The sequence below is a fragment of the Sphingobium cyanobacteriorum genome, from assembly GCF_030580935.1.
Lineage (GTDB): Bacteria > Pseudomonadota > Alphaproteobacteria > Sphingomonadales > Sphingomonadaceae > Sphingobium > Sphingobium cyanobacteriorum.
Window position 1 is genome coordinate 1 of sequence record NZ_JAUQOM010000006.1, and the last position, 226,768, is coordinate 226,768.

Consider the following 226,768-nt stretch of genomic DNA (forward strand, 5'->3'; position numbering starts at 1 on the left):
CGCCCGCAAGGCGGGTTTTTTGCGCTCCACCGCAAACAAAAACATCACGGCAAAAAAAGCCCCGACGCAAACGCAACAGGGATTTGCTCCAGGCCCCGCCAAACAACACCCCCTCGATACAGGAACGTCCCGCTTTCTTCATGCCGCCGTCAAAAAGAGGGCAGGAAAATCCCCTGCCCAAAAAGGCATTACAGCAGCAGATCCGTCACCATGACCGGCGCGGCGCTGATCATGTCCACCGCAACCTCCACTGTGGACATGATGCTGTCCAGATTGACCTGTACCTGATAGCTCGACCCTGTCTGGACAATGCGCGCCTGGCCAATGCCGGTAAAAGCCCCGCTCACAAACGATAAAAGCTGATCACCCGCCTCGTCAGATGGGTCGATGCGGCGCAGGTCGAGCCTGTCGCCTTCGCTCGATGAAAAATCCAAAATCCGGTCGATCTGCGATCCGCCACTGTCCCCGGTCCGTACCAAAAAGCGATCCGCCCCCGCGCCGCCGCGTATTATATCCAGGCCGGCGCCCCCAATCAGGACATCTCTTCCCGCGCCGCCACTCAGGCTGTCATTGCCGCTGTCGCCATAGACATGGTCATTGCCCTTGCCACCGAACACAGTGTCGGCATTGCCGGTGCCTTCGGCCAGGACGGGATCGGACGCACTGTTGAACAGGAAGTCCGCAACGGTAAGATCGGCGACCAGCTTGTCCTGGACGATGATCGTTTCGGATCGTCCCGCCCAGGTGAAGGCGATATGCACATCATTGCCCGACTGGCGCATGAAAGGCGCGAGTTGAGCCATATCCGCGATATTGAGCGTCCGCAGGTCGATCCGGTCGCCAGCAGTGAAATCAACGATCAAGTCCGTACCGAAACCCCGGTCGGTATAGAGGAAACGGTCATTACCCTCGCCGCCGCGCATTATGTCGCTGCCTTCACCGCCAACCAGCAAGTCGTCCCCGGCGCCGGCGGACAGGCTGTCGTCGCCCGCATAGCCATAGAGCATATCCGGTCCGAGACTGCCGAACAGGCTATCGTCATTGCTGGTCCCGTCCACTCCACCGCCAATGATGTCGTTGTTGAAGAGGAAGTTGCCGGCGGTCAGGTTCGCCAACTGGACGCCCGCAATGGTGATCCGTTCGGCGCGTCCCGCCCATTCCAGGTTGATCTCCACATTGGACCCGGCCTGGCGCATGAATGGCGCAAGCTGGCTCAGTTCGCCGATGTTCAGACCGCGCAGGTCGATCCGGTCGCCGCTGGTGTAATCGGCGATCGTGTCGAGGCCGAAGCCGCGCGCCGCATAGACGAAGCGATCGTTCCCGGCGCCGCCGCGCAACATGTCATTCCCTTCGCCGCCAACCAGCACATCGCTGCCCGCGCCGCCGTTCAGCGCATCGCTGCCGCTCCCCCCGGTCAATTCATCATCGCCACTGCCGCCGAACAGCGTGTCATCGTTGCTCGTGCCGATGGCGCGCACCCTTTCCAGCGAGGTGTTGAACAGAAAGCCTGATGTGGTGATATCTGCCATCTGGCTGTCCGCGATGATGATGCGCTCGGTGCGACCACCCCAGATGAGGGTGATCTCTACATTGGCGCCTGCCTGCGCCATGAAGGGGGCGAGCTGCGAGATGTCCGCAACGTTCAGGCCGCGCAGGTCGATCCGGTCGCCGCTGGTGTAATCGGCGATGGTATCGATGCCGAATCCCCGCGTCGAAAAGATAAAGCGATCGCTGCCGGTCCCGCCTCGCAGCATGTCATTGCCTTCGCCGCCGATCAGCGCGTCGATCCCCGCTCCGCCGACCAGGCTGTCATCGCCGCCGGACCCGGACAGAATGTCATTGCCATTGCCGCCGAACAAGGTGTCGGCATTACTGGTCCCCAGGACCGACAAGGGATCGGTGTCGCTGTTGAGCAACAGGGTGGACGCCGTGATGTCGGCAATCTGTGTGTTTGACAGGATGATGCGCTCGGTCCGGCCTCCCCACAGGAAGTCGATCTGCACGTCGTTGCCTACCTGGCGCATGAATGGTGACAGTTGCGTGATGCTGCCGATATGGAATGCCCGCAAATCCAGCCGGTCGCCGGTGGCGAAATCGGCGATGGTATCAATGCCGAAGCCGCGATCATCGAACAGGAAGCGGTCGTTTCCGGCTCCGCCATGCAATATATCGTCGCCTGCGCCCCCCGTCAGGGCATCATTGCCGTCCAGACCAAAAATGATATCATTCCCGGCAAGGCCCAAAATGGTGTCGACGCCTGCCGTTCCATTTATGGTTTCGGAACTACTGGTGCCCTTGATGACTGCCATATCACCTGTCCTTTCTGTCGATAGCATTGACGCAGGATAACCGAATCACTTTATTATCGAAAATTCATCTTGCTTCACAAGAATAGATATTGTTGCACTTATAATGCTATGCATCTGGTGCGGACTATTCCGGTGGCGGCGCGGTTAACCTTTGGGCAAGCGGCGGAAATATGAGCGACAAATCCGACATGTGCCGTTCACCGGCACGATGTTGGTGATTGCGCTGGTCGCCGGCGTCCCCATATTCACCCCATGTCGATTCAGATCCGTACCACGCTCGATGAACCGGAAACCGGCGCAGGTTTCGTGCCGCATCGCCCGGCGCGCCCCGAAAAGAGCGAGGGTGGGCGTCCTTTCACGCTGGTCAGCGATTATGAACCATCGGGGGACCAGCGCACCGCGATCCCCGAACTGGTGGAGCAGGCGCTGGCCGGGGAGCGCGACCAGGTGCTGCTGGGCGTCACCGGATCGGGCAAGACCTTCACCATGGCCAAGGTGATCGAGGCGTTGCAGCGCCCTGCGCTGATCCTGGCCCCCAACAAGATTCTGGCGGCGCAGCTCTATGGCGAGTTCAAGAGCTTCTTCCCCGACAATGCGGTCGAATATTTCGTCAGCTATTACGACTATTACCAGCCCGAAGCCTATGTCGCGCGGTCGGACACCTATATCGAAAAGGAAAGCAGCGTAAACGAAAGCATCGATCGGATGCGCCATTCGGCCACCCGCGCGCTGCTGGAGCGGGACGATGTCATCATCGTGGCGTCCGTCTCATGCCTCTATGGCATCGGGTCGGTCGAAACCTATTCGGCCATGACCTTTGCGATGAAGAAGGGCGGGATAGAGGACCAGCGCGAGATCATCCGCAAGCTGGTCGCGCTCCAGTATAAGCGCAACGACGCGGGCTTTGCGCGCGGCAATTTCCGGGTGAAGGGCGACAATCTGGAAATTTTCCCGTCGCACTATGAAGATACCGCCTGGCGCGTGTCCTTCTTCGGCAACGAGATCGAGGAGATTGTCGAATTCGATCCGCTGTCGGGGCGCAAGGTCGCCAGCCTCGACTATGTGAAGGTCTTTCCCAACAGCCACCATGTCACCCCCGGCCCGACGCTGAAGCAGGCGATGGAGGCGATCCGTTTCGAGCTGGCCGAGCGGTTGAAGGAACTGGAGGCGGAGGGCAAGCTGCTGGAGGCGCAGCGGCTGGAGCAGCGCACCAATTTCGACCTGGAGATGATCGCGGCCACGGGATCATGCGCGGGGATCGAAAATTACAGCCGCTTCCTGACCGGCCGCCTGCCGGGCGAGCCGCCACCGACCCTGTTCGAATATCTGCCCGAAAATGCGCTGCTGTTCGTCGATGAAAGTCACCAGACCGTGCCGCAGATCGGCGCGATGGCGCGCGGCGACCACCGGCGCAAGATCACGCTGGCCGAGTATGGCTTTCGCCTGCCAAGCTGCATCGACAACCGGCCGCTGCGCTTCAACGAATGGGACGCGATGCGCCCGCAGACGGTCAGCGTGTCCGCGACGCCCGGCAAATGGGAAATGGAGCAGACTGGCGGCGTATTCTCCGAACAGGTGATCCGCCCCACCGGCCTCATTGACCCGCCGGTCGAGATCAAGCCGGTCGAGGACCAGGTCGATGACCTCATCAACGAATGTCGCAAGGTCGCGGCGCAGGGATACCGCACCCTTGTCACCACGCTGACCAAGCGGATGGCTGAGGATCTGACCGAATTCATGCATGAAGCGGGGATCAAGGTCCGCTACATGCACTCGGACGTGGAGACGCTCGAGCGGATCGAGCTGATCCGCGATTTGCGGCTGGGCGTCTATGACGTGCTGATCGGCATCAACCTGCTGCGGGAGGGGCTGGATATTCCCGAATGCGGCCTCGTCGCCATCCTCGACGCGGACAAGGAGGGTTTCCTGCGGTCCGAAACCTCGCTCATTCAGACCATCGGCCGCGCGGCGCGCAACGTCGATGGCCGGGTGATCCTCTATGCCGATCGGATCACCGGCTCGATGGAGCGGGCGCTCAACGAAACCGGGCGGCGGCGCAAGAAGCAGGAAGCCTATAATCTCGAACATGGCATCACGCCGACCACGATCAAGCGCAACATCGGCGACATCATCGCCCATGTCGCCAGCAAGGATCAGGTGACGGTGGACACCGGGCTGGATGATCGCCCGCACCTCGTCGGCCATAATCTGCGTGCCTATATCGAGGATCTGGAAAAGAAGATGCGCGCCGCCGCCGCCGACCTGGAGTTCGAGGAAGCCGGACGGATCAGGGACGAAATCCGCAAGCTGGAAGCGGAAGAACTGGGCCTGCCGGTCGATCAGCAGGTCGCCGCGCCGCGCGGGCGCGCGACGGAGGGCAAGCCGGGGACGCGGAAGCTGCGATATGGCAAGGTGCAGAAGAAATTCGGCGGCAAGCGGTAGAGGATGGCGCCACCGGCCTGTCCGGCGATCGTCATGATCGATGACCGCCCTTCATGCGATCATCCCCGTTTCCCGCCCATCGCGTGCCTGTCGCGTCAGTCCGACAGCCGCCCGATCGCCCAGGCGGCCGCTTCCGCCACCACAGGGTCCTCATCCGTCACCAGCGGCCTGAGCGGCCCCAGCAACCCCCTGTCGCCGCTGTTTCCCGCCGCGATCGCGGCGTTGCGGACCAGGCGGTTGCGGCCGATCCGCTTGATCGGGGAGCCGGAGAAAATCTCGCGGAACGCCGCGTCGTCCAGCGCCAGCAGGTCGCCGATTTCCGGCGCGGCCAGTTCGGCCCGGCCAAGGAACGCCCGGTTCGCCGCGGCCGCATCGGCGAACTTGTTCCACGGGCAGACCGCCAGGCAATCGTCGCAGCCATAGACGCGGTTGCCGATTCCGGCGCGCAGAGCCTCCGGGATCGGCCCCTTATGTTCGATGGTGAGGTAGGAAATGCAACGGCGGGCATCCACGACATAGGGGGCGGGGAAGGCGTCGGTGGGGCAGGCGGCCATGCAGGCGCTGCAACTGCCGCAATGGTCGCGCTCCGGCGCATCGGGTTCCAGCGCCAGTTCGGTGTAGATCGCCCCCAGGAACAGCCAACTGCCATGGTCGCGGCTGACGAGGTTGCTGTGCTTGCCCTGCCAGCCCAGCCCCGCGCCCTGCGCCAGCGGCTTTTCCATCACGGGCGCTGTATCCACGAATACTTTCAGCGCGCCGGGCTGTTGCTCCACCAGCCAGCGCGCGATCGCTTTCAGCGCCTTCTTGACGACATCATGATAATCCTTGCCCTGGGCATAAACCGAAAAGCGCGCCCGGTCCGGCACCTGCGCCAGCGCCAGCGGGTCGCGCCCCGGCGCATAGCTCATCCCCAGCATGATGACGCTGCGCACGTCGGGCCACAGGCCGCGCGGTGATCCGCGCTGCTCCGCGCGATCCGCCATCCACAGCATGTCGCCATGATGGCCCGCGTCCAGCCATTGGCGCAGCCGCGCGCCGGCCTGCGGCGCGGCGTCGGCGGGCGCGATGCGGCAGGCGGCAAAGCCCAGCCGCGCGGCCTCCGCCTTCAGCCGCTGTTCCAAGGTTTCGGTTTCCACAGGCACGGGTCCAGACTATCAGGGCGGAATGATCGGCGACACCCCGGCCCCAGCTTCCACCCCAGAGCCTCCCTATGCCGTCGAAGGCCATGGCCTTGTCAAGACATTCGGCAGCTTCCGCGCGGTCGACGGGATCGACATCGCGGTGCCCGCCGGCACAATCTACGGCATCCTTGGCCCCAATGGCGCGGGCAAGACGACCCTGCTGCGCACCCTGCTGGGCATTGTCGACCCGGACGAGGGGCACCGGCTGCTGCTGGGCGCGGCCCGGCCTTTGCGCATGGCGCGGGAGGTCGGCTATCTGCCAGAGGAGCGGGGGCTATATCCCTCGATGAAGGCGTTCGAAGCGATCGCCTTCATGGGCGCGCTGCGCGGCCTGCCGCTGCATGTCGGGCGCGAACGGGCAAAGGCGATGCTGGACGGGCATGGCATGGGCGCGGCGATCGACAAGCCGATCCGGCAATTGTCCAAGGGCATGGCCCAGACCGTTCAGCTATTTGGCACCATCGTCCACGAACCGCGCCTGATCGTGCTGGACGAGCCTTTTTCCGGCCTCGACGCGATCAACCAGGAAAAATTGGAGGCGTTGATCCGCGATCAGGCGCGGCGGGGCGTCACCATCCTCTTTTCCACCCATGTCATCGCGCATGCCGAGCGCCTGTGTGAACGGATCGCCATCGTCGCACAGGGGCGGATTCGGTTTGAGGGCACGCCGGGGGCCGCGCGCGACCGGCTGCGCGCGCGGGTCCGGCTGCGCACCCGCGCCGGGGACGGGGCGTGGCGCCAGGTGCTGCCCGCCGACACGGTGCAGGACGATGGCATATGGCATTTCGCTCTGCCTGACGCAGGGATCGAGCCGTTGCTGCGCGCCCTGATCGACGGGCAGGCGGGGATCGAGAGCCTGTCGATCGAACGGCCCGGCCTGCACGACGCCTTTGTCGCCATCGCCGGTGCGGCCGCGGCGAAAGCGATGCAGGAACAGGGCGAGGAGGCGGAAGAGGCATGATGCAATTGTGGCGCGCCGCCTTCGTCATCGCCCGGCGGGATTTTACCGCCGTGGTGCTGTCGCGCACCTTCATCCTCTTCCTGCTGGGGCCGCTGCTGCCGATCCTGATCGGCTTTGCCTTTGGCGGGCTGGGCGACAGGATTTCCAGCACGGATCTGCGCCCGGTCGTGGGCATCGCGATGGCGCCGCAGGACCGGGCTGCGATCGATCGCGCGCATGGCCGGCTGACCCGGCGCATGGGCGACCAGAGCCTGCCGCGCATCCGGGCCGTGCCCATGACGCCCGCCCCGCGCGTGCAGCTTGCGCGCCCTGAGTCCGAAGTGGTGGCGATCCTGAGCGGATCGCCCGCCCGTCCGGTGCTGACCGGCAAGCCGCAGGACCTGGACAAGTTGCAGGGCGACCTCAGCCTGCTGTCCACCGCCGCGCTGGCCGAACGCAGCTTGCAGTTCGTGCCTGTCGAGCGGCAGGAAGTGACCACCAGCCTGGGCGCGCAGGCGCAGGGACGGCTGATCATCGGCCGCATCGCGCAGGTGGTGATGTTTTTCCTGACGATCCTGCTGGCGGGCATGATCCTGTCCAATCTGGTCGAAGAAAAAACCAACAAGATCATAGAGATACTGGCCGCCGCCGTGTCGATCGATGCGATTTTCCTGGGCAAGCTGATGGCGATGCTGGCGATGAGCTTCGTCGGCATCGCCTTCTGGGGCGGCACCGCCTTCGCCATCTTCGCGGCGCTGGGCGGCGATGCGACCGGCCTGCCGGTGCCGGCGGTGGGCTGGCCGATCTTCCTGGCGCTGGCGGTGCTCTATTTCGCGATGGCCTATACGCTGCTCGGCTCGCTGTTCCTGGGGATCGGCGCGCAGGCGGCGACGGTGCGCGAAGTGCAGACGCTCAACATGCCGATCACCATGGGGCAGATGCTGATCTTCTTCTTCGCCAGCTATGCGGTCGACCATATGGGCTCCCCGGCGGAGGTCGCGGCCTGCATCTTCCCGTTCAGTTCGCCCTTCGCGATGATCGCGCGGGCGGCGCAGGACGCGACGCTGTGGCCGCATCTGGTGGCGCTGGTCTGGCAGGGGGCGTTCGTGGCGCTCATCATCCGGGTCGGCGTGCTGCTGTTCCGCCGCCATGTGATGCAGTCGGGCGGGCGCTGGTGGAAAAATCTGTTCAGGCCGGCGACAGGCTGACACCGTTAGGGGAGACAGGCATGAACCGACGGCATTTCCTGGGTGGCGTCGCGACCGGCATCGGCGCGCTCGCCTTGTGGCAATTGCTTCCCGCAGAGGCGGAGGCGGCCTATCCCTACACGCTGAGCGATGCCGAATGGCGCAAGCGGCTGTCGCCCTGGGCCTATAAGGTGCTGCGCCGGCAGGCGACCGAATATCCCGGCAGCAGCCCGCTCAACAAGGAACATCGCGCCGGCATCTTTGCCTGTGCCGGCTGCGGCCAGAAACTGTTCAGTTCGAAAAGCAAGTTCGACAGCGGCACCGGCTGGCCCAGCTTCTGGGTGCCGCTGCCCCGCGCGGTGGGCGAAAGCCGCGATACCGGCTTGGGCTATGTCCGCACCGAAATCCATTGCGCGCGCTGCGGCGGGCATCTGGGCCATGTGTTCGATGACGGGCCAAAGCCTACGGGCAAGCGCTATTGCATGAACGGCGTGGCGCTCAGCTTCACTCCGGCCTGATGCGGTAGAGGGGCCTGATGCGGTAGAGGCGCAGCGGCCCGGCAACGGGCAGCGGCTCCAGCCAGGCGGGCGTCCTGCCCCTGGCCAGCAATGCCGCCAGCCCGTGGCGGTTGGCCTCGCCATAAAGGCGCAGTTCGTTAAGGCCGTCGCAACTGACCAGATAGCGCGCGCGGGTCCGCCCGATCGCCCTGCGGGCCTGATCGGGCGCGGCGACGAAGCCTTCGATCACGGCGGTGATGCCCGCCGCATTGCGATGATGCGCGGTGCCGATCACGCTATGGCGCGTCTGTACCAATATGTCCGGCCCCAGGTCGAGCGGCGCGAACAGGGTGGTCGGCGGCAACCCCTGCAACGGCGCCAGCACGGCGGCGGCGCGGCAATTGGCGCTGGCCGTCCTGCGCGGTTCCGGCTTGGCGGCGACCGCCACCCAGAGCGCGCACAGGCCCGCCGGGGTCAGCAGCACCAGCGCGACCGATCCCGCCACCCGGACCAGCGCCTGTGCCCGCGCCTGTGCCCGGCGGAACAGCGCGGACAGCAGCCAGGCGATGCCCGGCAGCGCAAGGACATGGGCGACGGACAAGGCCCGCATCACCAGCATCGCCACCCCGGTCGCCCCGCCCAGCAGCAACGCCAGCGCCAGCCAGCGCATCCGCGCCTCGCCCCGGCTCCGGCGTGCCGCCATCAGGCTGGCGCCAAGGCCCAGCAGCGACGGCAGCACGATCACGCCCTGAATCGACAGGCTCTGTTCCCAGATCGGCCGGCCTTCCATCACCTGCAAATACCAGAGCCGATAGGCAAGCGGGCCGAGCGCGGCGAAGGGGTCGCCCGACAGGCACGGCCCGCCGGTGACAAGGAAGGTCATGATCGCCGCGCCGCCACCGATCGCGGCTATCGCCAGACGCCGCCCCGCCGTCTGCACGCCGATCAGCCGTGCCGCCCCTGCCGTGGCGATCGCCAGCGCCACCAGCGGCCAGACATAGACATGGGACAGGGCATCGCAATAGCGCGCCGCAACCGCGCCCGGCCCGCGCAGCAGCGCCAGCAGGGGTAGGGCCGCGCCACCCAATGTGGCGGCAAAGGCGATGAAGCGCGGGGCCTGGTCCGCCGCGATCCAGTGGCGCAGCGCGAACAGCGCGCCAAACAGCGCCACATAGGGCAGGGACTCGCTCGAAATCTGCAACCACAGCGCCAGCGCCAGTCCCGCAACCATCCCGCCGCGCAGCGGCCGCCCGTCCATCGCCCCAGCCAATGCAAGGGTGGCCAGCATGATCTGCCAGCCATGATGGTCGATCCGCAGCGGCGTGAACTGCGCCAATATGCTGGGGCTGGTCAGCAGCAGCGCGACGCTCAGCAGCGCGATGCCCGGCCCCGCCACGCGCCGCGCCGCCACCAGCAGGGCAGCGGCCAGTCCGCCCAGCAGCAAGAGGGGGGCAAGGATACAGGCGGCCAGCTCCGCGCCGCCTGCGCCCAGCAACGGCCGCAACAGCAAGATCAGCGCGGCGATCGGCATGTCGACGATGCGGGACCAGTGCATCGGCCCGCCAATCGGCGGGTTCACCCGATGCTGACTGATATCGTGGAAAGGCTGGCCACCGATCCAGTCGCGCAATTGCGCCAGCCGCATCGCATCATCGGGATCGCGAAAGCCCAGGGCCGCATAATCGGCACGGAACAGCCAGACCATGACCGCACAGCAGGCCAGCCAGATCGCCAGCGCCCACAGCCTGGACAGGTCGCGGTCAGGCGGACGCAAAGACGCCATATTTTCGGATCGCATAGACGGACAGGAAACTGACGGGCACCGACAGCAGCTTGGCGATCGCCGGGGCCAGCCCCAACGCGCTCAATGCGCTCACCATCACCATGGTGACACCCATGCCCAGCAGCGCGCTGACGACGAAGCCGACACGCTGCACCGGACTGGGACCACCGGCCATGGAAAAGACGAAGCGGACGCTGATGATCCAGTGGATGGCCAGCCCCACGGCATAGCCGCCGACCGCCGCGACGGCCGGGGTCGCGCCGCCATGGTCCAGCGCCAGAAAAGCGATGAAATCGCATGATAGCGCCGCGATGCTCGCCAGCAGGTAGCGGGCGAACATCAGCCGCGCGAACAGCGCGACGATCCGCTCTGTCATGGCGCTCAGGCGGCCTTCAGCCGCGACGGCACGGCCCGCACGCTGCCCAGCGCCGCCTGCGCATCGGCCTGCGGTCCATCCCTCTGGCCTTCGTCGCCCGCCTCATGATATTCGGCGTCCTCATTGACCTGCCACACGTCATGGATGCGCGCGCCCGCAACGATATTGCGCACGGTCAGCATCGCCGTCATCATCGCATGGTCCTGGTTGTTGTAGCGGTGCATCCCGTTGCGGCCGACCATGTGCAGCGTGGGATAGCGCGCCTCCAGTTCGGTGCGCATCGCCAGCACATTGGCGGCATAGGCGTCGTCATAGACCGGATAGGCCTTTTCCTGCCGCACCACCGCGCCGCCCACGACATCGTCGGCGCGGCACAGGCCCAGCGTCGCCATTTCCTGCGTCGCCAGCGCGATCAGATCGGCATCGCCCGATGCCCACAGGCCATCGCCCTCGAAACAGAAATATTCCAGGCCGACACAGGCCAGCGACGGGTCCGGCACCATTTCGGGCGACCAGCTACGGAAATTCTGGATGCGGCCGACCTGCACCTTGCTGTCGTGGATGTAGATCCAGTTGTCGGGGAAAATATCCTGTCCCTTCACCATCAGGGCAACGGTCAGAAAATCGCGATATTTCAGGTCCATCGCGGCCGGCAGCGTCGCGGGCAGCGGATGGATGCGGCCGGCCAGTTCACGCATCGGCGCGGACGAAATCACATGGGCGGCGTTGATCACGACATCGCCCTGCGGTCCATCGGCCACCAGCCGCCAGCGGCCTGACGCCTGATCTTCCTCCAGCCGCTTGAAACTGTGCGCCATCAGCACCTGGTTGCCGCCCTCGACCACCTTGTCGCGCGCGGCCTCCCACATCATGCCGGGGCCAAGCCGGGGATAGCGGAACGTCTCCAGCAATGTCTTGGTCGCCATGCCGTCATTGGGTTTCTTGTTCAGGCCCAGCGAGCGTTTCAGCCCGTCGGTGACAGCGCCCCAGAGCGACAGGCCCTTGATCCGCTGCGCCGCCCAGTCCGCCGACATTTCATCGCACGGCATCCCCCACACTTTTTCGGTGTAGGTCTTGAAGAAGATGGAGAAGAGCTTGTGGCCAAAGGCGTTGACGGTCCAGTCCTGGAAGGAGCGGACATTGCGGTTGGGCAGCAGCTTCGCCTTGGCAAAGCTCGCCATGCACAGGGTCGATCGCCAGATGCCAAGGTTCCACAGCGCCTCGAACGCGCGCAGCGGATAGCTGTAGAATTTGCCCTCATAATAGATGCGGCTCATCCGGGGACGCTGGATGAAGTCGTCGGGCAGGATTTCATTCCACAGGTCGACCACCTGTTGCGACTTGGAAAAGAAGCGGTGACCGCCAATGTCGAATCGGAAGCCGTCCAGTTCCACGGTCCGGCTGATGCCCCCGACATAGACCGGGTCCTTTTCGATCACCGTGACGCTAAAGCCCTGTTTCGTCAGCAGATAGGCTGCGGTCAGTCCCGCTGGCCCCGCGCCGATGATGGCGACGTCCACATGCTGGTCGGTACGCGGCATGACAGGCAATTCCCCCGAAAGATCGTTCGTCGTTTCGGGAGTGAAGGAAATCCTCTAAGGACTGGTTAATGGTCGGTAAGCATGGCCCCGGCTCGCTTCTGGAAGCTGCCTCGTGGATGGCTATGGCGTGCCTTGCAAACCCCGGCCGGTGTGGCGGGCAAAGGACATGGTCCCCTTATGGAAAGGGCCGCTCCACCTGGGTGAAGCGGCCCCCTGCAGTTCCCCTTCGTGCGGGGAAGGCGCGATGGTTCAGCGCATGATCGCCGGTGTCAGCTCTGGCGCTGGGCCATCATGGTCAGGTCGCTGCGCGCGCTATCGATCGCGGCGCCATAGCAGGTGCGATAATCCTCGCTCACCGGCATGATCGACCCGCTGACATAGCCGCACACCTGCTTGGACGCGCGGATCAGGCGGGAATCGGCACGGCGCATTCCGCTGTTGCTGGCGAGGTTGAGGTCGGCCACCGATACCGCGACCGAACGGGTCTGCGCGCCCGTGGTGCCATCGACGATCACATCCATGTCGTTGCTGCCGGCGCTCGCCACGCCGGGCAGCGCAAGGGCCATCGTGGCGGCCAGCGCCACCAGCCTTTTCTTGGTCATCCTGTATCTCCTGTCGAACATCTTCTTATCGTTCGCCCCACGTCTGACGTGGAAGTAGGGTCGCTGTCTAAATAGGCTCACCAGACAGGGTTGAAAAGAGGCCAGTTGATAAAAAGTGGCGGTTTTCCGCGATTTTGCGGGTGCGAAGAGATCGCCTTCGCACCCGCACCACCATCAATGCCGGAAATGGCGCATCCCTGTAAAGACCATCGCCAGGCCCGCCTCGTCGGCCGCCGCGATGACTTCATCGTCGCGGATCGAACCGCCCGGCTGGATCACCGCGCTCGCGCCCGCCTCCACTGCCGCCAGCAGGCCGTCGGCAAAGGGGAAGAAGGCGTCGGAGGCGACCGCGGACCCGACCGTGCGGGGCGTCGCCCAGCCCGCCTTTTCGGCGGCGTCCTTCGCCTTCCACGCGGCGATGCGCGCGGATTCCAGGCGGTTCATCTGCCCTGCGCCCACGCCCGCGGTGCTGCCGTCCCTGGCATAGACGATGGCGTTCGACTTCACATGCTTGGCCACGGTCCAGGCGAACAGGCAATCCTTCAGTTCCTGCTGCGTCGGCGCGCGCTTGGTGACGACCTTGAGCGCGTCCTGGCTCACCTGGCCATTGTCGCGACCCTGGACCAGCAGGCCGCCCGCGATGCTCTTGATCTGGAGGCCGGGACGCGCCGGATCGGGCAGGTCGCCGGTCAGCAGCAGGCGGAGATTCTTCTTCTTCGCGAAGATCGCCTTCGCCGCCTCGTCCGCGTCGGGCGCGGCGACGACTTCGGTGAAGATGGTGCTGATCGCTTCGGCGGTGGGGCCGTCGAGCGGGCGGTTGACCGCGATGATGCCGCCAAAGGCCGATACGCTGTCGCAGGCGAGCGCGGCTTCATAGGCTTCGATCAGCGTCGCGCCGGTCGCCACGCCGCAAGGGTTGGCGTGCTTGACGATGACAACCGTGGGCGGCCCGTCGCGAAATTCGCTGACCAGCTCCAGCGCGGCGTCGGCGTCGTTATAATTATTGTAGGACAGTTCTTTGCCCTGGATCTGGCGGGCCTGCGCGATGCCGTTGGCGGACGGGCCGGTGGGCAGGTAGAGCGCGGCCGACTGGTGCGGATTTTCGCCGTAGCGCAGCGTGGTGCCAAGCGTGCTGGCGACCGCCAGCGTGTCGGGGAACATCACGCCCTGATCGGCGAAGGCGAACCAGCTTGCGATCATCGAATCATAGGCGGCGGTGGCGGCATAGGCTTTGGCGGCCAGCATCCGCCGGAAATCATAGCTGGTCGCGCCGCCCTTCTCCGCCATTTCGGCGATCAGCCGGGCATAGTCGGCCGGGTCGGTGACGATCGCCACGCTCTCATGATTCTTCGCGGCGGAACGGACCATGGACGGGCCGCCAATGTCGATATTCTCGATGATCTCGTCCCGGTCCGCGCCCTTGGCCACCGTCGCGGCAAAGGGGTAGAGGTTGACGACCACCAGGTCGATCGCGCCGATGGCATGTTCGTCCATCGACGCGACATGCTCCGGGTTGCCCCGCACCGCCAGCAGGCCGCCATGGACCTTGGGATGCAGCGTCTTGACCCGCCCGTCCATCATTTCAGGGAAGCCGGTGAGGTCGGAAATATCCATGACGGCAAGGCCCGCCTCGCGCAGCGCCTTCGCCGTGCCGCCGGTCGACACCAGTTCCACGCCATGCTGGCCCAGCGCCTTGCCCAGTTCGATGAGGCCCGCCTTGTCGGACACGGACAAGAGGGCGCGCTTGATGGTCACGTCGGTCATGGGAAGGGCTTTCTAAAGGTGGGACGGCGTTGCGCGGTCCCTTAGTCCTGGACGACACAAAAATACAGCCCCGACCATCATCGGCCAGAGCATCGCCGCGCCCAGCGCGATTCCGCTCGTCAGGGCCAGCGACGCCGCGGCCAGCGGCGTCAGCGTCGCCAGCGCGATCCAGCCGCGCAGGCGCGGGCCGGCTATCGGCCACAGCCACACCGCCGGCAGCCCCGCAATCACCAGGTCATAATCGCTGACATAGAGCGATCCCGCCAGTACCCCCGTCGCCAGCACCGCCTTGGCCCGGTCGCCTGACCCCTCGCGCCGCCAGAGAGAGGCGACCATCAGCGCGACCGCGCCGCTCGCCACCGCCTGCGCCGCATAGGCAAGGGCGAGGGGCGCGCCCAGATGCCGCACCGCCACGAACACCGACAGCATCCGGTGCCAGGTGCCCGATCCATCCTCCAGGATCACCTGCTTGAGCATCGCGGCCTGCCGGGCATAGGCCATCCATGGCTCGATGCCATAGAGCGGCAGGGTGGCGGCCACCAGCAGCACGGCCGTCAATGCAAAGGCGGCGGTGGCGCGATAATGCCGCCCCGCGAGCAGCGCGAGCGGGATCAGCCAGCCGAGCTGCGGCTTCACCACGAACAGGGACAGGATCGCGCCCGCAACCACCGGCCGCCGGTCGATCAGGATCAGCCCCCAGCCCAGGATCGCCGCCGTCCAGCAGCCATTTTGTCCCCCCATGGCGTTGATGAACACCGCCGGCAGGCTGAGCGCGATCAGCAGCCCCCGGCCGGGCGCGATCCGTCGCATGGCGGTGGCGAAGGCGACCCAGCCCGCCCCCTGCCACACCGCCCAGGCGATAGGGTAGGGCAGCAGCGCGATCGGCGCGCTGACCAGCCACATGACCGGCGGATAGCTGTAATGATACAGGTCGATCGGCGCGCCCACGACGCCGGTTTCGAACGCATGAAAGCGCGCCAGATCATAGATGGCGTCGGCATGTCCGGTCAGCGCCAGCCGCGCCCCTGACCAGAAATTGAGGAAATCCTCGCCAAAGGGATGGCCCAGGCCGTCGGTCATCCCCACGCGCCATTGCCGGGCGAGGTAGAGGATCAGTAGCACGCCGGCGACCATGCACCACAGGCGCGCCAGCCGTGTCAATCGATCGGGGCGCATCATCCGCATCGCTCCCCGCGCCATCAATGGCCCGGCATCGTCCCGGCCCGCAGGCTGGGCAGCAGATGCGCGACATAGTCGCCCTTGCCAAGCGGCACGCCTGTGCTGCGCAACAGGGCGTAGGCGGTCATTATGTGAAAGTAGAATTGCGGCAGCGTCCAGTCGCGGGCATAGCCTTGCGCGGTCAGGTCGAAGATCATGCCGTTGGGCAGGTCATGGGCGATCGGCGCATCTGTGTCCATGTCGAGCGCATCGGCGGCCAGCCCGTCCAGCATCGCCAGCGTGTCCGCGATACGGCCTTGCGCGGCGGCCATCGTGCCGGGCCGCTCGCCTGCCGCGCGCCCTTCGTCCAGCATCGCCTGCACGATCGGGGGAAAGTCCCGGCCCCGCAGCCGGTATGCGCCCTCCCATGCCTGGACGCAGGCGAAGCGGATCTGCGTCGCGAGCGGGAACATGTCGGGCGCCAGCCGGGCGGACAAAAGGGCGTCTGCGTCAGGCGCCTGTCGCTGGGCCTGCGCCTTGTCGAGCCAGGCGGACAGGCTGCCCAGCATCTGGCGATAGGTGGGGACGAGGAGCGATGTGAGGGCCATGGCGACTTCTCCTGGTGGGCATGGGGCGTGCGGGGGCTGGGCGGCCATGTCGCGCTCATCCCATCCGCTTGAAGATCCAGCCGATGCTTGCCCCGCCGGGCAACGCCTCGCTCGTCACCACCAATTGCCTGGTGGGATGGGGATGGCCGTCGCCATCGACCCACAGGCTGTCCTCGACGCTCAGCACGCCGGTGCCGGTACGGAACTGCCACAGCGCGCCCAGGTCGATGCGCAGCAGGGCGCCCTGATTGTCGGCGGTCAGAGTCGGCTCGACGCCCGGTGCCAGATGGAAGCGCAACTGGACCGGCTGCTTGCCGGGCTTGCGCCGTCGCTGCGCCGGCGTCAGCATGTCCTCGCCGCGAATTTCCTTGCCGTCGCCGTTCACCAGCAGCAGGCGGCGATGCACATAGCCCATGCGCCGGACATAGCCGTCATGGGACAGGTCCAGCCGGCTGCCATTGTCGCTTTCCTGCCGGTTCAGCTCCACCTCGGTCACGCCCTTGCCCAGCGTGCCGTCGGGCAGCAGGGCGGTCGAATTGCTGTCGTTCAGCGTCAGCGTGCTGTGCGCCGCCGTGGTGCGCAGCCCCTGCGCCAGGTCGTGGGGAATCCACGCCCCGGCCAGCGCCGCGCCGCCGCAATTGACGATCAGGCGCAGCGGCCCGTCGCTGATCTCGATCGCGCCGGTGGAGGCGCAGCCCGCTTCGGCCAGCCGCGCGACCGGCGGCGGGGCGGCGTCGATCTGGACGATGCTGTTGCCCGCCACGATCCGCTGATAGCCCCAGTCGCGCGCCTGGCGCAGCGGCCGGGCGCGCACGCGGCTGGCGGCGACCACGGCCTGGACATTCTGTGGCGCGATCGCCCCCGCGCCCTGCCAGTTGCCAAGCCCGCCATCGCCATGGGTCAGGCCCAGCAGCGCGGGCACCGCGCGATTGAGCCCGTCGGTCAGGCAGGGGGGCACGCCCTCGCGCCGCACATCATAGACGGCGCGCAGCATCGACAGCAGCATGACCGCTTCGACCTGCGCCAGCGGTGATCGCGACACGATGCCGCCATCGGCATGGAAACTGCCGTCGATCGCGCGCGTCAGGCCCGCTTCGCCGAACAGCCGGCGCGCGTCCCCGCCGGGGATCAGCAGGGCGGCGACCAATATGCCGCACCAGGCGACAAGGCGGGGCAGGCCCATCGGCGCCTTGTCGGCGATGCGGTCGAGATGGCGCGCGGTCCGCGCGATGCAGTTCAGGACCAGCGAACGATAGACCAGGTCGCTGGACGACAGGATCAGCGGCGCATGGGCGGTCCAGAACAACAGCCGCCAGCCGGCATTGTCCGCGCGCCAGGCCGGTTCGCTCGGCGTTTCATGATGCGCCGCCAGCCATTTGCGCATCACCTCCTCGGCGATCGGCGCGCCCTGCTCGCGGGATGCGGCGCTGGCCAGGTCGCGCAGCCAGCGGAAGCTGTGCAGATAGTCGGCAAAGGCCGGGTCGGCGTCCAGCCGGGCGAAATCCAGCGTGTCGATCGCCAGCTTCCTGCCACGGAACAGGAAATAGCCCGCCCGGATCGCCGCCCCCGCGCGGCTGTCGCCCGGCATCTCGTCATCGGGCACCGCCAGCAGCTTCAGCGGATATTTGCCCTTCAGCCGGCGGCCGTGGATCGGCGTTTTCCAACTGAGCAGATAGAAATGATTGGCGATTTTCTGCGCCAGCGACAGGCCCTTGTCATCCGCGACGCGGATGAGCCGCTTGCCCTGCTCGATGCCGTCGTCGCCCGCTTCGGGCGGAACGTCCGGGCCTTTGCGGGCGGACATGCGCCGCGCTTCGCTCACCCGCCGCGCAGCTTCCGGATATTGTCGGCATAGGCCGGCGCGCCGCCGCGGAAGGTGGCGGTGCCGGCGACCAGCACGTCGGCGCCCGCCGCGATCGCTTTTGGCGCGGTGGTGAAATCGATGCCGCCATCGACCTGCAAATGGATGGCGCGGCCCGACTTGTCGATCATCCGCCGACACGCTTCGATCTTGCGCAACTGGTTCTCGATGAAGCTCTGCCCGCCGAAACCGGGGTTGACGCTCATCACCAGGATCAGGTCGACATCATCGATCAGGTAATCGAGCATCTTTGCCGGCGTGCCGGGGTTCAGCACCACGCCCGCCTTCACGCCCAGCGACTTGATGTGCTGGACGGTACGGTGGATGTGCGGGCCGGCTTCGGGATGGACGGTGATGATGTCCGATCCGGCGGCGACGAACGCCTCCAGATACTGGTCCACCGGGGATATCATCAGATGCACGTCGAACGTCTTTTGCGTGTGCGGGCGCAACGCCTTCACCACATTCGGGCCGATCGTGATGTTCGGCACGAAATGGCCGTCCATGACATCGATATGCACCCAGTCGCAGCCGGCCTGGTCGATGGCGCGCACCTCCTCGCCCAGGCGGGCGAAGTCGGCGGAGAGGATGGAGGGCGAGATGAGGATCGGACGGGTCATTGACCGTTCGCCTTAATCGTCGCTTGGGCCAAGGGCAACGGACATTTGGGGGACGAGTCGCGATTGTTCGCGCAGTCTTTGCGTTACAATCCGGCTGACGCGGCCTTCGCGGCATCGGGCCGGTGCGGCAACCTGGTCAAAGCATCACGAAAATGGTCGGGTCCAGCCGCTGGGATGCGGGCGTGCCCTGGGGCAGCAACTGCTTGACGCCATGCAGCCCGATCACGTCCCCGTCCGGGCCGACGATCGGCGCGGCGATCAGCCGCATCGCGCAATGCCCGGCGCCATCGGCCTGGTTGATATCGACATCCAGGGTAAAGCCGCGCTTGTGGCGGATGGCATAGGCGCGCAGCCGCTCCATCGGCTCACGCGAATCCGGCATGTAGAGCGACACGGCGAGCGGGCGGTTCACCTCCAGGTCGCGCTCCAGCCCGAATATGTCATACACGCCGGCGGTCCAGTTCAGGCGGTCATCCCGCAAGTCGCAATGCCACAGGCCCAGCCCCCGTTCGGCCAGCGCAATGTCGCTGCGGGCGATGTCGGAATCCAGCAGCACCGGCGCGAGATGGGTGCGCAGGTCGTAAAGGGGCCAACTATGGTTCAGCGGCAATGGCTCGGTCGGACGCATGGCGTACCTCTCAGACGGACAATACCGCCTAAGCCATTATGGTTAAGGCTTAGTTTGTCGCCTTGGCAAGACGTGCAATAAAAAATCCGTCCGCCCCGCCCCGGTCTGTCAATGTGTCGGGCAAGGTGCGCAGCCACCCCTGCGGCGCGGGGGCCATGCCTTCGGGCAATTCCGCCGCCTGCGCCGGCATGATCGCGAAGGCGGGATGGTCGGCCAGGAAGCGTGCGACCTGTTCCTCGCCCTCGGCCCGTTCCAGCGAACAGGTGGCGTAGATGATGCGCCCGCCCGGCTTCAGCCAGCCTGCGGCGCGGGCCAGCAATGCGCCTTGCAGTTCGGCCATCTCGCTGATCTGGCGCGGGCCGATGCGGTGCAGCACGTCGGGATGGCGGCGATAGATGCCGGTCGCGGTGCACGGCGCGTCGAGCAGGATCGCGTCGACCGGCGCATCGGGCTGCCACTGGCGCAGGTCGGCCGCGACAACATCGGCGGACAGGGCGGTGCGGGCCAGATTCTCGGTCAGCCGCTCCAGCCGTTTCTTCGACTGGTCGATCGCCGTGACGCGCCATCCTGCCGCGGCCAGTTGCATCGTCTTGCCGCCCGGCGCGGCGCACAGGTCCAGCACATGGCCGCCTTCGCCCGGCCCCAGCAGGCGTGCAGCGCAGGACGCGGCGATATCCTGCACCCACCACGCGCCGTCGGCAAAGCCGGGCAGGTCGGGAATGACGGCAGTGTCCGGCAAGCGGACATGGCCGGGCGCGAAGGATGCGCCATGCAATGCAGTTGTCCACTTCGCTGTATCACCGGCATCGCGCAGGCTGATGTCGATGGGCGGGCGCACGGCATAGGCGGCGGCCGCCGCCTGCGGCATGGCCTCGCCCCATTGGGCCGCCCAGCGGTCCACGATCGGCGCGGGCAGGGTCGGCGGGACGGGCAGGGCCGGCGCGCCGCGCGTCACCGTGCCGAACACGCCATGGACCAGCTTGCGCGGGCCGCCGTCGACCAGCGGCAGGGCGGTGGCGATCGCCGCATGGGGCGGGGTGTCGAGCACCAGCGCCTGGACGAGCGCGATGCGCAGCACCATCCGCGCCTTGGCGTCGTCGGGCAGCTTCTGCTGGGTCGCGCCGTCGATCAGCGCATCGAGGTCGGGCAGGTGGCGCAGCACCTCGGCGGCGATGGCATGGACCAGCGCGCGGTCGGCCGGCGCCAGCCCCTGCGCCGCGCCATGCAGCGCCAGCTCCAGCGGATCGCCCCGGCGCAACACCGCATCGAGCAGCCGCAACGCGGCGCGGCGGGCGGGAAAGCCGGGGACATCATCGGGGCGGATTGCGGGACGGCGGGACATGAGCGGCCCCTACGCGCTTTCGCCTTCAAAGAAAATGGGAGACGCCAAGGCCCAGCGCCAGGAACAGGGCGATCCAGCCGACGACGCCGACCCACAGCGCCAGCCAGTCGGACCGGCAGGGGCGGGCGGATACGCCCCTGGGCACGGTGCGCAGCGAGGAAGGGATGCGTTTGCCGCCCAGCGTCGCGACCGCGACCAGGCGGCGGCCCACGCCATGGAAGAAGCGGGCGGTGTGGCGGGAAAAGACATGATCGACGGTCAGGTCCACGACCAGCCCGCCGGCATGGCGCAGCACCAGGCCGGCGGCATCGACCACGACTTCGCCAATATCGTCGACCATCAGCGCCCGTGCGGATCGAGCGCGCTGCGGCGGCGCGGCGGCGCGGGGATCGGCGACAGGGCGGACGCACGCGGCGGCGCGGGGATCGCGCCCATTTTCGCCGCGATTTCCTGCAAGGCGGCGATGCGCTTTTCGGTGGCGGGGTGGGTGGAAAAGAGTTCGCTCACATGGGTCGGCACGATATAGAGCTGCGCGGCGGCCGGATTGCGCTCGGCCACCGGGTTCGGGATCGCCTCGGCCCGGCCGGCGATCTTGGCAAGGGCGGAGGCGAGCGCGTGGGGATTGCCGCTGATTTCCGCGCCGGCACGGTCGGCGCCATATTCGCGGGTGCGGCTGATCGCCATCTGCACGATCATCGCGGCGAAGGGCGCGACGATCACCGCCATCAGGCTGGCGATCATGGAGCCATGCCCGTCCCGCTCGCCACCGCGAAAGAACAGGCCGAAATTGGCCAGCATCGAAATCGCGCCCGCAATCGTCGCCACCATCGTCATGATCAGCGTGTCGCGATTTTTCACATGGCCCAGTTCATGCGCCATCACGCCCGCCACCTCGTCGCGGCTCAGCACCGCCAGCAGGCCGGTCGTGGCGGCGACGGCCGCATTGTCCGGGTTGCGGCCGGTGGCAAAGGCGTTGGGCGCGTCCTGGTCGATGATATAGACGCGCGGCATCGGCAGCCCGGCGCGCTGGGCCAGGTCGCGGACCAGATTGTAGAAGTCCGGCGCACTTTGGGCGTCGACTTCCCGCGCGTCGTGCATCCGCAGCACGATCTTGTCGGCGTTCCAGAAGGTGAACAGGTTCATGCCCGCCGCCACCAGCAGCGCGATGATCGCGCCGCCGCTGCCGCCCAGCGTATAGCCCAGCGCCATGAACAGCGCGGTCAGCGCCGCCAGCAACATGGTCGTTTTCATACCGCTCACTTGCACTTGCCTCCTTTGCGGCCCAGATAGCGGACGCATCATGAATATGGGGTTGCGTCCCGCGCTCCGCAATCGAAAGGCCGCTGTCCATGGGAACCTTCAACGGCAAGCGCCCCGCGCATGTGAAGCCGCCCGCCCATCTGTCCAAAAGCCCGCCGGTGCCGGTTCCCGATCCGGTCGACGCGCCCGCGCGCCATCAGGAAGCGCTCAGCCCGGTCCGCTATGGCGACTGGGAACGCAAGGGAATCGCGATCGATTTCTGAGGATCAGGGCGTCGGGGTTCATCCGGGGCGGCACGATTCGCCGTCCATAATGCACGGCTGCCGCTGGCCCGTGCCGACCCTGCGGGGAGCGCACGCCTGCACCTCTGGCCTTTTGCCCCGTTCGCCCTGAAGGCTGGGCGGATGAAGGAGATACGGGGCGTGGGTGTGCATCTGGTTGCTGACGTGAATGGAAAGACGGTATCGGATTATGCGCCGGAGGACGCGGCGTTGCTATGTGCGGTGGGGCGGCTGGTGTGCGCCTGGACCATGCTGGAACAGAGTCTGGAAACCAAGATTGCGCAATTGCGGGAGGCGATGGGCGACATCCGCACCGTCGGCGCCCGCACCCGGCCGGGCATGACCAAGCTGATGACCGAATTGCGGACCATGGTGGCGATGCGCGACCGCCGCAATGCCAGCGCGCTGACCGAAATAGCCGCTATCGAGCGGGACATGCAGCGGATCGACCGCTTCCGCGCGCTCATCATCCAGGGCTTTCACCAGCCCGCACCGGGCGGCTTCACCTGTCGCGATGGCCGCAACAATATCCAGCATATTGCGTTGGAACAGTTGGACAGCGAAATCGATGCGCTGGAAGTCGTCGCCAACCGCCTTCTCGCGGTCTGACCCGCGCCCTAAATCCATGCCGGGCGCTTGACCTTTGCCACAGGCGCGGCAATCCAGAGGCCGATCGCGCCAGTGTGAAGGGAATCCCATTTGACCAAGCCGATTCGTAAAGCCGTTTTTCCTGTCGCGGGGCTGGGGACGCGCTTTCTTCCTGCCACCAAGGCGGTGCCCAAGGAATTGTTGCCGGTCGTCGACCGGCCGCTGATCCAATATGCGGTGGACGAAGCGCGCGAGGCGGGGATCGAGCAGATGATCTTCGTCACCGGGCGCGGCAAGGGCGCGATCGAGGATTATTTCGACATCGCCTATGAAGCCGAAGCGACCCAGCGTGAACGGGGCAAGGATCTTTCGGCGCTGGACGGGACGCGGCTGGAACCGGGCAATGCGGTATTCATCCGCCAGCAGGAGCCGCTGGGCCTGGGCCATGCGATCTGGTGCGCGCGCACCATCGTCGGCGACGAACCCTTCGCCATCCTGCTGCCCGACGAATTCATGAAGGGCGCGCGCGGCAATGGCTGCATGAAGCAGATGGTCGACGCTTATGAAAGGGTCGGCGGCAATCTGGTCTGTGCGCTCGAAATCCCGATGGAAGACACGCCCAATTATGGCGTGATCGCGCCGGGTGCGCGCGACGGGGCGCTGACGCAAGTGACCGGACTGGTGGAAAAGCCCGCGCTCGGCACCGCGCCGTCGAACCTGATCGTGCCGGGCCGCTACATCCTCCAGCCCGATGTGATGCACATTCTGGAGACGCAGGAAAAGGGCGCGGGGGGCGAGATTCAGTTGACCGACGCCATGGCCGCGCTGATCGGCAGACAGCCCTTCCATGGCGTGACCTTCGATGGCCGCCGTTTCGACTGCGGTTCCAAGGCCGGCTATATCGAGGCCAATCTGGCGCTGGCGCTGGAGCGCCCCGACCTCAAGGACCATATTCGCGCCTTCGCCCAGGAAGAACTGGCGCGGTAGCCGAACCGGGCTGGCGCGCCGCGTTTGCAAAGGGCATCGCAGCCCATGAAAAAAGGCGGCATCCCGACCGGGAGCCGCCTTTTATGATGCCGGAGCGATGGCCGTCAGAACGGCACTTCGTCGTCCAGGTCGTTGTCGAAATTGGGGCTGCCTGCCCGGCCGGCGCCACTGCCCGCGCCGCCCGACGACCGGCCGCCGCCAAAGCCGCCGCCGCCCTGGCTGCCACCACCGAAATCGTCATAGTCGCCGCCGCCGAAGCCGCTCGATCCGCCCTGCCAGTCGCTCACGCCCTGCTGCGACCGGCCACCGCCACCATAGCCGCCGCCCTGGCCGCCACCACCGCCCGGCGCGCCGTCCAGCATGGTCAGCACCGATCCCAGGCCCTGCAACACGACTTCGGTGGTGTAACGATCATTGCCCTGCTGGTCCTGCCATTTGCGGGTGCGCAACTGGCCCTCGATATAGACTTTCGACCCCTTGCGCAGGAAGCGTTCGGCCACGCCGACCAGCCCTTCGGAAAAGATCGCGACGCTGTGCCACTCGGTGCGCTCCTTGCGCTCGCCGCTGTTGCGGTCTTTCCAGCTTTCGGACGTGGCGATGCGCAGATTGCACACCTTGCCGCCATTCTGGAAGCTCTTGACCTCCGGGTCGGCGCCCAGATTGCCGACCAGAATGACCTTGTTGACCGAGCCTGCCATGATTCCTCCGAAAGCGCCAAAGCGGCCGTTATAGTGCGGTCGGCGCTCCGGTCCAGAGTCAACCTAGGCCCAGCGCCACCGCCGTCCAGTAAGTGATGCCCGCCGCGACATAGGCCAGCGTGAACAGATAGCCGATCATGAATCCGGTCCATTTCCAGCCCGCCGTCTCCCGCCGCGTGACCGCGATGGTGGAAATGCATTGCGGCGCGAACACGAACCAGGCGAGGAAGGCGAGCGCCGTCGCCAGCGACCAGCGCCCTTGCAACCGCTCGCCCAGCCCCTTGTCCAGCGCTTCGACATCATCCTCGGCATCGATCGCATAGACGGTGGCGATGGCGGACACGGCGACTTCGCGCGCGGCCATCGACGGCAGCAGCGCCAGCGATATGTCGCGGTTGAAGCCGATCGGCGCGACCAGCAGGTGGATGCCGCCCGCGATCCGGCCGGCAATCGAATATTCGCTCTGCCGCACGCCGTCGGGCGCCTTGGGAAAGCTCATCAGCGCCCACAGGACGATGTTGGTGAACAGGATGATGGTGCCCGCGCGCTTCAGGAAGATGACGGCGCGCTGCCACAGGCCGATCAGCAGGTCCTGCGGCCGGGGCCACTGATATTTGGGCATTTCCATCAGGAAGCCGCTGCTCTGCCCCTTCGTCACGGTCAGCCGCAGCGCCCAGGCGGCGATCAGCGCGCCGACGATGCCAAAGACATAGAGCAGGAACATCACCAGCCCTTGCAGGCCGATCCCCGGTCCCACGTCCCGCGCCGGGATGAAGGCGCTGATGATCAGGCCATAGACCGGCAGCCGGGCCGAACAGGTCATCAGCGGCGCGATCAATATGGTGGTCAGCCGGTCCTTGGGGTCGGAAATGGTGCGCGTCGCCATGATCCCCGGCACCGCGCAGGCGAAGGAGGACAAGAGCGGGATGAAGGCCCGTCCCGACAGGCCGACCCGCGCCATCAGCCCGTCCATGATGAAGGCCGCGCGCGCCATATAGCCGGTCGCTTCCAGCATCAGGATGAAGAAGAAGAGGATCAGGATCTGCGGCAGGAACACGATCACCGCGCCCACGCCGCCGACCACGCCCTGCAACAGGAAATCGTGCAGAATGCCCGGCGGCAGCGTCGCCGTCACTGCTTCGCCCAGCGCCGTGACCCAGCCTTCCAGCAGGTCGGCGGGCGCGGAGGCCCAACTGAACACCGCCTGGAACATGACGAACAGCAGGGCGAGCAGGATCAGGAAGCCGGCAACGGGGTGCAGCAGCACCCGGTCCACCGCCGCCGTCAGCCGGCGCGACGGGGTTTCGCGCACGATCGCGGCGCGGGCGATCCGCCGCGCGTCGGTGCGGACCGCATCGAAATCCCGCACCGGCCCGGTGATATAGGGGGCGGGCGCGCCGTTCATCTGCCCTTCCAGCGCCTGGCGCAGATGGTCGAGGCCGCGCTTGCGCACCGCGACGGTCGACACCACCGGCACGCCCAGTTCGCGCGCCAGCACATTGGCGTCCAGTTCCAGCCCGTCGCGGGTGGCCAGATCGACCATGTTGAGCGCGACCACGGTGGGCAGGCCGAGCGCGATCAGCTCCAGCGCGAAGCGCAGATGATTGTCGAGGTTCGACGCATCCACCACCACGATCAGCGCGTCGGGGCGGCGTTCGCCCTCCTGCCGGCCCAGCACCACGTCGCGCGTCACCTGCTCGTCGGGGCTGGTCGGGTCCAGGCTGTATGTGCCGGGCAGGTCGACCAGCTCGACCGGGCGGCCGTCGGGCAATGACAGGCGGCCCGCCTTGCGCTCCACCGTGACGCCGGGATAATTGCCCAGCTTCTGCCGCGCGCCGGTCAGCGCGTTGAACAGGGCGCTCTTGCCCGCATTGGGATTGCCGACCAGCGCGACCAGGGGCAGGGCGCTCATGCGGCCTTTTCCGTTTCAGCCATTTCGGGGCCGGTCCGCACGGTGATGGCGGTGGCATGGGCGCGGCGCATCGCGATGGTCATGCGTCCGACCTTGCAGGCGATCGGTCCCTTGCCCAGGAATCCGCCATGGTGCAGCGCCTCGACACTGGCCCCTTCGCACAGGCCGAATTCGCGCAGCCGCTGGCCTTCCGACGGGGTCAGGGCGGCCCAGTCGATCCAGTCGACATAGGCGGGTTGGCGCAGGGGCAGGTCGGTCAAACGCAAGGGAAGGATACTCGCACTCTATTTCTGCGAGTGACTATCAATACCGATTGCGAAAGACCAGCGGGAATCGCGCGTCGATCAGATCGCCGGGTAACGCAGGCGCCCGATGAAGCGCGCAAGACTCAGCCGTTCGCCACCGCCTGCCCCTTTCACCGACGCCTTGAACTTTTCGAAGCGCATCACATTCTCGATCCGGCGCGCCAGGAAGGCGCGGCTGTCGGCATGTCCCTCGCTCTGGTCATCCACGAACACCATCAATGTCGCGGCATAGACGGCGGTGAGCGTCATGCGCTTGCTGTAATGGGCAAGGTCGGTTGCGGTGTCGCCGGCCGCGCGCCACATCGCATCCGCCGCGCGCCAGCCCAGCCGGGCGGAACGGACCGCGTTCGTCGGCAGCGCCAGGATCGCGATCGCGCGGCGCAAGGCTTCCCGGTCGGGTGCCAGCAAGGCCAGCCGCGCCTCGACCAGGGCCGTGATTTTCCTGCGGATCGACAGGGTCGCCAATCCATCGGCGGGCAGCGCGTCGATCATGCGGGCATCGATGCTGGCGAACCAGGCGTCGATCATGTCGATCGCGCCATCGGCAAAGGCCAGCCGGGCAATGTCGGCGTCAATGCCCTTTTCGGCCGCGGCCATCGCCACCGCCTGGGGCCGCCAGCCGTCAAAGGCGGCATGCCGTGCCAGCACCGGGGCCAGCATTGCCCGGATTTCGTCGAGGGTGAGGTCGGATATGTCGCTCATGGCCTGTATCTAGGCATGCTATCGCGGGCGCACAAGCGTTGGACTGGCAGGGTGGGGGTTGAACTCGGCCGATGGGCTTCCTAGCTGGCTGGGCACATCAATTCGCGTTGCAAAATGCAACCATGATTGAGGGAGATGACATGACGACCCTGTTCGACCCTATCCAGATCGGCGCGATTGCCGCGCCCAATCGTATCCTGATGGCGCCTTTGACCCGTGGCCGTGGCACAAGGGACCATGTGCCCACCCCGATCATGGTGGATTATTACCGCCAGCGCGCGTCGGCCGGCCTGATCATCAGCGAAGCGACCGGCATTTCGCGTCAGGGGCTGGGCTGGCCCTATGCGCCGGGCATCTGGTCGGATGAACAGGTCGCGGCGTGGCGGCCGGTGACGCAGGCGGTGCATGATGCGGGCGGGCGGATCATCGTCCAGCTCTGGCATATGGGGCGTCAGGTGCATAGCGCCGTGACCGGCGAGCAGCCGGTATCGTCCAGCGCCACCGCGACGGCGGGCGACGCCCATACATATGAAGGCAGGCAGCCGTTCGAAACCGCCCGTCCGCTGGGCGTCGATGAAATCCCCGGACTGATCGAAACCTATGTCGTGGCCGCGCGCAACGCGATCCGCGCCGGGTTCGACGGGGTGCAGATTCACGCCGCCAACGGCTATCTGATCGACCAGTTCCTGCGCGACAACGCCAATTTCCGCACCGACCAATATGGCGGCAGCATCGAAAACCGCGTGCGCCTGCTGCGCGAAGTGACGCAAGCGGTGGCCGATGCGATCGGCGCGGACAAGGTTTCGGTGCGCCTGTCGCCCAATGGCGATTCGCAGGGGGTGAACGACAGCGACCCCGCCAGCCTCTTCGCCCATGCCGCCGCTGTGCTGGACGCGATCGGCATCGCCTTTCTCGAACTGCGCGAACCCGGCCCGGACGGCACGTTCGGGCGAACCGACGTGCCGCGCCAGTCACCGCTGATTCGCCAGCATTTCAAGGGGCCGCTGGTGCTCAACAGCGACTATGATGTCGACCGGGCGCAGGCGGACCTGGACAGCGGCCTGGCCGACGCGATCAGCTTCGGCCGCCCGCTGATGGCCAATCCCGACCTGGTCGAACGCTTCCGCCAGGGCGCGCCGCTCAATCCGCCGCAGGACATGACGACCTGGTATGGGCCGGGCGAGAAGGGTTATACCGACTATCCGACGCTGGAGCAGGAAAAGGTGGACGCCTGACCCGCTGCCTGTCGGACAAGATGGATGGCCGGACAAGGAAGGGGGCGGTCAAACGCCCCCTTCTTCCTGCCTACATGCCAAAACGTTCGCGCAGCGCCAGCATGGCGATCGCCGCCTTGGCCGCTTCGCCGCCCTTGTCCTTCTGGTCGGGCCGCGCGCGCACCAGCGCCTGTTCCTCATTCTCGACCGTCAGGATGCCGTTGCCGATCGCGATCGCATCCATGCTGAGCGCCATCAGGCCGCGCGCGCTTTCGTTCGACACCACTTCGAAATGATAGGTTTCGCCGCGGATCACCACGCCGATGGCGACGAACCCGTCATAGCGGCCGCTTTCCGCCGCCAGCGCGATCGCGCCGGGGATTTCCAGCGCGCCCGGCACCGTCACCACGTCATATTTATGCCCCGCATCATCCAGCGCGGCTTTCGCCCCCTCGATCAGCAGGTCGTTCAGATGGTCGTAGAAGCGCGCTTCGACGATGAGGAATTTGGCCATGATGCGTGTCCTTACAGGTCGATGGGGCGATGTCCGACGACGGACAGGTCATACCCGTCCAGCGCCACGAGGCTGTGATGGCTGTTGGTCAGCAGGATCATGTCATGCACGCCCAGCTCCGCCAGCAATTGCGCGCCCACGCCATAGTCGCGCAGTTCATCCATCTCACCGGGCGCCACGCCGGTTTCGCGCTGAAGCGTCAGGCTCAATATGTCCTTTTCACTGCCGCGCAGCATCACGATCACGCCCGCGCCCTCCGCGCCGATAATCTCCATCGACCGCTGCAACAGGCTTTCGCGCGGCCCCTGCATCCCGCAAGTGTCGCTGAGCGGGGCGAACTGATGCATCCGCACCAATGTCGGCGAATCGGGATCGACATGGCCCTTTTGCAGCACCAGTTGCTCGCCCCGCGTCGCGCGGTTGTAATAGCTGATCGCCTTCCATTCGCCGCCCCACCGGCTGGTGAAGTTGGTCGCCACCCGCCGTTCGACCATATGGTCGTGCCGGCGCCGATAGGCGATCAGGTCGCGGATCGTGCCGATCTTCATCTTGTGCTTTTGCGCGAAGGGGATGAGGTCGTCGAGGCGCGCCATCGTGCCATCGTCCTTCATCACTTCGCAGATCACGCCGGACGGGTTCAGCCCGGCCAGCCGCGCCACGTCCACCGCCGCTTCGGTATGGCCCGTGCGCACCAGCACGCCGCCATCCTTGGCCACCAGCGGAAAGACATGGCCCGGCGTCACGATGTCGCCCTGGCCCTTCGACCCGTCGATCGCGACCGATATCGTGCGGGCGCGGTCGGCGGCGCTGATGCCGGTGGTCACACCCTCGCGCGCCTCGATCGACACGGTGAAGGCGGTTTCGTGCCGCGTCCCGTTGTTGCGGCTCATCAGGTCCAGGCCCAGTTCCTCGACCCGGCTTTTCGTCAGCGCAAGGCAGATGAGGCCACGGCCATGCGTCGCCATGAAATTGATCGCGTCCGGGGTCGCCATCTGCGCCGGGATGACCAGATCGCCTTCATTCTCGCGATCTTCGTCATCGACCAGGATGAACATGCGGCCATTGCGGGCCTCGTTGATGATTTCTTCGGGCGATGCGAGCGCGGTGCCGCCCTCGCGCTTGAGCAGATAGGCTTCCAGCTTGCCCAGCGTCTCGGCGGTCGGGTTCCAGTCCGCCTCGCCCAGCTTGCGCAGCGAATTGGCGTGGAGGCCGGCGGCGCGCGCCAGGCCGGAACGGGACATGCCGCCATCGGTGACGAGGCTGCGGACGGTATCAAGAAGCGCGGACGACATGGGAAACGACTCCTTCCCTCAATGGAATGGCGTCTATATCACATCGCAGTGTGAACATTGCAAGATGCAATCACATTGAACCTGTCGTCATCAGCCTTGCCGGGGCGGCCATCGCCGTCCCGCCCTCTCATAGCCTGCGCAGGCTCTGCATCCGGTCGAGATAGCGCGCCAGCACATCGATCTCCAGATTGAACGCGCGCCCGTCCGGCAACTGGTCCAGCGTCGTGGCGGCGGCGGTGTGGGGGATGATGTTCAGGCCGAAATGGACGCTGCCATCGGCCTGGTCCGACACGCTGTTGACGGTCAGCGAAATGCCGTCGAGCGTGATCGATCCCTTGGTCGCCAGCGCCGCGGCCAGGGCGGCGGGCGCGCGGATCGTCAGCCGGGTCGAATCGCCATCGGCCTGCGCCGACACCAGATGGCCGATGCCGTCGACATGGCCGGTGACGATATGGCCGCCCAGTTCGTCGCCGACCTTGAGCGCCCGCTCCAGGTTCAGCCGGCCGCCTTCCTGCCACAGGCCGGGCGCGGTGCGGGCGAGCGTTTCGGCCGACAGGTCGACCGCGAACCAGTCGGTGCCCTTGTCCACCACCGTCAGGCAGGCGCCCGAACAGGCGATCGACGCGCCGATCGCCACGCCGTCCATGGCATAGCTGCATCCGATCACCAGCCGCAGGTCGCCGCGCTGTTCATATGTGCGGATGGTCCCGATGTCGGTGATGATGCCGGTGAACATGCGTGCGTCCTGTGATGTGAAACGGAGCGTTGGAAAGGGGACTTAGGCGCTGCGAACCCGCTCGTAAACCTCCAGCCGATCCACGCCCAGCGCCCGCATGTCGATCAGCCGCCAGCGGCCATGGGCCTGCGTCAGGTCGGTCAGGCCAATGTCGCCAATCCCCGCCAGCCCCGCGCCGATGATGATCGGCGCGCGATAGAGCATCAGGCGATCGACCCGGTCGGCGCGCAGGAAAGCGGCGGCGGTGGCCGCGCCACCCTCGACCAGCAGATGGTCGACCCGGTCCAGCGTTGCAATGTCATCGGGCGTGGCGATCGGCGTCCAGCCTGCCGGCGCCGCGCCGCGCGTCAGCACCAACCGGCGCGGGGACCGATTCTCCAGCCCCGCCAGCCGCACGTCCAGCCGTGGCGCATCGGTGCGCAACGTGCCGCCGCCGACCAGTATCGCGTCATGCCTGGCCCGCTCCATATGGGCATGGGCACGCGCCTCCGGCCCGGTGATCCAGCGACTCGCCCCGTCGTCACGGGCGATGCGCCCGTCGAGCGACAGGCCCAGTTTCAAGGTGACATGCGGCCGTCCCAGCGTCTGGCGCAGTACGAAACCGGCCATCGCCCGTGCCGCCTCGTCGGCCATCAATCCCATGTCGACGCGCACGCCCCGGTCGCGCAGCCAGGCGGCGCCCTGTCCGTCGGTGCGCGGATCGGGATCACGCAGCGCGATCACGACGCGGGCAACCCCGGCACGGGCCATCAGGTCGGCGCAGCGCGGCCCGCGTGGCGACAGGTGGAAACAGGGTTCCAGCGTCACATAGGCCGTGGCCCCGCGCGCCCGATCCATCGCCTGCTCCAGCGCCTGCGCCTCGGCATGGGGGCGGCCGCCCTTCTGGGTCCAGCCGCGCCCGACGACATGGCCATCCCGCACGATCAGGCAGCCGACATTGGGATTGGGGGTGGAAAGCCCGCGCCCGCGCCCCGACAGGGCGATGGCGGCGGCCATGTAGCGCCGGTCCTGGGCGGGCGAGGGTGACGTGCTCAGGGCTGGGCGGCTCCCGCCGGCGGCGCGCCGCCGGCTTTGGGCGCGCCCTTCTCGGTCGCTTCCGCCCTGGCCAGCCGCTCGTCCAGCAGGGCGTCGATCTGCTTGACCGCCTCCTTGCGCCGGGCGCTGTTGCGGGCTTCCTCCTCGCGCCATTCGATGCCAAAGGCATCGGCGAAGCCCTGCATCTTCTTCTGCTGCTTGATCAACGCCGCCTCGCGCTTGGCGAAGTCGATCTTCTGTTGCAGGATGATCGCCGCGTCCGATCGGTTCGCGTCCCAGCTCTGGACATAGATGATCTTGTTGCGGGTCGGCATCGTGTTGGTGTTCGCGTCGACGATGAACGCCCAGATGATCACATAGGTCAGGGCCGCGGAAAGGCCGAGCAGCGGCCATTTATGCTGACGCTGCTGCCTGAAATAGCCCCAGAAGTCGCCAAGCGCATTTTTGGGGGAAACGGGACGGGGAAAGATCGCCATGCCGCCCTTATAGGGCAGCGCGCCCGCAGATGCAAAATGGTCCATGATTCTTCCATGGGACCGGGATCGCCCTCCCGGTCCTCCGTTCAAAGAGAGGGGGGGAGGGCGCCCTGGCTGTCATCGCTCCGTCAGCGTGAAGCGCACCGTCAATGTCTTGGATGACGCCACCGGCACCCCGTCGCGCGTCGCTGGCCGGAACCGCCATGTGCGCAGCGCGTGGCGCTGGGTCGCCAGCCAGAAGCGCTCGTCTGTGGCGGCGATCTTCTCGATGCCGCTGACGCGCCCGTCCGCATCGATCAGGACGCGCACCGTCACTTTGCCCTCCAGTCCCTGGCGAATCATTGCGCCGGGATAATCGGGCTGGAATGCGGGCAGCGCGCGCGGGTCGATCTGCGGTTCGGTCAGCACCGGCTCGGCGATCGGCGGCGGCGGTGGAACATAGGGCGGGGTCGGGCCGGTGCCCGCACCGCTGCCCTCCGTTCTGGTCAGCGGCGGGTCGCCCTTGGGCAGGTCGGTCAGCGGGTCGGTGACGGTCGGCCGGTCACGCGGCGGCTGCCGGGTCTGGACCCTGGCATCGGTCTTGTCGTCGATGACCGGATCGGGCGGCTTGGGGAGGGGAATGTTCACGGTTTCGATCGGCGGCGAAGGGGTGAATATATCGATCGCCTCCTTGGGGATCAGCAGGAACGCCCCGATCACCACTGCATGGACCGCCACTGTGCCGCCCAGTCCCAGCGGCGACTTGCGCCCCGCGCCATAGCGCGATCCGCTGTCCTGCTGCCTGAACTGCGCCCGTCCAGCCTCTGCCCGTCCTGTCTCTGTCTGCCCTGATCCCACCATAATGAGTCGCATCGTCCGGCTCCTCTGTCCGCATCCTCTCCCGCACCGCCCGATGGATCGGGACTCCATGGCAGGATGAAATGATACAACATCAAATAATGATATGTTGCAACATTAATTTACAATGCCGGCAATATGGGGCAGGCGCCCTTTTCCAGGGACCGTCACGCCGATGCAGAATGTGTTTTAGCTGTACCACTCGCTGTAACGCTTAACGCCCTGCGGGGCCGCCCGGCAGCTTATAGCAGCCTGTCGATCGCATGCAGGACCAGGCCGACCAGCCCCCCGACCAGCGTACCGTTGACGCGGATATATTGCAGGTCGCGCCCGACCGCATGTTCCAGCCGACTGGTGACGGTGCCCGCGTCCCAGCCGCGCACCGTATCGCTGACCAGCCGCACGATCGCGTCGCCATAGCTGGCGGTCGCGCCCACCGCCGCCCGCCGCACGAACCGGTTGATGACCAGCCGCAGCCGCGCTTCCTGCTGCACCGTGCCGCCCAGCGTCCTCAGCGCCTCGCCCAGCCGTCCCGCCATCGCCCTGCCCGGATCGCGCACCGCGCGCAGCAGCCCGGCGCGTGCCTGTTCCCACATGCCTTCGATCCAGCGTTGCATGGCCGGATTGTCCACGATCTCGTCACGCAACTTCGCCACCTTGGCCTGCATCTCCAGGTCGAATTGCAGGTCGAAGGCGAGCTTGGCCATGCCCTCCTCCGCCTTCAGCCGCAGCGGATGGCCCGGATCGGCGGCCATGTCGGCCAGCAGCTTGCGCAGCCCGGACAGGATCGCGTCGGCCAGATTTTCGTCCAGCCCCGTCCAGCGCAGCACCTTGCCCGCACGCTCATGCACCATCTGGCGGATCACAGGCTCGTTCGCCTCCAGCGTGCGGTCCGCCCAATGGATGATGCTGTCCATCACCGGGGCATGGCGGCCATCGCGCATCGCCGCCTCGATCGCCTGTCCTGCCAGCGGGCCGATGTTGATGGCGCGCAGGCGCTGGCCGATCGCGCCTTTCACCATGCCGCCCAGCCGTTCCTGGTCCAGCGCCTCCAGCACATCGGCGATCAGCCGGGACGCGCCTTCGCGCAACCGTCCGTCGCCGCCCGACGGACTGGCCAGGAAACGTCCGGCGGCGGCGGCCACATCCACATGGCGCATCCGCCGCGCGACCACGGCCGGGGTCAGGAAATTGTCGCGCAGGAACAGGGCCAGCGTGTCGCCGATCCGGTCCTTGTTGCGCGGGATGATCGCGGTGTGGGGGATGGGCAGGCCCAACGGATGCCGGAACAGCGCCGTCACCGCGAACCAGTCGGCCAGGCCGCCCACCATTGCCGCTTCGGCAAAGGCCTGGACGAAGCCGATGGCGGGGTGGAGATGGGCGGTGGCGCGGGCCGTGACGAACAGCGCCGCCATCGCCACCAGCATCCCTGTGGCCATCACCCGCATCCGTCGTGCGGGATGGGGGGGCAGCACCTCTCTGGGCCGGGGGATGCGAAGCAGCGTCATGACCGTCAAACGGTTACGCCGCCGTTTCGTTCAGGCAAGCCCTTCTTTTGCCGGGCCGGCACACTCTGCCGGCCCGCGGCTTCATTCGGCGGGCTGGACCGGACGGTCCCTGTCGTCGCCCGGCTTGTAGGTCAGCAGCCCCCGGCCCAGTCGCGGCCCGACCCAGCTTTCGATCGCGACCGCCAGGCTGAACGTCGCCGGCACGATCACCAGCGTCAGCACCGTCGACAGCAGCAGGCCGCCGATCACGGTGATCCCCATCGGCGCGCGCCACGCCCCGTCGCCCGACAGCGACAGGGCCGTGGGCACCATGCCCGCGACCATCGCCACCGTGGTCATCACGATCGGCTGGGCGCGCTTGTGCCCGGCGTCGACGATCGCCTCGAACTTGGGCACGCCCTTTTCCATCTCCTCCAGCGCGAAGTCGATGACGAGGATCGAATTTTTCGCCACGATGCCCAGCAGCATCAGCAACCCGATCAGCACCGGCATGGAAATGGGCTGGCCCGCGATATGCAGCGCCAGCGCACCGCCCAGCGGCGCCAGCAGCAACGACCCCAGATTGACGAAGGGCGGCATGATCCGCTTGTATAGCAGCACCAGCACCGCCAGCACCAGCAGGATGCCGGCAAAGACGGCGATGACGAAATTCTGGAGCATTTCGCCCTGCCATTTGGCGTCGCCCGCGTTGATCTTCTGCACGCCCTGGATCTTGCCGTCGTTGATCGCCTTCATCAGGGGCAGGGCGTTGATCTTCTGCATCGCCTGGCTGGTGACGACGCCCGGCGCCAGGTCCGCGCCCACGACGATGCGGCGGATCTGGTTGTAGCGACGGATCTGTGTCGGCCCCGCGCCGAAGCTGATGTCGGCTATCACCTTGAGCGGGACCGATCCGCCATTGACGGTGGGCACCGGCATGTTCTCGATCGTGCCGATATCCTTGCGGCTGTCCTCGGCGATCGACACGCGAATCGGAATCTGGCGATCGGACAGGGAAAATTTGGCGACATTCTGGTCGATGTCGCCGATCGTCGCGATGCGGATCGACTGGCTGAGCGCGGCCGTCGTCACGCCCAGGCTGGCGGCCAGGTCCAGCCGCGGCTTGATGATGATCTCCGGCCGCTGCATGTCACCCTGCACGCGGGGCGCGCGCAGTTCGGGAATGCGCGCCATTTCCGCGACCAACTGGTTGGCGGTGCGATCCAGCTTGTCGGGATCGTCGGACCCGAACATCATGATGATGTCACGGCCGAAACCGCCGCCCGACTGCGACTGGAAATTGACCCGCGCGTCGGCGATGGTCTGGAACTGGGGCGCAATCTTGCGTTCCCAGTCGACCGAACTGATCGGCCGGTCCTTCCGCAATGTCAGGTAGATGTCGGCCGTGGTCGGTTCGATCTCGGCAAAGGCGGTGTCGACCACGGCGCTGTCGGCGACCAGCATGTCGGCGACCTTGCGGGTGATGGCGGTCGTCTGCGCCAATGTGCTGCCGGGCACGGTCTCGATCTTGACCTGGCTGAAATCGGTGTTGGTGGTCGGCTGGAAGGTCATGGGCAGCGTGGCAAAGGCGATGATCGTCGCGACAAAGGCCAGAAAGCCGATGCCCACGGTCCAGACACGATGGTCCAGGAACAGGCTGGTGAAACGCCGCCAGCCGCCCCGCGCGCGATGGGCGATCGCCCTGCGTTCGTCCAGCGACCAGCGCAGGATGCTCATATAACGGTCCATCAGCCAGCCTTCGCCGTGACTTTCCTCGCCATGGGCCTTGAGGAAATAGGCGGCGATCATCGGCGTGATGAGGCGCGCGACGGCCAGGCTCATCAGGACCGAAACCACCACGGTCATGCCGAACTGGATGAAGAACTGACCCGAAATGCCGGGCATCAGCGCGACCGGCAGGAACACCGCGACGATCGCCATGGTGGTCGCCAGCACGGCAAGGCCGATCTCGTCCGCCGCATCGATCGACGCCTGATAGGCGGATTTGCCCATCCGCATATGGCGCACGATATTCTCGATCTCCACGATCGCGTCATCGACCAGCACGCCCGCCACCAGGCTCAATGCCAGCAGCGAAATGCCGTTCAGCGTGAAGCCCATCATGTCCATGAACCAGAAGGCGGGGATCGCGGACAAGGGGATGGCCAGCGCGGATATGGCGGTCGCGCGCCAGTCGCGCAGGAACAGGAATACGATCACGACCGCCAGCACCGCGCCCTCGATCATCGCGGCCATGGCCGAATGATATTGTTCCTTGGTGTAGCCGACGCTGGTGTAGAGTTCCTTGAACTGGACCTTGGGATTTTCCTTCCTGAGCTGGTCCAGTATCTTCATCGCATCATCATAGACGGTGACGTCGGATGCGCCCTTGGCCTTTTCCACGCTGAAACTGGTGACTTGCCGCCCGTTCATCAGCGCCAGGCTGCGCTGTTCGGCATACATGTCGCGCACCTGCGCGATGTCGGACAGCTTGACCGTGCGCGCGCCGCTGATCGCGATCTGGGTCGCGCCCAGGTCGCGCGCGTTGCGGGCGTTGCCCAGCACGCGGATCGATTGTTCGGCGCCGGCGATCTCGGTGCGGCCGCCGGCCGCGTTCAGGTTGACCTGGCTGAGCTGCTGGTTGACCTGGGCGGCGGTGATGCCGAATGCCTGGAGCTTGGCCGGGTCCAGGATGACGCGAATTTCGCGGCTGACGCCGCCACTGCGATTGATCGCCGCCATGCCGCTGACCGACAACAGCCGTTTGGCCACCGTATTGTCGACATACCAGGACAGTTCTTCCAGCGTCATGTCGCTGGTTTCGGCGCTGAAAAAGGCGATCGGCCCGCCATCAATGTCGATGCGCGTGACCTGCGGCTCCAATATGCCTTCGGGCAGGTCGCTGCGAATCTGGTCCACGGCGTTCTTCACGTCGCTGACGGCGCGATCGACGGGCGTGCCGATCTGGAACTGCACGTTCGTGAGCGACCGGCCCTCTGACGCGAAGGACGTGATCTCATCGACGCCGCTGATGCCGCGGACCGCCGCCTCGATCCGCTGTGTGACCTGCGTTTCCAGTTCGGTCGGCGCGGCGCCCGGCTGGCTGACGACGACGCTGACGGCCGGGAAGCTGATGTCGGGATTATTGTTGACGTCCATCCGGCTGAAACTGACCAGCCCCGCCAGCAGCAGGGCGGCGAACATCACCAGCGGCGTCACCGGGTTGCGGATCGCCCATGCGGAAATATTGCGAAAATTCATGACGGGCTTCCTTCACCGGACGCGCTGGCGCGTCCGTCCAACCTGTGCCGGAGGCAGCAGCGCGCCCCTCCATCTGTTCCCGCGCGTCGCCGCGCGCATCGCCGTTACGGGCAGGCGCCACCGGCGCGCCGCCCCTATCGGATCTTCAACAATTCCGGCTTCACCTTCTGCCCCGGCGTCAGGAAGGCGGCGGCAGAGGTGACGACGCTTTCGGCGCCGGAAATGCCACTGGTCACGGCAACCCCGGCGTCGGACACCTGGCCGACGGTCACATCGCGCCGCTCCACCTGATTCCTGCCGTTGATGATATAGACATAGCTGCCCTTGGGGTCGCTCTGCACCGCGGATTCGGGCAGCAGCGGGGCGCTGCCGGACCCGCTGGTGATCGTCGCGGCGGCGAAGCCGCCAGGGCGGATCGCGGCATTATAGGGGACCGCGATGCGCGCTATGCCCTGACGGGTCTGCGGGTCCACGACCGGCGACACCTGCCAGATGCGACCGGCGAATTGCGTCTTGCTGCCGACCGGCGTTACGGTCGCGCCATTGCCGGGGCGCAGCGTCGCCAGATCGCCCTCGGCCACCTGCGCCTGCATTTCCATTTCGCCATCCCTGGCCATGCGGAACAGCGCACCGCCGCCGGCCTGGACGATCTGGCCCGGCTCGACCGATCGGGTCAGCACCAGCCCGGCGGCGGGCGCGCGGATGTCCAGCCGCCCGGTGCGGGCGCGCTGTTCGGCAAGCTGGGCGGCGGCGACATTGACGCGCGCCTGGGCGGCGTCGCGCGTCGCGGTGCGCTGGTCGATGTCGGCGGCGCTGATGAAGCCGCGTCCGACCAGCGCCTTGGCGCGATCGAGCTGCGCCTGCGCCAGCTTCGCGTCGGCGCGGGCCACCTCCACCTGCGCGGCCAGCGACCGGACCTGCTCGGTCTGAACCGATCGTTCGACAGTGGCCAGCACCTGCCCGGCGCGAACCCAGTCGCCCGGCTGCACCAGCACCTGGCTCACCATGCCGCCTTCACCGACCACGCCGACGGGCATGTCGACTCGTGCGGCCAGCGATCCGGTCGCCGTCACGGTGCGGGCGACGGTCGACTGGCCGGGCCGCAGCACGGTGACGACGGGCACCTGCGCGCCGGGCGGCGGGGCCGCCGCCTTGTCGCCCCGCATCGATATCCAGGCCGCCACAGCCACCAGCAGCACGGCCGCGCCCCCGCCGATCAGCATCAGCCGATTGCGGCGTCGGGGCGACACATGCTCGTCGATGACGACCGCTGAGTCGCCCAGCAGTTGGGTTTCGTAATTCATGCCGCTTCTCGTCTTTCCGGCGCTTCGCCCCTGTGGACGACTGTGTTATATGAATATATCACTGCTCTCAACCCCCAATATCATGGTTCAAAGGGGGACGGCAAAGCGAAATCCGCGCTGGATCGACGTGGAAAAGCGACACAATGTTCGTTCATAACGCTGTCGCATCGTCTTGCAAAATATCGTCGGCTGTGGCGCTATGCGTGATCGGTGCAGGGGGATGGAGAGGAACGCAGCATGGACTTGCTGGGGTGGATCATCGTCGGCCTGCTGGCTGGCGCGATTGCGAAATGGATCATGCCGGGGCGCGACCCTGGCGGCTGCGTCGTCACGATCCTGCTGGGCATTGCCGGCGCGTTGCTGGCCGGCTTTGTTGGAAGGCTCGCCGGGCTTTACGCGCCGGGGGAGCGGGCGGGCTTCATCGCCGCGGTCATCGGCGCGATCGCGGTGCTCGCGCTCTATCGCTGGTTTTCCAGCCGCCGATAAAGGCATCGCCCATGCAAAAAGGGCCGCGCCATTGGCTGGCGCGGCCCTTTGGCGTGCCTTGGCTGGTGCGTTATCGCACCGAACCGCGGCGGACCAGATTGACGATCGCCAGCAGGATGATGGCGCCGACCAGCGACACGAGGAAGCTGTAGAGCGTCAGGCCGGCATTGTTGATCGAACCGCCGCTGAAGATCAGGCCACCGATGAAGGCGCCGACGATGCCGACCACGATATTGAGCAGGATGCCCTGCTGTGCGTCGGTCCGCATCACCATGCTGGCGAGCCAGCCGATGACACCGCCTACGATAAGCCACAAGATAATGCCCATGTTACTCTCCTTGACCACGCCCCCAGCGGGTTGGGTGCTGCATTCAACGGTGGAGAGGGCGTCGCGTTCCATGAACGGGAAATGATTCCGGGCGGGAAACCATCGTGGCTTTGCGCCGTTTAGGCGCGCCCGCGCCGCGCATGGAAAAAGGGCCGCCGGATCATCCCGACGGCCCTTTGCATTCCAGCGCAAGGCATCTGGATCAATATTTCTGCTGCCGCTCGTAGAGGGACTTGTAATATTGGATGCGGGTGACGCGCAGGCCATGCATGCCCGAACGATCGACCGCGCGCTGCCAGCCGGCAAATTCCTCCAGCGTCAGATTATAGCGCGCGCAGGCTTCGTCCACGGTCAGCAGGCCGCCATTGACCGCCGCGACGACCTCTGCCTTGCGCCGTACCACCCAACGGGTCGTGTCCGCCGGCGGCAGGCTGTCCAGGGTCAGGGGTTCCCCAAGCGGCCCGACGACCTGGGCGGGCCTGATTTTCTGGTTCTCGATCATTCTTACCCTCAATCTGCGGCACTGGCGTTGCCGAATTCAGCAGTGGAAACCCTTATCGGCATCAGCCCTGAAGATCGGCTAAAGCCCCACGGTAAACACTGCCTTCATCTTTCCTTGCCCCCGGCTAAACGGCTCGCGATCAACGGGTTGAAGCTTCCCGCGAGACGTACGGCTTCGATCCTGCCGCCGGAGCGTGGCGCGAAAATTCCCGCCAGCTCCTGAATCCAGTCATGACTTCCATCCTGCCCCCGCAGGACGCCCGCCACCGCCAGCGCGGTGGGACTGGCCGCCTGCGCGGCTGCCGTAGCGGCCCGCAGGAACGGCCAGGCCGGAACGCGCGGCCGGCTCAGGGGTCTGGTGGTGGCGGGCTTCAACCCGCCACCCCGAAGAAAACTCAGATCCATGACCCTGTGTGTAGGGAAGAATGAATAAGGGTCGGTAAACTCGCTTACGCTTTCGTGACTCGTCCGGTCGCCCTTTCCCGTCGATCCATCCTGATATGGCGCAAAGCGGCGCTACCTTTTGTTAACTTTTGCGCGAAGGGCGCCACTATATTATAGGCGCGCCCATGCAGCCCCAGTTCCAGCTTATCGAGCCGCTCAGTGCGCGGCGCATCGTCGTCGCCATGTCGGGCGGCGTGGACTCCAGCGTCGTCGCCGCCCTTGCCGCTAGGACGGGGGCCGAAGTCATCGGTGTCACGCTCCAGCTTTACGATCATGGCGCGGCTGTGGGCCGCACCGGCAGTTGCTGCGCGGGCCAGGACATACGGGACGCGCGCGCGGTCGCCGACCGCATCGGCATCGCCCATTATGTCTTTGATTATGAAACGGCCTTCCGCGATTCGGTGATCGCCGACTTTGCCGATGAATATATGGCCGGGCGCACGCCCATCCCCTGCGTGAAGTGCAATATGGGGGTGAAGTTCACCGACCTTTTCCAGATCGCGCGCGACCTGGGCGCCGACTGCCTGGCCACCGGCCATTATGTCCAGCGGGTCGAGGGCGATCAAGGCGCGGAACTGCACCGCGCCGCTGACCCGGCGCGCGACCAGAGCTATTTCCTCTTCGCCACGACTCAGGCCCAGCTCGACTATCTGCGTTTCCCGCTGGGCGGCCTGCCCAAGCCCATGGTGCGCGAGATCGCCGCCGAACTCGGCCTCTCGGTCGCCTTGAAGCCCGACAGCCAGGACATCTGCTTCGTGCCTGATGGCGACTATGCCAGGATCGTGCGCAAACTGCGCCCCGACGCGGACGAGGGCGGCGACATCGTGCATATCGATGGCCGGGTGCTCGGCCGGCACAAGGGGATGATCCATTTCACCGTCGGTCAGCGCAAGGGGCTGGAGATTGGCGGCCAGCCCGACCCGCTCTATGTCGTGCGGCTGGATGCGGCGGCCAAGCGCGTGATCGTGGGGCCGCGCGCGGCGCTGGCGGTGTCGGGCGCGGTGCTGAGCGACATCAACTGGCTGGGCGGGGATTTCACCGGGCCGCTGACCGCCAAGGTGCGCTCCATGGCCAAGCCGGTCCCGGCGCGGCTGGACGGCGATCGCCTGCTGTTCGACGCGCCGGAATATGGCGTCGCGCCGGGGCAGGCGGCAGTGCTGTATGCGGGCGACCGCGTCCTGGGCGGCGGCTGGATCGCCAGCACGCAGAGCGCGATGGCGGAGGCGGCGTAGCGTCTGCTACGGAGTGATTATAGGGCAAGACGGCTCGGATGGCGCCAAGATGTGCTGGACGGTTAGACCCGTCCAATAGCGACAAGCCAGCCACGTATCTTGCGTCGTTCTGGCGGCTTCATCGGCATTGGCTGGCGGTGTGTCTGAAACCAGGTCCCCTTCGAATATAAAAATCTGCTTGCGCTCGGATGAGAGTCTTACCTTCTTTCCTGTCAGTTCAAGAAATGCGGCTTGTGATGAAAAAAGAATGAGTGCGGTCAAGACCGAACGGAAAATGGGTTTTCGTGGCATCATGGTGGGCTAGCAGGCTGCGTTACCTAGTTACAATGATGCGTTTTCGAAAAGCCCCTCCCCTTCAGGGGAGGGGTTGGAGTGGGGCGTGCAGCGAAATCCAGCATTCGCTTTTGCGGCCCACTCCCACCCCTTGGTGCCCTCCCCTGAAGGGGAGGGGATAAGAAGCCCCCCACAACCTTGCCCTTTTACGCCCCCGCGCGTAAGGCCCGCGCGTCATGACTCGCCCGCTCACCTTCGCCATCCCCAAGGGCCGCATCCTCGATGAAGCGCTGCCCCTGCTCTCGCGTGCCGGTATCGAACCGGAGGCGGAGTTTCATGACAAGAAGAGCCGCGCGCTGCGCTTCGCCACCAACCGGCCCGACGTATCGATCATCCGCGTGCGCGCGTTCGACGTCGCGACCTTCGTCGCCCATGGCGCGGCGCAGATCGGCATCGTCGGCTCCGACGTGGTGGAGGAGTTCAGCTATTCCGAACTCTACGCGCCAGTGGACCTTAACATCGGCCATTGCCGCCTGTCGGTCGCCGAACCCACCGGCCTGGCCGACGAGGATCAGGCCGCGATGAGCCATGTCCGCGTCGCGACCAAATATCCCCACCTCACCCGCCGCTATTATGAAGCGCGCGGGCTTCAGGCCGAATGCGTGAAATTGAACGGCGCGATGGAATTGGCCCCCTCGCTCGGCCTGTCGCGCCGGATCGTCGATCTCGTCTCGTCGGGCGCGACGCTGAAAGCCAACGGCCTCGTTGAAACCGACGTCATCATGCAGATTTCCGCCCGCCTGATCGTCAACCGCGCCGCCTACAAGATGCGCTCGGCGGAACTGTCGCCGCTGGTGGAGGCGTTTCGCGCCGCCGTGGGGGTGAAGGATGCGGCGTGACCTCCATCATCCGTCATGCCAGCTTAGGCTGGCATCTCACTTCTTTTTTTCCGACCTCAAGAAAAGAGAGATCCCAGCCTTCGCTGGGATGACGAAATAAGTGCAATGACCTTCCGCCTCTCCACTACCGACGCCGATTTCGCGGCCGCCTTCACCACGCTGGTCAACGATCGCCGTGAAGCGGACGAGGATGTCTCGCGCGATGTCACCGCGATCCTGAAAGCCGTGCGCGCCGGCGGCGACGCGGCGCTGGCCGACTATACCCGGCGCTTCGACCGCCACGACCTCAATGTCAGCGGCTGGTCGGTAACGGCGGCCGAAACCCGCGCCGCGCTGGATGGCATCTCCACCGAACTGCGGGACGCGCTGGAACTCGCCGCCGCGCGCATCACCGCCTATCATGAAAAGCAGCGTCCGCAGGACAGCGACGGCGTGGACAGCGCGGGCGTGCGCCTGGGCGCGCGCTGGAGCGCCGTGGACGCCGCCGGCCTCTATGTGCCCGGTGGCCGCGCCGCCTATCCCAGCTCACTGCTGATGAACGTCATCCCCGCCAAGGTTGCGGGCGTCCGCCGCATCGCCATGGTGACGCCGACGCCGGGCGGCGAGATCAACCCGCTGGTCCTCGCCGCCGCGCAGATCGCGGGGATCGAGGAAATCTGGCGGGTCGGCGGGGCGCAGGCCGTCGCCGCGCTCGCCTATGGCACTGACCGGATCGCGCCGGTGGACGTGATCACCGGCCCCGGCAATGCCTGGGTGGCCGAAGCCAAGCGGCAGCTTTATGGCGTGGTTGGCATCGACATGGTCGCCGGCCCTTCGGAAATCGTCGTCGTCGCCGATGGCCGGAACGATCCCGAATGGACCGCTGCCGACCTGCTCAGCCAGTCGGAACATGACCCGACCAGCCAGTCGATCCTGTTCACCGACGACGCGGCCTTCGCCGATGCCGTCGCGCAAGCGGTCGATCGCCAGATTCCGGCGCTGTCCACCAGTGCCGTCGCGCGCACCAGTTGGGACGTCAATGGCGCGATCATCCTGGTCCGCGACCTGGACGAAGCCATGCCGCTGGTCGACCGCCTGGCGCCCGAACATCTGGAACTCGCGGTGGACGATCCCGAACCCTTGTTCGCGCAGGTCCGCCATGCCGGTTCCGTGTTCCTCGGCCGGATGACGCCCGAAGCGGTGGGCGATTATGTCGCCGGGCCGAACCATGTGCTGCCCACCGGCCGCCGCGCCCGTTTCTCGTCGGGGCTGTCGGTGCTCGATTTCATGAAGCGCACCAGCTTCCTCAGCCTGGATGTTGCCGCGATCGGTGCGATCGGCCCCGCCGCCGTCGCGCTGGCGCAGGCGGAAGGGCTGCCCGCGCACGCCGCTTCGGTGGCGTTGCGCCTCAAAAAACAATAGGGATAGCCCATGAACGACCGCTCCAAATCCCGCTCTGCCGCGCGCCTCGCTGCGGTCCAGGCGCTCTACCAGCTCGAAATGGAGGGCACGCCCGTTCCTGTCCTGCTGCATGAATTTCACCAGCATCGCCTGGGCGCGACGATCGAGGACGTGACCTACGCTCCGGCGGAGGAACCCTTCTTCGACGATGTCGTGACCGGCGTGGACCGTCGCCGCGACGAGATCGACGCCCTGATCGCCGCCCGTTTGTCGAGCGGCTGGAGCCTCGACCGGCTCGACAAGCCGATGCGCCAGATATTGCGCGCCGGCACCTATGAACTGCTCGCCCGCGCCGATGTCGGCACCGGCACCGTCATCAGCGAATATGTCGATGTCGCCCATGCCTTTTACGACAAGCGCGAATCGGGCTTCGTCAACGGCCTGCTCGACGGCGTGGCGAAGGATGTGCGGAAGTAGGAGAGCGGCGTGCTCCTGCCTTCGCAGGAGCATGTGGATGGGCTAGGCATTGCCCATGTCCGCCGAATCCCGTTTCCTTACCCTGCTGCGCCTGCTGGCGAACGATCCTGCGGCGCAGGGGCTGGCCGACGATGTCGCCATCCTGCCCGTCGGCGACACCCGCCTGATCCTGACCAGCGACACGATGGTCGAGGGCGTCCATTATCTCCCCACTGATCCGCCCGCCGATATCGGCTGGAAGCTGGCGGCAGTGAACCTGTCCGATCTCGCGGCCAAGGGTGCGAAGCCGGTCGGCTGCCTGCTCAACTACGCGCTGTCCGGCGATGATGGCTGGGATGCCGCCTTTCTCGAAGGGCTGGGCGAAGCGCTCGACCGCTATGCCATGCCGCTGCTGGGCGGCGACACGGTCAAGATGCCCGCAGCGTCCGCACGCAGCTACAGCCTGACCGCGATCGGCGCGGCGAACGGCGCCGTCCCGACCCGCAGCGGGGCACAGCCGGGCGACCGCCTCTATCTCAGCGGCCCGGTGGGCGACGCGGGCATCGGCCTTGCCCTTGCCCGCGCCGATCCGCGCGCATCCGGTCCGCTGGTGGATGCCTATCGCCGCCCGCGCCCGCGCCTGGCCGAAGGCGCGCTGCTCGCCCCTCATGCGCGCGCGATGATGGATGTATCGGACGGTCTGCTGATCGACGCATCACGCATGGCGCAGGCCAGCCACGTCGCGATCATCATCGACCATATCCCTCTGTCCCCCGCGCTGGAACGGGCGCGCGGCGCCAGTACCGCGGTCCAGATCGCGGCGGCGCGGGCGGGGGACGATTATGAACTGCTCTTCACCCTGCCGCGCGGGGTGACGCCGCCGGTGCGCGCCATTCCGGTCGGCCATGTCGCGGCCGGATCGGGCCTGACCCTCATGATCGACGGCGCGGTCATCCCTCTGCCCGATACGCTCGGCTGGGAACATGGCTGATCCGGTCAGCCGCCGCCCAGCACGTTGATGGTGAAGGCCAGGATGCCCAGGTTGAACAGGAAGGCGGCAAGGCACTGGAACAGCGCCGTCCGCCGCATCGCCGTCGCCGTCACCGCCACGTCGGACGTCTGGAAGGTCATGCCCAGGGTGAAGGCGAAATAGAGGAAGTCCCAATAGCCCGGCTCCTCCTCGTCCGGGAAATCCAGCCCGCCCCGGTCCCTGCCAGTCTTGTCCGGCAGGTAGAAATTATGGGCATAATGCATCGCATAGACGAGGTTGGAAAACAGCCAGGCGATCAGCAAAGTCGCCAGCAGCAGCGCGATCATCGCTCCGTTCGGCCCGCCATGCTGGCTGATCGCCACGCCGACCGCGACCAGGATCACCAGGCTGACGATCGCCGTCAGCAGCAGCATCAGCCCGCGATTGGCGTCATTGGCCTGCGCCTTGCGCCGCATCGACGCGGCATCGGCGTCGATCAGCGGCACGACCGAGGCCATGAAGGCGATGGCGGCCAGGTTAAACCCCGCCATCACCGCTTCATGCCAGGGAATCCAGAAGGCCAGCGGCATAACCAGCGCCAGCAGCGCCAGAAACATGCCATATCGCCAGGGGAAGAGGGGGGAGGCGCGCATGGCAGGCATCAAAGGCGTCCGTGCGCCGTCTGACAAGGGCTTACAGCACGCCGGCGATCAATCCCAGCGCCTGCGCCTCGTTCGCCTCCAGATACCAGTTCTCCGGCGCCTTCTCCAGCAATTGCTCCATCGTCACCTGCGACCCCAGGATCAGGTTCGCAAAGCCTTCATTCTGGATCGCGATCGAGGATTCGATCTCGTTCAGCGTTGCCTTCAACGTCGCGATGCAGGTGGAGAGCGGCCCGGCCAACTGGATGGTCTTGGTGATGAGCCGCTCATGGATCATCAGCCGGGTGCCGCGCGTCAGGTAGCGATTTTCGGTCGCGAAGAAGCTCATGAAGGTCGCGCCGGCGGAATAGACCGCCGTGCGTCCCATGAACACCAGCCGCCGGTCGGGATAGAGTTCGGAATGGAAGCGGATATCCTCGCCCATCAGCCGGGCGATCTCCGGGTCGCCGCCCAGGGTCGAAATCTCGACCACCACCAGCCCAGTCTGCGGCGCGGTGGACAGGCAATTCTTGAAATGCAGATACATGCCATGATCGACCACGCCCGACAGCATGATCGAGGGGAACTCGAAATCCTTGGGGCCAAGCATCGGCGCGGTCATCAGCATGAAGGTGTCCTTGAAAGGGAAAGTCGCGCTGCACTACGCTTGGGGCGGCAAAAGGTGCCGCGCTTTTGACTGGCGCGCGGCGCGGGAGGCTGTAAAGAACAGATCATGACCAAAGGGCGGGACGCCGAAGGGCAGGGCAGATGATCGCGAAACTCAAGGGCTTGCTGGACAGCACGGGCATCGACCACGCCATCATCGATGTGGGCGGCGTGGGCTATCTGGTCGGCGCCTCCTCGCGCACGCTCGCCGCGCTGGGGCCGGTCGGCGAAGCGGTGACGATCCACACCGAAATGCTGGTCGCGGCGGATTCGATCCGGCTGGTCGGCTTCGCCCGCGCCGATGAACGCGACTGGTATCGGCTGCTCACCCATGTCCAGGGCGTGGGATCGCGCGTCGCGCTGGCGATCCTCTCCGCGCTCGAACCGCTGGATCTGCACCGCGCCGTCGCCATGGGCGACAAGGCGATGATCGCGCGGGCGAACGGCGTCGGCCCGAAACTCGCCCAGCGCATCGTCAATGAATTGAAGGACAAGATCGGCACGGCCCCCGCTGGCGGCCCGATCGGCATGGGCGGCGTGGTGGCGCTCCCGACCGGCAGCTTCGCCGCCGACGCCCTCTCTGCGCTCCAGAATCTGGGCTTCAAGCCGCATGAAGCCAGCACCGCCGTCGCCGCCGCCGAAGAGGAACTGGGCGACAATGCCAGCCTCGACGCGCTGGTCCGCCTGGCGCTGCGGAAGGCGGCGAAGTGAGCGACGACGATCGCCTCCTCACCCCCGCGCGGCGTCCTGAGGATGTTGACGCCGCGCTGCGCCCGAAATCGCTGGACGAATTTATCGGCCAGCAGGCGGCGCGCGAAAATCTGCGCATCTTCATCCAGGCGGCGCGGTCGCGGGGCGACGCGCTCGACCATGTGCTGTTCTTCGGCCCGCCGGGCCTTGGCAAGACCACGCTGGCGCAGATCGTCGCCAAGGAAATGGGCGTGGGCTTTCGCGCCACCTCCGGCCCGGTCATCGCCAAGTCGGGCGACCTGGCCGCCTTGCTCACCAATCTGGATGAGGGCGATGTCCTGTTCGTGGACGAAATCCATCGCCTGAACCCGGCGGTCGAGGAAGTCCTCTATCCCGCGATGGAGGACCGCGCGCTCGACCTGATGATCGGGGAGGGGCCGTCCGCCCGCTCGGTCCGCATCGACCTGCCGCGCTTCACCCTGGTCGGCGCGACCACGCGGCAGGGGTTGCTGACCACGCCTTTGCGCGACCGCTTCGGCATTCCGGTGCGGTTGCAATTCTACACGGTGGAGGAACTGGAACTGGTCGTCCGTCGCGCCGCGCGGCTGCTCGACCTTGCCATCACGCCCGATGGCGCGGTGGAGATCGCCCGCCGCTCGCGCGGCACCCCGCGCATCGCCGGGCGGCTGCTGCGCCGGGTGCGTGATTTCGCCAATGTCGCGGGCGTTGCCGCTGTCGATGCCAAGGTCGCCGACGCCTCGCTGATGCGGCTGGAGGTCGATCATCTCGGCCTCGACCTCATGGACCGGCGCTATCTGATGATGATCGCCGACATTTATCGCGGCGGCCCGGTGGGCGTGGAAACGCTCGCCGCCGGCTTGTCCGAAGCGCGCGACACGATCGAGGAAGTGGTCGAACCCTATCTGATCCAGCTCGGCCTCATCGCCCGCACCGCCCGCGGCCGCTGCCTCAACGGTCCCGGCTGGAAGCATCTGGGCCTCAACCCGCCGCAGGATGTGCAGAACGGCCTGTTTGATTAACCGGGGCGACCGGAAAGCGATGGCCGTTGCGGCAGGGCGAAGCTATAGGCTTGCATAAGGATCAGGCGCGCGCCAGACGCGCCGGAAAGCACAGGAGTCGAGCCTTGAGGGCGATCGAGAAATTCCCCAGCCTGGTGACGATGTTCTTCGCCCGCGCCGCCGAAAGGGGCGGCGCGCCCTTCCTCTGGCGCAAGAGCGGCGGCGCGTGGCACAGCCAGAGCTGGGCCGAGGTCGCGCAGCAGGTCGCGTCGCTCGCCGCCGCGCTGCGGGCGCTGGGGCTGCAAGCGGGCGATCCGGTGATGCTGGTCAGCGAAAACCGGCCGGAATTCTGCATCGCCGATTTGGCGATCATGGCGGCCGGCTGCGTCACCGTGCCGACCTACACCACCAACACGACGCGCGATCACCAGCATATCCTGACCGACAGCGGCGCGCGCGCGGTCATCGTGTCGACCGCGAAACTGGCGCAGGCGCTGATGCCCGCCGTCGTCCGGTCGCAGGCCAGCTTCGTCATCGGCATGGAGCCGCTGCGCGGGGCACAGGGCCAGTGCGCCTGTCATCTGTGGAGCGACCTGATCGCCGCCCATCCGGCCGATGTGGCCGCGATCGCCGCCGCCCAGAGCGCGACCCGCAACGACCAGGCCTGCATCATCTACACCAGCGGCACCGGCGGCGCGCCGCGCGGGGTGATGCAGCATCATGGCGCGATCCTCGCCAATGTGGAGGGCGCGGGCGCGATCGTGGCGGAGGATTTCGGCTGGGGCGAGGAGGTGTTCCTCTCCTTCCTGCCCCTGTCCCATGCCTATGAACATAGCGGCGGCCAGTTCCTGCCCATGCTGCTGGGCGGGCAGATTTATTATGCCGAAGGGCTGGAAAAGCTCGCCTCCAATATCGAGGAAGCCCGTCCGACCATCATGGTCGTCGTCCCCCGCCTGTTCGAAGTGCTGCGCGCGCGCATCATCAAGTCGATCGAGAAGCAGGGCAAATTCCCGGCCTATCTGCTGGGTCAGGCGCTGCGCATCGCGGCCAGGGAACAGGCAGGCAAGGGGTCGGTGCTCGACCTGCCGATGAAATTACTGCTGTCCCGCACGCTGATCCCCAAGATTCGCGCGCGCTTCGGCGGGCGGATGAAGGCGCTGGTGTCGGGCGGGGCGCCGCTCAACCCCGATGTCGGCCTCTTCTTCCACGCCATGGGGCTGACGTTGCTCCAGGGTTATGGCCAGACCGAAGCCGGCCCGGTGGTCAGTTGCAACCGCCCGCGCGCCGGCATCGCCATGGACACGGTCGGCCCGCCGCTCGACGGAGTGGAAGTCAGGATCGCCGAGGATGGCGAGATATTGGTGCGCGGCGAACTGGTCATGCACGGCTATTGGCGTAACCCGGCGGAAACCGAAAAGGCGCTTCAGGACGGCTGGCTCCATACCGGCGACATCGGCGAATTCGACGCGAAGGGCCGCATTCGCATCACCGACCGCAAGAAGGACCTGATCGTCAACGACAAGGGCGACAATGTCTCACCGCAGAAGGTTGAAGGGATGCTGACGCTCCAGGTCGAGATCGGCCAGGCCATGGTCCATGGCGACCGGCGGCCGCATCTGGTCGGGCTGATCGTGCCTGATGCCGAATGGACGCGCGAATGGGCGGCGGCGCAGGGCGTGGCGATCGATGCGGTGGCGGCGAACCCGGCCTATATGGCGGCGCTGCGCGCGGCGGTGGACCGGGTGAATGCCGACCTGTCGGTGATCGAGCGCGTTCGCCGCTTCATTCTGGCCGATGAACCCTTCACCATCGAAAATGAGGAAATGACCCCCTCTATGAAGATCCGCCGCCATGTGATCCGCAAACGCTATGCGGACCGGCTGGACGCGCTGTACAAGGGGTGAAGGGGCGCTTCGGCGGCAAGCATTTGTTCAACCGGCCGGTCCGTCCCCTACCGCTCGCGGCCTGCCTCTACGCTCGCCTGCATCAGGGGGGACAATATATATTGGATGATCCGCCGCCGTCCGGTGCGGATTTCGGCCTGCACCCGCATCCCTGAACTCAACCGCAACAAATGGCAGTCAGCCGATCCCGTGCGGCAATCCCCCGATCGCAGCGCCGTGTCGTTCAGGCGCACCCGTACCTTGAAGCCGGTCGGCGCGGCCGGATCGGGCCGACTATTCTCGTCCAGCCCCTGCACCGAATCCCGGCCGATCGAGGTGACGACGCCGTGCAGCATCCCGTAATCGGTGAAGGGAAAGGCATCGACCTTCACCTGCACCGCCTGGCCCAGCCGGACGAAGCCGATCTCGCCATTGGGCACCAGCGCCTCGACAAACAGCGGCCCGCCGCTCGGCACGATGTCGAGCAGGGGTTGCGCCGCCTGCACCGTGCCGCCGACGGTGCGGACCTTCAACCGCTCGACCGTCCCATCCACTGGCGCGCGGATTTGCAACAGGGCGTTACGCCGCTGGGCCTTGGCCAGTTCCTGCCGGCGCAGGCTGGCATCGTCGCTCGCCTTGCTCAGGTCGGTCAGGCTGCCCCGCGCCAGTCCCTGACGCAATTGCGCCTGCTGCTGCGCCAGATCGGCCAAAGCCGCGCGGGCCTGCGCCGCCAGACTTTCCTGCTGCTCGATGTCCCGCAACCGCTCGATCCGCACCTGCTGGATCTGATAGACCGATACTTTCGACTGGTAGCCCTTGGCCGCCAGTTCGGTGCGCATCGCAATTTCCTTGTCCAGCAAGGCCAGCGTATCGACCATCATCGCGCGCTGGCGGACGGCGGAATCGAGCTGCGCCTGTTTTTCCGCGCGCTGCTGGTCGATGCCGGCGGCGCGCGCGGCATATTCGCCGATGGTGGACCGGATCAACTGCTGCTGCACCGCCCGGTCCTGCGCCGACAGGCCCGGCACATCGGGCATGGCGATCCGCCCCGTGGTCAGATAGCCGACCAGCGCGCGCGACCGCGCCGCCTCCACCTGCGCGCTGTCCAGCCCGCGGCGCGCCTGGTCGGACTGGGCGCTCACCAGCGTCGGGTCGAGCGCGATCAGCAACTGGCCCCGGCGCACCCGGTCGCCCTCCGCCACGCGCAATTCGCGCACGACGCCAACGGATCCTTCGGCATCGCTGCCCGATCCGCCCCAGCTCACCGTCTGGACGCTGCCCAGCGGGGACACGCGGCCGGGCGCGGCGACGATGATGTCGACCTTGGCCAATATGCTCCACAGCAGGGCGATGCCCAGAAATCCGCAGAGCAGCCAGAGCAGCAGCCGGCCAGCCGGGCTGGGCGGGCTTTCGATGATCTCCAGCGCGGCGGGCAGGAATTCCGTCTCGTGCCGCTCGATCCGCCCGGCCGCCGCCGCCCGGTCGAGCGCCAGCGCTTGGCGCACCATGTCCCAATGGCGGCTCAGGCTCTCTTTCATACCGCCCCCCCGGCCAGGCCCGTCTGCGACCGGAACAGCGCCGCATAGCGGCCATTGGCGGCCAGCAGGCTGTCATGATTGCCCATTTCGGTGATCGCCCCGCCCTCGACAGTCATGATCCGGTGGCATTGGCGCACGGCCGACAGGCGATGGGCGATGATGATGACCGTCCGCCCCGCCGCGATTGTCTGGAGATTGCGCTGGATGACCGCTTCAGATTCGGCGTCGAGCGCCGATGTCGCTTCGTCCAGGATCAGGATGCGCGGGTCGCACATCAGCGCACGGGCAATGGCGATGCGCTGGCGCTGTCCACCCGACAGGTTGGCGCCGCGCTCCTCGATCGCGGTGTCATAGGCGTGGGGCAATTCCAGGATGAAGTCGTGTGCGCCCGCCATCTGCGCTGCCGCGATCACCCGCTCCATCGGCGCGGCCGGATCGGCCAGCGCGATATTGTCGCGCACCGATCGGCCCAGCAGTTCATTTTCCTGCAACACCACGCCCATCTGCCGCCGCAGCCAGGCCGGATCGATCAGGGTCAGGTCGGTCCCGTCCACCAGCACCCGCCCGCTGGTCGCGACATAGAGGCGCTGGACCAGCTTGGTGAGCGTGCTCTTGCCCGATCCTGACGGGCCGACGATGCCGATCATCTCGCCCGCCGCCACCTCGAAACTCACGTCGCGCAGCACGTCCGGGCTGTCGGGGCGGTAACGGAAGCGGACCCGGTCGAAACAGATGCGGCCCGCGATCGGCGGCAGCACTGCCTTGGCCGGGTCATGCTGCGGTTCGGGGTGGCTGTTGAGGATGTCGCCCAGCCGGTCGATCGAAATGCGCACCTGCTGGAAATTCTGCCATAGTTGCGCCAGCCGCAGGATCGGGCCGGAGACATGGGAGGAAAGCATGTTGAACGCGACCAGCGCACCGACGCTCAGTGCCCCGCTCATCACCTGTCGCGCGCCGAAATAGAGCAGGGCGATCATCGTCAGCTTGGACACCAGTTGCACCATTTGCCCGCCCCAATTGGCGAACTGGGTCACGGCGAAGCTGGTGCGGGTATAGCCGGCGATCTGCCGCTCCCATTTCTCGCGCATCTGCGGTTCGACCGCCATGGACTTGAGCATCCGTACCGCCGTGACGCTTTCGACCAGAAACGCCTGATTGTCGGCCCCGCGCGCGAATTTTTCGTCCAGGCGACGACGCAGCGGCGGGGTGATGAAGGCGGAAATGGCGATATAGGCGGGGATGGAGAGCATGACGATCAGCGTCAGCAGCGGCGAATAGAGCAGCATCACGCCAAAGAAGATGAGGGTGAAGAAGACGTCGAGGATCAACGTCACCGCGTTGGAAGTGAGGAAGTCGCGGATCGTTTCCAGTTCGCGCACCCGCGCCACGCTGTCGCCGACGCGACGCGATTCGAAATAGGCGAGCGGCAGGCTGAGCAGATGGCGGAACATCTGCGCCCCCAGTTCGGCATCGACCCGCGCGGTCGTATGCGCGAACAGCCAGGTGCGCAGCCCGCCCAGCGCCACTTCCCACAGGCTGACGACCAGCAACGCGAAGGCCAGCACCGCCAGTGTCGTCATTGCATCATGCGCCAGCACCTTGTCGATCAGGAGCTGGAAGAAAAGGGGCGTGGCGAGCGCAATTACCTGCAACACGAAACTGGCCAGAAATACGTCGCGCAATGCCGCCCGATATTTGACCAGCGCGGGTATGAACCAGCTGATGTCGAAGCGCCGGCTTTCCCCGGCAATCTGTTCGCGCGTCGTCAGCAGGATCAGGCTGCCGCCAAAGCCCGCCTCCAGCATCGCCTGGTCCCAGATTTCGGGGGCGGACGCATCGGCGCGCTGGACCAGCGCGCTGGGCGCAGCATCCGGTCCGCCAGCATCCACCTTCCCCAATATGAAGAAACCGCCGTCCCGGCCCAGTGCAATGGCCGGGAGGGGCATGGCCGCCAGATCATCGACCCGCACATCCACCTGCCGCGCCTTCACCTGAAGGCGGCGGGCCATGCGCACGATATCGTCGGCATCGAACGGATCGTCGCCGCGCCCGCGTTCCCGCCTGATCTGGTCGGGATCGGCGGGACGGCCATGGAAAGCAAGCAGCAGCACGAGCGAGGCAAGGCCGCTGTCAACAAATGCCCGCTCTACGCCATGCGGCGCCAGCGGCGGTTCATGCCCCATCATTCACCTGTCTGCCACACGGCTGCACCGGCGCTCCCCAAAACCCCGGACGCAGCATGGCATAAATGGAAGAAGAGGCAAGGCGGCCTATGCGCCGCCCTGCCTGTAACCGTGTCACACCGCGAGCATGCGCCGTCGCGATCCTCCCCCCGACGACGCCAGCAGCATATCCTGCGTGGGCAGGCCATAGCGGCTATGGTCGGCCAATTGCGCGCTGCCCCGGTCGCGGCCGAAACTGGCCAGGCCCGATACCAGATTCTGCAACTGTGCCTGATGATGGGGCGCCTGCGACCCGTCATGGGCCGGAACGGCTGCCGCGGCGGCGGCGGGCGGGTCGCCGATCAGCAGATTGCCGAAGAAGCCGCTGGTCGGGCTGCTGATCGTCAGCGACATTGTGACCTGGAGGTTGAGCGTATTGCTGCTGTAGAGCGGTGCACTCAACGATCCCAGATCGACCGCCTTGTTGGTGAAATAGGTCACGGCCGCCGCACCCGACGCGAAGCTCTGGTTGAGCAGGGTCGAGCCGTTGGCGGCAATCGTCACCGTCACATTGCTGACGCCGCCGCCAAAGCCGTTGCCATTGTAGAAACCCACCACCAGATTGTCGCGTGACGACAACTGGTTGAGATCGACGGTGAGGTTGACCGTGCTGGTGATGGTTTCCGTGCCGGTGCCTGCCGCGCTGTAGCGCCCGCCCATTTGCGCGATCGCGAAATAGGATGGCGATTTGGCGCCGAAGGCGGCGGCGATATTGCTGTTCGCCGCCAGCACGGCAGTCACATCCGCATTGGTGGGCGCACCGAATATCTGCGCCACGCTTTGCGGCGTGGTGGTCGCGCTGGACGCAAGGCCGAGCGACGCACTGGTCAGCGCGCGCGACGTATCGACGATGCTGGCCGTGCCATAGAGGCTGCTATAGGCGTCGGCCCGGACATAAGTGACGAGTCGGCCGGCGAAATCCGATGCGATCGATGTGGCATGGAGCGAGCCGCTATTGCCCTTGGCATAGGCCAGGGCGTCCGCCTCGCTATTGGCGCCGATCCCGCCAGCGGCATAGGCGGTGGACGTCACCGCCTTGCCGGTGACGGTCGATTTGGCATCGGCCGCGCTGCCCGCGCCATTGCTGCTGGTGCCGGCACCGCCAGCGCCGCCTGTGGCGCTGGCCGATACGCTGGCGCTGTTGGCGGCGGTCAGCGTGCCATATGCCGTGGCATCGCCGCCCGCCGATCCGGCCAGGCTGCCAGTGCCGCCGCCGCCCGTCGCCGTCACCGACAGGCCGACCGAATTGCTCTGGTTGACGTTGGCCGTGTCGTCGAAGGTCAGTTGCGACGATGCGTTGCCACCCGCGCCGCCGGCCCCATTGTTGGAATAGCCGCCGCTGCCGCCATAGGCATTTTGCGTCAGCGACAGCGTGCCGCCCTTGCTGGCGCCCCTGACCTTGTCGACCAGGGCGATCGATCCGCCCGCGCCGCCGGTGGCGCTGTTATATCCGGTGCCGCCCGCGCCGCCATAGGCGTAAAGGGCGGCACTGACCGATCCTGCGCCACTGCTGCGCGCTTCGGCCGATGACAGGCCGTTGACGGATCCGCCCGCGCCGCTGGTCCGGCCGGCACCATTGGCATAGCCGCCGGTGCCGCCATAGGCATAGGCGCTGGCCGACACGGGATTGGTCAGGCCGGTCGAACTGGCGGCCGTCATCGACGCGCGCGCATTGCCACCCGCGCCACCATTGCCGCCGCCGGAGGCAGTGGACGACCCGCCGTTGCCGCCATTGGCGGAACCGATCGCCTGTACCCCGCGGGTGCCGCGTATGGTGCTGATCGTGGTTGCCGCGCCGCCATTGCCGCCGGCCGTCGTCAGGCTGTTGCCGCCGCTGCCGCCCTGCGCCGATACGGTGGTATAGATGAGCAGGCTCTTGTTGACGTTGGCGCCATCGTTGAAGTCAAGATTGGATGTCGCCGCGCCGCCGGCCCGTGCTGTAGCCGTATCGGTGCCGCCGCCATTGCCGCCGACCGCCCGCTGGTTGAGCGAAAGGTTGCCGAGCTTGGTCGATCCGCTCACCGCATCGGTCAGCGTGCTGACCGCGCCCGCGCCGCCACTGGCGCCATTCGCGCCCGCGCCGCCGGTGCCGCTGGTCTGGACCACGCTGGCCGACGCATTGGCGCCCGCGCTGTTGGCACTGGCCGTCGCTCCGCTCGCGACCCCGCCTGCGCCGCCGCTCTTGCCCGCGCCATTGGCGCTGCCGCCGGTGCCGCCGCTGGCGTTGATCGTGGCGTTGACGGCCTCGCTGCCCAGGGTGGTGGAGGTCGCATTCGCTGATCCGGTGGCGGTGCCGCCTGCACCGCCACTGCCGTTCAGCGCCGCGCTGCCGCCAGTGCCGCCGCCTGCATTGCTGGTCAGCGTGACCGCCTTGGCCCCCGTCACCGCCGCATTGCTGGTCGCCGCGCCACCGACACGGCCATTGGTCGCGCTGGTGCCGCCACCGCCGGTGCCGCCGGTCGCGTTGGACGTGGCGTTGATCTGGTTGCTCTGGGTCGGGTTGGCCGTATCATCGAAATTCAGCGTCGATGTGGCCGCGCCCGCCGTGCCCGCAATGCCGCCATAGCTATAGCCGCCTGCGCCGCCATAGAGCGCCTGGTTCAGCGACAATGTGCCGCCATTGGTGGCGCCCTTGACCCGGCTGGTCACGGCCGTCGCCGCTCCGGCGCCGCCATTGGCGCCGCCAAAGCCGGTGCCGCCTGCGCCGCCATAGAGATTGGCGGTCGCCGTCGCGGTCGCGCTGCCCGCTGCGTTGGCAGTCGCCGAACTGAGCGAGGACACCGCCCCGCCATTGCCTGCGGCAAAGCCGACGCCCGCGGCATTGCCGCCGGTGCCGCCTGCGGCATAGGTGGAGGCGATGACATAATCGGTGTTGAGCGTGCCGCTGCTGGTGCTGGTGATCGATGCCCGCGCCGTCCCGCCATCGGCCCCATTGCCGCCGGCATTGGAATGGCCGCCGGTGCCGCCCGATGCGGAGCCGCCGGCATTGACCTGCCTTGTGCCGGTGACGGTGTTCACGCTGGACGCATTGCCGCCGGCCGCGCCATCGGCATTGATGCCGGTGCCGCCCGCGCCGGCGGTTGCCGTGCTGCCCATGTTGACAAGGTTGCTCTTGTTGGCGTTGGCGCCGTCATTGAAGCTGAGGTTGGAAGAGGCATCGCCGCCCACGCCGGCGATTGCGCCATGGCCGTTGCCGCCAACGCCGCCGCGCGCATTCTGGGTCAGCGACAGGGTGCCGGCCTTGGTCGATCCGCCAACGGCGTTGCTGAGGCTGCTGGCTGCGCCCGCACCGCCGGTGGCGTCGTCATTGCCGGTGCCGCCATTGCCGCCATATTGATTGACCGTTGCCGTCGCGGACGTGCCCGTGCTGTCCGCCCGCGCCGACGATCCGCTGGCGATTCCGCCCGCGCCGCCGGTCCGGCCCAGGCCGTTGCCGGCGCCCCCCGCGCCGCCATAGACATTGGCGGTTGCGGCGACATTGTCCGCGATGATCGTCGTGCTGGCCGCCGTCGCGCTGCCGGTGGCGCTGCCGCCTGCCGCGCCGCTGCCATTGTCGGATGCGTAGCCTCCGTTGCCGCCGGTCGCGGTGGCGGTGACACCGATCGCGCGCGTTCCCGCGCCATTGACCGCTGCCGTCGCACTGCCGCCACTCTGTCCCGCCGTGCCGTTCTGGCCACTGCCGCCGCCGCCGCCCACGGCGTTCGCGCCCATGCCGATAACGTTGCTCTTCGTCGCATTCGCTGCGTCGTTGAAGGTCAGGCTGCTGCTGGCCGATCCGGCCAGTCCGGCAATTCCCCCATAGGAATAGCCGCCGTTGCCGCCGGTCGCATTCTGGTTCAGCGACAGCGTGCCGCCATTGGTCGAACCCGTCACCTTGTTGGTGACGCTGGTGGCCGCGCCATTGCCCGCGTTCGCCCCGGCAAAGCCGGTGCCGCCCGCTCCGCCATACATGTTGAGCGCGGCCGAGACATTGCCCGCCCCCGCGCTGCGGGCGCTGGCTGCCGACAGCCCGTTGGCCGCGCCACCATTGCCGGCCTTGTTGCCCGCGCCGCTGGCGGAACCGCCGGTGGCGGCATTGACATAGGCTGTGGCGCTGACCGCGTCGGCCAGGCTGGTCGTGCTGTTGACCGCGACATTGGCGCGCGCGCCACCGCCCGCGCCGCCATCGCCGCCGGTGGAGGACGCTCCGCCGGTGCCGCCCGTGCCGGTCACGGAAGTCTGGATCGCCCGTGCGGCGGTCAAGGTTTCGCTGGCGATGCCTGTCCCGCCCTTGCCGCCGTCCACGCCATTGCCGCCACCGCCGCCACCGCCTGTGGCGCTGCTATTGACGTAGAGTTGCGCGCTCTTGTTGACGTTGAGCGTGTCGTTGAAGGTCAGGCTGGATGTGGCCGCGCCGCCATTGCCGGCAATGCCCGCCTCGCTGCCGCCGCCGGCGCCGCCATAGGCATCCTGCTGGAGCGAGAGCGTGCCGCTCTTGGTCGATCCGCTAACCGCGTCGGTCAGGCTGCTCGCCGCACCTGTCCCGCCATTCGCGCCGCCATAGCCCGCGCCGGCATTGCCGCCACGCTGGCTGACCAGGGCGCTGGCGCTGACGCCGCTCGTATTGGCGCTGGCGGTCGTTCCGCTCGCCACGCCCCCACTACCGGCCACCTTGCCTGCGCCCTGTGCCGATCCGCCGGTCCCGCCGTTGGTATAGGCGCTGGCGGCGGCCGGGTTGCTGCCATTGGTCAGGCTGGTCGTGGTGCTCGTGGCATTGGCCGAGCCGGTCGCCGTGCCGCCGGCCGCGCCATTGCCTGCGGCGGACCCATAGCCGCCGGCTCCGCCGGTCGCATAGCTGTTGACCGTGATCTGCTTGGCGCCGGTCCCGTTCGCATTGGCCGTCGCTGCGCCGCCGGTGCGGCCGCTGGTGCCGTCCTGCCCGCTGCCGCCACCACCGCCGGTGGCGGATATCGACATGGACACATATTGCGCCTGGGTCGCGTTGGCGGTGTCGTCGAACGTCGCGTTGGATGTCGCCGCGCCGGCCGCGCCGGCGGTGCCGCCATAGCTATATCCGCCAGCCCCTCCGATCAGGGTCTGCGTCAGATAGAGATTGCCGCCCCTGCTCGCGCCCGTAACGCGGTTGGTCAGGCTGACCGATGCGCCCGCGCCGCCATTGGCCGTCGAATAGCCGGTGCCGCCGCTGCCGCCATAAGCCGTAACGGTAGCCAATGAATTGCCCAGCCCGCCGCTGGCCGACGCATAGGTGGTGCCGGCCACGCCGCCGCCTGCTCCCCCGCTTTCGCCGCCGCCGGTCGCGGAACCGCCGTTGCCGCCCACCGCATAGGCGGTCGAACTGGTGCTTTCGGAATTGAGCGTCGAACTGGTGGCGAAGGACCGGGAGGAGGCGACGCCGCCCTTGCCGCCCGATCCATTGGCCGCAGCGCTTCCGCCGCTGCCGCCTGCGCTGTTGGCATAGGCGGTGACTTCCTTCGTGCCGGTCGCGTTGACCAGCGTGCTGGCATCCGCGCCCGCCACGCCGTCCGACCCGGCAGTGCCTGCCCCGCCATTCCCGCCTGCGGCATAGCCCGACAGGTTGACGATCCGGCTCTTGGTCGCGCCCGAATCGTTGAAGGTGAGCGAGGATGTCGCCGTGCCCGCCGCCCCGGCGACGCCGCCAGCGCTGCTGCCGCCATGCCCGCCATAGACATTCTGCGCCAGATAAAGGCTGCCGCCATTGGTGGCGCCGCTGACCCGGTTGGTGGCGGAGGCCGCCGCGCCAGTGCCGCCATTGGCGCTGTCATAGCCGGCACCGCCGCTGCCGCCGCGCACGCTCAGCGTCGCGCTCGCCGTGCCGATCCCCGCCAGGCTGGCCGATGCGGACGAACTGCCCGACGCCACGCCGCCATCACCGCCCTTGCGTGTCGCGCCATCGCCCGATCCGCCCGATCCCGCCGTCGCATAGACGGTCGAACTGACCGAATCATTGAGCGTCGTCGTGCTCGATGCCGTGCCGTTGGCCAGCGCCGCGCCGCCATTGCCGCCGCTGCGGCTGTCGCTCGCCCCGCCGGCACTGCTGGCAGCATTGCTCGTCAGGCTGATGGCACGCGCGCCGGTAATCGTGGCGCTGGCTGTCGAATCGCCCGAATTGGCGCCATTGACGGTGCTGCCATAGCCGCCTGCACCGCCGCTGGCATACACACCGACATTGAGCTGGTTGCTGGTGGTGCTGTTGGCCGTATCGTCGAACGTCAGGCTGGACGTTGCCGCCCCGCCGGCTGCCGCCGTGCCCCCCGTCGATCCGCCGCCGCCGCCGCCATAAACGGATTGACCCAGACCGAGCGTGCCGCCCGCAGTGCGTCCGGTAACGGCGTTCGTCGCGCTGCTGGCCGCGCCGGCTCCGCCATTGGCGTTGCTGTAGCCATAGCCACCGGCCCCGCCATATTGGTTCACGCTGGCCGACGCACTGGTGCCCGACGTTATCGCCGACGCGCTTGCGCCGCTGGCCACGCCGCCAGCGCCTGCCGACCGGCCGCTGCCCGAAGCGGTGCCGCCGGTGCCGCCGGTAATGGAGGCAAGCGCACTGACGGAATCATTGCCGGCCGTGGAACTGACCGCCTGGGCGCTGCCCGTAGCCGTGCCGCCCGCTCCGCCACTGCCAGCGACCGCGCCATAGCCGCCGCTGCCGCCATTGGCGTAGCTGCTTGCCTGCACGCTGCGCGTGCCGGTCAGCGCGATATTGCCGGTCGCCGCGCCGCCAACGCGCCCGGACGTGCCGTTGGTGCCGCTGCCGCCATTGCCCCCTTGCGCACTGACCTGGCCATAGACCAGCGCGCTCTTGTTGGCGTTGGCCGTATCGTTGAAGGTCAGGCTGGACGTGGCCGATCCCGCAGCGCCGGCGGTGCCGCCGTCGGAATAGCCGCCCGTGCCGCCAGTGGCATAGTTGTAGAGATTGAGGTTGCCGCCATTGGTCGATCCTGTGGCCGCGTTGGTGGTGGTCGCCGAGGCGCCCGTGCCGCCATTGGCTCCGGCATAGCCCGTGCCGCCGTTGCCACCTGTCCGCCATGCCGTGGCCGACGCGGTGCCGGCCCCATTGGTGACGGCGCTGGCCGTCGCAGCGCCTGCCGCCGCGCCGTTGCCGCCCTTATAACCCGATCCGATGCCGCTGCCGCCCGCCCCGCCATAAGCGCGCGCATAGGCTTCTACATAGGCATTGCTCGTGTCGCTGTTGGTTGCGCTGGCACTGGCCGATCCCGTGCCGCCGTTCGCGCCCGAATTGCCCGCGCCATTGGAGACGGTTCCGCCGCCCGGTGATCCCGCGCTGCCGCCGCTGCCACCGACACCGACGGCATTGGCAACGGCACCGCCCGCGCGCGATGTTGTCGCACTGGCCGAACCGTTCCCGGCTGCGCCGCCTGCGCCCGCCTGCCCGCCATGGGTGCCACCGCCGCCGCCATTGCCGCCTGTACCGCCGGTTCCGCCCTGCGCATAGGCGCTGTTGGACGCATCGGCGGGCGTGCTGGTGGAGGCGCTGACCGACTGGCCGCTGCCGCCGGTGCCCCCGGACGCGCCGGGAGAGCCTCCATTGGAACCAGTTGTACCTGCAGTGCCGGTGACGGAAACGCTAGACATGGCAAAAGCCCCTTTATGTTAACAGGGGCGACCCATTTGTCCGCTCGCATGGACGGCGGACTTTCATTCTGTTGGGCGAAGAATAGCATGGCTGGACGAGGGGCTGTCAAGCGCCGATGCCGATGCTGTTACGAATGGGGAATGACTGCGGCGGCGCCCGGAAACGTCACTGCTCCGGCGGCTGCGTCAATATCGCGCGTGCGCGGGGCGAAAGCCGCGCCACGGCCGCGTCATGGATTCCCGGCGCGGCACATAATAGGCCAAAAGCCGTCGGATTGGGCCGGTTGAAGCGCAACGCATCGCCCAGCGCATCGGTCACGCTCGCACCCGCTTCCGCGCAAATCAGGGCGGCGGCGGCGACATCCCATTCATTGCCCCAGCGCACCGTGGCGACCAGGTCGGCCTCGTCGGCGGCAACCATCGCCATGCGCAGCGCGATACTGTTTGGCTTGTCCACGACCATCAGGTCGCGATCCGCCCTGGGCAATTGATCGGCCGGCACCCGCGCGCCCGGCAAATGCGTGCGCGTACCAGCCTGCAAGCGCTTGCCATTCCGGGTCGCGCCACGGCCCGCCTGTGCGACCCATAATTCATTGCGTGCCGGTGCGGACAGGAGTCCGATCTTGACGGCGCCATGCTCGACCAGCGCCACCGATACCGCCCAGCCGGTCCGTCCGCGCAGATAGTCGCGGGTGCCGTCGATCGGATCGACCACCCACACGCGCGGCACGCCCAGCCGATGCACCGTATCCGCCGTCTCTTCCGACAGCCATCCGGCTTGCGGATCGATCGCCGCCAACCGTTCGCGCAGCATCGCGTCGACCGCCAGGTCGGCCTCGCACACCGGATGGCCTGGCACCTTTTCCCACTGGCGCACGCGGGTTTCGCCACCTGCCCAGAGCGTCAGCGCATGGTCGGCCGCATCCGACACGGCGGACACGATGGCGCGCAGATGGGCATCATCCTCCGGCAATGGTCATCCCGTCGATACGCAGCGTCGGCACATTCATGGCATAGCGGAAATGCAGGTCATTGGCCGGCACCAGCGCCTTGAACATGTCCTTGAGATTTCCGGCGATGGTGATTTCCGATACCGCATGGGCGACCGCGCCATTTTCGATCAGGAAGCCCGCGGCGCCCCGGCTATAGTCGCCGGTGACGCCATTCACACCCATGCCGATCAGTTCGGTGACGTACAGGCCCCGCTTCACGTCTGCCATCAGGTCGCCGGGCGACAGGCTGCCCGCTTCCATATGGACGTTGGTGACGCTGGCGCCGGGCGCGCCACTGCCGCCGCGGCTGGCATGGCCGGTCGGCTCCAGCCCCAGTTGCCGGGCCGAAGCGCTGTCCATCAGCCAGCCGGTCAGCACACCCCCGTCGATCAGCGCGCGCCGCTCCACCGGCAGCCCTTCGCCATCGAACGGGCGCGACCGCAGGCCGCGCTGCAACAGCGGGTCGTCGATGATGGTGACGCCGGCATCGAAAATCGCCTCGCCCAGCATGTCCAGCAGGAAGCTCGACCGGCGCGCGATCGCGGGGCCGACGATGCCGCCGATCAGATGCCCGATCATGCTCGATCCGACGCGCGGGTCGAAAATGACCGGCATGACGCCGCTTTCCACCTTTATGGGATTCAGCCGTGCCACCGCGCGCTGCCCGGCGCGGATGCCGATCGCCTCGGCATCGTCCAGATCCTCCAGATGGCGAACGCTGTGGCTGGCATGGTCGCGCTGCATGTCCGCACCCGCGCCGGCGAGCACGCTGGCCCAGGTCGCATGGCTGGTGCCGGCATAGGCGCCCGCAAAGCCATGGCTGGTCGCCAGCGCCACCTGGCTGCGGCCGCTCGACGCGCCGCCGCCTTCGCTGTTGGTGATGCCCGGCACGCCGCGCGCCGCTTCCTCGGCGATCAGCGCGCGCGCGCGCAGGGCGGCCGGCTCCGGCTCCTGTGCGTCGGTCAGGTCGAGCGAAGGCGCACGCTTGCGCAGCAGCCGATCCTCCGGCGCCAGGCCCGCATAGGGATCTTCGGGGGCTTCGCGCGCCATGGCGACGGCGCGATCGACCAGGGTTGCCAGCGTCGCCGGGTTCATGTCCGACGCGGAAATGCTGGCGGATCGCTGGCCGACAAAGACGCGCAGGCCGATCTCCTCGCCTTCGGACCGTTCGACATCCTCCAGCGCGCCCAGCCGCACCGACACGTTGGTCGATGCGTTGCAGGCATAGATGGCGTCGGCCGCATCCGCACCCGCCTTGCGCGCGGCGCTGACCAGATCCTGCGCGCGCGACTGGGCTTCTTCGAGGCTGAGCATGGAGCGGAAATAGTCCTTATGTGGAAGAAGGGAAGGGGGAGGGCCTTACGCGCTTGCGTTCGGCCCGGCAACGTCCGCCAGCCAATGGTCGAGCAGATGCCAGGCGACGGCCATGGGCGGCGGCGCGAGGAAGGGCGCGTCCACTTCCTCCGCCATCGCCGCGCGCACACCGTCCGCATCGCACCAGACAGCGTGCTCGATCTCGGTCTGGTCCAGCGTCAGCGCATCGTCATCCGTCTGCGCGACGCAGGCGATCATCAGCGAGGAGGGGAAGGGCCAGGGCTGGCTCATGACATAGCGGACATCGCGCACCCGCACGCCCGCCTCCTCATAAAGTTCGCGCGCGACGGCTTCCTCGATCGTTTCGCCCGGCTCGACAAAGCCGGCCAGCGCGGAATAACGCCGCTGCGGCCAGCCATGCTGGCGGCCCACCAGCACCCGTCCGGCATGTTCGGCCAGCATGATGACGACCGGATCGGTGCGCGGGAAATGTTCCGACCCGCACATGTCGCACTTGCGCGACCATCCCGCCTTGACCGGCTGGGTGCCCGCGCCGCAGACCGAACAGAAACGGTGCCGTCCATGCCAATGCACCAGGCTGCGTGCCGTGCCGTAAAGCGCGACCTCTTCGGCGGGCACCAGTCCGGCAATGGCGCGGCTGCGCGGGGTGGGGACCATGTTGGGGCCAAGATCCGCGATCAGCCGGGCAAAGATCGGCCGGCGGGCAGGATCGATGCCCAGCAGCACATGATCCTCGACCCGCGCGTCGGCGGCCAGCGGTTCCAGCACCAGATGCCCGTCCGCCTCGACCGGCTCCAGCCCGTCCATCGCCAGCAGGCGGGCGGCCGGATCGGCGAAGGTCTGCGCCAGCAACCGGGCATTGCTGCGGATAGGGTCCACCCTGTCCAGCGTCCCGCCGACAAAGCCCGGCAACGGCTTGCGCGTCTCAGTCCCGTGCATCTCTTTCCTTCCTCACCGCTTCCGCCGCGCGGGCGAACAGGGTCGGCAGCCCGGCTTCGCCGATCCGCGCGACCGGCCACCATTCGCCCTCGCCCGGCGGCGTCACATCCGCTCCCACATGGGCATGATGAACAGACAGCGCCAGTGAGAAATGGGTGAATATATGGGCGACCGGCGCATCGATCGTCGTCCAGCGCGCAGCCAGGGGCGGCGTGGCGTCGGGCGCATCGCTCCAGTCGGAACTGGGCAGCGCCCGCATTCCGCCGAGCAGCCCCTTGTCCGGGCGGCGCACCAGCCAGACATGGGCGTCGCGCTCGATCCACCAGCCATGGCCCAGACGGTGGGGCCGCGCCTTCTTCTCTGCCTTGACGGGATAGGCGGCGGGATCGGCGGTCCGCACAGCGGCGCAATCCGCCCGCAGCGGGCAGATGCCGCAGGCGGGATTGCGGGGGGTGCATATGGTCGCGCCCAGGTCCATCATCGCCTGCGCGAAGTCGCCCGCCCGCGCATCGGGCGTGATGCGGTCGGCCGCCGCGCGAATGTCCGGCCGGGCGGCGGGCAGGGGCGTATCGATCGCGAACAGCCGCGCCACCACCCGTTCGACATTGGCGTCCACCACCACCGCCCGCCGGCCGAAGGCGATGGCGGCCACGGCGGCGGCGGTATAGGCGCCCACGCCCGGCAGCGCGCGCAGCTCCTCCTCCGTATCGGGAAACACCCCGCCATGGTCGCGCACCACCGCGCGCGCGCAGGCCAGCAGGTTGCGGGCGCGGGCATAATAGCCAAGCCCGGCCCAGGCGGCCATCAGGTCCGCGTCCTCGCTCGCGGCCAGGTCCCCGACCGTTGGCCAGCGCTCCGTGAACTTTGCGAAATAGGGGCCGACCGCCGCCACCGTCGTCTGTTGCAGCATCACTTCGGACAGCCATACCCGGTAGGGATCGGCGGCATTGGCGCCCGGCGGCGCGCGCCAGGGCAGACGCCGCGCGTGGACGTCATAGAAGGCAAGCAGGTCGCTCGCGATTTTTGTCTCTCTACCCTCGACGCGCATGGCGGCCCTATGCCATGTAGCGCGTCATGACGGAACGCCCGGTCCCACCGAAAATGAAGAGTCGCAAAATTCCTGTCGAGGAACGTCCGCGCGTCGGCGCGTCGCGCCGGATTTCCGACCTGATGCCCGACATCGGCCGCGCCGCCTTCCGCAAGTTCGGCTTCGTCCAGTCGAGCATCGTCACCCGCTGGACCGAAATCGTCGGCGCCCATTATGCCAGCGTCAGCGCGCCCGAATCGATCCGCTTCCCGGTGGGGCAGAAGGCTGGCGGCACGCTCCAGCTCACAGTGCTGAGCGGCCATGCGCCGATGATCCAGCATGTGCTGCCCGACATCGTCGAACGGGTGAACCGCTTTTTCGGCTATGCCGCCGTCGCGAAGGTCGCGATGCGCCAGGGCGACATAGCATCCGTCACCGCCGAACGCCGCCCGCCGCCGCGCAACCTCAAGCCCATTCCGGTCGAACTGGGCGATTCGTTGCGCGACATCGGCGATCCCGAACTGCGCGCGGTGCTCGAATCGCTGGCGCAGGGGCTTGCCAACAGCAGCGGCTTGCCCAAGATCAACTGAGCGATTGCAAGCCGGATGGCACAGCCGACGACTTGGACATCGCGGAAAACAAACATGCTTCGGCCCTCGTTCAGCCAGCTTCCACTACGGACACGCCCCATGAAGAGATTTCTGCCGCTTGCCCTGCTCGCCATCCCCGCCGCCCTGGTCGCGGCCCCTGCCGCCAACTGGGCGAACCGCGTCGTCATGTCCCCGATCGGCGGCCATTATATGGGCAATCCCGCCGCCCCGACCAAGCTGGTCGAATATGTCAGCTACACCTGTTCGCACTGCGCCCATTTCGTCGGGGAAGCGAGTGCCCCGCTCAAGGCCCAATATGTGAAGGGCGGCAAGGTCGGGGTCGAAGTGCGCAATGCCGTCCGCGACAAATATGACCTCACCGCCGCGCTGCTCGCCCGCTGCGGCGGCCCGGCCCGCTTCATGGGCAATCATGAGGCGCTGTTTGCCAATCAGACCCCGTGGATGGACAAGATCGAATCCTATGACGGCGGCGCCGCAAAGCCGACGGACCAGATCGCGGCGCTCAAGGATATCGGCCAGAAAACCGGCCTGTATGCGCTGATGACCAAACGGGGCTTCACCCCTGCCCAACTCGACGCCTGCATCGCCAGCCCGCAATCGATGAAGCAGATCCTCGCCATGACCGACGAGGCGTGGAACAAGGTGAAGATCACCGGCACGCCGGGCTTCACCGTCAATGGCACGCTGGTTCAGGGGTCGAGCTGGGCCATTCTTCAGGCCGCATTGCCCGCAGCCGCACGCTGATCTACACCCGACCTGACACGCCAATCATCGGAGCCTTGCCCGTCGTGAAAGCCCTTTCCGCTATCGCCCTCGTCGCGTTCAGCCTGACCCTTGCCGCCTGTAACAAGAGCGAGGAAGCCGCCCAGCCGACCGGCGATCCGGTCGCCGCCGTCGCCGCGCCCGCCGGCACGAGCTGGTCGCAAACCCTCGCGGAAACGCCCGACGGCTATTATCTGATGGGCAATCCCGCCGCCAAGGTGAAGCTGGTCGAATTCGGTTCCTATACGTGCAGCCATTGCAAGGATTTCTCCGTCGAAGCGTCGGAAGAGATCAGGAAGATCGTCGATACCGGCAAGATGAGCTTCGAATTCCGCCCCTATCTGCGCGATCCGATCGACCTGTCGACCGCGCTGCTGGCGCGTTGCGGTGGCAAGGACATATTCTACCCCCTGTCCGAACAGTTTTTCGCGAACCAGACCGCGATGCTCGAAAAGGTGCAGGGCAATGACGCCGCGTTCAAGGCGGTCGAACAATTGCCGCCGGCGCAGCGTCCCGGCGCCATCGCCCAGATTGTCGGGCTGGTCGAATTCGCCCAGCAGCGCGGCATTTCCGCCGATCAGGCGAAGCAATGCCTGGCCGATGTCGGCGCGGCGACGAAGCTGGCCAAGGGCGTGGAAGCGGCCAACAGCCAATATAATATCCAGGGCACGCCGACCTTCGTGCTGAACGGCGTGGTCGTGGACAATGTCGCCAACTGGGCCGCGCTCCAGCCCAAGCTCAAGGCAGCGGGACTCTGATTGACGCAGGGGGGGCTGACATCGGCGTGCGCGCCTAGGGAGGCCGGGGTGGTGCGCCGCCCCGGCATGCGCGCGTGCAGATAAAGCGGCTCAAGCTGTCCGGCTTCAAAAGCTTCGTCGACGCGACCGAATTGCGGATCGAGCCGGGCCTGACCGGCATCGTCGGTCCCAATGGTTGCGGCAAATCCAACCTGCTGGAGGCGATTCGCTGGGTCATGGGCGAATCCAGCGCCAAATCCATGCGCGGCGGCGGCATGGAGGATGTGATCTTCGCTGGCACCGCCACCCGCCCGCAACGCGACTTCGCCGAAGTGTCGCTACTGACGGTGCAGGAACAGGGCGAGCTGTTTTCCGCCGTCGATGTCGGCGCCGACGGCGAACTGGAAGTTACCCGTCGGATCGAGCGTGGCGCGGGCAGCGCCTATCGCGCCAATGGCCGGGACGTGCGTGCGAAGGACGTGGCGCTGGTCTTTGCCGATGCCGCCACCGGCCCGCACAGCCCGGCGCTGGTCAGCCAGGGCCGCATCGCCGCCGTCATCGCCGCCCGGCCGCAGGAACGCCGTGCCATGCTGGAGGAAGCGGCAGGGATCGCCGGCCTGCATGTCCGGCGCAAGGACGCGGAACAGAAATTGCGCGCGGCCGAGGCCAATCTTGCCCGGCTGGACGAAATCCTGCTCGACATGGATGCGCGCGGCAACGCCCTGCGTCGGCAGGCCAGGGCGGCGGAACGCTATATCCGCCTGTCCGAACAGATCCGCACCGCCGAAGGCCGCACCCTCTTCGCCCGCTGGCGCGAAGCCAACGCCAGCGCCGAAGCCGCTCGCGCCGAAGCGAAGCAGGCCGATGCCGCCGTGTCTGCCGCGCAGGAGGGGCAGTTGGCCGCCGCTGCCCATGCGCAAGCCGCCATCGCCGCGCTCGCCGACCGGCGCGTCGCCGCACAGACCGCGCGAGATGCCGCCAGTGAGGCCGGCCATCGCCTCGCCGCGCTGCGTACCGAGCGGGAGTCGGTCGTCCGCCGCCTGGCCGACCTCGCCCAGCAGGCGCGCCGGCTGGAGGAAGATCGGGCACGCGAGGGGACGCTGGCCAATGACGCGGCGGAGGCCATCGCCCGGCTGACCGCCGAGATTGCAACGCTCAAGGGGCGCATCGCGCAAACTGAAAAGGTGCGGCCCGATTTCGCCACCCGCATCGCCGCCGCCGAAGCTGGCGCGCGGGATGCCGAGTTGGCGTTGGCCAAGGCGATGGCCAGACAGGCTGCCGAACAGGCCGAATTGCGTGTCGCCGAGGCCGCGCTGGCCGCCGCGCGCAGCCGTCTCGACCGTGCCGAGCGCGATGTGGCACGGCTCGCCGCTGAAGCAGGTGCCTTGCCCGACGCTGCGCCGCTGGAGGCGCAGCGTGCCACCGCGCTTGATATGCAGACGCGGGCCGGTGCGGACCGGGATGCTGCCGAAGCCGCGATTCAGGCCGCCGACGCCGATCGTCAGGCTGCCGCCGAAGCGCGCGCCACCGCCGAAGCCATGCTGTCCTCTGCCCGTGCCGCGCTTGCCGCGCTCGACAGCGAGGCGACGGCGCTGCAACGCGCCGTTGACGGCGGCGCGGGCCATCGCGCGCGGGCGCTCGATCAGTTGAAGGCCGCGCCCGGCTATGAACGCGCGCTCGCAGCCGCGCTGGGCGACGATCTGGAAGCGCCGGTCGGGGCCGAGGGAAAGCGTCGCTGGGCCGGCGCTGCGGCGCTGTCGACGGACCCGCCCTTGCCCGTTGGCGCGACTCCGCTCGCCGCCCATGTCCGTGCCCCGCCGGAACTGGCCCGACGCTTGGCGCAGGTCGCCGTGACACAGCAGGATGACGGCCAATCGCTCGCTGTGGGCCAGCGTCTCGTCACGCGCGACGGCCAGTTGCGCCGCTGGGACGGCTATGTTGCGGTGGAAGGGGGCGCAGCGGCGGCCGAGCGGCTGATCCGCCTCAACCGGCTCGACGCCATTGCCGCCGCGCGTCCGGCCATGCAGGCCGAGGTCGAGCGTGCCGCCGCCGCGCAGGAGGAGGCCAAGGCGCATGAACAGGCCGCCGCGCAGGCATTGGCCGCCGGCCGCACCGCATTGACGCAGGCCGACCAGCGCCTGCGCGCGGCGCTGCGCGCCGCTGACGAAGCGACCACCGCGCTGGAGCGTCTCGCTGGCCGCCGCGAAGGCATAGAGGAAAGGCTGGCCGAAGCCCGGCGCGATTCGGCCGGGGCGCAGGCCGAGCATGACAAGGCGCAGGTGGCACGCGCCGCCATGCCCGATGGTGGCGAAACCCGCGCCTTGGTGGCGACGCTGGTGCAGGCCAGCGAAAAGGCGCGCGCCGCCGTCAGCCAGTTGCAGGCCGATCAGGCGCTGGCCGACCGGGCGCTGGGCAGCGACCGGGAGCGGCAGGCTGCTGCCGATGCCGAGATCAGGGGCTGGCGCGCCCGCGCCGGGGAAGCGGCCAAACGCATCGCCGCCATGGTCGATCGCGCCGGAGAGATAGCGACCGAGCGCGCCATGATTGATGCGCAGCCCGATGCGCTGGCGCAGGCGATCGCTGCCCTCAGCGATCGGGGATCGACCCTGAGCGATGCCGCCGATCAGGCCAGGCAGGCCGAACAGGAGGCCGAAAGCGCGCTGCGCGCCGCCGAAGCCCGTTCGGCGCAGGCCGGCGAGACGCTGGCCGCCGCCCGCGAAGCCCGCGCCACCGCCGTCGCCCGCGCCGAAGCGGCGGACGAACGGCGGATCGAAACCAACCGCCTGTCGGGCGAGCGATTCGAATGTCCGCCGCCGATACTGCCCGAAAGGCTGGGTTTCGCCAGCGCCGATGTGCGTCTGGCCCAGACCGAACAGGCCGAGCATGACCGTTTCGTCACGGAGCGCGAGCGGATCGGCCCGGTCAATCTGGTCGCCGCGCAGGAACTGGAGGAACTGGAAAGCACGCAGGCGACCATGCGCGCCGAAAGCGCCGAACTGACCCAGGCGATCCACCAGTTGCGCGGATCGATCGGCAGCTTGAACCGCGAAGGTCGCCAGCGCCTGCTCGCCGCGTTCGAGGCGGTGGATGGCCATTTCCGGCGGCTGTTCACCACCTTGTTCAACGGCGGTCAGGCGCATCTGGAACTGATCGACAGCGACGATCCGCTGGAGGCGGGGCTGGAGATCATGGCCCAGCCACCGGGCAAGAAGCTCGCCGCGCTCACCCTGCTGTCAGGCGGCGAGCAGGCGCTGACCGCCGTGGCGCTGATCTTCGGCCTGTTCCTGACCAACCCGGCGCCGATCTGCGTGCTGGATGAAGTCGACGCGCCGCTGGACGACGCCAATGTCGAACGGTTCTGCGACCTGCTCGACGCGATGGTGGCGCAGACCGACACCCGCTACCTGATCGTCACCCACAATGCCGTCAGCATGGCGCGGATGCACCGGCTGTTCGGCGTCACCATGGTCGAACAGGGTGTCAGCCGCCTCGTCTCGGTCAACCTCCACGGCGCGGAGGCGCTGCTGGCGGCGGAGTAAGGCCATCCTGTGCCAGCCGGTCCTTGCCCTCTGCATGCGGGGTCAACAGCATGTCGATCCCATCACAAGGAAAGACCATGGTTCACCTGCCTGCCTTCGCGCTTGATCACTGGCTGTCGGCTTATGATTTCGCGACGCCGCCGATCGCCTATAATCTGGCGTCGAGCACCGGACCGCGCTGGAGTGTCGCGGATCTGTGCGCAATGGGTGAAACGCCGCTGGTGATCGAGGATATAATCCTGAGCTATGCCCCGCCCCAGGGCAGCCGCCCCCTGCGCGAGGCGATCGCCGCCTTTCACGATGCCGAAGCTGACAGCGTCATCGTCACCACCGGCGCATCGGAGGCGCTCTCGATCCTCTTCTGTCTCGGCGCACGACCGGGCGCGAACATCGTCCTGCCCGATCCTGGATATCCCGCCTATGATGCGGTGGCCCAGGGTTGGGGCCTGTCCACCCGTCCCTATCGCCTGGATCGCGAGGATGGCTTCGCCCAGCGCGCCGCCACCATCCTGGCGCAGGTCGACGCCGGCACATGCCTTGTGATCCTCAACACGCCACACAATCCGACCGGAACCGTCATGCCGCGCGCGGAGATAGAGGCGCTGGCCGCCGCCCTTGCGGAACGCGCTGTTCCGTTGCTGGTGGATGAGGTGTATCACCCGCTTTACTTTGGCGCCCCCCAGCCTTCGGCCGCCGGTATCCGCAATGTCATCGTCACCAGCGACCTGTCCAAGGCGCTGTCGCTGCCGGGGTTGCGTATGGGCTGGCTGATCGACACGGACGCCGGGCGGCGTGCGCGCCTGCTCGACGCGCGCAGCTATTTCACGATCAGCAGTTCCCCGCTGCTCGAACGGCTCGCGGTGCAGGCTTTGCGCCATAGCGATGCCATCCTCGCCCGGCTGCGATCGGTGACGCAGGTCAATATCGCGCTGCTCGACGCTTTGATGACGCAGTTCGGCGACCGCCTCGCCTGGGTGCGGCCGGATGGCGGGACCACCGCCTTCCCCTGGCTCGTTGACGGGCGCGACAGCCGCCCCTTGTGCCAGGCGCTCGCCGCGCAGGGCGTGCTGCTGGCGCCCGGCGACTGCTTCGGCCATCCTGCCCATATGCGGCTGGGCTTCGCGCAGCAGGCGGAGGGCTTCGACATTGCCGTCGGTCGAATGGCCGACGCCCTGACGCGCCTTTAGGCGTGATTTCTCATCGGATGGACTCATCCGATGACGGGGAAATCGCATATGATCAAAAAAGCTGGATCGGTGCATGTCGGGCGGGTCAATCCCGCCCGAACCAGCCTTTCATCCGCCGGAACAGGCCGCGTTCGCTGACCGCCTCGAACATCTCGTCCGGTCCCTCAGGGTCCAGCACCTCATGGTCGGCGATCCAGGCCTGCACGTCGTTCAGGTCGGGCGTCACATAGGGGCGCAAGGTGCGGCCCGGCTTCTGCCGTATTTCCTCGATCCCCGCGATCAGTCCGCGCTCGGCGATCACGCTCGCCACCCGTTCGACCGGCAGATCGAGATGTTCGGCGATCAGTTCGTCGCGAATCCGCAATATCGTCGCCTGCCGGCCGTCATTGGCGGGCAGTGCGGTGTCGATGCAGATGTCACATTCGGTGTCCAGGCCGAGTGATCGATTGTTCATGTTGGAAGAGCCGACCCGGATAATCCGGTCATCCACGATCAATATCTTGGCGTGGACATAGATGGGCGCACCGCGCTGGGTGAAGGGGTGGTAGATGCGCAGCCGCCCATGGGCGTCGCGGCTTTTGAGCGCCTCGAACAGCCGCGCGCGCGCCGTGTCCATCGCCTGCTGCTCCAGCCAGCCGTCGGCCTGTTCGGGATTGACGATGACGATCTCCGGCCCGTCCGCCTCGACCAGCCGCTTGGCGATCGCCTCGGCAATCTTGCGCGATGCGAAATATTGGCTCTCGGCATAGACATGCCGCTTCGCCGCCGCGATCTGGTTGAGGTAAAGCTGTTCGATCTCGGTCAGCGGTTCCTGATCCTCCATCTCCGGCGCGGTGCGGGCGATGGCGACATCGACCTGCTCGAACCGGACCGGCAGAGTATCGGGCCAGCAATCATATGCGCCCGTGACCGGCTCCAGTGGCTCCCCGCCCGCGCCGGTCCAGCGCGCCCGTGCATGATCGCCCAGCGCGGCGGCGACAGGCCCGTTCAGTGCCGTGGTTGCATCATGCCAGGGGCCGTAGGGCGACCCGTCGGGATGGCGCCGTCCCGGATCGTCATCGCGATGATGGCGCGTGTCCCAACGATCGCCGGTCATGTCGATGCCCCCGCAAAAGGCGAAGCAATCATCGATCACTACGATCTTTTGATGGTGGGATGCGGCGGGCGGATGATGGCTGTCCAGCTTCACGGTGACGCGCGGATGCGCCATCCATTTGAGCGTCGTGAACAGGTTGGTGGGCCGCACCATCGATTTCATCGCGCCCACGTCCCAGCGCAGCAGGAAAATCTTCAGTTCCGGCGTCCGATCCACCAGCCAACTGATGAAGTCGCCGATCACCACCGGCGCGCCATCATCGGCCTCATCCTCGCGGATCAGGCTGATCGCCGCGTCGAAATCCCATCCGATCAGCATGATGCGGCGCTTGGCCTTCATCATCGCTGCGCGGGCGTGGCGGAAATAGGCGTCGGCATCGATGATCACGCTGGCCTTTTCGGCCCGTGCGATGCGCCAGCAATCCGTGCCGGGCCGGGGCGGGGTGGCAGGGACCGTCATGCCGGGGCGCTCCCCACGACCAGGCAGCCCAGGAACATCAGGAAACCGGCAAAGCGGTTGGAACGGAATTTGCGCAGAGGATCGATCCCATCTTCTTTCAATGTCGCCACCTGCCACAACAGATGCGCCGCCACCGGCAGCAACGCCCCAAGCGCCAAGGCTTGCGGCCTGATCTGCCAGATCGCGCAGGCCCACAGGATCAGCGCCAGCGCATAGCAGAGCGCCACCCCTGTCCGCACATGCCGCCCCATCGACAGCGCGCTCGATCCGATACCGATCAGCGCGTCATCCTCCCGGTCCTGCAACGCATAGATGGTGTCATAGCCCACGACCCAGAAGATGGTTCCGGCATAAAGGAACAGGCCGGGCCGGCTGAGCGCGCCCATGACCTCGCTCCATCCCACCAGGGCTGCCCAGGAAAAGACCAGCCCCAGCCAGAGTTGCGGCCAGCCGGTGATGCGCTTCATGAACGGGTAGGCCGCGACCAGCGCCAGGCTGCCCAGCGCGACGACCTGCGCATGGAGATGCAGTTGCAGCAACACGACCAGCCCCACCAGGCAGAGCGCCAGAAGCCATGCCCAGGCGACCTTCACCGACATCGCCCCGCTCGCCAGCGGCCGCGCGGCGGTACGCGCCACTTTCCGGTCGAGATCGCGATCGACAATGTCGTTGAACACGCAGCCCGCGCCGCGCATCGCGATGCTGCCCAGCAGCAGCCAGGCGATCAACGGCCAGCGGGTAAAGCCGCCGCCCGCCAGCGCCACGGCCCAGCCGCCCGGCCAGAACAGCAGCCACCAGCCGATCGGCCGGTCGAATCGCGCCAGTTGCGCCAGGGTGCGGGGAGTGTCCGGCAACCGTGCGAGTAATCCGCGCGCTTCGCTGTCGGGGACGATCGTCTGATTCACTGCGACTCCGTTCGGGCTGATCTTGTCGAAACCCCATGCTTCTCTTTAGGGAAGAACGGGCATCCGACAAGCCAGGAGAAACCATGACCGCAACCCCCGCCTGGCCGCCGCAAAGCGCCCCCCGCCTCCATGTCGAAACCCAGTTGGGCGAAGGGGTGGCGGTGCCGGTGGACGGCAACCCGGCCCATTATCTGATCAGCGTGATGCGGGTGAAGCCCGACGACATCGTGCTGCTGTTCGACGGCCGATCGGGCGAATGGGCGGCGCGGGCCCGCGATATCCGCAAGCGCGACCTGGTGCTGGACTGTGTCAGCCAAACCAGGCCGCCCGAACATGTGCCCGATTTCTGGCTCTGCTGCGCCCCGATCAAGAAGGGGCGGATCGATCTGATCGCGGAAAAGGCGTGCGAACTGGGCGTCGCCCGGCTCCAGCCCGTCCTCACCCGCCGCGCCGTGGTGGACAAGCTCAACCTCGACCGGCTGCACAGCCATCTGGTCGAGGCGGCGGAACAATGCGGCCGCACCATGTTGCCCGACCTTGCTGACATGGTGAAGCTCGACGCATTGCTGAAAGGCTGGTCCCCGGATCGCCACCTGTTCTTTGCCGATGAAACAGGCGGCGCGTCGCTGGAAGCCACGCTGCGCGCCCATCCCGGCCCGGCCGCTTTCCTGATCGGGCCGGAAGGGGGCTTCGATCCGGTGGAACGCGAGGCGATTCGCGCCACGCCCGGCGCGGTGCCGGTGTCGCTTGGCCCGCGCATCCTGCGCGCGGAGACGGCTGCGATCGCCGCGACTTCCGCCTGGATGACGATCAATGGCGATTGGAAATAGTTTCATTCCGCTATTGGATTGAAGGCGTCACAGGCACGCCCTATGTGGTGATCGCCCGACTGTGTTTGACGGGCCAAGGGGAAGCAGTAAGGGCGGATCATGAGCACCAGAACCGATTCAGGGGATCATGATCCCGTCATCGAAAGCCGCGACCAGTTGATCGCAGCCTTTTCCAAAGGCGAAAAGCCCAGGGACCGCTGGCGGATCGGGACTGAGCATGAGAAATTCGTCTATAATCGCCAGGACCATCACGCCCCTTCCTATGAGGAAAAAGGCGGCATCCACACGCTGCTGATCGGCCTGACCCGCTATGGCTGGAACCCGGTGTTCGAGGGGGAGAATATCATCGCCCTGTCGGGCGCAGACGGCACCATCAGCCTGGAACCGGCGGGCCAGCTCGAACTGTCGGGCGCGCCGCTCGAAAACCTCCACCAGACATGCGCGGAAACCGGCCGTCATCTGGAGCAGGTGAAATATGTCGGCGACATGCTGGGCCTGGGTTTCCTTGGCCTTGGCATGTGGCCGGACAAGACGCGCGCAGACCTGCCGATCATGCCCAAGGGCCGCTATGACATCATGCTGCGGCACATGCCGCGGGTGGGATCGCTTGGCCTCGACATGATGCTGCGCACCTGCACCATCCAGACCAATCTGGACTATGGCAGCGAAGCCGACATGGCGCAGAAATTCCGCGTGTCGCTGGCGCTGCAACCGCTCGCCACCGCGCTGTTCGCCAATTCGCCTTTTACCGAGGGCAAGCCCAACGGCTTCCTCTCCTATCGCAGCCACATCTGGTCGGATACCGATCCGGGCCGCACCGGCATGCTGCCCTTCGTGTTCGAGGACGGCTTTGGCTATGAACGCTATGCCGACTATGCGCTCGATGTGCCGATGTATTTCGTCTATCGCGACGGCAAATATATCGACGCTTCCGGCCTGTCGTTCCGCGACTTCCTGGATGGCAGGCTGTCCGTCCTGCCCGGCGAAAAGCCGACCGAGAAGGATTGGGAGGATCATCTGTCCACCGCCTTCCCCGAAGTGCGGATGAAGAGTTTTCTGGAAATGCGCGGTGCCGATGGCGGGCCGTGGAATCGCATCTGCGCGCTGCCGGCTTTGTGGGTCGGCCTGCTCTACGACCAGGGCGCGCTCGACGCGGCGTGGGATGTGGTCAAGGACTGGACCATGGAGGAACGGCAGATCTTGCGCGATTCCGTACCGAAACTCGGCCTCGACGCGCCGATCGGCGGCGGTGCCAAGCTGCGCGATATTGCCGGGCAGGTGGTCGATATCGCCCGTTCCGGCCTGACCGCGCGCGCGCGCCTCAATGGCGCGGGCGACAATGAAACCGGCTATCTGTCCTTCCTGGACGAGGTGGTCGCATCAGGCAAGACCAATGCCGAACGGCTGCTCGAACGCTATCATGGGGAATGGCGGGGCGACCTCAGCAAGGTCTATGAGGAAGAAAGTTTTTAGGGTCTTGTGTTGATTACCTCGTCACTGCGAGCGTTGCGCAGCAATGACGAGGTAATCAAAAGCCATTGCGTTCCAGCGATTATTCCGCCGGTTGCGCCATCACCGCCATTGCGCGCTTCTTCCCCGTCAGCCAGGCGAAGAAGCGCGGCACCGGCGCGTTGCGTTCCATCCACGCGCTATAGGCGCGATAGTCGGGGTCGGCCGACAGATGCTGTTCCTCCGTCCGGGCGCGCCAGTAATAGACGGCGTTGGTCAGTGCCAGCATCGCGCAATTGCGCACCATGTCCGTCAACGACCCGCTGATCGTCAGAAAGGGTAGCGCCGAAAACCACCAGAACAGATTCTTCGACAGATAGGCCGGGTGCCGCGTCCAGCGATAGGGGCCATGGGTCAATATGCCGCGATGGGTGAGGTTCGAAAAGCGCAGCCCGAATGCCACCGTCGCCCAGGCATAGATGCCGGTCAGCAGCACCAGCCAGCCGCCCAATATCCATTGCAGCGCGCTCGACCCCTGCGTCCAATAGTCCCACTCCGCGCCGCCGTTATGATAATCAAGCGGCCCGCCCCCGCCCATCAGCACGAACGGCGGATAGCACATCAACGCCGCCAGCCAGCCGCCAAGATAGGGGTTGGCGGTGCGAATATGCGAATCCAGCGGCTTGAACGTCAGGATATAGCCGACCGTCGCCAGACAGACGTCGATCATGAACATGATCGCGATCAGGAAACCGGCCAGCGCTACCGGATGGGCGAAGGCATCCTCGATTCGCCATTCGACCACGCTGGCGAAATTGCCCGGCACGATCGACAGCATGAAGGCGAGGAAGAAGCCCTTCACCGCCCAGGCGCGGGCATGATGCGCGACCTGGCCCATGTCCGCCTGTCCCGCCACGCCGCCGATCACCCATTGGCCGAAATGATAGCTGGCGTCCTTGGGGTTCACCAGCCGCCGGTCGATCCAGAGAATATAGGGAACCGACGCCACCAGCAGCCAGGGCGCGGCTGCCATGAACAGGTCCATCGAAAAACGGTAGTTACCGCTCCAGTACCAGCGCGCCAGACAATAGAAGATCGCAATCCCCAGCCATGTCGCCCACAGCCCGGCGATCTTGACGATGCTGATGTCCAGTACGTCCCGCACGCCCCGCGCCGGCCCGCGCCAGTCGATCCCGGTCGATGCGTTGCGATGCACCTTGTCCACGACCAGCGACCACAGCACCATGGGAAGCCCGCAGGCGACCACGGCGGCGAGGCCGGCATTGGGACCGTTCATCCCATAATGGCGCGCCACCAGCGTCCAGAGGCCCAGGCCCGCCAGACCGGCAATGCCGACACCATGGCTGCCGGCGGATTTCGGACAGGGATCAGCGTTGATCATAGGGGCCGCCATAGCCTGGAATGGTAAGCAAGCGGTGAACGGCCCGTTCCTTGGCCCATGCAAACAGCGCCGTGAACAGGACGCAATCAGCCGAAGATATGCGCCAGATCCTGGGCCTGTGGTCCATCTTTCCACTGGCGCAGCGCCCCGTACAGGCTCGCTTGCGTCGTGCTCCAGAGCGCGATGATCAGTGTGTTGATGACCGCCGACACCGCCAGATAGGTGGGCGACAGCGCGATCGTCCCGCCCTGTACCGCCGGCATCATGTCGCCCGCGACCATGATGATGCCCAGTACCGCCGTCAGCAGCCACATCAGCACCAGCAGCAATATCTGCAACCCGAAAATCTTCCAGCGCGCGCCCTTGGTCAGGTAGCGGCTGCGCGAGAAGGCGGCGAATACGCCACTGCCTTCCGCCACCAGCGCGGGTGCGGCGACCGACCACATCAGGAACAGGATGATGCCCGGCACGACCAGCAGCATGAAGCCGGCCATGATGCCCAGGATCAGCAGGATGGTCAGGCCGATCAGCGGCACTGCGGCGGTCAGGCCGGCGCCGATGCAGTCGGCAAAGCTGGCGCGCTGTCCGTCGATATGGGCTATGGTGGCGCGGACCAGCGCGCCCTGCACCAGCATCGACAGCAGCAGGAAGATGACGAAGGAGCCGATCGACACCGCAATCGTCGCGATCGTGCTGGAACGGTCGGCCATCGCCAGCGTGGACCCGATGAAATAGCTGTAGAGCGCCTGCGGCACCGCGCCGAGCAGGAAGGCGATGCCGAAGGTCGCGACCGGATTGTCGCCCAAAGTACCGAAGGCACGGCTCAATACCGTGCCGATCGAAAAGGACCGTTCCTCGCCTGAAACCGCGTGCGTCGCCATGATTCCATACCCCCTGTCATCAATCTGGATGCCATGCTGTCGCACTTGCGGGACTTTGTCATCCTTTGAATGGCTTGCGCCGCCGCGCCCAGCCGCTAGGGTCGGTCGGGACGGGGGTGGGCATCAATGGCCGGACCAGGGCAATTGTCGGACGATCAGCTTGCTGCGGCGCATCGCGCGTTGCGGGCGGGCGGCGACATACAGTTCGACATGGTGCCCGCGCCAGGCCGCCAGCCTCCCCCCGCCTGGCTCAGGGCGCTGGGCGAATGGCTGGAACAGGTGCTTGCGCCGGTCGGCCGCTTCCTGCGCTGGATCGGCAGTTTCATGCCTGATGCGCCCTATGCCCGCATCTTTTTGTGGACCATGATTGCCGCATTGGCGCTGCTGATCCTTTGGATCGTGGTCGACCGGGTGCGCCATGGCGTCTGGCGGTTGCCGCGCTGGCGTCGCGGCCGGTCCGCTGTCGCGATCGAGCCGGTTGAAGAGGACTGGACACCGGCCGCCGCCCCGGCGCGCGCCTGGCTGGAGGAGGCGGACGCGCTGGCCGGGCAGGGCCTCTATGCGCAGGCGGTGCATCATCTTCTCCTGCGCAGTGTCGAGGATCTGTCGCGCCGCCGTCCGCAGGTCGTGCGCCCCGCGCTCACCAGCCGCGACCTCGCCCGTGCCGACGGCATTCCGTCCGCGCCGCGCCGCCTGTTTGCGGAAATCGCGTCGGCGGTCGAGCGCAGCCTGTTCGGCGGCCGACCGATCGATGCCGACGAATGGAGCCGCTGTCGCCTGGCCTATGCCGATTTCGCCCAGACGCGGAGCTGGTCGGCATGAGCGACATCGCGATCGGTGTGCAGCCAGGGGATGGCGCGCTCTTCCGGGGCCGCACAGTGGCGCTGATGCTCGCGATCGGCATTGCCGGTTTCATCGGAATGCTGGTTCTGGGCGCCTATGCGCCGGATTTGCGATCGGGCCGCAATGGCGGCGCGCACGCCCTGTCCAATGCCGTGACCGGCTATGCCGGGCTGGTGCAACTGGCCGATGCGACCGGCCGCCACCCGCATATCCTGCGCAGCAGCCACGGCTTCGATACCGAGGATCTGCTGATCGTCACGCCCGAAAGCGGTGCGACCGACATCAGCCAGGCACTGATCCAGCGCGCCACCCGGCCGACCCTGTTCGTCCTGCCCAAATGGCAGATGGCGCCCGATGACGATCATCCCGGCTGGGCGCGCTATCAGGGGCTGGTGTCGCTGGATGAACCGATCGGCGTGCTCGCGCCGGGCGTGCGTTTCACCATGCGCCACTATCGCAGCGGCGGGGGTTGGTTGACCGCCCATGGCGTGCCGGGCCGCTTCTGGGCGCCGCGCCCGATCCAGGTCATTACCGGCATCGACCCCGCCAACAGGCAGCAGCAGGATCAATGGCGAAAGCTGACCCCGCTGCTGACCGATGGCAGGGGCGGCATGGTGCTGGCGCAGGTGGGTGAAGGGCCGCTTTATGTGCTGGCCGATCCCGATCTGCTGAATAATCGCGGCATGAAGGATCTGGGCCAGGCACGCGCCGCGCTGGCGCTGCTCGACTGGATGAACAGTACCGGGGCGGAAGGCATCGCCTTCGACGTGTCGATGAATGGCTTCGGCCATTCGCGCAGCCCGTTGAAATTGCTGTTCGAACCGCCTTTCCTGGCGATGACGCTGGCGATCGTCGCGGCGCTGCTGCTGGCGGGCCTCCATGCCTTCGGCCGTTTCGGCCCGCCGCGCATACGGGCGCGTGCCGTGACCTTCGGCAAGGCGGCGCTGGTCGACAACAGCGCGCTGCTGATCCGCAAGGCCGGGCGTGAAGCGCGACTGGGCGGCCGCTATGCCGCCGCCATCCGTGATCGCGCGGCGCGCATCTTCGGCGCGCCCGCGCGGTTGCGGGACGGGGCGCTGGATCAGTATCTCGACAGTTTGAAGGGCGCGCACCGCTTCACCGACCTCGTGCAGGCGGCGCAAGCGGCGCGTGACCGGCACAGCCTGCTCGAAGCAGCGCAGGCGCTCCATGATTGGCAAAGGGACAAGGGCAGATGACAGTGGAAGAGGTGCAGGCGCTGGGCCAGGCCATCCGGCAACAGGTGGCGCGCGCGGTCGTCGGACAGGAAACGACCGTCGACCTCATGCTCGTCGCGCTCTTCGCCGGCGGGCATATCCTGCTGGAAGGGCCGCCCGGCACCGCCAAGACACTGATCGCGCACAGTTTCGCCCGTGCATTGGGCCTGGATTTCGGTCGCATCCAGTTCACCCCCGACCTGATGCCCGGCGACATCATCGGCGCGAACCTGTTCAATTTCCAGACCAGCCAGTTCACGCTGACGCGCGGGCCGATCTTCACGCAATTGTTGCTGGCCGACGAAATCAACCGCACCCCGCCCAAGACGCAGGCAGCGCTGCTGGAGGCGATGCAGGAACGCACTGTCACGATCGATGGCGAAAGCCTGGCGCTCAGCGACCGTTTCATGGTCGTCGCCACGCAAAATCCGATCGAGCAGCAGGGCGTCTATCCGCTGCCCGAAGCGCAACTCGACCGCTTCCTCTTCAAGCAGAGCGTCGACTATCCGAGCGCTTCTGAGGAACGGAAGATCGTCGCCACCCATGGCGCGCGCACCCATGCGATGACGCCGGAGGCATGGGGCGTCGTGCCCGTCACCGACGCCGACCGGATCGCGCAGGCGATCGATGTTGTGAACGGCGTGCGGCTGGTCGATGAGGTGGTCGATTATATCCTCGCCCTCATTCGCGGCACCCGCGACGTGGCGGACCTGGAAAGCGGGGCGTCCCCGCGCGCCGGCGCGATGCTGGCCGGCGCGGCGCGGGCGCGGGCCGCGCTCGATGGCCGCGATTTCGTCATCCCCGACGATGTGAAGGCGCTCGCGCCCGCGCTGCTGCGTCACCGCCTGATCCTCTCGCCCGTTGCCGAAATCGACGGCCGCCGGGTCGAGGATGTCGTCACCGGCATCATCGACATGATCGAGGCGCCGCGCTGAGCGCCCCGGCATGATCTACCCCACCCGCACCGCGATCTTTTCGGCGGCGGCCGGCGCGCCCGTGACCCTGCTCGTCGCGCTGCTGCTGCCGGGCCGCTGGTATGCTGCGCTGGCCTGGCCGGTCGCGGTGCTGCTGGCGTGCCTGGCCGATGCCCTGCGTGGAGCCGGTCCGGGTCGGGCGACGTTGCAATGCTCCTTGCCAAAGACCGCCAGCGTCGGCGCACAGGTGGAAGGGCAGGCGCGGATCGCCATTCCCGGCACCCCGCGCGCGCAACTGATGCTCGATACCGGGCCGTTGCTGGTGCAGGATGACGATGCGCCTTGGATCGACCTGCCAGGCGGCCAGGGCAGTGCCGCCATTCCCCTGCGCGCCATCCGGCGCGGCACCGCGCGCGTTGTGCGGGGCTGGCTGCGCTGGAAGGGGCCGCTTGGCCTGGTCTGGAAACAGCGTATCGTTCCGCTCGACGCGACCATGGCGATCCTGCCCGATATTCGCCCGGTCCATGATCGCGGTGCGCAAATCTTTCAGCGCCACGCGCTCCAGGGCCTGATGGCCCAGGTCGATCGCGGCGACGGCGCGGACTTCGACGCGCTGGTCGAGTTTCGATCCGGCATGGACCGGCGCGCGATCGACTGGAAGCAATCGGCCCGTCATGCCAAGCTGCACGCCAAGGAATTTCGTTCCGAACGCAACAACCAGATCGTGTTCGCGGTCGATGCCGGCCGCCAGATGAGCGAGCCGGTCGCGGGCCTCAGCCGGCTCGACCGGGTGGTGTCGGCGATGCTGCTGACCGCCTGGGTGGCATTGAAACTCGGCGACCGGGTCGCGCTCCACGCCTTCGATTCGCGCCCGCGCATCGCCAGCGGGCTGGTGTCGGGCGCGGCGGCCTTTGGCGAACTGCAACGGCTCGCCGCGCGGATCGACTATAGCGGCGAGGAAAGCAATTATACCCATGCCCTCACCACGCTCGCCACGCGGCTGACGCGCCGGTCGATGATCATCCTCTTCACCGAATTCACCGACCTGACCTCGGCCGAATTTCTCGTCCGCGCCGCCGCCCGGCTGGTGGAAACGCATCTGTTGCTGGTGGTGGTCCTGCGCGACGAGGAACTGGAATCGATCATGGATCGTCGCCCGCGCACCGCCGACGACGTGACCCGCGCCGTCACCGCCGCCGCCCTGCTCAAGGACCGGCTTATGGTCCTCACCCGTCTGCGCCACCTGGGCGCCCATGTGGTCGAGGCCGAACATGATCGCGTCGGAGACCGGCTGGTCCAGTCCTATGTCGATCTCAAGCGGCGGAACCTGCTATGAGCGCGTTCGTCGAAACCGCCGCCGCGCCGCTGGTCAATGCCAGCCGCTTCCGCGCCGCGCATGAAGCCGACTGGGAGCGGCTCGACCAGCTTCTCACCCGGATCGAGAAACGTTCGGTCCGGGCCTTGTCCGAAGACGATATTCTCGCGCTGCCGCTGCTCTATCGCTCGGCGCTTTCCTCGCTGTCGGTGGCGCGCGAAACCTCGCTCGACCGGGCGCTAGCCACCTATCTGGAACAGCTTTGCACCCGCGCCTATTTCCAGCTTTACGGCGTCCCCGACACGGCATGGCGCCAGATCGGCCGCTTCCTGGCGCGCGACTGGCCACGCAGCGTCCAGGCCCTGTGGCGGGAAACGCTGGCCTGCCTGCTGCTCACGATCGCCGGGGTGATCGCGGGCTGGTGGCTCGTCTCCACCGATCCAGGCTGGTATTACAGCATCATCCCCGACGCGATGGCGGGCGGGCGCGATCCGTCGGCGAGCGCCGAAACGCTGCGCGCGACGATCTACGGGGTGCAGGAGGGCGGTGGCCTTGCCACCTTCGCCGCCTATCTCTTCACGCATAACAGCCAGGTCGCGATCTTCGCCTTTGCACTTGGCTTCGCCTTCACCGTGCCGACGGTCTTGCTGCTCCTCTACAACGGCCTGACCCTGGGCGCGATGCTTTGCCTGTTCGCGCAGAAAGGATTGGGCCTCAATTTCCTCGGCTGGCTCACCATCCATGGCTCGACCGAGATGTTTGCGATCATCCTGGCGGGGGCGGCGGGCATGAAGATCGGCACCGCCGTCGCCTTCCCCGGCCGCGACGCCCGCACCGAAGCGGCCGTCATCGCCGGGCGCGGCGCGGCCGTCGCCATGGCGGGCGTGGTCCTCATGCTGCTGGTCGCCGGCCTGCTCGAAGGGATCGGGCGGCAGACGGTCCAGTCGGACGCCATGCGCTATGGCATCGGGCTTGCCGCGCTGGTCGGCTGGCTGGCTTATTATTATCTGCCCCGGCGACAGGGCATCGGGCCGGAGGGTGACGATGCGCTGGCGGCGTAAGCATGCGCGCAAGGCGCCTGTTTCGCTGCGGCGCAGCTTCGTCACGCCCGAAGGCGTCGACCTGCGGCTGGAACTGGCCAGCGCCGGCACCCGCGCCTCGGCCTTCATCCTCGACATCCTCATCCTCTTCATCAGCCTGATCCTGACGACCATCGCCATCGGCCTGCTTGGCATCGCCAGGGCCAATGGCGAGATTTTCATGATTCTCTGGCTGGTCGGCGCCTTCATGTTGCGCAACGGCTGGTTCATCCTGTTCGAAATGGGCGGGCGGGGCGCGACGCCGGGCAAGCGGCTGCTGGGCCTGCGGGTCGTCGCGCGCGATGGTGGTCGGCTGACCGGCGGTGCCGTGATTGCCCGCAATGCGTTGCGGGAAATCGAAATCTTCCTGCCGCTCTCCTTTCTGGGGATGCAGGCGGCGGATGGCGCGGCCGATGGCTTCCTTGCTCTTTTCGCCCTGTGCTGGACCGGCATCTTCCTCTTCTTCCCGCTCTTCAATCGCGACCGGCTGCGGGTGGGGGATCTGCTGGCGGGCACCTGGGTCGTGAACATGGGCCGGGCGAAACTGGGCGCAGACCTGGTCGCCGCGCGTGCCGAGCAGCCTCGCCGGACCTTTACCGACGCCGCGCTCGACCTCTACGGCATCTACGAACTGCAAACCCTCGAAAATGTCCTGCGCAGCGGACAGGATGAGGCGATCGTCACCGTTGCCGCGACGATCCGGCGCAAGGCTGGCCTGCCGGACGATGGCGACGATTATGGCTTCCTCTCCGATTATTATGCCGCGCTGTGCGTCCGGCTGGAACGCGCCATGCTGGTCGGCCGTCGCCGGGAGGACAAGCATGCCAGCGCGGCGCGGCGTTAATCCGCCAGCGCGATCATCGAAATCTGTCGCCCATAGTCGGACTCGCCCCGGTGGCAGGACCGGCGATAGCTGTAGAAGCGATCGGGCTGGCTGTACGTATCCTCGTCCAGCATCGCGATCCGCCCGATCCCCACGCCCGCCAGCCGCGCCGCGACATAGGCGGCGATGTCGAACTGGCAATGGCCCGGCCTCCCCGGCGTGAAGAACCGCTCATTGGCGGCGTCCTCGCCCTCGAAGCGCAGGGCGAAATCGTCGGTCACTTCATAGGAGGCGCGGCTGATGCATGGCCCGACCGCGCAGGCGATCCGCTCCGGCGCTGCGCCCAGCGCGACCATCGCCGCGATCGTCCGGTCGGTGACGCCGCCAATCGCGCCCTTCCACCCGGCATGGGCCGCGCCAACCACGCCGGCAGCCGCGTCGGCGAACAGCACCGGCACGCAATCGGCGGTCAATATGCCCAGCACCAGTCCTGGCCGGTCCGTGACCATGGCGTCGGCCGGCGGGCGCGCATCGTCCGCGATCGGCCCCGTCACCTTGACCACATCGGGCGAATGGACCTGATGCACCGTCACCAAAGTCGCGCCGGGCAACAGTGCATCCCGCGCCAGGTCGCGATTGCGCAGCACCGCCGCGCGTTCATCCACCGATCCCAAGCCGACATTCAGCCCCGCATGAACCCCGGTCGATACCCCGCCGCGCCGCCCGGCAAAGCCATGGGGCACGCCCTCCAGTCCTGGTGCGCGCAGCAATTCGATCATCGATCCGGCTCCTTCCTGTCCTCCTTTCCCCTTTGGACGAGCATGTCCTATCCACGCAACATACTTGCGCGCAGCAGATTAGGCGATAGTCTCCGCTCCATAGCTCGACGGGGACGGTCTTATGCCGTCCGAGCAGAACAAATTGAGTGTAAAGGGCATCATCCATGATTTTCGGGCGCGTTAAGCCTCTCGACGCCATATTGGCGACGGCCGAGAAGAAATCGCTGCATCGGTCGCTGGGCGCATTCCAGTTGACCATGCTGGGCATCGGCGCCGTCATCGGCACCGGCATCTTCGTGCTCACGGCGGAGGCCGCGCAGAAAGCCGGCCCCGGCATGATGCTCTCCTTCGTCATCGCCGGTTTCGTCTGCGCCGTTGCGGCGCTCTGTTACGCGGAAATGGCTGCGATGGTGCCGGTGTCGGGTTCGGCCTACACCTACAGCTACGCCGTGATGGGCGAACTCATCGCCTGGATGGTCGGCTGGGCGCTGATCCTGGAATATGCGGTCGCCGCCGGTGCGGTGTCGGTGGGCTGGTCGGGCTATGTCGTGGGCCTGATCGAACATACATTCCACCTCGACATACCTGATCTTTTGACGCGCGGGCCGTTCGATGGCGGCATGGTCAACCTGCCCGCGATGCTGATCGCCGCGCTCGTCACCTGGCTGCTGGTCATCGGCACCAAGGAAAGCGCCGCCGTCAACGCGGTGCTGGTCCTTATCAAGGTTGCGGCGCTGACCCTGTTCATCGTCCTGGCCTTGCCGGTCATCAACATGGACAAGTTCACCCCCTTCGCGCCATTGGGCTTTTCGGGCATTTCCGCGGCGGCCGCCTCGATCTTCTTCGCCTATGTCGGCTTCGACGCCGTTTCCACCGCCGCAGAAGAAACCAAGAACCCCCAGCGCAACATGCCGATCGGCCTCATTGGCTCGCTCGGCATCTGCACCATCTTCTACATGCTGGTCGCGGCCGGCGTGATCGGCACCGTCGGTGCGCAGCCGGTCGCCGGCCCGGCCGGTGAAGTGCTGGCCCCCGGCTCGGCCGCCCTGTCGCAGCAATGCGCCGCGCTGGCCGCCGCCGGCACCGAAGCCGTCACCTGCTCGAAGGAAGCGCTCGCCTGGACGCTGCGCGAAATCGGCTGGCCCCAGATCGGCAACCTGCTCGGCCTGGCCGCTGGCCTCGCTCTGCCCTCCGTCATCCTGATGATGATGTTCGGCCAGACCCGCATCTTCTTCGTCATGAGCCGCGACGGCCTGCTGCCGGCGATGTTCTCCAAAGTGCATCCGACCTACAAGACGCCCTATGTCATCACCATCCTGACCGGCATCTTCGTGGCCCTGTTCGCCGCTTTCTTCCCGGTCGGCATTCTTGCGGATATCTCCAATTCCGGCACGCTCTTCGCCTTCGCGGCGGTGTCGATCGCCGTGTTGCAACTGCGCAAGACCGATCCCGACCGCAAGCGTCCGTTCCGCACCCCTGCGATCATCGTGACCGCGCCGATCGCCATCTTGGGCTGCCTCTATCTCTTCTGGAGCCTGGGCGTCGAAACCAAGCTGATGTTCGTGGGTTGGGCGGCCGTCGGCCTGCTGGTCTATTTCGGCTACAGCCGCAGCCGCAGCCATGTCGGCCGCGGCGTGGTGGACGTGGCGGAAGATGGCGCGGGCATCCCGCCCCAGCCGGTGCCGCCCATGCCCGGCGCGCATACGCCGGGCGGTCAGGACGCCTGATCGACAGGAAGGAGGGGGCGGTTTTTCCGCCCCCTTTCTTTTTCAGCGCTGCCCCAGCTTAATGGAAATCGATCTCCGCTTCGCGCAGCGCGCCACGTTGCGGCCGGGTAAACAGCTTGCCGCGCTCCGCCCAGATCACGATCAGGAAGGATAATGTCCCGAATATCAGCAGGCCCAGGATGAAGGGCAGGGGGGTGCCGTCGAACGCCAGCCCAACCATGCTGCCCAGCGTCGCCGACAGCGCGGTCGTCAGGAACGCCTGGAAGGAAGAGGCCGCCCCTGCCCCCCGGTGAAACGGCTCCATCGAAATGGAACTGAAATTGGACGCGGTGAAGGACACCGTCATCATCGTCATCGCCTGTAGCACCATGAAACTGGCCAGCGTTTCCGCCCCGGCCAGAATGATGGCCAGATGCACCGCCGCGATCAGGATGAAGGCGATCAGGGCGCCCTGGCTCATCCGCCGCGCGCCAAAGCGCGACACCAGCCGGCTGTTGATCAGGCTGCCGATCCCCATGCAGCCGGCAATGGCGGCGAAGGCGAACGGAAAGATGTTCTGTGCCTGAAACACATCGAAGAAAATCTGCTGCACCGACAGGATGAAGCCGATCAGCCCCCCCATCACCACCCCGCTCGCCAGCATATAGCCGATCGAACTGCGCGTGCGCAGAACGGTCCCCACCGTGCCCAGCAGTGCACGCACCGTGATTCGCACGCGATTTTCGGGACGCAGCGTTTCGGGCATGCGCAGCAGCATCCAGCCCAGGATCAGGCTGGCCAGTATTACCAGCGCCCAGAAGATCCAGCGCCAGTGCGCAATCCACAATATCGCCTGGCCGAAACTGGGCGCCATCACCGGGATCAGCATGAACACGGCGAAGATCAGTGACATCACCCGCGCCATTGCGTCGCCCCTGAACCGATCGCGTATGATGCTCACGGTGATCACGCGGCTCGCCCCGGCGAAGAAACCGGCACAGCCCCTGCCGGCCAGCATGATCGCAAAATTCTGCGCGCTGGCGCAGGCGATAGAGGACAGGATGAACAGGGCCATGGCGCTGCCCAGCACATGTTTGCGGCCGAACCGATCGGACAGCACGCCAAACAGCAATGATCCAAAGCCCAGGCCCAGGAAATAGACGCTGATGATGAGCTGTCGGTCATTGGGATGCGCAATCGCCAGGTCGCGGCCAATTTGGGGCAGGGCCGGCAACATCGGGTCGATCGACAATGCGTTCATCGCCATCAGGCAGGCGCATAGCAACACGAACTCGCGGAAATGAATGTCGCGGGAGGGGGGCGGAGCAGTCATGGGGCGGCTATGGGTGCAATGCGCCGCTTATGCCAGTCCCAATCTGCTACGGATCGCACGATGGAATGGGATGAGCATTGCCCGGACATGCACCCGCCTCCAGTCAATCCTGTATGGCAAATGAGGCGTTAACCATTTTTTATCGCTTCCCGGTCCAACCTGTTCCTCGTGGAAAAAGGGGTCGCAATCCATTGAGCTAGGATAGAACAGGGGAAGATATATGGGCAACAGCATCAAGAGCGCGCAATTTCTGATGGAAGCCCGCCTGTCGCGGGCGGCATATGGATCGGCGCAAGACTGTTTCGATCTGGGCGTCGCCTATAGCTGCGGGGCAGGCGACCTGCCGGTCGATTTCATCGAAGCGCATAAATGGTTCAACCTCGCCGCATCGCGCGGCAGCGAACTGGCCCAGTCGATGCGCGCTGAAATCGCCGAGGAAATGACCGCGCGCGAAATCGCCGAAGCGCAGCGGCAGGCACGCGCCATCATCGCCGCCACCCAGATGCGCGCGGCCTGATCAGTCCTTCTTCTTGAACGGGGTCCGTTCCGCCAGCCAGAGCCGGTCGCGCTGCACGCCCGCCCGCTCGGCGGTCAGGAAGCCTGCGACCGCGCGCCGAAATCCGGCATCCGGGATGAAATGCGCCGACCATGTCGGTTCGGGCGCATAGCCCCGCGTCAACTTGTGCCCGCCCTGCGCCCCGGCCTCCACCTTGCGCAGCCCGCGCGCGATGGCGATGTCGATCGCCTGATAATAGCATAGCTCGAAATGCAGGTTGGGCACGTCCTCGTTGCAGCCCCAATAGCGGCCATAAAGCGTATCCGCGCCGATCAGGTTGAGCGCGCCCGCAATCGGGCGTCCGCCACGCAGCGCCAGCATCAGCAGCACCCGCGACCCCATCGTTTCACCCAGGATCGAGAAGAAGGCGCGGGTCAGATAGGGCTGCCCCCATTTGCGCGCGCCGGTATCCTGATAGAAATCCCAGAAAATATCCCAATGCGCCTCTGTCAGGTCGCCGCCGGTCAGATGGACGATCTCCAGCCCCTCGACCGCGCGCCGTCTTTCCTTGCGGATATTCTTGCGCTTCTCGCTCGACAGGTCGGTCAGGAAATCCTCGAAGCGCGTATAGCCGCGATTGGTCCAGTGAAACTGGCTGTCCTCACGGATCAGCCAGCCGGCCGCCTCGAACAGCGCTACCTGGTCCGGCGCGATGAAGGTCGCATGGGCCGACGACAGGCTGTTGCGCTCCACCAGCATCTCCAGCCCGGCGATCAGTGCCGGCGCCTGGGCTGGATCACGCAACAACAGCCGGGGACCGGGCACCGGGGAAAAGGGGGCGGCGACCTGAATCTTGGGGTAATAACGCCCGCCCGCCCGTTCCCAGGCATCGGCCCATCCATGGTCGAACACATATTCGCCCTGGCTGTGGCTCTTGCCATAGGCCGGCGCGGCGGCGGCGATGCGCCCGTCCGGGCCATCGATCACGATCGGCAAGGGCTGCCAGCCGCTCGTGCCCCCGACGCTGCCGGATTGCTCCAACGCAACCAAAAAATCCCAACTTATGAATGGGTTATCATTTCCTGCGCAGGCATTCCAATCGTCGCGATCAAAATCCGCTACCCCCGATGCAATGCGCGCCACCACCTCAGTCATGCCCAGCCTCGAAAATGATCTGGTCGGCATGGGCCGCCGCCCGTGCCCGGTCGGCATCGCTGCGCACGGTCCATGTCAGCACGGGCCACCCTTGCCTGCGGGCGCGGCGGGACAGGGGGGAAGGCAGGTCGCGTACATCACAGGCGACAAAATCGGGTTTCGCCAGCCAAAGCGCAAGGGCGCGTGTAATCGCCGCGCCCATTCGCCCCTTGCCCTGCTGCGTCACGACAAGTCCGCGTAGCTGTTCCACTCGCTGTTTCACAAACCAGCGCATCGCGTGTGGATTGAAGGACATCACCGCAACCGGCGCACCGGGCCAGCCATCCAGATCGCGGGCGACGGCTTTGCAAATGGCGTCGACATGCCGGTCATCGGCCTTGATCTCCACCAGCAGCGGCGTCCGCCCGGCACAGCGTGCCAGCAGCGCCGACAGTCTTGGGACAGGCCCGCCATCGGGCAGGCGAAGCTGATCCAGCGCGGCCGCGTCCAGCATCGCGACCAGCCCGTCACGACCGGCCATGCGGTTCAATGTTGCGTCATGAAAGACGAAGGCGACGCCGTCCCGGCTCAGCCTGACATCGCACTCGATGCCATATCCTGCGGCGATGGCGGCATCGAAAGCCGCCATGCCATTCTCGCTGACGCCTGCCCCATGCAAGCCCCGATGGGCGAAGGGGCAGGCGGTCAGAATATCAGGCTTCGGGCCGGACAAGCACCACCGCATCGACTTCCACGACCGCGCCCAGCGGCAACACCGGCACGCCCACGGCGCTGCGGGCATGCTTACCGGCGTCACCGAAAATCTCGACCATCAGTTCCGACGCGCCATTGGCGACCTTGGGCTGGTCGGTGAACGTGGGCGCGCTGGAAATGAACGCGCCCAGCTTCACGATCCGTTCGACCCGGTCCAGATTGCCCAGCGCCGCCTTCATCTGGGCGATGAGGTTAAGGCCGCATGCGCGCGCGGCGGCGATGCCATAGTCCAGATCGCGATCCTCGCCCATCCGCCCGGTCATCATGCCCTCCGGGGTCAGCGCGATCTGCCCGCTGATATAGAGCAGGCCGTTGGCCTCCACGGTCGGTACATAGGCGGCGACCGGCGCGGCGGCCGGGGGCAGGATGATGCCGAGTTCGGCAATGCGGGCTTCGATGTTCATGCGGTAACTCCATGGGTTGCAGGCATATCGTCTGGGGCCGGCCCCTGGGCCAGCTTCTGGATGATCCATTGCTCCGCCGCCGCCCAATTGTCGATCCTGGCATGGGCATGGGGGGCGGGGGGAATATCGGCGGCGATTTTCGGTTCGCCCACCATATGCAGCCGCCAGACGCCGGGGGCATGGGTGGCGACCGAATGATGATGTTCGGCCAGATCGTCGATGAACAGGGCGGCGCTGGGCGCGCGTGCCGCCACGATGTCGGCCAGCGGCCGGCCCTTGCCGCCCTGGTTCCAGTGGACCGGGACATGCAGGCCATGGGCGGCGAGCTGCTGCGCCCGCGCCTGCTGGTGCCGTTCGGTGATGTTGGTCAGCACTTCGATGTCGGCGACACGCGACAGGCGATGCAACGCCTCCACCGCGCCCGCGATCGGCGCCTGCCGGTGCATTTCCGTTTCGAAGAAGCCCAGCAGCAATGCCCACACATGGTCGCGCTCCAGCGGCGCGCCGCTGTCCTTGTGCCGCAGGGCCTCGGCAAAGCCGCGCTCGCGCAGGTCGAAATGGACATGATGCGCTTCGTCCAGCCATTGACCGAACGGCACCACCATGTGCAGCAGCACCTCGTCGCAATCGGTGATGATCAGCGGGCGGGTCATCGGCTCAATCTCTCCTGCGCCGCGATCAGGGCGGCGGGGCTGGTGTTGATCGCGTCGGCGCAGGCGATCAGGTCCGGCTCATGGTCGGCCAAAAAGGCCAGCACCGCGGCCAATATGGCGGGATTGCCGATCCCTTCGCGCAGGGCGTCGCCATCCAGCCCGGTCAGCGCCAGCAGCCGGTCGGCGCGCCCCCCGTCACGCAATGTCCAGCCCAGCGCCATCAGCGCCAGCGTGACCGCCGCGTCGCCGCTGTCCGGGCCGCTATCTGACTTGCCATCTTCGGCTATGGGTCGCATGGTGGCCTTTCGGGGCGGGGCGGCTTAACGGGCGCGCTCCAACAGGCATTTCGGACCGCAGGTGACTGGTGGCAAAGCGCGTGCTCGTTGTCGAGGACAACGAACTCAATCTCAAACTTTTTTGCGACCTGCTGCGCGCGCACGGGCATGCGGTGCTGGCCTGTCGCGACGGACGGGACGTGCTGGCGCAGGCACGCGACTTCCTGCCGGACCTGGTCATCACCGACATTCACCTACCCCATGTCAGCGGCCTTGACCTCATCGTCTCGTTAAAGGCTGATGCGTCGCTGTCGATGGTGCCGATCATGGCCGTGACCGCCTATGCCGGCCATGGCGACGAGGAACGGATTCGTGCGGCAGGGGCGCAAGCCTATGTGTCCAAACCCATTTCCGTGCTGCGCTTTATCGAACAGGTGAACGCGCTGCTGTAACGGGGCAGCAAATTTCGTCATCCTGCTGTCATGCCGCTTTCATCGCGCCGCCGCCGTTCGGAAGCGGTGGCGTCATGCCGCTCTGCCAACCCCCTGCGCCAAGGCGCGGCGTTCCGCCGACAGCCTTTGGAACATCAGGGGTAGAAATTCATGTCTCATCTGACCGACGATGCGCGTGCGGACACCCGCGCCGCGCAGCCCAGCATCGCCATGGGCGACAACAGCCTGGAAGCGATCGTCGCCGCCAATCCGGGGCGCCGCACGATTCTGAAGAACGGCCTGCTCGGCCTGTCGATTCTGCCGATGCTCGGCACGCTCGCTGCCTGTGACGATGATGGCGATGCGGCCACGCCGACCCCTGCGCCGACGCCGACGCCACCCCCCAGCTATGGCATCAATTTCGCGCCGGTCGCCGCCAACATGAACGACACCGTGACCGTGCCGACCGGCTATACCGTCGATGTGCTGCTCAAGGCGGGCGATTCGATCGAAAGCGGTACGCCCTATTCAGGCAGCTTCCCGACCCCGGCCGACGCCGAAAAATGGGCTGGCGGCAACCATGACGGCATGGAATATTTCGAACTGTCCGGCACCGACGCCAACAGTGGCGGCCTGCTCGCGCTCAACTTCGAATATCCCGATTTCAATATCCTCATGGCAGGCAGCTACAATGCCGCTACCGCCACTGCCGACCAGAAGGCGCTGGCCCTGTCCGCCGTCGGCATCGGCGTGGTCGAAGTCGCCAAGGCGTCCGACGGGAAATGGTCGGTCAAGTCCGGCTCGCGCTTCAACAAGCGCTATACCGGCAACAGCAGCTACAAGGCGAGCGGCCCGGCTTCCGGCCTGCTGTCCCCCACGATCAAGGGGATGCTGAACAACTGCGCATCGGGTCGCACGCCCTGGGGCACCTATCTGACCTGCGAGGAGTCGACCGACAATTATCTCGACCCGACCCAGCCGGAGGAAAATTATGGCTGGGTGGTCGAAATCGACCCCTATCAGGAACTGGACCTGCCGACCAAGCGCACCGCGCTTGGCCGTTTCGACCATGAAAACACCGCCTATATGGCGAACAGCGACAGCCGCGTCGCTTTCTACATGGGCCATGACGGCACGCCGGGCTGCATCTACAAATTCGTCTGCGACCGCGCCTATAGCAGCACGAACCGCGCCGCCAACCGCGACATGCTGGACAATGGCACGCTCTATGTCGCCCGCTTCAACGCGGACGGCACCGGCGAATGGCGCGCGCTGGTCCATGGCCAGAATGGCCTGACCGTCGGCGCGACCGATCCCGGCAATGTCAGCCAGGGGCCGCAGACCCCCGCGATCGTCGACTTCGCCAACCAGGCCGAAGTCATGGTCAAGTGCATCTCGGCGGCGCGCGTCGCGGGCGGCACCGTGATGGACCGGCCGGAATGGATCACGGTCGCGCCCGACAACAGCGCCGTGTTCGTGACGCTGACCAACAACAGCGGTCGCAAGGTGACGGACGCCGCCAACCCGCGCACGACCAACCGCCACGGCCACATCATCAAGTTCAAGGAAGCGGGCAATTCGCCGCTTGCCATGACGTTCAACTGGGAAATCTTCCTGCTGGCGGGCGACCCGACACTGGCCAATTTCGGTGCCGCCACCGACGATCTGGAAGGCAATATCAACGGCGACACCTTCTCCAGCCCTGATGGCATCCGCATCGATCCCAAGGGACGGCTGTGGGTCCAGACCGACCATTCGGTCCCCGGATCGTCGGGCGATTCGGCGCGCACGATCGAACAGATTTTCGGCCAGAATGCGATGTTCTACATCGATCAGACGACCAAGAAGTCGATGCGCTTCCTGGTCGGGCCGAAGGGTTGCGAGATCACCGGCCTTGCCTACACCCCTGACCTGACCAACTTCTTCATCAATATCCAGCATCCGACCGGCGACTGGCCGATCGCGGGGCAACAGCCGCGTTCCTCGACCATCGTTGTGCGCCGTACCGACGCCAAGCCGGTAGGCAACTAGGCAGCATGCGACAAGTCCTGCCCCATCAGGGGCGGGACGGGTGGGGCGGTCCGGCCAGGATCGCCCTTTCCTGTGCGCGCTGGACAGGGGCGGCGGAAACCGGCCGACAGCAAAAGGCCCGTTCCCTTGTGGGGACGGGCCTTTTGCTTGATGGAAAACCGATCAGGCGCGGGCCTGAACCCGCCGCAGCTTACTTGATCTTGGCTTCCTTGAACTCGACATGCTTGCGCACGACCGGGTCATATTTGCGGAAGCTGAACTTTTCGGTCTTGGTGCGCGGATTCTTCTTCGTGACATAGAAGAAGCCAGTGTCAGCCGTGCTGACGAGACGAATCTTGACGGTTGCCGGCTTGGCCATGGCCCTATTCCCTGGTCGTAAAGTGCATAAAAAGAAAAGCGGCTCGCCATGCTGAGTGGCGGACCGCCCCGTTTCAGTGGCGGCCCATGCGGCAGATTCGTGCCTATGTCAAGGCGCGGCGCGTGATCGATCCAGCCTTTACGCGCCTTTAACCAGCATGAGCCTATGATGGAAATAGGTGAAAAGAGGGAGTCTTTCCCATGCGACATGATCCGATGCTGGCCATTCTGGCCGACCTGATGCGCCGCGTCGACGGACTGGCAAGCCAGCGGGGGCATGTGTCGGTTCCCCGGCTCCATGATGAAGTCGACCAGATTCGCCATATCGCCCGTGCCTTCCACCTCGACGCGGTCGAAGGCTTCGCCGCCACGCTCGAATCGGCGCTGTCGCTCCATGGCCTGGGGCCGGTGGTGCTCTCCTATCTCGACCTGATGCGCGACGCGATCGCTGCCGACATGCCGATCGCCGACATCGTGCCGATCCCGTCGCGCGCGACCGCTTCCGTCACCGTCCTGCGCGCCTGATCTTCGCGCGCCGATGGACGCCCTGCTGCTTGCCCTGCTCGGCTGCCTGCTCGGCGAAATCGGTGACAAGAGCCAGTGGCTCGTCCTGGCACTCGCCACCCGCCATGATCGCAACGGCGCGGTCATCGCCGGCATCATCATGGCTGCGGTCGCCAATGCGGCGATCTCTGCAATCGGTGGCGCGTGGATCGGGCCGATGCTGGGGGCGGACGCGCGGCTGCTGTTCCTTGCCCTCGCCATCCTGTTTCTGGGCGTCGGCTTGTTCTGGCGCGTGGCTCCACCCGACACGCTCGATGGCTGGCGCACCGGCGCCTTCCTCACTACCGCGCTCGGCCTGTTCATCCTGGGGTTCGGGGACGGCCCGCAATTCCTGATCCTGGGCATCGCCACCCGCACCGGCGATCCCGTGCTGGCGGGGATTGGCGGCGCGATCGGCGTGATCGTGGCGCTGGTGCCGGTGGTGCTGGCGCGCGACCGGCTGCTCGCGGTCCTGCCGCTCCGGGCGATCCGCTGGACTGGCGGCGCGTTGTTGCTCGTCAGTGGCGTGGTCATGGGCCTGTCGGCCACTGGCCTGCTCTGATCGACCCGTTTCATCAGCCTGATCGGGATTTCCACCAGGAAAAAATGGCACCAACTGCCCGCGTGATCATTATATGTCCGAAATCATTTCCGCGAACAGGAGGATAGTGCATGACCGCGCCCGACCTAAAGACCCCGACCGACCTCAAGAGCAATGCGACCAAGTCCGTGGCGGAGGCGCTGAACGGTGCGCTGGCGGACAGTTATGCGCTGTATCTGAAAACCAAGAATTTCCACTGGCACGTCTCCGGCCCGCATTTCCGCGACTATCACCTGATGTTCGACGAGCAGGCGACCGAGATCCTCGGCACCACCGACCTCATCGCTGAGCGGGTGCGCAAGACCGGCAACACCACGTTGCGGTCGATCAGCGACATTGCCCGGCATCAGACGATCAAGGACAATGACGCCGACTTCGTCACGCCCGCCGACATGCTCAAGGAACTGCGCGACGATAATCTGGCGCTGGTCGAAACCTTCCGGGCGGTGAAGGCCGCCGCCACAGAAGCAGGGGACAACGCCACCGAAGGCATTGTCGACGACTGGACCGACCAGGCCGAACAGCGCGCCTGGTTCCTGTTCGAAGCGGCGCGGGGCGCGTAAGCCTCTTTCCCCCCGTCCGGTTCGAGAGGCGCGAACCGGACGGGGGGAAAGATCATGCCTCGCTGAGCTTTTCGATCGCCACAATCTCCACCGTATCCGGCTTGCCAGCGAAATCGACCATTTCACCCGCCGCCGCATCCATCATTGCGCGGGCAAGGGGGGAAGAGAAGCTGATCCGCCCCTCATTGGGGTCAGCCTCGTCATCGCCGACGATCGCGACCGTCTTTTCCTGCTTGTTGAGCCGATAGGTGACGCGCGTGCCGAAGGCGACCGCGTCGCCTTCGGCCGCGGGTCGCAGTTCCGCCGTGGCCAGCCGCGTGCGCCAGTAGCGCAGCACCCGCTTGTGCTTCTTGGCGGCCTCCTCGTCCATGCCAGCGGCATCCGCGCCTTCCAGCGCGTCCACTGTCTCCCGCGTCAGCCGCAGCCCCCGCGCCGTCACCCAATTGGGGCCGGGCGGGATCGGCAGTTCGAACTTCGGCTCCATATGCTCATCGTCGCTCTCGCGGCGGAAGGCGACGCTCATTGACCGACTTCGTTCATAACTGATGCCTCTAGTTCGAATTTCTCCGTTGCTTTCTGGACGCAACGAACCTACACGTTTGGATGTGGTCAGAGTTGTATCTGTCCAACGCGAGCTGTCTTTGGGCAGCTTTTTTTATGCCTTAAGGATTCGGCGCTCAGTGGAACATCTCCCTTGGGTGTTGGCGCGCTTCTTGGCTCTTGTCATTCAAACCATCGTTACGGCCATCACGGACCGACGTCGCATTTCGCGCAAACGTCGGATCATGATTAAGTGGGGCTCGTTCTGGCTTGAATGGTCGAGCGCCGAGAAGTTCTCCGACATTCACTGACAGCTCTCAGATTACCCCCGATAAGGTGATTCTGAGCGCGATGGCGCTCGTCCTGAGAACAAGCATCGTTCAATCCTCGTCGAACAGCCCTGCCAACTGCTCCACCATCGTCCCGCCCAGTTGCTCGGCATCCATGATCGTCACGGCGCGACGATAATAGCGGGTCACGTCATGGCCGATGCCGATCGCGACCAGTTGCACCGGCGACCGATTCTCGATCCAGTCGATCACCTGGCGCAGATGCCGTTCCAGATAGGTGCCGCTGTTCACCGACAGGGTGGAATCGTCCACCGGCGCGCCATCGGAAATCACCATCAATATGCGCCGCTCTTCCTGCCGCGCGATCAGCCGGCTGTGCGCCCAGAGCAGCGCCTCGCCATCGATATTTTCCTTGAGCAGCCCTTCGCGCATCATCAGGCCCAGATTCTTGCGCGCGCGCCGCCACGGATCGTCGGCCTTTTTATAGATGATATGGCGCAGGTCGTTGAGCCGCCCCGGCATCGGCGGTCGCCCGGCGGCCAGCCACTGCTCGCGCGCCTGTCCGCCCTTCCACGCCCGCGTGGTAAAGCCCAATATCTCGGTCTTGACCCCGCACCGTTCCAGCGTGCGCGCCATGATGTCGGCGCTGATCGCGGCGATGCTGATCGGCCGGCCGCGCATCGACCCGCTATTGTCTATCAGCAGCGTGACGACAGTGTCGCGAAACTCGGTGTCGCGCTCGATCTTGTAGGACAGCGATCGTGTGGGATCGATCACGATCCGCGCCAGCCGTGCCGCGTCCAGCATGCCTTCTTCCTGGTCGAAGTCCCAGGATCGTGACTGCTGCGCCATCAGGCGCCGTTGCAAGCGGTTGGCGAGCTTCGTCACCGCACCCTGCAAGCTCACAAGCTGCTGGTCCAGGAAGCCGCGCAGCCGCACCAGTTCATCTTCGTCGCACAGATCCTCAGGACTGACGATCTCGTCAAATTTCAGCGTATAGGATTTATAGTCGAAGCCGGGCGGCAGGTCGGACATCGGCCGGTTGGGGCGAACCGGCATCATGCCTTCTTCGCCCATATCGTCCGCGCCTTCCTCGCTGTCGGCGTCGAACTCGTCGCTATAGTCGGTGTCGCCCTCTTCGGTGTCGCCGCCCTGGTCCTCGGCGCGCGCCTCGGCGTTCATGTCGCTGTCGCCGGCCTCGTCCTGGCCGCTCTCGCCCTCTTCCTGGCTGTCCTCCTCGTCCTCACCCTCATCCTGCGATTCAGGCTCGTCCGTATCGGGCGGCACATCGGCGTCGATCAACTGGAGATGCTCCAGCATCGCGGTGGTCAGTCGCTGGAAAGCCCGCTGATCGTCGATCGCCATGGTCAGCGCGTCCAGGTCCGCGCCGGCCTTGTCCTCGATCCACTGGTCAACCATCGCCACGCCGGCCGCGACATCTTTGGGGATCGCCTGTCCGGTCAGCCGCTCGCGGACCTTGAGCGCCAGCGCGGTCGAAAGCGGCACCTCGTCCGCCGATCGTGCCCGGCGGATCGCGTCGGACTTGAGCCGCAGGTCGAGCGCATGGTTGAGGTTGGCGCGCACCCCCTCCATCTGCCGTGACCCGATCGCCTCGACCCGCGCCTGCTCGACCGCGTCGAACACCGCCCGCGCAACGGCTTCACCGGGGGCGGAGGCGGCGTGGATCTTCGCGCTGTGGTGCCGCAATTTCAGCGCATTGGCATCCGCAAAGCCCCGTGCCAGCGCCACCTGATCGGCGGGCAGGGCACGACCGGGCGCAGGCACCTTGATCGCCTTGCCCGCAGCATGGGGCGCATCAGCGGTGAAACCGACTTCCACCTCCGCATCGCGTGTCATCGCGCGCGCTGCGCCGGACAAGACATCCTTGAAGGCGTCGAGGGGGGATTTTTCGCTCACGGACGCTCCGGTTCGCCGATGCGCGGCACCGCGATCGTCTCGATCTGCGTCTCGACCTCGGCCATCAGCTTGTGAACCGGGCATTTGGCGGCGACGGCGATGAGCTTGTCGTGCTGCTCGTCGCTTAGTGGCCCGGTCAGCGCGATCCGCGTGGTCAGCTTGTAGATGCCCTTGCGTTCCTGGCTTGCGTCGCGAACTACGCCGACATGGATGCCCTCCAGCGGCATCGCGTTGCGCTGCGCATACCAGAGCATCGTCATCGCTTTGCAAGCTCCCAGCGCCGCATCATACAGGTCATGCGGGTCCGGCCCGGCATCATCGCCGTCGGGGGCGGCCATGTCCGCGACAATCTCGTGCCCCCGGATGCTGATCCGGTGGGCGGTGCCGTCCTTGGGGTCGATCCGTTCGACGACGATCATCGCTGCATCACCATCTCGTTTGACAAGGGCTGGCCGGTGAGCATGCAGGGTTCGGTTTGTCCGTCCCAGTATGTATCCATTACCAAACTCCTTGATCCGCCTCTATGATCGGCTCCGGGCCAGCCGACAATGCCTGTTATTACATGTAAATGAAGATGATCTGCGTTTCGACATTTATGGGTTTGAACAAAGCCGGGCCGATGGGACGGCGAAATTCAAAGGCGGCCGTGCCGTTGACCGTGTCGACGGATTTCACCTCGACTGTCGCTCCCAAAATATTGTCAAATTTTGCCGGATAGGGGATTTTCTTCGGATTGAACTTGAACTGAGGATAAAGCTCCGATGGCGGCAGGAATTTTTTGTCCCGATAATTGCCACTGAGCAAATAGGTGAATAATTGACGCTGGCCTTTGCGATAGAGTTGCAACTCCATATGCAATTCGCCCGTTAGAGTCTCCAGCTTACGGAATATGAGGCGAACTTCGCTCGCTCCCTCATCTGGAACGATCTTGTCTAGCGTAAAGGGCACTGGAGCTATCGCGACCGCCTTCTGCAATAGCTTGTCCTTGGTGCCAGCCAGAACCATATGGTCGATCTTCTGGTCATGGTCTGTATCGGTGAAGCAGAAACGGACAATCGGTTCCCATCGGGAAAACCAATCGCCAATCATCCATTCAGCGAACTTTGACCGGGTTCGTAGATCGCTGCCACAATAATAGACCGATGCATCCAGTCCTGTATTCTCTTTAGCCCGGCTCGGCACCATCACTGTCGTCAACTGTGTGCCGACCTCATAATCCTCCGCGAACTTGTCGAACGTGACATGCAGGGGGGCGGTCAGCTTCACCCGTTCAAGGTCATAGACTTTGGCGGTCAGGAGCGTATCGCCAACCTTGGCCGTCACCGGCTGCCCCAGCGGCACTGAAGAAGGGTCGGCGACGACCAGTTGCGGAGGGATCGACACCGTCAGCCGCGCTGCTGTCAGTGTCAGCAAGAGCGGTAGCGCCAGCGCCATCCTTACCAGCCAGCCAAAGCCCATTACTTGATGTTGAGCAATCATTTGCAGCCCCCCCCAATCTTCGGTGCAAACGCTCAGTTCGCCCGGCTCGCCACGCTTTCCGGTAAATCCTTGCCGAACACGCGCTGATAATATTCGGCGACCAATGCCCGCTCCGCCTCATCGCATTTGTTGAGGAAGCTCAGGCGGAAGGCGAAGCCGACATTCTTGAAGATGAGGGCATTCTGCGCCCAACTGATCACGGTGCGGGGCGACATGACGGTCGAAATATCGCCGTTGATGAAGCCCTGCCGGGTCAGTTCGGCGACCTTGATCATGTTCTCGACTTCCTTGCGGCCGCCGGCATGATCATATTCGCCCGACTTGGCCAGCACCACCTGCGCCTCGGTCGCGGCGGGCAGGTAATTGAGCGCCACCACCAGGTTCCAGCGGTCCATCTGGCCCTGGTTGATCTGCTGCGTGCCGTGATAGAGGCCGGTCGTGTCACCCAGGCCCACGGTGTTGGCGGTCGCGAACAGGCGGAAATGCGGGTTGGGGCGGATGACGCGATTCTGGTCGAGCAGCGTCATCTTGCCGTCGGTTTCCAGCACGCGCTGGATCACGAACATCACGTCCGGGCGGCCCGCGTCATATTCGTCGAACACCAGCGCGACAGGGCGCTGCAACGCCCAGGGCAGCAGCCCTTCACGAAATTCCGTCACCTGCTGCCCGTCCTTGAGCACGATGGCGTCGCGCCCGACCAGGTCGATGCGGCTGATATGCGCGTCCAGGTTGATGCGGATGCACGGCCATTTCAGGCGCGCGGCGACCTGTTCGATATGGCTCGACTTGCCGGTGCCATGATAGCCCTGCACCATGACGCGCCGGTTGAACGCAAAGCCCGCCAAAATCGCCAGCGTGGTGTCGGGATCGAACACATAGGCGGGGTCCAGGTCGGGCACGCGCTCGTCGGCCTGGCTGAACGCCGGGATTTTCATGTCGACATCGATGCCGAACATCTCGCGCGCATCCACCTCGCGATCGGGCGCGTCCAGCAGCGTTTCGGCGCGGGTGTCGGGCTGGACGTTGGAAATATCAGTCATCGGGTCATCATCTTCCTGCGAGTCACTCCAGCCCCTAACCGATAATTTCGGCCCCTGTCGATAGAGTGGGGCCTTGTTCCGCCCGGATCAAGCTGCCCTTTACGCCTAATTGGCCTTCGCGCCGGCCATGCCGGTCAAGCGAAAGCCGCCGCCTTGCGCAGATGGCCATAGGCTTCGATCACGCCCTGCAACGCGCCTTCATGGCTGCGGTCGCCGCCATTATGGTCGGGATGATAGCGGCGCAGCAACTGGGTGTAGCGCGTGCGCAGCGCCTTGCGGTCGGCATCGACGCCCAGGCCCATCACCGACAATGCCTTGCGGTCCTCGGCCGACAGGAACTGGCCGTCCTGCCGCATCTGCGCGTCGGCCCGCGCCTTGGCCACCCGCTCGCGGAACTTGGCCCCGATCGCGTCCAGCGGGTCCTGGAAATCCGACCATTTGGGTGGCGGACTGGCGCCGTTGGTCGAAAAAGCCCGCGTCTCCCGCTCCCAGCCGGCATAGGGGCGCTGCGCGGCGGCGATCTCATCGGGGGTCATGCCGGTGAAGAAATTATAGCCCTGATTGAACTGGCGCACATGCTCCAGGCACAGCCACCGCCAGCGCGGTCCATCCTGCCGGGCGCCCGACGGCGTCGCTCGACTGGTTTCCTCCGGCGGGGCGCGGAATTCGCCCGCTTCGGGGCAGCCCGGCACGGCGCAGGGCCGGTCGCCTTCCACGCGGCCGTGGAAGCGGTTGAAGCGGCGGGTCGAAAAGGGGTCGCTACTCAAGATTGTCCTGATGGCATGGCTGGCAAAGCAGCCTATATAGGGGACATGACCACCGACCTCAAAGGCCCCGTTGCCACCGAAATCGACATGCGGCTGCGCGCCGCCCTGTCGCCTGCGCATCTTGCCGTCATCGACGACAGCGAAAAGCATCGCGGTCATGCCGGCCATGACGGGTCGGGCGAAAGCCATTTCACGGTCGATATCGTGTCGGATCGCTTTGTCGGGCAAAGCCGGGTCGCGCGCCAGCGGCTGGTCAACGCTGCGCTCGCGGACCTGTTGCGGGACAAGGTCCACGCCCTTGCGATCAAGGCGCGCGCGCCCGGCGAAGCATGATGACCCCCGACGATTTCATCATCCAGGCGATCACCCCGACCACCCATGATCTGGGCGATTTCAGGGTGCATCGCTCCCTGCCGGTCAAGGGGCGCACCATGGTCGGCCCTTTCATCTTCTTCGATCAGGCCGGCCCGGCCCGGATCGCGCCGGGGCAGGGGATCGACGTGCGGCCCCACCCGCATATCAACCTCGCCACCGTCACCTATATGTATGAGGGCAGCTTCCTTCATCGCGATTCGCTGGGGACGCAGCAGCTGATCGAGCCGGGCGCGGTCAATCTGATGACTGCGGGCAAAGGCATCGTCCATAGCGAACGATCACCCGACGAGGACCGCGCCAGACCGTCCAGATTGTCCGCGATCCAGACATGGCTGGCCCTGCCCGACCGCTTCGAGGAGATGGACCCTGCGTTCGAGCATGTCGGGGACGGCGGCCTGCCGGTCATCGAGGATGGCGCGGTGCGGGCGCGCGTCGTCATGGGTTCGCTCTGGGGCGTGACATCGCCTGTCACCACCTATGCCCAGACCATCTATGCCGACATCCAGTTGTCGCCGGGCGGACGCATTGCGATAGATCCGTCAGCGGACGAGCGGGCGCTCTATGTCTCCGGCGGCGACGCCGCGCTCGACGGGATGCTGCTTGCCCCGCAGACGCTCTATGTGCTGCGGCCGGGCATCGCCGCCACGCTGATGAGCGTGGATGGCGGCCGGGTCGTGCTGTGCGGCGGCGAAGCCTTTACCTCGTCGCGCCATGTCTGGTGGAATTTCGTGTCGTCGACCACTGACCGGCTGATGCAGGCGCGTGAGGACTGGGAGGCGATGCGCTTTCCCCTGATCCCCGGCGATGATCAGGAATTTATCCCGATCCCGCAGGGCCGGCCCAAGACGGTCAGCTATCCCTGAGCATCCGGTTCAGGCCATGTCGGTTCAGGGCATGTCGGTTCAGGCCATGTCGGTTTAGGGCACGAAGGTCAGCGACAGATTTTCGGCATTTTTGGGAATGTCGATCCGGCTTTCGTTGATCGCGGCTTCTTCGCCCGGCTTCAGCCGCGTCTTATCGGCCTTGGTCGTCCAGCTGAACACCAGCCGGTTCTGCCGGTCGCGCAACTGCACCAATACCGGCGGCACCGCCAAAGTCTGCGCACCGCTGTTCACGATCCGCGCGCCAAAGGCGAAATATTCCTCTCCTGTCGGCAGTTTGCGCCGCTCGGCCGGCTTGGACAGATAGAAGAGCAGGTCGGGATCGCCCTCTTCGGGCAGGATACCCATCGCCACCATCCAGGATGGCGGCCCGAAATAATAGAGCGCACCGCCTGCCGCGGCCACGAACAGGAAAAAGCCGGTAGCAGCATAGGTCCAGAGCTTGAGCGGATTGCGCCGCCGCTTGAAGGGCGGCGCGGGCGCGAAGGGGCTTTCCTCCACCACCGCGACCGGCGCGCCGGCGTAGATGTCGTCGAACCGATGATTGGCAGGCGTCGTGGCAGGAATATTTTCTGTTTCTGTCGCCTCGGCAAGGACGGGTTCGGGGGCAGGAGCTGGCGCCGGTTCAGCCGCCGCGACGAGCGGGTCGGGCGCGGGCGGCGGGGGTACGGACTGCGGTGAGACAGGTGGCGGTGCGGACGGTGCTTCCGGGACGGCCATGACCGGCGCTTCTTCGCGCATCGGCAGCACCGCCGGCTCCTGGAACCAGCTATGTTTGCACGCCGCGCAGCGGACCTGGCGGCCATTGGAGCCTACGGCGCTGTCGGGCACGACATAGCGGGTCGCGCAATTGGGGCACACCAGGATCATTTCGCTTATTAGGCATGGCAGGGACTCGCGCGCAAGCAGCAACAGGCAGACATGTGACACAATGCGACTCGCCCGATCGCGCGGCGCGGGCTTTACGGCGGGCGGTCCGCTGTGCCATGGCTGGGGCTTCGGGGATGCAGGGAGCGCGACAGCGCCGGATTTCAAAATATGTCGGCCATCGTCCAGTTCGAAAATGTCGGTCTGCGCTATGGTCTGGACAGTGAAACCCTGTCGGATGTCAGCTTTTCGCTGGCTGGCGGCGGCTTTTATTTCCTGACCGGCGCTTCGGGCGCGGGCAAGACCTCGCTGCTCAAATTGCTCTATCTGGCCCAGCGCCCCAGCCGCGGCGTCATCCGCCTGTTCGGGGAGGATGTGGTGACGCTGCCCCGTAAGCGGTTGCCGGGCTTCCGCCGCCGCATCGGCGTCGTGTTCCAGGATTTCCGGCTGGTCCCGCATCTTTCCGCTTATGACAATATCGCCCTGCCGCTCCGCGTCGCGGGCATGGAGGAAAGCGAGATCGACGCGCCGGTTGCCGAAATGCTGGATTGGGTCGGCCTTGGCGATCGCGGCCAGGCGCGACCCGCGACTCTTTCGGGCGGGGAGCAGCAGCGTGTCGCCATCGCCCGCGCCGTGATTGGCCGCCCGGAAATATTGGTCGCCGACGAACCGACGGGTAACGTCGATGCCGACATGGCGCGCCGCTTGCTGACCCTGTTCGAAGCGCTCAATCGTCTTGGCACCACCATCGTTGTCGCCACCCATGACCTTCCGCTGATCGCGCAGGTCCGCGACGCGCAGATGATGAAGCTGGACAAGGGCCGTCTCGCCGATCCCACCGGCACGTTGCGATACCCGCCGCGTTCGCAGGATCGGGCCTGATGGCCAGTCACGCCAATCGCAAGGCAGCGTCGGCCGCGCGCCATCGCCTGTTGCCGGGTGGCCGGCTGGTGGGACCTATGCCCTGGATCATCGCGATCATGATGTTCCTGACCGTGCTGTCCGCCGCCGCCGGGCTTGGCCTCGGCGCGGCGGTGCGGTCGATGCGCGCCGACCTCGCCGGCCGTGCCAGCGTGCAGGTGGTGGAAGCCGATGCGGCAGACCGTGATCGCCTGGCGGTCCGCGCCTTGCTGGCGCTGCGCGGGGCCGACGGGGTACGCGCCGCCGATCCGGTCGATCCTGCGGTGCTGGCCGACCAGCTTCGCCCCTGGCTGGGCGACGCGGCGACCAGCGGCGACCTGCCGGTGCCGGCGCTGATCGATGTCATGCTGACGCCGGGAGAGGCGGAGGTGAAGGTGGGTCGCTTGCGTCACCTGCTCGCTGGCCTGTCGCCCAAATTGCGGATCGAACCGCACGCCGCCTTCCTGCTGCCGCTCGCCGGGCTGCTGACCGCGCTGGGCTGGCTGGCCGCCGGGGTGGTGGCGTTGATGATCCTTGCGACCGGCGCGGTGGTGGTGCTGGCGTCGCGGGGCGCGCATGACAGCCATCGCGGCACGATCGACGTGCTGCACCTGATGGGATCGACCGATGTACAGATCGCCCGGCTGTTTCAGCGGCGCATCGGCCTGGACGCCTTTTTCGGCAGCGCGCTGGGCTTCGCCTTTGCGGTACTGGTGATCGGCCTGATCGGCCTGCGGCTGTCGGCGACCGGATCGGCGTTGCTGGGCGCGGTCGATCTGGATGCCTATAGCTGGCTGCTGCTGCTGTTGCTCCCGATGCTGGGCGTTCTTCTTGCCACGCTGGCCGCGCGCTGGACGGTGCTGCGTGCACTGGGCCGGTCCCTGTGATCGTCCGCCTCGCCGCTGTCACTTTGCTGTCCTGGATACTGGGGTTCGTCTGGTTCGCGATTTTCCTGCCCCAGCCGCTCGACGGGCGGCAGACCGATGCCATCGTCGTGCTGACCGGCGGCGCGGGGCGGATCGACCGGGGCATCGCCCTGTTGCAGGACGGCGCGGCCAAGCGGATGCTCATCTCCGGCGTCGATCGTTCGGTCCGGCCGGGCGAACTGGCGGCGCAATACAAGACGCCCGATCGCCTCTTCGCCTGCTGCATCACGCTCGGCCGCGAGGCGATCGACACCCGCTCCAACGCGATCGAGACGGCGCGCTGGCTGGAGCGGCGCGATTACAAGACGGTCCGGCTGATCACCACCGACTGGCATATGCGCCGCGCCGCGCTGGAACTGCGCCAGGCGTTGCCCGGCCGTGTCACTATCGTCTATGACGCCGTGCCAAGCCGTCCCAGCCTTACGGTGCTGCTGCGCGAATATAATAAATATCTGTTGCGGCGGGTTGCCGCGCTGATCGGCATTTAAGACAGGCACCCATGTCGACCGCCTTGCGTTCCTTTCTGTTCATGGTCCTGTTCTATACAGGAAGCCTGTTTTTCGTGCTGTGGGCGATGGCCTTTGGCTGGGTGGCGCCGCTGACGGTGCAACGCACCGCCACTGGGTGGAGCCGCTTCCATCGTGGCTGCGCGCGCTGGCTGCTGGGGCAGAAGGTGGTGGTGGAAGGCGACCTCCCGATTGGTCCCTATCTCTATATCCTCAAACATGAATCCATGTTCGAGACGATCGACGTGCTGTGCCTGTTCGACCGGCCGGCGATCGGAGCGAAACGGGAATTGTTCGATATCCCGCTCTGGGGCGGGATCGCCCGGCGCTATGGCCTGATCCCGATCGAGCGGACCGCCGGCGCCAGCGCCCTGCGCACGCTGCGTGCAGCGGCGAAGGATCGGATCGCGCAGGGGCGGGCGATCTGCCTCTTTCCTGAAGGCACCCGCGTGCCGCATGGCGAAACGCCGCCGCTCAAGTCCGGTTTTGCCGGGCTGTACAGTCTGCTCGGCCTGCCTGTCGTGCCGATCGCCATCGACAGCGGGCGGGTGTCGCCGCGCGGCAAGTTCCTGAAACGCGCCGGGGTCATCACCTACAAGGTGGGCGAGATCGTTCCCGTGGGCCTCGACCGCAAGGACGCCGAAATCCGGGTCCACGCCGCCATCAACGCGCTCAACCGGCGTTAGTGCGAGCGGCCGAAGTCGGGCTTGGCGTCGTCCTGGCCCTGTTCGATGATCGACCGGCGGATCGCGCGGGTGCGGGTGAAGAGGTTGAACAGGGCGTCCCCATCATTCCAGCGGATCGCCCGCTGGAGCGCAGACAGATCCTCCGAAAAACGCTGGAGCATCTCCAGCACCGCATCCTTGTTCGCCAGAAACACGTCGCGCCACATGGTCGGGTCGGACGCCGCGATGCGGGTGAAGTCCCGGAAGCCGCCGGCCGAATATTTGATCACTTCGCTCTGGGTTACGCTTTCCAGATCGCTGGCCGTGCCGACGATGGTATAGGCGATGAGGTGCGGCAGATGACTCGTCACCGCCAGCACCATGTCATGATGCGCCGGGTCCATCGTTTCGACATCGGCACCCACGCGCCGCCATAGTTCAACCAGGCGCTGGACGGCGAATGGATCGGCGTCGTCAGGGGGGGTGACGATACACCAGCGCCCTTTGAACAGGGTCGCAAAGCCCGCCTCCGGCCCGCTATTCTCGGTGCCCGCTACCGGATGCGCCGGGATGATCGTCCGGCCCGGCAACGCTGTGCTCAGTTGCGCCAGCACGTCGGCCTTGCACGAACCCACGTCGCTGACGATCGCATCGGCCGGCAGATCGTCGGCAATCTCCGTCGCCGCCGCGCCCATGGCGCGGACAGGAACGCACAGGATCACCAGATCGGCGTCGGTGACGGACGCGCCCGCCGTGTCGGTCACATCGTCGCACAGGTCGATGCGTCGCGCGGTATCCCGCACCGCCGGATCGGCGTCATGGCCGGTCACGCGCACGGTCGGCATCTCCGCCCGGATCGCACGGGCCAGCGAGGAACCGATCAGCCCCAGGCCGATGATGGTGATGCGGGCGAAGGGCAGCATCGGATCAGGCCGACTCCGCCATGGCCCGCAGCTTGGCGGCGACGGCGCGGGTCTGCGCCTTGGTGCCGATGGTGATGCGCAGGCCGTTGGGCAGGCCCTGGCCGGGCAGCCAGCGGGTGGCATAGCCTTCATCCCACAGGCCCTTCATCGCGGCTTCGGCGGTCAGCGTGCCGTCGAACAGGATGAGGAGGAAGTTGGTCTTGCTGGGTACGACGCGCAGGCCATGGTTGGACAGGGCGGCGATTTCACCCGCCAGCCATTCACGCCAGCGCGCATTGTGGGTGCGGCTGGATTCGATCCAGTCGGCGTCGCTGATCGCCGCGATCGCCGCGGCCTGCCCTGCCGTGGTGACGTTGAATGGGGCGCGGATACGATGGAGAATGTCGATCACTTCCTGGCTGGCATAGCCCCAGCCGATCCGTTCGGCCGCCAGGCCGTGGATTTTCGAGAAAGTGCGGGTGACGAAAACATTGGCAGCGGTTTTCGCCAGGTCCAGCCCGCCATCATCCTCGTCCGCGTCCAGATATTCGGCATAAGCCTGATCCAGCACGAAGAGAATGTCTGGACGCAGCCCGGCATGCAGCCGGGCTATGTCCGCCCGGCTGGTCATGGTTCCGGTCGGATTGTTGGGATTGGCAAGGAATACAACCTTGGTCTTGTCCGTGACGCAGGCCAGCAGCGCGTCGACATCGGTGGCATAATCCTTGTCCGGTGCCACGACCGGGGTTGCGCCGACGCGCCGCGCGGCGATGTCATAGACCGAAAAGCCATAGCGGACGTAAAGCACTTCGTCGCCCGGCCCGGCATAGGCACTGGCAGCGATGTGCAGCAGTTCGTCCGATCCGGTGCCATAGATGATCCGCGCCGGATCAAGGCCATGGGCCGCACCGATCGCTTCGCGCAGCTTGAGCGCGCCGGGATCGGGATAGGTGGCGAGGTCGGCGGTGGCGGCGACCAGCGCCGCGCGTGCGGCCGCGCCCGTGCCCAGCGGATTTTCATTGGCGGACAGTTTGATGAGCGGTCGGCCATCGTCGGCGGCGGACTTGCCCGGCACATAGGGAGAGATGCCGAGAATCCAGTCCTTGGGTGCAGGTTTTGTAGCTGTCTGTGTCATGGGGCGCGGCTTTAGCGACTTTGGCGGCAAAGGCAAAGGTGCTGCTGTTCTCGTGCCAGATTGACAGCGGCGGGCAGCGGTCCTAGCGCCGCAGGGTCATGGCCAGCGCTTCCATCAGTCCCGACAGCCGTTTCGGCCTGCGCCGGGAGGCCCGCCTGACCGGGCCGCTCAACCTGTCGAGCGGCGCCCGCCTGGGGCCGGTCGATATCGCCTATGAAACCTATGGCGCGATGAATGCGGACAGATCCAATGTCATCCTGATCTGCCATGCGTTGACCGGCGACCAATATGTGGCGTCGGACCATCCCGTCACCGGCAAGCCGGGCTGGTGGTGGCGTCTGGTGGGGGAGGGCAAGCCCGTCGATCCGGCGCGCCATTTCATCATCTGTTCCAACGTCATCGGCAGTTGCATGGGGTCGTCCGGCCCGGCGAGCATCGACCCGGCGACCGATGCGCCCTTCGCCATGCGCTTTCCCGTGCTGACCATCGCCGACATGGTGCGGGCGCAGGCGATGCTGCTCGACTATCTGGGGGTCGATAGGCTGGCGGCGGTGATTGGCGGATCGATGGGCGGGATGCAGGCGCTGACATGGCCCACGCTGTTCCCCGATCGCGTCGAAAGCTGCGTCGTCATTGCCTCCACCGCGCGGCACAGTGCGCAGAATATCGCCTTTCACGAGGTCGGGCGGCAGGCGATCATGGCCGATCCGCATTGGCGCGGGGGCGATTATTATGCCGACGGGCAAGTGCCGAGCGCGGGCCTGGCGGTGGCGCGCATGGCGGCGCATATCACCTATCTGTCCGAAGCGGGGCTGACCGAGAAATTCGGGCGGCGCTTGCAGGGGCGCGATGCCAAGACATTCGGCTTTGACGCGGATTTCCAGGTGGAAAGCTATTTGCGGCATCAGGGGCTGAGTTTCGTCGAGCGGTTCGACGCCAACTCCTATCTCTACATCACCCGCGCGATGGACTATTATGACATTGCCGAAGATCATGGCGGGTCGCTGGCCAGGGCGTTCGCGGCGACCAGGGCGCGTTTCTGCCTGGTCAGCTTTGACACCGACTGGCTTTATCCGACGATGGAATCGCGGATCATCGTGCATGCCCTGAACGCATCGGGCGCGCAGGCCAGCTTCGTCGAATTGTCCAGTCCGTTTGGCCATGACGCCTTCCTGCTCGAATGTCCCGAACTCAACCGGGTGGTGGACGGTTTCCTGCGGGGGGGCGGGGCGTGAGCGAGGTTCCATCGTTGCGGCCGGACCTGGCCCTGATCGCGCGCACGGTGCGACGGGGCGCGCGGGTGCTGGACGTGGGCTGTGGCGACGGAGCGCTGATGGCGGCGTTGCGTGACGAAAGCCATGTCGATGCACGCGGGCTGGAGATTGACGGCTCCAACGTCGCGGCGGCGGTAGGGCGTGGACTTTCGGTGGTCCAGGGCGACGCTGACACCGACCTGCGCTACTATCCTGACGCCAGCTTCGACTATGCGATATTGAGCCAGACGCTCCAGACGACGCGCCGGCCTGACAAGGTGGTGGAAGAATTGCTGCGTATTGGCGGGCAGGCGTTCGTTTCCTTCCCTAATTTCGCGCACTGGCGGGGGCGGCTGTCGCTGCTGTGGGGCGGACGGATGCCGGTGACGCGGCTGTTGCCCGACACATGGTATGACACGCTCAACATCCATCATGTGACGGTCGATGATTTTCGCGCGCTGGTGAAGGAGCGGGGCTGGACCATCGACGGGCAGTGGTTCCTGAAAGGGGACCGGGAAACCACCCATGCGAACGCCAATCTGTTCGCCGAACATGCCGTCTTCCTGCTCCGGAAATAGCCGCCTTTCGGTTCAGGTGGCGCTATCATCCTGTGTCTTGGGCAGGGTCGGGCGGCGTGCGATCATCACGGCCTCGCGCGCCTGCGCGCCGGCGATGAGATCGGGGATGAGGACGGCTTCGGGCAGGTTGCGCCAATATTTTTTCGGCATTTCAGACAGCATCGCGCCGGTCTTGAGCCGGGCCGGGTTGAAGATGGCGGCATAATAGCCCTGCCACAAAGCCTCGACCGGATCACCATCAGGCGCGTCCGACCGTTGTGCGCCCGGCCCTTCGCTGAGCGTTTGGCTGTCCCAATGGATGCTGATCTCCGGCGTCAGGATCGACCAGTGCATCGATGCGAAGCGGCGGACGAAGAAGCCGGCATTGGCGCGGACGATATGATGATCCGGCTCGAACCAGGCGACGAAACGGGATGCGCCGTCTGCCTTCATTTCCCGGAAGCGGACGAAGGCACGCATCTTGTGGATGTCACGCCGCACCGCCTTGGCGAGCGCAGCGACCCGGCGCAGCAGCGGATCGGCGCGATCCTGCATCAGTCCGGGCCGGGCGCGCAACTGGACAAGCAAGGCATAGAGCAAGGCGAAGCGCTGGGGGTCGCGGTGCAGGATCGCGCTTTCCGCCAGGTCGAGAAAGGCGCGCGGCACCGAGAAGGCGGCGGGGGTCGCTGCTTGCTCAAGGTCGATATTGCCAAACAGGTCGTCAGGAGCATCGCCCACCTGCCAGACAATATCGGCGGGATCGACACCCTGTGTCGCCAGTTGGCGCGCCGAGGCGCGCCAGCCGTCAATATCATCGGGGGCGGTCAGAAGGACGCGATGCATGGCGGGCCATCACAATATCGCGTCTTGAGACGCCCTAGTCGGCTGCTTGCGCGCGCTCCAGTTCGGCCGGCTTGCGCTTGGCGAAGAGCTGGCCCAGCTTCTGCTCTTCTTCCGCCGTCAGATCCTTGGCAGCGTCGGGGAACATCTCTTCCTCCTCCTCCTCGATATGGTGGAGATAGCGCTTCTTCATGTCCGCGAATTTCTTGCGCCAGGCGTCGCCGTTGAATTTGAGGTCGGCCAGTTCCTCCAGATAATCGTCGATTTCCTTGTGCTCGGACACGCTGTGCTGCGCATCCTCGCGCAGATCCGGGCGCGACAACATGGTGGCGTAGAGGGTTTCTTCCTCGGCGGCGGCATGGGCGCTCACTTCGACTTTGAACTGATCGAACAGCTTTTCCAGCCGCGCTTCGTCCTTGTCGCGGTCGGCCTGCGCCATCTTGTCGAACATCTGGCGATGCGTGTCGTGATCCTGCTTCAGGCGATCGAAAATCGTTGCATTGGCCATGGGGGTTCCTCCTCGTTCGAGGAAGCACAACGACACAGGCGGCGATTGGGTCCGGGGGTTCAGCCGAACAGGAAGCGATAGATGATCGCGACCGGGATCCAGAGAAAGGCACCGACCAGGCTGGCAACCCATAGTTGCGCGATATCTCGCCGGAAACGCAGGGCCAGGCCGCTTTCGGACAGGCCGCCCTGTTCCAGCATCTGCCAGCGTCGTTCCAGCCCGCGCGCGGCGATCGCATAGCCGCCGATAGCGACGATGATGCCCAGATGCAGGACCAGCGAACCGCCCGTCTTGGCCACGATGCCGATCTGAAGCAGGCAGAAGATGACCAGCGCCGCCGCGAGATGCGTGCTGATGCGCTTGGCGAAACTTTTGCGTTGATGTGTGCGATTGCCGAGTGCGGTCGCCACAGCCCCGATCTCCTTGCTTGACCCTGGCAACAGAATTTCATGTGTCGGCGCCGCAATCAACCGGAAATTACATTTACGTGAACAAATCAAGTTGCTGTGCGGGCGGTGCGAGCCGGGCGCGCAGGTCCGCGCAGTCCGCCAGCGCCAGCGGGCGCCAGTCGGCCGCGATCAGGAAAGGACGCAGCTTCCTGATCGAGGTCGTCAGCCGCGCGACATCGTCCAGCCGCAGCCGGCGATGGCGGCGGCTCAGCAGGATGCGGTCGACCGCCCTGACGCCGAGCCCCGGCACCCGCAGCAGCGCTTCGCGCGGGGCGCGGTTGACATCGACGGGAAAGGTCGCGCGATGGTTGAGCGCCCAGGCGAGCTTGGGATCGATATCAAGCGGCAGGCAGCCCGTCGCCGCATCGGTCGCCGCCGCGATCTCGCCCGCATCATAGCCATAGAAGCGGATCATCCAGTCCGACTGGTAAAGCCGATGCTCGCGCATCAGCGGCGGGCGCCTGAGCGGCAGCACCGCGCTGGGCGAGGGGATGGGGGAAAAGGCGCTGTAATAGACGCGACGCAGCCTGTGCCGGTCATAGAGGCTGCTCGCCCGCGCGATGATCGCCCGGTCGTCGGCCGCATCCGCGCCGATGATCATCTGGGTCGACTGGCCAGCCGGCGCGAAGCGAGGGGCGCTCTTATATTTGCGGCGGGCGTCCTGCCCGTCCTCTATTTCGCTGCGCAGATGGCGCATCGCGCCTTCGATCCGGCCGCCATCCTTTTCCGGGGCGAGGCGCTTCAGGCCGCTTTCGGTCGGCAGTTCGACATTGATCGACAGGCGATCGGCGTGCAGCCCGGCCTGATGCAGCAGGGCGGGATCGGCGTCGGGAATGGTCTTGAGGTGGATATAGCCCCGGAAATGATGGTCCTGCCGCAGCGACCGGGCGACCTCAACCATCTGCTCCATCGTATAGTCTGACGACCGGATGATGCCCGACGAGAGGAACAACCCCTCGATATAGTTGCGGCGGTAGAAATTGAGTGTGAGATCGACCACTTCCCGTGCGGTGAAGCGCGCGCGTCGCACATCGCTCGACCGGCGATTGATGCAATAATGGCAGTCGAAGATGCAACTGTTGGTCAGCAATATCTTGAGCAGCGAGATGCAGCGGCCATCGGGCGCATAGGCGTGGCAGATGCCCATGCCTTCGGTCGATCCGATCCCCTTACCGCCGCGGCTGTCGCGCTTCGTCGTGCCGGACGAGGCGCAAGACGCATCATATTTGGCCGCGTCGGCCAGGATTTCGAGTTTCTGCCGGGTGGTGAGTTGCGCCATAATGTTCCTGATATGTTCAGGATGCGCATTTGTCCATGATGTGGATCAGTCCTGCCCCAAGGAACAGGTCGGGTGGGAGAAGCGGAATGACATCTTTTTCATCCTTCCCTTGCAGGGGGGATGAACGGCAAGAGATGGTGGTTCACGGCCAGGGGCATCGGCGACGGCATAAGGGCAGCCAGCGTAAAGCCGAATTTTGCCCGCCATTGCGCGTTTGCAGGCAGGATGAGAGGCAGCGCAATCAGCCTGATCGCCACGGCGATGGTCAAGCATTGCTCGACGGCTACCCGTGTTTCTATCCCGCCGCATCTCCATCCAGCACCTGCCGCACCTTGGTCGCGAGCTGGTCGAAGGTGAAGGGCTTGGCGAGCAGGGCGACGCCGGGGTCGAGCATCCCGTTATGGACGATGGCGTTGCGGGTGTAGCCGGTGGTGTAGAGAATTTTCAGGCCCGGCCTCTGGGTCGTGGCGCGGTCGGCCAGTTGGCGGCCGTTGATGCCGGGCATGACGATGTCGGTGAACAGCATGTCGATGCGCGGCTGGATGGTCAGCATTTCCAGCGCCTGTTCGCCATCGGACGCCTGAACCACGGTATAGCCCAGTTCGCGCAGCGAATCGACCGACATGTGGCGTACCCGGTCCTCATCCTCGACCACCAGGATAATCTCCTCGCCCCGCGCGCGGGGCAGGCTGTCGGTGGCGGGCGCGGCATAGCCCTGCACGGTTTCCGCGCCATAATAGCGGGGCAGATAGATTTTGATGACCGTGCCTTCGCCCGGCTCCGAATAGATTTTCACATGGCCGCGCGATTGCTTGACGAAGCCGAACACCTGGCTGAGGCCAAGCCCCGTGCCCTTGCCCACCCCCTTGGTGGTGAAAAAGGGATCGAAGGCGCGGTCGACCACGTCGGGCGGCATGCCGGTGCCGGTATCGGTGACGGATACGAGGATATATTGGCCCGGCGTCACTTCGGCATGGGTGAGGGCATAGCCATCGTCGAGATGCGCGTTCGCCGTCTCGATCGTCAGCCTGCCGCCGCCGGGCATGGCGTCACGGGCGTTGACGCACAGATTCAGGATCGCGCTTTCGAGCTGGTTGGCGTCGATGCTGGCGCGCCACAGGCCGCCAGCCAGAACCGATTCGACGCGCACATCCTCTCCGATGGTCCGGCGCAGCAATTCGGACATGCCGCCGACCAGCTTGTTCACATCGGTGGGTTGAGGGTCGAGCGGTTGCTGGCGCGAGAAGGCGAGCAGGCGGGCGGTCAGTTGCGCGGCGCGCTGGGCCCCCTCGGTCGCATTGTCGATGCCCTTGGCGACGCGCGGGTCGCCATCGGTGCCCAGTCGCCGCCGCGCCATGTCGAGCGATCCGATGACGATCGCCAGCATATTGTTGAAATCATGAGCGATGCCGCCGGTCAACTGGCCGATCGACTCCATTTTCTGGACCTGGCGCAGTTGCGCCTGCGCGGCCTCCCGCCGCTCCCCTTCGGCAATCAGCTCCGCATTGGCCGCGCTCAGCGCCTCGCGGCTCGCCACCGCTTCGCTCACGCGGCGCTGGGCCGTGCGCAATGCCATCAGCCCCAATATGATGACCAGTGCAGCGCATAGCGCCAGCCCGGACGTTACCATGGTGCTCAGTCGTCCCGCATCGATCGTGCGCGCGCGCAGCAATTGTTCCTCATGCGCTTTCATATGGGCGATCTGGGCGCGGATGCGGGCCATCATCGCCAGACCGGGGGCGAAGGCGTCCGGGTCGACTGGCCTGCCGGCGCGGCGCAGATCGATGCCGCCCTGCAACAGGGCGATACGCTGGCCGATCATCACGCCCAGCGTGTCGACGGCCCGCGACTGATCATCATTGTCGCGCACTTCCATTTTCAGGGCTTGCACTTCATTGCGCCAACGCGACCGAAAATCGTCAAAAGGGGCGAGGAAATCCTCCTGTCGCGTCAGCATATAGCCACGCTGCCCGCTTTCGGCCGCCTGTATCCGCGACAACAGCATCGACAGGCGATTTTCGACGCGCAGCGTGTGATTGACCCAGGCCATTTCCGTCTGCTGGCTGCGATACAGCCAGTAGGTGCCACTCACGGCCGTCATGACGACCAGCAGCGCCAGCAGCAGAATGATGATCGAGCGTTCGGGGCGCAAGGCGGGCATGGCGCCCCTCATCAGTCATATGACGGCGCAGGGCAAGTCCCTTGCGACCGGCCCATGACCGATTCCCGCTTTGCGCGCCGGGGGTTAGCCGACAACACAGGGGTTGGGAGGATGGGGCATCACCCCCTTTTGCCGATCCCTTTTTCGATCAAGGCGTTGGCGATGGCGGCGATCTCTTCGGCCGGGCGGCTGTCGTCCCAGACGCCATAGCGCAGGCCCAGAAACACGTTCATGCCCATGATCGCCCAGGCATGGACTTCCTCCACGTCCGGGCGCACGTCGCCACGCTCCGCCGCCTTGGCGAGGCGCGCGGCCATGCGGGTGGCGGTGTTTTCATAATGGGCGCGATAGGCGGCCTGGTCGACGAACTCGGCCTCGTCGATGATGCGGTAGATTTCCTTGTGGGCGCGGGCGAATTCCAGGAAGCTGAGCAGGCCGATCCGTTCGGCGTCGATGCCGTCGCGCGCATCGGCGATGCGCGGCGAGACATAATCGCGCACCTGGCCCGACATGTCGGCCACCAGCGCGCGGAAGATGTCGTCCTTGGTGTCGAAATAGGTGTAGAAACTGCCGAGCGCGCAGCCGGCGCGGCGGGTGATGCCGCTGATCGACCCGTCGTGAAAGCCCTTTTCGCCAAATTCCTCCGCAGCGGCGGACAGCAGCGCGCGGCGGGTGCGTTCGCCCCGTGCGGTGCGCGGGGTCTTGTCGTCCCTGGCGACGGTTTCCTCGGTCATTTCCACTCCCAATCTGTGTTCTTTTTGCCGCAGCGCTGCGTCCTTGTCAGCCGCCTCATATTTCAAGTTGAAAGATGGTTCAACTTTCATTATCGAATCGATCAACGCAAGCGACCCGACAGATCGGGCGCCGCTTTTTTCAGGAGAGGACCGACCCGATGAAGGCCCATCAGACCATTCGCGCTCTTGCCCTTGCCTCTGCCACATGGGGCGGTTTCGTGGCGCTGCCTGCCGTCGCGCAGGACAGCGCGCCCGTCGTCGACGATGAGGGCGCGATCATCGTCACCGCCCGACGGCGCGAGGAAACGCTGGTGTCGGTGCCGATCGCGGTCAGCGCCTTTTCCGGCGCGGCGCTGGAGCGTAGCGGCGCGATCGATATCAGCGACCTGGCCAACGTCACCCCCAACACCACGCTGGAAGCGTCGCGCGGCACCAATTCGACCCTGACCGCCTTCATCCGTGGCGTGGGGCAGCAGGATCCGGTGTCGGGCTTTGAACAGGGCGTGGGCATCTATCTGGACGATGTCTATCTCAACCGGCCGCAGGGCGCGCTGCTCGACATTTACGATGTCGAGCGGATCGAGGTGCTGCGCGGGCCGCAAGGGACGCTTTATGGGCGCAACACCATCGGCGGCGCGGTCAAATATGTGACGAAGATGCTGCCGCAGGATTTCGCGCTCAAGATCAAGGGCACATATGGCAGCTATGATCAGGCCGATGGCATCATCAGCATGTCGGCGCCGGTCGGCGACCTGATCCGGGTGGGCGGCGCGATCGCCCGGCTGTCGCGCGGCGGGTTCGGCAAGAACCTGACCACCGGCGAGGATAATTACAACAAGGACATCTGGGCCGGGCGCGCCACGTTCGAGATGGGCGGCTATGGCCAGCCGGTGCTGATGCGGATCACCGGCGATTATAGCAAGGACAACAGCAACGCGCGCGGCGGACACCGGCTGATCCCCGGCCAGTTGTCGGGCGCGCCGGTGCTGGACGATGTGTTCGATACACGCGGCGGCCTCTCCGACCCGAAGCAATATGTGAAGTCCTACGGGCTTTCGATGAATATCACTGCGGAACTGAGCGACGCGGTGACGTTGCGGTCGATCAGCGCCTGGCGCAAGGACGACAGTGCATCGCCCATTGATTTCGACGCGCTGCCCGCGGTCGATGTCGATGTACCGGCCTTTTACTTCAACGAACAATTGAGCCAGGAATTCCAGCTTCTCTAAGATCAGGGGCCGCTCCACGGCATGATCGGCCTCTATTATCTGGATGCGAAGGCCGACACCGCGTTCGACGTGCGCCTGTTCACCACCGTCCCCGGCCTGACCGCCTTTACGCAGGCCAATGTCGATACCGAAACCTATGCGATCTTCAGCGATTTCACCTTCGATATCTCGCAGCAGTTGAGCGTATCGGCGGGCGGGCGCTATACTTGGGACGAGCGGCGGGCGGATATACTCCGCCAGAATTATCTGGGCGGCGGGTCGCCTGTGTTTGACGGAGCAGGCATCGCCTTCGGCGCGCCCAGCACCAATTTCAAGGGGACCAGCAAGTTTCGGAAATTCACCCCGCGTTTCTCGGTCAGCTACAAGCCGACCTCCGATCACAATATCTACGCCAGCTATTCCAAGGGCTTCAAGGGCGGCGGCTTCGACCCGCGCGGGGTGGGCACCAATGCGCCGGATCTGAATGGCGACGGCATCCGGCAGGATGGCGAGATCGCCGCGTTCCTGAGCTTCGCGCCGGAAGAGGTCGACAGCTATGAAGTCGGCTACAAGGGCAATTTCATGGATGGCGCGCTCTATGTCGCGGTCGCGGGCTTCTATGCCGATTACAAGGATGTGCAGATTCCCGGCTCCGTTGCCTGCACCGTCAGCGTGGGCGGCGTGGCGACGCCGTCCTTCTGCGGGGTCGTGTCCAATGCGGGCAAGGCGCGGTTCAAGGGGCTGGAGTTTGAAAGCAACGCCCGGCTGGGCCGTGACCTGCTGAGCGGTGGCGACCGGCTGAACCTGTCCACCGCGATCGGCTTCATCGACGCGGAATATAAGGAATATATCACCAATATCGGCGGCGTGCCGACCGATGTGGCGGCCAATCGCAAGGTGCAGAATACGCCGAGATGGACCGCCAGTGGCACGCTGAGCTACACCGCGCCGGTCGGGGCAGGCAGCATCTATCTGGGCAGCACCGTGTCGTGGCGCAGCAAGACCTATCAGTTCGAAATTCCCAATCCCTATATCGACCAGAAGGGCTATGCGCTGTGGGACGCCAGCATCGTCTATACCGCGCCCGACGATCGCTGGACGCTGGGGCTGCATGGCAAGAACCTGCTCGACAAGGAATATAAGACGTCGGGCTATACCTTCGTCGCGGCCAATGCGACAACCGGGGCGATCATCAACAATGCCGGCGGATTCCCGACGCCTTCGCTGGGCCGGGAAGGCACGCTGACTGCCTTCTACGGTAATCCGCGGCAGGTGTTTTTGACGGGGACGGTGAAGTTTTAGGTTCGGTATTCCCGCGCGGGCGGGAATCCAGTTCCACGGTGGGACTGGGTTCCCGCTTTCGCGGGAACACGCTTTTGCTTCGCGGCAAGGGGCGTAAGGAGCAAGCATGACCGACCGACATACCCCTTCCGCTTCTGGGACTTCCCCCGCCTATCGCGGCGTCGTGCTGGCGATGCTGCTGCTGGTCTATACGTTCAATTTCCTCGACCGGCAGATACTGGGCATTCTCGCCGGGCCGATCAAGGCGGAACTGGGGTTGAGCGACACGCAGTTGGGGGCGCTGGGCGGGATCGCCTTTGCGCTGCTTTATTCGACGCTGGCGATTCCGCTGGCGCTGCTGGCGGACCGGACCAGCCGGACATGGGTGATTACCGTCTCCCTCGCCATCTGGAGCGGCTTTACCGCGCTGTGCGGGATCGCGACCAGCTTCACCCAGATGTTCCTGTTCCGCATCGGCGTGGGTGTTGGAGAGGCGGGCGGGGTCGCACCCTCCTATGCCGTGATCTCCGACTATTTCCCCGCGCATCAGCGGGCGCGGGCGCTGTCCATCTATTCGCTCGGCATTCCGCTGGGGTCGGCGGGGGGCGTGCTGCTGGGCGGCTATATCGCGCAGGCGGTGGAATGGCGCACCGCCTTCATCGCGGTGGGCATCATGGGGATTCTGATCGCGCCGGTCTTTCGCCTGGTGGTGCGCGAACCCGCACGGCCCAGCCAGGCCAGGGATGCGGTGCCGGTGTCGGCGGTATTCGGCATATTGGCGGCCAAGCGCAGCTTCTGGCTCCTGGCGCTGGGGGCGGCATGCAGTTCGATGTGCGGCTATGGCATCGCCTTCTGGCTGCCCAGCCTGTTGATGCGCAGCTTTGGGCTGGACCTGATCGGTGCGGGACAGTTTCTGGGCGGCATTTTGTTGATCGGCGGGGTGGCCGGCGTGCTGCTGGGCGGCTGGCTGGGCGACCGGCTGGGCGGCCAGGACAAGGCCTATTATGCCTGGGTGCCAGCGGTCAGCTATGTCGTGGGGATGCCGCTGTTTGTCGTGGGCGTGTTGTCGGACAGTGTCACCGCCGCTTTCGCCCTGTTCCTGATCCCGCAGGCGTTGGTCTATGTCTGGCTGGGGCCGGTGCTGACCGCCGTGCAGCATCTGGTGCCCGCCCATATGCGGGCGAGCGCGGCGGCGAGTTTCCTGCTGATCAACAATCTGGTCGGGCTGGGGCTGGGGTCGTGGAGCGTAGGCGCGCTGTCCGACGCGCTGACGCCGACCTACGGGGTGGAGGCGCTGCGCTATGCGATCGTCGCGGCGCTGGGCTTTTATCTGGCGGCGGGGCTGTTCATGGCGCTGGCGGGGCGGGCTTTGCGGAAGGATTGGGTCGCCGCGTGATACAGTAAGTGATACAGCGAGTGGTACAGCTAAACATGTTTTTGCCATTCGAGAATGTGCGGAAATAATCCGGCCCATTCGTGATTTTCGTGCATCAATGGCCAATGTCAAAGCATGCTCCCGCTTGCGCTGGAGCATGGCGCTTTTCAGGGCGGGATGACGTCAGATGGACGTTCGCAAGGACGGGGGTTAGCGCTCCCTGGTGGCGCTGAACTTCACCTTGGGGTGGCGTTCCTGCTGATAGCCGATGTCCCAGGCGCTGCGGGCCATGAACACCAGATTGCCGTCGCGGTCCTTGGCCATGTTGCCGCCATTATAGCTGACCAGTTCCTTGACCGCCGCGTCGTCGCCGCTGATCCAGCGGGCTGTGTCGAAGGGCGAGGGTTCGAGCCCGGCGGCGACCTTATATTCGGCTTCGAGACGGGAGATCAGCACTTCAAGCTGCAACTGGCCGACGACGCCGACGATCCAGTTGCTGCCGACTTCAGGATAGAAAACCTGGATCACGCCTTCTTCACTGAGGTCGTCCAGCGCCTTGCGGAGCTGCTTGGTCTTGGTCGGGTCTTTCAATTGCACGCGACGCAGGATTTCCGGCGCGAAATTGGGCAGGCCGGTGAAGCGCAGGCCGGGCTTTTCGGACAGGGTATCGCCGACACGCAGCGCGCCATGATTGGGGATGCCGATGATGTCGCCGGGAAAGGCCTCATCCGCCAGCTCGCGGTCCTGCGCGAAGAAGAGGATCGGCGAATGGACCGCGAGCGGCTTGCCCGATCCCGATGGGGTCAGCTTCATGCCGCGTCTGAACTTGCCCGACACCAGCCGCATGAAGGCGATGCGGTCGCGGTGCATCGGGTCCATATTGGCCTGCACCTTGAAGATGAAGCCGGTGACTTCGCTGTTTTCCGGCTCGATCGCGGCGGGTTCGGCGGGCTGGGCGCGGGGCGGCGGGGCGTACTGGCCGAGCGCGTCGATCAGTTCGGTGACGCCGAACAGCTTGAGCGCCGAGCCGAAATAGACCGGGGTGAGGTCGCCCGCGCGATAGCGGTCAAGGTCGAAATGGGCATAGCCGCCCTGCGCCAGTTCCGCCTCCTCCCGCAGTTTTTCGAGCGCGTGGGGGGAGAGGAAATCGGCCAGTTTCGGGTCGTCGAGGCCAGTGAACTGATGGCGGGTGCCGTCGAACTCCCTGGACGGGCCGGTGGGCTGCATCAGGCGGTTGGTGGCGAAGTCGTAAATGCCCTCGAACTCGCCGCCCATGCCGGCGGGCCAGCTCATCGGGCACACGTCAAGCTGCAACTGGTCGGCGACTTCATCGAGCAGGCCGAAGGTTTCGCGGCCTTCGCGGTCGACCTTGTTGACGAAGGTGATGATGGGCACGTTGCGCAGGCGGCACACCTCGAACAGCTTGCGCGTCTGCGGCTCGATGCCCTTGGCCGCGTCGATCACCATGACGGCCGAATCCACGGCGGTCAGGGTGCGATAGGTATCCTCGCTGAAATCCTCATGCCCCGGCGTGTCGAGCAGGTTGAAGGTGATGGTTTCGCCATCGCGGGTCCGCTCGAACGTCATGACCGAGGAGGTGACGGAAATGCCGCGCTGCTGCTCGATCTTCATCCAGTCGGAACGGGCGCGGCGGTTCTGGCCACGGGCCTTGACTTCGCCCGCAAGGTGGATCGCGCCGCCTTCCAGCAGCAGCTTTTCGGTGAGCGTGGTCTTGCCCGCGTCAGGGTGGGAGATGATCGCGAAGGTGCGGCGGGATGGGATGGTCATGTCAGTTCCAGCAATAACAACAGCCGTTCGTGCTGAGTAGGGACTGAGCATGGCGAAGGCCCATATCGAAGCACGCGCGTGAAACCCATCCTTCGACATGCCGCTTCGACAAGCTCGGCGGCTACTCAGGACGAACGGAAAGCGGGCTACTTAGTCGCCAATCAAGCTGACGTCCATGCGGAAGGATCGGCTGTCGCCCGGCAACAGCGCCATGATGCCGGGCTTGTCCCAGACATCGCCGGTAAAGCCGACCGGATCGGCCATGCCGGCCCAGGGTTCGACGCACAGATAATGGGCGCCCGGTTTCTGCCACAGGCCGAGCCAGGGCGTGTCGGGGAAGGCGATCCTGAGGCGCGGCTGGCCCGGCACACCCCAGAGGAGAGAGCGGCTGACGAGATCGTCCCAGATCAGGGCGTCGCCTTCGAAGAGGGCGTGGGTGGGGGCGAGCGTGTCGCCCTCGACCGGCGAGGGGAAGGTTTCGCGGGCGATGAGGCCCGGTTCGGCGCCGACCTTGCGGATCGGGGCGGGTTCGGGCTGGTCGAAGAGGATGCGATGATCCTCCGCCGCGCCGCCATAGGGCAGCGGCCAGGCGAAGGCGGGATGATAGCCGAAGCTGAACGGCATGGCGGCCTGCCCCCGGTTGGTGACGGTGGCGGTCATGCGCAGGGTCGCGTCGTCGATGACGAAGCCCATGTCGAGCCGGAAGTCGAAAGGATAGGCGGCGCGCGTCTCGCTGTCCGCTTCCAGCCGCAGCAGCAGGCTGGCGTCATCCTGTTCCACCAGCGCGAAGGGCTTGCGCCGGGCAAAGCCGTGCTGGGGCATGGGCCAGTCGCGGCCGTCGAGCCGATAGGTGTCGCCGCGTGACCGGCCGACGAAGGGAAAGAGCAGCGGCGCGTGCCCGGTCCACCAGCGTGGATCGGCGTCGGTCATGAGGTGCCGCCCCTGCGCGTCGGTCAGCGACCAGAGTTCTGCCCCCAGCGGGTCGATGCTGGCGGAGAGGGCGGGGGACACGATGGCGAAACGGGCGCTGGACGAGCGGGGGTCGGACGATGACAAGACGGGCCTCCTGCTGGGGTGGGTCATCGCATAGCGCGGCGGGGCGCGCCTGTCTTGCCCCTGTTATCTTGCCCCTGTTATCTTGTCCCTGTCGCGCGCGCCGTTCGTTTCGTCCGGGAACCGATACGCCCTGTCGCTGGTTGGGCGGGCTGGAGGATCTGTATGAAATCATTCGCTATCGCCATCGTCCTGGCCGGCCTGACGCCCTGCGTCGCGACCGCCCAGGATCAGGACAAGTCGGCGCAGGACAGGCCGCAGGCCGAAAAGCCCAGGCAGGAGCAGGACGGGGACAAGCGCAAGGACGATACGCTGGACAAGGCGGGCAAGATCGCGACCCAGCCGGCGCGCGATGTGGGGCTGGACAAGGACGAGATTCCGCCGGTGCTGCTCAAGGCGGTGGACAATCCCTATGCACCGCCGCCGTCGCGGACCTGCAAGGGGCTGAAGGCGTCGCTGGCCGAACTGAACGCGGTGCTGGGCGAGGATTTCACCGTCGGCGCGAAGGCCAACGAGAACCGCACCGGCAAGATCGCCGAGGCGGTGGGCAAAACCATCGTCAATTCGCTGATCCCCTTCCGTGGCCTGGTGCGCGAGATCAGCGGCGCGGCCCCGGCCGAGCGGCGCTTGCAGGCGGCGGTGACGGCGGGCGTGGCGCGGCGCGGCTATCTGCGCGGGCAGGCGGCGGCCAAGGGGTGCAAGGGGGCGAGCTAAGGTCCGATGATGTAAATTTGATTCGTCATTGCTGCGCTCGCAATGGCGGCGTGGGTCACTATGCCGTCATCCCGTTCCAGCCGGTTGTCGCTGATCGGATTGTCGGGGTGGCGGTGATCCGCTGGCGCGTTCCGATCCCCATGATTTGATCGAGTGCGATGCCCCGGCCATCAGGGGATGTCTTGCGATGGCAAATCGCTATAGGGATTGGCGATGCAGTTTGACGATCAGCTTCGGCGCTATTTCGGCACCACGGACATGGACCTGTTGACCCCGGACGGGATCGCGGCGGGGATCGAGCATATGCGCGTCGACCTGGGGCTGGAGCAGGACCGGGGGCGGCGTTTCGCGCTTTGGTCGCTGCTGTTCCTGCTGGGCGATGCGCCGGACATTGACACCACTTTTGCAGATGCGGCCGATCGTGCGGCCGCGCGCGATTTCATGGATATGGCAGACGGGGATGGCGCGCCGGACGCGGCGGGATGATCCCGCTATGACCGCCATGCATTGCCCGTCCAGTGCCCATCCCGTGCATGGTCAGGCGGCGCGCGCGGATTTTCCCCTGTCCCGCGTGGCCGCGTCCCGCGTGACGGCCTGGTCCGTCATGGTGGCGATGCCCTGCCACCATGGATCGACCGGGGGAATGAGGATCGCCAGGCCGCCATGGCGCGGGCGGGCCAGCCATCCCCCCTTGCTCTCGACGAACCGCCATTGCGCGTCGACGCCGATTGGCCTGTGGTGGAAGCGGCTGGCGCCGCCGTTCGTTTCGGCATCGACAGGGCATAATTCACTGGGAAGGTCGCGCAGGCTGCCATCGGGGAATCGCACAGGGATCATCACCAGCTCCATCATCACATATGCCCACTAACGCATGACAAGCCATTGAGTTCATTGCGCCTTGTGGTGGATGGCCGAAAAGAGGCACAGGCGCGTAAAGTGCAGGCGCGCGTTGCCGCGGCCCCTATGTGACGGCGCCCGTCACGGATATGACTTGCCAGCGTCAAGCATAGCACATTGCAGTGCAACATAGCGCGGATAGGCCGCCCCCCGACATCAAGATCCAAAGGGGGATTATCCGACCATGCGCTCCATCACCGCCCTGTTGCTGGCGTCCACCGCCATGCTTGCCACGCCTGCCTTCGCGCAGGACATGGCGCCCGCCGCCGATGCCGGCGCCGCCGACGCGGATATCGTCGTGTTCGGCCGTGGCGAAACCCGCCAGGTGCAGGAAATCAGCGCCAGGGACATCGTGACCCTGACGCCGGGCACCAATCCGCTCAAAGCCATCGAAAAGCTGCCCAGCGTCAATTTCCAGTCGGCCGACCCGTTCGGCAATTATGAATGGTCGCAGCGCGTGACCATCCGCAGCTTCGACCAGACGCGCCTCGGCTTCACCCTCGACGGCATCCCGCTGGGCGACATGAGCTATGGCAACCATAACGGCCTGCACATCACCCGCGCGGTCAGCAGCGAAAATATCGGCAGTGTCCGCGTCAGCCAGGGGGCCGGTTCGCTCGGCACGCAGGCGACCAGCAATCTAGGCGGCACGGTCGAAACCTTCTCGGCCGATCCGACCGGCGAACTGGGCGCGCGGGGCGGCCTGACCTATGGCAGCGACGAGACGATCCGCGCCTTCGCCCGGCTCGACCTGGGCAGCAAGGACGGCGTGCGCGGCTATATCTCCTACGGCTATGGCTCCACCGACAAGTGGAAGGGCCAGGGCACGCAGGACCAGCATATGGGCAATGCCAAGGTCGTCGTGCCCGTAGGCGACGCGACGATCGACGGCTGGCTGAGCTATTCCGACCGGCGTGAACAGGATTATCAGGACATGTCGATGGGCATGATCCGTCGCCTGGGCTGGGACTGGGACAATACATATCCCGACTATGCCCGCGCGATCGATTATGCCGCCCGGCTGAACGATGTGGACAAGATCAGCAACAGCGGCGGATCGCCCTTCCCCGATGGCCGCTATGACTATAGCGGCGCGCCGGTTGCGGGCGGCCAGACCTATCCCGGCAATGTCACCAGCGCCGACGACGCCTATTATGACGCGGCGGGCCTGCGCAAGGACTGGCTGGGCGCGATCGGCGTCACCACGCCGCTCGGCGAAAAGGCCAGCTTCAAGATCAAGGGCTATTATCATCATAATGAAGGCATGGGTCTGTGGGCGACGCCCTATGTCGCCAGCCCCAATGGCGTGCCGATGTCGATGCGGACGACCGAATATGGGATGGAGCGTTTCGGCGCGTTCGGCAGCGTCGATTACACATTGGGCATCCAGCAACTGAGCATCGGCGCATGGTATGAAAATAACAAGTTCGACCAGGCGCGCCGCTTCTACGCCTTTGCCAGCCGCACCGAACCGGGCCTGAGCTTCCGCGACTATCCGAAAAATCCCTTTGCCACCCAGTGGGCGTTCGATTTCACGACCGACACCATCCAGTATTTCGTCCAGGACAAGATCGACCTGGGCATGGTGACGATCAATCTGGGCTGGAAGGGGTTCAAGGTCAGCAACAAGGCGGAGGCGGTGGTGTCCTCCACCTTCCCGCAGGGCAAGATCAAGGCGGAGGACTGGTTCCAGCCCCATGCGGGCTTTGCCGTGGAGCTGAGCCCGGACGCGGAAATCTTCGGCGGCTTCACGCAGGTGACGCGCGCCTTCGCCAGCGCCACCACCACCGGCCCCTTCTCCACCAGCCAGACCGGATTCGATGCGATCAAGGATAACCTCAAGCCCGAACAATCGGACACCTATGAACTGGGGCTGCGCTATCACAGCCCGATGTTCAGCGGCGTGCTGGGCGCCTATCTGGTCAATTTCCGCAACCGCCTGAATGCGGTGCAGGTCGGCAGCCCGATCCAGGGCCTGGCCTCCGCGCTCCAGAATGTCGGTGGCGTGCGATCGATCGGCGTGGAAGCGGCCGGCACCCTGACCCTGGGTTCGGGCGTCAGCCTGTTCGGTTCCTACAGCTACACCGACGCCACCTATCGCGACGATGTGTTCAACAGTTCGAACGGCGCGCTGGTCGCCGCGATCAAGGGCAAGACGGTGGTGGACAGCCCGAAGCATATGGCGCGGGGCGAACTGAATTTCGACGATGGCAAGCGTATCGCGCGGGTCGGCGTCAACTATATGTCGCGTCGCTTCTATAGCTACACCAATGATGCGTCGGTGCCGGGCCGGGTGCTGGTGGACGCCAGCATCGGCTATCGCTTCACCGACAAGCTGGAGGTGCAACTGAACGCCACGAACCTGCTGGACAAGAAATATGTCGGCACGATCGGGTCGGGCGGCTTCGGCAACAGCGGCGACGCGCAGACCCTGCTGGTGGGCGCACCGCAGCAATTCTTCGCCACGCTCAAGGCCGGGTTCTAAAGCCATGAAGAAGGCCGCGCTTGTCCCGTTCCTCCTCGCCACCGTCCTTCCGGCGGTGGCGCAGGCGGAACCGCTGCTCCTCATCTCGATCGACGGGTTGCGGCCCGGCGACGTGCTGGAGGCGGACAAGCGCGGCCTTTCCCTGCCCAATCTGCGCCGCTTCGTGACGCAGGGCGCCCATGCATCGGGCGTCACCGGCGTCGCGCCGACGCTGACCTACCCCAGCCACACGACGCTGATGACCGGCGTGTCGCCCGCGACCCACGGCATCGTCGCCAATAACAGTTTCGATCCGACAGGCATCAATCAGGGCGGCTGGTACTGGTATGCGCAGGACATCAAGGCGCCGACCCTGTGGGAAGCCGCGACGAAGGCGGGCCTGTCCACCGGCAACATCCACTGGCCGGTCAGCGTCGCTGCGAAGGGCGTGACCTGGAACCTGCCGCAAATCTGGCGCACCGGCCATGCCGACGACGCCAAGCTGCTTGATGCGCTGGCGACGCCGGGCCTGAAGGCGGAACTGGAGCGGAAGGTCGGCGCACCCTATGCTATGGGCATTGACGAAAGCCTGAGCGGCGACCAGTTGCGCGGCCGCTTCGCCACTGCCCTGATCGGCGCGCACAAGCCCGATTTCCTGACCGTCTATCTCACCGCGCTGGACCATGAGCAGCATGCCATGGGACCGGACACGCCCCAGGCCCATGCCGTGCTGGAAAAGATCGACGCGATCGTCGGCGATCTGGTCGCCGCCGAGATGAAGGCGCATCCCGACGCGGTGATCGCCCTGGTCAGCGACCATGGTTTCGAAGCGACCCATAGCGGCCTCAACCTGTTCCGCGCCTTCATCGACGCGGGGCTGATCACGCTGGACAAGGATGGCAAGGTCGCGTCCTGGACCGCCATGCCGTGGATCGCGGGGGGATCGGCCGCGATCATGCTGGCCCGGCCCGATGACGCCGCCGTCGCTGAACGGACGAAGGCGCTGCTCGACCGGCTGGCCGCCAACCCGGCCAACGGCATCGCCGCCGTGCTGGACAAGGCGGCGATCGCAAAGGCCGGGGCCAATCCGCAGGCCAGCTTCCTCGTCAACCTTGCCCCCGGTTTTGTCACCGACATTTTCCGGGGGGCGTCCGTGCCGCTGGTCGCGCGTGCGCCGGTCAAGGGGATGCACGGCTATCTGCCCGGCCCGGCGCATCTGGAGGCGACCTTCCTGATCATGGGCAAGGGCGTCGCGGCGAACAGGGATTTGGGCCGCATCGACATGCGGGCGATCGCGCCGACGCTGGCGAAGTTGATGGGCGCGGCGTTGCCCATGGCGCAGGCCGCCCCGATCGACCTGCGGTAACAGGATCGACCGATAGATGTCATCCCGCTGACCCATTGCCGTTATCGCGCTGCAACCCTGGCGTAAGCGCGGCGTCATGTACCCGCGCTAGGGCTGATCCCATGACAGCGATCCATCCCCGCCAGGTCCACATCCCCGCCGCCGACAAGGCGCGGCTGCGCATCCTCTTTCTCGCCAAGCACGCCGGCGCCGACGGGCGGCCGGATGCGCAGGATGGCAATCACGCCATCTATCATCATGAAATGCGCACCACGCTGGAGGCGATCGGCCTGCATGTCGATGTCGCCAACCGCTATGACGCGCTGTTCGACCGGCCCGATGCCGACTTCGTTGTCACCCTGCTCAACCGGGGCAGCTTCCAGAATAGCGAAATGCTCGCCCCCTTGCTGCTCGCCCGTCATGACCTGCCCTATCTGGGTGCCTCGCCGATCGTGCGTGGCCTGTCCGACGACAAATATCTCAGCAAGATGATCGCCCGCGCGCGGGGCGTGCCGACCATGAACGCCCAGCTATTTCGTCGTGGCGGCCTTTTTGAAGCGCCCGCCTTTGCGACCGGACAACTGGTGGTAAAGCCTAATGCGTCCTCTGCTTCCTGGGGCGTCAAGACGGTCGACAGCTGGGCGCTGGCACAGGACCATGCCGACAGCCTGTTCGCGCTGGGCCATGACGTGCTGGTGGAGCAATGGGCGCCGCTGCTGGATGTCGCGGTCCCGGTGATCGGCGGCAGCGGCGGCCGACCGTGGATATTGCCGCCCATGATGTATGTGCCCGCCGACCCGCATCGCGAACGCAGCTACGCCGAAAAGCGCGGCCTGGTCGATGCCGGCGACGATCCGCTGATCCTGGTGGAGGATGCGGAGCTGCGCGACCGGCTGGAGGCGATGACCCAGGCGCTGCTGCCCGAATTATGGCCGTTCGATTATGGCCGGTTCGAATTTCGCTATGACCCGGCAAGCGGGCAGGCGCTGTTCATGGAAGTCAATCTGTCCTGCAATCTCTGGTCGAAAAAGACGATCTCGCGCTCTGCCGCCTCGATCGGCGTCGATCATGGCGCGCTGGTGGAAACCATCATCGGCCACAGCCTGGCGCGGCAGGGGCTGTTGCGCGACGCCATCGTGCGGGTGGCGGCGTGATGGCGGGCCGGACCACCGCCGTCGTCCTGGCCGGGCGGCGCGATGGCGCGACCGACCCGCTGGCGCTGGCGGCGGGCGTCACCCATAAATGCCTGGTCCCGGTGGCGGGCCAGCCGATGCTGCTCCATGTCATCGACGCGCTCGCCGCCAATCCCCGGATCGGCGAGATTCGCGTGGTGATCGAACAGCCCGCATTGCTGCGCGACCTTGCGCCGCTGCGCGGCCTGATCGGCAGCGGACGGCTGAAGGGGATTGGCGCGCGGCCCAACCTGGTCGACAGCGTGCTGACGAGCGCGGAGGGCGCGGCCTTCCCGCTGCTCATCACCACCGCCGACAATGTGCTGCTGACGCCCGGCGCGGTGGACGAGATGATCGATGGCTGCGTGCTGGCGCAGGCGGACGCGGCGGTCGCCTTCACCCGCCGCGCGGCGGTGCTGGCGGCCCATCCCGCAGGACAGCGCAAATTCTACCGCTTCGCCGATGACGCCTATTCCAACTGCAACACCTATTGGCTGCGTGATCGCGCCGCGCTCAAGGCGGCGGACAGCTTCCGGTCGGGCGGGCAGTTCGTGAAGCATCCGCTGCGCATCGTCGGCGCGTTCGGCCTCCTCAACCTCCTCCGCTTCCGTTTCGGCATCGGCACGCTGGACCAGGCCTTCGCCCGCTTTTCGCGCCGGTTCCGCCTGCGCATCAGCCCGGTGATCCTGAGCGATGGCGCGGTCGCGATCGACGTGGACAATGCGCGTTCGCATGGCGTGGCGGAGCAGGTGCTGGCCGGCCGGTCGGCGCTGGCCGTGGCGGCGGAGTAGCGCTTGCTCACCATGCGCGCGCTGTCGGTCCGGCGGGACGGCGGCAACAGCCTGATCGCGGCCTATCATGACGGGCTGGCGCGCCACTGGCCGCCTGCCTGGCGGCTGGCGGGGCATGTTCTGGCCGCGATCGGCCAGGGCGGCTGGTCGGCAGGCGAGCGCCTCTATCTGGGCGAGGCCGTGCGCGCGCAGGGGCTGAGCATGAAGGACCGCAAGGGGATGCACCGGCTGATCAATCCCGGCGCCTTTCCGTTATCGGTCAACATATTGAAAAACAAGCAATTATTTGCGAAAATGGCGGCTGGACTGCCACTGCCGGACGCCTGCGACCCCGATGTCATGGATATCGACCGCTGGCTGGCGGGACAGACGGATATCATCGCCAAGCCCAGCTACCGATCCAAGGGGCAGGGCGTCGAGCGGTTCGTGCGCGAAGGCGATGGCTGGCGCAACAATGGGCATGTCGCTTCATCTGCCCGCATCGCCCTGTCGCTGCGCGCGCTCTGGCGGCAGGGCGGGGTCATCCAGCAGCGCCTGCCGACCCATGACGCGCTGGCCGACCTGTCGCCCGGCGCGCTGCCGACCCTGCGCGTCGTGACCTGCCTGAACGAGGATGGCGCGCCCGAAGCCTGCGCCACCGCGCTGCGCCTGTCGGCCGGCGGGCCGCGCCCGGTCGACAATTTCAACGCGGGCAATCTGGTGCTGGCGGTGGACGGTCAGGGGCGCTGCGGCGCGGCCTGGCGCAGTGGCGGCAAGCGACCGCCGACGCGCCACAGCCGCCACCCCGCCACCGGCGCGCCGATCGCGGGCGCGACCCTGCCGGACCATGACGCCGCGCTGGCGCTGGCGCTGCGGGCGCATGAGCGGTTCCGTGCCGGCTTTACCGTCATCGGCTGGGACATCGGCCTGACCGCGCGGGGGCCGGTGCTGGTCGAGGGGAACTGGAACCCCGGCACCGATATCCTCCAGTTGGTGGAGGGGCGCGGGCTGGCGCAAAGCCGTCTGGGCACGCTCTACCGCCACGCGCTGGCGCGCCTGTCGGTAGAGCAATGGCGCGCGGCTGCGCCGGTGCAACGGGACATGCGGTGAAGATTGCCCTGTACGTCCATGCGCTGGCAGCGACCGGGGTGGTGCGCAATGCCCGCCTGCTCGCCGCCGATTTCCACCGGCGCGGCCATGATGTGACGCTGCTGACCGCGCTGCCGGGCGGGGAGGGAGTGGCGGGCGTACCGCACCATGCGCTGCTGGCGCGGGGCGACGGATCGCGCGCGCTCCAGAAATGGCGGGCGATGCCGCGCCTCAATGCCTGGTTGCGCACGGCCCGGCCGGATATTCTGATCTCCGCCGGCAATCATGGCCATCTGACCGCCTTGCTCGGCAGCCGGGGGATAAGCGGGTTGCGGCGGCTCTACCGCATCAGCAATGACGTGCGGCGCAGCGCGGCGGGGGACGTGGGCGCGCGCGGGCGGCCGGGCCGCGCGCTGATGCAGCGGTTGCTGGTCGCGGACGCCGATCATCTGGTCCTGGTGTCGCCGACGCTGGCCGACACGCCCGGCTTTGCCCGTGCCCTGGCGCAGGGGCGGGCCAGCGTGATCGAAAATGGCATCGATGTCGCCAGGGCGCGGGCCAGCGCCGCCGGCCCGGCCCCGCACCCCTGGCTGAGCGACACGATCCCGGTCATCCTGGCGATCGGGCGGCTCGCGCCGCAGAAGAATTTCGGGACGCTGCTGGCCGCCTTCGCCCTGCTCCGCCGCGATACAGCCGCGCGGCTCATCATCCTGGGCGAAAGCCGGGACGACGCGCGCGCCCGGCTGCTGGAGGCGGCGAGGGCGCTGGGGATCGCCGACACGCTGTTGCTGCCCGGCGCGGTCGCCAACGTCTTTCCCTGGCTGGCCCATGCCAGCGCCTTTGCCCTGCCGTCCTGGTGGGAAGGATCGCCCAATGTGCTGCTGGAGGCGATGGCCATCGACCGGCCGGTGGTCGCGTCGCGCAGCGCCGGCAATGCGGCGGGGCTATTGGGGGATGGGGCCTATGGCCTGCTGGTCGACCCCGCCGACCCTGAAGCGATGGCCACCGCGCTGCGCCGCCAGATCGATCCCGCCATGGCGCTGCGCCCCGGCGCGCGGATCGACGCCTATCGGCTGGAGCGGGTGGTCGATGCCTGGGCCGAGCGGATTGCCCGGTTCGATCGCGTGGCCGTGCCCTGATCCGCGCGGTGGCCGGTCATCGCAGCGCGACAGGCCAGCGTTTCAGATCGTCCGCACCCAGCCGGGCAGATCGCCCAGCCGGTCGAGCCGGCGGAAGCGCGGATGATCGTCCGGGACATGGGCCATTTCATGCGCCCATGCGCCGTCCTGCGGGATATAGGCGGCCCAGGCACCGGCCTCCAGCGCGGGATTGATGTCCGACCGCAGCGAATCGCCCGCCATCACCGCTTCGGACGCGGCGACGCCATATTGGGCGAAGATGCGGGTGAAGATATCCGGCCGCTTGTCGCTGACAATCTCTATGCCGCTGAACAGGTCGCCCAGGCCCGATGCGGCCAGCTTGCTTTCCTGATGCAGCAGGTCGCCCTTCGTCACCAGCACGACCCGGCCCAGATGCGACAGCGCCTCCAGCGTTTCGAGCACATCGTCGAACAGTTCGACCGGATGGGCGAGCAGGGTGCGCCCGGCGGCGAGAATGTCGGCGACCAGCGATTTGGACAGATGATCGCCCGCCAGTTCCACCGCCGTCTCGATCATCGACAGGGTGAACCCCTTGGCACCATAGCCATAAAGTTTGAGGTTGCGCGTTTCACACGCGATCAGGCGGTCGCGCGTGACGGAATCGTCGGCGAAGGGTTTCAGCATCGCCACCAGCGCTTCTTCGGTGGCGTTGAAATGGCGCATATTGTGCCAGAGCGTGTCGTCGGCATCCAGGCAGATCAGCTTGATCGTCACGGTTTTTCCATCATGCCCGGTCCATCATATCCGGCCCATCATATCCGGCAAGTGCGCGGCCCCATGGCATGATCATCCGTCATCTGCAATGCAAAGCGCCATTGGGCCGGATCGGCGTGGCCATGCAGGCGTCAGCGCGATCGGCCCCGCGACTTTTCCGTCCCGCACAGCATGACATGGCAGAGGCCGCCCGGCATCTGCGGCGCCGGCCGTTTCCGGCCCGGCGGCACCCAGCCGGGTGGTGGCGTGCCGCAAAAGGCGATCGGCCTGCCCGCAGCAGCGCCCGCCCCTCCGTCCGCTGCTGCGACCGGCGTTGCGGCGATGGCCAGGTTGAAACAGGCCAGCCCGGCCAGCAGCGCCGCGCTAGATCGCATGGCTGAACCGGTGTTCCGCCGGTTGCAGATAGGGGTCGAAACAGGCGGCGACCGACCGGGCATAGGGCCGCGCGGCGGGGGTCAGGCGGACATGATCGCCGGTGCAGCGGACCAGCCCCAGCGCCACGAACCGCGACAGGTCGGGCATCGGCACCGCGCCGACATGCGCTTCCCCCCGGCACAGCAGGGCTTCGATGATGCGGCCCCGGCGGCGGTCGTCGCCGGTTCGCGCCACGCCGCGCACGGCCGGCAGCACGCCCGCCGCCATCTGGTCGCGATAGACGCCGGCGCGCTTTTCATTCTGCACCAGCAGGTCGGGGAAGGCGCTGATCGCGCTGGCGCCCAGGCCGATCACTATGTCGGCGTCATCGTCGGTAAAGCCCTGGAAATTGCGGCGCAGCCGGCCTTCCCGCGCGGCGACCGCCATGCTGTCGCCGGGCAGGGCGAAATGATCGAAGCCGATCGGCTGATAGCCCGCCGCGACAAGCTGGTCATGCCCCTGCGCCGCCATGGCGAACCGGGTGGCGAGGTCGGGCAGGTCCGCGTCGGCAATCCGCGCCTGCCGTGGCAGCAGGCGCGGCATATGGGCATAGCCGAACAGCGCGATCCGCGCCGGGGCGAGAGCGATGCTGGCCGCCAGCGTGGCGGCCAGATCGTCCATCGTCTGGCCGGGCAGCCCATACATCAGGTCGAACCCGGTCGCGATGCCGGCGCGGGCGAAGCCTTCGACCGCGCGTTCGACCATTTCCAGCGGCTGGATGCGGCCGATCTTTGCCTGCACCGCCGGGGTGAAGGTCTGCACCCCCAGATTGACGCGATCCACGCCCGCTGCCGCCATCGCCGCGATCCAGGAGCCGTCCAGCCGGCGGGGGTCGAGTTCCACCGACACCTGCGCGTCCCGCACGTCGAAGCAGAGCGTGAGATGGTGGAACAGGCGGATGAAATCGACCAGTGGCAGGGCATTGGGGCTGCCCCCGCCAAAGGCGATCCGCGTCACCCGCCCGCGCCCGTTCAGCCGCGCGGCGACCAGTGCGATCTCGCGCTCCAGCGCCTCGACATAGGCGGACAGGCGGTGCGCCTTGTTGGCCGCGCCGGTGTTGCAGCCGCAATACCAGCATATGTCGTGGCAATAGGGAATGTGGAGATAGAGGGAGAGCGGGGCGTCCGCCGCCACCCGGTCCAGCCGGTCCGCCATGGCGGGCGCGCCGACCGCGTCGCCGAACTGCGCGGCGGTGGGATAGCTGGTGTAGCGCGGCACCGGCCGGGCGAGCAGATCGGGATGATAGGTCCACATGCATGGCGGGGTCGCACGGGCGCGGCGCGGCTGCATTGCGCTAGGTCAAATATCGGCTTGCGTTCGATCAATGCCCCGGCGCGGCAAGGGGCGCAAAGCGCTGTCACCAACCATAGGGACGGAGACATAATATGCAGATCAAGGGCATCCTGCTGGGCGTCGCTGCCGTGACGGGCGCGCTGACAAGCCCGGCGCTGGCGGCGCAGGGCGACATACTGATCCGCGCGCGCGGCATCATGGTCGCGCCCAATGAAAAGAGCGGCAGCGTGCTGCCCGCCTTTCCGGGCGAGAGGGTGAGCGTCGACAATGCGGTGGCGCCGGAAGTCGATGTCACCTACATGGCCAGCGACCATGTCGGTTTCGAACTGATCGCCGCCACCACCAAACATTCCGCCAGCGGTCGCACCGGCACCACCGGATCGCTGGGCCGGCTGGCGTCGACCTGGGTGCTGCCGCCGACGCTGACGGCGCAATATCATTTCGCGCCCGGCGCGAAGGTCCGGCCCTATGTCGGCGCGGGGGTCAATTATACGCTCTTCTATAATGAGAAGGCGTCCAATGTGCTGGAAGGCGCGGTCGGCAAGACCAAAGTGCATATGTCCGACAGCTTCGGCTGGGCCGGGCAGGCGGGTGTCGACATCCAGCTCAACGATCGGATGTTCCTGAACCTGGACATCAAATATATCGATATCGACACGACCGCGCGCCTCTCCACCACGGCGGCGGGGGTGCAGAAGGTGCGGGTCCATCTCGACCCGTTCGTGTTCGGCGTGGGTGTCGGCTTCAAGCTGTGACGCGGGAGGGGGGCGACACGCCCCCCTTCATACCGATGCCAGCGCCTTCACCTCGAACGGCAGGCGCGCGCCGTCGGGTTCGGTCAGGGTCAGGTAACTGCCCGACCGGATGGCCTGCGCCTCCAGCCGGAAGGATGCGCCCCCGGCCGCATGGGACAGCGCCCAGCCATCCCCCATGCGCAGCAGATGGCCGTGGCGGTCCGGCTCGTTGGGCCAGAAGCGGCGCACCGTCGCATATTCGGGATGGTGGCGATATTCCTGCTCGTCGATGCGCCCGTCCGCGCCCAGCGGCAGCCGCATCACATAGCTGCGCGCCGCCGACCCGTTGGGAAAAGCGGCTGTGCGCGCCAGCTCCAGGCGTATCATGGTCCATGTCATGCCGGTTTGAATCCCGATTCAAGGCTGGAAATGCTATAAGGACTATCCCGGATGGTGGCTGTGCGGGGAGAAGCCTAGTCCAGTCAGGAACGGATGGAGACGGCCATGACAACGATCCTGCTGCATATCCATGATGACCTGGGCATGGAAAGCCGGTTGCAGGCGGCCTGCGACCTGGCCCGCGCCGCCAGTGCCCATATCCAGTGCGTCCAGGTGACGCCGATGCTGGAGACGATCGCCGCCGGGGCGGGGGACGGGCTGGGCTATGCCCCGGCGATCGCCGCCGAACTGCATGCGATCGACGAGACATTCCGCACCCGGATCGAGGCCCGGTTCGCGCAGGAGGATGTCGCCTGGGACTGGCGCCAGATGGAAGGCGACAGCCTGCCCAACCTGCTGGCGGCGGCGAAGCTGGCGGATGTCATCGTCGCCAGCCTGCCCGCCATGGGGCAAGGCGGCGGCGGCGATCCGTTGCCGATCGCCGCCGACCTGGCGCTGGGCGGGCGGACGCCGGTGCTGGCGGTGCCGCTGGCGGCGGAGGGATGGGCGGTGACGGGCCGGGCGCTGGTCGCGTGGGACGGGTCGCCCGCCGCCGCCGCCGCGCTGCGCGCCGCCGTGCCCCTGCTCAGGCTGGCCGAAGCGGTGGAGATCGTGACGATCGGGGCAGACGGCGCCACCACCTTTCCCGCCACCGATGCGCCCGCCTATCTGGCCCGGCACGGGATCAAGGCGCAACTGCATGTCCGGCCGCACGGCGATCGCACGGTCGAGGCCGCGTTGCGGGACATGATCACCGCGCTGCGCGCCGACTGGGTCGTCATGGGCGCGTTCGGCCATAGCCGCTGGCGCGAGCTGATCTTTGGCGGCGTCACCCGGTCCCTGCTGCGCACCGCGCCGGTCCCGCTCTTGCTGGCGCACTGAAAGGGCGTCATGGAAGGGGCATGGCGGTAGCGGACGACGACTATGATGCGCGCCTGGACGCGCATAGCCTGGAACAGGCTCTGCTGGGATCGATCCTGGCGACGGTGCCCGACGCGCTGATCGTGATCGACATGCGCGGGCGGATCGTATCGTTCAGCGCGGCGGCCCAGCGCATGTTCCAATATGCGCAAAGCGACGTGCTGGGCGAGAATATATCGATGCTGATGCCATCCCCCGACCGGGAGCGGCATGACGGCTATATCGACCATTATCTGTCCACCGGGGAAAAGCGGATCATCGGCATCGGCCGGCTGACGGCGGCGCGGCGACGGGACGGTTCCACCTTTCCGATCGAATTGTCGGTGGGGGAGGTGCAGGATCAGGGGCAACGGCTGTTCACCGGCTTCATCCGCGACCTGACCGAACGGCAGCAGGCCGAACGGCGCGTCGCCGATCTGCAAGCCGAACTGGCCCATGCCAGCCGGGTGACGGCGATGGGGACGCTGGCGGCGGCGCTGGCGCATGAACTGAACCAGCCGCTGACCGCCATCGCCAACTATATGGAGGCGGGACGCGACCTGCTGGCCATGCCGGGCGATGTCGACCGCGACCTGCTGGGCGAGGCGATGGCCGAAAGCGCGGCACAGGCGTTGCGCGCGGGGGAGATCATCCGGTCGCTGCGCGAATTCATCCGGCGCGGCGAAACCGTCCGCCAGCCCGAACCGATGCGCGCGCTGCTGGCCGAAGGCGCGGCGCTGGCCTTCATCGGCGTCGATAGCCGCGGCATCGACATGGACGTGCAGGTCGATCGCGCGGTCGACAAGGTGCTGGTCAACCGGGTGCAGTTGCAGCAGGTGCTGATCAACCTGGTCCGCAACGCGATGGAGGCGATGCAGGACCGGCCGGTGCGCATCCTGCGCCTGACCGCCGCGCCCGCCGCCGATGCCGGCAAGGTGGAGGTGGTGGTCGCCGATTCCGGCCCCGGCCTGGACCCCGACATGTCCCGCACGCTGTTCAATCCCTTCACCACCAGCAAGGCGACCGGCATGGGCGTGGGCCTGTCGATCAGCCAGACCATCATCGAAGGCCATGGCGGCCGCATCTGGGCGACGGCCTCCCCCTGGGGGGGCGCGGCCTTTCACTTCACCCTCGACCGCGCGGACGAAGAATGACCGATCCCTATCCCCTGTATGTCGTGGACGATGACGAGGCGATCCGCCGGTCGCTGTCCTTCCTGCTCAGGACCAGTGGCTTTGCCGTGCACCTGTTCGAGGGTGGCCTGCCCTTCCTGAAGGCGGCGGGCGGCCTGGCGCCGGGCTGTGTGCTGCTGGACGTGCGGATGCCCGACATGGATGGCCTCGACGTGCAGCGCGCATTGCGGGCGCGTGGCGTGCTGCTGCCGGTGGTGATCATGACCGGCCATGGCGATGTGGACATGGCGGTCGCAGCGATGAAGGCGGGGGCGAGCGACTTCATCGAAAAGCCGTTCGACAAGCAATCGCTGCTCGCCTGTATCGAGGCGGCGCGCAAACAGTCGGTCGCGGCGCGCGGCGCGAGCGCGCGGGCGCAGGAGGCGCAGGCGCGGCTCAACATATTGACCGATCGCGAGCGCGACGTGCTGAACGGGCTGGTCGAGGGGCTGCCCAACAAGACCATCGCCTATGATCTGGGCATCAGCCCCCGGACGGTCGAGATCCATCGCGCCAACCTGATGCAGAAGCTGGAGGTGAAAAGCCTGGCCGAAGCGCTGCGAATCGCCTTCCATGCCGGGGACGGGGCGACGGGATAGGGCCATCGTTGCGCGGGGTCAGGGCGCGATGCGCCAGATCGACGCGCTGCGCTCGCAAGTGTCTGAGGGAGATGGCGTAGAGCTATCTGGTCCGGCATGAACGGGATGCCCGGCCTGCGCTGAGGTTGCAGGCGCTGGCGCGACAGGGTCCGGCCGCGCCATGCCCCCGGCCTAATCCTCCTCCGCTGTCATCTCTTCCCCCGGTGGCGCATCGACCCAGCGCCGGGCCACCGCATAGTCATGACCCGCGCGCAGAAAGGCCGCGATCGCTTTCTCCCGCTGCCTGGGGTCGAGCGGGGCGGGGGCGTAGGGGCCGACCCGCTTGCGCCGGGCGAAGCGGTCCGCCGCCGCCCAGGCTTCGGACACGATCTGCGCGTCGGCCTGTTCCCGGTCCTCCTCGGCGATCCCGGCCGCCCGCAGATCCTGGTCGATCCGCCGCGCGCCATAGCCGCGCCGGGCCAGCGCCCCGCTCTTCATCACCGCATAGCCGGCATCGTCGATATAGCCCAGGTCCACGAAGCGGTCGGCGAGGGCATCGGGGTCCGCGGGCTGTTCGCCGCCCCAGCCACGTTCCTTGATCTTGCGTTTCAGATAGCTGAGCAGCTTGCCCCGGCTGGTGGCAAAGCGCGCGACATGGCGCAGCGCCATGTCGCGCAGCGCGCTGTCATCGAGCGGTGGGGGGAGGCGTTTGCCGGTCATCAGGATGCACCATGCGCCATGCGCCATCTTTATGCCACAGTCGGGCCGGAATTTCACCGCGCCTTGTCGGCTATGAGTGCATGTTGGAATGCAATATCCGGTGCATGTCGCAGTCAAAGATGATAGCGGCCGCGCCTTCACGATTTTTATGACATTGGTTCAACCAATATGACGGGTTCGCAAGAGATGATGGCACCGACGCCGACCACCGATGACCTGCCGCGCCGCTTTTCCGATTTCGGGACGCTGGGCGAAGCGCTGGACTATGCGGCGCAGGGCAGGCGCGGCCTCAATTTCCACGATGCCCGTGGCAATCTGGCGCGCCCCTATCCGTTCAGCGAATTGCGCGCCGATGCCATCGCCTGCGCCCATCGCCTGATCGCCCATGGCGTCAGGCCGCAGGATCGCGTCGCTTTGGTCGCCGAAACCGGGCCGGACTTCGCGACGCTGTTCTTCGGCATCGTCTATGCCGGCGCCTGGCCGGTGCCGCTGCCGCTGCCGACCAGCTTTGGCGGCAAGGAAAGCTATATCGACCAGCTCAACGTCCAGCTCTCCAGTTGCGACCCGATGCTGTTCCTCTTCCCCAAGGAACTGGAGGAGATGGCGGGCGAATCCGGCCGGCAGAAAGCGGTCGAAAGCATCGCGTTCGAGGATTTCCTGGCGCGCGCGGCGATGCCCGTCGACCTGCCCCAGGCGCAGCCGCACGACATCGCCTATCTGCAATATAGCAGCGGTTCGACCCGCTTCCCCCATGGCGTCGCGGTGACGCATCATGCGCTGCTGTCCAACCTGTCGGCGCACAGCCATGGCATGGAAGTGGTCGAAAGCGATCGCTGCATCAGTTGGCTGCCCTGGTATCATGACATGGGGCTGGTCGGCTGTTTCCTGTCGCCGATCGCCAACCAGGTGTCGGCCGACTATATGAAGACCGAGGATTTCGCGCGGCGCCCGCTCGCCTGGCTCGACCTCATCAGCCGCAATGAAGGCACGTCGATCAGCTACTCGCCGACCTTCGGCTATGATATCTGCGCGCGCCGCATGTCGAGCCAGACGAAGGCGCAGGACCGTTTCGACCTGTCGCGCTGGCGGCTGGCGGGCAATGGCGCGGACATGATCCGCCCCGACGTGATGCAGAGCTTCGTCGACGCCTTTGCCGATGCGGGCTTTTCGCCCAAGGCGTTCCTGCCCAGCTACGGCCTCGCCGAAGCAACGCTGGCCGTCACCATCATGCCGCCGGGCGAGGGTATCATCGTCGAACTGGTCGAGGAAACCGACCTGTCGGGCGCCGACGCGCCGGAGGGCCGGCCCCAGCGGTTCCGGTCGATCGTCAATTGCGGCAAGCCGGCCAAGGACATGGTCGTGGAAATCCGCGACGAGGATGGCGGCCTGATGAACGAGCGCCAGATCGGCAAGGTGTGGACCACCGGACCCAGCCTGATGGTCGGCTATTTCCGTGACCAAGCGGCGACCGATGCCTGCATGGCCGCCGATGCGTCCGGCCGCGTCTGGCTCGACACCGGCGACATGGGCTATCTGAGCGACGGCTATCTCTACATTGTCGGCCGCGCCAAGGACATGATCATCATCAACGGCAAGAATCACTGGCCGCAGGATATCGAATGGGCGGTCGAGCAACTGCCCGGTTTCAAGCAGGGTGACATTGCCGCCTTCGCCATCACCACGCCGGGCGGGGAGGAAGCGCCCGCCGTGCTGGTCCATTGCCGCACGTCGGACAATGAGGAGCGTTCGCGCCTGCGCGACCAGATTCGCGAACGGGTCCGCGCCATCACCGGCATGAACTGCGTCGTGGAACTGGTGCCGCCGCGCACGCTGCCGCGCACCAGTTCGGGCAAATTGAGTCGGTCGAAGGCGCGCAACCTCTATCTGACCGGCGAAATCCGGCCTTATGATATCGCGGCCTGAACCCTCTCCAAACAGGGTTACGGAAAACTAACCCATAATTGCTAACGCTCACAATGTGAGCAAGGACAAGGAACCAGCATCAGGGCCGAACCCGGAACGCAGCATGCTCCTGCGCGCCATGCTGGGCTTTGGCGGCGAGATGAGCGATGGCGTGCGCCGCGTGCTGGCCGCGCAACTGCGCTTCGCCGACGGGGCCACGCCCTTGCGGCTGGGCCTCAACCTGCTGGGCCTGATCTTCATCTGGCGCGTGTTCGATGACGACAGGCCGGCCGCCTGGCTGATCGGCTGGTCGGTTGCGATGGTTGGGGCGGCGGCGCTGGCCATGGGGCTGGCGGCGGGGCGCCGCCGCAGCGATTATGCCATGGTCGGGCCGGTCGACATGCGCCGGCTGGGCTGGGTCGGGCTGTTCCAGGGGCTGTTGTGGCTGACGGCCATCTTCATCTTTCCCCATGCCGTGCATCCGGGCGAAATCATGGCTTTCTGGACGCTGCTCAGTTGCGTCATGATCTGTGGCGCGATCAGTTTCTGCACAGCGCCGCTGGCGGCGCTCGCTTTCCTGGCGCCGATTGGCGCGGGCACCATCATTCTCTTTTCCGGTCCCGAACAAGGGGCGCTGCGGGGGCTGGCGGTCGGTTATGCGGCTGGCCTGCTGTTCGCCGCTTTCTGCTGCGCCCGGCTGTTCGTGCGGCAGCATCGCACCAGCACCCAGTTGGAGGAAAAAAGCGAAGTCGTCAGCCTGTTGCTGCGCGAATATGAAGTGGGCGGGTCGGACTGGCTGTGGCAGACCGACGCGATGCGGCGGATCAGCGGGGTGTCGGCGCGCTTTGCCGAGATGCTGGCCATGGACCCCCATCAACTGGAAGGCGCGCCGCTGGTGCAGATACTGGCCGGCAGCGCATGGGACAGCGGACGTTTCGCCGCCGGATTGCACAGCCTGGCCGATCATCTCAAGCATCGCGAGAATTTCAGCAATCTGGTGCTGCCGGTCGAGGTGAAGGGGCAATGGCGGTGGTGGGAAATGTCCGCATCGCCGCGCTATGACGACAATGGCGTGTTCCTGGGCTTTCGCGGCGTGGGGTCGGATGTCACGGCCCAGCGCGAATCGGCTGACAAGATCGTGCAACTCGCCCGTTTCGACCCGTTGACCGGCCTGCCCAACCGCAGCCACCTGGGCGAGGCGCTGGACAAGGCATTGGCGGGCGCACAGGGGCGCACGCCAGGCTGCGCCTTTCTGATGATCGATCTCGATCGGTTCAAGGCGATCAACGACACGCTGGGCCACCAGACCGGCGACAAGCTGCTGAGCCAGGTGGCGCGGCGTCTGGTGCAGGTCTGCACGGATGATGCATTTTGTGGTCGCATCGGCGGCGACGAATTCGCCGTGGTGATGCCCCATGTCACCGATAGCGGGGCGGTGTCGCGGCTGGCCTCGGCGATCATCACGGCCTTGTCCGCACCCTATCAGGTCGACCAGCATCTGTTATATGTCGGTGCATCGGTGGGGTCCGCCCTTTCGCCCTGCGACGGACGCGAGGCCGAACTGTTGACGCGCAGCGCCGACCTGGCCCTGTATCGGGCCAAGGGCGATGGCGGCGGGCTGCATTGTGCCTATGAACCGCAGCTTCATGCGGTGGCGGAGGAACGGCGGCAGATCGAACTGGCGTTGCGCGAAGCATTGGAAAAGAACCAGTTGCATGTCCTCTACCAGCCGGTGGTCGATGCCGATCAGGGCGCGGTCGTCGGGTTCGAGGCGCTGGTGCGCTGGACGCATCCTGAAATGGGGCCGATTTCCCCGGCCAAATTCGTGCTGGTGGCCGAAGAGGCGCGGCTGATCGCACCGATCGGCGAATGGGTGCTGCGTACCGCATGCATGGAAGCGGCCAACTGGCCCGGTCATGTCCGCATCGCCGTCAACGTATCGGCCGAGCAACTGGGGCATCCCAGCTTCGTCACCGCGGTCGTGTCCGCCCTAGCGCAGAGTGGGCTGGAGGCAGGACGACTGGAGCTGGAAGTCACCGAAAGCGTGTTCATGAATGACGACGCCGGTGCGCTCAAGGTGCTGGACCAGTTGCTGGCGCTGGGCATCCACCTGTCGCTGGACGATTTCGGCACCGGCTATTCCTCGCTCGGCTATCTCAGCCGGACGCGGTTCAACACGATCAAGATCGATCGCAGTTTCGTGGTCGGCGCGTCGAAGGGGACGGCCGAAAGCCTGGCGATCATCCGCGCGGTGGTGACGCTGGCCGAAAGCCTGGGGATGGCGACCACGGCCGAGGGCGTGGAAACGCAGGCGGAACTGGACATGGTGCGGCGGCTGGGCTGCAAGAAGGTGCAGGGCTATTATTTCGGTCGGCCGATGTTGCCGCAGGATGCGGTGCGCCTCTTTCCGCCACCCTTGCAACGGGCCACGGGCTGAACGGGCCTATTGCGCCTGAAGCTGGCGTTCCACCATGGTCCAGAGCGCGGCGAAAGCCTGCGCGGGGGGGGATGCCGGGGCGAAGGCGCCCAGCGGCTTGCGCCGCACCGTCATCTGCTCGATCGCGCTGGCCATCGGGATGGCGGGCCAGCCCGACTGCGTTTCCAGCGCGGCGCGATGCAGGCTGCGGCGGCGGTCGACCATCGAATAGACCGGCAGGATCGGCGCATGGCTGCCACCACGCTGGACCAGATAGCGGGCGACTTCCCCCATGGCGCGTTGCGACAGGGGCGAGGGGATGACCGGGATGACGATCAGGTCGGCGGCGCGCAGCACCTGCTCGCTGGTTTCGGTGAGGCCCGGCGGGCAGTCGAGGATGATGCGGTCATAATCCTTGCCCAGGCTGTCGATCAGCCGGGCCAGCCGTTTCTTCTTGTCCATTTCGCGGAACAGATGGTCGAGGCCGCGCAGCGAGGTGTCGGCGGCGATCAGGTCCAGCCCCGGCACGGTCGACGGCTGGATCAGTTTGCGGACATCGACATCCTTGCTGAAGATCGCCTGCGCCGCGTCGCGGCTTTCCGTGTCGGTGGAGAGCAGCCAGCTTGACGCTGCCTGCGGGTCCAGATCCCACAGCAGGGTGCGCCGCCGGGAGATGGTGGCCGATGCCCAGGCCAGATTGATCGCGAAGGTGGTTTTACCCACCCCGCCCTTGAGGCTGTAAACGGCGATGGTCGCCAATGCCGGTTCCTTTGCCATGAAGCGAGAGGCTAGGGCTTCCCGCCATCAAAGCAAGTGCTCAATCACGGCTTTGTTACGTGACCGTGACAGGGCGCGAAACAGGGGCGTCCGGCATCAGAGCAGGTCGCGCGCCTTTTCCGGCGGGCGGGCGATGACGGCGCCCTTGTCGGTGATGACGATGGGCCGTTCGATCAGGATCGGATGCGCCGCCATCGCGTCCAGAACGGCGTCGTCATTGCCGGTGTCGAGGCCGATGTCCTTCACGACGCCCTCGCCCGTGCGCACCGCCTGCGACGGGCGGACGCCGGCCCTGGCCAGCACCGCCGCGATCTCCGCGCGGGCGGGCGGGGTCTTGAGATAGTCGAACACCGTCACCGCGACGCCCGGCGTTTCCTGGAGGATCGCCAGCGCCTGCCGCGACTTGGAACAGCGCGGATTATGCCAGATAGTGGCGTTCATGCCTGCCCCTCACGCGCCAACCATTCCTCCAGCCACTTGATCGTATAGTCGCCGTTCAGGAATTCGGGATCGTTCAGCAGCGCCTGGTGCAAGGGAATCGTGGTTTTCATCCCTTCGATCACATATTCGTCCAGCGCGCGTTTCAGCCGCATGATCGCGCCTTCGCGGGTGCGGCCATAGACGATCAGCTTGCCGATCATGGAGTCGTAATAGGGCGGCACCCTATAGCCCTGATACAGGCCGCTATCGACGCGGACATGCATCCCGCCCGGCACATGATAGCGGGTGACGGTGCCCGGCGAGGGCGCAAAGGTCTTGGGATCCTCGGCGTTGATGCGGCATTCGATCGCATGGCCGGAAAAGACCAGTTCGTCCTGCGTCACCGACAGCGGCCTGCCTTCGGCCACGCGGATCTGTTCGCGCACCAGGTCGACGCCGGTGATCATCTCCGTCACGGGATGTTCCACCTGAAGCCGGGTGTTCATTTCGATGAAGTAGAATTCGCCATTTTCCCACAGAAATTCGATCGTGCCGGCGCCGCGATAGCCCATGTCGGCCATCGCCCTGGCGCAGACGCCGCCGATCCGTTCGCGCTCGGCATGGCTGAGCACGGGGGAGGGGGCTTCCTCCAGCACCTTCTGGTGCCGGCGCTGGAGCGAGCAGTCGCGTTCGCCCAGATGGATGGCGTTGCCCTGGCCATCGCCGAACACCTGGATTTCGATATGGCGGGGATTGCCGAGATATTTTTCCAGATAGACGGTGGCGTCGCCGAAGGCCGCCTTCGCTTCCGACCCGGCCTGCTGCATCAGCGTTTCCAGATCGTCGGGCGAGGTGCAGACCTTCATGCCGCGACCGCCGCCACCCGATGCCGCCTTGATGATGACCGGATAACCGGCCTTTTCGGCGATCGCCTTGGCTTCGGCCAGGTCGCTGATCGCGCCGTCGGAACCGGGGACGAGCGGCAGGCCGAGCGCGCCGGCGGTGCGCTTGGCCTCGATCTTGTCGCCCATGGTGCGGATATGTTCGGGCTTGGGGCCGACGAAGGCGATGCCATGGGCCTCCACGATTTCGGCGAACTTGGCGTTTTCCGACAGGAAGCCATAGCCCGGATGGATCGCGTCCGCGCCGCTGATCTCCGCCGCGGAAATGATCGCGGCGATGTTGAGATAGCTGTCCCTGGCGGCGGGCGGCCCGATGCAGATCGCTTCGTCGGCCAGGCGCACATGCATGGCGTCGGCGTCGGCGGTGGAATGGACCGCCACCGTCCTGATGCCCATTTCATGGCAGGCGCGGTGGATGCGGAGCGCGATCTCGCCGCGATTGGCGATCAGCAGTTTTTCAATGGCCATGGGTGTCAGCGGCCTTATTCGATGACGATCAGCGGCTGGTCATATTCGACCGGCTGGCCGTTATCGACCAGCACCGCCTTGACCGTGCCGGCGACAGGCGCGGCAATCGCGTTCATGACCTTCATGGCTTCGACGATCAGGATGGTTTCGCCGGCACCGACCTGCGCACCAACGCGCGCAAAGGGCGCGGCGCCCGGTTCCGCCGACAGATAGGCGGTGCCCACGATCGGCGAGCGGACCAGCGTGCCGGCGGGCAGGGCGTTTTCGACGGTGGTAGCGGGCGCTGCAACGGCGGGCGCGGCGGCGACGGCTGCCGGAGCGGGCGCGGCGGCATAGACGGGCGCGGCGGCCCCGGCCTTGCGCGCGACGCGGATCTTGCGGTCGCCATCCTCCACTTCGATTTCGGTGAGGTTGGTGTCGTCGAGCAGTGCGGCGAGATCGCGCACCAACTGTACGTCCACCTGCATTGCGCCCTTTTCCTGCTTGTCGTTCATGTGATCTTCCCGGACGATGAAATGTCGTTTCTGGTGCCCGCGCCTATGCGTATTTACGCCAGAGCGCAACTTTTGTGCGGCGGGCGGGGCGGCCCTATAATTCCAGCGCGGCTTCCAGCGCCAGCATGTAGGACATCGGGCCAAAGCCGGCGATCGTGCCCTTCGCCGCCATGCCGACATAGCTTTTGTGGCGAAATTCCTCGCGCTTGTGCGGGTTGGACAGATGGATTTCGATGACCGGCACCGTAACGCTCTTGATCGCGTCGTGCAGCGCGATCGACGTGTGGGTCAGGCCGCCCGGATTGATCAGGATGGCATGGGCGCCCTCCCGATGCGCGTCCTGCACCCAGTCGATCAGATGGCCTTCATGGTTGGACTGGCGGAAATCCAGTTCCACATGGGCGCGCGTCGCGACATCCTCCATGCGATCGGCAATATCGTCCAGCGTGTCGAAACCATAGATTTCCGGCTCGCGCGTGCCCAGCATGTTGAGATTTGGCCCGTTCAGCACATAGATTTTGCGCGTATCCGCCACGGCGATCCCCCTTTGAGTGTTGCGGCAGGGGCGCGGCCGCCCCTATATGCGGCACAATCCTTAGCCCTTCGTGTCGCGCTTAGTCGAGACACCATTCTCCATGAGCCAGCGGGAAACCATAGTGAGCACAGACGGCACCATCTCCATCCACATCAATGGCGAGCATCGTCGCATCCGTGACGGGCTGAGCCTGGCCGACCTGGCGAGCGAGCTGGGCTTCGCGCCCGAAAAGGTGGCGGTGGAGCGCAATCTGGAGGTCGTGCCCCGTTCTACGCTGGCGCAGGTCAGGGTCGAGGATGGCGACGAACTGGAAATCGTGCATTTCGTTGGCGGTGGCGATGCGAGCGCGGTGCACGACGATAGCTGGACCGTGGCGGGCCGGACATTCCGGTCGCGCCTGATCGTGGGCACGGGGAAATATAAGAGTTTCGAACAGAATGCCGCCGCGCTGGCCGCGTCGGGGGCAGAGATCGTCACCGTCGCGGTGCGCCGCGTCAACGTGTCGGACCCCAATGCGCCGATGCTGACCGACTATATCGACCCGAAGAAAGTGACCTATCTGCCCAACACCGCCGGCTGTTTCACGGGCGAGGAGGCGATCCGCACCCTGCGGCTGGCGCGCGAGGCGGGGGGCTGGGATCTGGTCAAGCTGGAGGTGTTGGGCGAGGCGCGCACCCTCTATCCCGACATGGTCGAAACCCTGCGTGCGACCGAGATATTGGCCAAGGAAGGTTTCAAGCCGATGGTCTATTGCGTGGATGATCCGATCGCCGCCAAGCGGCTGGAAGATGTCGGCGCGGTCGCGATCATGCCGCTGGGCGCGCCGATCGGATCGGGGCTGGGCATCCAGAACCGGGTGACGATCCGCCTGATCGTGGAGGGCACCAAGCTGCCCGTGCTGGTCGATGCGGGCGTGGGCACCGCGTCCGAAGCGGCGCAGGCGATGGAACTGGGCTGTACCGGCGTGCTGATGAACACCGCCATCGCCGAAGCGAAAGACCCGGTGCTGATGGCCGCCGCGATGAAGGCGGGGGTCGAGGCCGGCCGCATGGCCTATCGCGCCGGTCGCATGGGCAAGCGCATGTATGCCGATCCGTCCAGCCCGCTGGCGGGGCTGATCTGATGCAGGCCGGATTGCGGGAGGCCGGGCTGCTGGCGCTGGGATCGATGGCGGCATTGGCCGCCTGTTCGGCCGAGCGGCCCGCCGCCGTCCCCGCGCCGCCCGCCAGCCCGCCGGCCGGGATGCAATATCTCTACGGCTCCGGCGAGGCGGCGGCGCTGTCGGCGCAGGCCTATCGGGCGCTGGTCGCCCATGCCGCCGAAAGGGTGAAGGCGCGCCCGGTCGACAGCGTGGTGCTGGCGGCAGGCGCGACGCTGGCCGTGCCGGTCTTTGTGCCCTGTGGCGACAAACCGTTCGCGGCGGTGTTCGATGTCGATGAAACGGTCCTTCTCAACACCGGCTTCGAATTTCATGACGCCCGCACTGGCAAAGGCTATGATGCTGCCGTCTGGGATGCCTGGGAAAAGACCGGCGAAGGCGCGGTCGGCCCGGTGCCCGGTGCGGACAGGGCGCTGGGCGCGTTACGCGCCATGGGCGTGACGGTGGTGTTCAACACCAACCGATCGGCCGCCAATGCCGACGCCACGGTGCGGGCGATCAGGGCCGCCGGACTGGGCGACGCCGTGCATGGGCAGACGCTGTTTCTGAGCGGGGATGATGCGACGGGATCGCGCAAGGATGGCCGGCGCGCGACGATCGCGGCACGCTATTGCGTCATCGCGCTGGGCGGCGATCAGCTTGGCGACTTTTCCGACCTGTTCAACGCCGGCCAGGCCGTGCCCGCGCGCCGCGCCGCAACGATGCAGCCGTCCGTCGCGTCCCTGTGGGGCGATGGCTGGTTCATGCTGCCCAATCCGGTTTACGGCAGCGGCCTCAAGGGGAGCTTCGATGATATATTCCCGACCGACAAGCGATGGACCCCGCCTGTTCAAGCGCAGCAGTGACGCCACCAGCACATACCGCCAGAATCCCGCACCCGAACCCACCATATCCGAACCCAGAAAGGCGATGGCATGAGCCTCGACGGCACCTATGACGACGCCAATATCTTTGCGTTGATCCTTCAGGGGAAAATCCCCGCGACCAAAATCTATGAGGATGAGAGCACTTTCTCCTTCCTCGATATCATGCCGCAGACGCGCGGCCATGCGCTCGTCATCTCCAAATGGTCGAAGGCGCGCAATCTGCTGGAGATGGAGGATGAGGCGCTGGCGCAAGTGATGGCGACCGTGAAGAAGGTCGCCACCGCCATCCGCAAGGCGATCCATCCCGACGGTATCCAGATCGCGCAGCTTAACGGCGCGCCGGCCGGGCAGACCATCTTTCATCTGCATGTCCATATCCTGCCGCGCTGGGAGGGGGATGCGAAGGGCTTTGCCGGCCATGGGCATGGGGTGCAGGCGGACAGGGCGCAGTTGGAAGCGCTGGCCAACGAGATTCGCGCGCAACTCTGATGCCGCTTTTCTTTGCCGCCGGCCTGTGGGACAGGCGTTAATATGGCTTTGCGTCCTTTCCAAGCGCCCGGCGCGCGGCTGGCCCTGCGATCCAAACGCGCCAGCCGGCAATTTCACGGCGCGCGGGGCGAGAGCGAGGTCATTCTCGACCTGTCGCGCTTGCTTTCCCGCTCCTTCCACCCATCGCCCACCGGGATCGACCGGGTCGAATATGTCTATGCCCGCGAACTGCTGGACCGGATGCCGGACCGGCTGGCCTTTGCCGCGGTGCATCCCGCCGGCGGCTATTATGGCCGGCTCAGCAGTGCGGCCGTGCGCCAGTTCCTGGCCTTCACGGCCGCGAAATGGCGCAATGCCGGCGCGACCGACGCGGGCGAGGGGAAGGCGGCGGTGATCCGTCACCTGTTCGCCACCCGTCCCCGGCCGGTGCCGCGCGCCACCGGGCCGCGCGTCTATCTGCAAGTGTCGCCGCATCATCTGGACGATCATGACCAGGTTCGTGCGATCCTGCGCGCCGAAGGCGCCAAGCTGGTGACGCTGGTGCATGATGTCATTCCCCTCAGCCATCCCGAATATGCCCGGCCGCAGGGCGCGGCGGAGCATCTGCGCCGGGTGCGGACGATCGACAGCTTCGCCAGCGGCATCATCGGCAACAGCCAGGCGACGATCGGGGCGCTGGCGCCGCATATGCGGCACGGACTGGAAGGTCGCGCGATCCGGGTGGCGCATTTCGGCGCCGATGCCCCCGACATTTTCGGCGCGAAGGGAGAGGTGCTGCCGCAGCGGCCCTATTTCGTCTATATTTCCACTATCGAACCGCGGAAGAATCATCTGCTGCTGCTCAATGTCTGGCGGCGTCTGGTGGAACGGCTGGGCGATGGCGCCCCGGTGCTGGTGCTGATCGGCCGGCGCGGCTGGGAAAATGAGAATGTCATCGACATGCTGGATCGCGCCGAGGCGTTGCGCGACCATGTGATCGAGGCGGGCGAAGTGTCAGACAACCGGATGCAGGCGCTGGTCGCCCATGCCCGCGCGATGTTGATGCCATCCTTTGCTGAAGGGTTCGGCATGCCCGTGGTCGAGGCTCTGGCGGCAGGCGTGCCGGTGATATGCAGCGACATCACCGCCCATCGGGAGGTGGGGGGCGACGCGCCGGACTATCTCGATCCGCTCGACGGACTGGGCTGGATGCGGGCGATCGAAGCCTATGGACGGGCGGATTCGCCGGAACGTGCGGCGCAGACGGCCCGGATCGCGGCCTGGCGCGCGCCGACCTGGCGCGACTATTTCGACATTGTTACCGACCTGATCGAGGAAGTAACAGCTTCTGTTCCTTGACCTTCCTTGTTCGTCCGCTCATGCATGGCCGGCGCAATGGAGGAATTTGGCAATGGTCCGCGCAGGGGCGCCGTCAACCGGGATGATCGGCATCGGATCGATGATATGGACGCGGGCCGCCTGATCATGGCGCTGCCGCCTTTTCTGCGTTCCCCGCCCTTTCCCGGCATCGCGCCAATGACGGCGGCGGTCAGCGTCCCGCTGTCGGGGGATGCGGCCGCCCGGCTGGTGGATGATGCCGTCATCGCCATGATCGCGCAGGCGCGGGTCGGTGGCGATTTTTGGGGCCAGCAGCCGCACGACGTGCGGGTTGTCGTGCGCGCGGGTGTGCCGGTCGATGGCAAGGCGCTGCAAGGCGTGATGCCGCAGGAGATCGGGATTGTACCGGGCGATGCCGTGGCGGCCCTTGCAGGGCGGTCGATACCGGCGGGCTGCGATCCCTGGGCCCTGGTGAAGGATGCGCGTGCCGTGCATGCCGGGGCGGATGACGAGCTGGCGCTGGTTGCCGGGCTGCTGGACGTGCCGGTGTTCGGGCATGATGGCGCGCGGATCGACCCCGCCCGGCTGCACAGTGCCCTGCGGCAACGTATCGGAGCCGCGGCCTATCGCGATCCCTTTACCGGGGCGCCGATCGATGCGGCGCAGGCGATCGCGCAATTGGCCGACTGGCGGCGGCATCTGGACGGGAATCGCGGGATCGTGGCGGCCAGTGGCATGGCCTTCTGGAAGCGGGAGGCGATGCGGCATTTCCTGTGGGACGGAACGCGCGCGCCCCCTTTCCTGTCCCCCGCGCCGGGATTGCGGCGGGCGCGGCAGGAGCGTGGCGCGCTGGCGATCTGGCCTTCGCGCGTGCCGGTGACGCTGCCGCAGGAGGCGGCGGAGCAGGGCGTGCCGGTCGCGCGGGTCGAGGACGGGTTCCTGCGATCGCGCGGGCTGGGCGCGGCGCTGCATCCGCCCGGTTCGGTCGTGGTCGACCGGAGCGGCATCTATTATAATGCGCGTGCCGCCAATGACCTGGAGATGTTGCTGGCGACGCATGATTTTCCGCCCGCCCTGGTGGAACGGGCCCGGCGGTTGCGGACTCGCATCTGCGCTACCGGCGTCACCAAATATGGGCCGGAGGCGGGCCGGATGATCGGCCTGCCCCAGGGGCGTCGCACGGTGCTGGCGGTGGGGCAGGTGGAGGATGATCTGTCAGTGCGGCTGGGCGGCACGGGGGTCGATGGCAATCTGGATTTCCTGGCGCGGGTGCGGCGGGCCGAACCCGATGCCTGGATCGTCTATCGCCCCCATCCCGACGTGCAGGCGGGGCACCGCAAGGGGCATCTGCCCGACGCGGCGGTGTTGGCCCATGCCGATGCGGTCGATACCGGCGCGCCGCTGATGGAACTGGTGCAGGCGGTGGACGAAGTGCATGTCCTCTCCTCCCTGACCGGATTCGAGGCGTTGATGCGCGGGCGATCCGTCACCGTCCATGGCATGCCCTTTTATGCGGGGTGGGGGCTGACGCGCGATCTGGCCAGATCGACTGGTCGACGCGGGCGTCAACTCAGCGTGGATCAGCTTGTGGCAGGGGCGCTCATTCTCTATCCTCGATATATTGATCCGGTGACGCAGTTGCCATGCGGCCCGGAAGTGATGGTGGATAGAATGGCCAGCGGATCGACGCCGCCGGTGACATGGTTGATCCGGTTGCGGATGCTACAGGGGAAGTTACGCCGATTTATGACCTTGTCTGCCGAGTTTCTGCATGGCTGACGCGCCTGCCAAGACATTTTTGTTCCTGCAGGGGCCGCATGGTCCCTATTTCGCGATGCTGGCCCAAGAGCTGCGGGCGCGGGGGCATCATGCCCTGCGCATCAACATCAATGGCGGCGACAAGGCCGACTGGCCCGATGACGCGACCGATTATCGCGGCACGTTCCGCAACTGGCCGCTCTTCTTCGACGATTTCATCGTCAATCATGGCGTCACCGACCTGATCCTCTATGGCGATTGCCGCCCCTATCACACGTCCGCCCATGGCATGGCGCGGTTGCGCGACGTGCGCGTCCATGTTTTCGAGGAAGGCTATATCCGCCCGGATTTCCTGACATTGCAGGATGAAGGGGTGAATGGCAATTCGCGCCTGCCGCTGGACCCGCAATGGTATATGGAGCAGGCGGCGGGCCTGCCCGAACAGCCGGACGACCTGCCGCAGGTGCCGTCCACCTTCAAGGCGCGTGCGCGCAACACCATGCGCAACGGCCTGGCATCGGCCCTGATGCGGGCCTATTTCCCCTTTTATCGCACCCATCGGCCCCATAGTTTCCTGATGGAATCGGCCGCCTGGGCGTGGAAGCTGGTGCGCAAGCATCGCGACCAGCGCCGCGCGCATGAGGAATGGAATCGGATTGGCGACCGGCCTTTCTTCGCGCTGCCGCTCCAGCTCAATTCCGACTATCAGATCCGCATCCATTCGCCCTTTGGCAACATGCGGGCAGCGTTGCGCTTTGTCATAAAAAGCTTCGCGCGCCATGCGCCGGCGCATGTGCTGCTGGTGGTCAAGCGGCATCCGCTCGATCCGGGTCTTGTCGGGTGGGAACATCTGACCCGGCGGCTGGCGACCCAATATGGGGTCGGCGACCGGGTTATTTACCTGTCCGACTGGGATATCGCGGAAGTCGTGAACAAATCGCTGGGCGTGGTGACGGTGAACAGCACGGTCGGGACACTGGCGCTCAATGGCGGCAAGTCGGTGGTGGTGCTGGGCCACGCCGTCTATAAAGTGCCGGGGATGGTCCACAGCGCCGGGCTGGACAGTTTCTGGTCCGCGCCGGCACCGGCGGACATGACGCTCTATTCCGCCTTTCGCCGCGTGCTGATCGACACATGCCTGATCAGAGGTGGCCTGTTGTCCGACGAAGGGCTGGACATGCTGGTCCACAACGCTGCGGATCGGTTGCTGAAACCCGATCGCGACAAGGTCGTCCGGGCGATTGCGCCGACCGGCCCGGTGCTGACGGCCTGCGACGATGCGGCCTGATCATGGCTCGGCCTGCCCGGTGGTTGCGGCGGTGACGTTGCAAATGCCCCTCTTTCCTCTAGAGGTTGCGGCATGATTCGGTTCGACAATGTCAGCAAGGTCTATGAAGGGCGCGGATTTCACAATCTGGTTCTGTTCGATCTGAACTTCACCATTCCCAAGGGGATCAGCCTGGGGATTTGCGGGGCAAACGGCGCGGGCAAATCGACGTTGATGCGCTTGATCGCGGGAGCGGAGGCGCCGACCAAAGGCAAGATTACCCGGACCATGTCGACATCATGGCCGATCGGCTATACCAGCGCCTTTCAATCGAGCCTCAGCGGTGCGGACAATGCGCGTTTCATTGCGCGCATCTATGGCAAGAATGTTGCCGAGCTTCAGGATTTCGTCGAGGAATTCGCGGAGCTTGGTCCCTATTTCCATCAGCCTCTCAACACCTATTCCGCTGGTATGATCGCGCGTCTGGCGTTCGGCATATCATTGGCCATCAAGTTTGAATGCTATCTGATCGACGAAATCACCGCAGCCGGTGACGAGCGCTTTCGCGAGCGCACGGAAAGGGCGCTGGCAGAGCGTCGGGCGGAGGCAACCCTGTTGATGGTGTCCCATGTTCCCGAAACGCTGCGCGCTTATTGCTCGCACGGGGCCGTATTGTTCAATGGCCAACTCAGCTTCTACGATACTATCGACGAGGCAATCGAGATTCATCTGTATAACCAGCATGCCCAGCGGACCGACAGGAGTTGAAGCGGATCGGTATTTCGCTGCCTTGCCGTTTCGATTCCGCGAGGTAATGGGGTGGCCAATGGTCTGGGCGAGATTTGGTTACGATAGACATATTATTGTGGATGAAAAGGCAGCTATCCGATTGGCGCGGCAACGATCCTGATGGCATGATCGAGCCGCACGCGGCGCTCACCATTTCCTAGTGGTCCATGATCCGAAGCGTTGGCCAGTCCGTCGACCAAACACCTGACGCCACGCGCGCTATTAAATCGAAAACCATATTGGCCGGTTCGCCCGCATCCTGTCGAACATCTGTGCGGTGGATATTAGAGCGCGCTGAGTTTGACCGGATGCAGGTCGCGCGCTATCGAGTCCGATGACATCGGATTGCTCGCAAGGAGGGAGTGGGTCAATCTGACGTCATCCCGCTTTAGTTCTTTGTTTTCGCATCGTTTTGAGCGGGGAACCGATTCCCATTTTTCTGCACGCTTCTCTAAATTATACGATGCTCAACGTTATTGCGACGCTGATCAGTATCGCAATGATGAAGAGCGGGGCAAAGGCCAGTGCAATCAGGAGTGAGCGCGATGTTCTGGGCGATTGCCCGTTATGCATCTCAAGCTCAGCCCGCGCACGCGCCAAGGCGGCCTCGCGCAGCCGCTTTTCATTTTCGTAGCGCTTTAATGTTTCTTTAAGCATTGCCCGTTCGCCTTGATAAAAAGGCAAAAAATCGGGCTGCTTGGCAATAGCCGTCTCGAAGGATTGGCAGGCTTCGTCAATCTGTCCATTAAGATGCTGCAAATGCGCCCGATAGGCTATAAGATGCGGATTGTGGTGGAGTTTGGGCCATGCCAAATCTAGCATATCCAATGCTTTCTTCACCTTGGCGCAGCGAAGCAGGACACGGCTGTAACTTAGTTGAATGTCAGCGCGATCGCTGATTTCGCAGGCATGAGCCAACAGGCGTTCCGCTGTCGCCAGCTTGCCCTTGTCGAGGCAGGAATGGGCGAGGGAATAGAAATAGCTAGGCGAGTTTCTGCGATGCTTGTGCGCCTCTACCCCTAAGTCGGGTATCTGACCTACAGCCAGGCTATCGAAGACTCCGGCCAGCAGCTCCATTTCCTGTAGGGCCAAGATGGACGGATGGCCTGAATGCGGCACTGCAATCGCGAGCACGCGATTGCATGCCGCTGTCATCATTTCGGCATGCTGCTTGTCGAGCGTATGGGGATCGAACAGGACATAATAGGTTGTCCCGCCATGCACGATCATATCGTCCAGACGCTCATGCGTGAAATGAATTCGGGCGGCATCACCGGCCCAGCGCGATTCAAAAGAAACGATCGACGGATCGATCGAAAATTGGGGTGACAATGCAATGCAGGTGCGCGCGCCGACCGTCTGGGCAAAATACATGGCGGCATAGCCCCCCATGCTCGACCCATAGGTGATGATTTCATCATAAGCAGGCAACTGGCCCATGACAGATTTCAGCACATCGGCTGACACATCCTGGAACCAGTTGTTGATGTTGCATTTGAGCGTCAGCACATCATAGCCACGCTCAATCAGAAAATCCTCGGCAAATCCCGGTTGTGAAAGATCAAGATCACCATAAGAGGAAAAGGTGATTCCAAGTTTCGTCGAAGGCGTTGCGCGCGTCAGATATTCGATGCTGGTATGGCCGTTGCCATAGAGGCCATAGCGGACTGGATCACCGTCAGGTGCTGGGGGCGGCGTGGGAATTGTCGTCTCCATCCCCGCCTTGCCCATTTTGCGCGGTTTCGTCGCCATTATGCCGCTTTCGCCTTGTTCCGCTCAGTGTCGGCCGCGCGCAGCGCGGCGACATCATGCTGGAACTGGATGCCGGTGATGGCGGGATGTTGCCAGATCGTCTTGCCCGGTTCGGCGACGACCCGTTCGCCCTTGACCGGGAAGGCGTCCATCAGGGCCTGCTCGTCGATGGTGACGGGCTTCCAGCGCAGGTCGATTTCCTTCATCACGTCGTCCCAGTCGCTTTCCTGGTCGCGCGGCTGGGCGTAGAGCGGCAGGCGGGTGCGGCCGATGCCGGTGTAAAGGTCGCGCAGGCGCAGGTCGAGCCAGTCCGCGTTCAGCGGCTCCACGCGGAAACCATGGCCCGGCTCTGTGCCGCGCGGCGCGAAATAAAGGCAGGGGATGCCATAGCTTTCGGCTACGACCATGCCGTGCAGGCTGGTCGATACGATCCGCTTGCAGGACAGGATTTCATCCGTCTTGTCCTTCAGCCCTTCGGCATCGATGCGGGTCAGGGTGTTGATGATGCGGATTGAGGAACGCAGCGATTCGGGCACGCGGGCGCGGATCACGCTTTCGGCCGCGCCCGCGTCGAGCGCACGACCGTCCAGTTCGGACAAATGCAGGATGACGCCCAGTTCATGGGTTTTCTTCACTTCGGGCTTGTAGAAGCGCGGCAGCAGCCAGACCGGGTCGCCATAGGGCGTGTCGGGACCACCGCCCAGCAGCCGCTTCGACATGCGGCCGCGGGTTGCAGTCACATGCACCTTCGTGCCGGCGGAAAATTGGAAAGGCACGCGATCGGCCACCGGGGCGCTCGGATTCTTCCATTGCGAACTGCCGGTGCCCCAGAAGAAGATGGTGCCATTGTCGAAACCATGCCCGATCGTGCCGACCGCGCCCAGTCGCACCGATTGCGACTTGGTGGGCACGCGGCGGATGGGCAGGCCCGACATCAGCGCAACCATGACGGGGCTAAGGGCGTCCCCCCAGTTGAGATAATCCATATCGGTCGTGGCGCCCGCCCAGGACAAGGGAATCGCACCTTCCTGATCGACCACCTGTTGCAGTTCGTTCAACGTCTTGTCTCCATTGCCTTGCCTGCGCATGCCCCGTCTTTTGGCGAATTCTGCACATCTTTGCGGGTGAGTGCCCGAAGGGCACCGGCCATGCCGTCACCCCAGCCATAAGCGAGAAAAATAGGCAAAGCTAGAGCACTTGCCGGGCGGATCGTTCGGATCGGCGGAACCGGCGCGGTGAAACATCTTGCCGCCCGGCCGATGTCCGCGCATCAGCAGGGGATGGACGGTTTTACGCCACAGCATCACTGGACCATGATCGGTCAGGGCGCCAGCGCGGACGTGTGGGCGGTGGATGAAAGCCATGTGGTCAAACTGTTCCGGGCCGATGTCAATGACGTGCCGATCGCGCTGGAATATGCTGCGGGCCTTTGGGCCGAGGCGCAGGGCATTCCCGTTGCGCGCCCCATCAGACGGATCACAGTGAAGGGAGAGCCTGGAGAGGGGAAGCCGGGAGAGGGCGGAGCTGGGGCGGAACGGTCGGGCATCCTGTTCGCCCATGTGGACGGGCCGGATATGTTGTCGGCCATCCTCCACCGGCCCTTTCGCATGTGGCCGCTGATCCGGCGACTGGCGCGGCTGCACGCGCGGATTCACCGTGCGGCCGGCAGCGGCGACTTGCCACGCCAGGTCGACGTGCTGCGCCATCGCATCCTGCGCTCCAGGGCGGGGGAGGCAGAGATTTCGGCTGCTCTGGCCCTGCTTGACCGACTGCCGCAGGACAGCCGGCTTGTCCATGGCGACCTGCACCCGGCCAATTTGCTGCTGTCGTCGCGGGGCGCCATCGCCATCGACTGGGCGCAGGCGGCGTCGGGCGTGCCCGCCGCCGACGCCGCGCGCACCGAATTGCTGCTGCGTTTCGGCGGTGCGGGCGTCGGGCGCGTGCCGCCACTGGCCGGCGCCATTACGGCGCACTGGTATCGCCATTGCTACGCCCGTTTTTCCGGCCTGCGTCGATCCGAACTGGACATTTGGCGGCTTCCGGTCGCCGTGGCCTGGCAGAGGGGGCAGTTGGGCGCGGCGGAAGCGCGGCTGACCCGGTGGATCAGCGGATTGATGGCACAGGCATCCATCTGAGCCGCCTGTCCCGTCATGGTGCCCAATAAAGGTCGCTGGCCAGGGTGGAGGGGGCGACCTGCCGATTGCCTGCGTCGCTCAGCCGCGCATTGCTATAATCCTCGCACAGGGTCATCATCCAGCGATGCCGTTCGCCGGTGCGGGGATTGGTCAGGACGCGGATATAGGCATTTGCGTCCCGCACGCCGCTTTCCTGCAAGGCCGGGGAATAAGTGACCGGGGCAATGTCAGGCGCGCTGCATCGGCCACGCGCGACCAGTTGCGCGGCAAGCGTGGCGACATCCTTGCCATCCTTGCGGGAAAAATCCTCGCGCGTCCATTTTTCCCAGCGGGATATGCCGAATTCGGCGGTCCAGTAGGTGCGTTCCATCTGCATGGCGTTGCCTGGCGACAGGCCATCGGGCGCCGTCTGGGCAAAATGGCTGGAGACGACCGCCATCATGCGTCGATCGGACTTGAACAGGAAGGGCTGCACCGTCCAGGTGGTCAGGGCCTTGCGGAAACGTATGGGGCAACTGCCCATCATGGTACGGCTCGCGCCCTTGGCCATGGCGCCGTCGAACAGGCCGACACCGGCGTCGCCGGCCGCGGGCAGGGGGGATGGCGCGATGACCCAACTGCGGAAAAAACGGCGGGATGAGCGGGGATTGTCCCGGCACAGGCTGGATTGAAAGGCGGACAGCGATACCGGGCTGTAGCTGCCCATGATGAAGCCGTAGCGATCATCCGCCCACTGGATCGAGGCGCCGTCCTGCGCCGTGGGATCGCCACCCAGATCCGCCGCTGCGGCACGGGTCGAACAGCCGGGACGACGGATGGTCGTGCTGACGATGCGGGTCACGCCATCTCGCGTCACCGGCATATTGGTCTTGTCGATCGTGCCCGTCGTCCCGCAGGGCGTTCCTGGATAACCGAAATTGTGCAGAGTATAGGGCGGCGTTTCCCCGGCGCGAATGTTGCGGCGTTTCCCGCACCGGCCATCGCCGGGGATCAGTCCGGGGATGGCGCGATCCCCGGCGTCGACGCACACATCCATGGTCATGAAATCGAGCATCGACCGGGACGCCATGACGGGGCTGGCGGTTGTCGCCGCTTCGGCGCGGTTGGACAGGATGGATAGATCCTGCGCAGACGGCGCGGCCGATCGATTGGCGCCTTGTTCCACGGCGTTGCAGGCGGTGATGCCGGCAAAAGCGATGAGACCGCCACACAGGGACCAAGAGGCGCGCATCGAACCTTCCTTCATATTGGGTCGCAGGATCGGGAGAACCCGTTTCGCGGCAGGAACGTTCCACCCGGACAAAAGAAGGGTGGAACGATGAACGTTCCACCCTTCTTTTCATGGTCATCGCGCTGTTGCGGTCAGGCGGTGATTTCGGCAAGCCTGTCCTTGTAGCGCTTGGCCAGCGCATCCATGGAATAGCGTTCCGATACAAGGTCATAGCCCGCCTTGGCGCGGCGTTCGGCCTCCAGCGGTTCCTGACGGACCTTCTGCATCGCTTCAGCCAGCGCATCGATGTCGATGTCCGCCCAGCAGGCGCCGGGCGCGTCATAGACGAAATCGCCTGGCGGAATCGGGGTCAGTTTCGACGCGACCGGGAAGCTCGTCTCTTCGGTGCAGAAATCTTCCGTACCGCTATGGTTGGTGGTGATCACCGGACGCGACAGCAACATGGCATAGGCCGGCAGATAGCCGAACCCTTCCGATCGATGGGCGCTGATGAGCGCGTCGGCCATCTGGATGATACCCAGATATTTGGGGAAGGGCATGCGTTCGTTGATGAGCAGAATCCGCGGATCCGCGTCGGCCGCCGCCAGCACCCGCGCGATCTGGCCCGTCCGGTCGCCAGGATGGGCGAAGATGCCCGTGGTCTTGACCACCAGGCGGACATTGGGATCGTTCGGGAATGCCCTGGCAAAGGCTTCGACGACGGCGGCCGGATTCTTGCGCTCCACCCAACTGTCGATGTCGAACGAGGTCACGAAGATGAAGTCGTCCTCATGAATGCCATAGGTAGCGCGATCGACAGCTTCGACCGGGCCGAGGTCGATGCCCTTGCCCATGACATGCACGTTGCCGAAGCCGGCGTTGCGATAGACATCCTGCAAATAGGTGGTGGGCACCCACAATTCGTCCATCAGCGTGGCGCCACCACGATGCTGTTCCGGCATCACGGACGATTCCCACAGGGCAAAACCGATGCGGTAGCTGCCCGGCCGGGTATGGGCGCTGTATCGCGAAACCAGCGTCGGGATTTCATCGCAATTGAGATGATAGATCTCGATCGGACGGGCGAAACGTGTGCCGGTGTCGTTGTTGGGCGGCGTGACGAGTTCGATGTCGCTGTCGACCGTTTCCACGTCCACGCCGATGCTGTCGAGCGCGGCCATGGTCATCCGCATGTTGGTGCCCAGGCCGGATGAATTCCTCGCCCGGCCGATGACGCGGAGAGGATAGCTGTCCGAAGCAGCCGGTAACGGAAGCCAGTCATAGCTGGCGCGCAGCGCGGCGATTTCCGGGGCGAGAGGCTCACCTTCCGCCGTGAAATAGCCGATGTCACGCCCGCCAAGATTGGCCATGACCAGGATTTCAAAGGGAGAAATCGCCAGCGACGGCCCGATCGGCTGGGTCATCCAGTCGAGGATCGTCTGCCCCACGAACAGGCGCCGTGCTTCATTTTCCAGGCCAAGCAGCAGAAGGTCGAACGCATAGGCGCAGCGGCCAGCGGCATTGCTGGCGTCATAGCGACGCTGATAGCCGGCATCGTCATTGCGCAGCCGGGCCATGAAGCCGGTTGGTTGGGGGAATTCGGTTTCGGTATCCCATGTTTCCGGCGATGTGGCGAATTCCCGCACGATCGAGTCCGGCACGAGGCTGACCGGCAGATTATTGTCGATCATGACGGACGTGATGTAGGCCCACATCAGATTGATGAAGTCATTTTGCCGGTTGAAGTGGATGGGCATCCGGTCGCCGAGCGTCGCCATGATCGAACGCGACACGGGCGATGATGCCAGTTGTGCGGGCAAGGCGCGGGCGCCCAGCCATTGCGTCAATCGTGGCGGCAGCGGCGGGGCGCTGCCGCGGAAGAAGTTGTTGCTGTCCCGGACAAAGCGCTTGAACAGGTCGATATATTCGACCGGATTGCTGGGCAGGCGGCCGCGGAAATTGCCGAATTTGGAGGCGAAGCTATCGAAATAGGCGGAGTGGCGACCCTCGCGATTGCGCCCTTGCAACGCGGCAATGGCGGTCGATGAAATGACCGGCGGACGATAGGGCTTGCCTGCCTGACGCAGGCGGATCATCCGGCCGAGCCGGGCAATGCCTTCATAATGCAGGAAGTCATAATTGCGTAACACCTGGGTCAGAACGGAAATCTTCCGCCGTTCAGCAACCGTGGCGGTCTTGGAGATGCGCAGCAGTTCGACCACCGCGTCATTACGGGAATTGGCATTGCGAAAACCCGTGATCGGCACGGTGATCGGCGTTGCGCCGCGTTCTTCGAACCAGAAATAATTTTCATGCACCATATCGATGTCGCAGCTCACCGCGCTGGGCGGGAGCAGTGCCGGTGCGATCGCAATGGTGAAGAAAACTTCCTGACCGGGAGGAACCGGAAGCAGGCTTAATTGACCGCGAAATTCATAGCCCTTGAGGATATTCCCCGCAGCGTCGCGGAAATTGCGAACGCCCAGGGCATGCTGGTCGTCCCACCAGGTATCGCCGCTGTTAACGATCCATCCCGATACCTTGAACATGTCGGACAGGTCGGAATCATCATCGCGCGCTTCCAGCGTCGCGTCATATGCGTTTTTCTTGTCCTCTTTTTTCTTGTCCTCTGTCGGCCTGGTTCCGGCCGCCAGCTTATTATCGGCGAACGCCCTTTTACGGTTCGTGCGTCCGCGCCCGGTTGTCAGGGGCATCGTTTCAAGGCCCTGTGTTTCAAGGCTCTGTGTTTCAAGGCCCTGTCCAAATTTGCCGCTGCCCTGATGCGGTGCCAGGTCGGCAGCATGGTCGGAGGCTGCTTCTTCATCAGCAGGATCGGTCACATCAGGGTCGAAGCCTGTCATCCCTTCGGCAGATTCCTCGAATGCGTCATCCCATGCGGAATCATCGGCAAGCGCCACAATATCCGGTTCATCGGACAGATCGTGCATCGTTGCATCATGATCGTTCAGATTGGCCAGTCCGACAGAAGTAAGGTCGGCCTGCTCCAGATCTGCGGGTTCCTGTCCTTGTTTTCCAGTCACTTTATCCCCCACATGTCATTCCGATTTATATCGGGCACTCTGATTCTGCTGCACTGCGACATTAGGGATGGCTGCGTGCGAGGCAATCAGAAATGTATGTTACCCCAAATGGCCGGATCGATGTCCCAGCGCGGGGCGTCCGGGTCCACCGCCAGCGGCAGCGGAAAGGCGCGCAGCAGCCCGTCCCCAGTATAGTTTTCTACCGGACGCCAGCGCCGGTCGATGAAACGGATGATGCTGTTCCAGTCGGATTTGAGATTGCGGTCCCGCAGATAGGCGTTGATGGTTTTGCGGCCGACGCCCGAATAGAAATCCGCGATGCGATGGTCGATCTTGGAATCCGGGTCGTCAATGTCCAGTTGCACACCCTCACCATCCCCCTGCCCATAAGTGGCGAACCATGCGCAGGGAATGCCATAGGTTTCGGAAATCACCAGCCCGTGGAGACTGGTGGAGACAATTCTGCGGCAGGATATGATTTCCGCCACCTTTGCGCGCATCGCTTCGGGCGTGGCGTCGCTGTAGGTGTTGATGATCTTGATCCGCTTGCTCCATTCTTCCGGGATGTCGTAGCGGCTATATTCGGGACGGTAGCTGACGCCGGGGCGTTGTTCGGTCAGTTCGGAAATGTGCAGGATGACGCCCAGGTCGTGCGTCTTTTCGACATCGTCGAGCGGCCAGATGCGGGGCAGCAGCCAGACAGGATCGCCATAGACTTCGGGGGCGTCGATGCCAGCGCTGCGAAACGTCGCGGCGCTCCGGGGGCCGCGGGTGGCATAGACGTTGAATTCGGTGTTCGGCGGCTTGAAATAGGGGGCGTCGCCCGTCATCGGGTTGCGCAGCGCATCGACGCCAGTGCCCCAGAAATGCAGGATGCCGTTCTTTTGCCCATGGCCGATCGTGCCGACCGCCACGACCCGCTCGCTATCCTCATCGAAATTGGCGCGCACAACGGGCATCCCGGCCAGCGAACTCACCATCACGGCGCTCAGTCCGTCGCCGAAATTGGTGTAGGGCTGTTCGGGTGTCGTTGCGACCCATGAGAGCGGAACGCGCAATCGATCGCGGTTCATGCGGATCAGGCGGTCGATTTCGGGGTCCGTAGGCATCGTTGCTTTCAACTGTGAGGGCTCAATATTGGCGCAAGCCATCACCGGGGGCATAAAGAAGTTCGATTCGCCCCGCAATCCATTTGATTAACTTGGTGCTTTTGGATTTTTTGTGCGGTGCAGCAGGGCGGTTCTTTTCTCTGGCCGCCATCGTCCTGGTGGCGTGACAATCATGATTGCCCTGCCTAGGGTTCAAGTCGCTATGAACATGGGCGACAAGACAGGCGGTGTGCCGGATGATGATGATGGGAACGGTCCGGCGTCCGACCTGTCGGCCATGCTGCGTCCGCGGCATATGTCCCGTCTGAGCTTTCCCGTCTGCATTGACGGCCGCCTGCTGGATGACGATTATACGGGGGTCGGTCATTATGCGGCGCGCCTGGCGCAAACGCTTGCCCGCCATGGCGCGGCGCCGCTGCGGCTCGATGCGGTGCCGCCGGCGGCGGGTGGCGGTGGCGTGGCTGCGCGGCTGGGCCGCTATGCGCGCGCGACCTTGCCGGGCGCGCGGACGGTCGAGCGCCTTGACGCCGGCGATGTGGGCGGCTTTTCAGGGCGGCTGCTGGGGCGTGACCTGTTTCGTGAAGCCTATCTGCATTTCAAATTTCGTGGCCGCCTGTTGCCGGTGCGTTGTCCAGGCGCGCCAGGCATCATGCACTGGACCTATCCGCTGCCGCTCTATCTGGAAGGGTGGCGCAACATCTACACCGTGCATGACATCATTCCGATCAACCGGCAGGATTTGTCGCCCGTCGACGGGGCGCGCCTGGCGCGTCTGCTGGGGCGGATCATCGAACGGGCGGACCGGCTGGTCACGGTTAGCGAGGCCGTGCGGCAGGACGTGATCGCCAGGTGGGGCTGCGCGCCTGATTTCGTGACGGCCTGCCACCAGGCGACGGATCTCGACACGGCCCATGATGCGGCGGGTGCGGGCGCGCGGGCGCATTTCCTCTATTATGGCGCAATCGAACCGCGCAAGAATCTCGTGCGTCTCGCGCGCGCCTATCGTGCCAGTGGCAGCGGCCGGCCATTGCTGATCGTCGGTCAGGATGGCTGGCGCGCGCAGGAGACGCGCGCCATGATCGGGGAGGGCGGCAATGTCCGCTTTCTGCCGTTGCAGAGTCGCGATGCGCTGACCGGATTGATACGTGACGCCCGTGCGATGCTGTTTCCCTCGCTCGATGAAGGCTTTGGCCTGCCGGTGGCGGAATCGATGGCGCTGGGCACGCCCGTCATGGCGTCGTCGATTCCGGCTTTGCGCGAAGTGGCGGGCGATGGGGCGCTGTTCGTGGACCCGCTGGATGAAGCGGAGATGAGCCGTGCAATAAGGGCGCTGGATCGAGACGATGGCTTGTGCGCCCGCCTGCGGGCGCTTGGCGTGGCGAAGGCGGTAGCCTATCAGTCATCCGCTTATTATGAGCGGCTGCACCGGATCTATGCCGATGTGGGTGGGGCCGGGGCGGGGCGTGCATGACATTGCGCATTGGTGTGGACGGTTACAATCTGGCGCTGCCTGCCGGTACGGGCGTGGCAAGTTATGGGCGCGCCCTGTGCCGTGCGATCACCGCGATCGGCGGCGACATCGATCTCATCTACGGCATAACCATGCGGTCCGACACGCCGTTGCACCTGCGCGAAACGCTGTTCTATTCGCGGTTGGGTGAGCAACTGGCGCTGGGCGAGCGGCTCAAAATGACCCTCAAGCGCCGGCTGGTGCGGGCGACAATGCTGCCGACCGTGCGCAAGCCGGTGGAAATTCCCGTCAGCGGCAGGGTGATCGCCGGCGATTTTGCCGAACGTGTGCCTGCAGCCAGGCGAATATTCACCCGTTCGGGGCTGTTCGATTCGTCGGTGCGCTATTTCCGCCGCTATGGCAGGCCGATGCGGATCGAAGTGCCCGATCCGCCCGCTGTCATGCACTGGACCTATCCGGTGCCGGTCGAGATGGTCGGCGCCAAAAATGTCTATACCCTGCACGACATCGTGCCGCTGGTGATGCCCTATGCCAGCCTGGAGGACAAAGCCTATTATAAGAGCCTGCTGCAATGGTTGCTGGACCATGCAGACGGCCTGTGCACCGTGTCCGAAGCGTCGCGGCGCGACATAATCGAGATGTTCGGGGTGCCAGAAGCCCGGATCGACAATCTTTATCAGGCGGCCGATCTGGGGGACCATGCGGTCATGGCCGCGGACGAGGATTTGCGGCTGTGGCTCGACCGGCTGTTCGATCTCGACCTGCACGGCTATTTTCTCTTCGCAGGTGCGATAGAGCCGAAGAAGAATGTCGGCCGCCTGATCGAGGCCTATCTCCAGTCCGGGGTGGAAACGCCGCTGGTGATCGTTGGCCGGGAAGGATGGCGAGCGGAACCGGAACTGCGCCTGCTGCGGGGGGGGAATGGGGCCCAGCTCAAGGCGGCGGCGCGGATACGCCGGATCGACTATCTGCCGCGCGCGCAGTTGCTGCGGCTAATGCGTGGCGCGCGGGCGATGCTGTTCCCCTCGCTATACGAGGGGTTCGGATTGCCGGTGCTGGAGGCTATGGCGCTGGGCGCGCCCGTGCTAACGTCGAACACCAGTTCGCTGCCTGAGATTACGGGCGACGCGGCGCTGCATGTTGACCCCTATGCGGTCGATGATATGGCGTCGGCGATCCGGTTGCTTGACGGAGATTCCGCTTTGCGGAAGCGGTTGAGTGCTCTAGGTCTCGCGCAATCGGAGCGCTTTTCCAACGCCCATTTCGAAAGACGCCTTGCCGAATTCTATGGAAAAACGGTTGGATAGAACGGTGCACGTAAAGATTGAACAGATGACAAGCGGAATGGATCAGAGGGTCACGATGACGAAGAACGCACGATTTCGTTGCACTGCGGCATTGGCATTTGCGTCTCTGACGACGGCCTGTGCCAGCATTCCGAGCAGCGGCCCTTCCGCACGTCAACTGTTCAAAAGCGAAAAGGCGCAGGCCGACGCGATCGGTTTCAGCATCCTGGACGTATCGGCGGAAAGCCTGCCTGCGCCGGAATTGTCGGAACTGACGACCACGGCGGCGCTGGAGCAACTCGCCAGCAGCGGCCGGGTGGACCTGTTGGGGCCGGGCGATATTTTGCAGGTCAATATCTACGAAGTGGGCGTTTCGTTGTTCGGCAGCGGCGTCACACTGGGTGGTGGCGATCGCGGCACCACCAATGTCAGCGTCAAGGACCAGGCGATGGAAGGTGTGACCGTCGATGACGATGGCTATATTTCCTTGCCCTATATCGGCCGCATCCGGGCCGCCGGCCGCACCACCGAGGACGTGCGCCGGGCGATCATTGCCGGACTGCGCGGCAAGTCGCAGGCGCCCCAGGCGCTTGTGACGGTCAAGGAAAATGTCACCAACACGGTGACGGTGGGCGGTCTGGTCGCCCAGCCTGGGCGGCAGCGTGTCTCGCTGGCCCGCGAGCGCATCCTGGACGCGGTGGCGGCCGCAGGCGGCCTGAAGGAGCCGGCGAACCAGTCAACCGCCATCCTGCGCTTCACCCGCGCCGGGCGCACGGTGGAAACATATCTGTCCGAACTGACGCCCGGTTCCACAGCCGACCTGCAACTGCTGGGTGGCGATCGCGTGGAGATTTTGCAGCGCGACCGCAGCTTCACCGTGTTCGGTGCGGCGGGCAGGGTGTCGGAGATCAAGTTCGAAAAGGCGGGCCTGTCGCTCAGCGATGCCGTGGCGCGGGCAGGCGGGCCGGATGGCCAGCAGGCGGACCCGGCAGGCATATTCGTGTTTCGCTATGAAAAGGATGCGGGGACGCCCAATGTTGAAAAGCCGCTGGTCTATCGGCTGGATATGACGAAACCGTCCAGCTACTTCCTGTCGCAGCGCTTCATGATGCGCGACAGGGACGTGATCTATGTCGCGAACGCCAGTTCGGTGCAGACGCGCAAGCTGGTGGAGATTTTCAGCCTGTTCACCTCGCCGCTGATCCAGGCGCGGGCCGTTACCCGGTGACAGCAGGAAAAGGGGCGGTATTTTGGTGCGCCGCGCCCTTATGATAACCACAAGATGCCGATGAAAAGACACTGTTGATCGCGTTGTAATGCATTCGGCGTTGAGGAGCGTTCAGGGGAAATTATGGGCGACGATCCTATGCGTATTTATCCAGTCATTCTGTCGGGCGGGTCGGGCACCCGCCTGTGGCCGCTTTCGCAGCCGCACAAGCCCAAGCAGTTCGTGCCGGTCGTGACCGATCGGTCGATGATCCAGGAAACCATCCTGCGCGTGGCTGGGCAGTCCGAATTTCTGGCCCCCATCATCGTTTCGGGCGAAAGCCAGAGCCATCTGGTGGTCGAACAACTGGCCGGCATCGGTATCGAACCGGCGGCGGTCCTGCTCGAACCGGCCGCCCGCAATACGGCCGCCGCCGTGGCGATCGCGGCGCACTGGATCGTGACGCACGATGCGGACGCGCTGATGATGGTCATGCCGTCGGATCATGTCATCACCGATCTCGACAGCCTGTACGCCGCCGTCAGGTCCGCCGCGCAGGCGGCGCAGGCCGGGTGCCTGGTGACATTCGGCATCCAGCCGACCCATCCCGAAACCGGCTATGGCTATATCGAGCGGGGGGATGCGCTGGCGGACGTTGCCAATGTCCATCATGTCGCCAATTTCCACGAAAAGCCGCCGCTGCCGCTGGCCACCAGCTATTTTGAGGGCGGACAGCATTATTGGAATGGGGGCATGTTCCTTTTTTCCGCGCGCAATTATCTGTCTGCGTTGCAGGATCATGCGCCGCAAGTCGCCGCCGCCAGTGCCGAGGCGATGGACAAGGCGGCCGTGGACGGCGTGACCGTGCGGCCGCAAGCCGCCGCCTTCATGGCCGGTCCCGACATTTCGATCGACCATGCCGTCATGGAAAAGGCCACCAATGCAGCGGTCGTCCCGGTCGACATGGGATGGTCCGATGTCGGATCATGGGACGCGCTGTGGGCGATCTGCGCGCGCGACGAGCAGGATAATGGCGTCAATGGCGACGGCTTCGTCATCGATGGCGCCGGCAACCTCGTCTATGTCAGCGATGGCCCGCCGGTCGCGGCCCTTGGCGTGCGCGACTGCGTGATCGTGTCGACGGCGGAAGGCATATTGGTCGCGCCGCGCGACCGATCGCAGGATGTGAAGAAGATCGTGGACCATCTGAAACGGCGCGGTACGGCGACGTGATGGGCGCGCGCATGGAGGCAAGGGCCATTGCGGAAGCCATCCTGCTGCGGCATGGTCATCATGCGGGGGGATGGATTTTTTCGTGGCCACGCCGGTTCGGACGTGATGAGTGGGGTAAATGAGCGAAGCGTCTGCACAAAAACGGATAGAGGCCGCCCGCTTCCTGGATGCTTTGCGGGTTCAGTGCAGTGTCATAGGCGCGTTGATCATGCGCGAGCTCCATACCCGCTATGGCAAGCGTGGTCTGGGCTATGCCTGGCTGTTCCTGGAACCGATGCTGCTGGCTGTGCTGGTGGTGTCGCTCAAGATGTTCTCCAGGGAACGCCATTATGGCGCCGGCATCGGCGTCGTGCCGTTCATCGTGCTGGGCTATACGATGTTCATCATGTTTCGCGGCATATGGAACCGCGCAGACAGCGCCCTGGAAGCCAATCTGCCGCTGATGTATCATCGCATGGTGACGTTGTTTGATATATTGCTGTCGCGTGCATTGCTGGAGGCGGCGGCTTCCATGACAGCGTTCGCCATGCTCATTGGCCTGTGCATCATGCTCGACATGGCTGACCTGCCCGCCCGCCCGCTCTATTTTTTCACCGGCTTTCTGCAATATTTCTGGTTCTCGTTCGCCCTGTCGATGATCGTATGCGGGGCCACTTACGAAAACAGCACATTGCAGAAATTCGTGCATCCGATCAGCTATATTTTGCTGCCGCTGTCGGGTGCCTTCTTCATGGTCAAATGGTTTCCTCATAATTTTCATGGACTTATCGCCTATTGGCCGATGACGTCAATGTTCGAGGAAATGCGTTATGGATGGTTCGAGGCTGCACCGGACGATTTTTTCTATCCCGCTTATGTCATCACCATTTGCATGGTTCTTACCCTGTTGGGCCTATTGTCGATCAAGCTCGTGCGGCGGAAGGTTGAATTGAAATGAACAAGCTCACCGATATTGTCCGTTCGAGCGCGGATCCCGACGTCCGGCGTCTGGCTCAAGAAGAGGATGAGGCGTCGCCGCGGCCCGCATCGGATGCGATCAAGCGCTATGTTTGGCGCTTGCGCTATTTCCTGGCGATCGTGATGCTGCCGACTTTGATCGTCGCACTGTATTTTGCGCTGTTCGCTGCCAACCAATATGAGTCGGAGGCGCATCTGGTGGTGCGTTCCAATAGTGGAGGCAAGGAATCGTCCGGCGGTCTGGATGCTGTCCTCAAATCTTTCGGCACGAGCGATTCCTCCAAGGAAGCAGCGACACTGGCCGACTATATGCGCTCGCACGATGTCGTGGCGTCGTTGCGACGTAACGACCAGTTGGTGGAGCGGTATCGGCGGCCCGAAGCTGACCTGATCAGCCGATTGCCGGTTGCTGATCCCACTGACGAGACGTTGCTCAAATATTTCAAAAGCCGTTCAACAATCGATCTGGACCCCGATACCGGCATCATGACGGTGAAGGTGCGTTCATTCCGTCCGGCGGATTCCTACGCGTTGATCAATGCCATGCTGGCGCTGGGCGAAAAGCGTGTGAACGCGCTCAATTTGCGGTCCTATGAATCGATGCAGGGTCTGGCCCGACGTCAGGTGGCTGATGCTGAAAAGGGGCTGCGCGACGCACAGGCCGGGCTTACGGCCTTCCGGCGCGGGCAGGGTGATGTCGATCCCCAGGGCAGCGCCGAGGCGCAACTGAAGCTGGTCACCGAACTGCGCAAGGAGGAAGCGATGGCGCGCGCCGAAATGGACGCGATCGCATCCCAGATCGGCAGCGACAATCCGCAATATCGCGCCCTGCAAAGCCGCGCGGTTGCGATCAACAGCCAACTCAATTCGCAACAGGGCTTCCTGGTGGGGAACAGCCGGTCGATCGCGACCCGCCTGGGGGACTATCAGGATTTGGAATTGCGCCGCGAATTTGAATCCAAACGCTATGCGGCTGCGGCTGCGGCGCTGGAATCCGCGCGCGAGCAGGCAACGCGCCAGCAATTGTTCGTCGTGCGCCTGGTGGAACCGAACATGCCGGAGAAGGCGACCTATCCCAAGGGCATGAAAACGATCTTCACGGTCTTTTTGGCTCTGGCGATCGCATATGGCATTGGCTGGTTGCTGTCGGCCGGTGTCCGGGAGCATAGTGCATGACACATGGTGCGCGGAAGGAGGCGTCGCCGCTTCCTGTTCGTAAGCTGGTTTCCAGGATGAAGCGTGCGATGGGCCACTATAAATCGGCCGGCGTACCAGTGTCCGCGGTGGTCCATGGCCTGATTGCGCGTGGCAACGCGGCACGGACGGATGAGGATTGGGCCAAGGCGGCGCGCTACTATAGTGACGCGCTCGACCAAGCGCCGGGGCTTGCGCATATCTGGATTCAGCTTGGTCACATGCACAAGCGGCTGGAAAATTACGAGCAGGCGATGGATGCCTATGCCAGGGCGGAAGCGCTTGATCCCGATGGCGAAGCTGCCGTGGAACAAGGGCATGTCGCCAAGCTCCAGCAACGCGGAGCAGTGGCGCTTCAGCATTATCTGCGCGCCTATCGTGGCGCGCGCAGAAATCCCGATGCGCTGCGTGAACTTTTGAATTTGCTGGAACGGGGGACCGGAATGAACAGGGAAGCGCTTACCGCTGCGTTGCAAGGGGGCAAGGTCAACAGGCCGCGTCGCCGGGCCCGCAAGGTAGAGGGCCTGGCATCCCTGACTGCGCTGCTGGAGCAGGTGGAGGGCCTGGACCTGGACTCTGCCCAGATCGCCGCGTTGCAGGAAGCCAGGGCACGGATCATGGACAAGGCTGGACAATCGGCCGGCGATGAGCCGTTTGACGGCCATGAAATCGTGTTCGATGCCTCTGACCTGATTTCCTATTTTGGCAATGCGCGGCTGCCAACCGGAATCCAGCGTGTGCAGATCGCCACCATAACCGGCGCGGTCGAAACGCGGCCTGAAGGTAGCGTGAAGGTGTGCTGCTTTTCCGATCAGGCGGCCAGTTGGTCCGAAGTGCCACTTGATGCCTTCATGGACTTATGCGCCCTGTCGCTGGAAAGTGGGGACAGGACCGATCCCGAATGGCTGGATGCTTACACCCAGCTCAAGATCGAGATCAGCCTGGCGCCTGCCCTGGAATTTGCGCGGGGTGCGTTCCTGGTCAACCTCGGCACATCGTGGTGGCTGCAAAATTATTTCATGTTCGTGCGGGAAGCCAAGCGCCTGTACGGCATTCGCTATATTCCCTTCGTGCACGACTTCATTCCGATCATGACGCCCGAACATTGCGTCAAGGAATTGACCCAGGATTTCATTAGCTGGGCGCTGGGCGTTTATCAGCATGCAGACTTTTTCCTGGTCAATTCGCAGGCCACCAAATGCGACCTGATCAAGGTCGCCGGGATATTGGGGCATGAAGTGGATGCCAGCGACGTGGCGGTCATTCCCCTGGACGCCGAATTTCGTTCGCCCGATGCCAAGGTCGCGCCGACGGACAAGCTGCGCGAATGGGGGCTGAGCGCGAATGATTTCGTGCTGATCGTATCGACGATCGAGTCACGCAAGAATCATATCGGTGCGCTCGACGCCTGGCTGGCGCTTATTCAGAAACATGGCGCGCGGCAGGTGCCCAAGCTGGTCTGTGTCGGCAATCGCGGCTGGCTGAATGACGAGGTCTATGCCCGGATCGATCAGTCGCCCTTGTTGCGTTCGCGTGTCGTCATGCTGTCGGGCCTGTCGGACGAGGAACTGGGCCTGCTCTACAAGAGCTGCCGCTTCACCCTCTATCCCAGCAATTATGAGGGCTGGGGCCTGCCGGTCACAGAGTCGCTGTGCTTCGGGAAGGTCCCGCTGTTGTCCGACAGTTCATCGCTGCCGGAAGCAGGCGGGCCGTTCGGCGTCTATTTTGAAGCGGGATCGACCAAAGAACTGACCGCCAAGGCAGAGCAACTGATTTTTGATCATGCCGAGCGTGCGCGTCTGGAAGCGAAGATCAAGGCCGATTTCAAGCCGCGCAAGTGGCAGGATGTCGCAGACCAGATCGGGCATGAGATCGAGGCATTCGTATCGCGCACCGCGACGGCCCCATCGGGCGACGCGGAAAGCGGATTGGCCGAACGGATCGAGCCCGTGCAATTCGGCGCTTTCTACCCGATTATACGCAATTTCGAACGACGCATCTGGAAAGGTCTGGGTTCGGCCGAAATCTATCGCAGCGGCACGGGCTGGTGGTGGCCCGACGACTGGGGGTGCTGGACGAAGCCCAATGGCGGCCAACTGGCTGTCCGCTTCACGGATCAGAAGGGACCAGTCCGGGGCTTTGTGCAATTGCATGCACCGCCGGATGATGTGACGAAATTTGAAGTCGCTGCTCCGGCGATCGGGTTTCACCTGGAGGGGACACTCAATCCCGGTGAGTATCGCTGGATAGCTATCGACATTCCAGAGATCGCCCCGGTCGAGGGTTTCCATATCCGGTTCAAGGGATCGCATTCCGTCGATGTCAGTGAACGAACAGGTGGGCTCGACTGCCGCGTTATCGCGCTGGGCGTGGGCGGTTTCTATTTCTGTCATGCCGACGATCTGGTCGCGCGCGCCAATTTCATCGAAGCCATGACGATTGGGGGCCTCAATCAACTGGCGTTCAACCGCGAGCCGGTGATATTTTGATGCCGGTGAACGGAATGTGAGAACAGGGTGGGGGGAAGAATCGTGAGCGCGGTCCGTCTGGAAACGAAGCGGGTAGTCAAGCCCTGGGGGAGGACCGATATCGGCGCCTTCCCCAATCCGGCACAGGAACAGGTGGGCGAAATCTGGTTCGACGGTCCCGAAGGCCGGCATCCCCCGCTACTCGTCAAATATATCTTCACCAGCGAGAAGCTGTCGATCCAGGTCCATCCCACCGATGCGCAGGCGCAGGCGGCGGGCCTGCCCGGCGGCAAGTCGGAATGCTGGTATATTCTGGACGCGCAGCCGGGTGCGACGCTGGGCATCGGCACCAGCCGCCGGCTGGATGATGATGCGTTGCGCGCGTCGGCGCTGGACGGGACGCTGGAAGCGCTGATGGACTGGAAGCCGGTACAACCCGGCAGCTTCTTCTACATTCCCGCCGGTACGGTCCATGCGATCGGGGCCGGTGTGACCCTGGTTGAAGTGCAGATGAACAATGACGTGACCTATCGCCTGTTCGACTATGGCCGTCCGCGCGAACTGCATCTGGACGCCGGGGTCGCGGTATCCGATGCGCGCCCCTATGCGTTGCCTGAACGGGTCATTCCGGCGGATCGGGACAGCAGCATGCTGGACCGGGATACAGCGCCCTTTGCGCTCGACATGCGGTGCTGGGCGGCAGGCCATGGGCAATCACTGGCGATCGACCAGGGCTGGTTCATTCCCCTGTCGGGATCCGGCACGATCGACGGCGTGCCATGGCGCGCGCATGAATGCTGGCTGGTGGAAGGCGATGTGGCCGTGACGACGAGCGAGGCGGCATCGGTCCTGATCGCGACTATGTGATCACACGGTCCGGTGCGTCGCCGGCGTGCGATCCGTCCAGGACGATGATGTCGCCGCCCAGATAATCCAGTTCGCGCCGGTCGTGGCTGACATAGACGATCGGGATGGCGGTCAGGCCGTGGAGCCGCGCGATCATGTCCAATATCTCCTGGCGACGGGCATCGTCGAGCGAGGAGATGGGTTCGTCCAGCAACAGATAATGGGGATCGGACAACAGCGCCCGGCCGATAGCGACCCGTTGCGCTTCGCCGCCCGACAGGGACGAGGGCCAGCGGTCGAGCAAGTCGCCGATCCCCAGCAGGTCGATCAGCGCCTGTTGCGACAGGCCATGGGTGCCGCCATCGGGATCGCCCCTGGGACGGCCGTAGCGCAGGTTCGCCCGAACCCGCATGTGCGGGAAGAGGCGGGGTTGCTGAAACACATAGCCGCAGCGACGGCGCGCGGTCGGCAGGTCGATGGCGGTGGCGCTGTCGAACAGGCGCCGGCCGGCGATGGCGACATGCCCGGCGTTCGGGCGCAGCAGGCCGGCGAGCATGTCGAGCACCGATGTCTTGCCGACGCCCGATGGACCGAACAGGGCGACGATGCCGCTGTCCGAACGAAAGGCGCAGGCAATCGCCCTTTCACCACGCTGCACGCACAGATCGATGTCAAAGACCATGGGACGGGCCTGATGGCGCAGCGCGACGTGCAAGATATTCGGACAGGATCAGGGCAGCAAAGGACAGGGCGATCGACAGCAGCGCGAGCCGCATGACCGCCGCTTCGCTATCGGGCATCTGCAACGCGGAATAAATGGCGATCGGCAAGGTGCGGGTTTCGCCGGGTATGTCGGAGACGAAGGTGATGGTCGCGCCGAACTCGCCGATCGACCGGGCGAAACCCAGCATCGCGCCCGCCACTATGCCCGGCAGCGCCAGGGGCAGGGAAATGGTGCAGAAGATCCGCAGTCGTGATGCGCCCAGCGTTTCCGCGGCCTGCTCCAGTCGCCGGTCGATTGCCATGATCGACAGGCGCATCGCCCGCACCATCAACGGCAGCGCCATGATCGCCGCCGCCAGCGCCGCGCCGGTCCAGCGGAACAGCAGGGTGACGCCGAACCATGCCATCAGCCAGCGACCGATCGGTCCCTGCGTTCCGAACAGCAAAAGTAACAGCCATCCCGTCACCACCGGCGGCACCACCAGTGGCAGATGGACCAGCGTGTCGAGCAGCAACTTGCCGGGAAAGCGCCGGCGCGCCAGCAGCCATGCCAGCGCGAAAGCGGGCGGCAGCATCGCCACCATAGCGGCGACGCCGATCTTCAGCGACAGGCCGACAATGACCCATTCATCGGCGGTAAGGCCCCATGTCACGATTCCGTCAAACCATCTTTATAACCGGGTCGCCGATCAACCCTGTCTGCTGCATAACGAAGCCGTTTGACAAATGCAGCGCAAAAAGATTGTAGATCGACACCTCAGGCGATAGCGCCATGGCAAGAGCATAATGAAGGCCGCACCCCAATAATCCCCATCATCGGAGCTGTGGAATGAAAGAACTCGTCGCGTTCGACCTGGATGGCACCCTTGCGGAAAGCAAGCAGCCCTTGGGCGAACCCATGGCGCAAGCCCTGGCCGATCTGCTGGGCGTCGCCCATGTCGCGGTGATTTCCGGCGGTGACTGGCCGCAATTCGAAAAGCAGGTCGCCAGCCGCCTGCCCGACCATGCCGACCGATCGAAATTGTGGTTGATGCCGACCACCGGCACCAAGCTGTACACCTACAAGGACGGGGCTTGGTCCCCGGTTTTCGCCGAATTGTTCGATGATGCCCAGAAAGCGGCGATCCTCAAAGCCTTTGATGAATCGCTGGAAGCCACCGGCTTCGTCCCTGAACAGACATGGGGCGAGCGGATCGAGGATCGCGGCAGCCAGATCACCTTCTCCGCCCTTGGTCAGCAGGCGCCGATCCATGCCAAGGATGTGTGGGATCCCGACTTTGCCAAGCGCAAGATCATCCAGGCCGACCTGCGCCAGCGGCTGCCCGGCCTGTCGATCAACATGGGCGGGGCGACGTCGATCGACATCACCCGCGAAGGCGTGGACAAGGCCTATGGCCTCAAGAAGCTGCGCGACGCGAGCGGTATCGCGCTCGATGCGATGATGTTCATCGGCGACGCCATCTTCCCCGGCGGCAACGACTATCCGGCGAAGGAACTGGGCCTTGATACGGTACGGGTGCGCGATCCGCAGGAAACCCTGTCGGTGATCGACGCGATCGTCGCCTGCCAGAAATGATTATCGCGTGCTGAAGCCGTAGCGGGCAAGGATCGCCTTGCCCGCCGGCGACAGCAGGAAACGGCGGAAAGGCTCCGCGTCCTTGCTTGTGCTGCCCTTGATCCGGGCGACCGGATAGCGGATCGGCGCGTGGCTGCTTGCCGGGAAAGCGCCGACCACTGACACGCCGGTGCTGGCGCGCGCATCCGTGGCATAGACGATGCCGAGCGGCACTTCGCCCCGCTCGACCAGCGCCAGCGCCGACCGCACATTGTCCGTGCGCACGATTTTGGCCGCGACCTGGGGCCAAGCGCCGAGCGCCGTGAGCGCCGCCTTGCCATATTTGCCCGCCGGCACGCTGTCGGGGTCGGCCATGGCCAGCCGCCCGTCACCCAGCGCGCGCGAGATCGGCATGCCACGGGCGATGCGCAGGCGGACGGGCCTGGCCCTGGGCGCGACAAGGACCAGGCTGTTGCCGGCCAGCGTGGACCGGCTGCCCGGCGCAAGCCAGCCGGCGCGGGCAACATCGTCCATCCACGCTTCATCGGCGGACAGGAACAGGTCGGCGGGCGCGCCGGCCTTGATCTGGCGGGCGAGCGCGGACGATCCGGCGAAGGACAGGACCGGACGGGGATGACCGCGTGCCGCCCAGGCGTCCGCCGCTGCGGTCATCGCCTCCTGCATGCTCGCCGCCGCCAGCAGCACCGGGCCACGATCATGCGGCACGGCATGGCTGATGGATGCGCATGACAAGGTCAGCAATGCCAGGGCGCGAAGGAGGAAGGCCGTCATGCCCTGTCTCTGCGCGTGGGGGGTGGATTTGGCAAGCTTTCGCCTGTCGCGCGGCTGGGTTAGGGGAGGGGGATGATCGATCGCCGGATTTATTGCTGACATGGCCATCGTGCGAAGCCAGTGCGGTCAATGCAGCATCGGGTGCGGGATCAGGGCCATCACCGGCGATGAGCGCGCCCTGTCGATCGAGGGGGACAAGACACATCCCGCCAATGCCGGCCTGCTCTGTGCGAAGGCAGCGCGGTTGGAGCAATCGGCGTCGCTGGACGGACGGTTGCTGCATCCGCTGGTCGATGGTCGCCGCCAGCGCTGGGACCGGGCGATCGCGCAGGCGGCGCAACGCCTGGCGGCGGTGGTCGCGCGCCATGGTCCCGGATCGGTTGCGTTGCATGTGGGCGACGGCCTGCTGACAGAGGATCTCTATGTCGCCAACAAGCTGATGAAAGGCTTTCTGGGGTCCGCCCATATCCACGCGCCGGGGGCGGGGGCGGCTGCCGCGATCCAGAAGGCGGCCTTTGGCGAGGATATCATGCCGGCCGCCTATGAGGATATCGACCGGAGCGAGATCATCCTTCTGACCGATGCAGCTTTGGCGTCGAGCCATCCGGTATTGATGGAGCGGGTGCAGGCGGCACGGCAGGATCATGGCGCACACCTCATTGTGCTGGGCGCGGCGGGGGCGGACATTGCGGCGGACCTGCATGTGCCGGTCGCCCCCGGCAGCGCGGCCCGGCTGATTGCCGGGCTGCTGCTGCATTGCCATGACGGCGGCATTCTGGATGCCGCCCGTGTGGCGCGCAGCATCCATGTGCCGGATGGTTTCTGGGCGGGGTTGCGGCCCGGCCATGATCTCTGGTCGGTGGCGCGGGCATGCGCCCTGAGCGCTGCGGACGTACGCGCATTCTATGACCTGTGGACATCGCGCAAGAAAGCGGTGACGCTCTATCCCGACCGGGATGCCTGCCTTGCCGTGGCTGTCATCGACCTGCATCTTGCGACCGGGCGGATCGGGCAGCCGGGCGCTGCGCCTTTTGTCTTATGCGCCAGGGCCAACGCCATGGGCATGCGTGAGGTCGGCTGCGTCGCGACGCAGCTTGCAGCGCATCTGGACTTCACGCCCGATGCCGTGGCGAACACGGCCCGTTTCTGGGGCGCGCGGGCGATGGCGCGGCAGTCGGGGCGGTCCGGCGACGCGCTGCACGATGCGATGCGCGCCGGTGACATAAAGGCGCTGTGGAGCCTGGGGGATGCGCCGGACGACCGCGACTGGCTGATGCAGGCGCGCGCTGCCGTGCCGCTCTCGATCCGATCGACAGCGCGATCGGATGAGCAGCATGATGGCTGGAGCCTGCTGCTGCCCTCGCCCGTCTGGGCCGAGAGGGACGGCACGCTGACGGGCGCCGACCGGCTGGTCAGTCGCCAGCGCCGCCTGTTCGACCTGCCCGGTGAGGCCAGGCCGGACTGGTGGGCGATGACCAGGGTGGCCCAGGCGATGGGCTGGGGCGATGCCTTTCATTATGAGCGACCGGCCGACATCTACCGCGAACATGTGCGGCTGACCGCCTATCGCAATGATGGGGCGCGGCTGCTCAACCTGAAGCGGCATGCGCCGATTTCCAACCCGGCCTATACTGAATTGACGCCATGGCGCTGGGGCGAGGTGCCGTTCGATGACGGGCGTTTCCCAACCGATGATGGCCGGGCGCGCCTGCTGCCGATCATGGTTCAGGCCGAGGCGGCGACAATCCCCTGAAGATGCGCGAGCAGCGTGTTGCCATTGGCGGCCCAGGTGAAGCGTAATGCGGCTGCGCGCACAGCCTGCTGATCGGGCGGGTCATCGAGCGTGGCGCGGATGCCTTCGGCGATGGCTTCAGGCGTTCGGTCCACGATGCGGCCGGCTTCGGGCCGGTCGAGCAATTCGCGCGCGCCGCCGACATCGGTGATGACGATCGGCGTGCCGCAGGCGAGCGACTCGACCCAGGCATTGGCCAGCCCTTCCGATTCGGACGGCAGCGCCATGACATCGGCGGCGGCGAAGATGCGCGGCAATTTGTGATGGGGTACAGAGCCGAGGAAGCCGATCCGCCGTTCAACCCCCAGGTCCTGGGCCAGATTTTCCAGCGTCCGCCGATAGGCGCCCTGGCCCGCCAGCAACAGGGTCATGTCTGGCAGGGCGGGCAACGCCCGCACCAGCAAATCCTGCCCCTTGCGCGGGATGAGGGCGCCAACGCACAGCACCACCGGGCCGCTGAAGCCCAGCGCTGCCTTGGCCGCGGCGCGATCGGCGATTTCGAACGTGTCGAGATCGACGCCGGTGTAATGGACGCGGATCTTGTCGGCATCGATGCCCATGCGCGCCATCGACCGGCGCATCGCATCGGATACGGCGAGCAGGCCCGCTGCGCCCTCCGCCGCGTACCGGACCAGCTTGCGCGTGCTTTTCTGCGTTCCCCAATGGTGAATGTCGGCGCCGCGCGCCTTGACGGAATAGGGAATGCCCAGCGCCTTCGACAGGCGTTGCGCCACCGGGCCATCGGGAAAGAAGAAGCTGGCGTCGATCACGTCGAACGGCTTTTCCGCATGAAGCCGTTTGACCAGTGGCAGGATCGCGCGGGTCATGGTGCTGACATTGGTGCGCCCGCCGAACTTTGGAATGATCGGAAAGGTCGGGCGATAGACGGTGAGTTCGCGCCAGCGTTCCTTGGCCGGCAGCGCGCGCAGCGGCGCATAACGGCCGGCCAGCGAGAGCGGCCAGGGCGGCAGGCCGACCGGGGCGATGACCGTGACATTCACATCCGGCCGACTCGCCAGTTCGCGCGCCTGCCGTTCCACGAACACGCCGAAATTGGGGCGGCTGATGTCGGGGAAGAGGGTCGATAGCATGAGGACGTTGAGCGTCATGGCCTCTCTTTGCGCTGCGCAGCCTTTCGCGATGGTTAAGCACCGCGCGCCGCCTTGGCTAGAGCCGTCGGACGAGTTGCACCGCCACAGCGGCCCATGGCGGGTCGGTCAGCACCAATTGCCGTCCGCCAGCCCCCAGCGGCAGCAATTGCAGGCGGTCCCCTTCGCGCCCGATAAGGCGGCCGAAGAGAAAACGTCCGGCCGGTCGGGGAAAGAGGATGTCACGGTTGAGCGCGCTTGAAAATTCGTCCGGCGCGATGCGGCGGCACCAGATGGCGTCGCCGCTGCGATAGTCGCCGATGCTGGCGCTGACATGGACGCCGACCATGCCGTCGGACCCGACCGGCGCGGGGAAAGCGAGCGGTCGGGTGGGCGCGCGCGCGCCGTCCGGGCCGAGCAGGGCGGCGACCGGCAGATCGGCCTGGCCAGGCAGGGCTACCAGATCGGCGGTCGTCACGCCCAGGGCCAGCGCGATCCGGTTGAGCCATTTGACCGATACGGTGCGGGTGCCGGTTTCCAGTCGTCCGATCGTCTGGGCGGTGGTCGGCGGGTCGCACAGGGCCCCTACCTGTTCCAGCGTCAGGCCCTTCGCCTTGCGAACCTCGCGAATGCGGGTGATCATATGACCTCGCTTGATAACCTATTTGGTTTTCTCTTTCCTACAGTTTATCCCGCATGGCAAGGCTTTGCGTCCCGGCAACAGCAGCAGGAGATGCCCCCATGATCGCCCATCATGTCGAACAGATGATCGAGGGACCGGACGGTCGTTGCCATAATGTGCGGGTGCATGTCGGCGAATCACCACTGTCCTGGCTCCATGCGCGGGGGCATCTGAGCGCGCGCCATTATGCCGCCGGGGACATGTTGCGACGGGATTGGGAAAGGGCGGGACTGGCCGCGCGGGTGACGATGCGCTGGGACGCTGCCCCGCGGGAGGGCGGACGGCGCGGGCAGGGACGACCGGGCGATCCGACGCTGGCGCAGATGGCGGCGCGCGAGCGCTTCGATGGCGCGATCGCGGCGGCAGGGCCGGGGCTGGCGGACATATTGTGGCGCGTCGCCTGCGCCGGGGAAGGGCTGGTCGCGGCGGAAAAGGCGCTGGGCTGGCCGAGCCGGGCCGGCAAACTGGTGCTGACGCTGGCGCTCGACCGGGTGGCGGGCTGGTATCGCGTGCCGTGAGCGATCCTAAGCCATCATCCCCGCGCCCAGCAGCAGCAGCAATTTGACATCCATGGCATAGCCTTCCGCCCGCCAGGCGGCGATCCGGTCGGGCAGGGTGGCGATCGGCACGCGATGGACGATAATGTCCTCGCCCGCGACGCCGCCGCCCATGCCGGTCCGTTCCAGATCATGGGCGCGGAACAGGGTGAAACTTTCCGACACCATGCCCGGCGAGCTGAAGAACTGGCCGAGCGATTCGAGCCGGGCGGGGCGGTAGCCGGTTTCCTCCTCCAGCTCGCGCGCGGCGGCCAGGCTGGCCTCCTCGCCTTCCGTTTCGTCGCCGACAAGGCCGGCTGGCAGTTCGATGCAGCGGCGGCCCAGCGGCACGCGATACTGATCGACCAGCAGGACATGCGCATCGTCGATCGCCAGGATGACGGCGGCATGGATGCCCCGCGCGCGGCCGACATATTCCCATTTGCCGCGCTTCCTGGCAGTGATGAAACGGCCGGCCCACATCACTTCTTCCGGGGCGCTCCGGTCGGGGTCGGTCATAATTCGATCAGCCTGTCGGGCAGTTCATTGATGTCGTCGTCGGCGCGCGGGAAATGGGCTGCCAGTACCACGCCGACCTGCCGCACCGCTTCGGCCAGTCCTTCGCCCGCCCGGCCCGCGCGGATCGCGTCGATCAGCGCGGCCATCGCGTCGCCCCAGGCTTCGGGCGCGACCTTTTCATTGATCGCGCGGTCGGCGACGATTTCGGCGCGATGCTCGTCCAGCGAGAGATAGATGAGGACGCCGGTACGCCCGCGCGTGCGCGCTTCGGCAGCGGTGCGGAACAGCAGGATCGCGCGCCGCCGCACCCGCCGCGCCCTGGTGGCGCGCGGGGTCATCAGCATCCGCAGCGGCATGATCGCCAGCAGGTAGCGCACGACCAGGAATTTGAGGATGAGCAGGCCGAGCAGCCCGGTCAGCAGCTTCCAGTCGGCCAGTTCATGCTCCCAGTCGAGCAGCAGCATCGAGAGGAAGGCACGTAGCTGCGCGGGGAAGGCGGCCATCAGGGCCAGCGCGATGAACACCGCCGCCGCCGCCCAACTCAGGCCCACATCATGATAGCTGTCGGACCGCCGCGCGACGATGGTGACGATCTCGCCGGACGTATGCGCTTCGGCGTTCGCCACCGCGCTCGACACCAGATCATGATCCGATTGAGTGAGATGAAGCTGCATCACCAGTCCCCCGACGCGCCGCCGCCGCCGAAGCTGCCGCCGCCCGAAAAGCCGCCGCCGCTGTCGCCGCCGCCCCAGCTCGATCCGCCCCAGCCACCGCCCGATCCCCAGCCCGAACTGCCGGCGCCCGGTCCCCAGATGATGATCGGTGCGCTGCCGCTGCCACGCCGGTAACGCTTGCCACCCTTGGCGCGGGACAAGAGTGGCAGGATGACGAAGAAAACAATGAACAATATGATCCAGAAGGCGATGATGCCACCGCCGCCATCATCCTGACGGCGCACCTGTTCCTCCGCCTGCGCCGCGCGCTGCTTCGCCTGGTCGGGCGGCAGGGCAAGCAGGGTCGTGATTTCGTCCACGCCGGCATTGATGCCGCCCGGCATGTCGCCCGCCTTGAAGCGCGGCGCGATGGCGTTGCGGACGATCTGGGACGAAAGGGCGTCGGTCAGCACGCCCTCCAGGCCATAGCCGACCTCGATCCGCACCTTGCGCTCTTTCGGGGCAATGATCAGCACCGCGCCATTGCTGTCCTTGTTGCCGATGCCCCAGGCGCGGCCCAGCCGATAGCCGTAGTCGGCAATGTCATAGCCCTGAAGGTCGGGAATGGTCGCGACCACCAGCGATCGGCCACTGGCTTTTTTCTGCGCAATCAGCCTGGCACTGAGCGCCTGTTCCTGCGCCGGGTCGAGCAGGTTCGCCGCGTCGACCACGCCCTTGTCGTCGAAAGCGGGAAAGCTCTGCGCCCACGCCGCCGGCGCGAGCGCCAGCAGCGTGAGAATCAGGAGCAGGCGGCGGATCATCCGATCAGTTGCCGAAGTCGACCTTCGGCGCCTCCTCCGCGCCCGGCGTCGTCGCCTGGAACGGGGTCATGGGCTTGGCGCCATGGATCAGCTTCGCGCCGATCGCGTCGGGGAAGGTGCGGATGCGGGTATTATAGGCCTGCACCGCGCCATTATAGTCGCGGATGGCGACGGCGATCCGGTTTTCCGTGCCCTCCAGTTGCGACTGGAGTTGCAGGAAATTCTCGTTGGTCTTGAGGTCGGGATAAGCCTCGACCGACGCGAGCAGGCGGCCAAGGCCCTGGCTGAGCTGCGCCTGGGCGGCCTGGAACTGCGCGACCTTGGCGGGGTCGGACAGATCTTCGGCATTGACCTGGATCGACGTTGCCTTGGCACGGGCCTCTGTCACGGCGGTCAGGGTCGCCTGTTCCTGCTTGCCCGCCGCCTTCACCGTGGCGACCAGATTGCCGGTCAGGTTGGCGCGGCGCTGATATTGCGCCTGGACATCGGCCCATTTGGCCTTCGCCTCTTCCTCGGCGGTGGGCACGCTGTTGATGCCGCAGGCGGACAGGGCGAGCGCCCCGAACAGCGGCAACATGGTCTTGGAGAAGCGGCGCAGGAGCGTCATGGAACATCCTCGGCTTTTGTTTCGCTGCTGGAAATAGGCCGTTGCCCTGCCCGGCGCAACGGCCCATCCTGATATTATCGCAAATCATGCAAGGAGTTGCACATGGGGCTGATTTCCGAATTCAAGACATTCATCAATCGCGGCAATGTGATGGACCTGGCCGTCGGCGTCATCATCGGCGGCGCGTTCGCCACCATCACCAAGTCGCTGACCGACGACCTGATCATGCCGGTGGTCGGCTATATTTTCGGCGGGGCGGACTTTTCGGGCTATTTCATCCGGCTGGGCGAATTGCCCGCAGGCTTCAAGGGCAACCCGCAAAGCTATGCCGACCTGAAGGCAGCCGGTGTCGCCATGTTCGGCTGGGGCCAGTTCCTGACCGTGCTGGTCAATTTCATCATTCTGGCCTTCATCATCTTCCTGCTGGTCAAGGGGATGAACAGGCTGACCGCCAAGCCCGAACCCGCACCGGCCGAGGCGGCGCCGACGCCGGAGGATGTCCTGCTGCTCCGCGAAATCCGGGATTCGCTCAAGAAATAATCGTTTTTGCGACGAAACGAGCCGATCGCCGGAACCATCGCAAGCGCGGCCAGTTGATCGGCGTCAGGGTTTGGGAGGGCAAGGCCACCCCATACTCGTGCCAAACGACGTCAGCCCCAGGGGGCGCAACAGGAGAAAACGCCGTGAAAACTTTCGTCACAATCCTTGGCCTTGCCAGCATGGTCGCACTCGCCGCGTGCGATTCCAAGCAGGAGAACAAGGTTGAGAATGCGTACGAGAATCAGGCGGACGCACTCGACAATCAGGCCGACAATATGGAAGCGCTGGCCGACAATCTGAGCGGCAACGCCGAAAATGCGGCCGAGAACGCTGCCGATGCGATCGAGAACAAGGCCGAAGCCACCCGTGAAGCGGGCGAAAAGGCTGAGGAAGCCGTCGAAAAGAAGCAGTAAGGCCAGTTCCAGGTCATATTGCAAAGGGCGTCGCAAGCAATCTTGCGACGCCCTTTTTCGGTTCGGCGCGCCTTTAACGGCCCTTTAACCACGCCCCGCCATGGTGCCGATTGCGCGCATCGGTAGGGCCGGCAGGGAATGGACGAACTACTTCAGGAATTCATATCCGAGACGCAGGAGACGCTGGAGGCGCTCGCGGGCGAAGTGATCGCCTGGGAAGCCGATCCGGGCGACCGCGACCGGCTGGATGCGATCTTTCGCTTTTTTCACACGGTCAAGGGCAGTTGCGGCTTCCTCAACCTGCCGCGATTCGAACGATTGAGCCATGCCGCCGAAGATGTGCTGTCGGACATACGCGCCGGCAATCGTACGGCCGATCCCGCCACTGTCAGCGCGGTGCTGGGCATCATGGACCGGATCGGGGAACTGGCCGAAGCGGTGGCGGTTGGCGCGGCGTTGCCGAACGAGAATGACGATTTCCTGATCGGCGCATTGAGCGCGCTGCCCGACGAGGGCCAGCCGCAAGCCAGGGCGGCGACGGCGCCGGCCACCGCGCGACAGGGCGGCGCGCAATCCGGGCCGCGCACGATCCGCCTGCCACTCAGCCTGATCGATCAACTGATGAACGGCGTGTCGGACATGGTGCTGGCGCGCAACGAATTGTCGCGCAAGCTGCGCGAGCGGACCGCCGATCCCGAACTGGACAATGTGTTCGAACGACTGTCGACCTGTGTGGCCGACATGCGCGACGTGATTTCCAAGACCCGGATGCAGCGCGTCGATCGCCTGTTCGCGGCCATCCCGCGCATGGTGCGTGACCTGGGACGCGAACTGGGCAAGCGCATCGACCTGACGCTGGAAGGCGGGGATGTCGAAATGGATCGCGAGATGGTGGAGATGGTCGTCGACCCGCTCACCCACATCGTGCGCAACAGCATCGACCATGGAATCGAGGCGCCGATCAAGCGCCGCGCCGCCGGCAAGCCGGAAGCCGGCAGCCTGCGCGTGGAGGCGCGCCAGTCGGGCAACCAGATCGTCATTGCCATCACGGATGATGGCGCGGGCATCGACACCGCGCGGCTGGTCGAAAAATCGATCGCGGCCGGCCGGCTCAGCCCCGACGCCGCCGCCCGCCTGACCGAACAGGAAAAGCTCGACCTGATCTTCCAGCCCGGCCTTTCCACCGCGAATCAGGTGACGGCGATTTCCGGGCGCGGGGTCGGCATGGACGTGGTGCGCGCCAATGTGGAGCGGATCGGCGGGGTCATCGCGCTCGACAACAATCCGGGCAGGGGGCTGTGCATCACGCTGCGCGTACCGCTGACCCTGACCATCATTCCCGGCCTCATCATTCGCGCCGGGGGGCAGCATTTCGCGATTCCCCGCGCGGCAGTCGTCGAAATCCTCCACGACAATAATGAAACGCTCCAGATCAGTGACGTGGGGGGCGCCAAGATCGCGACCATCCGGTCGGTGCGTCATTCGATGATCGACCTGGAAGAGGTGCTGGGGATGGAAAAACCCGTCGAAGCCGGGCCGCGCGCCATTATGGTGGTGCGGTCGGCGACTGGCGTGCCCTATGCCATGGGCGTGTCGGCGGTCGACAATCATGAGGAACTGGTCATCCGTCCGGCATCGCCGCTGGTGATGGCGACCGGCGTTTATGCCGGCATGACCCTGCCCGACAATGGCAAGCCGATGCTGCTGCTCGACGCCGCCGGCCTCGCCAATGCGGCGCACCTGCCCAACATCATCGACGATCGGGCGGCGCGGCAGCAGGAGGCGGCGGCCGATGCGCAGACGGGCGTGGAGATGGTCGCGGCGCTGCGGTTCGAGGAATTGTCGGGGGAACGGCGCCTGCTCAAATTGTCGCTGATCGAACGGGTCGAGGATGTCGACGCGCGCCTGTTCGGCCGATCGGGGGGGCGCGCCTATGTACGGCTCGACGGCCGGCTGGTGCCCGTCGCCAACGGCCTGTCGCAATTCGATCGCGACAAGGTTTCGGCATTGCGCCTGCGCGATGACCGGCGCGAAGTCTGTTATCCGGTCGCCGCTGTACTGGACATTGTCGAAATGCCTGCCGTGCCGGACATGGTGGCGATGCAGGGCCTGCTGAGCGGCGTGGCGGTGATCGATGGCGAGCATCTGGAGGTCATCAATCCTTTTGCCCTGTTCGCGACCCTGCCCGAAGAGAGCATCGTGGAACAGGCGCGGGGCCGCTGTCTGCTGGCTGACGCCGATGATGGCTGGACACGCGAGATATTGGCGCCGCTCTTGCGCCAGGCCGGGCATGACGTGGTGCTGGGCCTGCCCGGCGACGCGATCGTCGATCCGGGCGACGTGGTGCTGTGCACCGGCGGCGATGCGGCGCAGGCGGCGGAAATCATGGGATGCCGCGTCGTGCACCTGCGTGCGTCGCCGCGTCCGGTGGGGCCGCAGGACGGCAGCATCTATCGTTATGATCAGGATGCGTTGATGGCGGCGATCGCCGGGCGCCGGGCATAAGGAGCGCGATGATGGATCAGCTTTACCTTCTCGCCACCCTGGCCGGCACGCGCATCGCGGTCGATGCCCGCGAGGTCGAGGCAGTGGTCCGCCTGACCGACATTTCGCCGGTGCCGGGCATGGGCGTGCATGTCGCCGGCCTGTCCGCATTGCGCAGTCGTGTATTGACGATCATCGATGTCGCCGCGCTGATTCGCGGCCAGGCGACCGCCGCCGAACGGCGCGGGCTGGCGATCATCGCCAATATCAGCGGTCACAGCTATGGCCTGATGGTCGATGGCGTGTCGGATATTTGTCGCGTGCCCGATGGCGAGCTGCCCCTGCGCGGTCAGCTCGATCCGGCCTGGGCCCCTTATGCCCGCGCCATTGTCGAGCATGAAGGCCATCCCTGGCTGCTCGTGTCGCTCGCCGCCTTCATCGAAGGCGGGGCGGTGGCGCAGGCCGCGTGAAAACTCTTCTCCGCCTGTTTACCAAATGCTTGGCTTTGCCGGTTAAACCCGTCGCAACGGGACGCAAAAACCTAAGGGACGCTTCATGAAGAATTGCCTGGTCGTCGACGATAGCAAGGTCATCCGCAAGGTGGCGCGCCACATACTGGAATCGCTCGACCTGACGGTCAGTGAAGCGGTGGACGGGCAGGACGCGCTGACCCAGTGCGAAGCCTCCGCGCCCGATGTCGTGTTGCTCGACTGGAACATGCCGGTCATGAGCGGCATGGAATTTCTCCAGGCGCTGTCGAGCGCCAAGATGACGGCCCGTCCCAAGATCATCTTCTGCACCACCGAAAATGGCATCAGCCATATCAAGGCGGCGGTCGAGGCCGGCGCGGACGAATATGTGATGAAGCCGTTCGACCGGGAGACACTGGAAAGCAAGCTGGCGATCGTCGGGGTGATCTAGCGGCCTGGATTGCCGCATCCCTGACGCATTTTCAGGTCCCTTCCTTCCTTGTATCCCGCAGAAAGTCCTCGTGATGAACGCCATGGTGCCGATCATGACCAGCCACAGGAGCGAAGTCCGCTCCCTCCGCACCATGATTGTCGACGATTCGGTCGTTGTGCGTACCGTGATAGAACGTATATTGAATGCTGACCCGGCCTTCACCGTCGTCCACAAGACCAACAGCGCGGAACATGCGCTGAGCTATCTGGCGGATCATGCCGTCGATCTGGTGTTGCTGGACATCGAACTGCCGGGGCAGAGCGGCCTTGCCGCATTGCCGCAGATCTTGCGCGCCAATCCGCTGGTCAAGGTCGCGATCCTGTCGGGCAAATGCGAGGAAGGCAGCGCCGCCGCGGTCGAGGCGCTGGCCCTTGGTGCCAGCGATATCCTGTCCAAGCCGGGCAGCGGCAGTTTTGGCGAACAATTTCCGCAGGCGTTGATTGGCCGGCTGCATCGCCTGTTCGGCGATCGTCCCGCCGCGCCGGCCTTGCCGCATGTGCCGGTGCAGGTGGCGGCCGAACCGGCGGCCGTGCCGCTCGCTTGCCTGGGCATCGGGGCGTCGACGGGCGGCATTCACGCGCTGGGGCAATTGTTTCAGGGTTTGTCCGCGCCGCTTGGCGTGCCGGTGCTGCTGACCCAGCATCTGCCTGCCAGCTTCACCGTCTATTTCGCGCAACAACTGGCGCGCATGACCAGCCTGAAGGTCCAGGTGGCCGAAACCGGCGATCTGCTGGTTCCCGATACGGTCTATGTCGCGCCGGGCAACGCCAATCTTCAGTTGCGTCGGGGGTTGCAGGGCCGGGTGATGATCATGCTCAATCCCGAACGCACGCCGGCCGGGAATCTGCCCGGTGTCGATCCGATGTTCGCCAGCATGGCGGACATTTACGGGGCCGGCGCGGCGGGCGTCGTGCTGACCGGCATGGGCCGCGACGGCACCATCGGTGCGCGGGATATCGTGGCGGCGGGCGGATGGATCGTGGCGCAGGATGAGGCGAGCAGTGTCGTATGGGGGATGCCGGGGTCGGTGGCGGGTGCGGGGCTGACCTGCGCGATCATGGAACCGCTGGGGATCATGCCCTTCGTCGCGCGTCGCGGCCGGGTGGCGGCGTGATGAGCGCCTCTTCGCCCGGCGGCGGGCTGCAAGGGGCCGCACGCATCCTGTCCGGGCTGCTTGAGGCGCGCACCGGCCAGGTGCTGTCCGAAGGGCGCGCATGGCGCATGGAAACCGCGTTGCGGCCGGTGATGCGGGCGCACGACCTGCGCGATATAGATGATCTGGCGGCACAGGTGCTGCGCAAGCGCAACTCGCCACTGGAGGCCGATGTCGTCAATGCGCTGCTCAACAATGAAAGCAGCTTTTTCCGCGACCTCCAGATTTTTGACATGATCCACCGGCAAATCCTGCCCCATATCCGCGCCGAAAAGAAGGATCGCACGCTGCGCATCTGGAGCGCGGGCTGTTCGACCGGGCAGGAAGCCTATTCACTGGCGATCCGCCTGCGCAATGATGCGGCGCGCTGGCAGGGCTGGCGGATCGAGATATTGGCGACCGATATTTCCACTGCCGCGATCGACCAGGCGCGATCCGGTGTCTTTTCGCAGATGGACGTGCAGCGGGGCCTGGGGGTCGGCGACCTCATCAAATGGTTTGCCCCCCATGGCGAGGAATGGTGCGCCAGCCCCGAACTGCGGCGGATGATCGATTTCCGTCACGACAATCTGTTCGACGCCCGCGCGCCGCAGGGCGACTATGACCTGATCCTGTGTCGCAACGTCCTGCTCTACTTCACCCCCGAACGGTGTCAGGCGGTGCTTGGATTGCTGTCCCGCCACAGCCACGCCCAGAGCGTGCTGCTGCTGGGCGCGGGGGAAACCGTGATCGGACAGGGTGAGGAATTCATGCCGCATCCCGAATTTCGCGGTAGCTATGTCCGCAAGGTCGGCCTGCCGGATGTCGCGGGTGGCCCGATGCGCCGGACGGGGTGACGGCACGCCATTACCCCGCTTGATTGCTGCGCCAGTCTCCGTCATTGTCACAGGACAGGTGGCCCGATGTGCCGGGCGAGCCGGAAGGGCGCGATGATCGAGCATCTGGAAGTGACAGGCCTTTCGCGATGACCGATATTCCGATGATCGAAACGCCATCGCCCAATTATGACGAGCGCAGCCTGCCCATCACCATGCTGGTGCTGCACTATACCGGGATGCCGGACGCGGCGAGCGCGATAAACTGGCTGGCCAACCCGCAATCCAAGGTGTCGGCCCATTATGTCGTGACGGAGGATGGCCAGATCATCCATATGGTCGATGAAGCCAAGCGCGCCTGGCACGCCGGCCGGTCGCACTGGCGCGGCATTGATGATGTGAATTCCGCCAGCATCGGCATAGAAATTGTCAATCCGGGGCATGAATGGGGGTATCGCCCCTTTCCCGAAACCCAGATGGGATCGCTGATCCCGCTGATCCACGACATCGTCCAGCGGCACAGGATCACGCGCGGCAATATCGTCGGCCATAGCGATGTGGCGCCGGCGCGCAAACAGGATCCGGGTGAACTGTTTCCCTGGGGGCAACTGGCCCGGTTGCGCCTGGCGTTGCCGCGCCCGACCAGGAATCTGATGGACCCGCACTGGACCGATGGCGGCTTCATGCTGGCGCTGGAACGCTTCGGCTATGACATTGCCGATCCGCAGGCAGCGGTGCTGGCCTTTCAGCGACGATTCCGGCCGGAACGGATCGACGGCGTGATCGATGGCGAATGTCGCGCGCTGTTGCTTGCCTTGCTGCTGCCCAAGCCCAGAGGGGATGACTAAAGGCCCGAATCAGTTTAAAGGCAAGTTTCGCCAGAGGGCCGGGCGGCCGCGGCGTGGCGGGTAACTGCCACGGCGAGGAAAGTCCGGGCTCCACGAAATGACGGTGCCGGTTAACGACCGGCTGGAGTGATCCAAGGGACAGTGCAACAGAAAGCAGGTCGCCCAGTCTTCAGGACTAAGCCTTCGGGCAGGCGAAATTGAAAGGGTGCGGTAAGAGCGCACCGCGTCTGCGGCAACGCAAGGCGGCACGGTAAACCCCACCGGGAGCAAGACCGAATAGGGACGGCGCGCAGCCGAGAGGCTGCTAGGCAGATTTCGGCCGAGATCGTCCGGGTTGGTTGCTTGAGGGCCGGAGTAATCCGGCTCCTAGAGGAATGGTCGCCTATCCCCATTTGGGGTGGACAGAACCCGGCTTACAGGCCCTCTGGCGAATTTTCCGACATGCTGCGGCGCGGCGGGGTGGCGTTTTGATGACGTAATCCCTACTCTGTCCCAATGGCAAGACAGAGCCGATCCAATGACTGGGGCTTTCCCCGATGGCGCGCCTATGGCGCAGCGCGTGAGGCGCAGCGCGTGCGGATGTGCGACCGTTTCGGCTGTGACAAGCCGGGTGACTGCCCCGCGCCCAAGTCGCCGAACAGCCCGGAACGCTGGTATTTCTGTGCCGATCACGCCGGGGAATATAATCGGAACTGGGACTATTTTCAGGGCCTGGACCAGGAAGAGCGGGAGCAGCGCGAGCGTAACGAGCGCCGCGACGCCAGCGGTTTCCAGTCCAGCGCCTATCATGGCTGGGGTGGACCGGGCGACGGGAGCCGGTCGCGCGACGAACTGCACGCCTTGCAAGCGCTGGAGCTGGAGGACGACGCCGATTTCGAGGCGGTGAAGAAAAGCTGGCGGCGGCTGGCCAAGGCCTATCATCCCGACGTGAAGCCGGGCGACGCGGATGCTGCGGTGCGGTTCCAGACGATCCAGGCCGCCTATGAAGTGCTGCGCATGGCCGAGGAGCGGAGGACCTGGAAACCGCGCGGAGCAGCCGATTGAAGGATCATGTCCGCGCCAACTGGCGCACTGTCGCGCTGATTTGCCGCAAATGTTCAAAGAAGCTGGGTGGCGGGTTCGGCCCGAAGGGCGACGAGCGGCTGGCCAGGGCGCTGCGCCGTCATCTGTCGTTGAAGACGGGGCGCAAGGCGGCGGCGGGCATAGTCGAGGTCAATTGCCTGGGCGTCTGCCCCAAGGGGGCTGTAACGGTGGTGGACGGGGCGGACAGCCGTGAATGGTTGCTGGTGCGTCCCGGAGCGGATCTCGATGCACTGGCGCAGGCATTGGGGATGGGCGCCAATCATCCTTAATTTTATCCTTACCAATCGCTCCTAAACCGATGCAATGATCTACCTTGCGTCCTGGCGGCGCGCCTTGCCGCTGACGGGGCAATGCGTGCTGATCCTTTTCGGTCTTGCTGCACTTTATGCGTTTCCGCCGGCATATGGCCGTATCCTGCTGGTGCCGGTCACGGCCCATGCCCGCGCCATGCTGGCGCGGGTCGCCGTGGCGCAGGGCGCGCGGCTGGTCGCTGCCGGACGCTGGCGCGGATCGCTGCTGGTCGAAGGTGACAGGGGGCGGCTTGCCCAGCCATTGCTGGAACGGGGCATCCTGCTCTTGTCCACCGATGCCGGCGGGTGCGAGGGAGGGAAGGGATGAACGCATTGAACAGCCTTGACCGTCTGCGGTTGCAAGGGTTGCGCATCCTGTTGTTCGCCAATTGGATCGGCACGATCACATTGGGCCTGGGAGGATTGCTGCTGGGCCTGGAGCATACGGGCCGTGCCATGCTGCTTTCGGTGCTGATCAACGCGCTGCCCACGATCCAGATCATGTGCCGCCGTCGCGATCTGGAAGTGCGGCTGGCGATTGGCACGCTGGCAATGGGGCAGCCCGCGATCGGCCTCTATCTTCTGTCCGGGCATCATTGGCAGATGGACGGCCACATGTTCTTCTTTGTCGCCATGGCCGGGCTGACGCTGCTTTATGACTGGCGGCCGATCCTGCTGGGGGCTGTGCTCATCGCCCTGCACCATCTGGTACTGAGCCAGGTGGCGCCGGACTGGGTGTTTCCCGATGGCGCGAATTTGGGGCGTGTATTCGTTCATGGGGCGGCGGTGGCCACCCAGGCGGCGGTGCTCTGTTATCTGACCGCCCGGTTGCGGACGATGCTGCTGGCGCTGGAGGATCATGTCGCGCGGTCGGGCGAACTTGCCCGTCAGGCTGAGGACGGCCGCCTGGCAGCCGAAGCGGCGATGGCGGCCAGTCGCGACGCGGATGCCCGCGCGGCGCAGGTGCGCGACCAGCAGGCCGCCGAGAAGGCACGGATGACGGCGGAGCGGCAGGCCGCGACGCTGGCCCTGGCACGGGATTTCCGCCGGTCGGTGGCAGAAATTGTCGATGCGGTCGGCGCATCGACACAGGAACTGGATCATTCGGCACGTCAGCTCAATCACCTGGCCCGGCGCGCGAGTGCGGGGACGGAGGAAACGGTTGCAATCGCCGAGCAATCATCAACCAATGCCGCGATTCTGGCGCAGCGGATCGAGCAACTGTCCCAATCGATCACGGCCATTGCGCTGGCCGCGCATCAGCAGGCAACATTGGGTGAAGAAGCGCAGCGTGTGTCGAGCACCGGCCATCAGGCAATGTGTGAACTGGAAGGGCGTACGACATCCATCACCAGCTTTGCCGATTCGATTACCCAGATTGCGGCGCGCACCAATTTGTTGGCGCTCAACGCCACGATTGAGGCCGCGCGCGCGGGCGATGTCGGGCGCGGCTTTGCCGTGGTGGCGGGCGAGGTCAAGCAACTGGCCGGCCAGGCTGCGAACGCGACCGGCGAAATCCAGACGCTTGCCTGGTCGGCGCGGCAGGGTGCGGGCGTTGCCCAGGCCGCCCTGTCGGATGTGGCGGGGGCGGTGCAGCAACTGGCCGAAACCGCCGGTGCGATCCAGCGCGCCGTCGCCGATCAGCGCGACGCCACCGCCGCCATCGGTCAATCCGCGCGCGATACCGCCAATGGCGCCGCCGTCATGACGCGGCAGATGGAGGATGTCGCCGATGTGGCGCGCGACAATGAAACCTTGTCCAGTCGGGTGTCGATCGCTGCGTCGGACCTTTCGCGGACCGCCCAGGATTTGCAGCGCGCCGCCGATCTGTTCGTCGCCCAATTGGAAGCCGCCTGACAGGCCGGGGCCGTCCTGTGCATCCTGTGGCGTAAGGGGGGGATCAGGGGCAGCGGACCGGGATGCCGCATCCCGTGCGTTGATGCGGAACGGGCCGGCGATCAGGCCGGCCCGTTGCGTTTGTCAGGCCGGCTGGTCGGCGCGGCTGGCGCCGGCGCCATCCAGGTTCAGCGCGGCGAAGTCCCAGTTGATCGCTTCCTTGAGGATGCGGTCGGCATAGCTGGGACGCAGGTTGCGATAGTCGATATAATAGGCATGTTCCCATACATCGACGATCAGCAGCGGGGCGTGGCCTTCATGCGCGACGGGGGTGTCGGCGTCATGATAGCTGGTCACTTCCAGCTTGCCATCCTTCAGGATCAGCGCGGCCCAGCCGCTGGCGAAATGGCCCACGGCTTCCGCCTTGAGCTTTTCGATCAGCGCGTCGACCGAACCGAACGCTTCCTCGATCTTGGCCAGCAGTTCGCCGGTCGGGGCGGTCTTGGTCGGCGACAGCGACTGCCAGTAGAATGTGTGGTTCCAGATCTGGCCGACCTGGTTGAACAGGCCACCCTTGGCCGACTTGATCAGTTCGACCAGCGACTTGCCCTGCAAGGCGGGATCGGCGGCGACCAGTTCATTGGCTTTCACGACATAGGCGTTGTGATGTTTGCCATGGTGGAAATCGAAGGTTTCTACGGACAGGATATCGCCAAATGCGTCCTTGGCATAGGGCAGGTCGGGAAGAACAAAGGCCATGGCGGAACTCCTCTGGTTCGTGATGGGAACCGCCGCACAACGGATGGGGGTGCGGTTGGTTCATTGGTCCTGATGGGGCGTGGACGCCTCCGGCCCATCCCATATGCGCGGGCGGGACATAAGAAAACAGCTATATGACTATTGCGAAACGATCGCAGAAACGGCCGCTTATCCCTGCGGCGGGGTGGTTTCGCCGACCTCGTCACTGTCCAGGCTGTCGCCCAGTGTCAGGCCATGGCGCATCAGCATCGGGATATTGGCGGCGGCAAAGACGACCGACACGATGGTCACGCCCCAGACCTTGACCGCCAGCCAGCTATCGAAGCTCATCGACCGGCGCATCACCTCGTTCGCGATCGCCATGGCGACGAAGAACAAGGCCCAGTTGCGCGAGAGCTTCAGCCAGCCGGTTTCGCTCAGGCCATCATAGGCCGCCTGCAACAGATATTTGAGCAGCGGCTTGCCCCGCAGCAGGCCGGCGAACAGCATCAGCGCGAAGAAGCTGTAGATGATCGTCGGCTTGATCTGGATGAAGCTCTGATCGTGGAAATAGATGGTGAGGCCGCCGAAAAACAGGATCAGCAGCGCCGACAGCCACAGCATCGGCGACACCCGGCCCAGCTTCACCTTCGAGATGATGACCGCGATCACGATCGCGCCCATGAAGGCGGCCGTGCCGACCGTCATGGCGGTGATCGGATTGGCCGCGCCCCAGAGCCAGCCCGCGCCCTTGTAGGTCAGGAAGAAAACCAGCAATGGCCCGAAATCCAGCGCCAGGCTGAGCGTGCCGCCATGGGCGGGTTTGGCATCAGCGGGCATAGGCCGTCCCCGCAATGGCGCGGGCCATGTCGCCCGGATCGAAGGGGCGCAGATCCTCGATCTTTTCCCCCACGCCGATGGCATGGATGGGCAGGCGATATTTTTCCGCCGCCGCGACCAGTACGCCGCCGCGCGCCGTGCCGTCGAGCTTGGTCATGACCAGCCCCGTCACCTGCGCCGTTTCCTTGAAAACTTCGATCTGGTTCAACGCATTTTGTCCCGTGGTGGCATCTAGCACCAGCACAACGTCATGCGGGGCGGCCGGGTTCAATCGGCCCAGCACGCGGCGCACCTTGGCCAGTTCGTCCATCAGTTCGGTCTTGTTCTGGAGCCGGCCGGCGGTGTCGACGATCAGCACGTCGATGCCGGTCGCCGTTGCCTGCTTCACGGCGTCGAACACGATCCCGGCGGCATCGCCGCCTTCCTTGCCCGCGACGATGGGGATGCCCAGCCGTTCGGCCCACACTTTGAGCTGGCCGATGGCGGCGGCGCGGAACGTGTCGCCGGCCGCCAGCATCACGCCATAGTCCTGTTCCAGGAAATTATGGGCCAGCTTGGCGATGGTGGTGGTCTTGCCCGAACCGTTGACGCCGATGACCAGGATGACCTGCGGCCGGGGGAATGCCTCTATCTCCAGCGGGCGGGCGACCGGAGCCAGCGTCTTTTCGATTTCCTCCGCGATGATCTCGCGCAGATATTCCTCGGTCAGTTCCTTGTTGAAACGCCCTTCGGCCAGGCGGTCGCGCACGCGCGCGGCCATGGCGGGGCCAAGGTCGGAGACGATCAGTGCCTCCTCGATCTCGTCCAGGGTCTGGTCGTCCAGCGCGGCCTTGGTGAACAGGCCGGTGAGATTGTCGCCGAGACGGTCGGAGGTGCGCTTCAATCCGCCGAAGAGGCGGTCGCGCCAGCTGGTGCCGGTATCAGTCATTATGCCGCCTCTTGCGCGATCAGCGTTCCATTCTCAAGCGCCGTGATGGGTGCCCGGACGATGGACGAGGGGGCTTGGGCCGTCATGAACCGCACCGGCGCGAAATTTTCGGCGTGGCCGCTCAACCCGCTGCGCTCGACCAGCACCGACTGGACCGTGCCGATCAGGCTGCGCAGCCAGGCGTCGCGGCGGGTGGCGCAGGCGTTGCGCAGCCGGGCGGCGCGGGCCTTGATCGTCGCGCGGTCGACCTGCGGCATCCGTGCGGCGGGGGTGCCGGCGCGGGGCGAATAGGGGAAGATATGGCCGTGGACGATGGCGCATTCGGCGATCAGGCCCAGGCTGTTGGCGAACATCGCGTCATCCTCGGTCGGGAAGCCGGCGATGATGTCCGCGCCGATGCTGATGTCGGGACGGGCGGCCTTCATGCGTTCGACGATGGCAATGGCGTCGGCGCGGCTGTGACGCCGCTTCATCCGCTTGAGGATCATGTCGTCGCCCGCCTGAAGCGAAAGATGCAGATGCGGCATCATCCGCGGTTCGTGGGCGATCAGGTCGAACAGGCGATCGTCGATTTCCACGCTGTCGATCGAGGACAGGCGCAGGCGCGGGAGATCGGGCACGCCCTTCAACATGCGCTCGATCAGCAGGCCGAGCGACGGGCTGCCCGGCAGGTCGGGACCATAGCTGGTCACGTCCACGCCGGTCAGTACGATTTCCTTGTAGCCCGCATCGACCAGTTGCCTGGCCTTGTCGACCACCGCGCCTGCGGGCACGGAGCGGCTGTTGCCCCGGCCATAGGGGATGATGCAGAAGGTGCAGCGATGATCGCAGCCATTCTGCACCTCCAGAAAGGCGCGGGCATGGTCGGCGAAGGCGGACGCCATGTGCGGCGCGGTGTCGCGCACGGCCATGATGTCGGACACGCGCACCTTTTCCGCCATGGGGGCGAAGGAGGCTGCCTCCATCTTTTCCCGGTTGCCGATCACGCCATCGACTTCCGCCATGGCGGCGAAGGTCTGCGGTTCGGTCTGGGCGGCGCAGCCGGTGACGAGGATACGCGCGTCGGGCCGTTCGCGCCGCGCGCGGCGGATCGCCTGGCGGGTCTGGCGCACGGCTTCGGCGGTCACGGCGCAGCTATTCACCACGATCAGGTCATCCTGCCCCTGCGCCATGTCACGGATCGCCTCGCTCTCCGCGATGTTGAGGCGGCAGCCCATGGTGATGATGTCGGGGCCGCTCATCAGAAGCGCGACCAGTCAGCCTCGCCATCGAACACATGCGTGGCCGGGCCGGTCATGCGGATCGTGCCGCCGGGCGCCCAATCGATGATCAGGTCGCCACCGGGCAGGCTGACGGTCACGGGGCCGGTCGCAGCCTTGCGCCGGATGGCGGCGACGGCGGCGGCGCAGGCGCCGGTGCCGCAGGCGCGGGTCAGCCCCGCGCCGCGTTCCCACACGACCAGACGGATATGATGGTCGCCCACGACCTGCGCGAAATTGACGTTCACGCGGGCCGGAAACAGCGGATCATGCTCGATCAGCGGGCCGAGATGGTCGAAGTTCACACCGTCCAGATCGTCCACGAAGAAGATGACATGCGGGTTGCCGACATTGACCGCAGCGGGCGCGGGGAGGTCTTCCCAGCTTGCGCCCATGGTCAGCGTGTCCATGGGGTAGGCGAGCGGGATCGCGTCCCAGTCGAAACGGGGCGCGCCCATATCGACGCTCGCGCCGCCATCGACGGCCTTCGCATCCAGTAGGCCCGCTTTGGTGCGGATCAGCACGTCGCGGCCGACGAACAGGGGCACGCAACGGGTGGCGTTGCCGCAGGCTTCCACTTCGCTGCCGTCGGCATTGAAAATCTGCATCGACACGTCTGCGTCAGGGGCGTTGCCGATCAGGATCAACTGGTCGCAGCCGATTCCGGCATGGCGATCGGCAATGGCGCGGGCGCGGCTTTCCGTCATGTCGACCGCATCCGTGCGCGCGTCGATCACGACGAAATCATTGCCCAGGCCATGCATTTTGGAGAAGCGTCCCATGGGCGGCTATGTAGTGGGATGCGTGTGGAAATGCCAGCGGCACGGAATGTAACGTCATGGTTGACAGTGCGCGCCATTGACCGACGCCGTTACATATGGGGATTGAGAGCATGGCGCATAAGGGACTGCGCCGCTTCTTCGAGACGGGAAAGGCCAAGGGGCTGGTTGGCGACATGGCAAGGATGCGCAAATGCTGGCCTTCATCGATGCGGTAACATCGCTGGAGGTGCTTTCCCAGACTCAAGCCGCTGGCGGCCTGAGTTTAGCGGGCGGCCGCCGTCGCCCGCTTCTGCCCATAGAGAAAATAGACCGCCAGCCCGATGGCATTCCACACCGCGCAGGCGAGGATCGTTTTCATCGGCAGGCTGACGAACAGGTAAACGCAGCCTGCGACCGCGCCGATGCCCACGAACCATGCCGCAGGCGTACGAAAGGGGCGTTTGAGGTCCGGCGCGCGCTTGCGCAGGACGAGCAGGCACAGGCCCACGGCGGTGAAGGCGATCAATGTTCCCGCATTGGCCAGCGCGGCGATCTCGTCGATCGGCAGGACGCCCGCGATGATCGCGACCAGCAGGGCTGTCATGGCGGTAATGCGGGCAGGGGTGCCGCGTTTCGAAATTTTCGCGAGGCTTTGCGGCAGGAAACCGTCGCGGGCCATCACCAGGAAGATGCGGCTCTGGCCATAGAGAAAGCCCAGCAGCACGGTCGGCAGGGCGATCACGGCGGCGATGGCGACGATCCGCGCGACGCTGCCCTGACCCATTTCGCGCAGGATCAGCGCCAGCGGCTCCGGGCTGTCGGAAAAGCGGGTAAAGGGCAGAGCGCCGATCGCGGCGGCGGCGACCAGCACATAGATGAGCGTGCAGACGACCAGCGACCCGACGATGCCGATGGCCAGGTCGCGGTCGGGATTCTTGGCTTCTTCCGCCGCTGTTGAAATGGCGTCGAAGCCGTAAAAGGCGAAAAAGATGATTGCGGCCGCCGCCATCACTCCGCGCTCGACCCCGTCAGGCCCCATGTGCTTGGCAAAGCCAAAGGGCATGAAGGGGTGCAGATTCTGGGCATCGAAGGCGGGCAGGGCGACCCAGACGAACAGGCTGAGGGTGGCAATCTTGATGAGCACCAACAGGCTGTTGAGCCGTGCGCTTTCATGCGTGCCCAGCATCAGCAGCCCGGCGACCACGGCGATGATGAAGATGGCGGGCAGGTTGACCAGGCCGCCCAGTTCCGGCCCCTGCGTCAGCAACGGCGGAAACCCGATCCCGGTCAGCAGCGGGGCGGCATAGCCCGACCAGCCGACCGCCACCGTCGATACCACCAGCGAATATTCCAGGATCAGGCTCCATCCCACGATCCAGGCGATCCCTTCGCCCAGGGCGACATAGCTGTAACTATAGGCGCTGCCCGCCGCGGGCATCATCGTCGACAGTTCGGCATAGGCGAGCGCGGCGCAGGCGCAGATCGCGCCTGCAATGGCGAAGGACAGCAGCACCGCCGGCCCGGCCCGGTCCGCACCGACGCCGATCAGGGTCAGGATGCCCGTCCCCACGATCGCGCCGACGCCCAGCGCCAGCAGATGGGGCCAGGACAGGGTGCGTGCCAGTTGATGGCCCGCATCCTTCGGCGTCATCGTCTCCATTGGCTTGCGCCGTGTCCAGCTCATCTCTTGGGCCTCCCCTTTGGTCTGTGGGCTTGTGCTGGCTCAAACAGGCAGCCGGTGCAAGCGGCCGGCGTGTCCGTGACGACTTCTTCCAATATCTGCGGCCCATGCTGTGCTATTGTTGCCTGTCGTGGGGGAGGCAGCGCAATGGCGACCAGAATCGAGGGCATGGCCGTGGGGGTGAGGGAGCATCGCCTGTTCACCGGCATGGCATTGTTGATTGCAATGACGGTCATCGGTGGCTTCGGATCCTTCGCGCTGCGCGGGATGGTGGATGTGGCGGCGGTGCCATGGTGGGTGCATGTCCATGGCGTAACGCTGATCGGCTGGACCCTGCTGTTCCTGGCGCAGACCCTGCTGGTCGCCGGCGGGCGCGTGCATGGGCATCGGCAACTGGGCTGGGCTGCGGTGGGCCTTGCCTGCTTCATGGTGCCATGGGGGGTGGCGACATCCATCCTTGCGGTCGAGATGGGGCGTGTTCCGCCCTTCTTCACGCCGGGCATATTCCTGTTGCTGGGGCCGCTGGACATGCTGACCTTCGCCCTGCTGGCGGGTGCGGGCGTCGCGCTGCGACGGCGCGGCGACTGGCACAAGCGTTTGATGCTGTGCGGCACCATTGCCCTGATCGAGCCTGCGTTCGGGCGATTGTTGCCGATGCCCCTGCTGGGGGCATGGGCAGGGGCGTGCGCGACCCTGATGCAGCTTTTCTACATTGGCATCGCGGCCTGTGCCGACAGGCGCGCGAACGGCGTGATGCATGGCGCCTATGGATGGGCGGCGGCGGCAATGGTGGTGCGGCTGGCTCTTGTCGAACTGCTGGGGCGCTCAGCCTGGGCAATGGGGACGGCGGCTGCATTGATGGCGGGATAGCAGCCCTTGCGCTATGAACGGCTTTGGCCTATGGGCCGGGGCGCATCCTGGGGCTTGCCCCTGGAACCCTGACGACTCCAGGACGCCCGGACGGGGCATCGAATGGACGCTGGCCGGCGAGTTTTCGCCCGCCGGCGATTTTGTCGTTTGATGGGTATGCACGGTTTTCGGGCCTTTTGGTCCAAATTGAGGTGATGATGTTCGATTCGCTGAGCGATCGTCTGGGTGGAGTATTCGACAAGCTGCGTGGGCGCGGTGCGCTCACGGAGGACGATGTCCGCGCCGCGATGCGCGAGGTGCGAATCGCGCTGCTGGAAGCCGACGTGGCTTTGCCCGTCGTCCGGCAGTTCGTCGACCAGGCGACGGAGCGCGCCGTCGGCAGTGACGTGCTGCGATCGGTCACGCCCGGCCAGATGGTCGTCAAGATCGTTTCCGACACGCTGACCGAAACGCTGGGGTCCGACATGTCGGACCTGATGATCGACGTGGCCCCGCCCGCCGTCATCATGATGGTCGGCTTGCAGGGATCGGGCAAGACCACCTCCACCGCCAAGATCGCCAAGCGCCTGAAGGAGCGGGAGCGCAAGAAGGTGCTGATGGCGTCGCTGGACGTTCAGCGCCCGGCCGCGCAGGAACAGTTGGCGGTGCTCGGCACGCAGGCCGATGTCGCGACCCTGCCGATCATCGCCGGGCAGCAGCCGGTCGAGATCGCGCGTCGCGCGTTGCAGGCGGCCAAGCTCCAGGGCTTCGACGTGGTGATGCTCGATACGGCCGGTCGCCTGCATGTCGACCAGGCGTTGATGGACGAGATGAAGGCGGTCGCCGATGTCGCCAACCCCGCCGAAATCCTGTTGGTGGTCGATTCGCTGACCGGGCAGGACGCGGTCAATGTCGCGACCAGCTTTTCGGCCCAGGTTCCGCTGACCGGCGTGGTGCTGACCCGGATGGATGGCGATGCGCGCGGTGGCGCGGCGCTTTCCATGCGGGCCGTCACCGGCCGGCCGATCAAGTTTGCCGGTACGGGCGAGAAGCTCGACGCGATCGAACCTTTCCATCCCGCCCGCGTCGCGCAGCGCATCCTGGGCATGGGCGACGTCGTCAGCCTGGTCGAGAAGGCGGCCGAGAGCATCGATGCCGAGGAAGCCGACAAGCTGGCCAAGAAGATGGCCAAGGGTCAGTTCGACATGAACGATCTGCGCGCGCAACTGAACCAGATGCGCCGCATGGGTGGCCTGGGCGCGCTCGCCGGGATGCTGCCGGGCCTGAAAAAGGCGCAGGCGGCGATGGCCAGCAGCGGCGCGAACGACAAGACGCTGGTGCATCTCGACGCGATGATCGGCTCCATGACGCCCAAGGAGCGGGAGAAGCCCGCCCTGATCAACGCCAAGCGCAAGATCCGCATCGCCAAGGGCGCGGGGCGGACCGTGCAGGACGTCAACCGCCTCCTGAAAATGCATCAGGAGATGGAAGGCGCGATGAAGAAGATCCGCAAGATGGGCGGCCTGAAAGGGTTGGCCAAGATGTTTGGCAGTGGCGGCCTGGACGGGATGTTGGGCGGTGGCGGCGCGCCGCCGCAGGGCATGCCTGGCCTGGGCGCGCCCAACCTGCCGCCAGGCTTTCAGAATTTCATGAAGAAATAAGCAATTTCAACATTTTTTGGTTTGAGTAGAAAGGTCTAGTTCCATGGCAACCTCCATCCGTCTGTCGCGCGGCGGCTCCAAGAAGCGCCCCTATTACCGCATCGTCGTGGCCGACAGCCGCGCCCCGCGTGATGGCAAGTTCATCGAGCGCATCGGCAGCTACAACCCCGTCCTGCCCAAGGGCGACGAAAAGCGCGTCGTGCTCGATACCGAGCGTGCGAAGCACTGGGTTGCCGCCGGCGCTCAGCCGACTGATCGCGTTGCCCGCTTCCTCGACGCCGCCGGTGTGAAGGAGCGCCCCGCGCGCAACAACCCGAACAAGGCGGAGCCGGGCCAGAAGGCGAAGGATCGGGCGGAAGATCGTGCCGCCAAGGCCGCCGAAGCAGCGGAAGCCGCCGAAGCCGCCAAGGCTGCTGCGGCCGAAGCCGCCGCTGCGCCGGCTGCCGAAGAAGCACCGGCCGAGGAAGCCGCTGCCGAACAGGCTGAAGGCTAAGCCCCTTGACCGACAAGCCCGTCACTCTCGCCGCGATCATCGGCGCGCATGGGGTGGCGGGCGAAGTCCGTCTGAAACTCTTTGGCGAAGGGGTGGAAAGCCTCAAATGCCATCAGGGTTTCGATGTGGCCGGTGCCAGGCTGACGTTGCAGTCGGTCCGTCCCGGCCCCAATGGCGCGGTCGCCCGCTTCGCCGAAATCGGCGACCGGAGCGCGGCCGAAGCGCTGCGCGGCACGGAACTCGCCGTGCCCCGTTCCGCCCTGCCGCCGCTGGGCGAGGGCGAATATTATCATGCCGACCTGATCGGCCTGCCCTGCATATCCAGTGATGGCGATGCGCTGGGCGCGATCGTCGCGGTCGAGAATTTCGGCGCGGGCGATATCATCGAGGTCGAGCGCCCCCCGGTCGAGGGCAAGAAGGGCAAGCGCTTCATGGCCCCCATGCACGCGGTGACGCTGGAGGCGGACCGTGCGATCATTGACTCAGCCTTCGTCGAATAGGGGGTAAAACGCCCCTTGCGGCCATGGCGCAGCGTGGCATGGTCGATCCTCTACCGTTCGGGGATGTGTCGATGCGCCTTGCCGCTTGCCTGTTCTGGATGATCGCGGCGGTCTGTCCGGCTCATGGCGCCGACGTGCCGAAGATCGTCAACACCATCCCCGAAATCGACAAGCTGTTCGCCGATTTTCAGATCGACAGCCATGCACCCGGCCTGATCTATGGCATCGTCGCCAATGGCCGGCTGGTCCATGTCAAGGGTTTTGGCGTGCAGGATCTGGAGCGCAGGCGGCCGGTGACGCCCGACAGCCTGTTTCGGATCGCGTCGATGACCAAGGCGTTCACCGCGCTGTCGATCCTGAAGCTGCGCGACGAAGGCAAATTGTCGCTCGACGATCTGGCCGAAACCCATGTGCCCGAAATGCGCGGCTGGACCTATCCCACCAGCGACAGTCCCCGCATCCGCATCCGCGACCTGCTCACCCACAGCGCGGGCTTTGTCGATGACAATCCCTGGGGCGACCGGCAGACGCCGATGCCCGAAGTGCAATTCACGCAAATGCTGGCCGCCGGCGTGCCGTTCAGCACCGCGCCGGGCAGCCGTTATGAATATAGCAATTTCGGCTATGCGCTGCTGGGGCGGATCATCGCCCATGTGAGCGGAATGCCCTATCGCCGCTATGTCGAGCGCAGCCTGCTGACCCCGCTTGGCATGGCGTCGAGTGGTTATGCGGTGAGCGAATGGCCGATCGAGCGGCGTGCCCTGGGCTATCGCTGGGAAGAGGGGCGCTGGACACAGGAGCCGACCATAGCGGATGGGGCGTTCGGGGCGATGGGCGGGCTCCAGACCAGCGCCAATGATTATGCCCGCTGGGTCGCTTTCCTGCTGTCGGCCTGGCCGGCGCGGGACGGCGCCGATAGCGGGCCGGTGTCACGTTCGGCGGTGCGGATGCTGGCGGAAGGCAGCAATTTCCTGACCGTCTCGCCACGGAATGGAAAGAGCGGCGCGACCGCCTGCAAGCAGGCGGCGGCCTATGGTTTTGCGATGCGCATCGCGCAGGATTGCGACCTGGGGCTGATCCTGGCCCATGGCGGCGGCTATCCCGGTTATGGCAGTCATGTGATGCTGATGCCCGACTATGATGTGGGCATCTTCGTCTTTACCAACCGCACCTATCATGGCGGGGCCGGGCCGGCCTGGGACGCGGCGGTGGCGTTGAAACAGGCGGGCGCTCTGGTCGCCCGGACCGTGCCGGTGTCGGCGCTGCTGGCGGAGGGTTATGCGGCGGCGGGGCGCATGTACGACGCAGGCGATGTGGGCGTGGCGCGCGACCGGCTGGCGATGAACTTCCTGATGGACAGCGACGCGAACAACTGGACGCGGAAATTTGCGGCGCTGAAAGCCGAAGTCGGGGCCTGCCGCACCGATGCGCCCGTCACCGCCACCGGCAATCTGTCGGGCAGTTTCATCTGGCGGTGCGAGAAGGGGCGGATCGCCGGCACAGTGTTGCTGGCGCCGACCGCCACGGCGCAATTGCAGGAGCTCAGGATCGCGATCAAGCTGCCCTGATCTGGACGCTGGGGCTTCCTTGGCCTAAGCGCCAGCACATGGCCCAGATCGTCACTGCAATCTATCTGCTTTTCATGCTCATCGCCGGCTGGCGGCTGTTCGGCATCGGCTGGCCGGTCAAGGCCAGGCTGGCCACGGCGGTCGCGCTGATCCTGCCCGTGCCGTTGCTGGTGCTGATCCCGGCGCTGCTGCATCCTGAACGCCCCTTTGCCGGGCTGTTGCGGTCGGTCGGGGTTGCGCTGCTGGTATGCGGCATATTGTGCATGGCGGGCGGCTGGTCCGCCGCGCGGCTGCGGGCGCGGCGGCGATGACCTTCACCGCGCAAGTCCTGACCCTCTACCCGGAAATGTTCCCCGGCCCGCTCGGCGTGTCGCTGGCGGGGCGGGCGCTGGACGAGGGGACATGGGCCTGCCACCCCATCCATATCCGCGATTTCGCCGCCGACAAGCACCGGACGGTGGACGATACGCCGGCGGGTGGCGGCGCGGGCATGGTGTTGCGGGCGGACATATTGGCCAGGGCAGTCGACCATGCACTGGAGCAGCGGCCCGACCTGCCGGTGCTGGCGATGACGCCGCGGGGCGCGCCGATCACGCAACGCCGGGTGCGCGACCTGGCAGCCGGACCGGGCGCGACCATCCTGTGCGGCCGGTTCGAGGGGTTTGACGAGCGGATTTTCGACGCCCGGCCGATCGAACAGGTCAGCATGGGCGACATCATCCTGTCGGGCGGGGAAATGGCGGCTTTGCTGCTGCTGGATGCTTGTGTTCGGCTGCTGCCCGGTGTAATGGGCGCGGCTTCCAGCGGAGTCGAGGAATCCTTTGAAACGGGGTTGCTCGAATATCCGCACTATACCCGCCCGGTGGAATGGGAGGGGCGCACGATCCCGCAGGTGTTGCGATCGGGGGATCATGCGAAGATCGCCGCCTGGCGGAAACGCCAAGCGGAGGATGATACACGGCTAAGGCGGCCGGACCTTTGGGAACGTCACATCGACGTTCGGGTCCAGTCGCCCTCTGGTGCGCAACGAACGACCAAGGACTGAGTTGACATGAACATCATTCAGCAGATCGAGGCGGAAAACATCGCCGCCCTCGGCAAGGACATCCCCGAATTCCGCCCCGGCGACACGCTGCGCGTCGGCGTGAAGGTGATCGAAGGCGAACGCAGCCGCGTCCAGAATTACGAAGGCGTGTGCATCGCCCGTTCGAACAAGGGCATGGGGTCCAACTTCACCGTGCGCAAGATCAGCTTCGGCGAAGGCGTGGAGCGCGTATTCCCGCTCTATTCGCCCAACCTCGATTCGATCACCGTTGTCCGCCGTGGCGTCGTGCGTCGCGCGAAGCTTTACTATCTGCGCGGCCGCACCGGCAAGCGCGCCCGTATCGCCGAGCGTCGCGACAACCGCGAAGGTTGAGATTGGGCGTTTAAAAACGCTTCTTGACAGTTGTAAAAAAGAAACAGGCGGCGACCTCCAGGGTCGCCGCCTGTTTCTTTTTGTTACAAGGATTTGACACGGTTTGACGCCTTTGCGCCTGTTGCAGGCGCGAAGAGATTTTGCGCCGCAGTAAAAAGGGCCATTTTGCCCATAGTGGATTTGTGTCAGCCTTCCGTTTCCACATGTTGCTGAATGTTTCGGTCGCCAGGTCATGCATGATCTGGCGGTGGGGGTGCGTTTGTTTGAACGCAGTGCGTGAAAAAGCCAGTTACATAATAAAATGGGAGAGGCCTCGGCTAATAAGAAATATTAGGGGGCTTTATATGCAATATCGGGGTTTTGTTTCTCGTATGGCCATTGCGATGGCCATGACATCTTCTATTGCGGTATTTGCACAAGATGGCGCGCCACAGGCGGCTGCTGAAGACAGCGGTGACGCCATTATCGTCACCGGCACCCGCATAACGGGCATGAAGGCGGCAGACAGCCCGGCGCCGATCCAGATTCTGGGTGCAGACACGCTTGCGCGCACCGGCTCGCCCGACCTGATGCAGAGCCTGGCCCAGCAACTGCCGTCGATCCAGGCGCAGGCCTTCGGCTCCGATCTTCAGGCGCATACGCTGCAAATGAAGCTGCGCGGCCTCAGCCCCAACCACACGCTGATCCTGGTGAATGGCAAGCGCCGCCATGGCACCGCCAACGTGTCGGTCGCGGGCGGTCCCTATGGCGGCAGCGCCGCGCCGGACATCAGCTTCATCCTGCCTGAGTCCATCGAGCATGTCGAAGTGTTGCAGGACGGCGCCGCCGCCCAGTACGGCACCGACGCGATCGCCGGGGTCATCAACTTCATCCAGAAGCGCGCCGACCATGGCGGATCGATCAATGCGACGGGCGGCCGCTATTATGACCAGGGTGGCAAGACCTACGCGATCGGCGGCAATATCGGCCTTGCCCCGTTCGAGGGCGCCTATCTCAACATCGCCGCGCAAAAGAAGCACAAGGGCTTCTCCTTCCGTGGCGACATCAATCCCCAGTCGATCAACTATGCCGAAAATCTGGGCTTTCCGGCGGTCGCCACCCTGCCCGGCTATCCCTACACCAACCGCATCATCGGCGATCCGCATATCGACCAGACGGTGGTCAGCTACAATGCCGGCTATGAATTCGGCGAATATGAACTCTACAGCTTCGGCAGCTACGGCCACAAGAAGGCGGCGGCGTACGAAAATACCCGTAACCCCAAGGTGATCGTCAGCAAGGCCGGGGTGCCCTTCTATCCGGCCGGCTTCCAGCCGCAGGAACGGATCGATGAAACCGACTACAGCTTTACCGGCGGCTTCAAGGGCACATTGGGCGACACGACATTCGATCTGGCGTCGACCTATGGCAAGGATGTGGTCGAGGTCTATGTCTATCATTCGGGCAATGCGCAGCTTTATGCGGATACCGGATTTACCCCGACGACCTTCCACAATGGCGATTTCTTCAATACCCAGTGGAGCAACACGCTCGACCTGACGCATCAGTTCGACGTGGGCCTGTCCGAACCGCTCAATGTCGCGGCGGGGCTGGAATTCCGGCACGAAACCTACGGCATCCGCGCGGGCGATCCGGCATCCTATTATGGCGGCGGCGCACAGTCCTTCTTCGGCTATTCGCCCAACGATGCGGGCACCTACAAGCGGGACAATTTCTCGCAATATCTCGATATCAGCTTCAAGCCGACCGAGGCGTGGCTGGTCGATGGCGCGGTGCGCCACGAACATTATAGCGACTTTGGCGACACGACCGTGTTCAAGCTGACCAGCCGCTATGACTTTTCCGACACTTTCGCCCTGCGCGGCACGGCCAGCACCGGCTTCCGCGCGCCGACGCTGGCGGAAGGCGGCTATTCGGGCCTGAATGTGGGACCGGGCTTCGTCGGCGGCGTGCTGCCTCCGGCGTCGGCGGCGGCCGCCGCGCTGGGCTTTGGCGGGTTGGGGCCTGAAAAATCGACGAATTTCAGCACCGGCATCGTGTTCAATCCGGCACCCAATTTCACCATCACGCTGGACGCCTACCAGATCACGATCCGCAACCGGATCATGACCTCGACCGCTTTCTCCGGCTTTACCGGCAATCGCTGTCCCGCAGGCTATCTTAATCCGTCGACTGACAAGCCCAACGAAGCCTGCCTGCCATTTGATGCCGACCTGTACGCCATCTATAATCAGCCGGCTGTATTCAACGCGGTTCAGGCGGCACTGGGTGGCGCCATTCCGGGCTATGTCATCCTGGCCGACAATGGCATCGACCGGAACACCGAAGGCGGCATTTCGGTGCAGAGCTTCGTCAATGGCGTGAAGATGCGCACCCGCGGCATCGACCTGGTGATGAACTACAGCACGGGCCTGGGCGATATGGGCAAGCTGGACCTGACCTTCACCGGCAATTACAACGCCAACAAGGTGCTAGGCATCAACGCGCTGCCATCGGCGCTCTATTCCAGCACGGCCAATCCTGACCTGACCCGTCTGGTCGACGCATCGAGCGAAGTCGAACTGGAGCATAGCACGCCCCGTTTCCGCGGCACGTTCAATGCTTTCTGGCAGATGGACAAGCTGAGCGTGAACTTACGCGAAAGCTATTATTCGCGGGTCTATACGTTGGAAACCGCGCGGGCGGCGGGGCCGGACTTCAAGGCGGGCGACCTGATCCAGGTGCCGGTCAAGGCGTCCTTCCTCACCGATCTGGAAGTCGGATACCAGATTGCCGAACCAATCAAGATTTCGATCGGCGCGAACAATCTGTTCAACAAATATCCCACCGAGCGGTCGAAAGCCTATATCCGGTCCGTCGAACTGAAAAATGGCGAACGCGGCTATTCGACCAGCAAATATCCGACCATCTCGCCCTTTGGCATCAATGGCGGCTATTATTATGCGCGGGTGAACGTGACCTTCTGACAGGGCGCGCCATCGAACAGGCAAGCGGGCGGCGCGCGATCGCCGCCCGTTTTCCGTTGCCGCCGCGCTTTTGCGGGCCGGTTTTCCCATCTATGGCTGACCATCATGCCCCTGACCCACCGCCTTGCCACCCTGGCCGACGAACCGTGCCTGTCGGCGCTGATGACCCGCGCGATCGAAGATTTGCAGTCCGCCTATCTGACGCCCGATCAGGTGAAGGCCAGCCATGTCTTCATGGGGCTGGACAGCCGACTGATCGCCGATGGCACCTATTTCGTGATCGGGGATGGCGATGCGATCGCCGGTTGCGGGGGATGGAGCCGGCGGGCGACCGCCTATGGCGGCAATCATAGCGCGGGGCGCGACGACCGGCTGCTCGACCCGGCGACCGAGCCGGCGCGGGTGCGGGCGATGTACACCCATCCCGACCATATCCGCAAAGGCGTGGGGACGCTGATCCTGTCGCTGTGCGAGGCGGCCGCGCGGGCGGAGGGGTTCGGCGCGCTTGAATTGTCGGGCACGATGGCGGGCGTACCGCTCTATCGCAGCTTCGGTTTCGAAGGGGTGCGCCCGTTCGAGGATAGTGGCGTGCCGATGTTGCTGATGCGCAAGATCATCGCTTAGCCGCCCCAGGGTCAGGGGGTGCGGCTGGTCCACCACAGTCCGCCAAGGCTGATCAGGGCCGCCAGCGACATATAGAGGCCGACCAGGCCGACACCCTGCGCGCCGATCAGCCAGGTCGCGACGATCGGGGCCAGCGCGCCGCCGATGATGCCGCCCAGGTTGAAGGCGAAGGACGCGCCGGTATAGCGTAGCTGGATCGGGAAGAGGGCGGGCAGATAGGCGCCGAGCGGCCCGTAGATGAAGCCCATCATGAACAGCGCCAGGCTGAGCGCCACGAAGATCGGCAGCAGCGCCCCGGTGCCGATCAGCGGGCCGAAGACGAGGCCCATCAGCACCGTTCCGGCGCAGCCCCAGGCGAGCGCGGTGGTCGGCGTGGTGCGATCCGCCCACCAGCCGGCCAGGATGATGCTGAGCGCCATGAACAGGATCGCGCCAAGCTGGATGGCGAGGAACACTTCGCGGTCGATCCTGAGCGCGGTGGTGCCATAACCGAGCGCGAAGGCGGTGGCGATATAATAGACCGCAAAGCAGGCGGCGCAGGCGAAGGTGCCGGCGATGGCTGCGCCAAGGTGCGAGGAGAGCAGGGTGGCGAGCGGCACGGCGGGCGGCGGCGTTTCCTTCTGCGCGGCGGCGAATTCGGGCGTTTCGGTAAGTTTGAGGCGGACCCAGAGGCCCAGTATCACCAGCACCGCGCTGCCCAGGAACGGCAGGCGCCAGCCCCAGGTCAGGAAATCCTCTTCGGTCAGGAACGCGCCCAGGATCAGGAACAGGCCGTTGGCCGCGATGAAGCCGACCGGGGCACCAAGCTGCGGGAACATGCCGAAGCGCGCCCGCCAGCCGGGCGGGGCATTCTCCACCGCCAGCAGCGCCGCGCCGCCCCATTCGCCACCCAGGCCAAAGCCCTGGCCGAAACGCAGGATGCACAGGATCAGCGGCGCCCACCAGCCGATCATCTGATAGGTCGGCAGGAAGCCGATCAGCAGGGTGCAGCCGCCCATCAGCATCAGCGACGCCACCAGTGTCGCCTTGCGTCCGATGCGGTCGCCATAATGGCCGAACACCGCCGCGCCGACGGGCCGGGCGAAGAAGGCGAGCGCGAGGCTGCCATAGGAGGCCATCAACTGCGCGGTGGGCGAGGAGGAAGGGAAGAAGAGCGAAGGAAAGATCAGGCTGGCGGCGGTGGCGTAGATGTAGAAGTCGTAAAATTCGACCGCCGTGCCGATCAGGCTGGCCGACAGCACCCGCTTGTGCCGCCACATTTCGCCGATGCCGTTTGTGCTTGTCATGCCTTCTTGCCCCTGTCGCTGCTGCTCTTTGTCATTCCCGCGCAGGCGGGAATCCATCTCCGGCGCTATCCTTTGCCGCAAGGTCGGGAGATGGGTTCCCGCCTGCGCGGGAACGACGATCCTTTAGGTTCGCCTCTTCTGATTCAGCAATTCATAGGCCATCACCGCCGTTGCCACCGCCGCGTTCAGGCTGTCGGCCTTGCCCAGCATCGGCATCTTCACCAACTGGTCGCATTCGGCCTCGTAACTTTCCGGCAGGCCCTGCGCTTCGTTGCCGACCAGCAGGAAGCTGGGGCTGGCATAGCGGGGTTCCTGATAATCCTGCGTGGCTTTCAGGCTGGTGCCGATCAGTTCGCCCGGCCCCTGCCGCAGCCAGTGCATGAACTCGCCCCAGCGCGCCTGGGTGATCGACTGGGTAAAAAGGGCGCCCATGGAGGCGCGAACCGATTCGACCGAGAAGGGATCGACGCAATCGTCGATCAGGATGAGGCCACCCGCGCCGACCGCGTCGCCAGTGCGCAAGATGGTGCCCAGATTGCCGGGGTCGCGCAACGACTGGGCGACGATCCAGATGTCGGCCTTCGTCCGGTCCAGCGTGCCGAGCGGGGTGAGCCGGTCGCGATAGACGCCGACCACGGCCTGGGCGTTGTCCTTGCCGCTGATCTTGGACAATATATCGGGCGTGGTTTCGATGACATCGCCGCCGCGGGCCTCCATCGCGTCGATCAGCTCCAGCGCCAGCGGATGGGTGGAGCCGGCATGGAACAGCATGTCGGGCAGCACGCCCTCCTCGCGCGCTTCGGTCAGGATGCGCAGCCCTTCGGCCAGGAACAGCCCTTCGGCCTTGCGATGTTTCTTTTCGCGCAGGGCGCGGATGCGCTTCACCAGCGGGTTGGAAAATCCGGTGATTGCGCGTGCCACGTCTGCGTCTGGTCCCTTGATGAATGCGATCGATGCTCTAGCGTCGGGCGGTGAAAAAGGACAGGACTTTGCATGATCCGCTCCAGCATCCGCATGTTCAAAAAAACATGGTCCTTTTCCGTGATGGAACCGCAACGATCGCCATGGATTTCGCTTGGGTTCTTGCCTAGGGGGAAAATATGACCACATCGCCGTCCCGCAGCTACAAATTGGAGGACGGCTTTTTCCTCGGCCTCGTCATCCTCGTATCGATCGCCTTTGCGGCGGTGCTGGAGCCTTTTTTTGCCGCCGTGTTGTGGGGCGTGATCGTCGCGGTCCTGTTCTGGCCGATCCAGCAGCGCATTGCCGCGCGGATGCCGGGACGGCGCAACAGCGCCGCGCTCATCACCCTGTTGCTGATCATCGCCATCGTCATCATTCCGTCCATCCTGCTGGTCAGCGCGCTGATCACCGAAGCGGCGCATGTCTATGCCCAGATCCAGTCCGGCCAGATCGATTTCGCGCGCATGTTCGGGCAGATGCAGGCCGCCCTGCCCGACTGGGCGCATGGCATGTTGCGCCGCTTTGGCCTCAGCAATTTCGACGCTGCGCGCGTCACCATCACGCGCGGCCTGACGAGCAGTTTCCGCACCTGGGCGGGGCAGGCGCTGCTGATCGGGCAGAGCGCGTTCAGCTTCATCATTGCGCTGGGCGTGATGCTGTATCTGTCCTTCTTCCTGCTGCGCGATGGCGAGCGGCTGTCCCAGCGCTTTGCCGAAGCGGCGCCGTTGCGGCCGCATCAGCGGGAAGCGTTGCTCGCCCGTTTCGTCGTCGTCATCCGCGCGACGGTGAAGGGCAGCCTGGTCGTGGCCATCGTGCAAGGCGTGCTGGGCGGCCTGATCTTCTGGGCCGTGGGGATACAGGGCGCCTTGCTGTGGGGCGTGCTGATGGGCGCGTTTTCGCTGTTGCCGGCGATCGGCGCGGCGATCGTGTGGGCGCCGGTGGCGCTCTATCTGTTCGCGACCGGCGAGATATGGCAGGGCGTGGTCGTGGTGGTGAGCGGCGCGTTCATCATCGGATCGGTGGACAATGTCCTGCGCCCCATATTGGTGGGCCGTGACACGCGGATCCCCGATTATGTGGTGCTGATTTCGACGCTGGGCGGGATCGAGCTTTTCGGGTTCAACGGGATCGTGATCGGCCCTGTGATCGCGGCCCTGTTCATCGCGACCTGGAATATCTTCACCGAGATGCGGCGTACCGGACAGGTCGCGTAGGGGTGATGGCGGATCGCGTACCAGGCTGCTAGAGCATCGTCCTTCTTCCCCTCGGCAATGCGAGACATGATGGCGATGATTGAGCCTGGTGCGACATTCAAGGATAATGTGCAGCTCTTGCCCCCGGTCGATGGCGTGGCACGCATCGACCTGATCGATGCGGCGGGCGCTGTGGTGGGCGGCATCGCCAACCAGCCGGGCAGGCAAGGGTCGCTTGCGGTCTATCATTATCTGGCACAGCAATTCGACCGGCTGGATGCGCAGGCGGCCCGGCATGGCCTGGCGCTGTTCGCCGAACATGTCGCCGATGCCCAGGATCGTCCGGGCGCGCACCCCAATATCGACCGGCTGCTGGCAATCGCTGCCGGGGGTGATGCGTTGAAGATCGCGGTGGTCGTCGCCGGCGATTAAGGCGGGCGACCCTTCACTCCTCTCCGAACTTGTCCTCGACCAGGGTGACGAGCTTGCCCAGGCAATCATGCGCTTCGGGGCCGCTGGCCTTGATGATGATGCTGTCGCCCATCGCGGCGCCCAGCATCATCAGACCCATGATGGATGTGCCTGTGACATGATTGCCGTCCTTGCTGACGGTGATGTCGGCGGGCAGGCCGCTGGCCAGGGTCACGAACTTGGCGCTGGCCCTGGCGTGCAGGCCGCGCCTGTTGCTGATAAGGACTTCCTGGCTCACTTCGTTCATGTGCTGCTGCCCAACAGTTCCGATGCTACGCTGATATATTTCTGCCCCGCTTCGCGCGCGGCGGCAACCGCGGCCCGGACGTCCATGACCTTGCGCGCGCTTTCCAGCCGGATCAGCATGGGCAGGTTGATCCCGGCGATCACCTCGATCTCGCCGGCCTTGAGCAGCGAGATGGCGAGGTTGGACGGGGTGCCGCCGAACAGGTCGGTCAGCAGGATGACGCCCGATCCGTCATTGACGCGGGCCACCGCCGTCGCGATGTCCGCGCGGCGCAGTTCCATGTCATCCTCCGGGCCGATGCAGATCGTTTCGATCTGCTGCTGCGGCCCGACGACATGCTCCATCGCCACGACGAATTCCGTCGCGAGCGAGCCATGGGTGACGAGTACGAGTCCGATCATGTGCTTGTGCGGCCCACCTGTGTCATGATTATGCTTTCGGGCCTCCCGGACGACGCTTCTCCAGACTGTCCTGGGGCGTCGATTCTATATTGCGGTGCAAGACCGTGGGCGAAAAGCCAGCCTCTTGCAAGTGCTTCGCGACACGATGGGCGACATGGACCGAGCGGTGCTTGCCGCCGGTGCAGCCAAAGGCCACGGTGATATAGGCTTTCCCGCCCTCCGCATAACGGGGCAGGATGGTGACGAGCAGATCCTCGATCTTGCTGACCGCCGCCTCATAAACAGGGTCTTGCCGGATATAGGCGGCGACGGCGGCGTCCAGCCCGGTCATGGGGCGCAATGTGGCGTCCCAGTGCGGGTTGCGCAGGAAGCGCATGTCGAACATCAGGTCGGCATTGCGCGGCACCCCGCGCGAAAAGCCGAAGGAAAGGATGGTCAGGATCGGTTCCGACAGCCCTTCGCGCGAGAAGCGGTTGCGGATTTCCTGTTGCAGGCCGTTGCTGGTGAAGCTGGTCGTGTCGATCACTTGGGCGGCCCAGCGGCGCAGCGGCTCGGTCAGTTCACGTTCGCGGGCGATGCCGTCGGCGGCCGGCCGGTCCAGCGCCAGCGGATGGCGGCGGCGCGTTTCGGCGAAGCGACGCTCCAGTTCGGCGCCGGAACAGTCGAGAAACAGGGTTTCGATGCCATGGCCATGACGTTCGCGCAGCGCCTTGATCCGCTGGACGATGGCGTTGGCGTCGAAGCCGCGCGTGCGCGCATCGATGCCCAGCGCGAGCGGCCGCTCATCTTCCCCCGCATGGCCGGCGGGCAGCGGCGTGTCGAGCAGCCGGTCGAGCAGGACGAGCGGCAGATTGTCGACCGCTTCCCAGCCCATATCCTCCAGCGTCTTGAGCGCGGTGGTCTTGCCCGCGCCCGACAGGCCGGACAGGAGCAGGATGGTCTTGGGCTGGGTCATGAAAGGCCCAGCGTCCTGAGCGCCAGCTCGACCTTGATCGGGGCGGAGGTTTCGAACGGCGCGATCCTGATGACCGGCACGTCGATCCCGGCGACGGCGCGCCGCAGCGGCTCCATCGGCATCCGGTCGACCGTGTCGAACAGGTCGACGATCAGGGCGACGGGGATTTCGCAGACGGATGGCTGGTCGATGATGCCCAGGCCCCGCACCTCGATCTTGCCGGCGATGGTGGTGGGCGCGGTGGCGATCAGCCTGCCGTCAATCCGTTTGACCAGCGTATAATCATCGCTGACCAACATGCCGCCGCGATCGATCAGGCGCAGGCCAAGGTCGGACTTGCCGCTGCCGCTCGGCCCGCACAGCAGGACGGCGCGGCCGCCAATGGCCACGCTGGTCGCATGAAGCGTTTCGGATGAAAGTGCGCGCGCCATAAGCCCCTGGAACCTTCTACCCTGTGTCGGTGCGGATGGAAATGCCGTTGAGGACCGATCCCGGTCCTATTCCGACACGATGCCGGGATCGCGCGCCACCGCCATGGGCAGGCGGACGACGAAGCGCGCGCCATTTTGCGCATCCTCGCGGTCGCCGATGGCGATCTTGCCCTGATGCCCTTCCACGATCGACCGGGCGATCGCGAGGCCCAGGCCAGAATGTTTGCCGAACGTCTCGCCTTCCGGGCGCACGCTGTGGAAGCGGCGGAAAATATGCTCCCGCTCGGCTTCGGGGACGCCCGGCCCTTCATCCTCGACACTGACCAGCACTTCGTCATCCGCGACGGTGGCGATGATCTGGACCAGGCCGCCTTCGGGCGAGAAGGAGATGGCATTGTCGATCAGATTGTCGAGCACCCGGATCAGCCGGCCTTCCTCGCCCAGCACCACCGCCACATCCTTGCGCGGACGGGCAAAGGCGAGGCGGACGCTGCGCGGCACGCCGCGCGCTTCGCGGGCGATCACCATCCGTTCGATGAGGAGGCCAAGGTCAATGGGTTCGAACCGGGTGCGCGACAGTTCGGCATCGACGCGGGATGCTTCGGCAATGTCGGTGACGAGCCGGTCGAGCCGGCGCACATCGTCCTGGGCGATGGCCATCAGTTGCGCGCGCAGGTCCGGCCGGTCCACCCGGTCGAGCGAATCGAGCGCGGAGCGCAGCGAGGCGATCGGGTTCTTGAGTTCATGGCTGACATCGGCGGCGAAGGCGTCGGTCGCGTCGATCCGCTGGCGCAGCGCATGGCTCATGTCCGACAGGGCGCGGGCGAGCATCCCGATCTCGTCGCGCCGTTCGGGCAGGCGCGGCACGGTGACTTCGCGGGCGCGGCCGAGGCGCACCCGCACGGCGGCGCGGGCCAGGCGCTGGAGCGGCTGGACGATGGTGCGCGCCAGGAAGAGCGAGAGCAGCACCGAGGCCAGCACCGCCACCGCCAGCACCATGCCCAGGCGCAACCGTTCGGCACGCACGATGCGGGTGATGTCGCGCGCATTTTCGGTCGCGAGCAGGCTGCCGCCATCCCTGGTCGCCACGGCGGCCGATATCATGAAGGTGCGATCGGGCGCGTAGCGGTCCATCGCCTGGGGGCGTCCGGTCTTGCGGGCCAGCACATTTTCCGGCCAGGCGTCGGCATGATCGATGGCGGGTTCTTCGAAATCGGGCGGACGATCGGCAGAGACGACCCGGTCGACGGCCTTGTCGAGGAACCGGGCGACATGGCGCTGCCATTCCTCCTCCGACGGCAGGCGCAGCCGGTAACGGGGGGCGTCCATCGCGAAACTGTCGGCGACCAGCGCGCCGGCCGGGGCGTAGCGCCGCACCCGGTCGCCGGTCTGGCGGGCATAGGCGGCGATCAGCGCGTTCTGGCGATCGGCCGGGGCATTTTCCATCCCGATCGCCAGCAGCTTCAGCTCGCGCGCGGACTGTTCCAGCCGCGCATCGATGATGCGGGTGCGATAGCTGTCGAGATAGAAGAAGCCGCCGGCAAGCAGCGCCAGCGCAAAGACGTTGACCGCCAGGATGCGCGGCGTGAGGCTCAGCCGCCCCGACCAGCGCACCGCAAGCGGCGCATCGTCACTCTTCGGAGAAACGGTAGCCGGCGCCATAGAGCGTGTCGATTGCGTTGAAATCGGAGTCCACCTCGCGGAACTTGCGACGCAGCCGTTTGATATGGCTGTCGATCGTGCGGTCGTCGACATAGACATCGTCCTGATAGGCGGCGTCCATCAACTGGTTGCGGTTCTTGACCACGCCGGGCCGCGCGGCCAGCGTTTCCAGGATCAGGAATTCGGTGACGGTCAGGGTGACATCCTTGCCGTTCCATTTCACGCGATGGCGCGCCGGGTCCATTTCCAGCCGGCCGCGCAGGATCGGGTCGGCGACCGGCTCGTCCGGGGCGTCAGGCAGCTTGCTGACTTCCGCCCGGCGCAGGATGGCGCGGATGCGGGCGATCAGCAGCCGCTGCGAAAAGGGTTTTGCGATATAATCGTCCGCGCCCATCGCCAGGCCCAGCGCCTCGTCCAGTTCATCCGCCTTGGACGTGAGGAAGATCACCGGCATCTGTGTCTTTTCACGCAGCCGGCGCAGCAGTTCCAGCCCGTCCATGCGGGGCATCTTGATGTCGAACACGGCCAGGTCGGCCGGATTGTCGAGCAGCGCCTTCAGCGCGCCTTCGGGGTCCGAATAGATGCGCGTGAGAAAGCCTTCGGCCTGAAGCGCGATCGACACCGAAGTCAGGATATTCTTGTCGTCATCCACCAGGGCGATGGTTGCGGTCATGCGGTATCCCGGAAGTACGAAAAGGGCAGGAAGGGGCAAGCGTTAGACGATGCGATCGGTTGCCGCAAGGAAGGGCGAACGGCCGATGCTGCGGCAAGGCCGTCGATATTCGGGACAAGCGCCCTGTCGCAGACATTTGACGGCTTTCGTCCAAAGCCTTATGTGGCTCGATGTCTGCAGCAAGGACGCCGCGAAAAAGAGAGCGGCGCTGAAGGGGCGGATCGGTCGCAAGCTGATGAATGACATGACCGAAAACAATATATCAGGAGCAAAGGCGTGCAGGCCAAATCCTCTATTACCCTGGCCGACCAGGGCATTTCCACCCATGCCACCCAGTTCTGGAATCTTGGCACTGCGCCGCTGGTCGAGGCTGCGGTTCGCAATGGCGAAGGCATTTTGTCGAAGGACGGCCCGCTGGTCGTCAAGACCGGCAAGCATACCGGCCGCAGCGCCAAGGACAAGTTCATCGTCCGCGACGCCGAAACCGAATCGACCGTCTGGTGGGGGTCGACCAACGTGCCCATGACGCCGGCGCACTTCGCCGCGCTGAAGGAAGATTTTTTCAAGGCGCTGGGCGAGAAGGACAGGCTCTATGTCGCCGACCTGTTCGGTGGATCGCAGCCCGAACATCGCGTCAGGGTGCGGGTCATCAACGAACGCGCCTGGCACAATCTGTTCATCCGCACGCTGCTGGTGCGTCCGGCGGCCGACGAGCTGGCTGATTTCGCGCCCGAATATACCATCATCGACCTGCCGACCTTCCAGGCTGATCCGGCCCGTCATGGTTGCCGCAGCGAAACCGTGGTCGCGGTCAACTTCACCGAGAAGCTGATCCTGATCGGCGGCACCGCCTATGCCGGTGAAATGAAGAAATCGGTGTTCGGGATCCTCAATTATCTGCTGCCGGTCAAGGGCGTGATGCCGATGCATTGCTCCGCCAATATCGGCCCGAATGGCGACACCGCCGTGTTCTTCGGCCTGAGCGGCACCGGCAAGACCACCCTGTCGGCCGATGCCAGCCGCACGCTGATCGGCGATGACGAGCATGGCTGGTCGGATACGGCGGTCTTCAATTTCGAGGGCGGCTGCTACGCCAAGATGATCAACCTGTCGGCCGAAGCCGAGCCGGAGATCTTCGCCACCACCCGGCGCTTTGGCACGGTGCTGGAAAATGTCGTGATCGACGAAGAAACGCGCGAGATCGACCTGGACGACAACAGCCTGGCGGAAAACAGCCGCGGTTCCTACCCGATCGACTTCATCCCGAACACGTCGGAGAAGAATCTGGGTCCGGTGCCCAAGAACATCATCTTCCTGACCGCCGACGCTTACGGGGTTCTGCCCCCGATCGCGCGGCTGACCCCGGAACAGGCGATGTATCATTTCCTGTCCGGCTACACCGCGCGGGTCGCGGGGACCGAGATCGGCGTGACCGAACCGACCGCCACCTTCTCGACCTGCTTCGGCGCGCCGTTCATGCCGCGTCACCCGTCGGTCTATGGCAATCTGCTCAAGGAACGGATCAACAAGGGCGGTGTCACCTGCTGGCTGGTCAACACCGGCTGGGCGGGCGGCAAGGCGACGATGCCGGGCATCAAGCGCATGCCGATCAAGGTGACGCGCGCGCTGCTCAACGCGGCCCTCGACGGCAGCCTGAACGCGGTCGAGTTCCGCACCGATCCCAATTTCGGTTTCGAAGTGCCGGTCGCAGTCAAGGATGTCGATTCGACCATTCTCGACCCGCGCGCCATGTGGGCGGACAAGGCCGCCTATGACGCGACTGCCGCCACGCTGGTCAAGGCGTTCGTGGACAATTTTGCCCAGTTCGTGGACCATGTCGACGCGGGCGTGCGGGAAGCGGCGCTGGTCGCCGCCTGACAAGGGGCGCCATAGTCCTGCGAAGGCGGGACGCCAGTTGCGTAAAGAGCCGGAGGGGAAACTCTCCGGCTCTTTTGCTTTTGGGCGCGGGTTGGTGATGCTATGCTGCCTATCCCTATTATGCGGGAGTTTCGGGCATGTTCGAAGATATGATCGGCAAATTCGGTGGACTGGAAGCGATCGCGGCGCAGATCGGCGTGTCGCCTGAGCAGATGCAGGCGTTGATGAGCGAGATCAGCGCCAAGATCGGTTCGGGCGAAACCAGCGTGTCCGCACTGGCCGAAACGGCGGCCGAACATGGCGTGTCGGCCGACAAGCTCCAGGAACTGCTGGGCGCGTTCGGCGGACCCGAAGCGATATTGGGCAAGCTGGGCGGCTTGTTCGACCGCGACGGCGACGGCAATCCGCTCAACGAACTGGGTGGCATCGCCAAGGGGCTGTTCGGCTGACGGCAAGGGCGTCCTTTGCGGCGCACAAGTTTTTTTGGCCTTGCCTTCGCGCTGTCGCCGGGCCATTCGCGGACTGGATATTATTGCGAACGATCCGCAACTGGCTTCGCCCAATCGGGTGGCGCCGGCGCAATATGAGGATAAGGTCTTGACCGACGTGACGATCGAAAAGCCGGTACTGGAACCCACCGGCGCGCTTTCCGTGGAAACCGTGCTGTCGGTGAAGCACTGGAACGAGCATCTGTTCAGTTTCCGCATCACGCGGCCCGCCAGCTTCCGTTTCCGGTCGGGCGAGTTCATCATGATCGGGCTGAAGGGCGACAATGGCAAGCCGCTGCTGCGCGCCTATTCGATCGCCAGTCCTGCCTGGGACGAGGAGATCGAATTCCTGTCGATCAAGGTGCAGGATGGTCCGTTGACCAGCAAGCTGCAAAAGATCGAGCCGGGCGACCAGATCTATCTGGGGCGCAAGCCGACCGGCACGCTCGTCACCGACGCGCTGCTGCCGGGCAAGCGGCTGTTCATGCTGTCGACGGGCACCGGCCTCGCGCCGTTC

The 226,768-nt window shown here is 65.5% G+C and carries 214 protein-coding genes, 1 other RNA gene and 2 pseudogenes (1 of these 217 cut by a window edge); 109 read left to right on the top strand and 108 right to left on the bottom strand.

What is annotated here, in order from left to right; all coding sequences use genetic code 11:
* On the top strand, positions 1–214 hold a 214-nt coding region (locus Q4610_RS12520; protein WP_304536299.1), incomplete at its 5' end, for a hypothetical protein.
* Here Q4610_RS12520 and Q4610_RS12525 read toward each other — a convergent pair.
* Entirely contained in the window at positions 189–2,309 is a 2,121-nt protein-coding gene (locus Q4610_RS12525) for a calcium-binding protein (RefSeq protein ID WP_304536300.1), read from the bottom strand. The genes Q4610_RS12520 and Q4610_RS12525 overlap by 26 nt on opposite strands.
* A gap of 252 nt (positions 2,310–2,561) precedes the next feature.
* Here Q4610_RS12525 and uvrB point away from each other — a divergent pair, with 252 nt between their 5' ends.
* Positions 2,562–4,751: an excinuclease ABC subunit UvrB gene (gene uvrB, locus Q4610_RS12530; protein WP_304536301.1), complete on the top strand. Its 2,190-nt coding sequence runs from the start codon at positions 2,562–2,564 to the stop codon at positions 4,749–4,751.
* Positions 4,752–4,846: 95 nt separating this feature from the next.
* On the opposite strand, the gene queG is transcribed toward uvrB, so the two are convergent.
* A complete protein-coding gene (queG, locus tag Q4610_RS12535; protein WP_304536506.1) occupies positions 4,847–5,872 on the bottom strand; it encodes a tRNA epoxyqueuosine(34) reductase QueG in 1,026 nt (341 codons plus the stop codon).
* A gap of 43 nt (positions 5,873–5,915) precedes the next feature.
* Here queG and Q4610_RS12540 point away from each other — a divergent pair, with 43 nt between their 5' ends.
* The 3 genes from Q4610_RS12540 to msrB are packed head-to-tail and all read left to right on the top strand — an operon-like array spanning position 5,916 to position 8,577.
* Positions 5,916–6,893, top strand: a complete 978-nt coding sequence (locus tag Q4610_RS12540) for an ABC transporter ATP-binding protein (RefSeq protein WP_304536302.1) — start codon at positions 5,916–5,918, stop codon at positions 6,891–6,893.
* Positions 6,890–8,080 (top strand): ABC transporter permease, encoded by a 1,191-nt coding sequence (locus Q4610_RS12545; RefSeq protein WP_304536303.1) that lies wholly within the window; start codon positions 6,890–6,892, stop codon positions 8,078–8,080. Before Q4610_RS12540 ends, Q4610_RS12545 begins: the two co-directional genes overlap by 4 nt.
* Positions 8,081–8,100: 20 nt before the next feature.
* Positions 8,101–8,577, top strand: coding sequence for a peptide-methionine (R)-S-oxide reductase MsrB (gene msrB / locus Q4610_RS12550; protein ID WP_304536304.1), 477 nt, complete (start codon positions 8,101–8,103; stop codon positions 8,575–8,577).
* Here the strand turns inward: msrB and Q4610_RS12555 are convergent.
* From Q4610_RS12555 to htpX, 13 genes are all read right to left on the bottom strand, one after another.
* A complete protein-coding gene (locus Q4610_RS12555; RefSeq protein WP_304536305.1) occupies positions 8,564–10,339 on the bottom strand; it encodes a hypothetical protein in 1,776 nt (591 codons plus the stop codon). The genes msrB and Q4610_RS12555 overlap by 14 nt on opposite strands.
* Positions 10,317–10,715 carry a GtrA family protein gene (locus Q4610_RS12560; protein WP_304536306.1) on the bottom strand — a complete coding sequence of 133 codons (399 nt, stop codon included), beginning with the start codon at positions 10,713–10,715 and terminating at the stop codon, positions 10,317–10,319. Before Q4610_RS12560 ends, Q4610_RS12555 begins: the two co-directional genes overlap by 23 nt.
* A 5-nt stretch (positions 10,716–10,720) precedes the next feature.
* Positions 10,721–12,256 (bottom strand): NAD(P)/FAD-dependent oxidoreductase, encoded by a 1,536-nt coding sequence (locus tag Q4610_RS12565; RefSeq protein ID WP_304536307.1) that lies wholly within the window; start codon positions 12,254–12,256, stop codon positions 10,721–10,723.
* A gap of 269 nt (positions 12,257–12,525) precedes the next feature.
* The gene (locus tag Q4610_RS12570; RefSeq protein WP_304536308.1) at positions 12,526–12,858 is read right to left on the bottom strand and encodes a UrcA family protein; all 333 of its coding nucleotides are present in this window, start codon (positions 12,856–12,858) and stop codon (positions 12,526–12,528) included.
* Between the two features lie 174 nt (positions 12,859–13,032).
* Positions 13,033–14,622 carry a bifunctional phosphoribosylaminoimidazolecarboxamide formyltransferase/IMP cyclohydrolase gene (purH, locus tag Q4610_RS12575; RefSeq protein ID WP_304536309.1) on the bottom strand — a complete coding sequence of 530 codons (1,590 nt, stop codon included), beginning with the start codon at positions 14,620–14,622 and terminating at the stop codon, positions 13,033–13,035.
* 12 nt (positions 14,623–14,634) lie between these two features.
* Positions 14,635–15,801, bottom strand: coding sequence for a glycosyltransferase family 87 protein (locus Q4610_RS12580; RefSeq protein WP_304536310.1), 1,167 nt, complete (start codon positions 15,799–15,801; stop codon positions 14,635–14,637).
* Positions 15,802–15,821: 20 nt separating this feature from the next.
* A complete protein-coding gene (locus Q4610_RS12585; protein WP_304536311.1) occupies positions 15,822–16,388 on the bottom strand; it encodes a DUF1993 domain-containing protein in 567 nt (188 codons plus the stop codon).
* 55 nt (positions 16,389–16,443) lie between these two features.
* On the bottom strand, positions 16,444–18,192 hold the full coding sequence (locus Q4610_RS12590) for a heparinase II/III family protein (RefSeq protein ID WP_304536312.1): 1,749 nt from the start codon (positions 18,190–18,192) through the stop codon (positions 16,444–16,446).
* Between the two features lie 14 nt (positions 18,193–18,206).
* Positions 18,207–18,869: a ribulose-phosphate 3-epimerase gene (gene rpe / locus Q4610_RS12595; RefSeq protein ID WP_304536313.1), complete on the bottom strand. Its 663-nt coding sequence runs from the start codon at positions 18,867–18,869 to the stop codon at positions 18,207–18,209.
* Between the two features lie 136 nt (positions 18,870–19,005).
* Positions 19,006–19,497, bottom strand: coding sequence for a diguanylate cyclase (locus Q4610_RS12600; RefSeq protein WP_304536314.1), 492 nt, complete (start codon positions 19,495–19,497; stop codon positions 19,006–19,008).
* 49 nt (positions 19,498–19,546) lie between these two features.
* Positions 19,547–20,839, bottom strand: coding sequence for an RsmB/NOP family class I SAM-dependent RNA methyltransferase (locus tag Q4610_RS12605; protein WP_304536315.1), 1,293 nt, complete (start codon positions 20,837–20,839; stop codon positions 19,547–19,549).
* Positions 20,840–20,864: 25 nt separating this feature from the next.
* Positions 20,865–21,179, bottom strand: a complete 315-nt coding sequence (locus Q4610_RS12610) for a hypothetical protein (RefSeq protein ID WP_304536316.1) — start codon at positions 21,177–21,179, stop codon at positions 20,865–20,867.
* Entirely contained in the window at positions 21,179–22,099 is a 921-nt protein-coding gene (gene htpX / locus Q4610_RS12615; protein WP_304536317.1) for a zinc metalloprotease HtpX, read from the bottom strand. Before htpX ends, Q4610_RS12610 begins: the two co-directional genes overlap by 1 nt.
* Positions 22,100–22,188: 89 nt before the next feature.
* Here htpX and Q4610_RS12620 point away from each other — a divergent pair, with 89 nt between their 5' ends.
* From Q4610_RS12620 to Q4610_RS12630, 3 genes are all read left to right on the top strand, one after another.
* Positions 22,189–22,362 (top strand): DUF1674 domain-containing protein, encoded by a 174-nt coding sequence (locus Q4610_RS12620; protein ID WP_304536318.1) that lies wholly within the window; start codon positions 22,189–22,191, stop codon positions 22,360–22,362.
* Positions 22,363–22,503: 141 nt separating this feature from the next.
* The gene (locus Q4610_RS12625; RefSeq protein ID WP_304536319.1) at positions 22,504–22,989 is read left to right on the top strand and encodes a hypothetical protein; all 486 of its coding nucleotides are present in this window, start codon (positions 22,504–22,506) and stop codon (positions 22,987–22,989) included.
* 90 nt (positions 22,990–23,079) lie between these two features.
* Positions 23,080–23,955: a UTP--glucose-1-phosphate uridylyltransferase gene (locus Q4610_RS12630; protein ID WP_304536320.1), complete on the top strand. Its 876-nt coding sequence runs from the start codon at positions 23,080–23,082 to the stop codon at positions 23,953–23,955.
* 104 nt (positions 23,956–24,059) lie between these two features.
* Here Q4610_RS12630 and ssb read toward each other — a convergent pair whose 3' ends face one another.
* From ssb to Q4610_RS12650, 4 genes are all read right to left on the bottom strand, one after another.
* Positions 24,060–24,653, bottom strand: coding sequence for a single-stranded DNA-binding protein (ssb, locus tag Q4610_RS12635; RefSeq protein WP_304536321.1), 594 nt, complete (start codon positions 24,651–24,653; stop codon positions 24,060–24,062).
* Positions 24,654–24,711: 58 nt separating this feature from the next.
* Positions 24,712–26,565, bottom strand: a complete 1,854-nt coding sequence (feoB, locus tag Q4610_RS12640; RefSeq protein ID WP_304536322.1) for a ferrous iron transporter B — start codon at positions 26,563–26,565, stop codon at positions 24,712–24,714.
* A complete protein-coding gene (locus tag Q4610_RS12645; protein WP_304536323.1) occupies positions 26,562–26,831 on the bottom strand; it encodes a FeoA family protein in 270 nt (89 codons plus the stop codon). The genes feoB and Q4610_RS12645 overlap by 4 nt, the downstream gene beginning before the upstream one ends.
* Positions 26,832–26,909: 78 nt before the next feature.
* The gene (locus Q4610_RS12650; RefSeq protein WP_304536324.1) at positions 26,910–27,572 is read right to left on the bottom strand and encodes a COQ9 family protein; all 663 of its coding nucleotides are present in this window, start codon (positions 27,570–27,572) and stop codon (positions 26,910–26,912) included.
* Positions 27,573–27,712: 140 nt separating this feature from the next.
* Here Q4610_RS12650 and Q4610_RS12655 point away from each other — a divergent pair, with 140 nt between their 5' ends.
* Positions 27,713–28,807, top strand: a complete 1,095-nt coding sequence (locus Q4610_RS12655) for an alkene reductase (RefSeq protein WP_304536325.1) — start codon at positions 27,713–27,715, stop codon at positions 28,805–28,807.
* A 70-nt stretch (positions 28,808–28,877) separates the two neighbouring features.
* Here Q4610_RS12655 and ribH read toward each other — a convergent pair whose 3' ends face one another.
* From ribH to Q4610_RS12700, 9 genes are all read right to left on the bottom strand, one after another.
* Positions 28,878–29,300, bottom strand: a complete 423-nt coding sequence (gene ribH, locus Q4610_RS12660) for a 6,7-dimethyl-8-ribityllumazine synthase (RefSeq protein WP_304536326.1) — start codon at positions 29,298–29,300, stop codon at positions 28,878–28,880.
* Positions 29,301–29,311: 11 nt separating this feature from the next.
* Complete coding sequence (gene ribB, locus Q4610_RS12665; RefSeq protein ID WP_304536327.1) at positions 29,312–30,592, bottom strand: 3,4-dihydroxy-2-butanone-4-phosphate synthase; 1,281 nt, start codon at positions 30,590–30,592, stop codon at positions 29,312–29,314.
* A 127-nt stretch (positions 30,593–30,719) separates the two neighbouring features.
* Positions 30,720–31,328 (bottom strand): riboflavin synthase, encoded by a 609-nt coding sequence (locus Q4610_RS12670; RefSeq protein ID WP_304536328.1) that lies wholly within the window; start codon positions 31,326–31,328, stop codon positions 30,720–30,722.
* 42 nt (positions 31,329–31,370) lie between these two features.
* Positions 31,371–32,363 carry a bifunctional diaminohydroxyphosphoribosylaminopyrimidine deaminase/5-amino-6-(5-phosphoribosylamino)uracil reductase RibD gene (gene ribD, locus Q4610_RS12675; protein WP_304536507.1) on the bottom strand — a complete coding sequence of 331 codons (993 nt, stop codon included), beginning with the start codon at positions 32,361–32,363 and terminating at the stop codon, positions 31,371–31,373.
* On the bottom strand, positions 32,360–32,884 hold the full coding sequence (locus Q4610_RS12680) for a hypothetical protein (protein WP_304536329.1): 525 nt from the start codon (positions 32,882–32,884) through the stop codon (positions 32,360–32,362). The genes ribD and Q4610_RS12680 overlap by 4 nt, the downstream gene beginning before the upstream one ends.
* 72 nt (positions 32,885–32,956) lie before the next feature.
* Positions 32,957–33,691, bottom strand: a complete 735-nt coding sequence (locus Q4610_RS12685; protein ID WP_304536330.1) for an energy transducer TonB — start codon at positions 33,689–33,691, stop codon at positions 32,957–32,959.
* A 227-nt stretch (positions 33,692–33,918) separates the two neighbouring features.
* A complete protein-coding gene (locus tag Q4610_RS12690; protein WP_304536331.1) occupies positions 33,919–35,184 on the bottom strand; it encodes a DUF445 domain-containing protein in 1,266 nt (421 codons plus the stop codon).
* An 81-nt stretch (positions 35,185–35,265) separates the two neighbouring features.
* Positions 35,266–38,424 (bottom strand): efflux RND transporter permease subunit, encoded by a 3,159-nt coding sequence (locus tag Q4610_RS12695; protein ID WP_304536332.1) that lies wholly within the window; start codon positions 38,422–38,424, stop codon positions 35,266–35,268.
* 134 nt (positions 38,425–38,558) lie between these two features.
* The gene (locus tag Q4610_RS12700; protein WP_304536333.1) at positions 38,559–39,728 is read right to left on the bottom strand and encodes an efflux RND transporter periplasmic adaptor subunit; all 1,170 of its coding nucleotides are present in this window, start codon (positions 39,726–39,728) and stop codon (positions 38,559–38,561) included.
* Between the two features lie 237 nt (positions 39,729–39,965).
* Between Q4610_RS12700 and Q4610_RS12705 the strand changes: the two genes are divergently transcribed.
* Positions 39,966–40,214: a GlsB/YeaQ/YmgE family stress response membrane protein gene (locus Q4610_RS12705; protein WP_304536334.1), complete on the top strand. Its 249-nt coding sequence runs from the start codon at positions 39,966–39,968 to the stop codon at positions 40,212–40,214.
* Between the two features lie 70 nt (positions 40,215–40,284).
* Here the strand turns inward: Q4610_RS12705 and Q4610_RS12710 are convergent, their stop codons facing one another.
* A complete protein-coding gene (locus Q4610_RS12710; protein WP_088182423.1) occupies positions 40,285–40,542 on the bottom strand; it encodes a GlsB/YeaQ/YmgE family stress response membrane protein in 258 nt (85 codons plus the stop codon).
* 202 nt (positions 40,543–40,744) lie between these two features.
* On the bottom strand, positions 40,745–41,044 hold the full coding sequence (gene sciP, locus Q4610_RS12715) for a CtrA inhibitor SciP (protein WP_037476500.1): 300 nt from the start codon (positions 41,042–41,044) through the stop codon (positions 40,745–40,747).
* Positions 41,045–41,612: 568 nt separating this feature from the next.
* Here sciP and mnmA point away from each other — a divergent pair.
* From mnmA to thiL, 5 genes are all read left to right on the top strand, one after another.
* A complete protein-coding gene (gene mnmA / locus Q4610_RS12720) occupies positions 41,613–42,719 on the top strand; it encodes a tRNA 2-thiouridine(34) synthase MnmA (RefSeq protein WP_304536335.1) in 1,107 nt (368 codons plus the stop codon).
* Between the two features lie 509 nt (positions 42,720–43,228).
* Positions 43,229–43,891: an ATP phosphoribosyltransferase gene (hisG, locus tag Q4610_RS12725; protein ID WP_304536336.1), complete on the top strand. Its 663-nt coding sequence runs from the start codon at positions 43,229–43,231 to the stop codon at positions 43,889–43,891.
* Positions 43,892–43,996: 105 nt separating this feature from the next.
* Entirely contained in the window at positions 43,997–45,292 is a 1,296-nt protein-coding gene (gene hisD / locus Q4610_RS12730; RefSeq protein WP_304536337.1) for a histidinol dehydrogenase, read from the top strand.
* 9 nt (positions 45,293–45,301) lie between these two features.
* Positions 45,302–45,748, top strand: a complete 447-nt coding sequence (gene nusB, locus Q4610_RS12735; protein WP_304536338.1) for a transcription antitermination factor NusB — start codon at positions 45,302–45,304, stop codon at positions 45,746–45,748.
* A gap of 55 nt (positions 45,749–45,803) precedes the next feature.
* Complete coding sequence (thiL, locus tag Q4610_RS12740; RefSeq protein WP_304536339.1) at positions 45,804–46,718, top strand: thiamine-phosphate kinase; 915 nt, start codon at positions 45,804–45,806, stop codon at positions 46,716–46,718.
* 5 nt (positions 46,719–46,723) lie between these two features.
* Here thiL and Q4610_RS12745 read toward each other — a convergent pair whose 3' ends face one another.
* Both Q4610_RS12745 and Q4610_RS12750 read right to left on the bottom strand, forming a co-directional pair.
* The gene (locus Q4610_RS12745; RefSeq protein WP_304536508.1) at positions 46,724–47,350 is read right to left on the bottom strand and encodes a DUF1345 domain-containing protein; all 627 of its coding nucleotides are present in this window, start codon (positions 47,348–47,350) and stop codon (positions 46,724–46,726) included.
* A gap of 40 nt (positions 47,351–47,390) precedes the next feature.
* Positions 47,391–47,966, bottom strand: coding sequence for a Clp protease/crotonase-like domain-containing protein (locus Q4610_RS12750; protein ID WP_304536340.1), 576 nt, complete (start codon positions 47,964–47,966; stop codon positions 47,391–47,393).
* A gap of 140 nt (positions 47,967–48,106) precedes the next feature.
* Between Q4610_RS12750 and ruvA the strand changes: the two genes are divergently transcribed.
* From ruvA to Q4610_RS12765, 3 genes are all read left to right on the top strand, one after another.
* Positions 48,107–48,715: a Holliday junction branch migration protein RuvA gene (gene ruvA / locus Q4610_RS12755; RefSeq protein WP_304536341.1), complete on the top strand. Its 609-nt coding sequence runs from the start codon at positions 48,107–48,109 to the stop codon at positions 48,713–48,715.
* A complete protein-coding gene (gene ruvB / locus Q4610_RS12760; protein WP_304536342.1) occupies positions 48,712–49,734 on the top strand; it encodes a Holliday junction branch migration DNA helicase RuvB in 1,023 nt (340 codons plus the stop codon). Before ruvA ends, ruvB begins: the two co-directional genes overlap by 4 nt.
* A 140-nt stretch (positions 49,735–49,874) precedes the next feature.
* Complete coding sequence (locus Q4610_RS12765; protein WP_304536509.1) at positions 49,875–51,617, top strand: AMP-dependent synthetase/ligase; 1,743 nt, start codon at positions 49,875–49,877, stop codon at positions 51,615–51,617.
* 47 nt (positions 51,618–51,664) lie between these two features.
* Here Q4610_RS12765 and Q4610_RS12770 read toward each other — a convergent pair whose 3' ends face one another.
* From Q4610_RS12770 to Q4610_RS12800, 7 genes are all read right to left on the bottom strand, one after another.
* Entirely contained in the window at positions 51,665–53,134 is a 1,470-nt protein-coding gene (locus tag Q4610_RS12770) for an HlyD family type I secretion periplasmic adaptor subunit (protein WP_304536343.1), read from the bottom strand.
* The gene (locus tag Q4610_RS12775; protein ID WP_304536344.1) at positions 53,131–55,320 is read right to left on the bottom strand and encodes a type I secretion system permease/ATPase; all 2,190 of its coding nucleotides are present in this window, start codon (positions 55,318–55,320) and stop codon (positions 53,131–53,133) included. Before Q4610_RS12775 ends, Q4610_RS12770 begins: the two co-directional genes overlap by 4 nt.
* A gap of 111 nt (positions 55,321–55,431) precedes the next feature.
* Positions 55,432–62,967: a beta strand repeat-containing protein gene (locus Q4610_RS12780; RefSeq protein ID WP_304536345.1), complete on the bottom strand. Its 7,536-nt coding sequence runs from the start codon at positions 62,965–62,967 to the stop codon at positions 55,432–55,434.
* Positions 62,968–63,133: 166 nt separating this feature from the next.
* Positions 63,134–63,940 carry an inositol monophosphatase family protein gene (locus Q4610_RS12785; RefSeq protein WP_304536346.1) on the bottom strand — a complete coding sequence of 269 codons (807 nt, stop codon included), beginning with the start codon at positions 63,938–63,940 and terminating at the stop codon, positions 63,134–63,136.
* Positions 63,927–65,273 carry a TldD/PmbA family protein gene (locus Q4610_RS12790; protein WP_304536347.1) on the bottom strand — a complete coding sequence of 449 codons (1,347 nt, stop codon included), beginning with the start codon at positions 65,271–65,273 and terminating at the stop codon, positions 63,927–63,929. Before Q4610_RS12790 ends, Q4610_RS12785 begins: the two co-directional genes overlap by 14 nt.
* 45 nt (positions 65,274–65,318) lie before the next feature.
* Positions 65,319–66,233, bottom strand: coding sequence for an NAD(+) diphosphatase (gene nudC, locus Q4610_RS12795; RefSeq protein ID WP_304536348.1), 915 nt, complete (start codon positions 66,231–66,233; stop codon positions 65,319–65,321).
* Positions 66,220–67,281 carry an A/G-specific adenine glycosylase gene (locus Q4610_RS12800; protein WP_304536349.1) on the bottom strand — a complete coding sequence of 354 codons (1,062 nt, stop codon included), beginning with the start codon at positions 67,279–67,281 and terminating at the stop codon, positions 66,220–66,222. Before Q4610_RS12800 ends, nudC begins: the two co-directional genes overlap by 14 nt.
* 26 nt (positions 67,282–67,307) lie before the next feature.
* Between Q4610_RS12800 and Q4610_RS12805 the strand changes: the two genes are divergently transcribed.
* The 5 genes from Q4610_RS12805 (at position 67,308) to Q4610_RS12825 (ending at position 74,096) form a co-directional block, all read left to right on the top strand.
* A complete protein-coding gene (locus Q4610_RS12805; protein ID WP_304536350.1) occupies positions 67,308–67,850 on the top strand; it encodes a DUF721 domain-containing protein in 543 nt (180 codons plus the stop codon).
* Between the two features lie 99 nt (positions 67,851–67,949).
* Positions 67,950–68,615, top strand: coding sequence for a thioredoxin domain-containing protein (locus Q4610_RS12810; RefSeq protein WP_304536351.1), 666 nt, complete (start codon positions 67,950–67,952; stop codon positions 68,613–68,615).
* Between the two features lie 44 nt (positions 68,616–68,659).
* Positions 68,660–69,391 carry a thioredoxin domain-containing protein gene (locus Q4610_RS12815; protein WP_304536352.1) on the top strand — a complete coding sequence of 244 codons (732 nt, stop codon included), beginning with the start codon at positions 68,660–68,662 and terminating at the stop codon, positions 69,389–69,391.
* Between the two features lie 74 nt (positions 69,392–69,465).
* A complete protein-coding gene (gene smc / locus Q4610_RS12820; protein ID WP_304536353.1) occupies positions 69,466–72,909 on the top strand; it encodes a chromosome segregation protein SMC in 3,444 nt (1,147 codons plus the stop codon).
* A gap of 77 nt (positions 72,910–72,986) precedes the next feature.
* Positions 72,987–74,096, top strand: a complete 1,110-nt coding sequence (locus tag Q4610_RS12825; protein WP_304536354.1) for a pyridoxal phosphate-dependent aminotransferase — start codon at positions 72,987–72,989, stop codon at positions 74,094–74,096.
* 85 nt (positions 74,097–74,181) lie between these two features.
* Here Q4610_RS12825 and Q4610_RS12830 read toward each other — a convergent pair whose 3' ends face one another.
* On the bottom strand, positions 74,182–75,651 hold the full coding sequence (locus Q4610_RS12830; protein WP_304536355.1) for a phospholipase D-like domain-containing protein: 1,470 nt from the start codon (positions 75,649–75,651) through the stop codon (positions 74,182–74,184).
* The gene (gene ubiA, locus Q4610_RS12835) at positions 75,648–76,556 is read right to left on the bottom strand and encodes a 4-hydroxybenzoate octaprenyltransferase (protein WP_304536356.1); all 909 of its coding nucleotides are present in this window, start codon (positions 76,554–76,556) and stop codon (positions 75,648–75,650) included. Before ubiA ends, Q4610_RS12830 begins: the two co-directional genes overlap by 4 nt.
* An 83-nt stretch (positions 76,557–76,639) precedes the next feature.
* Here ubiA and Q4610_RS12840 point away from each other — a divergent pair, with 83 nt between their 5' ends.
* The gene (locus tag Q4610_RS12840; protein ID WP_304536357.1) at positions 76,640–77,386 is read left to right on the top strand and encodes a 16S rRNA (uracil(1498)-N(3))-methyltransferase; all 747 of its coding nucleotides are present in this window, start codon (positions 76,640–76,642) and stop codon (positions 77,384–77,386) included.
* A 99-nt stretch (positions 77,387–77,485) separates the two neighbouring features.
* Positions 77,486–78,859, top strand: coding sequence for a glutamate--cysteine ligase (locus Q4610_RS12845; RefSeq protein WP_304536358.1), 1,374 nt, complete (start codon positions 77,486–77,488; stop codon positions 78,857–78,859).
* A gap of 79 nt (positions 78,860–78,938) precedes the next feature.
* Here Q4610_RS12845 and Q4610_RS12850 read toward each other — a convergent pair whose 3' ends face one another.
* Complete coding sequence (locus tag Q4610_RS12850; protein WP_304536359.1) at positions 78,939–80,237, bottom strand: methyltransferase family protein; 1,299 nt, start codon at positions 80,235–80,237, stop codon at positions 78,939–78,941.
* A gap of 86 nt (positions 80,238–80,323) precedes the next feature.
* Positions 80,324–81,118, bottom strand: coding sequence for a DUF7847 domain-containing protein (locus Q4610_RS12855; protein WP_304536360.1), 795 nt, complete (start codon positions 81,116–81,118; stop codon positions 80,324–80,326).
* Between the two features lie 126 nt (positions 81,119–81,244).
* Between Q4610_RS12855 and Q4610_RS12860 the strand changes: the two genes are divergently transcribed.
* The 6 genes from Q4610_RS12860 to Q4610_RS12885 are packed head-to-tail and all read left to right on the top strand — an operon-like array spanning position 81,245 to position 87,348.
* Positions 81,245–81,940 carry a DUF4129 domain-containing protein gene (locus tag Q4610_RS12860; RefSeq protein WP_304536361.1) on the top strand — a complete coding sequence of 232 codons (696 nt, stop codon included), beginning with the start codon at positions 81,245–81,247 and terminating at the stop codon, positions 81,938–81,940.
* The gene (locus Q4610_RS12865; protein ID WP_304536362.1) at positions 81,937–83,178 is read left to right on the top strand and encodes a hypothetical protein; all 1,242 of its coding nucleotides are present in this window, start codon (positions 81,937–81,939) and stop codon (positions 83,176–83,178) included. The genes Q4610_RS12860 and Q4610_RS12865 overlap by 4 nt, the downstream gene beginning before the upstream one ends.
* The gene (locus tag Q4610_RS12870; protein WP_304536363.1) at positions 83,175–84,131 is read left to right on the top strand and encodes an AAA family ATPase; all 957 of its coding nucleotides are present in this window, start codon (positions 83,175–83,177) and stop codon (positions 84,129–84,131) included. The genes Q4610_RS12865 and Q4610_RS12870 overlap by 4 nt, the downstream gene beginning before the upstream one ends.
* A gap of 10 nt (positions 84,132–84,141) precedes the next feature.
* A complete protein-coding gene (locus Q4610_RS12875; protein WP_304536364.1) occupies positions 84,142–85,446 on the top strand; it encodes a DUF58 domain-containing protein in 1,305 nt (434 codons plus the stop codon).
* Positions 85,443–86,486 carry a stage II sporulation protein M gene (locus Q4610_RS12880; protein WP_304536365.1) on the top strand — a complete coding sequence of 348 codons (1,044 nt, stop codon included), beginning with the start codon at positions 85,443–85,445 and terminating at the stop codon, positions 86,484–86,486. The genes Q4610_RS12875 and Q4610_RS12880 overlap by 4 nt, the downstream gene beginning before the upstream one ends.
* A complete protein-coding gene (locus tag Q4610_RS12885; protein ID WP_304536366.1) occupies positions 86,470–87,348 on the top strand; it encodes an RDD family protein in 879 nt (292 codons plus the stop codon). Before Q4610_RS12880 ends, Q4610_RS12885 begins: the two co-directional genes overlap by 17 nt.
* Here Q4610_RS12885 and pgeF read toward each other — a convergent pair.
* Entirely contained in the window at positions 87,345–88,106 is a 762-nt protein-coding gene (gene pgeF, locus Q4610_RS12890) for a peptidoglycan editing factor PgeF (RefSeq protein ID WP_304536367.1), read from the bottom strand. The two genes, Q4610_RS12885 and pgeF, sit on opposite strands and share 4 nt — an antisense overlap.
* A gap of 164 nt (positions 88,107–88,270) precedes the next feature.
* Here pgeF and Q4610_RS12895 point away from each other — a divergent pair, with 164 nt between their 5' ends.
* Positions 88,271–89,833 (top strand): amino acid permease, encoded by a 1,563-nt coding sequence (locus Q4610_RS12895; protein ID WP_304536368.1) that lies wholly within the window; start codon positions 88,271–88,273, stop codon positions 89,831–89,833.
* A 58-nt stretch (positions 89,834–89,891) separates the two neighbouring features.
* On the opposite strand, the gene Q4610_RS12900 is transcribed toward Q4610_RS12895, so the two are convergent.
* On the bottom strand, positions 89,892–91,145 hold the full coding sequence (locus Q4610_RS12900; RefSeq protein WP_304536369.1) for a multidrug effflux MFS transporter: 1,254 nt from the start codon (positions 91,143–91,145) through the stop codon (positions 89,892–89,894).
* A 220-nt stretch (positions 91,146–91,365) separates the two neighbouring features.
* Here Q4610_RS12900 and Q4610_RS12905 point away from each other — a divergent pair, with 220 nt between their 5' ends.
* Positions 91,366–91,662, top strand: coding sequence for a hypothetical protein (locus tag Q4610_RS12905; RefSeq protein WP_304536370.1), 297 nt, complete (start codon positions 91,366–91,368; stop codon positions 91,660–91,662).
* Here Q4610_RS12905 and Q4610_RS12910 read toward each other — a convergent pair whose 3' ends face one another.
* Genes Q4610_RS12910 through Q4610_RS12930 form a run of 5 tightly spaced genes read right to left on the bottom strand, consistent with a single transcriptional unit; the run spans position 91,663 to position 94,902 of the window.
* Positions 91,663–92,796: a GNAT family N-acetyltransferase gene (locus Q4610_RS12910; RefSeq protein WP_304536371.1), complete on the bottom strand. Its 1,134-nt coding sequence runs from the start codon at positions 92,794–92,796 to the stop codon at positions 91,663–91,665.
* Complete coding sequence (locus Q4610_RS12915; RefSeq protein ID WP_304536372.1) at positions 92,789–93,520, bottom strand: glycerophosphodiester phosphodiesterase family protein; 732 nt, start codon at positions 93,518–93,520, stop codon at positions 92,789–92,791. Before Q4610_RS12915 ends, Q4610_RS12910 begins: the two co-directional genes overlap by 8 nt.
* Positions 93,489–93,953 carry a RidA family protein gene (locus Q4610_RS12920; protein WP_304536373.1) on the bottom strand — a complete coding sequence of 155 codons (465 nt, stop codon included), beginning with the start codon at positions 93,951–93,953 and terminating at the stop codon, positions 93,489–93,491. Before Q4610_RS12920 ends, Q4610_RS12915 begins: the two co-directional genes overlap by 32 nt.
* Entirely contained in the window at positions 93,950–94,606 is a 657-nt protein-coding gene (locus Q4610_RS12925; protein ID WP_304536374.1) for an HAD family hydrolase, read from the bottom strand. The genes Q4610_RS12920 and Q4610_RS12925 overlap by 4 nt, the downstream gene beginning before the upstream one ends.
* Positions 94,603–94,902 carry a DUF3572 domain-containing protein gene (locus tag Q4610_RS12930; RefSeq protein ID WP_304536375.1) on the bottom strand — a complete coding sequence of 100 codons (300 nt, stop codon included), beginning with the start codon at positions 94,900–94,902 and terminating at the stop codon, positions 94,603–94,605. The genes Q4610_RS12925 and Q4610_RS12930 overlap by 4 nt, the downstream gene beginning before the upstream one ends.
* Positions 94,903–94,970: 68 nt before the next feature.
* On the opposite strand from Q4610_RS12930, the gene Q4610_RS12935 reads away from it, so the two are divergent.
* Both Q4610_RS12935 and Q4610_RS12940 read left to right on the top strand, forming a co-directional pair.
* Positions 94,971–95,333 carry a response regulator gene (locus Q4610_RS12935; RefSeq protein ID WP_304536376.1) on the top strand — a complete coding sequence of 121 codons (363 nt, stop codon included), beginning with the start codon at positions 94,971–94,973 and terminating at the stop codon, positions 95,331–95,333.
* A 150-nt stretch (positions 95,334–95,483) separates the two neighbouring features.
* On the top strand, positions 95,484–97,343 hold the full coding sequence (locus tag Q4610_RS12940; RefSeq protein WP_304536377.1) for a PhoX family protein: 1,860 nt from the start codon (positions 95,484–95,486) through the stop codon (positions 97,341–97,343).
* A 190-nt stretch (positions 97,344–97,533) separates the two neighbouring features.
* Here the strand turns inward: Q4610_RS12940 and rpmG are convergent, their stop codons facing one another.
* Entirely contained in the window at positions 97,534–97,701 is a 168-nt protein-coding gene (gene rpmG, locus Q4610_RS12945) for a 50S ribosomal protein L33 (RefSeq protein ID WP_066599119.1), read from the bottom strand.
* A gap of 200 nt (positions 97,702–97,901) precedes the next feature.
* Here rpmG and Q4610_RS12950 point away from each other — a divergent pair, with 200 nt between their 5' ends.
* The 3 genes from Q4610_RS12950 to Q4610_RS12960 all read left to right on the top strand — a co-directional run bounded on the left by Q4610_RS12950 (position 97,902) and on the right by Q4610_RS12960 (position 99,407).
* Positions 97,902–98,225: a hypothetical protein gene (locus tag Q4610_RS12950; RefSeq protein ID WP_304536378.1), complete on the top strand. Its 324-nt coding sequence runs from the start codon at positions 97,902–97,904 to the stop codon at positions 98,223–98,225.
* A gap of 13 nt (positions 98,226–98,238) precedes the next feature.
* Positions 98,239–98,805, top strand: coding sequence for a TMEM165/GDT1 family protein (locus tag Q4610_RS12955; protein ID WP_304536379.1), 567 nt, complete (start codon positions 98,239–98,241; stop codon positions 98,803–98,805).
* 110 nt (positions 98,806–98,915) lie between these two features.
* Positions 98,916–99,407 (top strand): Dps family protein, encoded by a 492-nt coding sequence (locus Q4610_RS12960; RefSeq protein WP_304536380.1) that lies wholly within the window; start codon positions 98,916–98,918, stop codon positions 99,405–99,407.
* Positions 99,408–99,459: 52 nt separating this feature from the next.
* Here Q4610_RS12960 and Q4610_RS12965 read toward each other — a convergent pair whose 3' ends face one another.
* The 6 genes from Q4610_RS12965 to Q4610_RS12990 all read right to left on the bottom strand — a co-directional run bounded on the left by Q4610_RS12965 (position 99,460) and on the right by Q4610_RS12990 (position 105,440).
* The gene (locus tag Q4610_RS12965; protein ID WP_304536381.1) at positions 99,460–99,930 is read right to left on the bottom strand and encodes a GreA/GreB family elongation factor; all 471 of its coding nucleotides are present in this window, start codon (positions 99,928–99,930) and stop codon (positions 99,460–99,462) included.
* 397 nt (positions 99,931–100,327) lie between these two features.
* Positions 100,328–102,154 (bottom strand): cobaltochelatase subunit CobT, encoded by a 1,827-nt coding sequence (gene cobT, locus Q4610_RS12970; protein ID WP_304536382.1) that lies wholly within the window; start codon positions 102,152–102,154, stop codon positions 100,328–100,330.
* Complete coding sequence (locus Q4610_RS12975; RefSeq protein ID WP_304536383.1) at positions 102,151–102,573, bottom strand: OsmC family protein; 423 nt, start codon at positions 102,571–102,573, stop codon at positions 102,151–102,153. Before Q4610_RS12975 ends, cobT begins: the two co-directional genes overlap by 4 nt.
* Before the next feature lie 139 nt (positions 102,574–102,712).
* Positions 102,713–103,633: a hypothetical protein gene (locus Q4610_RS12980; protein ID WP_304536384.1), complete on the bottom strand. Its 921-nt coding sequence runs from the start codon at positions 103,631–103,633 to the stop codon at positions 102,713–102,715.
* 32 nt (positions 103,634–103,665) lie between these two features.
* Positions 103,666–104,673, bottom strand: coding sequence for a cobaltochelatase subunit CobS (gene cobS / locus Q4610_RS12985; RefSeq protein ID WP_304536385.1), 1,008 nt, complete (start codon positions 104,671–104,673; stop codon positions 103,666–103,668).
* A gap of 134 nt (positions 104,674–104,807) precedes the next feature.
* Entirely contained in the window at positions 104,808–105,440 is a 633-nt protein-coding gene (locus Q4610_RS12990; protein ID WP_304536386.1) for a J domain-containing protein, read from the bottom strand.
* Between the two features lie 45 nt (positions 105,441–105,485).
* Between Q4610_RS12990 and Q4610_RS12995 the strand changes: the two genes are divergently transcribed.
* Together Q4610_RS12995 and Q4610_RS13000 are read left to right on the top strand one after the other, a co-directional pair.
* On the top strand, positions 105,486–105,773 hold the full coding sequence (locus Q4610_RS12995; protein ID WP_304536510.1) for a BolA family protein: 288 nt from the start codon (positions 105,486–105,488) through the stop codon (positions 105,771–105,773).
* Positions 105,773–106,678 carry a pirin family protein gene (locus Q4610_RS13000; protein ID WP_304536511.1) on the top strand — a complete coding sequence of 302 codons (906 nt, stop codon included), beginning with the start codon at positions 105,773–105,775 and terminating at the stop codon, positions 106,676–106,678. Before Q4610_RS12995 ends, Q4610_RS13000 begins: the two co-directional genes overlap by 1 nt.
* A gap of 54 nt (positions 106,679–106,732) precedes the next feature.
* Here the strand turns inward: Q4610_RS13000 and Q4610_RS13005 are convergent, their stop codons facing one another.
* Complete coding sequence (locus Q4610_RS13005) at positions 106,733–107,566, bottom strand: zinc-ribbon domain-containing protein (RefSeq protein WP_304536387.1); 834 nt, start codon at positions 107,564–107,566, stop codon at positions 106,733–106,735.
* Positions 107,567–107,734: 168 nt separating this feature from the next.
* Here Q4610_RS13005 and ftsE point away from each other — a divergent pair, with 168 nt between their 5' ends.
* The 4 genes from ftsE to Q4610_RS13025 are packed head-to-tail and all read left to right on the top strand — an operon-like array spanning position 107,735 to position 110,581.
* Positions 107,735–108,445 (top strand): cell division ATP-binding protein FtsE, encoded by a 711-nt coding sequence (gene ftsE, locus Q4610_RS13010; protein WP_304536388.1) that lies wholly within the window; start codon positions 107,735–107,737, stop codon positions 108,443–108,445.
* Positions 108,445–109,350: a cell division protein FtsX gene (locus Q4610_RS13015; protein ID WP_304536389.1), complete on the top strand. Its 906-nt coding sequence runs from the start codon at positions 108,445–108,447 to the stop codon at positions 109,348–109,350. The genes ftsE and Q4610_RS13015 overlap by 1 nt, the downstream gene beginning before the upstream one ends.
* Positions 109,347–109,877, top strand: coding sequence for a YdcF family protein (locus Q4610_RS13020; protein WP_304536390.1), 531 nt, complete (start codon positions 109,347–109,349; stop codon positions 109,875–109,877). The genes Q4610_RS13015 and Q4610_RS13020 overlap by 4 nt, the downstream gene beginning before the upstream one ends.
* Positions 109,878–109,888: 11 nt before the next feature.
* Complete coding sequence (locus Q4610_RS13025) at positions 109,889–110,581, top strand: lysophospholipid acyltransferase family protein (protein WP_304536391.1); 693 nt, start codon at positions 109,889–109,891, stop codon at positions 110,579–110,581.
* Here Q4610_RS13025 and Q4610_RS13030 read toward each other — a convergent pair.
* Positions 110,578–111,483, bottom strand: coding sequence for a prephenate/arogenate dehydrogenase family protein (locus Q4610_RS13030; RefSeq protein ID WP_304536392.1), 906 nt, complete (start codon positions 111,481–111,483; stop codon positions 110,578–110,580). The two genes, Q4610_RS13025 and Q4610_RS13030, sit on opposite strands and share 4 nt — an antisense overlap.
* Before the next feature lie 4 nt (positions 111,484–111,487).
* Positions 111,488–112,597, bottom strand: coding sequence for a histidinol-phosphate transaminase (hisC, locus tag Q4610_RS13035; RefSeq protein ID WP_304536393.1), 1,110 nt, complete (start codon positions 112,595–112,597; stop codon positions 111,488–111,490).
* Positions 112,598–112,695: 98 nt separating this feature from the next.
* Between hisC and metX the strand changes: the two genes are divergently transcribed.
* Positions 112,696–113,832, top strand: a complete 1,137-nt coding sequence (metX, locus tag Q4610_RS13040) for a homoserine O-acetyltransferase MetX (RefSeq protein WP_304536394.1) — start codon at positions 112,696–112,698, stop codon at positions 113,830–113,832.
* On the top strand, positions 113,829–114,428 hold the full coding sequence (gene metW / locus Q4610_RS13045; protein ID WP_304536395.1) for a methionine biosynthesis protein MetW: 600 nt from the start codon (positions 113,829–113,831) through the stop codon (positions 114,426–114,428). Before metX ends, metW begins: the two co-directional genes overlap by 4 nt.
* A 39-nt stretch (positions 114,429–114,467) precedes the next feature.
* On the opposite strand, the pseudogene Q4610_RS13050 reads toward metW, so the two are convergent.
* From Q4610_RS13050 to Q4610_RS13080, 7 genes and pseudogenes are all read right to left on the bottom strand, one after another.
* Positions 114,468–115,250, bottom strand: a pseudogene (locus tag Q4610_RS13050) (TIGR03915 family putative DNA repair protein); the annotation flags it as partial.
* Positions 115,251–115,284: 34 nt separating this feature from the next.
* Complete coding sequence (locus Q4610_RS13055) at positions 115,285–115,755, bottom strand: hemerythrin domain-containing protein (protein ID WP_304536396.1); 471 nt, start codon at positions 115,753–115,755, stop codon at positions 115,285–115,287.
* A gap of 59 nt (positions 115,756–115,814) precedes the next feature.
* Entirely contained in the window at positions 115,815–116,165 is a 351-nt protein-coding gene (locus Q4610_RS13060; protein ID WP_304536397.1) for a hypothetical protein, read from the bottom strand.
* 73 nt (positions 116,166–116,238) lie between these two features.
* Positions 116,239–117,483 (bottom strand): putative DNA modification/repair radical SAM protein, encoded by a 1,245-nt coding sequence (locus tag Q4610_RS13065; RefSeq protein ID WP_304536398.1) that lies wholly within the window; start codon positions 117,481–117,483, stop codon positions 116,239–116,241.
* A gap of 98 nt (positions 117,484–117,581) precedes the next feature.
* Positions 117,582–117,752 carry a hypothetical protein gene (locus tag Q4610_RS13070; protein ID WP_304536399.1) on the bottom strand — a complete coding sequence of 57 codons (171 nt, stop codon included), beginning with the start codon at positions 117,750–117,752 and terminating at the stop codon, positions 117,582–117,584.
* A gap of 26 nt (positions 117,753–117,778) precedes the next feature.
* Complete coding sequence (locus tag Q4610_RS13075) at positions 117,779–119,644, bottom strand: CHASE3 domain-containing protein (protein ID WP_304536400.1); 1,866 nt, start codon at positions 119,642–119,644, stop codon at positions 117,779–117,781.
* Positions 119,645–119,763: 119 nt separating this feature from the next.
* Positions 119,764–120,378, bottom strand: coding sequence for a TetR/AcrR family transcriptional regulator (locus Q4610_RS13080; protein WP_304536401.1), 615 nt, complete (start codon positions 120,376–120,378; stop codon positions 119,764–119,766).
* A gap of 158 nt (positions 120,379–120,536) precedes the next feature.
* Here Q4610_RS13080 and Q4610_RS13085 point away from each other — a divergent pair.
* Both Q4610_RS13085 and Q4610_RS13090 read left to right on the top strand, forming a co-directional pair.
* A pseudogene (locus Q4610_RS13085) lies at positions 120,537–122,888 on the top strand (TonB-dependent receptor).
* A gap of 106 nt (positions 122,889–122,994) precedes the next feature.
* Positions 122,995–124,263 (top strand): spinster family MFS transporter, encoded by a 1,269-nt coding sequence (locus Q4610_RS13090; RefSeq protein ID WP_304536402.1) that lies wholly within the window; start codon positions 122,995–122,997, stop codon positions 124,261–124,263.
* A gap of 189 nt (positions 124,264–124,452) precedes the next feature.
* On the opposite strand, the gene Q4610_RS13095 is transcribed toward Q4610_RS13090, so the two are convergent.
* Both Q4610_RS13095 and Q4610_RS13100 read right to left on the bottom strand, forming a co-directional pair.
* Entirely contained in the window at positions 124,453–126,030 is a 1,578-nt protein-coding gene (locus tag Q4610_RS13095; protein WP_304536403.1) for a peptide chain release factor 3, read from the bottom strand.
* Positions 126,031–126,180: 150 nt separating this feature from the next.
* Complete coding sequence (locus Q4610_RS13100) at positions 126,181–127,086, bottom strand: aldose 1-epimerase family protein (RefSeq protein ID WP_304536404.1); 906 nt, start codon at positions 127,084–127,086, stop codon at positions 126,181–126,183.
* 162 nt (positions 127,087–127,248) lie between these two features.
* Between Q4610_RS13100 and Q4610_RS13105 the strand changes: the two genes are divergently transcribed.
* Both Q4610_RS13105 and Q4610_RS13110 read left to right on the top strand, forming a co-directional pair.
* Entirely contained in the window at positions 127,249–127,797 is a 549-nt protein-coding gene (locus Q4610_RS13105; RefSeq protein WP_304536405.1) for a hypothetical protein, read from the top strand.
* 213 nt (positions 127,798–128,010) lie between these two features.
* Complete coding sequence (locus Q4610_RS13110; protein WP_304536406.1) at positions 128,011–128,283, top strand: hypothetical protein; 273 nt, start codon at positions 128,011–128,013, stop codon at positions 128,281–128,283.
* 51 nt (positions 128,284–128,334) lie between these two features.
* Here Q4610_RS13110 and Q4610_RS13115 read toward each other — a convergent pair whose 3' ends face one another.
* Positions 128,335–128,634 carry a hypothetical protein gene (locus Q4610_RS13115; protein ID WP_304536407.1) on the bottom strand — a complete coding sequence of 100 codons (300 nt, stop codon included), beginning with the start codon at positions 128,632–128,634 and terminating at the stop codon, positions 128,335–128,337.
* 244 nt (positions 128,635–128,878) lie between these two features.
* On the opposite strand from Q4610_RS13115, the gene Q4610_RS13120 reads away from it, so the two are divergent.
* The 6 genes from Q4610_RS13120 to Q4610_RS13145 all read left to right on the top strand — a co-directional run bounded on the left by Q4610_RS13120 (position 128,879) and on the right by Q4610_RS13145 (position 136,673).
* Positions 128,879–131,179 carry a TonB-dependent receptor gene (locus Q4610_RS13120; protein ID WP_304536408.1) on the top strand — a complete coding sequence of 767 codons (2,301 nt, stop codon included), beginning with the start codon at positions 128,879–128,881 and terminating at the stop codon, positions 131,177–131,179.
* A 4-nt stretch (positions 131,180–131,183) separates the two neighbouring features.
* Positions 131,184–132,524 carry an alkaline phosphatase family protein gene (locus Q4610_RS13125; protein WP_304536409.1) on the top strand — a complete coding sequence of 447 codons (1,341 nt, stop codon included), beginning with the start codon at positions 131,184–131,186 and terminating at the stop codon, positions 132,522–132,524.
* 101 nt (positions 132,525–132,625) lie between these two features.
* Positions 132,626–133,657, top strand: a complete 1,032-nt coding sequence (locus Q4610_RS13130) for a D-alanine--D-alanine ligase family protein (RefSeq protein WP_304536410.1) — start codon at positions 132,626–132,628, stop codon at positions 133,655–133,657.
* Positions 133,657–134,466, top strand: a complete 810-nt coding sequence (locus tag Q4610_RS13135; RefSeq protein WP_304536411.1) for an NTP transferase domain-containing protein — start codon at positions 133,657–133,659, stop codon at positions 134,464–134,466. The genes Q4610_RS13130 and Q4610_RS13135 overlap by 1 nt, the downstream gene beginning before the upstream one ends.
* Before the next feature lie 12 nt (positions 134,467–134,478).
* On the top strand, positions 134,479–135,555 hold the full coding sequence (locus Q4610_RS13140; RefSeq protein WP_304536512.1) for a sugar-transfer associated ATP-grasp domain-containing protein: 1,077 nt from the start codon (positions 134,479–134,481) through the stop codon (positions 135,553–135,555).
* A complete protein-coding gene (locus Q4610_RS13145) occupies positions 135,552–136,673 on the top strand; it encodes a glycosyltransferase (protein WP_304536412.1) in 1,122 nt (373 codons plus the stop codon). Before Q4610_RS13140 ends, Q4610_RS13145 begins: the two co-directional genes overlap by 4 nt.
* A 42-nt stretch (positions 136,674–136,715) precedes the next feature.
* Here the strand turns inward: Q4610_RS13145 and Q4610_RS13150 are convergent, their stop codons facing one another.
* The 3 genes from Q4610_RS13150 to hemN all read right to left on the bottom strand — a co-directional run bounded on the left by Q4610_RS13150 (position 136,716) and on the right by hemN (position 139,076).
* Positions 136,716–137,408 (bottom strand): HAD family hydrolase, encoded by a 693-nt coding sequence (locus tag Q4610_RS13150; RefSeq protein ID WP_304536413.1) that lies wholly within the window; start codon positions 137,406–137,408, stop codon positions 136,716–136,718.
* 131 nt (positions 137,409–137,539) lie between these two features.
* Positions 137,540–137,782, bottom strand: coding sequence for a hypothetical protein (locus Q4610_RS13155; protein WP_304536414.1), 243 nt, complete (start codon positions 137,780–137,782; stop codon positions 137,540–137,542).
* Positions 137,772–139,076 (bottom strand): oxygen-independent coproporphyrinogen III oxidase, encoded by a 1,305-nt coding sequence (gene hemN / locus Q4610_RS13160; RefSeq protein WP_304536513.1) that lies wholly within the window; start codon positions 139,074–139,076, stop codon positions 137,772–137,774. Before hemN ends, Q4610_RS13155 begins: the two co-directional genes overlap by 11 nt.
* A gap of 131 nt (positions 139,077–139,207) precedes the next feature.
* On the opposite strand from hemN, the gene Q4610_RS13165 reads away from it, so the two are divergent.
* On the top strand, positions 139,208–139,870 hold the full coding sequence (locus tag Q4610_RS13165; RefSeq protein ID WP_304536415.1) for an OmpW/AlkL family protein: 663 nt from the start codon (positions 139,208–139,210) through the stop codon (positions 139,868–139,870).
* A 27-nt stretch (positions 139,871–139,897) separates the two neighbouring features.
* Here Q4610_RS13165 and Q4610_RS13170 read toward each other — a convergent pair whose 3' ends face one another.
* Positions 139,898–140,236, bottom strand: coding sequence for a hypothetical protein (locus Q4610_RS13170; protein ID WP_304536416.1), 339 nt, complete (start codon positions 140,234–140,236; stop codon positions 139,898–139,900).
* A 117-nt stretch (positions 140,237–140,353) separates the two neighbouring features.
* Here Q4610_RS13170 and Q4610_RS13175 point away from each other — a divergent pair, with 117 nt between their 5' ends.
* The 3 genes from Q4610_RS13175 to fixJ are packed head-to-tail and all read left to right on the top strand — an operon-like array spanning position 140,354 to position 142,958.
* Entirely contained in the window at positions 140,354–141,169 is an 816-nt protein-coding gene (locus Q4610_RS13175) for a universal stress protein (RefSeq protein ID WP_304536417.1), read from the top strand.
* Between the two features lie 20 nt (positions 141,170–141,189).
* On the top strand, positions 141,190–142,341 hold the full coding sequence (locus tag Q4610_RS13180; protein ID WP_304536418.1) for a sensor histidine kinase: 1,152 nt from the start codon (positions 141,190–141,192) through the stop codon (positions 142,339–142,341).
* The gene (gene fixJ, locus Q4610_RS13185; RefSeq protein ID WP_304536419.1) at positions 142,338–142,958 is read left to right on the top strand and encodes a response regulator FixJ; all 621 of its coding nucleotides are present in this window, start codon (positions 142,338–142,340) and stop codon (positions 142,956–142,958) included. Before Q4610_RS13180 ends, fixJ begins: the two co-directional genes overlap by 4 nt.
* A 171-nt stretch (positions 142,959–143,129) precedes the next feature.
* Here fixJ and Q4610_RS13190 read toward each other — a convergent pair whose 3' ends face one another.
* The gene (locus tag Q4610_RS13190; RefSeq protein ID WP_304536420.1) at positions 143,130–143,657 is read right to left on the bottom strand and encodes a regulatory protein RecX; all 528 of its coding nucleotides are present in this window, start codon (positions 143,655–143,657) and stop codon (positions 143,130–143,132) included.
* A gap of 186 nt (positions 143,658–143,843) precedes the next feature.
* On the opposite strand from Q4610_RS13190, the gene Q4610_RS13195 reads away from it, so the two are divergent.
* Together Q4610_RS13195 and Q4610_RS13200 are read left to right on the top strand one after the other, a co-directional pair.
* A complete protein-coding gene (locus tag Q4610_RS13195) occupies positions 143,844–145,580 on the top strand; it encodes a fatty acyl-AMP ligase (protein ID WP_304536514.1) in 1,737 nt (578 codons plus the stop codon).
* Positions 145,581–145,698: 118 nt separating this feature from the next.
* The gene (locus tag Q4610_RS13200) at positions 145,699–147,996 is read left to right on the top strand and encodes a putative bifunctional diguanylate cyclase/phosphodiesterase (RefSeq protein WP_425262566.1); all 2,298 of its coding nucleotides are present in this window, start codon (positions 145,699–145,701) and stop codon (positions 147,994–147,996) included.
* Positions 147,997–148,002: 6 nt separating this feature from the next.
* Here the strand turns inward: Q4610_RS13200 and Q4610_RS13205 are convergent, their stop codons facing one another.
* The 5 genes from Q4610_RS13205 to aroQ form a co-directional block, all read right to left on the bottom strand.
* Positions 148,003–148,752 (bottom strand): ParA family protein, encoded by a 750-nt coding sequence (locus tag Q4610_RS13205; protein ID WP_304536422.1) that lies wholly within the window; start codon positions 148,750–148,752, stop codon positions 148,003–148,005.
* 96 nt (positions 148,753–148,848) lie between these two features.
* Positions 148,849–149,193 (bottom strand): arsenate reductase (glutaredoxin), encoded by a 345-nt coding sequence (arsC, locus tag Q4610_RS13210; RefSeq protein ID WP_304536423.1) that lies wholly within the window; start codon positions 149,191–149,193, stop codon positions 148,849–148,851.
* A complete protein-coding gene (gene accC, locus Q4610_RS13215) occupies positions 149,190–150,542 on the bottom strand; it encodes an acetyl-CoA carboxylase biotin carboxylase subunit (RefSeq protein WP_304536424.1) in 1,353 nt (450 codons plus the stop codon). The genes arsC and accC overlap by 4 nt, the downstream gene beginning before the upstream one ends.
* A gap of 14 nt (positions 150,543–150,556) precedes the next feature.
* Positions 150,557–151,036, bottom strand: coding sequence for an acetyl-CoA carboxylase biotin carboxyl carrier protein (gene accB / locus Q4610_RS13220; RefSeq protein WP_304536425.1), 480 nt, complete (start codon positions 151,034–151,036; stop codon positions 150,557–150,559).
* Between the two features lie 94 nt (positions 151,037–151,130).
* Complete coding sequence (aroQ, locus tag Q4610_RS13225) at positions 151,131–151,571, bottom strand: type II 3-dehydroquinate dehydratase (RefSeq protein ID WP_304536426.1); 441 nt, start codon at positions 151,569–151,571, stop codon at positions 151,131–151,133.
* A gap of 121 nt (positions 151,572–151,692) precedes the next feature.
* Between aroQ and thiS the strand changes: the two genes are divergently transcribed.
* The 7 genes from thiS (at position 151,693) to Q4610_RS13260 (ending at position 159,195) form a co-directional block, all read left to right on the top strand.
* Positions 151,693–152,694, top strand: coding sequence for a sulfur carrier protein ThiS (gene thiS, locus Q4610_RS13230; RefSeq protein ID WP_304536427.1), 1,002 nt, complete (start codon positions 151,693–151,695; stop codon positions 152,692–152,694).
* Entirely contained in the window at positions 152,694–153,575 is an 882-nt protein-coding gene (locus Q4610_RS13235; RefSeq protein ID WP_425262564.1) for a 5'-nucleotidase, lipoprotein e(P4) family, read from the top strand. Before thiS ends, Q4610_RS13235 begins: the two co-directional genes overlap by 1 nt.
* Positions 153,576–153,644: 69 nt before the next feature.
* Positions 153,645–154,085, top strand: coding sequence for an HIT family protein (locus Q4610_RS13240; protein ID WP_304536428.1), 441 nt, complete (start codon positions 153,645–153,647; stop codon positions 154,083–154,085).
* Positions 154,086–154,127: 42 nt separating this feature from the next.
* The gene (locus Q4610_RS13245) at positions 154,128–155,423 is read left to right on the top strand and encodes a glycosyltransferase family 4 protein (RefSeq protein ID WP_304536429.1); all 1,296 of its coding nucleotides are present in this window, start codon (positions 154,128–154,130) and stop codon (positions 155,421–155,423) included.
* Between the two features lie 126 nt (positions 155,424–155,549).
* On the top strand, positions 155,550–157,181 hold the full coding sequence (locus tag Q4610_RS13250) for a capsular polysaccharide export protein, LipB/KpsS family (RefSeq protein WP_304536516.1): 1,632 nt from the start codon (positions 155,550–155,552) through the stop codon (positions 157,179–157,181).
* Positions 157,174–158,448 carry a capsule biosynthesis protein gene (locus Q4610_RS13255; RefSeq protein ID WP_304536430.1) on the top strand — a complete coding sequence of 425 codons (1,275 nt, stop codon included), beginning with the start codon at positions 157,174–157,176 and terminating at the stop codon, positions 158,446–158,448. The genes Q4610_RS13250 and Q4610_RS13255 overlap by 8 nt, the downstream gene beginning before the upstream one ends.
* A gap of 72 nt (positions 158,449–158,520) precedes the next feature.
* Positions 158,521–159,195: an ABC transporter ATP-binding protein gene (locus tag Q4610_RS13260; RefSeq protein ID WP_304536431.1), complete on the top strand. Its 675-nt coding sequence runs from the start codon at positions 158,521–158,523 to the stop codon at positions 159,193–159,195.
* 477 nt (positions 159,196–159,672) lie between these two features.
* On the opposite strand, the gene Q4610_RS13265 is transcribed toward Q4610_RS13260, so the two are convergent.
* Together Q4610_RS13265 and Q4610_RS13270 are read right to left on the bottom strand one after the other, a co-directional pair.
* Positions 159,673–160,968, bottom strand: coding sequence for a tetratricopeptide repeat protein (locus Q4610_RS13265; protein ID WP_304536432.1), 1,296 nt, complete (start codon positions 160,966–160,968; stop codon positions 159,673–159,675).
* Positions 160,968–162,056, bottom strand: a complete 1,089-nt coding sequence (locus Q4610_RS13270; RefSeq protein ID WP_304536433.1) for a polysaccharide pyruvyl transferase family protein — start codon at positions 162,054–162,056, stop codon at positions 160,968–160,970. The genes Q4610_RS13265 and Q4610_RS13270 overlap by 1 nt, the downstream gene beginning before the upstream one ends.
* A 147-nt stretch (positions 162,057–162,203) precedes the next feature.
* Between Q4610_RS13270 and Q4610_RS13275 the strand changes: the two genes are divergently transcribed.
* Positions 162,204–163,103, top strand: a complete 900-nt coding sequence (locus Q4610_RS13275) for a phosphotransferase family protein (RefSeq protein ID WP_304536434.1) — start codon at positions 162,204–162,206, stop codon at positions 163,101–163,103.
* A 13-nt stretch (positions 163,104–163,116) separates the two neighbouring features.
* Here the strand turns inward: Q4610_RS13275 and Q4610_RS13280 are convergent, their stop codons facing one another.
* The 3 genes from Q4610_RS13280 to Q4610_RS13290 form a co-directional block, all read right to left on the bottom strand.
* Positions 163,117–164,334, bottom strand: a complete 1,218-nt coding sequence (locus tag Q4610_RS13280; RefSeq protein ID WP_304536435.1) for a hypothetical protein — start codon at positions 164,332–164,334, stop codon at positions 163,117–163,119.
* A 131-nt stretch (positions 164,335–164,465) separates the two neighbouring features.
* On the bottom strand, positions 164,466–167,354 hold the full coding sequence (locus tag Q4610_RS13285; protein ID WP_304536436.1) for a glycosyltransferase family 4 protein: 2,889 nt from the start codon (positions 167,352–167,354) through the stop codon (positions 164,466–164,468).
* An 86-nt stretch (positions 167,355–167,440) separates the two neighbouring features.
* Entirely contained in the window at positions 167,441–168,463 is a 1,023-nt protein-coding gene (locus Q4610_RS13290) for a polysaccharide pyruvyl transferase family protein (RefSeq protein WP_304536437.1), read from the bottom strand.
* Positions 168,464–168,671: 208 nt separating this feature from the next.
* Here Q4610_RS13290 and Q4610_RS13295 point away from each other — a divergent pair, with 208 nt between their 5' ends.
* From Q4610_RS13295 to Q4610_RS13330, 8 genes are all read left to right on the top strand, one after another.
* Entirely contained in the window at positions 168,672–169,934 is a 1,263-nt protein-coding gene (locus Q4610_RS13295; protein WP_304536438.1) for a glycosyltransferase family 4 protein, read from the top strand.
* Positions 169,931–171,241: a glycosyltransferase family 4 protein gene (locus tag Q4610_RS13300; RefSeq protein ID WP_304536439.1), complete on the top strand. Its 1,311-nt coding sequence runs from the start codon at positions 169,931–169,933 to the stop codon at positions 171,239–171,241. The genes Q4610_RS13295 and Q4610_RS13300 overlap by 4 nt, the downstream gene beginning before the upstream one ends.
* Positions 171,242–171,332: 91 nt before the next feature.
* Positions 171,333–172,448 (top strand): polysaccharide biosynthesis/export family protein, encoded by a 1,116-nt coding sequence (locus tag Q4610_RS13305; RefSeq protein WP_304536440.1) that lies wholly within the window; start codon positions 171,333–171,335, stop codon positions 172,446–172,448.
* 138 nt (positions 172,449–172,586) lie between these two features.
* A complete protein-coding gene (locus tag Q4610_RS13310; RefSeq protein WP_304536441.1) occupies positions 172,587–173,660 on the top strand; it encodes a mannose-1-phosphate guanylyltransferase/mannose-6-phosphate isomerase in 1,074 nt (357 codons plus the stop codon).
* Positions 173,661–173,868: 208 nt separating this feature from the next.
* Positions 173,869–174,597 carry an ABC transporter permease gene (locus Q4610_RS13315; RefSeq protein WP_336622869.1) on the top strand — a complete coding sequence of 243 codons (729 nt, stop codon included), beginning with the start codon at positions 173,869–173,871 and terminating at the stop codon, positions 174,595–174,597.
* The gene (locus Q4610_RS13320; RefSeq protein ID WP_304536443.1) at positions 174,594–175,793 is read left to right on the top strand and encodes a KpsE/RkpR family capsule polysaccharide export protein; all 1,200 of its coding nucleotides are present in this window, start codon (positions 174,594–174,596) and stop codon (positions 175,791–175,793) included. Before Q4610_RS13315 ends, Q4610_RS13320 begins: the two co-directional genes overlap by 4 nt.
* 68 nt (positions 175,794–175,861) lie before the next feature.
* Positions 175,862–178,300, top strand: a complete 2,439-nt coding sequence (locus Q4610_RS13325) for a glycosyltransferase (RefSeq protein WP_304536444.1) — start codon at positions 175,862–175,864, stop codon at positions 178,298–178,300.
* A 42-nt stretch (positions 178,301–178,342) separates the two neighbouring features.
* On the top strand, positions 178,343–179,146 hold the full coding sequence (locus Q4610_RS13330) for a class I mannose-6-phosphate isomerase (RefSeq protein WP_304536445.1): 804 nt from the start codon (positions 178,343–178,345) through the stop codon (positions 179,144–179,146).
* Here the strand turns inward: Q4610_RS13330 and Q4610_RS13335 are convergent.
* Together Q4610_RS13335 and modB are read right to left on the bottom strand one after the other, a co-directional pair.
* Positions 179,139–179,807 carry an ATP-binding cassette domain-containing protein gene (locus Q4610_RS13335; protein WP_304536446.1) on the bottom strand — a complete coding sequence of 223 codons (669 nt, stop codon included), beginning with the start codon at positions 179,805–179,807 and terminating at the stop codon, positions 179,139–179,141. The two genes, Q4610_RS13330 and Q4610_RS13335, sit on opposite strands and share 8 nt — an antisense overlap.
* Entirely contained in the window at positions 179,797–180,501 is a 705-nt protein-coding gene (gene modB / locus Q4610_RS13340) for a molybdate ABC transporter permease subunit (protein ID WP_425262565.1), read from the bottom strand. Before modB ends, Q4610_RS13335 begins: the two co-directional genes overlap by 11 nt.
* 176 nt (positions 180,502–180,677) lie before the next feature.
* On the opposite strand from modB, the gene Q4610_RS13345 reads away from it, so the two are divergent.
* Positions 180,678–181,424, top strand: a complete 747-nt coding sequence (locus Q4610_RS13345; RefSeq protein ID WP_304536447.1) for an HAD-IIB family hydrolase — start codon at positions 180,678–180,680, stop codon at positions 181,422–181,424.
* Here the strand turns inward: Q4610_RS13345 and modA are convergent, their stop codons facing one another.
* On the bottom strand, positions 181,425–182,195 hold the full coding sequence (modA, locus tag Q4610_RS13350; protein ID WP_304536448.1) for a molybdate ABC transporter substrate-binding protein: 771 nt from the start codon (positions 182,193–182,195) through the stop codon (positions 181,425–181,427).
* 100 nt (positions 182,196–182,295) lie between these two features.
* Here modA and Q4610_RS13355 point away from each other — a divergent pair, with 100 nt between their 5' ends.
* On the top strand, positions 182,296–183,948 hold the full coding sequence (locus tag Q4610_RS13355; RefSeq protein WP_304536449.1) for a molybdopterin-dependent oxidoreductase: 1,653 nt from the start codon (positions 182,296–182,298) through the stop codon (positions 183,946–183,948).
* Here Q4610_RS13355 and Q4610_RS13360 read toward each other — a convergent pair.
* Together Q4610_RS13360 and Q4610_RS13365 are read right to left on the bottom strand one after the other, a co-directional pair.
* Positions 183,921–185,096 (bottom strand): glycosyltransferase, encoded by a 1,176-nt coding sequence (locus Q4610_RS13360; protein WP_304536450.1) that lies wholly within the window; start codon positions 185,094–185,096, stop codon positions 183,921–183,923. The genes Q4610_RS13355 and Q4610_RS13360 overlap by 28 nt on opposite strands.
* Positions 185,097–185,154: 58 nt before the next feature.
* Entirely contained in the window at positions 185,155–185,718 is a 564-nt protein-coding gene (locus Q4610_RS13365) for a helix-turn-helix domain-containing protein (RefSeq protein WP_304536451.1), read from the bottom strand.
* Between the two features lie 98 nt (positions 185,719–185,816).
* Here Q4610_RS13365 and Q4610_RS13370 point away from each other — a divergent pair, with 98 nt between their 5' ends.
* Positions 185,817–186,275, top strand: a complete 459-nt coding sequence (locus Q4610_RS13370; protein ID WP_304536452.1) for a DUF6456 domain-containing protein — start codon at positions 185,817–185,819, stop codon at positions 186,273–186,275.
* Positions 186,276–186,281: 6 nt separating this feature from the next.
* Here the strand turns inward: Q4610_RS13370 and Q4610_RS13375 are convergent, their stop codons facing one another.
* From Q4610_RS13375 to Q4610_RS13390, 4 genes are read right to left on the bottom strand one after another with little or no spacing between them, the layout of a single operon-like run.
* Complete coding sequence (locus tag Q4610_RS13375; protein ID WP_304536453.1) at positions 186,282–186,812, bottom strand: NUDIX hydrolase; 531 nt, start codon at positions 186,810–186,812, stop codon at positions 186,282–186,284.
* A complete protein-coding gene (locus Q4610_RS13380) occupies positions 186,809–187,486 on the bottom strand; it encodes a TPM domain-containing protein (RefSeq protein ID WP_304536454.1) in 678 nt (225 codons plus the stop codon). The genes Q4610_RS13375 and Q4610_RS13380 overlap by 4 nt, the downstream gene beginning before the upstream one ends.
* Positions 187,486–188,286: a TPM domain-containing protein gene (locus Q4610_RS13385; protein ID WP_304536455.1), complete on the bottom strand. Its 801-nt coding sequence runs from the start codon at positions 188,284–188,286 to the stop codon at positions 187,486–187,488. The genes Q4610_RS13380 and Q4610_RS13385 overlap by 1 nt, the downstream gene beginning before the upstream one ends.
* Before the next feature lie 4 nt (positions 188,287–188,290).
* Positions 188,291–188,893 (bottom strand): LemA family protein, encoded by a 603-nt coding sequence (locus Q4610_RS13390; protein WP_304536456.1) that lies wholly within the window; start codon positions 188,891–188,893, stop codon positions 188,291–188,293.
* Between the two features lie 102 nt (positions 188,894–188,995).
* Here Q4610_RS13390 and mscL point away from each other — a divergent pair, with 102 nt between their 5' ends.
* The 13 genes from mscL (at position 188,996) to Q4610_RS13455 (ending at position 199,339) form a co-directional block, all read left to right on the top strand.
* Positions 188,996–189,433, top strand: coding sequence for a large conductance mechanosensitive channel protein MscL (mscL, locus tag Q4610_RS13395; RefSeq protein WP_304536457.1), 438 nt, complete (start codon positions 188,996–188,998; stop codon positions 189,431–189,433).
* A 143-nt stretch (positions 189,434–189,576) separates the two neighbouring features.
* Entirely contained in the window at positions 189,577–189,846 is a 270-nt protein-coding gene (locus Q4610_RS13400) for a hypothetical protein (protein WP_304536458.1), read from the top strand.
* Between the two features lie 138 nt (positions 189,847–189,984).
* Positions 189,985–192,351 carry a chemotaxis protein CheA gene (locus Q4610_RS13405; RefSeq protein ID WP_304536459.1) on the top strand — a complete coding sequence of 789 codons (2,367 nt, stop codon included), beginning with the start codon at positions 189,985–189,987 and terminating at the stop codon, positions 192,349–192,351.
* Between the two features lie 11 nt (positions 192,352–192,362).
* Positions 192,363–192,800 carry a chemotaxis protein CheW gene (locus tag Q4610_RS13410; protein ID WP_304536518.1) on the top strand — a complete coding sequence of 146 codons (438 nt, stop codon included), beginning with the start codon at positions 192,363–192,365 and terminating at the stop codon, positions 192,798–192,800.
* An 85-nt stretch (positions 192,801–192,885) separates the two neighbouring features.
* Positions 192,886–193,251, top strand: coding sequence for a response regulator (locus Q4610_RS13415; protein ID WP_304536460.1), 366 nt, complete (start codon positions 192,886–192,888; stop codon positions 193,249–193,251).
* A gap of 73 nt (positions 193,252–193,324) precedes the next feature.
* Positions 193,325–194,407 carry a chemotaxis protein CheB gene (locus Q4610_RS13420; RefSeq protein ID WP_304536461.1) on the top strand — a complete coding sequence of 361 codons (1,083 nt, stop codon included), beginning with the start codon at positions 193,325–193,327 and terminating at the stop codon, positions 194,405–194,407.
* Positions 194,407–195,282 carry a CheR family methyltransferase gene (locus Q4610_RS13425; protein WP_304536462.1) on the top strand — a complete coding sequence of 292 codons (876 nt, stop codon included), beginning with the start codon at positions 194,407–194,409 and terminating at the stop codon, positions 195,280–195,282. The genes Q4610_RS13420 and Q4610_RS13425 overlap by 1 nt, the downstream gene beginning before the upstream one ends.
* Before the next feature lie 128 nt (positions 195,283–195,410).
* A complete protein-coding gene (locus Q4610_RS13430; protein WP_304536463.1) occupies positions 195,411–196,109 on the top strand; it encodes an N-acetylmuramoyl-L-alanine amidase in 699 nt (232 codons plus the stop codon).
* Positions 196,110–196,139: 30 nt separating this feature from the next.
* Positions 196,140–196,541: RNase P RNA component class A (gene rnpB, locus Q4610_RS13435), an RNA gene on the top strand.
* Between the two features lie 63 nt (positions 196,542–196,604).
* On the top strand, positions 196,605–197,153 hold the full coding sequence (locus Q4610_RS13440) for a J domain-containing protein (RefSeq protein WP_304536464.1): 549 nt from the start codon (positions 196,605–196,607) through the stop codon (positions 197,151–197,153).
* Entirely contained in the window at positions 197,126–197,461 is a 336-nt protein-coding gene (locus Q4610_RS13445) for a (2Fe-2S) ferredoxin domain-containing protein (protein WP_304536519.1), read from the top strand. Before Q4610_RS13440 ends, Q4610_RS13445 begins: the two co-directional genes overlap by 28 nt.
* A gap of 34 nt (positions 197,462–197,495) precedes the next feature.
* Positions 197,496–197,810, top strand: coding sequence for a hypothetical protein (locus Q4610_RS13450; RefSeq protein ID WP_304536465.1), 315 nt, complete (start codon positions 197,496–197,498; stop codon positions 197,808–197,810).
* Positions 197,807–199,339: a methyl-accepting chemotaxis protein gene (locus Q4610_RS13455; RefSeq protein WP_304536466.1), complete on the top strand. Its 1,533-nt coding sequence runs from the start codon at positions 197,807–197,809 to the stop codon at positions 199,337–199,339. The genes Q4610_RS13450 and Q4610_RS13455 overlap by 4 nt, the downstream gene beginning before the upstream one ends.
* A 123-nt stretch (positions 199,340–199,462) precedes the next feature.
* Here the strand turns inward: Q4610_RS13455 and Q4610_RS13460 are convergent, their stop codons facing one another.
* The 6 genes from Q4610_RS13460 to Q4610_RS13485 all read right to left on the bottom strand — a co-directional run bounded on the left by Q4610_RS13460 (position 199,463) and on the right by Q4610_RS13485 (position 205,528).
* On the bottom strand, positions 199,463–200,077 hold the full coding sequence (locus tag Q4610_RS13460; RefSeq protein WP_304536467.1) for a superoxide dismutase: 615 nt from the start codon (positions 200,075–200,077) through the stop codon (positions 199,463–199,465).
* Between the two features lie 168 nt (positions 200,078–200,245).
* Complete coding sequence (ispZ, locus tag Q4610_RS13465) at positions 200,246–200,896, bottom strand: septation protein IspZ (RefSeq protein WP_304536468.1); 651 nt, start codon at positions 200,894–200,896, stop codon at positions 200,246–200,248.
* The gene (ftsY, locus tag Q4610_RS13470) at positions 200,886–201,824 is read right to left on the bottom strand and encodes a signal recognition particle-docking protein FtsY (protein ID WP_304536469.1); all 939 of its coding nucleotides are present in this window, start codon (positions 201,822–201,824) and stop codon (positions 200,886–200,888) included. Before ftsY ends, ispZ begins: the two co-directional genes overlap by 11 nt.
* Positions 201,824–203,065, bottom strand: coding sequence for a tRNA (N(6)-L-threonylcarbamoyladenosine(37)-C(2))-methylthiotransferase MtaB (gene mtaB, locus Q4610_RS13475; RefSeq protein ID WP_304536470.1), 1,242 nt, complete (start codon positions 203,063–203,065; stop codon positions 201,824–201,826). The genes ftsY and mtaB overlap by 1 nt, the downstream gene beginning before the upstream one ends.
* A complete protein-coding gene (dapF, locus tag Q4610_RS13480; RefSeq protein WP_304536471.1) occupies positions 203,065–203,865 on the bottom strand; it encodes a diaminopimelate epimerase in 801 nt (266 codons plus the stop codon). Before dapF ends, mtaB begins: the two co-directional genes overlap by 1 nt.
* A 262-nt stretch (positions 203,866–204,127) precedes the next feature.
* Positions 204,128–205,528 (bottom strand): amino acid permease, encoded by a 1,401-nt coding sequence (locus Q4610_RS13485; RefSeq protein WP_304536472.1) that lies wholly within the window; start codon positions 205,526–205,528, stop codon positions 204,128–204,130.
* Between the two features lie 144 nt (positions 205,529–205,672).
* Here Q4610_RS13485 and Q4610_RS13490 point away from each other — a divergent pair, with 144 nt between their 5' ends.
* The 10 genes from Q4610_RS13490 to Q4610_RS13535 all read left to right on the top strand — a co-directional run bounded on the left by Q4610_RS13490 (position 205,673) and on the right by Q4610_RS13535 (position 215,603).
* Complete coding sequence (locus Q4610_RS13490; protein WP_304536473.1) at positions 205,673–206,395, top strand: hypothetical protein; 723 nt, start codon at positions 205,673–205,675, stop codon at positions 206,393–206,395.
* Between the two features lie 194 nt (positions 206,396–206,589).
* Entirely contained in the window at positions 206,590–208,035 is a 1,446-nt protein-coding gene (gene ffh, locus Q4610_RS13495; RefSeq protein ID WP_304536474.1) for a signal recognition particle protein, read from the top strand.
* A gap of 43 nt (positions 208,036–208,078) precedes the next feature.
* A complete protein-coding gene (rpsP, locus tag Q4610_RS13500) occupies positions 208,079–208,528 on the top strand; it encodes a 30S ribosomal protein S16 (RefSeq protein ID WP_155178211.1) in 450 nt (149 codons plus the stop codon).
* Between the two features lie 5 nt (positions 208,529–208,533).
* Positions 208,534–209,028, top strand: a complete 495-nt coding sequence (rimM, locus tag Q4610_RS13505) for a ribosome maturation factor RimM (RefSeq protein ID WP_304536475.1) — start codon at positions 208,534–208,536, stop codon at positions 209,026–209,028.
* A 38-nt stretch (positions 209,029–209,066) separates the two neighbouring features.
* Positions 209,067–210,596 (top strand): serine hydrolase domain-containing protein, encoded by a 1,530-nt coding sequence (locus tag Q4610_RS13510; RefSeq protein ID WP_304536476.1) that lies wholly within the window; start codon positions 209,067–209,069, stop codon positions 210,594–210,596.
* A 38-nt stretch (positions 210,597–210,634) separates the two neighbouring features.
* Entirely contained in the window at positions 210,635–210,907 is a 273-nt protein-coding gene (locus Q4610_RS13515; protein WP_304536477.1) for a hypothetical protein, read from the top strand.
* The gene (gene trmD, locus Q4610_RS13520; protein WP_304536520.1) at positions 210,904–211,641 is read left to right on the top strand and encodes a tRNA (guanosine(37)-N1)-methyltransferase TrmD; all 738 of its coding nucleotides are present in this window, start codon (positions 210,904–210,906) and stop codon (positions 211,639–211,641) included. The genes Q4610_RS13515 and trmD overlap by 4 nt, the downstream gene beginning before the upstream one ends.
* A gap of 6 nt (positions 211,642–211,647) precedes the next feature.
* Positions 211,648–212,013 carry a 50S ribosomal protein L19 gene (gene rplS / locus Q4610_RS13525; protein WP_056686454.1) on the top strand — a complete coding sequence of 122 codons (366 nt, stop codon included), beginning with the start codon at positions 211,648–211,650 and terminating at the stop codon, positions 212,011–212,013.
* A gap of 389 nt (positions 212,014–212,402) precedes the next feature.
* Positions 212,403–214,979, top strand: a complete 2,577-nt coding sequence (locus tag Q4610_RS13530) for a TonB-dependent receptor plug domain-containing protein (RefSeq protein WP_304536478.1) — start codon at positions 212,403–212,405, stop codon at positions 214,977–214,979.
* A gap of 105 nt (positions 214,980–215,084) precedes the next feature.
* On the top strand, positions 215,085–215,603 hold the full coding sequence (locus Q4610_RS13535; RefSeq protein WP_304536479.1) for a GNAT family N-acetyltransferase: 519 nt from the start codon (positions 215,085–215,087) through the stop codon (positions 215,601–215,603).
* 11 nt (positions 215,604–215,614) lie between these two features.
* On the opposite strand, the gene Q4610_RS13540 is transcribed toward Q4610_RS13535, so the two are convergent.
* Positions 215,615–216,889, bottom strand: coding sequence for an MFS transporter (locus tag Q4610_RS13540; RefSeq protein ID WP_304536480.1), 1,275 nt, complete (start codon positions 216,887–216,889; stop codon positions 215,615–215,617).
* Positions 216,890–217,012: 123 nt separating this feature from the next.
* Complete coding sequence (locus tag Q4610_RS13545) at positions 217,013–217,810, bottom strand: TrmH family RNA methyltransferase (protein ID WP_304536481.1); 798 nt, start codon at positions 217,808–217,810, stop codon at positions 217,013–217,015.
* 179 nt (positions 217,811–217,989) lie between these two features.
* Between Q4610_RS13545 and Q4610_RS13550 the strand changes: the two genes are divergently transcribed.
* Positions 217,990–219,066: an AI-2E family transporter gene (locus Q4610_RS13550; RefSeq protein ID WP_304536482.1), complete on the top strand. Its 1,077-nt coding sequence runs from the start codon at positions 217,990–217,992 to the stop codon at positions 219,064–219,066.
* A gap of 75 nt (positions 219,067–219,141) precedes the next feature.
* Positions 219,142–219,477, top strand: a complete 336-nt coding sequence (locus tag Q4610_RS13555; protein ID WP_304536521.1) for a DUF2322 family protein — start codon at positions 219,142–219,144, stop codon at positions 219,475–219,477.
* A gap of 13 nt (positions 219,478–219,490) precedes the next feature.
* On the opposite strand, the gene Q4610_RS13560 is transcribed toward Q4610_RS13555, so the two are convergent.
* From Q4610_RS13560 to Q4610_RS13585, 6 genes are all read right to left on the bottom strand, one after another.
* On the bottom strand, positions 219,491–219,763 hold the full coding sequence (locus Q4610_RS13560) for an HPr family phosphocarrier protein (RefSeq protein ID WP_304536483.1): 273 nt from the start codon (positions 219,761–219,763) through the stop codon (positions 219,491–219,493).
* Entirely contained in the window at positions 219,760–220,164 is a 405-nt protein-coding gene (locus Q4610_RS13565) for a PTS sugar transporter subunit IIA (protein ID WP_304536484.1), read from the bottom strand. The genes Q4610_RS13560 and Q4610_RS13565 overlap by 4 nt, the downstream gene beginning before the upstream one ends.
* Positions 220,165–220,192: 28 nt before the next feature.
* Positions 220,193–221,119: an RNase adapter RapZ gene (rapZ, locus tag Q4610_RS13570; RefSeq protein ID WP_304536485.1), complete on the bottom strand. Its 927-nt coding sequence runs from the start codon at positions 221,117–221,119 to the stop codon at positions 220,193–220,195.
* Positions 221,116–221,550: an HPr kinase/phosphorylase gene (locus Q4610_RS13575; protein ID WP_304536486.1), complete on the bottom strand. Its 435-nt coding sequence runs from the start codon at positions 221,548–221,550 to the stop codon at positions 221,116–221,118. Before Q4610_RS13575 ends, rapZ begins: the two co-directional genes overlap by 4 nt.
* Positions 221,551–221,616: 66 nt before the next feature.
* Positions 221,617–223,212 (bottom strand): sensor histidine kinase, encoded by a 1,596-nt coding sequence (locus Q4610_RS13580; RefSeq protein ID WP_304536487.1) that lies wholly within the window; start codon positions 223,210–223,212, stop codon positions 221,617–221,619.
* On the bottom strand, positions 223,181–223,885 hold the full coding sequence (locus Q4610_RS13585) for a response regulator transcription factor (protein WP_304536488.1): 705 nt from the start codon (positions 223,883–223,885) through the stop codon (positions 223,181–223,183). The genes Q4610_RS13580 and Q4610_RS13585 overlap by 32 nt, the downstream gene beginning before the upstream one ends.
* Positions 223,886–224,161: 276 nt before the next feature.
* On the opposite strand from Q4610_RS13585, the gene Q4610_RS13590 reads away from it, so the two are divergent.
* The 3 genes from Q4610_RS13590 to Q4610_RS13600 all read left to right on the top strand — a co-directional run.
* Positions 224,162–225,763 carry a phosphoenolpyruvate carboxykinase gene (locus Q4610_RS13590; RefSeq protein WP_304536489.1) on the top strand — a complete coding sequence of 534 codons (1,602 nt, stop codon included), beginning with the start codon at positions 224,162–224,164 and terminating at the stop codon, positions 225,761–225,763.
* A gap of 137 nt (positions 225,764–225,900) precedes the next feature.
* Complete coding sequence (locus Q4610_RS13595; protein WP_304536490.1) at positions 225,901–226,212, top strand: hypothetical protein; 312 nt, start codon at positions 225,901–225,903, stop codon at positions 226,210–226,212.
* A gap of 148 nt (positions 226,213–226,360) precedes the next feature.
* Positions 226,361–226,768, top strand: the beginning of a protein-coding gene (locus Q4610_RS13600) for a ferredoxin--NADP reductase (protein WP_304536491.1). It continues 411 nt past the right edge of the window; the window shows 408 of its 819 coding nt (coding positions 1–408); its start codon is at positions 226,361–226,363; its stop codon lies beyond the right edge, outside the window.

What these genes read in the sequence shown, in the direction of transcription:
- Q4610_RS12525 (WP_304536300.1), bottom strand. Translation starts at nt 2,309, where the DNA reads ATGGCAGTCATCAAGGGCACCAGTAGTTCCGAAACCATAAATGGAACG.
- uvrB (WP_304536301.1), top strand. Translation starts at nt 2,562, where the DNA reads ATGTCGATTCAGATCCGTACCACGCTCGATGAACCGGAAACCGGCGCA.
- Q4610_RS12540 (WP_304536302.1), top strand. Translation starts at nt 5,916, where the DNA reads ATGATCGGCGACACCCCGGCCCCAGCTTCCACCCCAGAGCCTCCCTAT.
- Q4610_RS12545 (WP_304536303.1), top strand. Translation starts at nt 6,890, where the DNA reads ATGATGCAATTGTGGCGCGCCGCCTTCGTCATCGCCCGGCGGGATTTT.
- msrB (WP_304536304.1), top strand. Translation starts at nt 8,101, where the DNA reads ATGAACCGACGGCATTTCCTGGGTGGCGTCGCGACCGGCATCGGCGCG.
- Q4610_RS12555 (WP_304536305.1), bottom strand. Translation starts at nt 10,339, where the DNA reads ATGGCGTCTTTGCGTCCGCCTGACCGCGACCTGTCCAGGCTGTGGGCG.
- Q4610_RS12560 (WP_304536306.1), bottom strand. Translation starts at nt 10,715, where the DNA reads ATGACAGAGCGGATCGTCGCGCTGTTCGCGCGGCTGATGTTCGCCCGC.
- Q4610_RS12565 (WP_304536307.1), bottom strand. Translation starts at nt 12,256, where the DNA reads ATGCCGCGTACCGACCAGCATGTGGACGTCGCCATCATCGGCGCGGGG.
- Q4610_RS12570 (WP_304536308.1), bottom strand. Translation starts at nt 12,858, where the DNA reads ATGACCAAGAAAAGGCTGGTGGCGCTGGCCGCCACGATGGCCCTTGCG.
- purH (WP_304536309.1), bottom strand. Translation starts at nt 14,622, where the DNA reads ATGACCGACGTGACCATCAAGCGCGCCCTCTTGTCCGTGTCCGACAAG.
- Q4610_RS12580 (WP_304536310.1), bottom strand. Translation starts at nt 15,801, where the DNA reads ATGATGCGCCCCGATCGATTGACACGGCTGGCGCGCCTGTGGTGCATG.
- Q4610_RS12585 (WP_304536311.1), bottom strand. Translation starts at nt 16,388, where the DNA reads ATGGCCCTCACATCGCTCCTCGTCCCCACCTATCGCCAGATGCTGGGC.
- Q4610_RS12590 (WP_304536312.1), bottom strand. Translation starts at nt 18,192, where the DNA reads ATGTCCGCCCGCAAAGGCCCGGACGTTCCGCCCGAAGCGGGCGACGAC.
- rpe (WP_304536313.1), bottom strand. Translation starts at nt 18,869, where the DNA reads ATGACCCGTCCGATCCTCATCTCGCCCTCCATCCTCTCCGCCGACTTC.
- Q4610_RS12600 (WP_304536314.1), bottom strand. Translation starts at nt 19,497, where the DNA reads ATGCGTCCGACCGAGCCATTGCCGCTGAACCATAGTTGGCCCCTTTAC.
- Q4610_RS12605 (WP_304536315.1), bottom strand. Translation starts at nt 20,839, where the DNA reads ATGTCCCGCCGTCCCGCAATCCGCCCCGATGATGTCCCCGGCTTTCCC.
- Q4610_RS12610 (WP_304536316.1), bottom strand. Translation starts at nt 21,179, where the DNA reads ATGGTCGACGATATTGGCGAAGTCGTGGTCGATGCCGCCGGCCTGGTG.
- Q4610_RS12620 (WP_304536318.1), top strand. Translation starts at nt 22,189, where the DNA reads ATGGGAACCTTCAACGGCAAGCGCCCCGCGCATGTGAAGCCGCCCGCC.
- Q4610_RS12625 (WP_304536319.1), top strand. Translation starts at nt 22,504, where the DNA reads ATGAAGGAGATACGGGGCGTGGGTGTGCATCTGGTTGCTGACGTGAAT.
- ssb (WP_304536321.1), bottom strand. Translation starts at nt 24,653, where the DNA reads ATGGCAGGCTCGGTCAACAAGGTCATTCTGGTCGGCAATCTGGGCGCC.
- feoB (WP_304536322.1), bottom strand. Translation starts at nt 26,565, where the DNA reads ATGAGCGCCCTGCCCCTGGTCGCGCTGGTCGGCAATCCCAATGCGGGC.
- Q4610_RS12650 (WP_304536324.1), bottom strand. Translation starts at nt 27,572, where the DNA reads ATGAGCGACATATCCGACCTCACCCTCGACGAAATCCGGGCAATGCTG.
- Q4610_RS12655 (WP_304536325.1), top strand. Translation starts at nt 27,713, where the DNA reads ATGACGACCCTGTTCGACCCTATCCAGATCGGCGCGATTGCCGCGCCC.
- ribH (WP_304536326.1), bottom strand. Translation starts at nt 29,300, where the DNA reads ATGGCCAAATTCCTCATCGTCGAAGCGCGCTTCTACGACCATCTGAAC.
- ribB (WP_304536327.1), bottom strand. Translation starts at nt 30,592, where the DNA reads ATGTCGTCCGCGCTTCTTGATACCGTCCGCAGCCTCGTCACCGATGGC.
- Q4610_RS12670 (WP_304536328.1), bottom strand. Translation starts at nt 31,328, where the DNA reads ATGTTCACCGGCATCATCACCGACATCGGGACCATCCGCACATATGAA.
- Q4610_RS12680 (WP_304536329.1), bottom strand. Translation starts at nt 32,884, where the DNA reads ATGGACCATTTTGCATCTGCGGGCGCGCTGCCCTATAAGGGCGGCATG.
- Q4610_RS12685 (WP_304536330.1), bottom strand. Translation starts at nt 33,691, where the DNA reads ATGCGACTCATTATGGTGGGATCAGGGCAGACAGAGACAGGACGGGCA.
- Q4610_RS12690 (WP_304536331.1), bottom strand. Translation starts at nt 35,184, where the DNA reads ATGACGCTGCTTCGCATCCCCCGGCCCAGAGAGGTGCTGCCCCCCCAT.
- Q4610_RS12695 (WP_304536332.1), bottom strand. Translation starts at nt 38,424, where the DNA reads ATGAATTTTCGCAATATTTCCGCATGGGCGATCCGCAACCCGGTGACG.
- Q4610_RS12700 (WP_304536333.1), bottom strand. Translation starts at nt 39,728, where the DNA reads ATGAATTACGAAACCCAACTGCTGGGCGACTCAGCGGTCGTCATCGAC.
- Q4610_RS12705 (WP_304536334.1), top strand. Translation starts at nt 39,966, where the DNA reads ATGGACTTGCTGGGGTGGATCATCGTCGGCCTGCTGGCTGGCGCGATT.
- Q4610_RS12710 (WP_088182423.1), bottom strand. Translation starts at nt 40,542, where the DNA reads ATGGGCATTATCTTGTGGCTTATCGTAGGCGGTGTCATCGGCTGGCTC.
- sciP (WP_037476500.1), bottom strand. Translation starts at nt 41,044, where the DNA reads ATGATCGAGAACCAGAAAATCAGGCCCGCCCAGGTCGTCGGGCCGCTT.
- mnmA (WP_304536335.1), top strand. Translation starts at nt 41,613, where the DNA reads ATGCAGCCCCAGTTCCAGCTTATCGAGCCGCTCAGTGCGCGGCGCATC.
- hisG (WP_304536336.1), top strand. Translation starts at nt 43,229, where the DNA reads ATGACTCGCCCGCTCACCTTCGCCATCCCCAAGGGCCGCATCCTCGAT.
- hisD (WP_304536337.1), top strand. Translation starts at nt 43,997, where the DNA reads ATGACCTTCCGCCTCTCCACTACCGACGCCGATTTCGCGGCCGCCTTC.
- nusB (WP_304536338.1), top strand. Translation starts at nt 45,302, where the DNA reads ATGAACGACCGCTCCAAATCCCGCTCTGCCGCGCGCCTCGCTGCGGTC.
- thiL (WP_304536339.1), top strand. Translation starts at nt 45,804, where the DNA reads ATGTCCGCCGAATCCCGTTTCCTTACCCTGCTGCGCCTGCTGGCGAAC.
- Q4610_RS12745 (WP_304536508.1), bottom strand. Translation starts at nt 47,350, where the DNA reads ATGCGCGCCTCCCCCCTCTTCCCCTGGCGATATGGCATGTTTCTGGCG.
- Q4610_RS12750 (WP_304536340.1), bottom strand. Translation starts at nt 47,966, where the DNA reads ATGCTGATGACCGCGCCGATGCTTGGCCCCAAGGATTTCGAGTTCCCC.
- ruvA (WP_304536341.1), top strand. Translation starts at nt 48,107, where the DNA reads ATGATCGCGAAACTCAAGGGCTTGCTGGACAGCACGGGCATCGACCAC.
- Q4610_RS12765 (WP_304536509.1), top strand. Translation starts at nt 49,875, where the DNA reads ATGTTCTTCGCCCGCGCCGCCGAAAGGGGCGGCGCGCCCTTCCTCTGG.
- Q4610_RS12770 (WP_304536343.1), bottom strand. Translation starts at nt 53,134, where the DNA reads ATGAAAGAGAGCCTGAGCCGCCATTGGGACATGGTGCGCCAAGCGCTG.
- Q4610_RS12775 (WP_304536344.1), bottom strand. Translation starts at nt 55,320, where the DNA reads ATGATGGGGCATGAACCGCCGCTGGCGCCGCATGGCGTAGAGCGGGCA.
- Q4610_RS12780 (WP_304536345.1), bottom strand. Translation starts at nt 62,967, where the DNA reads ATGTCTAGCGTTTCCGTCACCGGCACTGCAGGTACAACTGGTTCCAAT.
- Q4610_RS12790 (WP_304536347.1), bottom strand. Translation starts at nt 65,273, where the DNA reads ATGCTCAGCCTCGAAGAAGCCCAGTCGCGCGCGCAGGATCTGGTCAGC.
- nudC (WP_304536348.1), bottom strand. Translation starts at nt 66,233, where the DNA reads ATGCACGGGACTGAGACGCGCAAGCCGTTGCCGGGCTTTGTCGGCGGG.
- Q4610_RS12800 (WP_304536349.1), bottom strand. Translation starts at nt 67,281, where the DNA reads ATGCGCGTCGAGGGTAGAGAGACAAAAATCGCGAGCGACCTGCTTGCC.
- Q4610_RS12805 (WP_304536350.1), top strand. Translation starts at nt 67,308, where the DNA reads ATGACGGAACGCCCGGTCCCACCGAAAATGAAGAGTCGCAAAATTCCT.
- Q4610_RS12810 (WP_304536351.1), top strand. Translation starts at nt 67,950, where the DNA reads ATGAAGAGATTTCTGCCGCTTGCCCTGCTCGCCATCCCCGCCGCCCTG.
- Q4610_RS12825 (WP_304536354.1), top strand. Translation starts at nt 72,987, where the DNA reads ATGGTTCACCTGCCTGCCTTCGCGCTTGATCACTGGCTGTCGGCTTAT.
- Q4610_RS12830 (WP_304536355.1), bottom strand. Translation starts at nt 75,651, where the DNA reads ATGACGGTCCCTGCCACCCCGCCCCGGCCCGGCACGGATTGCTGGCGC.
- Q4610_RS12840 (WP_304536357.1), top strand. Translation starts at nt 76,640, where the DNA reads ATGACCGCAACCCCCGCCTGGCCGCCGCAAAGCGCCCCCCGCCTCCAT.
- Q4610_RS12845 (WP_304536358.1), top strand. Translation starts at nt 77,486, where the DNA reads ATGAGCACCAGAACCGATTCAGGGGATCATGATCCCGTCATCGAAAGC.
- Q4610_RS12850 (WP_304536359.1), bottom strand. Translation starts at nt 80,237, where the DNA reads ATGATCAACGCTGATCCCTGTCCGAAATCCGCCGGCAGCCATGGTGTC.
- Q4610_RS12855 (WP_304536360.1), bottom strand. Translation starts at nt 81,118, where the DNA reads ATGGCGACGCACGCGGTTTCAGGCGAGGAACGGTCCTTTTCGATCGGC.
- Q4610_RS12860 (WP_304536361.1), top strand. Translation starts at nt 81,245, where the DNA reads ATGGCCGGACCAGGGCAATTGTCGGACGATCAGCTTGCTGCGGCGCAT.
- Q4610_RS12865 (WP_304536362.1), top strand. Translation starts at nt 81,937, where the DNA reads ATGAGCGACATCGCGATCGGTGTGCAGCCAGGGGATGGCGCGCTCTTC.
- Q4610_RS12870 (WP_304536363.1), top strand. Translation starts at nt 83,175, where the DNA reads ATGACAGTGGAAGAGGTGCAGGCGCTGGGCCAGGCCATCCGGCAACAG.
- Q4610_RS12875 (WP_304536364.1), top strand. Translation starts at nt 84,142, where the DNA reads ATGATCTACCCCACCCGCACCGCGATCTTTTCGGCGGCGGCCGGCGCG.
- Q4610_RS12880 (WP_304536365.1), top strand. Translation starts at nt 85,443, where the DNA reads ATGAGCGCGTTCGTCGAAACCGCCGCCGCGCCGCTGGTCAATGCCAGC.
- Q4610_RS12885 (WP_304536366.1), top strand. Translation starts at nt 86,470, where the DNA reads ATGCGCTGGCGGCGTAAGCATGCGCGCAAGGCGCCTGTTTCGCTGCGG.
- pgeF (WP_304536367.1), bottom strand. Translation starts at nt 88,106, where the DNA reads ATGATCGAATTGCTGCGCGCACCAGGACTGGAGGGCGTGCCCCATGGC.
- Q4610_RS12895 (WP_304536368.1), top strand. Translation starts at nt 88,271, where the DNA reads ATGATTTTCGGGCGCGTTAAGCCTCTCGACGCCATATTGGCGACGGCC.
- Q4610_RS12900 (WP_304536369.1), bottom strand. Translation starts at nt 91,145, where the DNA reads ATGACTGCTCCGCCCCCCTCCCGCGACATTCATTTCCGCGAGTTCGTG.
- Q4610_RS12905 (WP_304536370.1), top strand. Translation starts at nt 91,366, where the DNA reads ATGGGCAACAGCATCAAGAGCGCGCAATTTCTGATGGAAGCCCGCCTG.
- Q4610_RS12910 (WP_304536371.1), bottom strand. Translation starts at nt 92,796, where the DNA reads ATGACTGAGGTGGTGGCGCGCATTGCATCGGGGGTAGCGGATTTTGAT.
- Q4610_RS12915 (WP_304536372.1), bottom strand. Translation starts at nt 93,520, where the DNA reads ATGCGGTGGTGCTTGTCCGGCCCGAAGCCTGATATTCTGACCGCCTGC.
- Q4610_RS12920 (WP_304536373.1), bottom strand. Translation starts at nt 93,953, where the DNA reads ATGAACATCGAAGCCCGCATTGCCGAACTCGGCATCATCCTGCCCCCG.
- Q4610_RS12925 (WP_304536374.1), bottom strand. Translation starts at nt 94,606, where the DNA reads ATGACCCGCCCGCTGATCATCACCGATTGCGACGAGGTGCTGCTGCAC.
- Q4610_RS12930 (WP_304536375.1), bottom strand. Translation starts at nt 94,902, where the DNA reads ATGCGACCCATAGCCGAAGATGGCAAGTCAGATAGCGGCCCGGACAGC.
- Q4610_RS12940 (WP_304536377.1), top strand. Translation starts at nt 95,484, where the DNA reads ATGTCTCATCTGACCGACGATGCGCGTGCGGACACCCGCGCCGCGCAG.
- rpmG (WP_066599119.1), bottom strand. Translation starts at nt 97,701, where the DNA reads ATGGCCAAGCCGGCAACCGTCAAGATTCGTCTCGTCAGCACGGCTGAC.
- Q4610_RS12950 (WP_304536378.1), top strand. Translation starts at nt 97,902, where the DNA reads ATGCGACATGATCCGATGCTGGCCATTCTGGCCGACCTGATGCGCCGC.
- Q4610_RS12955 (WP_304536379.1), top strand. Translation starts at nt 98,239, where the DNA reads ATGGACGCCCTGCTGCTTGCCCTGCTCGGCTGCCTGCTCGGCGAAATC.
- Q4610_RS12960 (WP_304536380.1), top strand. Translation starts at nt 98,916, where the DNA reads ATGACCGCGCCCGACCTAAAGACCCCGACCGACCTCAAGAGCAATGCG.
- Q4610_RS12965 (WP_304536381.1), bottom strand. Translation starts at nt 99,930, where the DNA reads ATGAGCGTCGCCTTCCGCCGCGAGAGCGACGATGAGCATATGGAGCCG.
- Q4610_RS12975 (WP_304536383.1), bottom strand. Translation starts at nt 102,573, where the DNA reads ATGATCGTCGTCGAACGGATCGACCCCAAGGACGGCACCGCCCACCGG.
- Q4610_RS12980 (WP_304536384.1), bottom strand. Translation starts at nt 103,633, where the DNA reads ATGATTGCTCAACATCAAGTAATGGGCTTTGGCTGGCTGGTAAGGATG.
- cobS (WP_304536385.1), bottom strand. Translation starts at nt 104,673, where the DNA reads ATGACTGATATTTCCAACGTCCAGCCCGACACCCGCGCCGAAACGCTG.
- Q4610_RS12995 (WP_304536510.1), top strand. Translation starts at nt 105,486, where the DNA reads ATGACCACCGACCTCAAAGGCCCCGTTGCCACCGAAATCGACATGCGG.
- Q4610_RS13000 (WP_304536511.1), top strand. Translation starts at nt 105,773, where the DNA reads ATGACCCCCGACGATTTCATCATCCAGGCGATCACCCCGACCACCCAT.
- Q4610_RS13005 (WP_304536387.1), bottom strand. Translation starts at nt 107,566, where the DNA reads ATGATCCTGGTGTGCCCCAATTGCGCGACCCGCTATGTCGTGCCCGAC.
- ftsE (WP_304536388.1), top strand. Translation starts at nt 107,735, where the DNA reads ATGTCGGCCATCGTCCAGTTCGAAAATGTCGGTCTGCGCTATGGTCTG.
- Q4610_RS13015 (WP_304536389.1), top strand. Translation starts at nt 108,445, where the DNA reads ATGGCCAGTCACGCCAATCGCAAGGCAGCGTCGGCCGCGCGCCATCGC.
- Q4610_RS13025 (WP_304536391.1), top strand. Translation starts at nt 109,889, where the DNA reads ATGTCGACCGCCTTGCGTTCCTTTCTGTTCATGGTCCTGTTCTATACA.
- Q4610_RS13030 (WP_304536392.1), bottom strand. Translation starts at nt 111,483, where the DNA reads ATGCTGCCCTTCGCCCGCATCACCATCATCGGCCTGGGGCTGATCGGT.
- hisC (WP_304536393.1), bottom strand. Translation starts at nt 112,597, where the DNA reads ATGACACAGACAGCTACAAAACCTGCACCCAAGGACTGGATTCTCGGC.
- metX (WP_304536394.1), top strand. Translation starts at nt 112,696, where the DNA reads ATGGCCAGCGCTTCCATCAGTCCCGACAGCCGTTTCGGCCTGCGCCGG.
- Q4610_RS13055 (WP_304536396.1), bottom strand. Translation starts at nt 115,755, where the DNA reads ATGGCCAATGCAACGATTTTCGATCGCCTGAAGCAGGATCACGACACG.
- Q4610_RS13065 (WP_304536398.1), bottom strand. Translation starts at nt 117,483, where the DNA reads ATGGCGCAACTCACCACCCGGCAGAAACTCGAAATCCTGGCCGACGCG.
- Q4610_RS13075 (WP_304536400.1), bottom strand. Translation starts at nt 119,644, where the DNA reads ATGCCCGCCTTGCGCCCCGAACGCTCGATCATCATTCTGCTGCTGGCG.
- Q4610_RS13080 (WP_304536401.1), bottom strand. Translation starts at nt 120,378, where the DNA reads ATGACCGAGGAAACCGTCGCCAGGGACGACAAGACCCCGCGCACCGCA.
- Q4610_RS13090 (WP_304536402.1), top strand. Translation starts at nt 122,995, where the DNA reads ATGACCGACCGACATACCCCTTCCGCTTCTGGGACTTCCCCCGCCTAT.
- Q4610_RS13095 (WP_304536403.1), bottom strand. Translation starts at nt 126,030, where the DNA reads ATGACCATCCCATCCCGCCGCACCTTCGCGATCATCTCCCACCCTGAC.
- Q4610_RS13105 (WP_304536405.1), top strand. Translation starts at nt 127,249, where the DNA reads ATGAAATCATTCGCTATCGCCATCGTCCTGGCCGGCCTGACGCCCTGC.
- Q4610_RS13110 (WP_304536406.1), top strand. Translation starts at nt 128,011, where the DNA reads ATGCAGTTTGACGATCAGCTTCGGCGCTATTTCGGCACCACGGACATG.
- Q4610_RS13115 (WP_304536407.1), bottom strand. Translation starts at nt 128,634, where the DNA reads ATGATCCCTGTGCGATTCCCCGATGGCAGCCTGCGCGACCTTCCCAGT.
- Q4610_RS13120 (WP_304536408.1), top strand. Translation starts at nt 128,879, where the DNA reads ATGCGCTCCATCACCGCCCTGTTGCTGGCGTCCACCGCCATGCTTGCC.
- Q4610_RS13125 (WP_304536409.1), top strand. Translation starts at nt 131,184, where the DNA reads ATGAAGAAGGCCGCGCTTGTCCCGTTCCTCCTCGCCACCGTCCTTCCG.
- Q4610_RS13130 (WP_304536410.1), top strand. Translation starts at nt 132,626, where the DNA reads ATGACAGCGATCCATCCCCGCCAGGTCCACATCCCCGCCGCCGACAAG.
- Q4610_RS13135 (WP_304536411.1), top strand. Translation starts at nt 133,657, where the DNA reads ATGGCGGGCCGGACCACCGCCGTCGTCCTGGCCGGGCGGCGCGATGGC.
- Q4610_RS13140 (WP_304536512.1), top strand. Translation starts at nt 134,479, where the DNA reads ATGCGCGCGCTGTCGGTCCGGCGGGACGGCGGCAACAGCCTGATCGCG.
- Q4610_RS13155 (WP_304536414.1), bottom strand. Translation starts at nt 137,782, where the DNA reads ATGCGATCTAGCGCGGCGCTGCTGGCCGGGCTGGCCTGTTTCAACCTG.
- hemN (WP_304536513.1), bottom strand. Translation starts at nt 139,076, where the DNA reads ATGTGGACCTATCATCCCGATCTGCTCGCCCGGCCGGTGCCGCGCTAC.
- Q4610_RS13165 (WP_304536415.1), top strand. Translation starts at nt 139,208, where the DNA reads ATGCAGATCAAGGGCATCCTGCTGGGCGTCGCTGCCGTGACGGGCGCG.
- Q4610_RS13170 (WP_304536416.1), bottom strand. Translation starts at nt 140,236, where the DNA reads ATGATACGCCTGGAGCTGGCGCGCACAGCCGCTTTTCCCAACGGGTCG.
- Q4610_RS13175 (WP_304536417.1), top strand. Translation starts at nt 140,354, where the DNA reads ATGACAACGATCCTGCTGCATATCCATGATGACCTGGGCATGGAAAGC.
- Q4610_RS13180 (WP_304536418.1), top strand. Translation starts at nt 141,190, where the DNA reads ATGGCGGTAGCGGACGACGACTATGATGCGCGCCTGGACGCGCATAGC.
- fixJ (WP_304536419.1), top strand. Translation starts at nt 142,338, where the DNA reads ATGACCGATCCCTATCCCCTGTATGTCGTGGACGATGACGAGGCGATC.
- Q4610_RS13190 (WP_304536420.1), bottom strand. Translation starts at nt 143,657, where the DNA reads ATGACCGGCAAACGCCTCCCCCCACCGCTCGATGACAGCGCGCTGCGC.
- Q4610_RS13195 (WP_304536514.1), top strand. Translation starts at nt 143,844, where the DNA reads ATGATGGCACCGACGCCGACCACCGATGACCTGCCGCGCCGCTTTTCC.
- Q4610_RS13200 (WP_425262566.1), top strand. Translation starts at nt 145,699, where the DNA reads ATGCTGGGCTTTGGCGGCGAGATGAGCGATGGCGTGCGCCGCGTGCTG.
- Q4610_RS13205 (WP_304536422.1), bottom strand. Translation starts at nt 148,752, where the DNA reads ATGGCAAAGGAACCGGCATTGGCGACCATCGCCGTTTACAGCCTCAAG.
- arsC (WP_304536423.1), bottom strand. Translation starts at nt 149,193, where the DNA reads ATGAACGCCACTATCTGGCATAATCCGCGCTGTTCCAAGTCGCGGCAG.
- accC (WP_304536424.1), bottom strand. Translation starts at nt 150,542, where the DNA reads ATGGCCATTGAAAAACTGCTGATCGCCAATCGCGGCGAGATCGCGCTC.
- accB (WP_304536425.1), bottom strand. Translation starts at nt 151,036, where the DNA reads ATGAACGACAAGCAGGAAAAGGGCGCAATGCAGGTGGACGTACAGTTG.
- Q4610_RS13235 (WP_425262564.1), top strand. Translation starts at nt 152,694, where the DNA reads ATGCAGGCCGGATTGCGGGAGGCCGGGCTGCTGGCGCTGGGATCGATG.
- Q4610_RS13240 (WP_304536428.1), top strand. Translation starts at nt 153,645, where the DNA reads ATGAGCCTCGACGGCACCTATGACGACGCCAATATCTTTGCGTTGATC.
- Q4610_RS13245 (WP_304536429.1), top strand. Translation starts at nt 154,128, where the DNA reads ATGGCTTTGCGTCCTTTCCAAGCGCCCGGCGCGCGGCTGGCCCTGCGA.
- Q4610_RS13250 (WP_304536516.1), top strand. Translation starts at nt 155,550, where the DNA reads ATGGCGCTGCCGCCTTTTCTGCGTTCCCCGCCCTTTCCCGGCATCGCG.
- Q4610_RS13255 (WP_304536430.1), top strand. Translation starts at nt 157,174, where the DNA reads ATGGCTGACGCGCCTGCCAAGACATTTTTGTTCCTGCAGGGGCCGCAT.
- Q4610_RS13260 (WP_304536431.1), top strand. Translation starts at nt 158,521, where the DNA reads ATGATTCGGTTCGACAATGTCAGCAAGGTCTATGAAGGGCGCGGATTT.
- Q4610_RS13265 (WP_304536432.1), bottom strand. Translation starts at nt 160,968, where the DNA reads ATGGCGACGAAACCGCGCAAAATGGGCAAGGCGGGGATGGAGACGACA.
- Q4610_RS13270 (WP_304536433.1), bottom strand. Translation starts at nt 162,056, where the DNA reads ATGCGCAGGCAAGGCAATGGAGACAAGACGTTGAACGAACTGCAACAG.
- Q4610_RS13280 (WP_304536435.1), bottom strand. Translation starts at nt 164,334, where the DNA reads ATGCGCGCCTCTTGGTCCCTGTGTGGCGGTCTCATCGCTTTTGCCGGC.
- Q4610_RS13290 (WP_304536437.1), bottom strand. Translation starts at nt 168,463, where the DNA reads ATGCCTACGGACCCCGAAATCGACCGCCTGATCCGCATGAACCGCGAT.
- Q4610_RS13295 (WP_304536438.1), top strand. Translation starts at nt 168,672, where the DNA reads ATGGGCGACAAGACAGGCGGTGTGCCGGATGATGATGATGGGAACGGT.
- Q4610_RS13300 (WP_304536439.1), top strand. Translation starts at nt 169,931, where the DNA reads ATGACATTGCGCATTGGTGTGGACGGTTACAATCTGGCGCTGCCTGCC.
- Q4610_RS13310 (WP_304536441.1), top strand. Translation starts at nt 172,587, where the DNA reads ATGCGTATTTATCCAGTCATTCTGTCGGGCGGGTCGGGCACCCGCCTG.
- Q4610_RS13315 (WP_336622869.1), top strand. Translation starts at nt 173,869, where the DNA reads ATGCGCGAGCTCCATACCCGCTATGGCAAGCGTGGTCTGGGCTATGCC.
- Q4610_RS13320 (WP_304536443.1), top strand. Translation starts at nt 174,594, where the DNA reads ATGAACAAGCTCACCGATATTGTCCGTTCGAGCGCGGATCCCGACGTC.
- Q4610_RS13325 (WP_304536444.1), top strand. Translation starts at nt 175,862, where the DNA reads ATGGGCCACTATAAATCGGCCGGCGTACCAGTGTCCGCGGTGGTCCAT.
- Q4610_RS13335 (WP_304536446.1), bottom strand. Translation starts at nt 179,807, where the DNA reads ATGGTCTTTGACATCGATCTGTGCGTGCAGCGTGGTGAAAGGGCGATT.
- Q4610_RS13345 (WP_304536447.1), top strand. Translation starts at nt 180,678, where the DNA reads ATGAAAGAACTCGTCGCGTTCGACCTGGATGGCACCCTTGCGGAAAGC.
- modA (WP_304536448.1), bottom strand. Translation starts at nt 182,195, where the DNA reads ATGACGGCCTTCCTCCTTCGCGCCCTGGCATTGCTGACCTTGTCATGC.
- Q4610_RS13355 (WP_304536449.1), top strand. Translation starts at nt 182,296, where the DNA reads ATGGCCATCGTGCGAAGCCAGTGCGGTCAATGCAGCATCGGGTGCGGG.
- Q4610_RS13360 (WP_304536450.1), bottom strand. Translation starts at nt 185,096, where the DNA reads ATGACGCTCAACGTCCTCATGCTATCGACCCTCTTCCCCGACATCAGC.
- Q4610_RS13365 (WP_304536451.1), bottom strand. Translation starts at nt 185,718, where the DNA reads ATGATCACCCGCATTCGCGAGGTTCGCAAGGCGAAGGGCCTGACGCTG.
- Q4610_RS13370 (WP_304536452.1), top strand. Translation starts at nt 185,817, where the DNA reads ATGATCGCCCATCATGTCGAACAGATGATCGAGGGACCGGACGGTCGT.
- Q4610_RS13375 (WP_304536453.1), bottom strand. Translation starts at nt 186,812, where the DNA reads ATGACCGACCCCGACCGGAGCGCCCCGGAAGAAGTGATGTGGGCCGGC.
- Q4610_RS13380 (WP_304536454.1), bottom strand. Translation starts at nt 187,486, where the DNA reads ATGCAGCTTCATCTCACTCAATCGGATCATGATCTGGTGTCGAGCGCG.
- Q4610_RS13385 (WP_304536455.1), bottom strand. Translation starts at nt 188,286, where the DNA reads ATGATCCGCCGCCTGCTCCTGATTCTCACGCTGCTGGCGCTCGCGCCG.
- Q4610_RS13390 (WP_304536456.1), bottom strand. Translation starts at nt 188,893, where the DNA reads ATGACGCTCCTGCGCCGCTTCTCCAAGACCATGTTGCCGCTGTTCGGG.
- mscL (WP_304536457.1), top strand. Translation starts at nt 188,996, where the DNA reads ATGGGGCTGATTTCCGAATTCAAGACATTCATCAATCGCGGCAATGTG.
- Q4610_RS13405 (WP_304536459.1), top strand. Translation starts at nt 189,985, where the DNA reads ATGGACGAACTACTTCAGGAATTCATATCCGAGACGCAGGAGACGCTG.
- Q4610_RS13410 (WP_304536518.1), top strand. Translation starts at nt 192,363, where the DNA reads ATGGATCAGCTTTACCTTCTCGCCACCCTGGCCGGCACGCGCATCGCG.
- Q4610_RS13415 (WP_304536460.1), top strand. Translation starts at nt 192,886, where the DNA reads ATGAAGAATTGCCTGGTCGTCGACGATAGCAAGGTCATCCGCAAGGTG.
- Q4610_RS13420 (WP_304536461.1), top strand. Translation starts at nt 193,325, where the DNA reads ATGAACGCCATGGTGCCGATCATGACCAGCCACAGGAGCGAAGTCCGC.
- Q4610_RS13425 (WP_304536462.1), top strand. Translation starts at nt 194,407, where the DNA reads ATGAGCGCCTCTTCGCCCGGCGGCGGGCTGCAAGGGGCCGCACGCATC.
- Q4610_RS13430 (WP_304536463.1), top strand. Translation starts at nt 195,411, where the DNA reads ATGACCGATATTCCGATGATCGAAACGCCATCGCCCAATTATGACGAG.
- Q4610_RS13440 (WP_304536464.1), top strand. Translation starts at nt 196,605, where the DNA reads ATGGCAAGACAGAGCCGATCCAATGACTGGGGCTTTCCCCGATGGCGC.
- Q4610_RS13450 (WP_304536465.1), top strand. Translation starts at nt 197,496, where the DNA reads ATGATCTACCTTGCGTCCTGGCGGCGCGCCTTGCCGCTGACGGGGCAA.
- Q4610_RS13455 (WP_304536466.1), top strand. Translation starts at nt 197,807, where the DNA reads ATGAACGCATTGAACAGCCTTGACCGTCTGCGGTTGCAAGGGTTGCGC.
- Q4610_RS13460 (WP_304536467.1), bottom strand. Translation starts at nt 200,077, where the DNA reads ATGGCCTTTGTTCTTCCCGACCTGCCCTATGCCAAGGACGCATTTGGC.
- ispZ (WP_304536468.1), bottom strand. Translation starts at nt 200,896, where the DNA reads ATGCCCGCTGATGCCAAACCCGCCCATGGCGGCACGCTCAGCCTGGCG.
- ftsY (WP_304536469.1), bottom strand. Translation starts at nt 201,824, where the DNA reads ATGACTGATACCGGCACCAGCTGGCGCGACCGCCTCTTCGGCGGATTG.
- mtaB (WP_304536470.1), bottom strand. Translation starts at nt 203,065, where the DNA reads ATGAGCGGCCCCGACATCATCACCATGGGCTGCCGCCTCAACATCGCG.
- dapF (WP_304536471.1), bottom strand. Translation starts at nt 203,865, where the DNA reads ATGGGACGCTTCTCCAAAATGCATGGCCTGGGCAATGATTTCGTCGTG.
- Q4610_RS13485 (WP_304536472.1), bottom strand. Translation starts at nt 205,528, where the DNA reads ATGAGCTGGACACGGCGCAAGCCAATGGAGACGATGACGCCGAAGGAT.
- Q4610_RS13490 (WP_304536473.1), top strand. Translation starts at nt 205,673, where the DNA reads ATGGCGACCAGAATCGAGGGCATGGCCGTGGGGGTGAGGGAGCATCGC.
- ffh (WP_304536474.1), top strand. Translation starts at nt 206,590, where the DNA reads ATGATGTTCGATTCGCTGAGCGATCGTCTGGGTGGAGTATTCGACAAG.
- rpsP (WP_155178211.1), top strand. Translation starts at nt 208,079, where the DNA reads ATGGCAACCTCCATCCGTCTGTCGCGCGGCGGCTCCAAGAAGCGCCCC.
- Q4610_RS13510 (WP_304536476.1), top strand. Translation starts at nt 209,067, where the DNA reads ATGGTCGATCCTCTACCGTTCGGGGATGTGTCGATGCGCCTTGCCGCT.
- Q4610_RS13515 (WP_304536477.1), top strand. Translation starts at nt 210,635, where the DNA reads ATGGCCCAGATCGTCACTGCAATCTATCTGCTTTTCATGCTCATCGCC.
- trmD (WP_304536520.1), top strand. Translation starts at nt 210,904, where the DNA reads ATGACCTTCACCGCGCAAGTCCTGACCCTCTACCCGGAAATGTTCCCC.
- rplS (WP_056686454.1), top strand. Translation starts at nt 211,648, where the DNA reads ATGAACATCATTCAGCAGATCGAGGCGGAAAACATCGCCGCCCTCGGC.
- Q4610_RS13530 (WP_304536478.1), top strand. Translation starts at nt 212,403, where the DNA reads ATGACATCTTCTATTGCGGTATTTGCACAAGATGGCGCGCCACAGGCG.
- Q4610_RS13535 (WP_304536479.1), top strand. Translation starts at nt 215,085, where the DNA reads ATGCCCCTGACCCACCGCCTTGCCACCCTGGCCGACGAACCGTGCCTG.
- Q4610_RS13540 (WP_304536480.1), bottom strand. Translation starts at nt 216,889, where the DNA reads ATGACAAGCACAAACGGCATCGGCGAAATGTGGCGGCACAAGCGGGTG.
- Q4610_RS13550 (WP_304536482.1), top strand. Translation starts at nt 217,990, where the DNA reads ATGACCACATCGCCGTCCCGCAGCTACAAATTGGAGGACGGCTTTTTC.
- Q4610_RS13555 (WP_304536521.1), top strand. Translation starts at nt 219,142, where the DNA reads ATGATTGAGCCTGGTGCGACATTCAAGGATAATGTGCAGCTCTTGCCC.
- Q4610_RS13560 (WP_304536483.1), bottom strand. Translation starts at nt 219,763, where the DNA reads ATGAACGAAGTGAGCCAGGAAGTCCTTATCAGCAACAGGCGCGGCCTG.
- Q4610_RS13565 (WP_304536484.1), bottom strand. Translation starts at nt 220,164, where the DNA reads ATGATCGGACTCGTACTCGTCACCCATGGCTCGCTCGCGACGGAATTC.
- rapZ (WP_304536485.1), bottom strand. Translation starts at nt 221,119, where the DNA reads ATGACCCAGCCCAAGACCATCCTGCTCCTGTCCGGCCTGTCGGGCGCG.
- Q4610_RS13575 (WP_304536486.1), bottom strand. Translation starts at nt 221,550, where the DNA reads ATGGCGCGCGCACTTTCATCCGAAACGCTTCATGCGACCAGCGTGGCC.
- Q4610_RS13580 (WP_304536487.1), bottom strand. Translation starts at nt 223,212, where the DNA reads ATGGCGCCGGCTACCGTTTCTCCGAAGAGTGACGATGCGCCGCTTGCG.
- Q4610_RS13585 (WP_304536488.1), bottom strand. Translation starts at nt 223,885, where the DNA reads ATGACCGCAACCATCGCCCTGGTGGATGACGACAAGAATATCCTGACT.
- Q4610_RS13595 (WP_304536490.1), top strand. Translation starts at nt 225,901, where the DNA reads ATGTTCGAAGATATGATCGGCAAATTCGGTGGACTGGAAGCGATCGCG.